This is a genomic window from Devosia aurantiaca, assembly GCF_011058215.1.
GTDB classification, from domain to species: domain Bacteria; phylum Pseudomonadota; class Alphaproteobacteria; order Rhizobiales; family Devosiaceae; genus Devosia; species Devosia aurantiaca.
Genome location: NZ_JAALFG010000002.1, coordinates 618,875 through 843,365, shown reverse-complemented (window position 1 = coordinate 843,365; position 224,491 = coordinate 618,875). Strand labels below are relative to the sequence as shown.

At 61.8% G+C, this 224,491-nt stretch carries 218 protein-coding genes, 1 tRNA gene and 30 pseudogenes (2 of these 249 cut by a window edge); 116 read left to right on the top strand and 133 right to left on the bottom strand.

Going from position 1 to position 224,491, the window contains the following annotated elements:
• Positions 1–971: the 3' portion of a guanine deaminase gene (guaD, locus tag G5575_RS11930; RefSeq protein ID WP_164534501.1), read on the top strand. Its footprint begins 331 nt before the window's first position; only the last 971 of its 1,302 coding nucleotides appear in the window; its start codon lies off the left edge, out of view; the stop codon is at positions 969–971.
• Between the two features lie 40 nt (positions 972–1,011).
• Complete coding sequence (locus G5575_RS11925; RefSeq protein WP_456236463.1) at positions 1,012–3,201, top strand: malate synthase G; 2,190 nt, start codon at positions 1,012–1,014, stop codon at positions 3,199–3,201.
• 122 nt (positions 3,202–3,323) lie between these two features.
• On the opposite strand, the gene G5575_RS11920 is transcribed toward G5575_RS11925, so the two are convergent.
• Together G5575_RS11920 and ade are read right to left on the bottom strand one after the other, a co-directional pair.
• Positions 3,324–4,952, bottom strand: a complete 1,629-nt coding sequence (locus G5575_RS11920) for a CocE/NonD family hydrolase (RefSeq protein ID WP_164534499.1) — start codon at positions 4,950–4,952, stop codon at positions 3,324–3,326.
• Positions 4,949–6,652, bottom strand: a complete 1,704-nt coding sequence (ade, locus tag G5575_RS11915) for an adenine deaminase (protein ID WP_164534756.1) — start codon at positions 6,650–6,652, stop codon at positions 4,949–4,951. Before ade ends, G5575_RS11920 begins: the two co-directional genes overlap by 4 nt.
• A gap of 125 nt (positions 6,653–6,777) precedes the next feature.
• Between ade and G5575_RS11910 the strand changes: the two genes are divergently transcribed.
• The 3 genes from G5575_RS11910 (at position 6,778) to G5575_RS11900 (ending at position 9,694) form a co-directional block, all read left to right on the top strand.
• Complete coding sequence (locus G5575_RS11910) at positions 6,778–6,936, top strand: hypothetical protein (protein ID WP_164534498.1); 159 nt, start codon at positions 6,778–6,780, stop codon at positions 6,934–6,936.
• A gap of 69 nt (positions 6,937–7,005) precedes the next feature.
• Positions 7,006–7,530: an MgtC/SapB family protein gene (locus G5575_RS11905; RefSeq protein ID WP_164534497.1), complete on the top strand. Its 525-nt coding sequence runs from the start codon at positions 7,006–7,008 to the stop codon at positions 7,528–7,530.
• A gap of 469 nt (positions 7,531–7,999) precedes the next feature.
• Complete coding sequence (locus G5575_RS11900) at positions 8,000–9,694, top strand: hypothetical protein (protein ID WP_164534496.1); 1,695 nt, start codon at positions 8,000–8,002, stop codon at positions 9,692–9,694.
• On the opposite strand, the gene murD is transcribed toward G5575_RS11900, so the two are convergent.
• The 4 genes from murD to G5575_RS11880 all read right to left on the bottom strand — a co-directional run bounded on the left by murD (position 9,691) and on the right by G5575_RS11880 (position 12,731).
• Complete coding sequence (murD, locus tag G5575_RS11895; protein ID WP_164534495.1) at positions 9,691–10,980, bottom strand: UDP-N-acetylmuramoyl-L-alanine--D-glutamate ligase; 1,290 nt, start codon at positions 10,978–10,980, stop codon at positions 9,691–9,693. The two genes, G5575_RS11900 and murD, sit on opposite strands and share 4 nt — an antisense overlap.
• Positions 10,970–11,299: a hypothetical protein gene (locus G5575_RS11890; RefSeq protein ID WP_164534494.1), complete on the bottom strand. Its 330-nt coding sequence runs from the start codon at positions 11,297–11,299 to the stop codon at positions 10,970–10,972. The genes murD and G5575_RS11890 overlap by 11 nt, the downstream gene beginning before the upstream one ends.
• Before the next feature lie 74 nt (positions 11,300–11,373).
• On the bottom strand, positions 11,374–12,300 hold the full coding sequence (locus G5575_RS11885; protein ID WP_164534493.1) for a hypothetical protein: 927 nt from the start codon (positions 12,298–12,300) through the stop codon (positions 11,374–11,376).
• A 62-nt stretch (positions 12,301–12,362) separates the two neighbouring features.
• The gene (locus G5575_RS11880; RefSeq protein WP_164534492.1) at positions 12,363–12,731 is read right to left on the bottom strand and encodes a DUF2200 domain-containing protein; all 369 of its coding nucleotides are present in this window, start codon (positions 12,729–12,731) and stop codon (positions 12,363–12,365) included.
• A gap of 65 nt (positions 12,732–12,796) precedes the next feature.
• Here G5575_RS11880 and G5575_RS11875 point away from each other — a divergent pair, with 65 nt between their 5' ends.
• Positions 12,797–13,453 carry a glutathione S-transferase family protein gene (locus tag G5575_RS11875; protein ID WP_164534491.1) on the top strand — a complete coding sequence of 219 codons (657 nt, stop codon included), beginning with the start codon at positions 12,797–12,799 and terminating at the stop codon, positions 13,451–13,453.
• Here G5575_RS11875 and G5575_RS11870 read toward each other — a convergent pair.
• Positions 13,450–14,340 (bottom strand): metallophosphoesterase family protein, encoded by an 891-nt coding sequence (locus G5575_RS11870; protein ID WP_164534490.1) that lies wholly within the window; start codon positions 14,338–14,340, stop codon positions 13,450–13,452. The two genes, G5575_RS11875 and G5575_RS11870, sit on opposite strands and share 4 nt — an antisense overlap.
• A 113-nt stretch (positions 14,341–14,453) precedes the next feature.
• Between G5575_RS11870 and G5575_RS11865 the strand changes: the two genes are divergently transcribed.
• Complete coding sequence (locus G5575_RS11865) at positions 14,454–14,927, top strand: NUDIX domain-containing protein (protein WP_164534489.1); 474 nt, start codon at positions 14,454–14,456, stop codon at positions 14,925–14,927.
• A gap of 56 nt (positions 14,928–14,983) precedes the next feature.
• Here the strand turns inward: G5575_RS11865 and G5575_RS11860 are convergent.
• Positions 14,984–16,021 (bottom strand): annotated as a pseudogene (locus tag G5575_RS11860) (glutathione S-transferase family protein).
• A 327-nt stretch (positions 16,022–16,348) separates the two neighbouring features.
• Here G5575_RS11860 and G5575_RS11855 point away from each other — a divergent pair.
• From G5575_RS11855 to G5575_RS11845, 3 genes are read left to right on the top strand one after another with little or no spacing between them, the layout of a single operon-like run.
• On the top strand, positions 16,349–16,897 hold the full coding sequence (locus tag G5575_RS11855; protein ID WP_164534488.1) for a GNAT family N-acetyltransferase: 549 nt from the start codon (positions 16,349–16,351) through the stop codon (positions 16,895–16,897).
• 41 nt (positions 16,898–16,938) lie between these two features.
• The gene (locus tag G5575_RS11850; protein WP_164534487.1) at positions 16,939–17,556 is read left to right on the top strand and encodes a CoA pyrophosphatase; all 618 of its coding nucleotides are present in this window, start codon (positions 16,939–16,941) and stop codon (positions 17,554–17,556) included.
• Entirely contained in the window at positions 17,553–18,722 is a 1,170-nt protein-coding gene (locus tag G5575_RS11845; RefSeq protein WP_164534486.1) for a CCA tRNA nucleotidyltransferase, read from the top strand. Before G5575_RS11850 ends, G5575_RS11845 begins: the two co-directional genes overlap by 4 nt.
• Positions 18,723–18,750: 28 nt before the next feature.
• On the opposite strand, the gene G5575_RS11840 is transcribed toward G5575_RS11845, so the two are convergent.
• Genes G5575_RS11840 through G5575_RS11830 form a run of 3 tightly spaced genes read right to left on the bottom strand, consistent with a single transcriptional unit; the run spans position 18,751 to position 20,354 of the window.
• Complete coding sequence (locus G5575_RS11840; protein WP_164534485.1) at positions 18,751–18,945, bottom strand: DUF1059 domain-containing protein; 195 nt, start codon at positions 18,943–18,945, stop codon at positions 18,751–18,753.
• Between the two features lie 58 nt (positions 18,946–19,003).
• Positions 19,004–19,873 carry an oxygen-dependent coproporphyrinogen oxidase gene (gene hemF, locus G5575_RS11835; protein WP_164534484.1) on the bottom strand — a complete coding sequence of 290 codons (870 nt, stop codon included), beginning with the start codon at positions 19,871–19,873 and terminating at the stop codon, positions 19,004–19,006.
• Positions 19,874–19,889: 16 nt separating this feature from the next.
• Positions 19,890–20,354 carry a tRNA (cytidine(34)-2'-O)-methyltransferase gene (locus tag G5575_RS11830; protein WP_164534483.1) on the bottom strand — a complete coding sequence of 155 codons (465 nt, stop codon included), beginning with the start codon at positions 20,352–20,354 and terminating at the stop codon, positions 19,890–19,892.
• Positions 20,355–20,566: 212 nt separating this feature from the next.
• On the opposite strand from G5575_RS11830, the gene petA reads away from it, so the two are divergent.
• From petA to G5575_RS11805, 5 genes and pseudogenes are all read left to right on the top strand, one after another.
• Positions 20,567–21,103, top strand: a complete 537-nt coding sequence (gene petA / locus G5575_RS11825) for a ubiquinol-cytochrome c reductase iron-sulfur subunit (RefSeq protein ID WP_407924860.1) — start codon at positions 20,567–20,569, stop codon at positions 21,101–21,103.
• 13 nt (positions 21,104–21,116) lie between these two features.
• A complete protein-coding gene (locus G5575_RS11820) occupies positions 21,117–22,367 on the top strand; it encodes a cytochrome b (protein ID WP_164534481.1) in 1,251 nt (416 codons plus the stop codon).
• A 14-nt stretch (positions 22,368–22,381) separates the two neighbouring features.
• Positions 22,382–23,239, top strand: coding sequence for a cytochrome c1 (locus tag G5575_RS11815; RefSeq protein WP_164534755.1), 858 nt, complete (start codon positions 22,382–22,384; stop codon positions 23,237–23,239).
• Positions 23,240–23,367: 128 nt separating this feature from the next.
• Positions 23,368–23,562 (top strand): hypothetical protein, encoded by a 195-nt coding sequence (locus tag G5575_RS11810; RefSeq protein WP_164534480.1) that lies wholly within the window; start codon positions 23,368–23,370, stop codon positions 23,560–23,562.
• Between the two features lie 22 nt (positions 23,563–23,584).
• Positions 23,585–24,119: pseudogene (locus tag G5575_RS11805) on the top strand (adenine phosphoribosyltransferase).
• A 113-nt stretch (positions 24,120–24,232) separates the two neighbouring features.
• Here G5575_RS11805 and G5575_RS11800 read toward each other — a convergent pair.
• The 6 genes and pseudogenes from G5575_RS11800 to G5575_RS11775 form a co-directional block, all read right to left on the bottom strand.
• Positions 24,233–24,637, bottom strand: coding sequence for a GFA family protein (locus G5575_RS11800; protein ID WP_164534479.1), 405 nt, complete (start codon positions 24,635–24,637; stop codon positions 24,233–24,235).
• A 63-nt stretch (positions 24,638–24,700) separates the two neighbouring features.
• Positions 24,701–25,102: a VOC family protein gene (locus G5575_RS11795; RefSeq protein WP_164534478.1), complete on the bottom strand. Its 402-nt coding sequence runs from the start codon at positions 25,100–25,102 to the stop codon at positions 24,701–24,703.
• Between the two features lie 177 nt (positions 25,103–25,279).
• A pseudogene (locus G5575_RS11790) lies at positions 25,280–26,298 on the bottom strand (TerC family protein).
• A gap of 245 nt (positions 26,299–26,543) precedes the next feature.
• Positions 26,544–26,888 carry a hypothetical protein gene (locus tag G5575_RS11785; protein WP_164534477.1) on the bottom strand — a complete coding sequence of 115 codons (345 nt, stop codon included), beginning with the start codon at positions 26,886–26,888 and terminating at the stop codon, positions 26,544–26,546.
• Between the two features lie 31 nt (positions 26,889–26,919).
• Positions 26,920–27,477 carry a MaoC family dehydratase gene (locus tag G5575_RS11780; RefSeq protein ID WP_164534476.1) on the bottom strand — a complete coding sequence of 186 codons (558 nt, stop codon included), beginning with the start codon at positions 27,475–27,477 and terminating at the stop codon, positions 26,920–26,922.
• Positions 27,474–27,944, bottom strand: coding sequence for a hotdog family protein (locus tag G5575_RS11775; RefSeq protein WP_164534475.1), 471 nt, complete (start codon positions 27,942–27,944; stop codon positions 27,474–27,476). Before G5575_RS11775 ends, G5575_RS11780 begins: the two co-directional genes overlap by 4 nt.
• Before the next feature lie 284 nt (positions 27,945–28,228).
• On the opposite strand from G5575_RS11775, the pseudogene ychF reads away from it, so the two are divergent.
• Positions 28,229–29,325: pseudogene (ychF, locus tag G5575_RS11770) on the top strand (redox-regulated ATPase YchF).
• Between the two features lie 460 nt (positions 29,326–29,785).
• Here ychF and pth read toward each other — a convergent pair.
• The 6 genes and pseudogenes from pth to lgt all read right to left on the bottom strand — a co-directional run bounded on the left by pth (position 29,786) and on the right by lgt (position 35,087).
• Entirely contained in the window at positions 29,786–30,484 is a 699-nt protein-coding gene (gene pth / locus G5575_RS11765; RefSeq protein ID WP_164534474.1) for an aminoacyl-tRNA hydrolase, read from the bottom strand.
• 66 nt (positions 30,485–30,550) lie between these two features.
• Positions 30,551–31,179 (bottom strand): annotated as a pseudogene (locus tag G5575_RS11760) (50S ribosomal protein L25/general stress protein Ctc).
• A gap of 5 nt (positions 31,180–31,184) precedes the next feature.
• Positions 31,185–32,252: a ribose-phosphate pyrophosphokinase gene (locus G5575_RS11755; protein WP_164534473.1), complete on the bottom strand. Its 1,068-nt coding sequence runs from the start codon at positions 32,250–32,252 to the stop codon at positions 31,185–31,187.
• Positions 32,253–32,366: 114 nt separating this feature from the next.
• Positions 32,367–33,125 carry a peptidoglycan editing factor PgeF gene (gene pgeF / locus G5575_RS11750; protein WP_164534472.1) on the bottom strand — a complete coding sequence of 253 codons (759 nt, stop codon included), beginning with the start codon at positions 33,123–33,125 and terminating at the stop codon, positions 32,367–32,369.
• Positions 33,122–33,974, bottom strand: a pseudogene (locus G5575_RS21780) (class I SAM-dependent methyltransferase). Before G5575_RS21780 ends, pgeF begins: the two are co-directional and overlap by 4 nt.
• Before the next feature lie 234 nt (positions 33,975–34,208).
• Complete coding sequence (gene lgt / locus G5575_RS11740) at positions 34,209–35,087, bottom strand: prolipoprotein diacylglyceryl transferase (RefSeq protein WP_328765977.1); 879 nt, start codon at positions 35,085–35,087, stop codon at positions 34,209–34,211.
• A gap of 57 nt (positions 35,088–35,144) precedes the next feature.
• Between lgt and G5575_RS11735 the strand changes: the two genes are divergently transcribed.
• From G5575_RS11735 to proC, 3 genes and pseudogenes are all read left to right on the top strand, one after another.
• Positions 35,145–35,399: an accessory factor UbiK family protein gene (locus G5575_RS11735; RefSeq protein WP_164534471.1), complete on the top strand. Its 255-nt coding sequence runs from the start codon at positions 35,145–35,147 to the stop codon at positions 35,397–35,399.
• Positions 35,400–35,745: 346 nt separating this feature from the next.
• Positions 35,746–36,244: pseudogene (locus G5575_RS11730) on the top strand (YbjN domain-containing protein).
• Positions 36,244–37,065 carry a pyrroline-5-carboxylate reductase gene (gene proC, locus G5575_RS11725; protein ID WP_164534470.1) on the top strand — a complete coding sequence of 274 codons (822 nt, stop codon included), beginning with the start codon at positions 36,244–36,246 and terminating at the stop codon, positions 37,063–37,065. Before G5575_RS11730 ends, proC begins: the two are co-directional and overlap by 1 nt.
• 26 nt (positions 37,066–37,091) lie before the next feature.
• Here the strand turns inward: proC and G5575_RS11720 are convergent, their stop codons facing one another.
• Positions 37,092–37,610: a MarR family winged helix-turn-helix transcriptional regulator gene (locus G5575_RS11720; protein WP_235935930.1), complete on the bottom strand. Its 519-nt coding sequence runs from the start codon at positions 37,608–37,610 to the stop codon at positions 37,092–37,094.
• Between the two features lie 123 nt (positions 37,611–37,733).
• Between G5575_RS11720 and G5575_RS11715 the strand changes: the two are divergent.
• A pseudogene (locus tag G5575_RS11715) lies at positions 37,734–38,623 on the top strand (branched-chain amino acid aminotransferase).
• A gap of 34 nt (positions 38,624–38,657) precedes the next feature.
• Here the strand turns inward: G5575_RS11715 and G5575_RS11710 are convergent.
• The 9 genes from G5575_RS11710 to G5575_RS11670 all read right to left on the bottom strand — a co-directional run bounded on the left by G5575_RS11710 (position 38,658) and on the right by G5575_RS11670 (position 45,396).
• Positions 38,658–39,353, bottom strand: coding sequence for a fatty acid desaturase (locus G5575_RS11710; protein ID WP_164534469.1), 696 nt, complete (start codon positions 39,351–39,353; stop codon positions 38,658–38,660).
• The gene (locus G5575_RS11705) at positions 39,323–39,610 is read right to left on the bottom strand and encodes a fatty acid desaturase family protein (RefSeq protein WP_164534468.1); all 288 of its coding nucleotides are present in this window, start codon (positions 39,608–39,610) and stop codon (positions 39,323–39,325) included. The genes G5575_RS11710 and G5575_RS11705 overlap by 31 nt, the downstream gene beginning before the upstream one ends.
• A 45-nt stretch (positions 39,611–39,655) precedes the next feature.
• Positions 39,656–40,102 (bottom strand): molybdenum cofactor biosynthesis protein MoaE, encoded by a 447-nt coding sequence (locus G5575_RS11700; protein WP_328765976.1) that lies wholly within the window; start codon positions 40,100–40,102, stop codon positions 39,656–39,658.
• A gap of 1 nt (position 40,103) precedes the next feature.
• A complete protein-coding gene (locus tag G5575_RS11695) occupies positions 40,104–40,355 on the bottom strand; it encodes a MoaD/ThiS family protein (RefSeq protein ID WP_164534467.1) in 252 nt (83 codons plus the stop codon).
• Entirely contained in the window at positions 40,352–40,975 is a 624-nt protein-coding gene (gene pgsA / locus G5575_RS11690) for a CDP-diacylglycerol--glycerol-3-phosphate 3-phosphatidyltransferase (protein ID WP_328765975.1), read from the bottom strand. Before pgsA ends, G5575_RS11695 begins: the two co-directional genes overlap by 4 nt.
• 19 nt (positions 40,976–40,994) lie before the next feature.
• Complete coding sequence (locus G5575_RS11685; protein WP_164534466.1) at positions 40,995–42,068, bottom strand: 3-deoxy-7-phosphoheptulonate synthase; 1,074 nt, start codon at positions 42,066–42,068, stop codon at positions 40,995–40,997.
• 232 nt (positions 42,069–42,300) lie between these two features.
• Complete coding sequence (locus G5575_RS11680; protein ID WP_164534465.1) at positions 42,301–42,660, bottom strand: YciI family protein; 360 nt, start codon at positions 42,658–42,660, stop codon at positions 42,301–42,303.
• Between the two features lie 64 nt (positions 42,661–42,724).
• Positions 42,725–44,611: an excinuclease ABC subunit UvrC gene (gene uvrC / locus G5575_RS11675; RefSeq protein WP_164534464.1), complete on the bottom strand. Its 1,887-nt coding sequence runs from the start codon at positions 44,609–44,611 to the stop codon at positions 42,725–42,727.
• Entirely contained in the window at positions 44,608–45,396 is a 789-nt protein-coding gene (locus G5575_RS11670) for an SDR family oxidoreductase (protein ID WP_164534463.1), read from the bottom strand. The genes uvrC and G5575_RS11670 overlap by 4 nt, the downstream gene beginning before the upstream one ends.
• 161 nt (positions 45,397–45,557) lie before the next feature.
• Here G5575_RS11670 and G5575_RS11665 point away from each other — a divergent pair, with 161 nt between their 5' ends.
• The gene (locus tag G5575_RS11665) at positions 45,558–46,481 is read left to right on the top strand and encodes a DMT family transporter (protein WP_164534462.1); all 924 of its coding nucleotides are present in this window, start codon (positions 45,558–45,560) and stop codon (positions 46,479–46,481) included.
• 57 nt (positions 46,482–46,538) lie between these two features.
• Here G5575_RS11665 and G5575_RS11660 read toward each other — a convergent pair whose 3' ends face one another.
• Together G5575_RS11660 and G5575_RS11655 are read right to left on the bottom strand one after the other, a co-directional pair.
• A complete protein-coding gene (locus tag G5575_RS11660) occupies positions 46,539–47,021 on the bottom strand; it encodes an SH3 domain-containing protein (protein WP_164534461.1) in 483 nt (160 codons plus the stop codon).
• 130 nt (positions 47,022–47,151) lie between these two features.
• Positions 47,152–47,574, bottom strand: a complete 423-nt coding sequence (locus G5575_RS11655) for a hypothetical protein (RefSeq protein WP_164534460.1) — start codon at positions 47,572–47,574, stop codon at positions 47,152–47,154.
• Between the two features lie 143 nt (positions 47,575–47,717).
• On the opposite strand from G5575_RS11655, the gene G5575_RS11650 reads away from it, so the two are divergent.
• The 4 genes and pseudogenes from G5575_RS11650 to hemH all read left to right on the top strand — a co-directional run bounded on the left by G5575_RS11650 (position 47,718) and on the right by hemH (position 51,326).
• Complete coding sequence (locus tag G5575_RS11650; protein ID WP_164534459.1) at positions 47,718–48,617, top strand: LysR family transcriptional regulator; 900 nt, start codon at positions 47,718–47,720, stop codon at positions 48,615–48,617.
• A gap of 12 nt (positions 48,618–48,629) precedes the next feature.
• Positions 48,630–48,836 (top strand): annotated as a pseudogene (locus G5575_RS22255) (DUF1007 family protein); the annotation flags it as partial.
• Complete coding sequence (locus G5575_RS11640) at positions 48,748–50,226, top strand: HoxN/HupN/NixA family nickel/cobalt transporter (protein ID WP_328765974.1); 1,479 nt, start codon at positions 48,748–48,750, stop codon at positions 50,224–50,226. The pseudogene G5575_RS22255 and the gene G5575_RS11640, both read left to right, overlap by 89 nt.
• A 79-nt stretch (positions 50,227–50,305) precedes the next feature.
• Positions 50,306–51,326 (top strand): annotated as a pseudogene (hemH, locus tag G5575_RS11635) (ferrochelatase).
• Here the strand turns inward: hemH and G5575_RS11630 are convergent.
• The 4 genes from G5575_RS11630 to G5575_RS11615 form a co-directional block, all read right to left on the bottom strand.
• Entirely contained in the window at positions 51,327–51,644 is a 318-nt protein-coding gene (locus G5575_RS11630) for an SH3 domain-containing protein (protein ID WP_164534456.1), read from the bottom strand.
• Positions 51,645–51,881: 237 nt separating this feature from the next.
• Positions 51,882–52,124 (bottom strand): DUF4142 domain-containing protein, encoded by a 243-nt coding sequence (locus G5575_RS21160; protein WP_164534455.1) that lies wholly within the window; start codon positions 52,122–52,124, stop codon positions 51,882–51,884.
• Positions 52,124–52,498: a DUF305 domain-containing protein gene (locus G5575_RS21155; protein ID WP_164534454.1), complete on the bottom strand. Its 375-nt coding sequence runs from the start codon at positions 52,496–52,498 to the stop codon at positions 52,124–52,126. Before G5575_RS21155 ends, G5575_RS21160 begins: the two co-directional genes overlap by 1 nt.
• Before the next feature lie 76 nt (positions 52,499–52,574).
• Positions 52,575–53,081 (bottom strand): pyridoxamine 5'-phosphate oxidase family protein, encoded by a 507-nt coding sequence (locus G5575_RS11615; RefSeq protein WP_164534453.1) that lies wholly within the window; start codon positions 53,079–53,081, stop codon positions 52,575–52,577.
• Positions 53,082–53,267: 186 nt separating this feature from the next.
• On the opposite strand from G5575_RS11615, the gene G5575_RS11610 reads away from it, so the two are divergent.
• Positions 53,268–53,687 (top strand): hypothetical protein, encoded by a 420-nt coding sequence (locus tag G5575_RS11610; protein ID WP_164534452.1) that lies wholly within the window; start codon positions 53,268–53,270, stop codon positions 53,685–53,687.
• A gap of 440 nt (positions 53,688–54,127) precedes the next feature.
• Here G5575_RS11610 and G5575_RS11605 read toward each other — a convergent pair whose 3' ends face one another.
• Positions 54,128–54,493, bottom strand: a complete 366-nt coding sequence (locus G5575_RS11605; RefSeq protein WP_164534451.1) for a hypothetical protein — start codon at positions 54,491–54,493, stop codon at positions 54,128–54,130.
• Positions 54,494–54,566: 73 nt separating this feature from the next.
• On the bottom strand, positions 54,567–54,848 hold the full coding sequence (locus G5575_RS11600; RefSeq protein WP_164534450.1) for a hypothetical protein: 282 nt from the start codon (positions 54,846–54,848) through the stop codon (positions 54,567–54,569).
• Positions 54,849–55,189: 341 nt separating this feature from the next.
• Between G5575_RS11600 and G5575_RS22250 the strand changes: the two are divergent.
• Positions 55,190–55,546, top strand: a pseudogene (locus tag G5575_RS22250) (endonuclease domain-containing protein); the annotation flags it as partial.
• Here the strand turns inward: G5575_RS22250 and G5575_RS19410 are convergent.
• The 4 genes and pseudogenes from G5575_RS19410 to uvrB all read right to left on the bottom strand — a co-directional run.
• Positions 55,547–56,008, bottom strand: a complete 462-nt coding sequence (locus tag G5575_RS19410; RefSeq protein ID WP_207633107.1) for a hypothetical protein — start codon at positions 56,006–56,008, stop codon at positions 55,547–55,549. It abuts the pseudogene before it with no gap.
• A 14-nt stretch (positions 56,009–56,022) separates the two neighbouring features.
• Positions 56,023–57,156, bottom strand: coding sequence for an ORC-CDC6 family AAA ATPase (locus G5575_RS11590; RefSeq protein WP_207633106.1), 1,134 nt, complete (start codon positions 57,154–57,156; stop codon positions 56,023–56,025).
• A gap of 7 nt (positions 57,157–57,163) precedes the next feature.
• On the bottom strand, positions 57,164–57,874 hold the full coding sequence (locus G5575_RS11585; RefSeq protein ID WP_164534448.1) for a hypothetical protein: 711 nt from the start codon (positions 57,872–57,874) through the stop codon (positions 57,164–57,166).
• Positions 57,875–58,332: 458 nt separating this feature from the next.
• Positions 58,333–60,779, bottom strand: a pseudogene (gene uvrB / locus G5575_RS11580) (excinuclease ABC subunit UvrB); the annotation flags it as partial.
• Between the two features lie 348 nt (positions 60,780–61,127).
• On the opposite strand from uvrB, the gene G5575_RS11575 reads away from it, so the two are divergent.
• Entirely contained in the window at positions 61,128–61,337 is a 210-nt protein-coding gene (locus G5575_RS11575) for a hypothetical protein (protein WP_164534446.1), read from the top strand.
• A gap of 9 nt (positions 61,338–61,346) precedes the next feature.
• Here G5575_RS11575 and G5575_RS11570 read toward each other — a convergent pair whose 3' ends face one another.
• The 3 genes from G5575_RS11570 to G5575_RS11560 all read right to left on the bottom strand — a co-directional run bounded on the left by G5575_RS11570 (position 61,347) and on the right by G5575_RS11560 (position 63,298).
• Complete coding sequence (locus tag G5575_RS11570; protein WP_164534445.1) at positions 61,347–61,655, bottom strand: hypothetical protein; 309 nt, start codon at positions 61,653–61,655, stop codon at positions 61,347–61,349.
• Between the two features lie 129 nt (positions 61,656–61,784).
• Positions 61,785–62,054, bottom strand: coding sequence for a DUF3450 domain-containing protein (locus G5575_RS11565; RefSeq protein WP_164534444.1), 270 nt, complete (start codon positions 62,052–62,054; stop codon positions 61,785–61,787).
• Positions 62,055–62,461: 407 nt separating this feature from the next.
• Positions 62,462–63,298, bottom strand: a complete 837-nt coding sequence (locus G5575_RS11560; protein ID WP_328765973.1) for a DUF429 domain-containing protein — start codon at positions 63,296–63,298, stop codon at positions 62,462–62,464.
• A 468-nt stretch (positions 63,299–63,766) separates the two neighbouring features.
• Between G5575_RS11560 and G5575_RS11555 the strand changes: the two genes are divergently transcribed.
• The 5 genes from G5575_RS11555 (at position 63,767) to G5575_RS11535 (ending at position 65,885) form a co-directional block, all read left to right on the top strand.
• The gene (locus tag G5575_RS11555) at positions 63,767–64,036 is read left to right on the top strand and encodes a hypothetical protein (protein WP_164534442.1); all 270 of its coding nucleotides are present in this window, start codon (positions 63,767–63,769) and stop codon (positions 64,034–64,036) included.
• Complete coding sequence (locus tag G5575_RS11550; RefSeq protein WP_164534441.1) at positions 64,033–64,296, top strand: hypothetical protein; 264 nt, start codon at positions 64,033–64,035, stop codon at positions 64,294–64,296. The genes G5575_RS11555 and G5575_RS11550 overlap by 4 nt, the downstream gene beginning before the upstream one ends.
• A gap of 574 nt (positions 64,297–64,870) precedes the next feature.
• The gene (locus G5575_RS11545) at positions 64,871–65,086 is read left to right on the top strand and encodes a cold-shock protein (RefSeq protein WP_164534440.1); all 216 of its coding nucleotides are present in this window, start codon (positions 64,871–64,873) and stop codon (positions 65,084–65,086) included.
• Between the two features lie 247 nt (positions 65,087–65,333).
• On the top strand, positions 65,334–65,570 hold the full coding sequence (locus tag G5575_RS11540) for a DUF6894 family protein (protein WP_164534439.1): 237 nt from the start codon (positions 65,334–65,336) through the stop codon (positions 65,568–65,570).
• Positions 65,571–65,621: 51 nt separating this feature from the next.
• Positions 65,622–65,885, top strand: a complete 264-nt coding sequence (locus G5575_RS11535; RefSeq protein WP_164534438.1) for a hypothetical protein — start codon at positions 65,622–65,624, stop codon at positions 65,883–65,885.
• Positions 65,886–66,149: 264 nt separating this feature from the next.
• On the opposite strand, the gene G5575_RS11530 is transcribed toward G5575_RS11535, so the two are convergent.
• From G5575_RS11530 to G5575_RS11520, 3 genes and pseudogenes are all read right to left on the bottom strand, one after another.
• Positions 66,150–66,905, bottom strand: coding sequence for a GGDEF domain-containing protein (locus tag G5575_RS11530; RefSeq protein WP_164534437.1), 756 nt, complete (start codon positions 66,903–66,905; stop codon positions 66,150–66,152).
• A gap of 101 nt (positions 66,906–67,006) precedes the next feature.
• Positions 67,007–68,208 (bottom strand): annotated as a pseudogene (locus G5575_RS11525) (pyridoxal phosphate-dependent aminotransferase).
• Between the two features lie 60 nt (positions 68,209–68,268).
• Positions 68,269–68,682 carry a DUF4864 domain-containing protein gene (locus G5575_RS11520; protein ID WP_164534436.1) on the bottom strand — a complete coding sequence of 138 codons (414 nt, stop codon included), beginning with the start codon at positions 68,680–68,682 and terminating at the stop codon, positions 68,269–68,271.
• A 146-nt stretch (positions 68,683–68,828) separates the two neighbouring features.
• Here G5575_RS11520 and G5575_RS11515 point away from each other — a divergent pair, with 146 nt between their 5' ends.
• The 5 genes from G5575_RS11515 (at position 68,829) to G5575_RS11495 (ending at position 72,644) form a co-directional block, all read left to right on the top strand.
• The gene (locus tag G5575_RS11515) at positions 68,829–69,125 is read left to right on the top strand and encodes a hypothetical protein (protein WP_164534435.1); all 297 of its coding nucleotides are present in this window, start codon (positions 68,829–68,831) and stop codon (positions 69,123–69,125) included.
• A gap of 122 nt (positions 69,126–69,247) precedes the next feature.
• Entirely contained in the window at positions 69,248–69,676 is a 429-nt protein-coding gene (locus G5575_RS11510; protein WP_164534434.1) for a CBS domain-containing protein, read from the top strand.
• A 114-nt stretch (positions 69,677–69,790) separates the two neighbouring features.
• Positions 69,791–70,414 (top strand): Spy/CpxP family protein refolding chaperone, encoded by a 624-nt coding sequence (locus tag G5575_RS11505; RefSeq protein ID WP_164534433.1) that lies wholly within the window; start codon positions 69,791–69,793, stop codon positions 70,412–70,414.
• A gap of 92 nt (positions 70,415–70,506) precedes the next feature.
• On the top strand, positions 70,507–71,736 hold the full coding sequence (locus tag G5575_RS11500) for an aminotransferase class V-fold PLP-dependent enzyme (protein WP_164534432.1): 1,230 nt from the start codon (positions 70,507–70,509) through the stop codon (positions 71,734–71,736).
• A gap of 2 nt (positions 71,737–71,738) precedes the next feature.
• Positions 71,739–72,644 carry a DMT family transporter gene (locus tag G5575_RS11495; protein WP_164534431.1) on the top strand — a complete coding sequence of 302 codons (906 nt, stop codon included), beginning with the start codon at positions 71,739–71,741 and terminating at the stop codon, positions 72,642–72,644.
• A gap of 124 nt (positions 72,645–72,768) precedes the next feature.
• Here the strand turns inward: G5575_RS11495 and G5575_RS11490 are convergent, their stop codons facing one another.
• Both G5575_RS11490 and G5575_RS11485 read right to left on the bottom strand, forming a co-directional pair.
• On the bottom strand, positions 72,769–73,152 hold the full coding sequence (locus tag G5575_RS11490) for a DUF2147 domain-containing protein (protein ID WP_164534430.1): 384 nt from the start codon (positions 73,150–73,152) through the stop codon (positions 72,769–72,771).
• Entirely contained in the window at positions 73,149–73,541 is a 393-nt protein-coding gene (locus G5575_RS11485; RefSeq protein WP_164534429.1) for a DUF2147 domain-containing protein, read from the bottom strand. Before G5575_RS11485 ends, G5575_RS11490 begins: the two co-directional genes overlap by 4 nt.
• 132 nt (positions 73,542–73,673) lie before the next feature.
• Between G5575_RS11485 and G5575_RS11480 the strand changes: the two genes are divergently transcribed.
• From G5575_RS11480 to G5575_RS11465, 4 genes are all read left to right on the top strand, one after another.
• Positions 73,674–74,267: a thymidine kinase gene (locus G5575_RS11480; RefSeq protein ID WP_164534428.1), complete on the top strand. Its 594-nt coding sequence runs from the start codon at positions 73,674–73,676 to the stop codon at positions 74,265–74,267.
• Positions 74,267–74,656 carry an acyl-CoA thioesterase gene (locus G5575_RS11475; protein ID WP_235935929.1) on the top strand — a complete coding sequence of 130 codons (390 nt, stop codon included), beginning with the start codon at positions 74,267–74,269 and terminating at the stop codon, positions 74,654–74,656. The genes G5575_RS11480 and G5575_RS11475 overlap by 1 nt, the downstream gene beginning before the upstream one ends.
• Positions 74,657–74,828: 172 nt before the next feature.
• Positions 74,829–75,374, top strand: coding sequence for an SH3 domain-containing protein (locus G5575_RS11470; protein WP_164534426.1), 546 nt, complete (start codon positions 74,829–74,831; stop codon positions 75,372–75,374).
• A gap of 219 nt (positions 75,375–75,593) precedes the next feature.
• On the top strand, positions 75,594–76,166 hold the full coding sequence (locus tag G5575_RS11465; protein ID WP_164534425.1) for a peptidase inhibitor family I36 protein: 573 nt from the start codon (positions 75,594–75,596) through the stop codon (positions 76,164–76,166).
• Here the strand turns inward: G5575_RS11465 and G5575_RS11460 are convergent.
• The 8 genes and pseudogenes from G5575_RS11460 to G5575_RS11425 form a co-directional block, all read right to left on the bottom strand.
• Positions 76,163–76,645 carry a hypothetical protein gene (locus G5575_RS11460; protein WP_164534424.1) on the bottom strand — a complete coding sequence of 161 codons (483 nt, stop codon included), beginning with the start codon at positions 76,643–76,645 and terminating at the stop codon, positions 76,163–76,165. The two genes, G5575_RS11465 and G5575_RS11460, sit on opposite strands and share 4 nt — an antisense overlap.
• Positions 76,638–77,195 carry a response regulator gene (locus G5575_RS11455; protein WP_164534423.1) on the bottom strand — a complete coding sequence of 186 codons (558 nt, stop codon included), beginning with the start codon at positions 77,193–77,195 and terminating at the stop codon, positions 76,638–76,640. Before G5575_RS11455 ends, G5575_RS11460 begins: the two co-directional genes overlap by 8 nt.
• Positions 77,196–77,205: 10 nt before the next feature.
• Positions 77,206–77,622: a DoxX family protein gene (locus G5575_RS11450; protein ID WP_235935928.1), complete on the bottom strand. Its 417-nt coding sequence runs from the start codon at positions 77,620–77,622 to the stop codon at positions 77,206–77,208.
• 84 nt (positions 77,623–77,706) lie between these two features.
• Complete coding sequence (locus G5575_RS21150) at positions 77,707–78,270, bottom strand: YihY/virulence factor BrkB family protein (RefSeq protein ID WP_328765970.1); 564 nt, start codon at positions 78,268–78,270, stop codon at positions 77,707–77,709.
• Between the two features lie 124 nt (positions 78,271–78,394).
• A pseudogene (locus G5575_RS22245) lies at positions 78,395–78,736 on the bottom strand (YihY/virulence factor BrkB family protein); the annotation flags it as partial.
• A 113-nt stretch (positions 78,737–78,849) separates the two neighbouring features.
• Positions 78,850–79,956 (bottom strand): DUF3618 domain-containing protein, encoded by a 1,107-nt coding sequence (locus G5575_RS11435; protein WP_164534420.1) that lies wholly within the window; start codon positions 79,954–79,956, stop codon positions 78,850–78,852.
• Complete coding sequence (locus tag G5575_RS11430; RefSeq protein WP_164534419.1) at positions 79,957–80,373, bottom strand: phage holin family protein; 417 nt, start codon at positions 80,371–80,373, stop codon at positions 79,957–79,959. It lies immediately after the preceding gene.
• 12 nt (positions 80,374–80,385) lie between these two features.
• On the bottom strand, positions 80,386–81,225 hold the full coding sequence (locus G5575_RS11425) for a hypothetical protein (RefSeq protein WP_164534418.1): 840 nt from the start codon (positions 81,223–81,225) through the stop codon (positions 80,386–80,388).
• A gap of 215 nt (positions 81,226–81,440) precedes the next feature.
• On the opposite strand from G5575_RS11425, the pseudogene G5575_RS11420 reads away from it, so the two are divergent.
• A pseudogene (locus G5575_RS11420) lies at positions 81,441–82,108 on the top strand (spermidine synthase).
• A gap of 1,032 nt (positions 82,109–83,140) precedes the next feature.
• Here G5575_RS11420 and G5575_RS11415 read toward each other — a convergent pair.
• From G5575_RS11415 to G5575_RS11400, 4 genes are all read right to left on the bottom strand, one after another.
• On the bottom strand, positions 83,141–84,034 hold the full coding sequence (locus tag G5575_RS11415; protein WP_164534417.1) for a LysR family transcriptional regulator: 894 nt from the start codon (positions 84,032–84,034) through the stop codon (positions 83,141–83,143).
• A gap of 99 nt (positions 84,035–84,133) precedes the next feature.
• The gene (gene trxB, locus G5575_RS11410) at positions 84,134–85,084 is read right to left on the bottom strand and encodes a thioredoxin-disulfide reductase (protein WP_164534416.1); all 951 of its coding nucleotides are present in this window, start codon (positions 85,082–85,084) and stop codon (positions 84,134–84,136) included.
• Positions 85,085–85,236: 152 nt separating this feature from the next.
• Positions 85,237–85,710 (bottom strand): transcription elongation factor GreA, encoded by a 474-nt coding sequence (gene greA, locus G5575_RS11405; protein ID WP_164534415.1) that lies wholly within the window; start codon positions 85,708–85,710, stop codon positions 85,237–85,239.
• A gap of 317 nt (positions 85,711–86,027) precedes the next feature.
• On the bottom strand, positions 86,028–86,237 hold the full coding sequence (locus tag G5575_RS11400) for a cold-shock protein (RefSeq protein ID WP_164534414.1): 210 nt from the start codon (positions 86,235–86,237) through the stop codon (positions 86,028–86,030).
• A gap of 487 nt (positions 86,238–86,724) precedes the next feature.
• Here G5575_RS11400 and G5575_RS20435 point away from each other — a divergent pair, with 487 nt between their 5' ends.
• The 5 genes from G5575_RS20435 to G5575_RS11380 all read left to right on the top strand — a co-directional run bounded on the left by G5575_RS20435 (position 86,725) and on the right by G5575_RS11380 (position 89,443).
• A complete protein-coding gene (locus G5575_RS20435; RefSeq protein ID WP_235935927.1) occupies positions 86,725–87,363 on the top strand; it encodes a methyltransferase domain-containing protein in 639 nt (212 codons plus the stop codon).
• Entirely contained in the window at positions 87,360–87,653 is a 294-nt protein-coding gene (locus tag G5575_RS20430) for a class I SAM-dependent methyltransferase (protein WP_235935926.1), read from the top strand. The genes G5575_RS20435 and G5575_RS20430 overlap by 4 nt, the downstream gene beginning before the upstream one ends.
• A gap of 256 nt (positions 87,654–87,909) precedes the next feature.
• Positions 87,910–88,797 carry a low-specificity L-threonine aldolase gene (gene ltaE / locus G5575_RS11390; RefSeq protein WP_235935925.1) on the top strand — a complete coding sequence of 296 codons (888 nt, stop codon included), beginning with the start codon at positions 87,910–87,912 and terminating at the stop codon, positions 88,795–88,797.
• A 47-nt stretch (positions 88,798–88,844) separates the two neighbouring features.
• Entirely contained in the window at positions 88,845–89,162 is a 318-nt protein-coding gene (locus tag G5575_RS11385; protein WP_164534413.1) for a hypothetical protein, read from the top strand.
• A gap of 38 nt (positions 89,163–89,200) precedes the next feature.
• Positions 89,201–89,443, top strand: a complete 243-nt coding sequence (locus G5575_RS11380; RefSeq protein ID WP_164534412.1) for a hypothetical protein — start codon at positions 89,201–89,203, stop codon at positions 89,441–89,443.
• A 102-nt stretch (positions 89,444–89,545) separates the two neighbouring features.
• On the opposite strand, the pseudogene carB reads toward G5575_RS11380, so the two are convergent.
• Positions 89,546–92,856 (bottom strand): annotated as a pseudogene (carB, locus tag G5575_RS11375) (carbamoyl-phosphate synthase large subunit).
• Positions 92,857–93,078: 222 nt separating this feature from the next.
• Positions 93,079–93,558 (bottom strand): cupin domain-containing protein, encoded by a 480-nt coding sequence (locus tag G5575_RS11370; RefSeq protein ID WP_164534411.1) that lies wholly within the window; start codon positions 93,556–93,558, stop codon positions 93,079–93,081.
• Positions 93,559–93,775: 217 nt separating this feature from the next.
• Here G5575_RS11370 and G5575_RS11365 point away from each other — a divergent pair, with 217 nt between their 5' ends.
• Positions 93,776–94,192: a hypothetical protein gene (locus G5575_RS11365; RefSeq protein ID WP_164534410.1), complete on the top strand. Its 417-nt coding sequence runs from the start codon at positions 93,776–93,778 to the stop codon at positions 94,190–94,192.
• 76 nt (positions 94,193–94,268) lie between these two features.
• Positions 94,269–96,059 carry an OmpA family protein gene (locus G5575_RS21775; protein WP_164534409.1) on the top strand — a complete coding sequence of 597 codons (1,791 nt, stop codon included), beginning with the start codon at positions 94,269–94,271 and terminating at the stop codon, positions 96,057–96,059.
• Positions 96,060–96,100: 41 nt separating this feature from the next.
• Here G5575_RS21775 and G5575_RS11355 read toward each other — a convergent pair whose 3' ends face one another.
• The 4 genes from G5575_RS11355 to gntA form a co-directional block, all read right to left on the bottom strand.
• Positions 96,101–96,976, bottom strand: coding sequence for an alpha/beta hydrolase family protein (locus G5575_RS11355; protein ID WP_164534408.1), 876 nt, complete (start codon positions 96,974–96,976; stop codon positions 96,101–96,103).
• 74 nt (positions 96,977–97,050) lie between these two features.
• Positions 97,051–97,380 carry a hypothetical protein gene (locus G5575_RS11350; protein WP_164534407.1) on the bottom strand — a complete coding sequence of 110 codons (330 nt, stop codon included), beginning with the start codon at positions 97,378–97,380 and terminating at the stop codon, positions 97,051–97,053.
• A 55-nt stretch (positions 97,381–97,435) separates the two neighbouring features.
• The gene (locus G5575_RS11345) at positions 97,436–98,044 is read right to left on the bottom strand and encodes a DUF1989 domain-containing protein (RefSeq protein WP_164534406.1); all 609 of its coding nucleotides are present in this window, start codon (positions 98,042–98,044) and stop codon (positions 97,436–97,438) included.
• Entirely contained in the window at positions 98,019–98,729 is a 711-nt protein-coding gene (gntA, locus tag G5575_RS11340; protein ID WP_164534405.1) for a guanitoxin biosynthesis heme-dependent pre-guanitoxin N-hydroxylase GntA, read from the bottom strand. The genes G5575_RS11345 and gntA overlap by 26 nt, the downstream gene beginning before the upstream one ends.
• Positions 98,730–98,908: 179 nt before the next feature.
• Here gntA and G5575_RS11335 point away from each other — a divergent pair.
• Positions 98,909–100,121: pseudogene (locus G5575_RS11335) on the top strand (PQQ-dependent sugar dehydrogenase).
• 34 nt (positions 100,122–100,155) lie between these two features.
• On the opposite strand, the gene G5575_RS11330 reads toward G5575_RS11335, so the two are convergent.
• Both G5575_RS11330 and G5575_RS11325 read right to left on the bottom strand, forming a co-directional pair.
• Positions 100,156–100,524, bottom strand: coding sequence for a response regulator (locus G5575_RS11330; protein ID WP_164534404.1), 369 nt, complete (start codon positions 100,522–100,524; stop codon positions 100,156–100,158).
• 122 nt (positions 100,525–100,646) lie between these two features.
• On the bottom strand, positions 100,647–101,753 hold the full coding sequence (locus tag G5575_RS11325; RefSeq protein ID WP_164534403.1) for a THUMP domain-containing class I SAM-dependent RNA methyltransferase: 1,107 nt from the start codon (positions 101,751–101,753) through the stop codon (positions 100,647–100,649).
• A 110-nt stretch (positions 101,754–101,863) separates the two neighbouring features.
• On the opposite strand from G5575_RS11325, the gene yghU reads away from it, so the two are divergent.
• Both yghU and G5575_RS11315 read left to right on the top strand, forming a co-directional pair.
• The gene (yghU, locus tag G5575_RS11320) at positions 101,864–102,736 is read left to right on the top strand and encodes a glutathione-dependent disulfide-bond oxidoreductase (protein ID WP_164534402.1); all 873 of its coding nucleotides are present in this window, start codon (positions 101,864–101,866) and stop codon (positions 102,734–102,736) included.
• Between the two features lie 66 nt (positions 102,737–102,802).
• Entirely contained in the window at positions 102,803–103,195 is a 393-nt protein-coding gene (locus tag G5575_RS11315; protein ID WP_164534401.1) for a YciI family protein, read from the top strand.
• 15 nt (positions 103,196–103,210) lie between these two features.
• Here G5575_RS11315 and G5575_RS11310 read toward each other — a convergent pair whose 3' ends face one another.
• Positions 103,211–103,651 (bottom strand): hypothetical protein, encoded by a 441-nt coding sequence (locus G5575_RS11310; RefSeq protein ID WP_164534400.1) that lies wholly within the window; start codon positions 103,649–103,651, stop codon positions 103,211–103,213.
• A 175-nt stretch (positions 103,652–103,826) separates the two neighbouring features.
• On the opposite strand from G5575_RS11310, the gene motA reads away from it, so the two are divergent.
• The 3 genes from motA (at position 103,827) to G5575_RS11295 (ending at position 106,921) form a co-directional block, all read left to right on the top strand.
• Positions 103,827–104,690, top strand: a complete 864-nt coding sequence (gene motA / locus G5575_RS11305; RefSeq protein ID WP_164534399.1) for a flagellar motor stator protein MotA — start codon at positions 103,827–103,829, stop codon at positions 104,688–104,690.
• Between the two features lie 12 nt (positions 104,691–104,702).
• On the top strand, positions 104,703–105,623 hold the full coding sequence (locus G5575_RS11300) for a flagellar motor protein MotB (protein ID WP_164534398.1): 921 nt from the start codon (positions 104,703–104,705) through the stop codon (positions 105,621–105,623).
• 143 nt (positions 105,624–105,766) lie between these two features.
• Positions 105,767–106,921, top strand: a complete 1,155-nt coding sequence (locus G5575_RS11295) for a FecR domain-containing protein (protein WP_164534397.1) — start codon at positions 105,767–105,769, stop codon at positions 106,919–106,921.
• A gap of 35 nt (positions 106,922–106,956) precedes the next feature.
• Here the strand turns inward: G5575_RS11295 and G5575_RS11290 are convergent, their stop codons facing one another.
• From G5575_RS11290 to G5575_RS11275, 4 genes are all read right to left on the bottom strand, one after another.
• Positions 106,957–109,278, bottom strand: a complete 2,322-nt coding sequence (locus G5575_RS11290) for an EAL domain-containing protein (protein WP_164534396.1) — start codon at positions 109,276–109,278, stop codon at positions 106,957–106,959.
• A gap of 74 nt (positions 109,279–109,352) precedes the next feature.
• Positions 109,353–110,885, bottom strand: coding sequence for a permease (locus tag G5575_RS11285; protein ID WP_164534395.1), 1,533 nt, complete (start codon positions 110,883–110,885; stop codon positions 109,353–109,355).
• On the bottom strand, positions 110,882–111,634 hold the full coding sequence (locus G5575_RS11280; RefSeq protein WP_164534394.1) for an ABC transporter ATP-binding protein: 753 nt from the start codon (positions 111,632–111,634) through the stop codon (positions 110,882–110,884). Before G5575_RS11280 ends, G5575_RS11285 begins: the two co-directional genes overlap by 4 nt.
• Positions 111,635–111,806: 172 nt before the next feature.
• Positions 111,807–112,244: an organic hydroperoxide resistance protein gene (locus tag G5575_RS11275; protein ID WP_164534393.1), complete on the bottom strand. Its 438-nt coding sequence runs from the start codon at positions 112,242–112,244 to the stop codon at positions 111,807–111,809.
• Positions 112,245–112,339: 95 nt separating this feature from the next.
• Between G5575_RS11275 and G5575_RS11270 the strand changes: the two genes are divergently transcribed.
• Both G5575_RS11270 and G5575_RS11265 read left to right on the top strand, forming a co-directional pair.
• Positions 112,340–112,786, top strand: coding sequence for a MarR family winged helix-turn-helix transcriptional regulator (locus tag G5575_RS11270; RefSeq protein WP_164534392.1), 447 nt, complete (start codon positions 112,340–112,342; stop codon positions 112,784–112,786).
• A 60-nt stretch (positions 112,787–112,846) separates the two neighbouring features.
• Positions 112,847–113,047: a hypothetical protein gene (locus G5575_RS11265; RefSeq protein WP_164534391.1), complete on the top strand. Its 201-nt coding sequence runs from the start codon at positions 112,847–112,849 to the stop codon at positions 113,045–113,047.
• A gap of 52 nt (positions 113,048–113,099) precedes the next feature.
• Here the strand turns inward: G5575_RS11265 and G5575_RS11260 are convergent, their stop codons facing one another.
• A complete protein-coding gene (locus G5575_RS11260) occupies positions 113,100–115,088 on the bottom strand; it encodes a bifunctional 2',3'-cyclic-nucleotide 2'-phosphodiesterase/3'-nucleotidase (RefSeq protein ID WP_235935924.1) in 1,989 nt (662 codons plus the stop codon).
• Positions 115,089–115,602: 514 nt separating this feature from the next.
• Positions 115,603–116,574 (bottom strand): sugar kinase, encoded by a 972-nt coding sequence (locus G5575_RS11255; protein WP_235935923.1) that lies wholly within the window; start codon positions 116,572–116,574, stop codon positions 115,603–115,605.
• A 58-nt stretch (positions 116,575–116,632) separates the two neighbouring features.
• Here G5575_RS11255 and G5575_RS11250 point away from each other — a divergent pair, with 58 nt between their 5' ends.
• The 3 genes from G5575_RS11250 (at position 116,633) to G5575_RS11240 (ending at position 119,351) form a co-directional block, all read left to right on the top strand.
• Positions 116,633–118,099 carry a mannitol dehydrogenase family protein gene (locus G5575_RS11250; RefSeq protein WP_164534390.1) on the top strand — a complete coding sequence of 489 codons (1,467 nt, stop codon included), beginning with the start codon at positions 116,633–116,635 and terminating at the stop codon, positions 118,097–118,099.
• A gap of 63 nt (positions 118,100–118,162) precedes the next feature.
• Positions 118,163–119,101 (top strand): KPN_02809 family neutral zinc metallopeptidase, encoded by a 939-nt coding sequence (ypfJ, locus tag G5575_RS11245; protein ID WP_164534389.1) that lies wholly within the window; start codon positions 118,163–118,165, stop codon positions 119,099–119,101.
• 73 nt (positions 119,102–119,174) lie between these two features.
• Positions 119,175–119,351 (top strand): hypothetical protein, encoded by a 177-nt coding sequence (locus tag G5575_RS11240; RefSeq protein WP_164534388.1) that lies wholly within the window; start codon positions 119,175–119,177, stop codon positions 119,349–119,351.
• A 46-nt stretch (positions 119,352–119,397) separates the two neighbouring features.
• Here the strand turns inward: G5575_RS11240 and carA are convergent, their stop codons facing one another.
• Positions 119,398–120,636: a glutamine-hydrolyzing carbamoyl-phosphate synthase small subunit gene (carA, locus tag G5575_RS11235; RefSeq protein WP_164534387.1), complete on the bottom strand. Its 1,239-nt coding sequence runs from the start codon at positions 120,634–120,636 to the stop codon at positions 119,398–119,400.
• Positions 120,637–120,796: 160 nt separating this feature from the next.
• Here carA and G5575_RS11230 point away from each other — a divergent pair, with 160 nt between their 5' ends.
• Positions 120,797–121,249: a GatB/YqeY domain-containing protein gene (locus G5575_RS11230; RefSeq protein WP_164534386.1), complete on the top strand. Its 453-nt coding sequence runs from the start codon at positions 120,797–120,799 to the stop codon at positions 121,247–121,249.
• Positions 121,250–121,367: 118 nt separating this feature from the next.
• Here the strand turns inward: G5575_RS11230 and G5575_RS11225 are convergent, their stop codons facing one another.
• From G5575_RS11225 to G5575_RS11215, 3 genes are all read right to left on the bottom strand, one after another.
• Positions 121,368–122,153: a GGDEF domain-containing protein gene (locus G5575_RS11225; RefSeq protein WP_164534385.1), complete on the bottom strand. Its 786-nt coding sequence runs from the start codon at positions 122,151–122,153 to the stop codon at positions 121,368–121,370.
• On the bottom strand, positions 122,150–122,512 hold the full coding sequence (locus G5575_RS11220; protein WP_164534384.1) for a hypothetical protein: 363 nt from the start codon (positions 122,510–122,512) through the stop codon (positions 122,150–122,152). Before G5575_RS11220 ends, G5575_RS11225 begins: the two co-directional genes overlap by 4 nt.
• A 118-nt stretch (positions 122,513–122,630) precedes the next feature.
• Positions 122,631–123,020, bottom strand: a complete 390-nt coding sequence (locus G5575_RS11215) for a hypothetical protein (RefSeq protein ID WP_164534383.1) — start codon at positions 123,018–123,020, stop codon at positions 122,631–122,633.
• Between the two features lie 56 nt (positions 123,021–123,076).
• Here G5575_RS11215 and dnaG point away from each other — a divergent pair.
• The 5 genes and pseudogenes from dnaG (at position 123,077) to G5575_RS11190 (ending at position 128,149) form a co-directional block, all read left to right on the top strand.
• Positions 123,077–125,014 (top strand): annotated as a pseudogene (gene dnaG / locus G5575_RS22240) (DNA primase).
• Between the two features lie 187 nt (positions 125,015–125,201).
• A pseudogene (rpoD, locus tag G5575_RS11205) lies at positions 125,202–127,258 on the top strand (RNA polymerase sigma factor RpoD).
• A gap of 9 nt (positions 127,259–127,267) precedes the next feature.
• Complete coding sequence (locus tag G5575_RS11200; protein ID WP_164534382.1) at positions 127,268–127,555, top strand: DUF2442 domain-containing protein; 288 nt, start codon at positions 127,268–127,270, stop codon at positions 127,553–127,555.
• A 9-nt stretch (positions 127,556–127,564) separates the two neighbouring features.
• Positions 127,565–127,855 carry an HlyU family transcriptional regulator gene (locus G5575_RS11195; protein WP_164534381.1) on the top strand — a complete coding sequence of 97 codons (291 nt, stop codon included), beginning with the start codon at positions 127,565–127,567 and terminating at the stop codon, positions 127,853–127,855.
• Between the two features lie 72 nt (positions 127,856–127,927).
• Positions 127,928–128,149, top strand: a complete 222-nt coding sequence (locus G5575_RS11190; protein ID WP_164534380.1) for a hypothetical protein — start codon at positions 127,928–127,930, stop codon at positions 128,147–128,149.
• Here the strand turns inward: G5575_RS11190 and G5575_RS11185 are convergent.
• From G5575_RS11185 to G5575_RS11160, 6 genes are all read right to left on the bottom strand, one after another.
• Positions 128,130–128,684 carry a hypothetical protein gene (locus G5575_RS11185; RefSeq protein WP_164534379.1) on the bottom strand — a complete coding sequence of 185 codons (555 nt, stop codon included), beginning with the start codon at positions 128,682–128,684 and terminating at the stop codon, positions 128,130–128,132. The genes G5575_RS11190 and G5575_RS11185 overlap by 20 nt on opposite strands.
• On the bottom strand, positions 128,685–129,725 hold the full coding sequence (locus tag G5575_RS11180; RefSeq protein WP_164534378.1) for an LLM class flavin-dependent oxidoreductase: 1,041 nt from the start codon (positions 129,723–129,725) through the stop codon (positions 128,685–128,687).
• Positions 129,726–129,801: 76 nt separating this feature from the next.
• Positions 129,802–130,485: a tellurite resistance TerB family protein gene (locus tag G5575_RS11175; protein WP_164534377.1), complete on the bottom strand. Its 684-nt coding sequence runs from the start codon at positions 130,483–130,485 to the stop codon at positions 129,802–129,804.
• A 154-nt stretch (positions 130,486–130,639) separates the two neighbouring features.
• Positions 130,640–131,029 carry a hypothetical protein gene (locus tag G5575_RS11170; protein WP_164533782.1) on the bottom strand — a complete coding sequence of 130 codons (390 nt, stop codon included), beginning with the start codon at positions 131,027–131,029 and terminating at the stop codon, positions 130,640–130,642.
• Between the two features lie 133 nt (positions 131,030–131,162).
• Entirely contained in the window at positions 131,163–131,678 is a 516-nt protein-coding gene (locus tag G5575_RS11165; protein ID WP_164534376.1) for a TIGR00645 family protein, read from the bottom strand.
• Positions 131,679–131,798: 120 nt separating this feature from the next.
• A complete protein-coding gene (locus tag G5575_RS11160) occupies positions 131,799–134,081 on the bottom strand; it encodes an OmpA family protein (RefSeq protein ID WP_164534375.1) in 2,283 nt (760 codons plus the stop codon).
• A gap of 271 nt (positions 134,082–134,352) precedes the next feature.
• Between G5575_RS11160 and G5575_RS11155 the strand changes: the two genes are divergently transcribed.
• Positions 134,353–135,183 (top strand): sulfite exporter TauE/SafE family protein, encoded by an 831-nt coding sequence (locus G5575_RS11155; RefSeq protein WP_164534374.1) that lies wholly within the window; start codon positions 134,353–134,355, stop codon positions 135,181–135,183.
• A gap of 197 nt (positions 135,184–135,380) precedes the next feature.
• Here the strand turns inward: G5575_RS11155 and G5575_RS11150 are convergent, their stop codons facing one another.
• Positions 135,381–136,097 (bottom strand): SIMPL domain-containing protein, encoded by a 717-nt coding sequence (locus G5575_RS11150; RefSeq protein ID WP_164534373.1) that lies wholly within the window; start codon positions 136,095–136,097, stop codon positions 135,381–135,383.
• Positions 136,098–136,289: 192 nt separating this feature from the next.
• Here G5575_RS11150 and G5575_RS11145 point away from each other — a divergent pair, with 192 nt between their 5' ends.
• Complete coding sequence (locus G5575_RS11145; protein WP_164534372.1) at positions 136,290–137,423, top strand: fumarylacetoacetate hydrolase family protein; 1,134 nt, start codon at positions 136,290–136,292, stop codon at positions 137,421–137,423.
• Between the two features lie 21 nt (positions 137,424–137,444).
• Complete coding sequence (locus tag G5575_RS11140; RefSeq protein ID WP_164534371.1) at positions 137,445–138,884, top strand: aldehyde dehydrogenase family protein; 1,440 nt, start codon at positions 137,445–137,447, stop codon at positions 138,882–138,884.
• Positions 138,885–138,941: 57 nt separating this feature from the next.
• On the opposite strand, the gene G5575_RS11135 is transcribed toward G5575_RS11140, so the two are convergent.
• The 9 genes and pseudogenes from G5575_RS11135 to G5575_RS11095 form a co-directional block, all read right to left on the bottom strand.
• Complete coding sequence (locus G5575_RS11135; RefSeq protein WP_164534370.1) at positions 138,942–139,364, bottom strand: DMT family transporter; 423 nt, start codon at positions 139,362–139,364, stop codon at positions 138,942–138,944.
• Positions 139,361–139,858 (bottom strand): DMT family transporter, encoded by a 498-nt coding sequence (locus tag G5575_RS11130; protein ID WP_164534369.1) that lies wholly within the window; start codon positions 139,856–139,858, stop codon positions 139,361–139,363. Before G5575_RS11130 ends, G5575_RS11135 begins: the two co-directional genes overlap by 4 nt.
• A gap of 220 nt (positions 139,859–140,078) precedes the next feature.
• Entirely contained in the window at positions 140,079–140,780 is a 702-nt protein-coding gene (gene phoB, locus G5575_RS11125) for a phosphate regulon transcriptional regulator PhoB (RefSeq protein WP_164534368.1), read from the bottom strand.
• Between the two features lie 190 nt (positions 140,781–140,970).
• Positions 140,971–141,681, bottom strand: a complete 711-nt coding sequence (phoU, locus tag G5575_RS11120; RefSeq protein ID WP_164534367.1) for a phosphate signaling complex protein PhoU — start codon at positions 141,679–141,681, stop codon at positions 140,971–140,973.
• Positions 141,682–141,756: 75 nt separating this feature from the next.
• Entirely contained in the window at positions 141,757–142,539 is a 783-nt protein-coding gene (gene pstB, locus G5575_RS11115; protein WP_164534748.1) for a phosphate ABC transporter ATP-binding protein PstB, read from the bottom strand.
• A gap of 68 nt (positions 142,540–142,607) precedes the next feature.
• Positions 142,608–143,966: a phosphate ABC transporter permease PstA gene (gene pstA / locus G5575_RS11110; protein ID WP_164534366.1), complete on the bottom strand. Its 1,359-nt coding sequence runs from the start codon at positions 143,964–143,966 to the stop codon at positions 142,608–142,610.
• Position 143,967: 1 nt separating this feature from the next.
• A complete protein-coding gene (gene pstC / locus G5575_RS11105; protein WP_164534365.1) occupies positions 143,968–145,344 on the bottom strand; it encodes a phosphate ABC transporter permease subunit PstC in 1,377 nt (458 codons plus the stop codon).
• Between the two features lie 65 nt (positions 145,345–145,409).
• Entirely contained in the window at positions 145,410–146,435 is a 1,026-nt protein-coding gene (locus G5575_RS11100) for a PstS family phosphate ABC transporter substrate-binding protein (protein WP_164534364.1), read from the bottom strand.
• Between the two features lie 213 nt (positions 146,436–146,648).
• A pseudogene (locus tag G5575_RS11095) lies at positions 146,649–147,387 on the bottom strand (IclR family transcriptional regulator domain-containing protein); the annotation flags it as partial.
• A 67-nt stretch (positions 147,388–147,454) separates the two neighbouring features.
• On the opposite strand from G5575_RS11095, the gene G5575_RS11090 reads away from it, so the two are divergent.
• Positions 147,455–147,763, top strand: coding sequence for a TM2 domain-containing protein (locus G5575_RS11090; protein WP_164534363.1), 309 nt, complete (start codon positions 147,455–147,457; stop codon positions 147,761–147,763).
• On the opposite strand, the gene G5575_RS11085 is transcribed toward G5575_RS11090, so the two are convergent.
• A complete protein-coding gene (locus tag G5575_RS11085; protein WP_164534362.1) occupies positions 147,716–149,158 on the bottom strand; it encodes an FAD-binding oxidoreductase in 1,443 nt (480 codons plus the stop codon). The two genes, G5575_RS11090 and G5575_RS11085, sit on opposite strands and share 48 nt — an antisense overlap.
• A 356-nt stretch (positions 149,159–149,514) precedes the next feature.
• Here G5575_RS11085 and G5575_RS19405 point away from each other — a divergent pair, with 356 nt between their 5' ends.
• From G5575_RS19405 to G5575_RS11055, 6 genes are all read left to right on the top strand, one after another.
• Complete coding sequence (locus tag G5575_RS19405) at positions 149,515–150,111, top strand: hypothetical protein (RefSeq protein WP_207633104.1); 597 nt, start codon at positions 149,515–149,517, stop codon at positions 150,109–150,111.
• Between the two features lie 49 nt (positions 150,112–150,160).
• Positions 150,161–150,325: a PepSY domain-containing protein gene (locus G5575_RS11075; RefSeq protein ID WP_164534361.1), complete on the top strand. Its 165-nt coding sequence runs from the start codon at positions 150,161–150,163 to the stop codon at positions 150,323–150,325.
• Positions 150,322–150,984 carry a response regulator transcription factor gene (locus G5575_RS11070; RefSeq protein WP_164534360.1) on the top strand — a complete coding sequence of 221 codons (663 nt, stop codon included), beginning with the start codon at positions 150,322–150,324 and terminating at the stop codon, positions 150,982–150,984. The genes G5575_RS11075 and G5575_RS11070 overlap by 4 nt, the downstream gene beginning before the upstream one ends.
• Positions 150,981–152,318 (top strand): sensor histidine kinase, encoded by a 1,338-nt coding sequence (locus G5575_RS11065; protein WP_164534359.1) that lies wholly within the window; start codon positions 150,981–150,983, stop codon positions 152,316–152,318. Before G5575_RS11070 ends, G5575_RS11065 begins: the two co-directional genes overlap by 4 nt.
• Positions 152,319–152,622: 304 nt before the next feature.
• Entirely contained in the window at positions 152,623–153,213 is a 591-nt protein-coding gene (locus tag G5575_RS11060; protein WP_164534358.1) for a DUF1236 domain-containing protein, read from the top strand.
• A complete protein-coding gene (locus tag G5575_RS11055; protein ID WP_164534357.1) occupies positions 153,214–153,963 on the top strand; it encodes a DNA polymerase III subunit epsilon in 750 nt (249 codons plus the stop codon).
• A 42-nt stretch (positions 153,964–154,005) separates the two neighbouring features.
• Here the strand turns inward: G5575_RS11055 and G5575_RS11050 are convergent.
• Both G5575_RS11050 and G5575_RS11045 read right to left on the bottom strand, forming a co-directional pair.
• A tRNA-Ile gene (locus G5575_RS11050) sits at positions 154,006–154,081 on the bottom strand.
• A gap of 77 nt (positions 154,082–154,158) precedes the next feature.
• Positions 154,159–154,626: an SH3 domain-containing protein gene (locus G5575_RS11045; protein WP_164534356.1), complete on the bottom strand. Its 468-nt coding sequence runs from the start codon at positions 154,624–154,626 to the stop codon at positions 154,159–154,161.
• Positions 154,627–154,897: 271 nt separating this feature from the next.
• Here G5575_RS11045 and G5575_RS11040 point away from each other — a divergent pair.
• The 6 genes and pseudogenes from G5575_RS11040 to G5575_RS21765 all read left to right on the top strand — a co-directional run bounded on the left by G5575_RS11040 (position 154,898) and on the right by G5575_RS21765 (position 159,119).
• Positions 154,898–155,928: pseudogene (locus G5575_RS11040) on the top strand (sulfate ABC transporter substrate-binding protein).
• A gap of 71 nt (positions 155,929–155,999) precedes the next feature.
• Entirely contained in the window at positions 156,000–156,215 is a 216-nt protein-coding gene (locus G5575_RS11035; RefSeq protein ID WP_164534355.1) for a hypothetical protein, read from the top strand.
• Between the two features lie 164 nt (positions 156,216–156,379).
• Positions 156,380–157,224 (top strand): annotated as a pseudogene (gene cysT / locus G5575_RS11030) (sulfate ABC transporter permease subunit CysT).
• Positions 157,214–158,074 carry a sulfate ABC transporter permease subunit CysW gene (gene cysW, locus G5575_RS11025; protein WP_164534354.1) on the top strand — a complete coding sequence of 287 codons (861 nt, stop codon included), beginning with the start codon at positions 157,214–157,216 and terminating at the stop codon, positions 158,072–158,074. Before cysT ends, cysW begins: the two are co-directional and overlap by 11 nt.
• A pseudogene (locus G5575_RS21770) lies at positions 158,029–158,618 on the top strand (sulfate/molybdate ABC transporter ATP-binding protein); the annotation flags it as partial. The gene cysW and the pseudogene G5575_RS21770, both read left to right, overlap by 46 nt.
• A 93-nt stretch (positions 158,619–158,711) precedes the next feature.
• The gene (locus G5575_RS21765; RefSeq protein WP_235935992.1) at positions 158,712–159,119 is read left to right on the top strand and encodes a TOBE-like domain-containing protein; all 408 of its coding nucleotides are present in this window, start codon (positions 158,712–158,714) and stop codon (positions 159,117–159,119) included.
• Here G5575_RS21765 and G5575_RS11015 read toward each other — a convergent pair.
• From G5575_RS11015 to G5575_RS20410, 6 genes and pseudogenes are all read right to left on the bottom strand, one after another.
• Entirely contained in the window at positions 159,116–159,862 is a 747-nt protein-coding gene (locus G5575_RS11015; protein ID WP_164534353.1) for a glycerophosphoryl diester phosphodiesterase, read from the bottom strand. The genes G5575_RS21765 and G5575_RS11015 overlap by 4 nt on opposite strands.
• 11 nt (positions 159,863–159,873) lie before the next feature.
• Positions 159,874–160,908: a sn-glycerol-3-phosphate import ATP-binding protein UgpC gene (locus G5575_RS11010; RefSeq protein ID WP_164534352.1), complete on the bottom strand. Its 1,035-nt coding sequence runs from the start codon at positions 160,906–160,908 to the stop codon at positions 159,874–159,876.
• Between the two features lie 2 nt (positions 160,909–160,910).
• Positions 160,911–161,758 (bottom strand): annotated as a pseudogene (gene ugpE, locus G5575_RS11005) (sn-glycerol-3-phosphate ABC transporter permease UgpE).
• Between the two features lie 11 nt (positions 161,759–161,769).
• Positions 161,770–162,654 (bottom strand): sn-glycerol-3-phosphate ABC transporter permease UgpA, encoded by an 885-nt coding sequence (gene ugpA, locus G5575_RS11000; protein ID WP_164534351.1) that lies wholly within the window; start codon positions 162,652–162,654, stop codon positions 161,770–161,772.
• Positions 162,655–162,797: 143 nt separating this feature from the next.
• The gene (ugpB, locus tag G5575_RS10995) at positions 162,798–164,123 is read right to left on the bottom strand and encodes a sn-glycerol-3-phosphate ABC transporter substrate-binding protein UgpB (RefSeq protein WP_164534350.1); all 1,326 of its coding nucleotides are present in this window, start codon (positions 164,121–164,123) and stop codon (positions 162,798–162,800) included.
• 202 nt (positions 164,124–164,325) lie between these two features.
• Positions 164,326–164,936: pseudogene (locus G5575_RS20410) on the bottom strand (LysE family translocator).
• 172 nt (positions 164,937–165,108) lie between these two features.
• On the opposite strand from G5575_RS20410, the gene G5575_RS10980 reads away from it, so the two are divergent.
• Complete coding sequence (locus G5575_RS10980) at positions 165,109–166,689, top strand: ABC-F family ATP-binding cassette domain-containing protein (RefSeq protein WP_164534348.1); 1,581 nt, start codon at positions 165,109–165,111, stop codon at positions 166,687–166,689.
• On the opposite strand, the gene G5575_RS10975 is transcribed toward G5575_RS10980, so the two are convergent.
• A complete protein-coding gene (locus tag G5575_RS10975) occupies positions 166,686–167,627 on the bottom strand; it encodes a nucleoside hydrolase (RefSeq protein WP_164534347.1) in 942 nt (313 codons plus the stop codon). The two genes, G5575_RS10980 and G5575_RS10975, sit on opposite strands and share 4 nt — an antisense overlap.
• Before the next feature lie 131 nt (positions 167,628–167,758).
• On the opposite strand from G5575_RS10975, the pseudogene G5575_RS22235 reads away from it, so the two are divergent.
• From G5575_RS22235 to G5575_RS10925, 9 genes and pseudogenes are all read left to right on the top strand, one after another.
• Positions 167,759–169,023, top strand: a pseudogene (locus G5575_RS22235) (AI-2E family transporter).
• 82 nt (positions 169,024–169,105) lie between these two features.
• Positions 169,106–170,950 carry a monovalent cation:proton antiporter-2 (CPA2) family protein gene (locus tag G5575_RS10960; RefSeq protein WP_164534344.1) on the top strand — a complete coding sequence of 615 codons (1,845 nt, stop codon included), beginning with the start codon at positions 169,106–169,108 and terminating at the stop codon, positions 170,948–170,950.
• A gap of 86 nt (positions 170,951–171,036) precedes the next feature.
• A complete protein-coding gene (locus G5575_RS10955; RefSeq protein ID WP_164534343.1) occupies positions 171,037–173,508 on the top strand; it encodes a glycogen/starch/alpha-glucan phosphorylase in 2,472 nt (823 codons plus the stop codon).
• Positions 173,509–173,611: 103 nt separating this feature from the next.
• Positions 173,612–175,859, top strand: a pseudogene (glgB, locus tag G5575_RS10950) (1,4-alpha-glucan branching protein GlgB).
• 1 nt (position 175,860) lies between these two features.
• Positions 175,861–177,132: a glucose-1-phosphate adenylyltransferase gene (glgC, locus tag G5575_RS10945; RefSeq protein WP_164534342.1), complete on the top strand. Its 1,272-nt coding sequence runs from the start codon at positions 175,861–175,863 to the stop codon at positions 177,130–177,132.
• Positions 177,132–178,592 (top strand): glycogen synthase GlgA, encoded by a 1,461-nt coding sequence (glgA, locus tag G5575_RS10940; RefSeq protein ID WP_164534746.1) that lies wholly within the window; start codon positions 177,132–177,134, stop codon positions 178,590–178,592. Before glgC ends, glgA begins: the two co-directional genes overlap by 1 nt.
• On the top strand, positions 178,573–180,207 hold the full coding sequence (locus G5575_RS10935) for an alpha-D-glucose phosphate-specific phosphoglucomutase (protein ID WP_164534341.1): 1,635 nt from the start codon (positions 178,573–178,575) through the stop codon (positions 180,205–180,207). Before glgA ends, G5575_RS10935 begins: the two co-directional genes overlap by 20 nt.
• 11 nt (positions 180,208–180,218) lie before the next feature.
• Complete coding sequence (gene glgX, locus G5575_RS10930; protein ID WP_164534745.1) at positions 180,219–182,228, top strand: glycogen debranching protein GlgX; 2,010 nt, start codon at positions 180,219–180,221, stop codon at positions 182,226–182,228.
• Complete coding sequence (locus G5575_RS10925) at positions 182,225–182,953, top strand: metallophosphoesterase (protein ID WP_164534340.1); 729 nt, start codon at positions 182,225–182,227, stop codon at positions 182,951–182,953. The genes glgX and G5575_RS10925 overlap by 4 nt, the downstream gene beginning before the upstream one ends.
• A gap of 6 nt (positions 182,954–182,959) precedes the next feature.
• On the opposite strand, the gene G5575_RS10920 is transcribed toward G5575_RS10925, so the two are convergent.
• The 7 genes from G5575_RS10920 to ureC all read right to left on the bottom strand — a co-directional run bounded on the left by G5575_RS10920 (position 182,960) and on the right by ureC (position 187,832).
• Positions 182,960–183,418, bottom strand: a complete 459-nt coding sequence (locus G5575_RS10920) for a GNAT family N-acetyltransferase (protein ID WP_164534339.1) — start codon at positions 183,416–183,418, stop codon at positions 182,960–182,962.
• Complete coding sequence (gene ureG, locus G5575_RS10915) at positions 183,419–184,051, bottom strand: urease accessory protein UreG (protein WP_164534338.1); 633 nt, start codon at positions 184,049–184,051, stop codon at positions 183,419–183,421.
• 13 nt (positions 184,052–184,064) lie between these two features.
• The gene (locus tag G5575_RS10910) at positions 184,065–184,496 is read right to left on the bottom strand and encodes a DUF3995 domain-containing protein (RefSeq protein ID WP_164534337.1); all 432 of its coding nucleotides are present in this window, start codon (positions 184,494–184,496) and stop codon (positions 184,065–184,067) included.
• On the bottom strand, positions 184,493–185,149 hold the full coding sequence (locus G5575_RS10905; protein WP_164534336.1) for an urease accessory protein UreF: 657 nt from the start codon (positions 185,147–185,149) through the stop codon (positions 184,493–184,495). Before G5575_RS10905 ends, G5575_RS10910 begins: the two co-directional genes overlap by 4 nt.
• A complete protein-coding gene (locus tag G5575_RS10900; RefSeq protein ID WP_164534335.1) occupies positions 185,146–185,616 on the bottom strand; it encodes an urease accessory protein UreE in 471 nt (156 codons plus the stop codon). Before G5575_RS10900 ends, G5575_RS10905 begins: the two co-directional genes overlap by 4 nt.
• Positions 185,617–185,628: 12 nt before the next feature.
• The gene (locus tag G5575_RS10895) at positions 185,629–186,051 is read right to left on the bottom strand and encodes an MliC family protein (RefSeq protein ID WP_164534334.1); all 423 of its coding nucleotides are present in this window, start codon (positions 186,049–186,051) and stop codon (positions 185,629–185,631) included.
• A gap of 71 nt (positions 186,052–186,122) precedes the next feature.
• Positions 186,123–187,832 (bottom strand): urease subunit alpha, encoded by a 1,710-nt coding sequence (ureC, locus tag G5575_RS10890; protein ID WP_164534333.1) that lies wholly within the window; start codon positions 187,830–187,832, stop codon positions 186,123–186,125.
• Between the two features lie 148 nt (positions 187,833–187,980).
• Between ureC and G5575_RS10885 the strand changes: the two genes are divergently transcribed.
• Positions 187,981–188,631 (top strand): hypothetical protein, encoded by a 651-nt coding sequence (locus G5575_RS10885; protein ID WP_164534332.1) that lies wholly within the window; start codon positions 187,981–187,983, stop codon positions 188,629–188,631.
• 150 nt (positions 188,632–188,781) lie between these two features.
• Positions 188,782–189,459, top strand: coding sequence for a hypothetical protein (locus G5575_RS10880; protein ID WP_164534331.1), 678 nt, complete (start codon positions 188,782–188,784; stop codon positions 189,457–189,459).
• A gap of 46 nt (positions 189,460–189,505) precedes the next feature.
• On the opposite strand, the gene G5575_RS10875 is transcribed toward G5575_RS10880, so the two are convergent.
• The 5 genes and pseudogenes from G5575_RS10875 to G5575_RS10855 form a co-directional block, all read right to left on the bottom strand.
• Positions 189,506–189,919 carry a hypothetical protein gene (locus tag G5575_RS10875; RefSeq protein ID WP_164534330.1) on the bottom strand — a complete coding sequence of 138 codons (414 nt, stop codon included), beginning with the start codon at positions 189,917–189,919 and terminating at the stop codon, positions 189,506–189,508.
• Between the two features lie 62 nt (positions 189,920–189,981).
• Positions 189,982–190,287: an urease subunit beta gene (locus tag G5575_RS10870; protein WP_164534329.1), complete on the bottom strand. Its 306-nt coding sequence runs from the start codon at positions 190,285–190,287 to the stop codon at positions 189,982–189,984.
• 10 nt (positions 190,288–190,297) lie between these two features.
• Positions 190,298–190,875, bottom strand: a pseudogene (locus G5575_RS10865) (HupE/UreJ family protein).
• A gap of 9 nt (positions 190,876–190,884) precedes the next feature.
• Positions 190,885–191,187 (bottom strand): urease subunit gamma, encoded by a 303-nt coding sequence (locus G5575_RS10860; protein WP_164534328.1) that lies wholly within the window; start codon positions 191,185–191,187, stop codon positions 190,885–190,887.
• Positions 191,188–191,200: 13 nt separating this feature from the next.
• A pseudogene (locus G5575_RS10855) lies at positions 191,201–192,048 on the bottom strand (urease accessory protein UreD).
• Between the two features lie 62 nt (positions 192,049–192,110).
• Between G5575_RS10855 and G5575_RS10850 the strand changes: the two are divergent.
• Positions 192,111–192,509: a hypothetical protein gene (locus G5575_RS10850; protein ID WP_164534327.1), complete on the top strand. Its 399-nt coding sequence runs from the start codon at positions 192,111–192,113 to the stop codon at positions 192,507–192,509.
• A 39-nt stretch (positions 192,510–192,548) separates the two neighbouring features.
• Here the strand turns inward: G5575_RS10850 and urtE are convergent, their stop codons facing one another.
• From urtE to urtA, 5 genes are all read right to left on the bottom strand, one after another.
• Positions 192,549–193,253, bottom strand: a complete 705-nt coding sequence (gene urtE, locus G5575_RS10845; protein WP_164534326.1) for an urea ABC transporter ATP-binding subunit UrtE — start codon at positions 193,251–193,253, stop codon at positions 192,549–192,551.
• Positions 193,250–193,999 carry an urea ABC transporter ATP-binding protein UrtD gene (urtD, locus tag G5575_RS10840; protein ID WP_164534325.1) on the bottom strand — a complete coding sequence of 250 codons (750 nt, stop codon included), beginning with the start codon at positions 193,997–193,999 and terminating at the stop codon, positions 193,250–193,252. The genes urtE and urtD overlap by 4 nt, the downstream gene beginning before the upstream one ends.
• A 6-nt stretch (positions 194,000–194,005) precedes the next feature.
• Positions 194,006–195,196 carry an urea ABC transporter permease subunit UrtC gene (gene urtC / locus G5575_RS10835; RefSeq protein WP_164534324.1) on the bottom strand — a complete coding sequence of 397 codons (1,191 nt, stop codon included), beginning with the start codon at positions 195,194–195,196 and terminating at the stop codon, positions 194,006–194,008.
• A gap of 180 nt (positions 195,197–195,376) precedes the next feature.
• The gene (gene urtB / locus G5575_RS10830) at positions 195,377–196,975 is read right to left on the bottom strand and encodes an urea ABC transporter permease subunit UrtB (protein WP_164534323.1); all 1,599 of its coding nucleotides are present in this window, start codon (positions 196,973–196,975) and stop codon (positions 195,377–195,379) included.
• Positions 196,976–197,117: 142 nt separating this feature from the next.
• Positions 197,118–198,422, bottom strand: coding sequence for an urea ABC transporter substrate-binding protein (gene urtA, locus G5575_RS10825; protein ID WP_164534322.1), 1,305 nt, complete (start codon positions 198,420–198,422; stop codon positions 197,118–197,120).
• A gap of 191 nt (positions 198,423–198,613) precedes the next feature.
• On the opposite strand from urtA, the pseudogene G5575_RS10820 reads away from it, so the two are divergent.
• The 5 genes and pseudogenes from G5575_RS10820 to G5575_RS10795 all read left to right on the top strand — a co-directional run bounded on the left by G5575_RS10820 (position 198,614) and on the right by G5575_RS10795 (position 206,009).
• Positions 198,614–201,972, top strand: a pseudogene (locus G5575_RS10820) (hybrid sensor histidine kinase/response regulator).
• A gap of 87 nt (positions 201,973–202,059) precedes the next feature.
• Positions 202,060–203,028 carry a DNA-binding response regulator gene (locus G5575_RS20405; protein ID WP_328765968.1) on the top strand — a complete coding sequence of 323 codons (969 nt, stop codon included), beginning with the start codon at positions 202,060–202,062 and terminating at the stop codon, positions 203,026–203,028.
• Positions 203,029–203,376: 348 nt separating this feature from the next.
• Positions 203,377–204,399 (top strand): ABC transporter substrate-binding protein, encoded by a 1,023-nt coding sequence (locus G5575_RS10805; RefSeq protein WP_164534321.1) that lies wholly within the window; start codon positions 203,377–203,379, stop codon positions 204,397–204,399.
• Positions 204,400–204,408: 9 nt separating this feature from the next.
• Complete coding sequence (locus tag G5575_RS10800) at positions 204,409–205,197, top strand: ABC transporter ATP-binding protein (RefSeq protein WP_164534320.1); 789 nt, start codon at positions 204,409–204,411, stop codon at positions 205,195–205,197.
• A complete protein-coding gene (locus G5575_RS10795) occupies positions 205,194–206,009 on the top strand; it encodes an ABC transporter permease (RefSeq protein WP_164534319.1) in 816 nt (271 codons plus the stop codon). The genes G5575_RS10800 and G5575_RS10795 overlap by 4 nt, the downstream gene beginning before the upstream one ends.
• An 18-nt stretch (positions 206,010–206,027) precedes the next feature.
• Here G5575_RS10795 and G5575_RS10790 read toward each other — a convergent pair whose 3' ends face one another.
• Positions 206,028–206,642, bottom strand: a complete 615-nt coding sequence (locus G5575_RS10790) for a hypothetical protein (protein ID WP_164534318.1) — start codon at positions 206,640–206,642, stop codon at positions 206,028–206,030.
• The gene (locus G5575_RS10785) at positions 206,552–208,195 is read right to left on the bottom strand and encodes an AI-2E family transporter (protein WP_164534317.1); all 1,644 of its coding nucleotides are present in this window, start codon (positions 208,193–208,195) and stop codon (positions 206,552–206,554) included. The genes G5575_RS10790 and G5575_RS10785 overlap by 91 nt, the downstream gene beginning before the upstream one ends.
• Before the next feature lie 138 nt (positions 208,196–208,333).
• Here G5575_RS10785 and ettA point away from each other — a divergent pair, with 138 nt between their 5' ends.
• Both ettA and G5575_RS10775 read left to right on the top strand, forming a co-directional pair.
• Entirely contained in the window at positions 208,334–209,989 is a 1,656-nt protein-coding gene (gene ettA, locus G5575_RS10780) for an energy-dependent translational throttle protein EttA (RefSeq protein ID WP_164534316.1), read from the top strand.
• A 119-nt stretch (positions 209,990–210,108) separates the two neighbouring features.
• Positions 210,109–210,258: a DUF2256 domain-containing protein gene (locus G5575_RS10775; protein WP_164534315.1), complete on the top strand. Its 150-nt coding sequence runs from the start codon at positions 210,109–210,111 to the stop codon at positions 210,256–210,258.
• On the opposite strand, the gene G5575_RS10770 is transcribed toward G5575_RS10775, so the two are convergent.
• On the bottom strand, positions 210,255–210,518 hold the full coding sequence (locus G5575_RS10770; protein ID WP_164534314.1) for a DUF6894 family protein: 264 nt from the start codon (positions 210,516–210,518) through the stop codon (positions 210,255–210,257). The two genes, G5575_RS10775 and G5575_RS10770, sit on opposite strands and share 4 nt — an antisense overlap.
• Positions 210,519–210,847: 329 nt before the next feature.
• Here G5575_RS10770 and G5575_RS10765 point away from each other — a divergent pair, with 329 nt between their 5' ends.
• Both G5575_RS10765 and G5575_RS10760 read left to right on the top strand, forming a co-directional pair.
• On the top strand, positions 210,848–211,189 hold the full coding sequence (locus tag G5575_RS10765) for a hypothetical protein (RefSeq protein WP_164534313.1): 342 nt from the start codon (positions 210,848–210,850) through the stop codon (positions 211,187–211,189).
• On the top strand, positions 211,186–211,983 hold the full coding sequence (locus tag G5575_RS10760) for an alpha/beta fold hydrolase (RefSeq protein ID WP_164534312.1): 798 nt from the start codon (positions 211,186–211,188) through the stop codon (positions 211,981–211,983). The genes G5575_RS10765 and G5575_RS10760 overlap by 4 nt, the downstream gene beginning before the upstream one ends.
• Before the next feature lie 84 nt (positions 211,984–212,067).
• Here the strand turns inward: G5575_RS10760 and G5575_RS10755 are convergent, their stop codons facing one another.
• Complete coding sequence (locus tag G5575_RS10755; protein ID WP_164534311.1) at positions 212,068–212,325, bottom strand: host attachment protein; 258 nt, start codon at positions 212,323–212,325, stop codon at positions 212,068–212,070.
• Positions 212,322–212,501, bottom strand: a complete 180-nt coding sequence (locus G5575_RS10750) for a host attachment protein (RefSeq protein WP_164534310.1) — start codon at positions 212,499–212,501, stop codon at positions 212,322–212,324. Before G5575_RS10750 ends, G5575_RS10755 begins: the two co-directional genes overlap by 4 nt.
• A gap of 165 nt (positions 212,502–212,666) precedes the next feature.
• On the opposite strand from G5575_RS10750, the gene G5575_RS10745 reads away from it, so the two are divergent.
• Together G5575_RS10745 and rarD are read left to right on the top strand one after the other, a co-directional pair.
• Positions 212,667–212,912 carry a hypothetical protein gene (locus G5575_RS10745; protein WP_164534309.1) on the top strand — a complete coding sequence of 82 codons (246 nt, stop codon included), beginning with the start codon at positions 212,667–212,669 and terminating at the stop codon, positions 212,910–212,912.
• Positions 212,903–213,472 carry an EamA family transporter RarD gene (gene rarD / locus G5575_RS10740; protein WP_164534308.1) on the top strand — a complete coding sequence of 190 codons (570 nt, stop codon included), beginning with the start codon at positions 212,903–212,905 and terminating at the stop codon, positions 213,470–213,472. The genes G5575_RS10745 and rarD overlap by 10 nt, the downstream gene beginning before the upstream one ends.
• 74 nt (positions 213,473–213,546) lie before the next feature.
• On the opposite strand, the gene G5575_RS10735 is transcribed toward rarD, so the two are convergent.
• Positions 213,547–214,440 (bottom strand): hydrogen peroxide-inducible genes activator, encoded by an 894-nt coding sequence (locus tag G5575_RS10735; RefSeq protein ID WP_164534307.1) that lies wholly within the window; start codon positions 214,438–214,440, stop codon positions 213,547–213,549.
• A 92-nt stretch (positions 214,441–214,532) separates the two neighbouring features.
• Here G5575_RS10735 and katG point away from each other — a divergent pair, with 92 nt between their 5' ends.
• The 9 genes from katG to G5575_RS20395 form a co-directional block, all read left to right on the top strand.
• The gene (gene katG / locus G5575_RS10730; RefSeq protein WP_164534306.1) at positions 214,533–216,743 is read left to right on the top strand and encodes a catalase/peroxidase HPI; all 2,211 of its coding nucleotides are present in this window, start codon (positions 214,533–214,535) and stop codon (positions 216,741–216,743) included.
• A 139-nt stretch (positions 216,744–216,882) separates the two neighbouring features.
• A complete protein-coding gene (locus G5575_RS10725) occupies positions 216,883–218,007 on the top strand; it encodes a DUF2336 domain-containing protein (protein WP_164534305.1) in 1,125 nt (374 codons plus the stop codon).
• Between the two features lie 89 nt (positions 218,008–218,096).
• Positions 218,097–218,651 (top strand): biliverdin-producing heme oxygenase, encoded by a 555-nt coding sequence (locus G5575_RS10720; protein ID WP_164534304.1) that lies wholly within the window; start codon positions 218,097–218,099, stop codon positions 218,649–218,651.
• On the top strand, positions 218,638–220,767 hold the full coding sequence (locus tag G5575_RS10715; RefSeq protein ID WP_235935922.1) for a histidine kinase dimerization/phosphoacceptor domain -containing protein: 2,130 nt from the start codon (positions 218,638–218,640) through the stop codon (positions 220,765–220,767). Before G5575_RS10720 ends, G5575_RS10715 begins: the two co-directional genes overlap by 14 nt.
• A gap of 67 nt (positions 220,768–220,834) precedes the next feature.
• On the top strand, positions 220,835–221,794 hold the full coding sequence (locus tag G5575_RS10710) for an ArsR/SmtB family transcription factor (RefSeq protein WP_164534302.1): 960 nt from the start codon (positions 220,835–220,837) through the stop codon (positions 221,792–221,794).
• A 2-nt stretch (positions 221,795–221,796) separates the two neighbouring features.
• A complete protein-coding gene (metF, locus tag G5575_RS10705; RefSeq protein WP_164534301.1) occupies positions 221,797–222,690 on the top strand; it encodes a methylenetetrahydrofolate reductase [NAD(P)H] in 894 nt (297 codons plus the stop codon).
• A gap of 129 nt (positions 222,691–222,819) precedes the next feature.
• Positions 222,820–223,671, top strand: a complete 852-nt coding sequence (locus tag G5575_RS10700; RefSeq protein ID WP_164534300.1) for a hypothetical protein — start codon at positions 222,820–222,822, stop codon at positions 223,669–223,671.
• Positions 223,672–223,793: 122 nt separating this feature from the next.
• Positions 223,794–224,441 carry a tellurite resistance TerB family protein gene (locus tag G5575_RS21760; RefSeq protein WP_328765966.1) on the top strand — a complete coding sequence of 216 codons (648 nt, stop codon included), beginning with the start codon at positions 223,794–223,796 and terminating at the stop codon, positions 224,439–224,441.
• On the top strand, positions 224,363–224,491 hold the 5' portion of the coding sequence (locus G5575_RS20395; protein WP_328765965.1) for a J domain-containing protein. The gene runs 51 nt beyond the window's last position; the window shows 129 of its 180 coding nt (coding positions 1–129); the start codon lies at positions 224,363–224,365; its stop codon lies beyond the right edge, outside the window. The genes G5575_RS21760 and G5575_RS20395 overlap by 79 nt, the downstream gene beginning before the upstream one ends.

Sequence of the window (224,491 nt, the reverse complement as noted above, 5' to 3'; positions counted from 1 at the left end):
ACGCGGTCGCCGTCGACTTCTATGATGCGCTGATCCGCCATGGCACGACCACGGCGGTCGCCTATTGCTCGAGCCATCCGCGCTCCGTCGACGCCTTCTTTGCCGAAGCGCAGCGGCGCAACATGCTGATGATCGGCGGCAAGGTGATGATGGATCGCAATGCGCCCGAAGGGCTCTGCGATACCGCGCAATCGAGCTACGACGACAGCAAGGCGCTGCTGGAAAAATGGCACGGCGTCGGTCGCGGGCTTTATGCGATCTCGCCCCGCTTCGCCATCACTTCCACCCCCGCGCAGATGGAAGCGGCGCAGGCGCTGGTGGCCGAGCATAAGCAAGCCTATGTGCAGACCCATCTCAGCGAAAACGACGCCGAGATCTCCTATTCCATGGAGCTTTATCCCGGCTCTGCCGACTATACCGGCATCTACGAGGATTTTGGCCTGCTCGGTCCCAAGACATTGCTGGGCCACTGCATCCATCTCAACCATCGCGAAGCCGGCGTTCTGGCCGACACCGGCGCTGTCGCCGTTTTCTGCCCGACCTCCAATCTCTTCTTAGGCTCCGGCCTTTTTGACCGCGAGCGGTTGATCAAGCATGGCGTCCGCACCGGCATCGCCACCGATATCGGAGGCGGGACCAGCGTTTCCATGCTGCGCACGCTCGACGAGGGCTACAAGGTGCTGCAGTTGCGGGGCCAGCGGCTCAATCCTTTCGCGTCCTTCCACATGGCGACGCGCGGCAATGCCCAGGCGCTCGGGCTTGAGGAGACCATCGGTTCGATCGCGCCGGGCTGCGCAGCCGATTTCGTCGTCCTCGACGCCTATGCGACCCCCACCATGCGCATGCGGCAAGCGACGGTGTCGAGCCTTGCCGAAGAGCTGTTCCTGCTGCAAACGCTGGGCGACGACCGCTCCGTGGTCGAAGTCTATGTGGCTGGCGCAAGGGCGAAGTCCACTTTAGGCGGGTTGTGACAAACCGCCACAATGGCCTAAAGCTTGAGCAGCAGTTCGCATATCGAGGCAATTCATGACCAGCTATCAGACGAAATCCGGCCTTTCCGTGCACCCGATGCTGGTGGATTTTGTCGAACGAGAAGCGCTGCCGGGCCTCAAGATCACGGCCGAACAATTCTGGGCCGGATTTGCCGCCATGCTGGCCGAACACGTCCCCACCAATGCGCGGCTTCTGGCGAAGCGCGACGAGCTCCAGGGCCAGATCGACGATTGGCACCGCCGCTATGGCCCGGTCAGCAGCAATCCGCAGGGATACGAATTTTTCCTGCGCGATATCGGCTACCTCGTTGACGAGCCGGGTGATTTTTCAATCGAGACCCTCGGCCTCGATCCCGAAATATCGAGCCTTTGCGGTCCGCAGCTCGTCGTGCCGGTCAGCAATGCCCGCTATGCGCTCAATGCCGCGAATGCGCGATGGGGTTCGCTTTACGACGCGCTTTACGGCACCGATGTGATCAGCCGCGACGGCGATCTGGCGCCCGGGCAGGGGTATAATGCCGCTCGCGGCGCAGCGGTCGTCGCGCGCGCTGCCCAGTTCCTCGACGAGGCTTTCCCGCTCGCCGCCGGCAGCCACAAGGACGTCACCGGCTACCACGTGGTCAAGAACGGCGAGACGCGCATGCTCGCCGTCGACACACATGCAGGGCGTACCGGCCTCCGCGACCCGTCGGCTTTTGTCGGCTATGGCGGCACCGAGGAGAATGGCGAGATCGTCCTTCGGCACAATGGCCTCCACGCCATTCTCGTCATTGCGCCCAAAACGCCGATCGGCGCGGCGCATGCTGCCGGCCTCTCCGACGTGATCGTCGAAGCAGCGCTGACCACGATCCAGGATTGCGAGGATTCGGTCGCGGCGGTCGATGCCGAGGACAAGGTCGGCGTTTATCGCAATTGGCTGGGCCTGATGAATGGCTCGCTTCAAGATACGTTCGAGAAGGGCGGCAAGAGCGTGACCCGCACGCTCAAGAATGACCGCAGCTACAAGGATGTCGACGGCCAGCCGCTGACGCTTAAGGGCCGCTCGCTGCTGCTCGTGCGCAATGTGGGGCACCTGATGACCACTGACGCCGTGCTGCTCGATGGCAAGCCGGTCGGCGAAGGGCTGATGGACGCGGCGCTCACCGCCCTCTGTGCCCTTCATGACAAGGGCAACAATTCGCGCACCGGCGCCATTTACGTGGTCAAGCCCAAGATGCACGGGCCGGAAGAAGTCGCCTTTGCCTGCGCCATCTTCAGCTCGGTCGAAAAATTCCTCGACCTTGCGCCCAACACCATCAAGATCGGCATCATGGACGAGGAGCGCCGCACCTCGGCCAACCTCAAGGCCGCGATCTACCAGGCGCGCGCCCGCGTCTTCTTCATCAATACCGGCTTCCTCGACCGCACCGGAGACGAAATCCATACCTCGATGGAAGCCGGCGCCGTGCTGCGCAAGGATGAGATCAAGGGCGAACGCTGGATCGCGTCCTACGAAGATCGGAACGTTCTGATCGGTCTTGCCTGCGGCTTTTCCGGCAAGGCGCAGATCGGCAAGGGCATGTGGGCGCGGCCCGACGATATGGCCGCGATGATGGATGCCAAGATCGGCCACCCCAATTCCGGCGCCAACACCGCCTGGGTGCCATCGCCGACCGCCGCGACGCTCCACGCCTTGCACTATCACCAGGTCGATGTCTTCGAAGCGCAGAAGCGCCGCCACAACCAGCCGCTGCCGCCGCTTTCCGACCTCTTCTCCATGCCGGTGCAGGTGCCCTATTCACTCAGCCGCGACGAGATCACGCGCGAGCTCGAGAACAATGCACAGGGCATTCTGGGCTATGTGGTGCGCTGGGTGCAGCAGGGCGTCGGCTGTTCCAAGGTGCCGGACATCAACAATGTCGGCCTCATGGAAGACCGCGCCACCTGCCGCATTTCCTCGCAGGCCGTCGCCAACTGGCTGCGCCATGGCCTTGTCAGCCGAGACGAGGTGACTTCGGTCTTCGAGCGCATGGCCGCCGTTGTGGACGCGCAAAACGCAGGCGATCCGATCTACCGGCCGATGGCCGAAAACTACCAGTCGGTCGCCTTCCAGGCCGCGCTGGATTTGGCGCTGCACGGGGCCGACCAGCCCAGCGGCTACACCGAACCGCTGCTGCATGCAGCACGGCGCAAGGTCAAGGCACGGGAAGCGGGGAAGCTGGCGCAATAGCGGGCACACCCCCACCCGGCCTCCCCTGAAGAAGGGGGAGGAGTCGACCGGTGTTTGAGGACCGATCTGGGTCTAGGCACGATGCAACCCCTCCCCCGCCTTACGGGGAGGTTGGGTGGGGGCTAATTCAGCCGGTAAGTCGGCAACACCAGTTCCAGCCCCTGGTGCAAAACCTCGATCTCATTAGCCACCATCGTCGTTGCCGTATTGATCGGCTCGTCGGTGCCAAGATTGCGCGCGTAGCGTGGATGCGCACCGGACGCGATCAGCAGGCGCAGGCGGTGGCCGGGAAGGAAACTGTGCGCCATGGCATGGAGAGGCAGGCTCACCGTCCAGCAGCCGTCGGCATCCAATGGTGTTGCCGGCGTCAGGCGGACAAAGCCGTCGCAAATGTTGCGCGATATGCCGTCCGCCCCGACATCCGAGAGCCGCACGAAGAAATCGGCATGCGGCAATCCGGCTCTGGCCCGCAGTGTGACCTTGGCCTGACCGAGCATGGTCACTTCTTCGGTCAGCACCGGACTGCTGTAGGTCACCACATCCTTGCGCGCTTCGAGCGCTGCATTGTCGACGGCGCCGGGGCCGGTAAAAGCAAAGATGGCGCCGCCCAAGTTGGGAGTGGGGTCCGCCGGGTCATAGCGGTAGCGGTCGCTGCCGGCGCTCACGGCATCGCCCGTGGTCAACGTCCGATCCGTGCCGATGCGCCAGTTTTGCGCTTTGCCGCCGTCAGGCGGATAGCGGTCGAATTCGTGCCACTCATTGCGGCCAGAAACGTGCAGCCGCACCGGCTTCTCGCGCAAGCCGCTCGCGTCACCCATCAGCTTGGCGCGCATCCAGACAATGGTTTCGAGCAGATTGTCGCGCTGCAGCTCCTCGGCAATGTGGAACCAGGTGCCGACAGTGAGATAGGGCCGGTGGCCGAGCTCGACCAGGCGCCGGTAGTCGGCCAAAAGCGGATCGACCATGAAGTCGTACCAGCCGGAGATGAAATGTACCGGCGGCGTCGTCGGGTTAAGCCGATGGCGGTGGTCGAGCTCCGTCCAGAATGTGTCGCTGCCGATGGCGTTGCCGAACCAGTGCCGCCAGAACGGTACCTTGTGCCCTGCGACAACCTTGTCCGCTTCAAGCAGCGGCAGTGTTTTCGCTGCGCGTTCGGTGCGCCGCTCGATATCGCCGGAAAACATGCGGGCGGCCGTCGCCAGTGGACGGTTGCGCAAGCCGTCGATCACCTGCAGCCACGAAAGCCAAAGATTGAGTTGAAAGGCGCCGGAGGGAAAAACGACAGGCCGGAAATCGGCGGTCGTGACTTTTACCGCCAGCGCCGACACCGGGGGCAGGGCGTCCGAGATCGCCCATTGCGTATAGCCGAGATAGCTCGGGCCGGTGAGGCCGATGCGGCCATCGAACCAAAGCTGCGACTTGATCCAGTCCAATGTCGCGAGCCCATCGGCGCGCTCGTTGGCAAAGGGGTCGAATTCACCGCCGGAGCGCTCGGTGCCGCGGCAGGCCTGGATGATGACGTGAAAACCACGCTCGGCATAGGCCTCGGCGATCGGACCGAAACCCCGCCGTCCATAGGGCAGGCGCATCAGGATGGTCGGGTGCGGCCCCACGCCCTTGGGCGCATAATGGTCGGTCTTCAGCACCACGCCATCGGCCATGGCAAGGCTTATGCCGCGCGTCTTGCGCACGCCGTTCAGTCGGCGCGGCAGGTCCTCTTGCCAGGCCAGATAGAGCGAGGAGAGGCTCATACGAAGTCGAACTTGTCGACGTCGAACAGTCCGCGATCGGTCATCTTGAGATGCGGGATGACGGGGAGGGCGAGGAACGCGACCTGCAAGAACGGCTCCGGCAGGACGCAGCCGAGTGCCTTGGCGGCGTCGCGCAGGTGTTCGAGGTCGTGCGCCACCGCCTCGAAGCTCTTGAGGCTCATGAGACCCGCGATCGGCAAAGCCAGTTCAGCGGTGATGGAGCCGCCATCCGCCACGGCAAAGCCACCGCCCATTTCGATCAACCGATTGACCGCCAGCGCCATGTCGGCGTCATCGGTGCCCACTACGGTGATGTTGTGGCTGTCGTGGCCCACCGACGACGCGATGGCGCCGCGCTTGAGACCAAAGCCGGTGACGAAGGAGCGGCCGATATTGCCATTGATGCCATGCCGCTCGATAACGGCAACCTTGATGACGTCGGCTTGAAGGTCCGGCTGCAAGCCTTTTTCGTTCAAGGCGAGCGCTGCTTCTTCCCGGAAGGTCAAGATCAGGCCGGGCTTGACGCCGATCACCGGCACACGGTTTTGTCCGGCCTTGGCTTCGGTGACGAAAACCTCGGCGTTGACCGGCTTGGCCTTCATCGAGGTCAGCCCGACCGGCGCAACGTCCTCCCGTGTGTTGAACAGTTCAGGCGTCACCAGCCGTCCGGCGGCGATGACGTGAGAAACGCGGCAATCCTCGAGACTGTCAAGGATGGCGATATCGGCACGCCAGCCGGGCGCGAGAAGCCCGCGATCCTTGAGACCGAAGATGCGCGCGGCCGAGTGGCTGGCGGCACGATAGACGTGGTGCAGCGGCCGGCCCATGGCGATGAGCCGGCGGATCGATGAGTCGAGATGCCCTTCCTCGGCAATGTCGAGCGGATTGCGATCGTCGGTGCAGAGCGCCACGAAGCTAGAGGTGTTTTCGTCTAAAATTTCGCCAAGGGCTTCGAGATCCTTGGAGACCGAGCCCTCGCGGATCAGGATTGCCATGCCTTTGGCGAGCTTTTCGCGCGCTTCCGCAGCGCTTGTCGCCTCGTGGTCGGTGCGGATACCGGCGGCAAGATAGCCGTTGAGCGCGGTGCCGAGCAGCAGCGGCGCATGACCGTCGATGTGGCCGTCCTGAAAGGCAAGCAGCTTGGCCATGATCCCCGGATCGGCATTGAGCACGCCGGGAAAGTTCATCATTTCTGCGAGGCCGACCACCTTGGGGTGCGCACGGAAGGGCGAAAGATCGTCGATCTCGAGCCGCGCTCCGGCGGTTTCGAACGGCGTTGCGGGCACGCAGGAAGAAAGGTTGACCCGCACATCCATGACCGTGCGCTCGGCGCAGTCGAGAAAATAGCGGATGCCTTCGGCACCCAGCACATTGGCGATCTCATGAGGATCGCAAAGCGCCGTGGTCACGCCATGCGGCAGCACGCAGCGGTCGAACTCGAGGGGCGTTACCAGCGAGGACTCGATATGCAGATGCGTGTCGATGAAGCCCGGCACGGCGAAGCGTCCGGTGCCGTCGATGATGGTCGCGCCATCGTAATGCGCATGCGTGCCGACGATGCGATCGCCGACCACGGCGATGTCAGTGGTTGTGATTGTCCCGGTGATGACGTCGAGCAGGCCGACATTGCGGATAACGAGATCGGCCGGCACCTTGCCTTGACCGGCCATGATCATCTTGGTCAACAGCTCGGAACGCATCATGGCACCACTCGGAAAAGGACAAGTTCGAGACTCGGCTGTGCCAGGGGCTGCGTCAAGTGGCGGCACGGAACCGCGGCAATCGGCGCACGTTCCCCTTTCCGATATTTACCCGGAGCGTCACAATGGAAACCTACGATCCCAACAAGAACACGACCGAAGTGCGACAGGCCAGTCCGCGCAAGATGAACCTGCGCGTGTTGATCTTCTCGCTGGTCGGCGTGGTGGTGCTCTTTGCCATCATCTTCATGATCTATACCTCGATGCAGCCCAACCCTAGCTAAGGGCAAAGGTCGGAACCGTGGTCGATGATCCGGGTTGTGACCAAAGCGTCATGAACCCGGATTTCGATCATGGAAGTGGGCAATAGCTGGGGCTTGGTCGAGACTTATCTCCCAACCCACATCATTCTCATCAGGCTTGCCATCGCTGCCGTGCTGGGCGGCATCATCGGCTTCGAGCGTGAAATCAACACGGCAGAAGCAGGGCTTCGGACCCACATCCTGATCGCGGTAGCCGCCGCGCTCTTCACCATTCTTGCCTTCGAAATCTTCCACACCATTGGCGATGCGACCGGCTCGCAGGCCGATCCGATCCGTGCCGTTGAGGCCGTGACGGCAGGCATCGCCTTTCTGGGGGCCGGCGCGATCTTCCGTGATGGCGGAGGCGTGCAAGGATTGACGACGGGCGCCGGCATGTGGCTGGCGGGGGCAGTCGGTCTCGCCACGGCGCTCGGCCACTATGTGGTCGCCGCAGCGACGGCTCTGCTCGCGGTTCTGGTGCTGGCGTCTCTACGCGCCTTTGCTCATCGCAGGCTGCATCGCAAAGGCCATGCCGATGACGGATCTCACGCGAGCCGCGGGGAGAAGCAGGTGTAGTTCCGCAAGCTGCCGAGAGGGACATGCGGCAGTCGCGAAATGCTTCTCCCCCCGTACGACCGCAACAGGGAGGGGTTGCAGTCGTGCTCTTTTGCACGGGCCAGGAGGAAACCCGTACGATCGCCGGCGACGGTGCAAATCGCCGGTATTCAGTGGCAGAGAGAGACACTTGGGAATGCACCGGGCCGAAACCCGTCGCAGCATCTCTCTCCGCCGGAGGCATGCTGCCTGTGGACGCAGGTTCGCATGCCAACTCGGTGGGCTGGACGGCGCCCGAAACTGGAAGCGACAAAGGTGGGGAGAAACAGCGCTGGGCCTAGAAGCGCTGGTTTGTCGACCGCAACATCGACACGCTGCGTATGGGCACGATTGCCGTCCAAGGGAAGAGAAAGCTGGGTAACGCTATGTAAGCAGGCCTTGCACTTTACATGTAAAACGCTCGTTATGGTGGGGAGGAAGGGATGGTGTCGTGTCCGATGTCGGCCCAACAGAGGAGGAGGTTTCCGAGGCCCTGAGCCGGCTCTTGGCATGGCCGGACATCGCCCGCTCACCACAGCTCTCGCGGTTCCTCGAATACATCGTGGAGAAAAAGCTTCGTGGCGAGGTGCAGGCCATAAAGGCCTATGCCATCGCGGTCGACGTCTTCGGACGGTCGCCGGATTTCGACCCGCAGAGCGATCCGATCGTCCGCGTACAGGCGCGGCGTCTCAGAGCCTTGCTCGAGCAATATTACCAAGGCCCCGGCGCAGGTGAGACCATCCGCATTCAGCTGCCAACCGGCCGCTATATTCCAGACCTCGTGCGGATCGAGCAGGTTACCCCTCCTGCTGCCGTGGAGCCACCCAAGCCGCCGATCAGACGCAGCGTCCGGGCCCGTTGGACAACGCTTGCTGCCGTCCCTGCCGTTTCGGTCGCCTTGATTCTCGGCCTCTTCATCTACCTCCGGCAAGCGGAAATGGTCGACCGGGCGCATCCACTGCAGCCGCCGCTCATATCGGTCATGGAGCTGCAAAACCTCACCGGTGCCAATGCCGATATCGGGCTCGTGGCCGGTCTGGCGGTCGAACTCGTCACCGATCTCGAGCAGTTCGAAACCCTGCGTGTCGTTTATGGAGACAATGGAGCCGCCAGCAACGCAGACTATGTGCTGAGCGGCATCGTGCGACGCGAAGCGGGCGGCTTGCAGTTCAGCGCCATTCTCACAGAAGAGCAAAGCAATATCGTGGTCTGGAGCAAGGCCGTCTCGACGACAGCCGAGGAAACGGCAAACCCGCAATTGCTGAATGACGTCTCCGGCGTCCTGTCCCGCGCGCTCGGCAGTCCACGCGGTCCGCTCTATCGCGAAGCCCGCGCGATGTTGACCGAGACGTCGTCGTTTGACGGCCGGGAGAGCCTCTTCCTCTGCCGTGTCCTCTTCGACCTTTGGCGCGAACTCGGCAGCGCTGGCGCCGGTCAACGTGCCGACCGCTGCTATGCCGCCCTGCCTGAGGCCGAACGGAACACCGGGCAGGCACTAGCCGCGTCAGCCAGTCTTCTGGTCGAAGGGGTGGGGCTTGCCGCGGTGGGGCTGGAGGAGGGTCAACGCCAGGCCCTCGCCGGCGATGCGCTGGTCACCGCAGTCGCGGCATCGCCGCTGTCAGGCTTTGTGTGGGAGCAACGCGCGCGCCATCTCGAGCGGATCGGCGACCATCTGGGGGCCGAGGCGGCCTATAGTTCGGCGCTCCAACTCAATCCTGCCAATTCCGATACGCTGGCAGCACGGGCCCGCCATCTCGCCTTGATCGGCAAGCTCAGCGACGCAGAGCCGCTTGCAAGCCTTGCCATCAATAGCGCACCCAATCCGCCGTCATGGTATCTCATCGTGCCCGCCCTCAAGGCCTTGCGCGACGGCAAGTTCAGCGTCGCTTCGATCTATGCGCGCGGCTACGCCGAAGCCGATCGTGAGCTCGGGCCGATTCTCACCGTCATGGCGGCGCGGGCCATCGCCAATCAGGAGCTCGTCGCCAGCTATCTGCCGCGGGTGCTGGAAGTGCCGGGCTTTCGCGCCAATGGCATCCTGACCCAGCTGCGCAAGCGCATAACCGATGAAACGCTGATCCGCGACATCCGCACGGCCCTGCTCGGCGCGGGACTGCCGCCCGCCGTGCTCAACAGCAGCTTCTAGCTGAAGAGGTCCTTGCAACGCTGGACGAACAGCACGCCGCGCTCCTCGAAATTCTTGAATTGGTTGTAGGAGGGCGCACCCGGCGACAGAATGATCGTGTCAAAGCGCGAACGGCGCTGCGCCAGCTGTGTCAGCGCAGCGTCGAGATCGGGCGCCTCGATGATCTCGATGTCCGGCGCCACCTCGCGGCAGGCCTCGGCCAGCCGGGCACCGGTCACCGGCAAGGTCGCCAATGTCGTCACGCCGCATTGCGCCAGAAGCGTTGCCAGTTCGGCATAGTCCTGCTGCCGTTCATGGCCACCAGCGATCAGCGCGATGCGGCGGGCAGGGTAGGCCGCCAGCGCCGCCTTGGTGGCTTCCGGCGTCGTTGAGATCGAGTCGTTGACCACGGTCATGATGCCGAAGACATGTTCCTCCAGCCGATGCGGCAGCGGCCGGAAGGCCGCAATGCCCTGCAAAATGCCATCAAGCGTGGCGCCCGCGCCCAGCGCAATCTGCGCAGCAAGCCGGGCATTGTCGAGATTGTGCGCGCCGCGCAAACGAGAGTGACTGGCGGCGTGTTCGATCGCGCGCTCTTCCTCGGGTGTGAGGTCGCGCAGCAACCGTCGGTGGTCCCGTACGGCGTGGGCCACCAGCGCATTGCCGCGCGCAGCAGCACCCAGCGCCACAGCAAAACTGCCGTCGCGATCGACGAGGTGGAGCTTGTCGGCGTAGTATCGCTCGACGCTGCCGTGCCAGTCCACATGCTCAGGATAAAGGTTGGTGAGCGCGGCGATATCGGGCAGGAAGTTCATGTCGGCGGTCTGGTAGCTCGACAGCTCGAACACCACGACGGCATGCTTGTCGGCGATATCGAGCGGCGCCAGGCCCACATTGCCGGCAAGGCCCGCATCGATGCCCGAGCGTGCCAGCATCAGGTGGGTCAGCGTTGCCGTGGTCGACTTGCCCTTGGTGCCGGTGATGGCGATCACGGTGCGGCCGTGTCGGTAGGTGGCGCCCCACAGGTTGAGATTGGAGGTGATCGCGATGCCGGCGTTTCGCGCGGCTTCGAATACCGGCTTATAGAGCGAAACCCCGGGGCTCTTGACGATCGTGCCGAAGCGGCGCTCGGCAATGGCAGAAGGAAGCTCGGCAGGCGCGATCGGTTCGGCATCGGCGATGTCCGCCGTGCCGCTGTCGACGGTCACAAAAACCTTGAGCTCCTGCTGCGTGGCTTTAAGAAAAGCGCGGGTGGACGCCGCTTCGCGCCCTGCGCCATATAGAAGGACCGGCGCGTCAAACCGCATAAGCGGCCACCTTGGCGGCGAGGGCCGGCGGAATGTGATGATCGTGGCTGTCGGTCAGGCATTCGGCCATGGCCAGCTGCAGCTTTTCCTCGCCGTATTGCGCGAAAAGGTCGGCCTTCACCGCTTTTACCACCGCATCCTCATGCCAATCGGCATGGCGGCTGAGCGTATAAAAGCATGCCGCGGCTTCAAGAATTTCGCCCACGCATTCCCAAGGCTTCTGACCGGTAAGCCCCGCCAGTTCGCGGAACGAATGCTCGTTCCTGGGCTCGTCCAGGAGGTTCTTGCCGAAGATACGCAGGAGCCGATCCTTGGCCATGAAAGGCGCAAAAATCAGGAAAACGAAATGGCATTTGGGGCAGTCGCCACACCAAAGCGCACCATCGTGTCCGGTCAGCCGGAAATTGCGGTTGCAGCTTGAAAAGACGCTATCGAACTTGCGCTCCTTGGTGAAAAGCGAGGCGATGCGCGCTTCCGAATAGGTCGCAGCAGCGAAAAATACTTGAGCGCTCCGCCGGTCGCATTGCTCAGCGTATCGCCGATCAGGAGTTCGAAACCGAGCGACTTGGAATATTGGTGATTGGTCTCGCGGCCGTCGAACACCACATTGCCCTCGCTCGCCGAGCGCTCGTTGGAAAGGACAATCTGGTCGTAGCCGAACAGCAGGGCACAAAGCGACGCGATCATGGAGTTGATCGCCGTAGATGGCACATGGCCGTTATAGAAGCCCGGCTCCTTGCCGAGACGGATCATTTCGGGGTCGAGCGTGCGGGTGACATAAACCGGTTCGGTGCCGATAGCCTCGACCGAAGACAGGATCGGGCCCTTGGGATTGACAGCAAAAGGCGTGAACGGCACGCCGGTATGGGTCAGGAGATCGACGCTGACCAGCGAATCCTTGCCGCCACCGATCGGCAACAGCGTGCGTTCGGGCAGGCTGATCGCTTCCTTGCGCGGGGTAGCATCGTCCGGCGCCGAAAGCGTCAACTTGCCGAACCGCGCCAACTCGTTGCGGGCATAAAATTCACCCAGGCCATTCTCGTAGACATCGATGACGAAGGCCCGCTCCGCCTCCGTCAGCGGGATCTCCGGCGCCTCGATGCTGAGCGGCGCGCGCAACTTGAAGTAGCTCACACCCAGCACCAGCGCGGTCAGGCCCAGCAGTTTTTCAAAGCTAGCGCTTTCCGATGCCGCAAGGTCCGGGCCCGTCGGAAAGGTCAGGACTTCGGTAAAGCTCAGATCGTTGAGGCTATAGAAAAAGCGCGCCTCGCTAGCGGCGGGGTCGAAATAGGGACGCTCGATGCGGAAGAATTCGGTCACGGGGCACTCGCTGGCTGTCGCATCCATATAGGTGATTTGCCCCGAAGGTGGGAGGGGTGCCGCTAAGCCTCCGCCGGCGCCCGCAGGATCTTGGACATCGGCCGGGTCTTGTTGAGCTCCTCGATGAGCTTGTCGAGATAGCGGACCTCGCGCATGAACGGATCCTCGATCTCCTCGATCCTAACGCCACAGACCACGCCGGTGATCAAGGAGCGTGCCGTGTTAAGGCGCGGGGCCTGGGCGAAGAACTCATCGAACGTGATCTTTTCCGCCAGCACCCGTTCCAGCTGCTCCTGGCTATAGCCGGTCAGCCATCCGAAGATCTCGTCCACCTCCGCCTTTGTCCGGCCGCGGCGCTCGGCCTTGGCGACATAGTGGACATAGACGCTGGCGACGCTGGTTTTGCGGATGCGGTCACTGGCATTGTTCATGGTGGCCTCCATGTCTGAGAGGTTCATTATCGTTCGTCTTCAAGGTAACGACAATGGAGACGATGATGACCCCCAAGATCACCGCATTCAAATGGTCACCCGACGGCGGCAAGGGCATGGCGCGGGACACGCGGGTGCGCTGGGCACTCGAAGAGGTTGGCCAGCCATACGAGGTCGAGCTCGTTTCGTTCAAGCAGATGAAGCAGGCCGATCATCGCGCCAAACACCCCTTCGGGCAGATTCCGACCTATGAAGAAGACGGGCAGACGCTCTTTGAGTCCGGCTCCATCATCCTTCACATCGCCGAGCGGCATGCCGGGCTGTTGCCGACCGACCCCCACGCTCGCGCTCGCGCTATCACCTGGATGTTTGCCGCACTGAGCACCGTCGAACCGCCGATCGTCGAACGCGAACAAGCCGACTTCACCGATCCGGGACAGCCCTGGCACAGTCCGGCGCGCTTTGGTTTCCTTGAGGACCGGATCCGTGTGCGTCTCAAGGAACTGGCGGACTATCTTGGCGACCGCGACTGGCTGGAAGGCGAATTTACCGCCGGCGACCTGATGATGGTGATGGTCTTAAGGCGCGCCGACACCTGGCTGCTTGCCGAATTTCCGACCCTGGCAGCGTATGTCGCCCGCGCTGAAGCCCGCCCAGCCTATCAACGTGCCTATGCGGCGCAGGCTGAACTCTATTCGGGCGAGCCGACGGACAGCTTCTAATAGATGCGCATCTGCATGCGCATGACGATATCGGCGCCGAGCCGTTGGAAGCCCCATTCGCGCATCGTGCATTCCCAGCCTTCGCCCGCCTTTTCGATGCGGAACAGGTTGTAGCGCGCCGGATCGTCGAGCGTCCCGCCCTGCGCCGCACTGGCTGCCGCCACGCCGATCACGGGGACTTCGTGGCCCTTGCCCGGAATGTGGTGGATCGAGGAGCGATGCGTGTGGCCATGGAGGATCAGCTCGGCACCTTCGGTTGCGATCACCTGCCGGAAGATGCGGTGGCCGCGGAGGCCAAAGGACGGGTGCTGTAGTTCGGCATTGGGCGGGTGATGGATAAGAACGACGCGGAAATATCCCGCGTCACCCAGAAGCTTCAGCATCCGTGCCAGCCGGCTCGCCTGCTTTTCCTCGAACCGCCCCGCCGCGATGAAGGGCGGCATGGGCACGGCGCTGGAACAGGAGACGATTGCCAATTCGCCCACGCGGCGCACGAAGGGGAAGGCTTCCCCCTCCAGCGTCTCGCCCTTCATGTAATCGCCCCAGGATTCCTGCGCTTGTTCGAGCGCTCCGATCGCATAGGCGTCGTGATTGCCCGGACAGATGGCGACGCGTTCGCTGTCACCCAGGTCTTCGAGCCACTTGCCGGCGCGGACCACTTCGCTTTTGAGCGCCAGGTTGGTCATGTCGCCGGTCACGGCGGTGAAGTCGGCCTTCTGCTCCTGCATATGCGCAACGAGCCGGGCCAGGGTTTCGACATTCATCTCGCCGTGGCGCTTGAGCTTCCAGTTGAGATAGCCGGTGAGGCGTTTGCCGACCAGATCGCCGACGCGGATCTGGGGCAGGGGCGAAAGGTGAATGTCTGAAATATGGGCGAGAGTAATCATTGCCGCGGTTTTGCCAGAAGGATTGGATCAAGAAAACGGTCAATCGTGCGCGCGGCCGATTTTGTCGGGCGCCAAGCTCTGATAGCGGTGAGGCTGAACACGGAGCCCGGCCCATGATGAATCGCTTCCAGCGCGTGCGCGCCAAGGTGTTTTTGACGCTCAAGGGCGTCTGGCTGCGCATGACGGTTGGCGCCCGCGTCATGGCGGTGGACGGCGACAAGGTCTTGCTGATCCGCCATCGCCACATTCCGGGCTGGCAGTTTCCCGGCGGCGGCGTCGGCCCGGGCGAAACCTTCGAGGAAGCCGGCGCGCGAGAAATGGAAGAAGAAACGGGCTTCAAACCCGTTGGGGCAATGCAGCTCTTCGGGCTTTATCACAATTCCAGTTCCGTCACCAATCGCGACCACGTCGCCTTCTTTGTCTGCACGACCTTCCAGCAGGCCTTCGAGCACAAGGGCAATTTCGAGATCGCCGAAGTCGGCTGGTTCGACCGCCGCGCCTTGCCCGAAGGCCTAACGCCGGCCACCAGCCAAAGGATCGATGAATATTTCGACGGTGTGGAAAAGCGGAAGGTCTGGGGGTACTGAGCCGCCGACGGCAGGCTCCCTCCCCCCTGAGGGGAGGGGTTGGGGGTGGGGGTCCTTCAGTGGACCACACAACCACCCCCACCCTCGGTCCCTCCCCTCACGGGGGAGGGAGGCGCTAGAACCGCGCGCCCACCATCAACGGACAAACTCCAGCTCCGGCCCGATCGGGATGATCCGGTGCGGATTGATGGTTGGGTGGCTCCAGTAATAGTGCGTGCGGATATGGTCGAGATCGACCGTTTCCTTGACCCCGGAACCTCGTAAAGCGCCTTCAGATAATGGCTGAGATTGGGATAGTCCGCGATCCGGCGCAGGTTGCACTTGAAGTGCCCCACATAGACCGCGTCGAACCGCACCAGCGTCGTGAACAGCCGCCAATCGGCCTCGGTGATGCTGTCGCCGGTGAGATAGGCATTGTCGCCAAGAAGCCCCTCGACCCAGTCGAGCGCGGCAAACAGCTTGGTCACGGCTTCGGAATAGGCTTCCTGCGATGTCGCAAAGCCGGCTTTGTAGACGCCATTGTTGATGTCGTCATAAACGCGGGCGTTGATCTCGTCGATGCGCGGGCGCAGCGCCTCGGGATAGTAGTCGTCCGTGTTCCCGGTCAGCTCGTCGAAGGCCGAGTTGAACATGCGGATGATTTCCGAGGACTCGTTGGAAACGATGGTCTTTTTCTGCTTGTCCCACAGCACCGGCACCGTGACGCGGCCTGAATATTCCGGCTCGGCTTCGGTATAGACCTGCCAAAGCAGATCCTTGCCGAGCAGAAGGTCGCCCGTCGAACCTTCGTCCTTCTTGAAGCTCCAGCCCGTTTCGTCCGGCATTTTCGGCGACACGATCGAGACGTCGATCAGCCCTTCGAGATTCTTGAGCTTCCGAAAGATCAGGGTGCGATGCGCCCAGGGGCAGGCCAGCGATACATAGAGATGGTAGCGCCCGGCTTCGGCCTTAAAGCCGCCTTCGCCCGATGGGCCGGCCGCGCCGTCAGCGGTCACCCAGTTGCGGAAACCGGCCTGCGAGCGAACGAATTTGCCGCCGGTATTCTTGGTGTCGTACCACTGGCTCGACCATTTTCCGTCGATCAATTGTCCCATCTTGGGGCCTTTCTCGTCATCTTGCTGTCGGCATTGCGGGGTCAACCTTCCCGGCGCGCCGAAGTTGCCATGCCCAAGAGCTAGGCTTCCGAGGTCCGGAGGAAAAGCGCGCAGAAAAGCAACAATCCGTTGCGCAAATGGAGCACAGAAGCCATGCATTTCGCATTCCTGTTTACGCGTGCCCGCGCTGGTGCTAATGCGGATTCAGACGTGGAGGCGTCCAGGATGGTGAAGGTTTTGCAGTCGAACCGACGACCCTAGTTGGTCGTTAGATGCGGAAGCTAAAAGGCGGCCGCGAATGCTCCTGCACCTTTTCTGGATTGCCCAATGACCATTTCCGGTGCGGCCGAGGCCGCTGCTGCCCCTCTGTCCGGTCAACCCCATGTGCGGCCCGCAACACCCGCCGACGATGCCTTCGTCGAGGACCTGCAGGCCATTGCCTTTGGGCCAGGCCGCTTTGCGCGCACCGCCTTCCGGGTGCGCGAGCGCTTTCCAATCGACCCGTCGCTCAGCCTGATCTCCGAAGTCGACGGCACTCCGTCCGGCTCGGTCTGGATGACCCCGATCAGCGTCGGCGGCATCAAGGGCTATATGCTGGGCCCGCTCGCCACCCACCCCAATTTCCGCAAGCGCGGCGCCGGCAAGCTCCTCGCCCGCGAAGTCAGCAAGCGCGCCCTGGCCCGCGGCGAAGGCAAGTTCGTGCTCCTGGTCGGCGACCAGGACTATTACTGCCCGCTCGGCTGGGAAATCACCACGCCCGGCAACATCCAGTTCCCAGGCCCGGTGGACACCAGCCGCGTCCTCTTGCTTTCGGACGACAGGGACCTCGCCAAAACCCTCAAGGGCCCGATCGCGGCGTTCGAGGCAGGGGCGTAGCCGACTTGCGCCGGTTGTTGGCTCGACTACATTTGGGCCACATGCCAGATCAAACCGACATTCTTGAAAATCTTGCCCAGCGGCTTCTTCGGAAGCCGCCGGAACATTCCGGCGCACTTGTGCCCGACTGGGCGCCTGAAACCCCATTCTCCCGCCCACCGGTCCCCGCCGCCGTGCTGATCGCGCTTGTCCGCCGCCCCGAAGGCCACACCGTGCTCTACACCGAGCGCTCGCCGGACCTGCGGGCCCATTCCGGGCAAGTCGCCTTTCCCGGCGGCAAGGTCGACCGCGACGATGCCGATGCGGCCGCCGCCGCCCTGCGCGAGGCCAATGAGGAGGTCGGCATGCTGGCCGAAGAAGCGCGCGTGCTCGGTTTCATGCCGACCTATTATACCGGCACCAATTACCTGATCACGCCCGTCGTCGCCGAAGTCTTCCCCAGCGGCCCCTTCGTGCCCAATCCGGGCGAAGTGCATTCCGTCTTCGAAGTGCCGCTGAGCCGCATTCTCGACTCCGCCGCCTATGGTCGCTTCAGTGTCAGTCGCAATGGCAAGGCGCATTCGACCTGGCAGATCGACCATGACGGTCATCGCATCTGGGGCATCACCGCCAATCTCACTCGCCAGTTCCGCGACCTGACGCTGGGCCTTGCCGCATGATCCCTGACCGGCTCACCGATGCCGAATGGCTCAATCGCCTGGCGGTGCAGGCGATTTTTGCCGCTCTCGACGGCGATCAAGGCCGCACGCGGGCCGTCGGCGGCGTGGTGCGCGATAGCCTCATCGGCCGCACCCGCGAGCATTCCGATATCGACATGGCCACCGAACTCCTGCCGGTCACCGTCATGCAAAGAGCCAAGGCCGCCGGCATCGCTGCCTATCCCACCGGCATCGAACATGGCACCGTCACTCTGCGGCTCGATGACACCGTGGTCGAAGTCACCACCCTCCGTCGCGATGTCGCAACCGATGGCCGCCATGCCGAAGTCGCTTTCGGCACCGACTGGTTCGTTGATGCCGAGCGGCGCGATTTTACGCTCAACGCCCTCTATTGCCTCGCCGACGGCACCCTTTTCGACCCGCTGGGCGGGGCAGGGGACCTGCTCAATGGCCGCGTCCGCTTTATCGGCGATGCCGAAAAGCGCATCGAGGAAGACGGACTGCGCGTTTATCGCTTCTTCCGCTTTTCCGCGAGCCATGGCGGCGAGCTCTTCGACGCTGACGGTATGGCCGCCTGCCGCGCAGCGGTCGGCTGGCTCAGTCATCTGTCGCGCGAGCGCATCGGCAGCGAAATGATCCGCATGCTGGCGCTGCCGCACGTTGCCCGCACCCTGGCAGTCATGGCCGAGATCGGGCTGATCGCGGCCGATGAAGCCGCCCTCCGCGCTCTCGTCCAATACGAAACCCTGGGCGGAAAACGGCTTGAGACGCGTCTTGCCCTTCTCGCAGGCGACAGCATCGAGACCCTTCGCGACGACTGGCGCCTGTCCAACGCGCTGGTCGACACAGCCACGAGCATTGCCCGAGCCGCCGACCTCTTTGCCGATGGGAAGACCGGCTGGGCTGCGTATCGTTATGGCGAGGATGCTGTGGAAGGTCTGGCTTTAGCGGCCGCCCGCGAAATCTGGCCACGCGAGCGGCTGATGGAAGCGGCGCGCGAACTCGGCCGTCTTCCCGTTTCGCCCTTGCCGGTCAGCGGCAAGGATCTCCTGGCGCAGGGCATGCAGCCCGGCCCAGCCCTCGGCGCGACTCTTGAAAAGCTGGAGCGCATCTGGGTCGAGAGCGGGTTTTCCTTGACCACCGAAGAACTGCTCGCAAAAATTTAGGGCGCCCCGCGGGACGCCCTTTCGTCATTCAGTGCTTGGTCGCACCATCATCGACATCGACGATGCGCTCCTTAATGCGCTCGACCATTTCCGGCCGAACTTCGGTTTCGCCATGATAATTCTTGAGGTTCTCGACCGCCCGGCGAACCACTTCGGCCACGGACTCGGCCTCGGCGCGCCAGGTGGAACCAGGGATCAGGGTGCCGGAATCAAATCGTTTCATCTCAGACCTCCTTCTTGGGCTGTCTAAAGAAACGGCTTGGCAGCGAGCGTGGTTCCGGTCAGGGCCACTTCACAGCTGGCGGCAATGACGAGAGAATCGAATTGACGTTGCCACCGGTCTTGAGCCCAAAGGTTGTGCCGCGATCGTAAAGCAGGTTGAACTCGACATAGCGCCCGCGCCGCACCAACTGCTCGTCGCGCTCGGCCTCGCTCCAGCTTTTCTCGAAATTGCGCCGCACCAGGCGCGGATACACATCGAGGAATGCTTCGCCGACCGCCTGGGTAAAGGCAAAGTCGGCGTCCCAATCGCCGGTATTGAAGTGGTCGTAGAAAATGCCGCCGATGCCGCGATGCTCGTTTCGATGCGGCAGAAAGAAATACTCGTCGCACCAAGCCTTGAGCCGACCGTAATCGACGCCCGGCCTGTCGCAGGCTGCCTGCATCGCCGCATGAAAATCCACCGTATCCGGATCGTCCTGCGTCCGCCGCGCATCGAGCACCGGCGTGAGATCCGCGCCACCGCCCCACCATTGCTTTCCGGTGACGATCATCCGCGTGTTCATGTGAACCGCCGGAACATGGGGGTTCCAGGGGTGGATGATCAGCGAAATGCCTGAGCTCCAGAAGCTCGTTCCGGCCTCGGTGCCCGGCATCTGCTTGGCAAAATCTTCCGAAAAATTGCCATGCACGGTCGAGATATGAACGCCGGCCTTTTCGAACACGCGGCCACCCAGCATCGACATCTCGCCGCCGCCACCTGCCGCGCGGTCCCAGGGCGACCGCTGAAAGCTGCCTGGGATCATCTGCGCATGCGGGCCGGTCACCTCACGCTCGATCGCTTCCAGTTCGGCGCAGATGCGGTCGCGCAGCGTGCGGAACCAGGCGCTGGCGACGATTTTCTTGTCTTCGATGTCGATAGGCAGGGTCATGGCGGGGAATGAACCTTCAGGAAAGCTGTGTAAAGCGGCCAATCTGTCTCATGGCCTCGCCCAGTATCATGCTGCCTGCCACGGCCACATTGATCGAGCGCAAACCGGGCTGCATCGGGATCCGCACCCGCAGGTCGGCAATCTCCGCGACCTCGTCCGGGACACCGGCGCTTTCGCGTCCGAGCATCAGGATGTCGCCGTCGCGGTAGTCGCATTCGTAGGCCGATTGGCTCGCCTTGGTCGTGAGCAAGACCAGCCGCCGCCCGCTACGCCACTCTTCGAACGCCGTAAAACTTGCATGTTCGACGAGATTGGCGTGGTCCAGATAGTCCATGCCGGACCGCGCCAGGTTTGCCCTTGTGATGGCAAAGCCTGCCGGGTGGATCACGTGGACGGGCACGCCCAGGCAAGCGCCGAGCCGCAGCAATGTTCCGGTATTTGCCGCGATGTCGGGCTGGTAGAGGGCAAGGTCGAGGGACAAGCTGGTTTTCCAGAGCAAAAGCGCCCGGTTTCCGGGCCGTGCACGGGTATAGTGTCGCAGTTGATCGCTGTCACCGCCCGCGCACTGGACAAGTGTCGGTGACAGTGCAAAAGGTGGGCCAACTGACGGACCGCTTGAGGGCGGCCGCGGTCGATTCCGCCCGCGCGGACGACCTTTGGGGCGCCGGCTCCGTCAAGTGTAGATCGACGGGGATACGGACCTTGGCCACGCACACCGAACATTCATCCACCAACCGGCGGGACTTTCTTTATATCGCCACAGGCGCCGTCGGCGCCGTCGGCGCCGCCGCAGTGGTCTGGCCGCTGATCAACCAGCTGAATCCCGACGCCTCGACCCTGGCGCTCGCCACCATCGAATTCGATGTCGGCGCCATCGAAGAAGGCCAGTCGGTGACCATCACCTGGCGCGGTCTGCCGGTCTTCGTGCGTCACCGCACCGCCGCCGAAATCGAGGAAGCCAAGGCCGTGCCGCTGGCCGACCTCAAGGACCCCGAAACCGACGAGCAGCGCACCAAGCCGGACCACGAACAGTGGCTGGTGATGATTGCGAGCTGCACCCATCTCGGTTGCGTACCGGTCGGTGAATCGGGCGATTTCGATGGCTGGTTCTGTCCGTGCCATGGCTCGCACTACGACACCGCCGGCCGTATCCGCCGCGGTCCCGCACCCAAGAACCTTGTGGTGCCGCCCTATAATTTCGTCAGCGATACGCTGGTCCAGATCGGTTAGTGGGGAATATCCGATGTCCGAACATTCGACCTACACGCCGAATAATGCCGTCGAGAAGTGGTTCGACGATCGCCTGCCGGTAGTCCGTTTCGCCAAAGAACACTTGATGGACTTCCCGACGCCCAAGAACCTCAACTACTTCTGGACGTTTGGCGCCATTCTCGTGATGTGCCTGGGTATCCAGATCGTCACCGGCATCATCCTGGCCATGCACTATACGCCCAACGTGGCGATGGCCTTCGACTCCGTCGAGCACATCCGCCGCGACGTCAATGGCGGCCGCATGATCCAGGCCTTCCATGCCGTCGGCGCCTCGATGTTCTTCGTCGCCCTCTACATCCACATCTTCCGCGGCATGTATTACGGCTCCTACAAGGCGCCCCGCGAGATCCTATGGATCCTTGGCGTTTTGATCTTCCTCCTCACCATGGCAACCGCCTTCATGGGCTACGTTCTGCCCTGGGGCCAGATGTCGGGCTGGGCTGCGCAGGTCATCACCAACATCTTCTCCTATATCCCGATCGTCGGTACGCCACTGCTCGAGCTGCTGCGTGGCGGTTTCACCGTCGGCAACCCGACGCTCAACCGCTTCTTCTCGCTGCACTACCTGCTGCCCTTCGTGATCGCAGCCGTCGTTGCCCTCCACATCTGGGCGCTCCACGTGCCGGGCAACAACAACCCGGTCGGCGTCGACGTCAAGTCGAGCCGCGACACGGTGCCGTTCCACCCGTACTACACGATGAAGGACCTCTTCGGCATGGTCCTGTTCCTGATCCCGTTCGTCTGGTTCGCGTTCTTCGCGCCGGACATCCTGGGTCACCCGGACAACTACGTGATGTACAACTCGCAGGTGACCCCGTCGCACATCGTGCCCGAATGGTACTTCCTGCCGTTCTACGCCATCCTGCGTGCCATCGACTTCAACTTCCTCTTCATTAACTCGGGCCTGCTCGGCGTCATCTTCTTCGGCGCTTCGATCCTGATCCTGTTCTTCCTGCCCTGGCTGGATACGTCCAAGGTTCGTTCGGGCAACTTCCGGCCGATGTTCAAGTGGTTCTTCCTGATCTTCCTGGTGAACTTTATTGCCCTCACCTATCTCGGTGCCGCTCCGGCCGAGGGCATCTACGTGATCCTCGCCAAGATCTGCACCGCCTACTACTTCATCCACTTCCTGGTGATCCTGCCGGTGCTGTCGCGGATCGAAACACCGGCGCCGCTGCCGACCAGCATTTCCGAGAGCGTTCTCGGCAAGGCACACGCGTGATCGAGGCCAAATCCATGTTCAAGACCAAGATCATCATCGCAACCGTCGCCGCCCTGATCGGCCTCGGCTCAGTCGCCCAGGCGCAGGACCATGGCTCGACGCCTCATATCGAGCGTCAGCCCTGGAGCTTTGCCGGCATTTTCGGCACCTATGACGAGCATCAGCTGCAGCGCGGCTTCCAGGTGTTCCGCGAAGTCTGCGCCAGCTGCCATAGCGCACGCTTGCTCGCCTTCCGCAATCTCAACGAAGAAGGCGGTCCGGGCTTCTCGGAAGAGCAGGTCAAGGCCCTCGCGGCCGAGTACGAAGTGGCTGACGCGACTGCCGTCGACGGCGTTCGCCCGGCTGTCCCGGCCGATCGCTGGCCGTCGCCCTTCGCCAATGACCAGGAAGCCCGCGACGCCAATGGCGGTGCCCTGCCGCCGGACTTCTCGGTCCTTGCCAAGGCGCGCGGCGTCTCCGACCCGTTCCCGACCTGGGCCTTCAACTACTTCACCGGTTACCAGGAAGGCGGCCCGGACTATATCCATGCGCTGCTGAACGGCTACCACGAGGAAGTGCCGGAAACGGCTCCGGAAGGCTTCGAGCTGCCGGATGGCAAGTACTACAACGACTACTTCCCCGGCCACGCCATCGGCATGGCGCCACCGATCGCTGATGGTTCGGTGACCTATGAGCCAGGCGAAGACGGCCAGACCGTTCCGGAAACGCTGGAGCAGTATTCGACCGACGTCGCTGCCTTCATGATGTGGACGGCCGAGCCGCACCTGGCCGGACGCAAGCAGACCGGCTTCGTCGTCTTGCTATTCCTTGTCGGTTTTGCCGCCCTGATGTGGGCCACCAAGCGCAAGATCTGGGCCGGCATCGAGCACTAAGTGTTCGGATTGGAAAATTTGAAGGGGCCCTGCGGGGCCCCTTTGCTTTTGAGCCCACAAGGGCGCGAGGCCCTTGCCAAGGCCGCCCCCAGCAACGATATTCGGCGCAATTGTTCGAGGAGATTGCGATGTCCGCTGTTCGCCTGGCCGTAGCCGTTGTCAGCACTGCCCTCACGATCAGCCGCCATCCCGTGGTGCGCGCCGGCGTCGCCGCCGTGGTCAGCAATCCCAAGGCCCGCGAAACCGCGATTACCACGACACGCAGTGTCGCCTACAATGCCGGCGTCATCGCCCGGCATGTGCTTGGCCGCAACAAGTCCTAGTTCTCTATCCTCAAGGCCATCGATGTCGCTCGACCTGAAGTCGCTCGTCCGCACGATCCCCGATTATCCTAAAAGGGCATTCTGTTCCGGGATATCACCACGCTGATCGAGCATCCCGAAGGCTTCAAGGAAAGCGTCGAGCGCATCGCCGCCCAATATCGCGGCCAGGGCGTGACCCATGTCGCCGGCATCGAAGCGCGCGGCTTTATCTTCGGCGCCGGCGTGGCCATCGCGCTGGGCACCGGGTTCGTGCCGATCCGCAAGAAGGGCAAGCTGCCGGGCGAAACCATCGGCCAGAACTACGCGCTTGAATACGGCGTCGACACGATCGAGATCCATGCTGACGTGGTCGGGCAGGGAGACACGGTGCTCCTCGTTGATGACCTCATCGCTACCGGCGGCACTGCCATCGCTGCCGTGGGCCTTCTGCGCCGCACCGGCGCTACGGTCAAGGACGCCGCCTTCGTGATCGACCTCCCCGACCTCGGCGGCGCCAACAAGCTCGCCGCAGAGGGGGCGTTTCGGTCAACGCCCTGATGGGCTTCGAGGGCCACTAGCATCATTTCGTAAGAGCTCATGGTGAGCCTGTCGAACCACGAGGTCGGGCAACGATCGCTGCCACAACCTCGTCCTTCGACATGCTCAGGATGAGGTCTACTGAAAATTCAGCTTACCAGTTGTTGAGGCCGTCCATCTGCTCGATGTCGATCTTGTCGAGCGCCAACCCATCGATCATCCGCAGGTTTACCTGATATGACCGCTTATCCGGCACGACGTTCGGATCGACGCCGTCCTTCGGTGTACCGTCATTATTGAACGCTGACGACCAGTCCGGGGAATCGCCCCAGACGTGCATGCCGCAATGCGCGCAGAAGTAATGGCGGTTTGGCCCGTCGTTGGCAGAATAGATTGCCTGCTGGTCCGTCGGGCCATCTGTGATCTGCTCGCGCGGATAATTCGACCAGATGGCGCCGCTGCGCCGGCAAAAGCTGCAATTGCATTCATGGGCGTTATTCGGCTCGGCGGATAGCTCGACCTTGACGGCGCCGCAATGGCAGGAAGCGGTGAGGGACATGTCGGAACTCCTTGTCGGGACCTGCCGAGTGTTTCACCTTTTCACGACAATTATTGTCAGCAGTTACGCAGCAGCGCGTGCTGCTTCGGCCGGACGATCGTAGAGGCAGAACTGGTTGCCCTCGGGGTCGCGCATCACCGTATAGGTCGGCAAGACGCGGTCGAGGCTGGCGCCGGCTTCCTTGAGGCGTTCGACGGTGGACGCACGATCGGTCACCTGCACATCGAAGTGCACGCGGTTATTGTCCGGGCGCTGTCCATCGACATTCTGAAACGAAATCGAGGGGCCAGTGCCATCGATGACAACCGTGGTCGGGTCCTGGATCTCAAGCCCAAGCGCCGCGCTGATAGCGTCGCCGGCGACCGGCGCAGGGCGCACCTCGTAGCCATCGAGAAGCTCTGCCCAGAAGGCGGCGAGTTCGGCCGGCTTGTCGCAGTCAAAGACGATTTCGTGGATGGCACCCATGCCGATCTCCTTTGTCGTTTAATCTTGGCTAACCGGCAATTGCGGCGAGAGTCGGGGAAATTGGTGGCACAAGTTTATTGCCCACGGACAAGTCATCACCAAGCGTAGACGCCTGTCTGGCTTTGCGCATGTCGCAAAGAGAAGGGCCGGTGTTTGCACCGGCCCTTTGGCTTTTCGTTACGGCTCGAGCTGTCCGGTTTCCGGATGGTCGACGGCGCTGATATTGGGCTCGTTGCGCGTCTTCCACAGCGAGAACAGGATACCGCCCGCCAGGATTGAGAGCGTCACGACAAGGCTCAGAAGCGTATCGATGTGGATGTGGAGCGGCACAAGGAAGATCTTGATACCGACCAGAACCAGGATGATCGCCAGCGACACCTGCAGGTAGCGGAAGCGGTTCATCATCGCCGCAAGCGCGAAGTAGAGCGAACGCAGGCCCAAAATCGCGAAGATATTGGACGTGTAGACGATAAACGTATCCTGCGTCACCGCGAAGACGGCGGGCACTGAGTCGACCGCGAACACGAGATCGACCACTTCCACCATGATCAGCGCCACGGCTAGCGGCGTCAGCCAGGTGACGATCTTGCCGGTCTTGGGGTCGGGCTGCTTGACCGTGAAGGCACGGCCATGCAGTTCCTTGGTCACCCGGAAGCGCTTGGTGATGAACTGGAAGGTCTTGTTGTCGTCAAGGTTGGGTTCCTCGTCCTTGTGGCTGAACATCCGGATGCCAGTGAACACGAGGAAAGCACCGAAACCGAAGAGCACCCAGTTGTACTGGTTGACCACGGCTGCACCGAGACCGATCAGCACGGCGCGGAACAGGATCACACCCAAAATGCCCCAGAACAGCACGCGGTGCTGGTAGATGCGGGGATGGCCAAAAAGCCGAAGATCGTGGCGATGACGAACATGTTGTCCATCGCCAGGCTCTGTTCGAGCAGATAGCCAGTATAGAATTCCAGCCCTGCCTCGGCGCCGCGCTGCCACCAAACCCAGGCACCGAAGGCCAGGGCGATCGCAACGTAAAAGCCATAGAGCAGCAGGCTCTCCTTGGCTTCGATCTCGTGCTCGTCCTTGTGCAGGATGCCGAGGTCAAAGACCAGAAGAGCGATAACGATCGCGATAAACGCGACCCAGAAATAAACGGGAGTACCTAGAAAATCGCCCGAAAGGGCGGCAAAAAGCGATTCCATCGCCGGACCTTCTCCATGAGAGTAGTGGAGCAATTCCGACATCGCCGCAGCAGAACGCTACGACCAGAGGGGCCCGGCCTTGCCTCTCTAAAATGCCTATTTGGCGGAAAAGTTCAAGCGGCCAATTTCGAAACGCATCTGAGACCTCATGGTGAGCCTGTCGAACCACGAGGTCGAGCGAGTGGAGGCGTTGTTGCCACGACCTCGTCCTTCCACAGGTTCAGGATGAGGTCTACTCGGCGAAATCAACGCGGGTTACACAGCATGACGATGGCTTCCGCCGTCTCGAGCTGCAGTGCGAAGCCATAGGTCGGGTCGTTGATGATGCGCCCGGCCTGGATATTGCCATTGCCGCGCAGATTGCCGTCATTGATGCCGACGCCGTCCTGGTAGGCGGTGATGGTGCCGGTGCCCGAGCTTGGATCGTTCACCGCGCGCGCGGCCCAGCCATAGACGTCACCATAGATGGTGAGAATGCCGACGCGATTGGTGGATGCGTCGCGGCAGCTCCAATTGCCCGAAAAAGCCTGCGAGAAAGCAGGGGCTGCGGAGAGAGCGGTGAGGGCGAGAACAAGGGCGAATCGGCGCATAACTCGACAGTGCCGAGCCGCCCCACATTGATCAAGAGCCGCGCTTGATCAGCTTTCCGAGAACAGGAACGTTGGTGAGCGCCAGCAACAGTTTGAGCTTTGCCGGCATGCGGTAGTCGCGCAGCTTGGAAAAGCCGACAAGATCCGCGCGATAGACGAGTTCGCCCCGTTGATTAACGGCCGAGATGCGGTTGAACAACAGACCCCAGCCGGGAATGGAGTTCGACGCGCGCTTACCGGTTACCACCAGCTCATAGGTCACCGTGTCGCCAGGCCGCACCGGCGTCTTGAACTCCATCGCATTGACGCCGGGCGAGGGGCCGGAAACACCCGGGCTTTTGCCCAGGCCCTTGAGCCGCTTTTCTTCGGCTTCGAGCGCATCCACCATCTTGCGATGACCCACGCTCACCGTATGCCAGCCAGAGGCGATGAGACCACCGAAGTGGCTGTGCCTGGCCAGTTCGGGATCGACGTGGAAATATTGCGGATCGTAGAGGCTCGCAAAGCGGATGATCTCGTCTTCGGCAAAGGTATGGCTGCCGAGCGGGAAGGCTTCGTGGATGACGATATCTTCGAACCAGCGCGTCATGCCGCAACCTCGCGGCATTCGACCAGATTGGTCAGCCGCATCGTCAGCACCGGCTTGTCCTTCTGGTTGCGAACATCAAAAACCATGGTGACGATGCCCCATTGCGGGTGGCTGGCGGAGCGGCGCAGCTCGGCAACGGTCACCGTGCCGCCGATCGTGTCGCCGACCATGACCGGCGTCTTCCATTTGAGGTCCTTGAACCCAAGCCCGCCTGCCGAGGCGATCTTGCCCAGAAATGTATCCACCAGCATGCGCAGACTGAGCCCCCCGTCTGCCATCCGCTTGAGGCCAGCCCGCCAAGCAGGCTCTTTTTGGCGGCCTCCTCGTCGAGATGAAACGGAAACGGATCGAACTCGCGCAAAGGTGATGATCATCTCCTTGCTGACATGGGTGTGTCCCAGCGCGATGATTTCGCCCACCGCGAGATCCTCGAAGTGGCGACGATTAATGGTGACAGGATTGGTCATTGGCTTGCCCTATACGTCAACGGCGGTTTTGGCATGGTCCCGAAGCGAGAACAAGTCTTTGCGTGTGGCTCCACCCCACCCTCGTTCCCTCCCCATTGAGGGGAGGGATGCGCAGGAGCCGATGCATTATAGCCAGCGCAGGCTAATGTTCATCGCCTCCCTCCCCTGGATGCGGAGGGATTGAGGGTGGGGTGGGGTCGCCGGAGTGGCGTTCTCGGCCCGCCCGCATTGACATCCCGCCCATTCCGACCCAAGTGGAGCGCAACGATTTCCCGGAGATACCCATGGGCTTCAAAATGGGCATTGTCGGCCTGCCGAATGTCGGCAAGTCGACGCTTTTCAATGCGCTGACCCGCACCGCCGCAGCGCAGGCTGCCAACTTCCCGTTCTGCACCATCGAGCCCAATGTGGGCGAAGTGTCGGTGCCCGATCACCGGCTCGAAAAGCTCGCGACGATCGGCAAGTCGGCGCAGATTCTGCCGGCGCGCATGAGCTTTGTCGACATTGCCGGCCTCGTCAAAGGCGCCTCGCAGGGCGAAGGCCTGGGCAATCAGTTCCTCGCCAATATCCGCGAAACCGATGCAATCGCCTATGTGCTGCGCTGTTTCGAAGACCCCAATGTCATCCACGTCTCCAATCGCGTTGACCCGATCGCCGATGCCGAAGTGGTCGAGACCGAGCTGATGCTGGCCGACCTCGAGAGCCTCGAAAAGCGCCGCGCTGGCGTCGAGAAGAAGGCCAAGGGCAATGACAAGGACGCCAAGCTCACGCTCGAGCTCATCGATCGTTCGCTTGCTGTCCTCCGCGAAGGTCGCTCTGCCCGCTTCGTCAAGCGCGATGCCGAGGAAGAAAAGGCCTTCCAGGAACTGCAGCTCCTCACCAGCAAGCCGGCGCTCTACGTCTGCAATGTCGACGAAGGCTCCGCTGCCACCGGCAATGCGCTCTCCAAGAAGGTCGAAGAATACGCCAAGGCCAACGATGCCGGCGTCGTCGTCATCTCGGCTGAAATCGAGTCGCAGCTGGCGCAATTGCCCGACGAGGAACAGGCCGAATACCTTTCCTCGCTCGGACTCGACCAGGCCGGCCTCGATCGCCTGATCCGCGCCGCCTATGACCTTCTTGGTCTGCAGACCTATTTCACCGTTGGCCCCAAGGAAACCCGCGCCTGGACCATCCACAAGGGCGACCGCGCCCCCAGGCCGCCGGTGTCATCCACTCCGACTTCGAACGCGGCTTCATCCGCGCCCAAACCATCGGCTTCGATGATTTCGTAACCCTGGGCGGCGAAGTCGCTGCCAAGGAAGCCGGCAAGGCCCGCGACGAAGGCAAGGAATACGTCGTCAAGGACGGCGACGTCATGCTGTTCAAGTTCAATACCTGACATATCGAGCTCGGTCACTTTCCTCCCCGCCCGCGGGGAGGGGGACCACGCGAATGCGTGGTGGAGGGGGTGCCGCACTCCGAAGTCAGCCAACCTGCACCCCTCTCCACCGCCTACCGGCGGTCCCCCTCTCCCGTGAACGGGAGAGGGAGTCGGTGCCAACTTACCCATCTTATCCCCACCCCCATCCCTCTGCGCTACTCTCCCTTCATCCCCACCGGCAACACGCGGTGCCGACGAAGTATCGGGTGGGGAGACGGGCTAACCGGGGTCGCCTGGATGGGTGCGTGGATGCCGACGCTGGCCACCATCTTATTGAGTGGGCGCCCGAGGCGTGCGCAGAAAATCCCGATCGTGCGAAGCGGCTTTCGCCTCTTCATTTATCCACCCCATTGGGGGCGAAGGCCGCTTCTCACCGTGCCACCGCGACGCCGTAAGGCCGGGCGACGCTTGGGCATGCCTAGTCCTTGTTGCCGAACATTTTCGCCAGCATATCGGCTAAAGGTCCGCTCTTGGGCACTTCGGCCTGGGGCTTGGCGGCCCGCGCCTGGCGCACATGGCTTTGCGCTGGCTTTTCCCCTTTCTTTTCCCCTTCGCTCTGCACAGCTAAAGCCAGCTTGTTCATGAAACCGGCATCGTCGCCCTTGATCAGCAGCCCGACCTGGCGCGCAAGTTCATCGAGCAGCGGCTCGAGCCAGGCTTTGTCGGCCTTGGCGAAATCGCCCAAAACGTGTGGCGTCACGAATTCTTTGCCCGGATGGCCGATGCCCAAGCGGACGCGCTTATAGTCGAGTCCGATCTGCGGGTCGATCGAGCGCAGCCCGTTATGGCCGCCATTGCCGCCACCAACCTTGACCCGGACCTTGCCCGGCGCAAGATCGAGTTCGTCGTAAAAGACCACTATGTCGGTCAAGTCGATCTTGAAGAAGCGCGCGGCCTGCTGGACGCTGTCGCCCGACTTGTTCATGAAAGTCTGTGGCTTGAGCAGCATGACCCGCTCGCCGCCGATCACGCCTTCCGCGATCTGGCCGCCATGCTTGGTCTTCCACGGGCCGATGCCATGGGCACGAGCAATGGCGTCGATCGCCATAAAGCCGATATTGTGCCGGTTGCCTTCGTACTGGCCGCCCGGATTGCCGAGGCCGACAAGGAGTTTCATTGGGGAGCTCCAAACAAAAAGGGCGACCCGCAGGCCGCCCCAAGACTTAGCAGAAAGGCTCGAAGATTACTCTTCCGAAGCGGGGGCTTCGGCAGCAGCGTCTTCGCCTTCTTCGCCAGCCGACTTCAGCGCCGACGGAGCAACCACGGTCGCGATGGTGAAGTCGCGGTCGGTGATCGCAGCAGTCACGCCGGACGGCAGGGTGACGGCGGAGATGTGGATCGAGTCGCCGATTTCGGTGCCGGAGAGATCAACGGTGATTTCTTCGGGGATCGAGTTGGCCGGGGCGATCAGTTCGACGGTGTGACGCACAACGTTGAGCGTGCCGCCGCGCTTGAGGCCGGGGCTCTTTTCTTCGTTGATGAAGTTCACATGCACTTCGACGTGGATCGTGGCATTGCCCGAAACGCGCAGGAAGTCGATGTGCATCGGCTGGTCCTTGACCACGTCGAGCTGGTAGTCGCGCGGGATCACCTGGTGAACGGTGCCGTCGACATCGAGATCGAGAACGTGGGACTTGAAACCGCCGGCATAGATCGCCTTGTGGGCGTCCTTGTAGGCAACGGAAACGGTGACGGGGGCTTCTTGTCACCATAAATAACAGCGGGAACCAGTCCCTGACGACGCAGCTCACGAGCGGCCCCCTTGCCCACTCCCTCACGCGCCTGTGCCTTGAGCACCTTGTTGGCAGCCATGGAAATCATCCATTCTGGTTGGTGTATGCGTCACTACAACAGCATACGCGCCCGTCCTCCAGGGGTGACGAGCGCTTCATGGCGCGGGATATAGAGGAAAGGTGGGGTAGGAGCAAGGCGAGACTTGCCCGTTCTGCCCTAGTCGAAAAGGCTCGAAACGCGCTTTGTTCGCTGGCGGTGCGGGCGATGGCTTCGCCCATCAGTGGCGCGATCGACATGCGGCGGATGTTGGCCGCGGCCTTGACCGCTTCGGTCTCGAGGATCGAGTCGGTGATCACCAGCTCCTTGAGCTTGCTCGCCGCAATGCGTTCCGCCGCGCCCTGCGACAGCACGCCATGCGTGATATAGGCTGCCACATCCTTGGCACCGGCCTTGAGCAGCGCGTCGGCCGCATTGACCAGCGTGCCACCGCTATCGACGATATCGTCGATGAGGATGCAGCTTTGGCCCGATACGTCGCCGATGATGTTCATGACTTCCGAGACGCCGGCCTTGGGGCGGCGCTTGTCGACGATGGCAAGATCCGTTCCCAGCCGCTGCGCCACGGCTCGGGCACGGGCCACGCCGCCGACGTCGGGCGAAACGATCATGGTGTTGTCGAGCTTATAATTGTCGAGGATGTCGCGGGTGATGATCGGCGCGGCATAAAGGTTGTCGGTGGGGATATCGAAAAAGCCCTGGATCTGCGCGGCATGGAGATCGAGAGTGATGACGCGGTTGACGCCGGCTTCGGCGATAAGATTGGCGACCAGCTTGGCCGAGATCGGCGTTCGGCCGGTGGCACGGCGATCCTGGCGGGCATAGCCGAAATAGGGCAGGACGGCAGTGATGCGGCGAGCCGAGGAGCGGCGCAGCGCATCGGTGAGGATCAGCAACTCCATCAGGTTGTCGTTGGCCGGATAGCTCGTCGACTGAATAATGAAGGCGTCCTCGCCGCGGACGTTTTCATGCACTTCGACAAACACCTCCTTGTCGTTGAAGCGCTTGACGGTGCAGTCGGAGAGCGGCAGTTCGAGGTAGCTGGCGACAGCCTGCGCGAGCGGACGGTTGGAGTTACCGGTCACCAGCTTCATCGGCGCAATCCTTGATCAACTGGTCCTGAGGGGTGGGACCTACCAGTTTCGCGGCACCATTAGCGGGTCGGTTCGGAGGGCGCAACGACACTTTAGCCGCAGCGGTAAATAAAGCTATGCGAGGCCGATCACCGAAATCTGCCGCCCGGTGCGCGTCTTCTGGTGCGTGGCGTAGCGATGTGAAAAGTAGCGGTCCGGGTGACGATAGGTGCTCGAGCCGACACGCTCCACCGCGGCAAGACCTGCCGCGCGCAGCTGCTCTTCCACAAAGCCGGGCAGGTCGAAATGCGGCTGCCCGCCTGGCGGCGTCGAGAAATGGGCAGCACCTGAAGGATCGATGGCAAGAAAATCTGCCATGAACTTGTCCCCCACCTCGTAATCGGGTCCATAAATCGTCGGACCGATAGCGGCATGGATACGGGAAAGGTCAGCACCAATCGCCACCATCGCATCGAGGGTTTTTGGCAAGATCCCTTCTGCCGCCCCTCGCCAGCCGGCATGGGCCGCACCGATGACCCCGGCTTCCTTGTCGGCAAACAGCACGGGCGTGCAGTCGGCGGTAAGGATGGACAGCACCAGGCCCGGCGTCGCGGTCACCAACGCGTCGCCTTCAAGGCTCGACGGTTCAACCGCGCCGCTGACGGTCACGACATGCGTCGAATGCGTCTGCCGCAGGATGACCAGCGGGCCAACCCCGATAGCGTCCCGCACGAGTTCGCGATTTTGCTCGACGATCTGTGAGTCATCGCCCACCGACCACGAGACATTGAGCCCTTCGAACTCGCCGCCGGAAACGCCACCGGCCCGGCCGAAAAAGCCGTGGCGAATGCCCGAAAGCTCCGACAGCGTTTCCGCAGTCTCGACGGGCGTCATGGCACGAACCCTGCAGGGGCCAGCCCCGGACTATGCGCACAGAAAACCTTGAAGAGCTCGCCCATGCCGTCCTTGCCGATCAGCCGGTCATGCGCCGCCCGAACGTCGCCGGCAGAACCGGGATTGGCCCGCGACAAGGCAGAAGCGCGTTCGCCGATGCCCAGCCGTGTCAAAAACTCGCCCTGCGTCGCCAGCGGTTCGGCAGCCAGACCAGCGCGCCGGGCAACATTGGCCAGTGCGCCGAAATCGACATGAGCGGAAAGGTCGGTTTCGCCCGGTGCGTCGAGTACGTCGGCATATTGATGCCGCCGCACCCCTGAAGCGTTTCTCCGGTCCGGGTTTGCGCATAGCCATAGTCGACCGCAAGTATTGCGCCGCCCTGTTGCGCCACGACCTTGGCCAGCCGCGTCATCACCTCGGCGCCGGCGAAATTGACTTCCAGCAGCGTGTCCTCGGCAGCACTGGCCAAAGCGTCCGGCATCGCCGAAGGGGGATCGGCGTCGGCGACAGGCCAAAGGCGCGTCTGCCATCCACCAGCCCAACCTGCCGCTCATGCCAGCCGTCGGCCTTGCGCACGAATTGGCGGATCGGCAGCGCATCGAAGAACTCGTTGGCGACAACGAGCACTGGACCGTCATCGAAGGCGTCGAAGTTTTGCAGCCATTTCGGGTCGTAAACCTCGAGCCGCGCATTCTGCTCTGCCATCAGCGCCGGATTGGTCTCGAACAGGCGCAATTGCAGTCCGTCGCGGAAGCCCGGTGCCCGGCAGGCCACGCGCAGGATGTCGGCCATCAAAGTGCCGCGGCCGGGGCCAAGCTCCAGCAGGGTAAAAGCCTTGGGCTCGTTCATCTGCTGCCAGAGATTGACCAGCCAGAAGCCGATCAACTCGCCGAACATCTGCGAGATTTCCGGCGCGGTGATGAAGTCGCCCTTCGCGCCCAAGGGGTCGGCGCCCTTGTAATAGCCCTTGGTCGGATGGGTGAGGCAAAGCCCCATATAGGTCGCGACCGACATCGGGCCAGCGGTGCGGATCTGGAAGTCGATCTGCTCTTCAAGGCTAAGGCTTTGGCTCATCCAGCGCTCCTATGGCCGCAGCGGGTTTTCGCGGCGCGTCGCAGCGTAGGCGACGAGAATGATGCCGCCCAAAAGGATCGGCAGGCTCAGCACCTGGCCTTGGGTCAGCCAGCCGCCGTAAAGGTAGCCGATATGTGCATCGGGCAAGCGAACGAATTCGACAAGAATTCTGGCCAGCGAATAGCCGATGGCAAAAATGCCGGCGACAAGACCCGGCTTTCGCAATGCATAAAAGACATGGGTCGCGATGCGGATGGCGAGGAACAGCAGCAGGCCTTCGAGAGCCGCCTCGTAGAGCTGGCTCGGATGACGCGGTACCTGCATCGGATCGGTGGGGAAGATGACGGCCCATGCCACGCTTGCCGGGGCGCCATAAAGCTCGCCATTGATGAAGTTGGCGATACGCCCAAGAAAGATGCCGATCGTTGCGACCGAAGCGATGAGGTCAAGCGAGGAGAGCCAATTGCCGCCCTTCGAGCGGCTAAAGAGGATTGCGGCCAGCGCCAGGCCCAGCATGCCGCCATGAAAGGACATGCCGCCATCGAGTGTGTTGATGATCTCGATGGGGTTCTGGAGATAATAGGGCAGGTTGTAAAACAGCACATAGCCGAGCCGCCCGCCGATGACGATGGCAAGCATGGTCCAGAAGGCGAAGTCCCAGATGTCCTTGGCCGGGAAGGGCGGATGGCCACGATGCCACAGATGCTGCTTGCTCAGCATCCGATAGCCATAAGCGGCGCCCAAGAGCGTTCCGACGAGGTAGGCCAGCGCATACCAGCGGATGGCGATTGGGCCGATGGCAAAGGCGATGGGATCGATATTGGGAAAGGGCACGGGACAATCCTTGACGCTGGCGCGGACCATTGCCGCTTCGCCCGCTCTGGTCAAGGCGGGACCTCTGCCCTACATATCGGTGCAAGAGCACATTCACGGAAGAGACGACAGATGAACCAGAACAACCGCATTTTCGACGGCCTTGGTCGGGTCATGAACGAAGCCGCCGGCGTTGCCGATGGCGTGCGGCGCGAAGTCGAGACCGTGGTCAAGAGCCAGGCCCAGCGCATCGTCAACGACATGGAATTGGTCAAGCGCGAAGATTTTGACGCCTTGCGTGAACTGGTGCAGGTGCAGGGCGAAGAGATCGACGCGCTGCGCAAGGAAATCGCAGCGCTGCGCACGACTCCTCCCACAACAATCTGAGCCCCCTAGACCTCATGGTGAGCCTGTCGAACCACGAGGTCGCAGCCACAGTGTGCCCGACCTCGTCCTTCGACAAGCTCAGGATGAGGTCTCAAGTGCAAGCCCCATTTCGGCACAGCTGGAGCGGGGCTGTTAATTTGGCGTTAATCTTTAAGCCGCACCATCATCCACAGGAGATTGTCCTCTCCCTGCCGCACCTTGTCCCCTGAATCAGTGACCTTGTGTAGGTTGATCGAAGGAGGACGATTCGTAAGCCGTTGTTGCGGCAAGCTAGTTCTCTTGCGTACCCCCGTTTGCCGGCCGCTGGCCCGCAAGGTTTGCAACGCTTCCGAGGACGAACGAGCGGATGTCCCTGATTGAATTCGAGCCCGACCGGGTTTCTCATCCGGTGGACCTGGTCGAGCACATTGCTTCCATCAACGACTGGACCTTCGAGCGTCAGGACGCCGACGAAATTTCGATTTCGGTGCGCGGCGGCTGGTCGGACTACCATGTGTCCTTCAATTGGATGGAAGACCTGGAGTCGCTCCATATCGCCTGCGCCTTCGACCTCAAGGTCCCCGATGCGCGGCGCCACGAAATCAAGCAGTTGATCAGCCTCATCAACGAGCAACTGTGGATCGGTCACTTCGACATCTGGAACAAGGAAGGCGTGGTCCTGTTCCGCAATTCGCACCTTCTCACGGGCGGCGCCGATGTCGCCGCAGCAGTGCGAAGCCCTGCTGCGCTCGGCGACCGATAGCTGCGACCTATATTACCAAGCCTTCCAGTTCGTCGTCTGGGCCGGCAAGTCCGCTGCCGATGCCCTCAGCCACGTAATGTTCGAAACGGTGGGCGAAGCCTGATGAACTCTTTGCGCAATATCGGCCCGGTCATGCTGATCGGTGCCGGGAAGATGGGCCTGGCCCTGGCGCAGGGTTGGCTCGACGGCGGCCTGCCGGCCTCCAATCTGGTGCTGGTTGACCCGTCTCCCAGTGACGCGGCAAAGGACCTGGCTGAAGATTACGGTCTCGTTCTTTACTCCGAGGCAGCCGGCCTCCAGCCCAATGCTCTGGTGCTGGCCGTCAAGCCACAGGTCATCGGACCGGTCATGGAAAGCCTGATCGGCGTCGTCGGACCGCAGACAATGGTGCTGTCCATCATGGCCGGCATTTCGATCGACCGGCTTGCCGATGGCTTGCGTACCGGGCGGGTCGTGCGCTCCATGCCCAACACGCCGTCACAGATCGGCAAGGGCGTTTCCGGCGCGGTTGCTGGTGCCGCAGTTTCCGCCAACGAGCGCGATGCTGCCGAGGCGTTGCTGGCAGCGGCAGGACGGGTCGTCTGGTTCGAGGCTGAAAGCGATCTCGATTCAGTAACTGCCGTTTCCGGTTCAGGTCCGGCCTATGTGTTTAATCTTGTGGAAGCTCTTGCGGCCGCCGCGGTGGAGCAGGGGCTTGAGCCCGGTGTCGCCATGATCCTGGCGCGGCAAACGGTGATCGGTGCCGCAGCACTGATGGAAGTCGATCAGGCTCCCGCCAGTACCTTGCGCCAGAACGTGACCTCGCCCAACGGCACGACGGCCGCGGCGCTCCAGGTGCTGATGGCGGAGGATGGGCTGACACCTTTGATCGGCCGTGCTGTTGATGCCGCGCGAAAGCGCAGCGAAGAACTGGGTCGCGGCTAGATTTATCCCCGCCTGCTTGATCCGGCTTATATCTTGCCCGTCAGGTTCAGCCGATCGAGCACGTTCCTGTCGGAGGGGTCTACCATCCCGACTAGAAACAGCCGCACCATGCGCGCAGCTTCCGGGGACAGGGCATCGATCGAGGCGTCTATGCGGCTTGCCTGGCTTTCCGAAAGCCGGGCAAAAAACTGGCGGCCCTTCTCGGTTGCATGCAAGAGCCGCTGCCGACGATCGGCATCGCCGGTGCGCTGTTCGATATAGCCATTGTCGATCAGCTGCCGCAGAACTCGCGCCAGGCTCTGCTTGGTGATTTTGAGAATATCGAGCAGGTCGGCGACCGGCATGCCCGGCCGCAGATTGACGAAGTAGAGCACGCGGTGGTGCGCCCGCCCAAAGCCCTGTCGTTCCAACAAGGCATCGGCGTCGCCGGTAAAGTCGCGATAGGCGAAAAAGAACAGGCCCATGATGTCGAGCGGCAGGTCGGCCCAATCGGCTTGTGCGGAATTTATGTCAGCCTTGTTGACATTCTTTTGGTCCGGTGCCATCGTGTCCCCATAGCCGCACTAAAGGTCTTATCCCAAAGCCGTTCCGGTTTGCCAAGGGTCGACCCGAAGTGCATGATCGACTGCACAAGCGCCCCAGGGGCGCATTCTTTTTCGGAGGGGACTATGGCCGGCGTGCCGATGGACCAGCGCGAAGGCTGGATCTGGTTCGATGGTGAACTCAAACCCTGGCAGGATGCCAAGATCCACGTGCTGACGCATGGCCTGCATTATGCAAGCTCGGTGTTCGAAGGCGAGCGCGCCTATGGCGGCGAGATCTTCAAGTCTCGCGAACATACGGAGCGCCTGATCCGCTCCGCGGCAACGCTCGACATGCCCTTTCCCTATTCGGTCGACGAGATCGAGGCTGCAAAGCGCCTCGTACTCGACAAGAATGGCCTGGTCGACGCCTATGTGCGCCCGGTTGCCTGGCGCGGTTCGGAAGAGCTTTCCGTGCCGGCCCGCAACAACAAGGTTCATGTCGCCATCGCTGCCTGGGTCTGGCCCAGCTATTTCTCGGTCGAGGAAAAGCTCAAGGGCATTCGCCTCGAATGGAGCAAGTGGAAGCGTCCGTCGCCGGAAACCATTCCGTCCTCAGCCAAGGCGGCTGGTCTCTACATGATCTGCACCCTTTCCAAGGACGCAGCCATGGCCAATGGTTTTGCCGATGCGCTGATGCTGGATTATCGCGGCTATGTGGCGGAAGCCACCGGCGCCAACGTGTTCTTCATCAAGGGCAAGGACATCACGACGCCGACGCCCGATTGCTTCCTCAACGGTATCACGCGGCAGACGTTGATCGCGCTGGCCAAGGAAAACGGCTTCACCGTCACCGAACGCCACATCATGCCCGAAGAGCTTGGGCAGTTCGACGAGTGCTTCCTCACCGGCACCGCAGCGGAAGTTACCCCGTGTCGCTGATCGGCGACTATAAGTTCACGCCGGGCGAAGGGTGCCGCACCTTGATCGATGCCTATGCCTCGGCCGTGCAGCCAAAGCGCGCTGCGGCCGAGTAAGTCTTCTCGTCTTCCTGAGCTTGAAAGTGCCCGCCTATTCGGCGGGCATTTTGCTTTGCCCCTGCCATCCCGGCTCAGCGCCGAACAGGGTCTCGCGCACCAGCCCGGTCGTATAGCCACGCGTGTTGTGCGCGTTGAGTGCGTAGTCCGGGTTCTCCATCAACACCGCATGCAGCTGGGGCAGGTTGTAGAAGGGCACGCTCGGATAAAGGTGGTGCTCGAGGTGATGATTGACGTTGTGCGGCGCAAAGAACACCCGCTCCCAAAGGTGCGGCAGCACGCTGCGGGTTCCGCCGAGCTCATGGCTATAGTCCATATTGCCGAAATGCTCGGCAACGCTGCGCACATGCATGAACAGGAAAAACGCCGTCAGGTAAGGCACGAACCAGTAGAGCAGCACATCCGTCCAGATGCCCAGCACTGTGAACAAAGCCGCCATGGCGACATAAAAGCCTAGTCGCGCAAGGCGATAGGATAGCGGCGACTTATCGAGAAGCCGCAGGCGGCCCATGATGTTGAAGATGTCAATGATCGAGCTCACGACCAGAACATAACCAACGAGATCGAGCACGCCTTCCTGCCACTGCTTGGGGAAGACAAACTTGCGGTTGCCCAGCTTGAAGACCCAGTCCGGATCCTGGTCGGTATTGGTGTAGCGGTGATGGGCCAGGTGGTTGGTGCGGTAGCTCGCAACAGTCGTCAGGATCGGCCAGGGAGAAGCAGGTCGCAAACCCAGTCGCTCAACTCCTTGCGGCCGTTGATGAAGCGGTGGTGCGCGAATTCATGCAGTAGAATCGCAAAGCCATGCATGCGGCCGCCGATGACGGCAACGGCCACTGCATAGACCAGCGGGTTCTGTGCCCATTGCGAAACGGCGATCGCCGCCGCGATAAGCCCCCAATCGAAGGCGATGGCCAGGGCCGTGCGCCAGGGACGAAGCACCGACAAGCTCTTGAGCGTGGCGGGATGAACATAGGATTTGGCCATAGCGTCACTCCTCCCGCCAAATGCGGCGATGGTGTTAACGCATTATTAACCGATCCAGCGCGATCGCGCATCCTTGTCTTTTGGCATGGTTACTACCCACCGGGCGCCGGTCGCCGTCTCTTCCTGCTTCCAGAACGGAGCATCGGTCTTGAGGTAGTCCATCAGGAATTGCGCGCCTTCGAACGCGGCCTTGCGGTGGGGCGCAAGGGTCATCACCATCATGATGGTTTCGCCGGGCACGAGCCGTCCATGGCGGTGGATGATGGCGGCGTCAGTCAGGCCGAAGCGGCTTATCGCCTGCTCGCGAAGCGCTGCCAATTCGTTGGTCGCAAGCTCCTCGTAGCATTCGAGAATCAGCGCCAGGATCGGATCGTTGGGCAAGGAGCGGACAAGACCGGTAAAGGTCACCATGGCGCCCACATCGGTATGCGACGCGGCAAAGCGGTTGGCCTCTGCGCCAGCGTCGAAACCGTCGGCGGTAACGCGGATCACCTTAGCCGCCCGTCATCGGCGGCAGGATAGCAACGGTCTGCGCGCCATCGAGCGGCGTATCCCAGGGCACGATGCGGGCATCGCGGCTGAGCTTGAAGATCGAAGGGTCGGCCATCGCATAGTCGAGCGCTTCGTCCCGCGACCGCAACCAACTCACAAGATCCGCCAAGGTCTGGACCTCTGCGGGTGGCGCAACCTCGTCGCTGGCGCGGTTGAGACGTTCACGCAACCAAGCGAAGTAGAGAACCTTCATCTGCCGATTCCGGAGAGGTGCGGCCAGGAGGCGCGTAGATAATTCCAGCCGGTAATCAACGTGATGATTCCAGCCGCCCAAAGCAGGATGTCGGACAAAAGAACGACCGCTGGCACAACGCCTTCAAGAAGGATGACAGCCAGGGCGACAAGCTGAATTGTTGTCTTCCATTTGGCCAACTGGCTGACCGGCAGGACGACGGTCTTGTTGCCGAGGAACTCGCGCAGCCCCGAGATAAAGAACTCGCGGAAGTAGATGGCGGTCACGGGTATCATGTCCCAGGCCGACAGCGAGCCATCCCAGGCGAGGGCGGCGATCAGAATGCCGACCAGGAGCTTGTCGGCGATCGGATCGAGCATGCGCCCAAGATCGGAATACTGGTCCCAGGCCCGCGCCAGATAGCCATCGAGGTAGTCGCTGACAGCCGCCAGAACATAGAGAACCAGCGCCACGATGCGCAGGGTCGGGTCTCCACTCATAACCATGGCGACGATCGGAATGATCGCCAGGATGCGAGCGATGGTGATGATATTGGGGACGAGAAGCAGCGGATTGCGGTTCATGGGGGAGAGAACAGGAAGGGCAGCGGGGGTCAAGGCCGTGACACGGTAAAGTGCCACGGCCCTAAAGATTGACCGGTCAAGCAACGGCCTGGGTGGTCACCGCTCGGCGTTTCTCGACCGCATGGGCAAGGGTGTTGAGGGCGGTGACCGTCGTGTCCCAATCGATGCAGCCATCGGTGATGGACTGGCCGTAGACCAATTCCTTGCCCGCCACCAGGTCCTGGCGGCCCGCGACAAGGTTGGACTCGATCATGACGCCGACAATGCGCCGATCTCCGGCCGCCATCTGGTTGCCGATATCGGCGAGAACCTTGGGCTGGTTTTCCGGATCTTTGGACGAATTGGCGTGGCTGGCGTCGATCATGATGGCGGGGTTCAAGCCAGCCTTTGTCGCGGCCAGGGCCGCAGCCTCGACGTTGGCGGCATCGTAGTTCGTGGTTTTGCCGCCGCGCAGGATGATGTGGCAATCTTCATTGCCGGTCGTTGCTGCAATAGCCGAGCGGCCGTCCTTGGTGACGGCGAGGAAATGGTGGGGGTGAGAGGCGGAGAGTACCGCGTCCAGCGCGATCTTGACGTTGCCATCGGTGCCGTTCTTGAAGCCGACCGGGCAGGAAAGGCCTGAGGCCAGTTCGCGGTGGATCTGCGATTCGGTGGTGCGTGCGCCAATTGCGGCCCAGGAAACGAGGTCGGCGATGTATTGCGGCGTTGTCATATCGAGGAATTCGCAGGCCGCCGGAAGGCCAAGATTGTTGACGTCGAGCAGCATCGTGCGGGCCACGTTGAGGCCTTCGGCAATGTTGAAGCTGCCATCGAGATCGGGGTCGTTGATCAGGCCCTTCCAGCCAACGGTCGTGCGGGGCTTTTCGAAGTAGACGCGCATGATGATTTCGAGCCGATCGCCGAGCTCTTCGCGCAGCACGACCAGGCGTCGGGCGTAGTCCATCGCTGCCTTGGGATCGTGGATGGAGCAGGGACCAACGACCACGGCGAGCCGGTCGTCCCGGCCGGTCAGGATATTGTGGAAGGCGTGGCGGGCGGCAATAACGGTGCGCGTCGCGGCATCGGTGCGCGGATGCTGGCGCATCACATCGATCGGCGTCGGAAGCGGTTTGATTTCGGTGATGCGCAGGTCGTCGGTGGATTTAAGCATGTCGTGGTCCTCGGTGTTTTAGGTCGAGGGGCCACAAAAAAGCCGCCTCGGAAGTCGGGCGGCTGGCTTGCGATTTGGTCTGGTCTGGTCTTGTCGGGATCAGGACGCGCGCGCAATAGCCTCCGCCGGGAGCGGATAGCTAAAGTACCAATAAAAGGTGGCGGCGTTGATCATGGCGGTAAGCTAGCGCGACAGCCGGGACCTTGTCGAGTCCCGACTTTGGTAGGGGATCTCAGCCCGCCATGGCCATGTTGAAGGCATCGAGCCGCAGGATGGTGACCTCGCCATCCCAGACGGGCCACAGCTTTCTATGGAGATCGACGAAACGTTCGGTCCAGTGCACGATTTCGGCCTCGCTCGGCAGATCGTAGATGGCGTAGCCGCCCAGCATCTCCTTGGCTTCGGCATAGGGGCCATCGGTGACCAGCTGGCCCTTACGTGTCGTGACAGTGCCGGCCAAGGCCATGCCACCGGTCTCCGTCATGCGGATTCCCGCTTCCATGCCGAGCTGGACGATGGCCTGCATCAGTTCGCCCGGCGGATTGTTGGCGACCTCTGGATTGAGCGTCTTGACCATGGTGAGGAATTTCATCGGTATTCTCCGGACTGTGTTTCGCCAAAGCGACGAGCAGGCCCGGCCGGCTTCGACAATTTTTTCAACTGCGATTGAAGTAATCGTAGACCAGCTGAGCCATGGCGCGGGAAATGGTGGGCACGGACTGCAGATCGACCAGCGACGCGCGGCTGACGGCCTTGGCCGAGCCGAAGTGATTGAGCAAGGCTCGCTTGCGTGTGGGCCCGATGCCCTCGATCTCGTCGAGCGGGTTCTTGATCTGGTCTTTCTTGCGCTTGGCGCGATGCGTGCCGATAGCGAAACGGTGCGCCTCGTCGCGCAGTCGCTGGACATAATAGAGCACCGGATCGCGGTGCGGCAGCATGAAGGCGTCCTTGCCCTCCATGAAGAATTTTTCGCGACCCGCATCGCGCTCCTCGCCCTTGGCGATGCCAATGAAGGTCACCTCTTTGGGCAGGTTGAGCTGGGCAATGACTTCGCGCACGGCGTTGAGTTGACCGGCGCCGCCGTCGATGAAGACGACGTCCGGCCAGTCCGGCATGCCGCTATCCTCGACCTCATCGGCTTCGGCATCGCTTTCATTGGCGAGCCGGGTAAAGCGGCGGGTCAGCACTTCGCGCATCATGCCGAAGTCGTCGCCGGCGGTGATCTCGGATTTGATGTTGAAGGTCCGATAGTGCTTTTTGGAAAAGCCCTCTTCGCCCGCCACGATCATGGCGCCGACCATGTTCGTGCCGGAGATGTGGGAGTTGTCATAGACTTCGATGCGGCGCGGCGGTTCGTCGAGGCCAAAGCAATTGGCGACGCCTTCAAGCAGCGTGCGGTTGGATGCGCCTTCAGCCAACTGCCGGCCAAGGGCTTCGCGCGCATTGTTGAGTGCGTGATTGACCAGGTCGCGCTTCTCGCCACGCTGCGGCTGCTCGATATAAACGCGTCGACCGGCGCGGCTGGTCAGTGCCTCTTCCATCAAGCCGTGTTCCGCCAGTTCGTGGCTAACCAGCACCAGGCGCGCAGGGGTGCGGTTCTCGTAGAACTGGGCAATGAAGGCTTCAAGAACTTCGGCGTCGGAGAGCGATGCGTCCGCGCGGGGGCGGTAGGGATAGTTGCCCCAGTTCTGATAGGCACGGAAGAAGAAGACCTGAACGCAGAACTGTCCGCCTTCGTGGTGGATGGCAAAAACGTCGGCTTCCTCGACCGACTTGGCCGTGGCGTCGCCCTGCGATTGCACCAGCGCCAGGGCGCCAAGGCGGTCGCGGATCAGTGCGGCGCGCTCGAAGTCCATGTCCTCGGCTGCCTTGCTCATGTCGGCCTGAAGGTGCTTGCGAACCGCGTCGGACTTGCCGGACAGAAACTGGCGCGCATCTTCGACCAGTTCGCCATAGGCTTCGAGGCTGATCTCACGGGTGCAGGGCCCAGCGCAGCGCTTGATCTGATATTGAAGGCAGGGCCGCGTGCGCGCGGCATAGAAACTGTCCGAGCAGTTGCGCAGCAGAAAGGCCTTCTGCAGGCTGGCGATGGTGCGGCCGACCGCGGTTGCCGAAGCGAAGGGGCCGAAATAGTGACCGGGACGGCGACGGGTGCCGCGATGCTTGGTGAGCTCCGGCGCTTCGTGGTCGGTGGCGATGTGGATATAGGGAAAGCTCTTGTCATCGCGCAGCAGCACGTTGAAGCGTGGCTTCAACCGCTTGATCATATTGGCTTCAAGCAGCAGCGCCTCGGACTCGGTCTCGGTCCGCACGAACTCCATGCTGACGGTCGCAGCGATCATGCGCTGGAGGCGCAGCTCCAGTCCGTCGGGACGCGTATAGTTGGTGACGCGTGCCTTGAGGTTGCGGGCCTTGCCCACATACATGACCTCGCCCCCGGCATCGAGCATGCGATAAACGCCAGGTGCATTGGGGAGAGTGCGAACAAAGGCCCGGATGACGTCCGGACCGGATGGAGGAGGCAGGGCAGTTGTGTCGGTCATAGGCGCGGGGTTGGTCCGCTTTCAGGCGGAAAAACAAGATGTTCCCCGCCATCAAGGGCCAGCATCTGGCCGGTAAAGGCGGGCAGGGCGAGAAGCGTCAACACCCCTTGGGCAATGGCCTCGGGGCCAGCATGGCGCTTCAGCGGCAAGGCGTAGACTGAAGCATCGAACTCGGCCTGGCTTTGCCGTGAATTGGGCAGAACTGGCCCCGGTCCAATGGCATTGACGCGGATCGTGGGAGCCAAGGTCTGAGCCAGGGTACGCGTGGCGGTCCAGAGCACTGATTTGGATAGATAGTAGCTGAAAAAGGCAGGAGAAGGGGCAAGGACGCGTTCGTCGATCATATTGACGATATTGCCCTCGGCGCCTTCCGGGACCTGAGCAGCGAAGTCGCGGGCGAGGAAGATCGGCACCTCGGCGTGGATGGCAAAGTGCTTGTCCCAGAGCTCTTCGGTGACGTCGCGGGCGCTGTCGGGTTCGAACATCGAGGCGTTGTTGACGAGGACCGTCAGAGGACCAAAGAAAGCCGCGGCCCTCTCGATGACGGCGGCGCGCTCCCCTCGATTTCCAAGGTCTGCCTGAAGGATGTCCGCCTTGCCGCCACCGGCCCTGATCTGATTCATGACAGACCGGGCACCCTCTTCGTCAGAACGGTAATGGATCACGACTGCGTAGCCATGCGACGCCAGCTTGGTGGCGATGGCGGCGCCGATGCGGTCGCTGGCGCCGGTGACAAGCGCGACGGCCTCGGACTGATTCGCGGTGGGTTTGCTGGGGCTGGACATCGGGCGAACCATAGGACGGTTGCGGCGCTTTCTTCAATCCGGCGCAGTTTGTATCGGCGCTCACTATCCTCCCAGGCATGACAAGATGTGGCAGGAAGGTATAGGCAGCGATTCTGGTGCACACCTCCGCGCCAGTTTGCTTCTCCTGCACGAGTCTCATCATGACCACCCTAGACAGCGAGCGGACCGACCATGTCGGTCGCGCAATCATTCTGACGCTGATCACCGTTACCGTGTTCGGCGTTCAGGATGCTGTTTCCAAGATTCTTGTGCAGAGCTATTCGCCGTTCCAGATCACCATGATGCGCTATTGGGGTTTTGCCCTGTTTGCGTTGTTCCTCGTGGCGCGTCAGGCGCCATTGCGGCAGGCATTTCGATCGAAAGTGCCGCTATGGCAGGTTGTGCGCGGCACGCTGCTGATTGCCGACATCTGGTTTTTCGCATTGGCGCTGCAGACGGTGCCGCTTGGTGAGCTGCAGGCGATCGTCATTGTTTATCCTCTGCTGGTGACCCTCTTCGCAATTCTCGTGCTGGGTGAGAAGGTGGGCATCTTCCGCTTCGCGGCTGTCGGCGTCGGCTTTCTTGGTGCCATGGTGATCATGCGGCCCGGCGGCGTGCCCCTGACCTGGGGTGTTTTCTGTGGCCTCGCCTCGGCAACGCTTTATGCGCTCTATATCGTCCTGACGCGCAAGGTCAGCCGGGTGGACAGCGCCGCCACCAGCATGACCTATGCCGCCGTGGTCGGCCTTGTACTGTCGACTGGGCTCGGAGTGTTTTTCTGGCAGCCGATGGGATGGACCGAGCTTGCCATGACGGTGCTGATCATGGGTACCACCTGCGCCGGGCACGGGCTTATGGTGTTTGCACTGAGCATGGCGCCGGCGAGCACGGTGCAGCCGTTCAACTATTTCTCGCTGCCCTGGGCCATCGTTCTCAGCATCATCCTCGTCTTCGGACAGTGGATCGATCCGATCCGATCTTGTTGTCGGTGCCGCGATCATCGTGGCCGCGGGTCTTGTGATCATGGCACGCGAGCGCGTCCGCAAAGTCTCGGTCACTCCTCAGGAGGCCCTGCCCGGGCATGAATGATACTGTGGACCGAATGAAAAACGCCGCCCCGAGGGGCGGCGCTGAAGAGTGGGTTAGTTGCCGGCGCAGAAGTAGCCGTTCGGGCCATTGAAGCAGAAGCTTGCACCCGGGTTGGATGGGTAGACCGGATAAGGCTGCGGGCGCGGGTTATTCCAGTGGGGCGGACGCGGGGGACGCGGGTTCCAGTGCGGTGGACGCGGCGGCGGATCATAGACCGGGGGACGCGGACGCGGCGGTGGGTTGTAGCCGCCGTTCCAGTCGTCATCGTTCCAACCGCCGCCACGCGACAGATAGTTGGACGATACCCAGCCATCGGGGCCGCGCTTTTGCACATAGCACCAGCTGCCGCGGCACTGCTGAACGTCAACGGTTTCACCGCGGCGCAACGTATCGACAACGCCGTAGCCGGTACCCGGACCGGAGCGAACGTTGACATTGCCGGTGGCAACGGCAGGGGCGGCAAAGGCAGTGGCGGCAGTGGCCAGCAGGGTCAGGCCCGCCAAACCAGATGCGAGTAAGGTCTTCCGGATCGTCATGGTAATCCTTTCCGAGAAAGCGAGTGGCGTTTTCCGCCGGTGAAGGCAGATAAGCTCATCCCGGATGAACCCAAGCTGAATGAGCCATTAAGCCAAAAACGGACTGCGCTTGGCCGAGTTCCCGGCCTGATCAGAGCCGAAGAAGGTCGACGAAGCGGCCAAGTGCGGCGGCAAAGCGCTTGCGTTGCTTGGGCTTCAACTCGCCGAGCAAGGCTTCTTCGAGCTGTGCCCAATGATCGGCAAGGCTGTTGCGGATGCGCGTGCCGCGATCGGTAAGGGCAAGTCCGGGTTCAAGCAGCGGGCCGACAGCCTGACGGGTCACGAGGTCCCGCTCGGCAAGCCGCTCGATGCGGAGCGACAAGGCTTCGAGGGGAAGGCCCAGTTCATGGGCCAGATCGGCTTCCGTGGTCCCCGATCGCCCCAACACGAAAAGCACGGCGTCGTCACCCGGCTCCAATCCCTTTTCGAGGACGGGCACGAGCAGCGCCTGATGCGCCAGCTGGCCGGCCTGGATTAACCGGTATAGTGCCGATCGTGGGGAAGGTCTGGACATAGGCGGGAAAATAGTCCGAACTCCTCTGTGCCGTCGATGCGGCTTCCATCCTATCGTTAATCGGGAAACGACCAAGAGCCCATGTTGTTCGGTCCACATAGATGGGTTATGCGGTTCACACCCGCTGGACGCTATGGATTGCCATGACGCAGGACCTTGCCCGGATACGCGCCTTCGTCCAAGTCTTCGATGCGGGCGGCTTTTCTTCCGCGGCTCGCCAGCATGGTCGCTCTAAGGCCCTGCTCAGCAAATATGTCACCGATCTCGAAGATTATCTGGGCGTCCGGCTGATGAACCGGACGACGCGCAAGCTGAGCCTCACCGAAGCTGGCGAGGCCTATTACCGGGAAGCGTCGGGGCTGCTGCAACAGCTCGACGATCTCGATGCCACCATCACTGACCAGACCGCCGAGCCGCGCGGGTTGTTACGTGTTTCGGCGCCGCGCAATTTTGGCGAGTCGACGCTGGCGCCCGCGATCTTCGAATACCTTCAGAAGTTCCCCAAGGTGCAGCTCGATCTGCGCCTCGAGGACCGCTATGTCGACCTGGTCGATGAAGGCATCGACGTCGCTTTGCGTATCTCCACGCTGGCGGACTCGTCCCTGATTGCGCGCAAGATCGCCGACATGCATGTGGTGATCGGGGCCGCTCCGGCGCTGCTGAAACGGGTGGGGACGCCGCAGCACCCCGAAGATTTGCGGCATCTGCCGTGCATCATCGACGTCAATCTGCAGGGCCAATCGAACTGGCGGTTTACCGAAGAAGGCAAGACCATTTCGGTGCCGGTGAACGGGCCCTTGCGCGTCAACTCCCCCTTGGCAGCGCTGACTGCGGCCGTGATGGGTCTCGGTTTTGTCGTATTGCCCTCCTATCTGGCCGAGCCTGCCGTGCAGCGCGGCGAGCTCGTGCCGGTCCTGCCGGGGTTCCTGCCGACCGGCCAGACGCTGCAAGCCGTCTATCCCCACCGGCGGCACCTTGCCGGCAAGGTTCGGGCGCTGATCGACCATCTGGTGGAGTGGTTCGCCACCCATCCCATTCATTGAGGACCCAAGAGGTTGAGCTTTTCGCGCTGGCGGAATTGGACTGCCGCTTCCGTCCTTTTGCTTGCGGCCATGAGCCAGCCGGCTTTGGCGCATCCGCACATCCTGATCGATGCCAAGCTGACTGTCGGCTTTGACGCGCAAGGCCGTATCGAGAGCCTGCGCAACAGCTGGACATTTGACAGCGCCTTTTCGGTCTGGATGGTGCAGGGGCTCGATACCGACGGGGGACAGCACAGTCAGCTCCGCGGAGATGCAGGAGCTGGCCGACGAGAACATGGTCGGTCTCGCCGACTATGGCTTCTACACCTATGCCGGCGACGGCGTGGACTTTACGCCGGTCGGCGACCAGCGCATGACCTACGAGAACAACCGCGTGACGCTCGATTTCAGCGTTGCTGCAGTCGCGCCCGAAGCGCCGGGTCCGCGGTTCGAGATCGGTATCTACGATCCCGAATATTATGTCGCTATCGGCATTGCCGAAGCCGGCGACGTGACGCTCGAGAATGCTCCAGCCGATTGCGTCGTAACGCTTGAATCACCCGTGCCGATGTCGAGCGAGGTCGAAGAACGGCTCTATGCGCTGGGCCCAGAAGTACTTGAACTGCCGCCCGATCTCGCCGCGGCGATGCGCGGCACGCAGGGCGTGGTGGTAATTGGCTGTGGAGACGCTCCGCCTCCGGCCACGGCCGTCGAGGCCGTAACCGAGATGGCGCAGCGAGCGCCCGCTGCGCCATTTGGCGGCCCGCCGCCAGAAGTTGGTCTCGACCTGCCGCGGGCTGGTTTTTTTGGTTGGCTGCAGACGCAGCAACGCGACTTTTATCGAGCCATGACGGGCGCACTCGATGCGCTGCGCACTGACTGGACAGCATTCTGGGTGCTTGGTGGCTTGAGCTTCCTTTATGGCGTCTTTCATGCGGCCGGGCCCGGTCACGGCAAGGTGGTGATCTCGTCCTATGTGCTCGCCAATGAACGGCAGCTGCGGCAGGGGATCGTGCTCAGTGCGATATCTGCGCTGCTGCAATCGGTGGTGGCGATCGGCTTTGTCCTCGTTCTTGTGGGGGTGCTGAACCTCACCAGCACAGCGATGGGCGAAGCTGCGCATTGGGTGGGCGTCGTTTCCTATGCGCTTGTGGCGCTGCTCGGTGCCTGGCTGGTGGTGCGCAAGCTTTTCGGACTTGGTCATCACCATCATGAGCATCACCATCACGGACACGAGCACCACGGTCACCACGATCATGATCATCACGCTCAGGACCATCATATGCACCATGCTATCGGCCCCGGGGATTTGCGGCATAACTGGCGCGAGCAGCTGGGTGTCGTGCTGGCGGTAGGCCTGCGGCCATGTTCGGGCGCGCTGGTGGTGCTGGTCTTTGCCTTGTCGCAGGGCTTGCTTGCCGCAGGGATCGCCGCTGTCTTGCTGATGGGTCTGGGCACGGCGATCACCGTCGCAGCCCTTGCCACTCTAGCCGTCATGGCCAAGGGGCTGGCCGCGCAAATCGGCGGCACCGAAAGTCGGATGGCCGGGCATGTGCTTTGGTGGGCAGAGCTTCTCGGCGCTATCGCGGTTCTAGCCTTTGGTATCCTTCTGTTGATCGCATCCTTTTAAACGCGACCCATCGCCGCCTTGCGGCGTGGGCGCAAAAGGTTAAGGTGCCGGCCAATCTGGAACCTTTCCAATCTTGCCCATGTCCGCACATCTTCCTCCCGACCATCCCTCCGTTCCCAAGCAGAAGATCGGCGTTTTGCTGCTCAATCTCGGGACACCGGACGGCACCGACTATTGGAATGTGCGGCGTTATTTGCGCGAGTTCCTTTCGGACCCTCGCGTCATCGAAACCAACAAGCTTCTTTGGTGGCCGATCCTCAACCTCGTCATCCTCAGTTTCCGGCCACAAAAAGCGGTCATGCCTATGCGCAAATCTGGGACCGCGAGAAAAACGAAAGTCCACTCCGCGTCATCACCCGTAATCAGGCCGAAAGCTTAGCGCAGCGCCTAGGGGCGAGGATATCGTTGTCGATTTCGCCATGCGCTACGGCAATCCGTCGACCGAAAGCGTGCTGAAGCGAATGCAGGCCGAGGGCTGCCAGAAGATCCTGCTCGTGCCGCTCTATCCGCAGTATTCGGCGACCACGACGGCGACGGCCAATGACAAGGCGTTCGACGCACTCAAAACCATGAGGTGGCAGCCCGCAGTGCGAACTGCGCCAGCTTATTTTGACGATCCAAAATATATCGAGACGCTGGCCAATTCGATCCGCGACGGCGTCGAAGCGCTTCCGTTCGAGCCGGATCTGGTGATTACCTCCTATCACGGCATGCCGGTCGAGTACCTCAAGAAGGGCGATCCGTATCATTGCCAATGTTATAAGACGACGCGGCTGGTGCGGGAATATCTTGGCTGGCCCAAGGAAAAGCTGATGGTGACGTTCCAGAGCCGTTTCGGGCCGACGGAATGGCTGCAGCCTTATACCGACAAGACGCTGGAAGCGCTGCCCGGCAAGGGCGTGAAGAAGGTGGCCATCCTTGCTCCGGCTTTCTCGGCTGACTGTATCGAGACGCTGGAAGAAATCGCGATGGGCGGCAAGGAAACCTTCATGCATGCTGGCGGCGAGCAGTTCGCCTATATCCCGTGCCTCAACGCCTCGCCCTCCGGCATGGACATGATCGAAGCCATGGTGCGACGCGAGCTCAGCGGCTGGATCTGATCACCACCCCGGGCCGCTGAAGTCCGGTGGCGTCACGTTGACCAAGCCACGGCCGACCAGATCGTTGCGGCTTACCCAGCCGTAGTCGGGGATGCGGCACCACTGACCTGCATCGGCGCCGCTCAGCACATGACCGCTATCGGCAATGCCGCCGAAACGGGATTCGCGATCGACCTGCGTGCACCGGTCGATTGGAAGCTCGGTGCCATTTTCGACATAGCCGATGACGGTGTATCGGTCGCTCGGGCCCGAATAGATAGCAACCGTGCCGCCGGAGACCCGAGCGGTGATCGGCGCGGCCAAAACGGGTGCGATCATGGCACAACCTGCGAAAGCCAGCGGCAAAAGCTTGAAAAGTGCGGAAGCATGGTTCGAACGGCGAGACTTCGACGCGGCCATGACCGACAATGCTGCCTCGCTGGGCGACGCAAGCAAACTCGAGAGTGAGAACATATGCATGCGGTGCCTCCAGTTTGCTGATGCTTAAAGATGTGGCGGCGCCTTTGAAGGGCGCCGCCATTGATTGTAGCACCGAGGCATCAGGCGTCGAATAAATTAGCCGAGCGCGCCCTGAAGGGCTTCGAGATGCGCGATGTGCTCGGTGATCATGCCCTTGGCAAGCTTGGTGACGTTGACATGCTCGCGGTTGGTGCCGGCGCTGAGATATTCTTCCTGTATGGCCAGCAGCTGCTGATGGCCTTCGAGGTTGGCGGCGACATAGGCGCTGTCGAATTCGGCGCCGGTCAGGCCCTGCAGTTCGGTGAGCTTGGCCTGGCCGGCTTCATCGACCATGGCCATCAGGTCGGCATCGGCGGGGAGGGCACTTCTGCGCTCGCTTCGGCAGCACCGGACTGCATCGACTTGAGGATGTCGGCGATGGTTTCCTGTTCGGTGACTTCGAACTGGGCAAATGCCTTGACCTGGTCGTTTTCAGCGTTCTGCAGCGCCAAGCGGCTCTGGAGGAGCGAGAGAGCGCCGACCATGCTCGTCTGCTCGGCATGGTTCATTTCGGCTTCGCCCATGGCGGGGGCGGCGGCACCGGCGGCGGGTGCGGTTTCTGCTGCGGGCGCGGTTTCGTTGGCGGGGGCGGCTGCGTCCTGGGCGAAGGCGCGGCTGGCGATCGCAGCGACGGGCAAAACGGCGGCAGCGGCGAGAATATTGCGACGAAGCATGGGAGGATTCCTTGGGTTAAAAGGTGTCCTGCAAGGGTTTGCTCCGGGCGTTGGTTCCCGCCGTTGCCAGATGTTACTAGAGGTTTACCTTTTCATTGGTCCCCATTTCCGGGCCCTTGCCGGTGACGGCGGCTACGGCCATCTTGGCGAAGGACACGAGCTTGCCGGGGCTGTCCCAAAGCTCGGCATCTTCGGGCGTGACCGTCAAAAGGCGGATGGAGGGGTCGTTTTCGTCTTCCCACCAGGCCTTGTCGAAATCGGTCCAGAGATCCTTGATCTTGACGCGGTCATTGGTGACCTTGGCGTTGCCGGAAACAACGACGTAGTTGAAATTGCTGTTGTCGGCCCAGGCGCAGGAGACCCAGGGGAATTTGTCGACCTGCCAGTTCTTTTCACCCTCGGCATCGACGAGGAAATAGATGGCATGGTTCTCGCGCTCCGGGCGGGCGGAGAGGGGGCGGGAGCGCTGCCGTTCGCCATCCCAGGTGGTGAACATGCAAAAATCGATCTTCTTGGCCAGTTCCCAGATGCGATCCTGGATTTCGGCCGGGCTCTTGTCGTTGTCGTGGTGTTCCTTGACCATCGGGTCGCTTCTCCTTTGTGAGTGGGAGAGAAACGAGCCAGGGGTGGGAAGTTGCCCGGCGCGGTGGCTGACGGGAGGCTGACAAAGGCTATAAGCGAATTGTCATAACAAAAACAATCGCTTAGCAGGAACAAACGTTGTGCTTGGGGAATTATAAGGGCGAGGGTCCTTCCTGAGGAGAACCAAATGCGTAGACTTTCCATCCTGGCTTTTGCTGCCGGCCTGCTCGCCTCGAGCGCAGTGCTGGCGCAGGACACCGTGGTCATCGAACTGAGCGGCGTCCGCGCCGATCTGGCCACCCAGCTCAATGTCGGCGTGGGCCAGGTGCCCGATACCGTGTCGCTTTCGACCAACTTTGCCGCCCAGGTCTGCGGCATCGAGGATCCGGCAACGCTGGAATCGGTCTGCACCGCCGTTCGCATCACGCCCGAATTGCTGACCGTGCTGCAGGCCAGCATCGGGGATGGCAACAACGGCAATGGCAACAACAACAGTGCCCGCCCATTCGCGCCCGGCCAGCAGGATGGTCCGGCCAAGGACTCTGCGCCCGGCCAGCAGGAGGGCGCGGCCAAGGATAGCGCTCCAGGCCAGGTGAAGAAGAACTAGAGTTTTCCAAGACAAGCCGGGAGCAGATCGCCCCCGTGTTCCCGGTTCAACGGGGTGTCCGGTTCGCCGGGCACCCCGTTTCATTTGGACGTGCCAAAGCGCCGGCCGGCCCAGGGGCTTCCGGTTGGAGCACGGTGAGAAGCGGCTTTCGCCCCAAAAAATTGGTAGTGAAGAGGCGAAAGCCGCTTCGCACGATCGGGATTTTGTGCGCACGCCTCGAGCAGCCCACCCAATGGTGACGGCGATTGCTTGGTTTCGAGGCGGGTGCGCGAGTTCCCATTTCCCCAACACCGCACGCTCACCTGGCCAGTGTCGGCATCCACGCATCCTTCCAGGCGACCCCGGATGGCCCGTCTTCCCGCCCGGCGCTTCGTCGGTGCCGCGTGTTGTCGGCGGGAATGGGGGAAGGATGCCACCGGTTTCGGGCGCGGGGATAAGTTTCAGGTCGGGTCGGCGCTCCAACCAGTCTCCTCGCCTTCGATCCAGAGCTCGTCGGGTTCATAGTCGTAATGGGCCCGAACGAAGGCCGCGAGGGCGATGCCGACATCATGAAGCGCCGCATGCATGGCTTCGCGCGGGATGTCGCCAGTAGCGGGGAGCCGGTAAAGCGATCGGCCACCGGGCTCGCGGGCCACGAGGCGTGCGGCATCGGCCATGAACCGCCGCGCCAGCACGGCTTCGATGCCCCCAAAACTTTCGCCGGCGAGGTGGCAGCGGAGATCGATTTTGAGGTCGGCGAGCGTTTCGCGCACATGCATGTAGTCGCGGTACTGGCGGCGGGTGATAGGCGTGCGGCGGGGTGGCATGGCAAACTCCTGGCTTGGGAGCGGGGAGTGTGCGGCAGAGGGGCAGGGCGGGGAGAAGCGGGATAGATTGGGTTTAGTAGCGGACGGGGCGCTTGCTGATGATTTCGGCGATGCGGGTGGTGTCGGCGGCGTTGAGGTAGCGGCCGCGTTCGAGGATTTCGAGCGTGTATTCCTCGTAGGTCAGGCCGATCATCGCCGCGCGTTGGGCACGGCGTCTGGCTATGTCGAAGGGCGCGTCGAAAGCTCGCTTCTTGGCGGCGGCCCAAAGGAAGTAGGTGCCGATGCCGTTCTTGCCCCAGGGTGGGGTGTGGGTGTCGTCGTCATCGAGGGGCGGGCCGCCATTGGAGAGGTGCATGGGGGCAGGGTGGCGCGGGACGGCGTGCGGGGCAATGCGTTGATTGGCGTAGAAGCGAAGGCCCCCACCCTTGCCATTCGAGCATAGCTCTCATGGCCTTCTCTCCTAAAATCGCTCCACTGGGGCGATTTTGCCTGCGGCCGGATCGCAGTCCCCGTAAGTCGGGGGAGGAGCTCCATCCGGGGTGTGGCACGATGGTGCCCACGAGTGGAGCCCACTCCTCCCCTCCTCAAGGGGGAGGCCGGGTGGGGGTGTTCTCCCCTTGCAGCTCTGCTATCGTCCCTTCCGAGGGAACCATGACCGACAAGATCACCTTCGCGCGCAGTTAGCGCCGCAATCCGACGGCGGCTGAGCAGGCGTTTTGGGCGGTGCTTCATCCCTGGCGCGAGACCGGGATGCATTGGCGGCGGCAGGCGCCGGTCGGGCCCTATGTGGTGGATTCCGTCTGCAAGAAGCGAAAGCTGATCGTCGAGATCGATGGCGACAGCCACTATTTCGACCAGGCGATTGCGCGGATGCGGCTCGAACGGCGTTTCTGGAGGCCGGGGCGTTCCCGCGCTGCGGTTCAGCAATGCGGATGCGTTGGGGAATGCGGAGGGCGTGTTCGAGGTGCTGCGCGAGATTTTGAGCGAGGCAAGAGGCTAGCGCAGATCCGTCTTCTGTTCCCCATCCTCCAAACAGGGACGGCCGTTATGTAATTATCCAGAAAGGTACTCAAGAACCGCCGCGACTGCAGCGTTTCTCATTCGCCTCGCTCTTTTGCTTCCAACATATAAAGCCTCTTTCAGCTTCTCTTCTGTCGCACCAAACACTTCGCCGACGGTTTCTAGGCCCAACTCAAGCAGTTTCTCCTTTTGCCACGGTGATATATCCAAAACATCGATGGACTTTTCCATTTGCGCTTGAAGTGAAAACGGGCCGTTGCTCGTCCCTATCTGAGCATCATGTTCTAGAAGCCTGCGATACGCAGGATGATTGGCGCCATACTCGGTCATGCGCTTGGGCGTGAGTTCCGATGCGATTTCAAACGCATTCACGGTAGGAGCAGACTCCTGCGCGAATAGACAGCCGAGGTTAATCATATATCGCGTACCAATCTCACCGCGAGAAGCTTTGATCCCCGAAGCTTGTTCATTCACAATACCAGTGTAAGCAAGCACACGTAGCGCCTCCTTCACAACGGCGGGCGCGTCCCTATGTAGCCAAAAATATGCACTGGTAGATTTGTCGGACGCGAGATACGCGTCGTTCTTGCTTTTACGTCAGGGATAATCACGCTTTCGACAAACGAGCGGCCCCAATCGATAACGCTCCGATGGCCCATATATTTTTCGGATAGCGTAGAGTGCTCCGCCCAAATATCCGTTCTATAATAATCACGAATAACGTTTGTCACCTCTGTAGAATTAACCTTCGGTGCTGCCGCTAATGTTTTTAGTAGAATGCGCGGATTGCCGGACGCTGCGTAAGCAAGAATGGCAAAATTACGACCATTTTGCGCAATATTTTTAAGCGTTCCTGACTCGGCCTGCTTTTCGACAATTTCCCGCATGTTCTCGATATATGTCGTGGACTGAACGTCCCTGTCGATCGAGAGCATTGTTGCGTCATGGACGGGTTGGAATGTTTCTCCATAGCTGGTCACTCCGGGATAGACAGCAGCATTGCATGTGACGCAATGACTTCGAAGATCTCTAAACAGCGTAAAGAATTGTCGCTGTTGTTCCGGCAGGAATATGTGGGCCGCCTCGTCGATCAGAAGGACAAATCTCTTTAGGCCAAGCTCGTCTGACAAGTCCTCAAACGCAATTTTCAGGTCGTCTATCGAAGGAACCGAGTCTGTGTTGATAACCTTTTGAGGATCTTTCCACGACGCTTCGAAAGCGTCCGCAATCTTCTCTATATTCGTAGCTGTGGTCTCTGGTACTTGCCCTTCGCCAGCAAGAAGCTGAGCGCTAGTGGGAACTGACGCAAGCCGTCCGGCTTTCATCAATGCGCGTATGGTTGCGGCGCATATTTTTGCGAGCATCCAGTGCTTGAACTGTTGAGAATCTGGCGATTGCAGAAGCGAACTACGAACGAAGCTGAGATATACGGGGAACAGACCTTCCTCATCCAGTTCATCAAGCATCTCCTGCTGCGCGACGCGCAGAAGAAAAGATTTCCCAACCCCTCGACTTCCCACAACGATGGTTGGATTTCGATTCTTTAAAGCTGTAATAATCTGACGATCTTGCTGAGTCTCAACAAAGTACTCAAGAACTTCGTCAGGCTTCAGATCTTCGGTACGGAAGAAAAAGTCACTCAATTCTGCCTCAGGTGTTTAGTGACTGGATGCCAGTCAGCTGACCGATATTTTCGGTTAAGATGTGGCGAATATCGCTTAGCTGAGACTTATCCAGACCCAGGGCGAACCTAGCGGCGAAGGCGAATACAAGGCATAAGTGGAACGTTTCAGCAAGATCGTGCCATGCCATAAATACTTCCTTGCGAAACCTCACCTCCAGCCCGACATCGGAATGAGTTTTCATGTTACCGTGCACGTATTGTGAACATTCACGATAAGCCGCTTTCGCGATTGCCCTATATTGGGTGCCTTGGTCGGCTAAATCTGGGAAGAACGCCTTGATGAAATTCTTTGAGAAAATGCCTTCGTCTTCCACGATAGAATTCCAGTTTATGTCTGCGTCACCAGCGGACCATTGATGGTATCTAATTTCGTGAGCGGAGAACAGGATTGAACTCAGTGCGAGTTCCATTGCCAACCGCAAACTTGCGAAAGCATGTCGATAGCTCCCAGTAGCGATAGCATACAGAGCATATTGATACTCTTTCTCGGCCAACGAAAGCATATTACTTTCTGGTCGGGAACGGATTGCTGACACTAATGCCGGGAAGTCGGCTAAGAAGTTGTGAGAAGCGATCTGCCGAGCTAGGGATTCTTGATCTTTGGCTAGTGCGCCAAGTATGGCAGCCGCATTGTCGTTTAGACTTTGATAATACGTTGGCAGATTAAGCGACGACACGTCTTCCCCCTCCAAAACGGAGGTAAGAGAGAAGATTCGCGGAGGCAGGTCCAGCAAATTAAGAAATATAGTGTCTCGACGTGAACTCAGCGATGCGGCAGCGACGCGGTCTACGGTGCGAATTATTGTCGAGCTGACACAATGCGCTAATCGTACGCATAAGCGATGGCCACAAAGACACTAGGTACGGACTTTTGATAGTTCGACGATCCGTATGCGTTGCGGAGCACTTGCGGGCAGCTACGCGTCAGTCATGCCGGATCCCTCTAGCGTATCAAGCTCCATCTCCCGCAGCCGCTTGACCTCGTCCCTGAGCCTTGCCTGCCATTCGAGCATAGCTCTCATGGCCTTCTCCACTCAAATCGCTCCACTGGAGCGATTTGCCGACCGAAGGTCGGATGCGTCGAAGTCTCGAAAATTCGAGAAGGCCGCTACGACACCTCGCCTTCCAAAGTGTCGAGTTCCATTTCGCGTAGGCGTTTGACCTCGTCTCTGAGGCGGGCAGCCTTCTCGAATTCCAGGTTCGTTGCCGCCTCGCGCATTTCGCGTTCGAGGTCCTTGATGACCGTGGCGAGATTGTCGCCCGTAACCGTCTTTTCCTTCCCGTCCTTGCCTTTACCAATGCTGATCGTGACGTGGTCGCGTTCGGCGGTGGAGTCGATGATGTCGTTGATGCGGGCTTTTACCGATTGCGGGGTGATGCCGTTGGCCTCGTTATAGGCGATCTGTTTCTCACGACGCCGGTTGGTTTCGGCCAGCGCCCGTTCCATGGAGCCGGTTTCCTTGTCGGCATAGAGCACCACCTTGCCGTCGACGTTGCGGGCGGCGCGGCCGATGGTCTGGATCAGGGAGGTTTCTGAGCGCAAAAAGCCTTCCTTGTCGGCGTCGAGAATGGCGACGAGGCCGCATTCAGGAATGTCGAGGCCTTCGCGGAGGAGGTTGATGCCCACGAGGACGTCGAAGGCGCCGAGGCGGAGATCGCGGATGATCTCGATGCGCTCGATGGTGTCGACGTCCGAGTGCATGTAGCGCACGCGGATGCCTTGTTCGTGCATGTATTCGGTGAGGTCCTCGGCCATTTTCTTGGTGAGGACGGTGCAGAGGGTGCGATAGCCCTTCTTGATGGTCTGGCGGATCTCGTCGATGACGTCGTCGACCTGATGGGTGGCCGGGCGGATTTCGACCGGGGGATCGATGAGGCCGGTGGGGCGGATGACCTGTTCGGCGAAGACGCCGCCGGTCTGTTCCATTTCCCAGGAGCCGGGGGTGGCCGAGACATAGACCGATTGCGGGCGCATGGCGTTCCACTCCTCGAAGCGGAGGGGGCGATTGTCCATGCAGGAGGGGAGGCGGAAGCCGTATTCGGCAAGCGTCGCCTTGCGGCGAAGGTCGCCGCGATACATGGCTCCGAGCTGGCCGATGGTGACGTGGGACTCGTCGACGAAGACCAGGGCGTTGTCGGGCAGGTATTCGAACAGGGTCGGCGGCGGCTCGCCGGGCTTGCGGCCGGAGAAGTAGCGCGAATAGTTTTCGATGCCGGCGCAGGAGCCGGTGGCTTCCATCATTTCGAGATCGAAGAGCGTGCGCTGTTCGAGGCGCTGGGCTTCGAGGAAGCGGCCGGCGCCGTTGAGTTCCTGAAGGCGCGCGGCGAGCTCGGATTTGATGAGCTTTAGCGCCTGGTTCATGGTGGTGCGCGGCGTCACGTGGTGGGAATTGGCGTAGACGCGGATGAAGGTGAGGTCGGCGGACTTGCGGCCGGTGAGGGGATCGAATTCGGTGATCGCCTCGACCTCGTTGCCGAAGAGGGAAACGCGCCAGGCGGCGGCTTCGTAGTGGGCGGGGAAGATTTCGACGGTATCGCCGCGGACGCGAAAAGTGCCGCGTACGAAGCCGGTATCGCCGCGCTTGTACTGAAGGGCCACGAGCTTGGCGAGCAGCTGGCGCTGGTCGATCTTTTCGCCCTTCTGCACGTCGATGGTCATGGCGGTATAGTCTTCCACCGAGCCGATGCCGTAGATGCAGGAGACCGAGGCGACGATGATGACGTCGTCGCGTTCGAGGATGGCGCGCGTGGCCGAGTGGCGCATGCGGTCGATCTGCTCGTTGATGGTGGATTCTTTTTCGATATAGGTGTCGGTGCGCGGGACGTAGGCCTCGGGCTGGTAGTAGTCGTAGTAGGAAACGAAGTATTCCACCGCGTTGTCGGGGAAGAAGCCCTTGAACTCGGAATAAAGCTGGGCGGCGAGGGTCTTGTTGGGCGCAAGGATCAGTGCCGGGCGCTGGGTGCGGGCGATGACCTGGGCGGCGGTGAAGGTCTTGCCGGAGCCGGTGACGCCGAGGAGGACCTGGTCGGTTTCGCCATTGTCGACGCCTTCGACGAGCTCGGCGATGGCGGTGGGCTGGTCGCCGGCGGGGACGTAGTCGGTGGCGAGGCGGAAGGGCTTTGAGGCGCCGCGCTTGGTGGGGCGCTCGGGGCGGTGCGGCATCCAGGGGCGGAGCCTTCCACCTCCTTACGACCGTGGAGAATGATCTGCTCGAGGGCCTTGACCGTGGCGGTGACACCGACGGCGGCGCCCGAAACGTCCTCGTTCTTGCGGGCCTTGTTCTTTTTCACCGATGCGTCGAGGGCATCGAGCATGTCGGCCTTGAGGCGCGGGTTGCCGACCATGCCGGCGACGGTCTTGGCCGAGGGCATGTGGTTGAAGCCGGCTTGCGGAGCTTCGCCGAGGCCGGAGAAATCGACGCGTTCGACCGAGTTCGCCTTGGAGCGCGGGGCCTTGGGCGCCATGCCGGTGGCGGTGTCGTAATTGGCCTTGGTGGAGCGGCGCTTTTCGAGTGCGGTTTTGGGCTCGGCTGCGGCGGCGGCTGCCTGATCGGCGCGATCGAGGGCGCGCTTGTTTTTCATGCGCTCGGCGTAAAGGGGTTTTGAGGCCTGGATGTCCTCGGCCTTCTCGATCTCGGCGAAGAATTCGTCGATGGAAAATTCGGCTTTGCCGGGGCGTGTGGATTTGGGGGCCATGGCGCTCGCGATCGGACTTGGGAATGAACGGATGACCCCTTAGATGGGGTCTCTGTCACACAATGTCAGCAGGAAACGGATCACGAAGTGTAGCGGTTGCCAAGGGCGCGGGGAAGGGTGACGGCGGATCGTCACGAAATTGCAGCCATGCAGCACGAAGATGTGGGTAAGTCGAAGCGCCGGTGTTGCTTCGCCAAATCTGTGGCGTTAACTCTGTTTTAAATGGGGGCAACCATGATTCACACGCTCATCACCACCCAGAATGCGCGCAGCACGGACACGTCAGTGCCGGCCCGCAACAAGGCCGTTTTCCCGCTCGTGGAACTCGGCGCGGGCAATACGCGTGCGGTGGAGCCGGTGAAACCCGCTGCCCGTGATCATCGTCAGCACAAGGTGCTGCGCAGCCGGCCGAACTTTCTCGTCGTCGGTGCCAACGACAACTAGGCTGTTGGCTCAGCTCTCGGGCTGGTTGTGCACGGCGATGCCGCTCTCGTAGATCTTGAGCGTGGCTTCGATATCGGCCAGATGCATGGCAAAGCCGCTTTCGATGGCCTCGACCTGCCGGCGCAGATTGTCCCGGCGGGACAGGATCTCGAAGCGTTCGCTTTCAAGTTCCTTGATTGCCAGGTCAAAGCGGTCGCGGTGCAAGGCGAGACGCTGCACCATAGGGGCAGTCTGCTTGGCAGCCTCGATCACTTCGGCCAGTGCCTCCGAACCGGCATCATCACCGATTCCCAGATTGTTCTTAACGCGAACAGCCATTGTTAACTCCTCGGGGTCCAGTGCATTAACTTTTCACTGGTTGTGGATATCCATCTAAGTGACGGTTCTGCATAGCTATTTGTGCCGTCTAGCTTAACGACGAAGGTTAACGGCAGTAGCGGTGCTGGCTTAGCTCGGGCCGAGCGAGTGAATACCCGACCTGTAGATCTTCAAAGTGGCGTCGATATCGGCCAGGTTTTTGGCGAAGACGCTTTCCACCGCGTCCACGTGGCGACGCAGCACATCCCGACGCTGTTCGATCTCCGCCTGTTCCCGGCGGAGCTGGCCGATTTCTTCGTGAAGCCGCTGCCGGTGGGCCGTGAGGCGCTGGACGACCTGTTGCGCTTGCACCGATGGCGCCATGTCGACGAAGTCGTCGTGGTGCTCGGGTTCGTTCATACCTAGATCAGACGGACGAGCTGTCATTTGCTATCTCGGCTAGGGGGCTGGTTAAGCTTTGTCTTTCCACTTCGCTGTGGATATTGATCTTGCCCCGATAAAATACGAGAGAAATGCCCGGTTTACCTAAATCCTAAAGGTTACTAGGTTGCATTTTAACAAATGGTTTACGTTTTATACTTAGTTCGCGGAAGTCTCGCCAGCGAGGCTGGCAGTTGCGATCGAGGGTGGTTGCGGCAGATCTTTGGGCAGGAAGATCACGATGCCTGCTCCAAGCCACATTATCGTGGCGAGAAGGCGATAACGACGTCGGCTGCGATGAACGCGCATGATCGATTATTGCTCCGGGTAACGGGCTTGCTGTGCGCCTCCGGAGCCCGGCCAGCAAGACACGACTGCGGACATGGTTACGATCGGTCCGCCTGGGGAGCGGGTTCGGTGGAGGGATCGCTAGCGGAGCGCTGGGAGAGCACCGGAATAGGGGCCGGAACCCAAATGGCGCTGTCGGCGTCGCCAAAGGGCCGAGCGGTGCCATCGAGGATAGAGGTGGCGACCCAGGCGCAGATCACGGCGTCCAGGGTGTCTTCAAAGGCCTTTAGGCTGCGCAGTGACGCGGTGACGTCGGGCAGTGGAAGAAGGGTCAGGGCGCCGGGCAGGACGCGATCGAGGGCATCGAGGATGAGCTGCCACTGCGCAAAGATTGCAGCGCGGCGATCTGCGGCGTCGAGAGCGGGCCAGTATTTGCCGCGGTTGGCGATCTTGTAGGGCAGGCGTCGCGGGGCAGCGAGCAGTTCGATCAGCGCCGGGTGAGGATAGACTTCGACCAGTGATCGTCCAGCAACCGGGTTTCCGGTGGCGAGAGCATAACCGCGAATTGTCAGGGCCGTGAGCAGATCGAGCGCGACAAGGCCGGGGCGGGTGGTGCTGGGGCTGTGAGTGCCCGCGCCTCGGCCACCATAATGGCTTGAAACGGCATTGTCGCTGACGCGCCGGGCGCTGATCAGCGTTTTGGCAAGCGGCATATCCACCGCGATCAGGTCGGGTTCGTGACCCGCTAGCCGTTTGGCGGTATCGAGAAGGCGATCGGCATCGAGCACGCCAAGGTCGCCGTCATCGTCATAAAAGCGGGCATAGGACGGAAAGGCAGAATGCAAGCGCCACCGCCCGTCGGTTTCGACGGCAAGCGCGAGACCGCTCGGGTTGTGCGTGGTCCAGGCGGCGTCGATACCGAGAACGGTGCGCACTGGGTAACTCAAGCCATATGGCGGGGGAACGACTTGCCGTCCGCGAGGCTGGTAACGCGGCCAGAACAAGAGACGATCGAGAACGTAAGGGCGCGATTATTTTTTACGGGCTTTGCAGGAAGAAATAGAGCTGACATCGTCTCTCACTTTCTGCGGAAGGTCAGGTACTTGGTTTTAAAAAGAAAGCCGCCGGTCCGCTTTCCACCATTGAGGTGCCTGTTTGAAGTCGACCCGCATTCCAGACATTTGTGCTCCGCGTCACCGTTCAGCTTAGCGGACTTGCAAGGACACTAGCAGAAGCTTTCCCTAAGCTTCAGCCTACCCATCCGCCTTACAAAAGCGGCTATTGCGCACCATATAGGTGCATGCGTTTCAAACGCCTTTGGCCGCCGGCTCCTGCCGCTTTCCTTGGATCATGAACGTTGCGCCCCGCGGCGCTCGATTTCGCCCTCTTTCAAGGAAACACCGATGACCAACTACAATGCGCCAGCCGAACTCTATCCTGGACGCCGCCAGAGCTCGCCCCGCGTGGCCCGCTATCAGCGTTTTCCCTCGCTCGCAGAAGCAGTCCAGTTCACCGTAGAAGAACTGCCGGTTGCCGTTCAATCGAGCTCCCTCATTGAGGCTAGCGAAATTCGTTACAACGGCGATGCTATTCGCCAGCTTTATTTCTCGGAAGAGTACCCGCTGCGCCGTGCGTTCATCCAGAATGTTGATGGCAAAGGCGAGCGTCTATGATCGCGAAGGTCACAACCCGGCCTGTTACCTTCAGACATCGCTTTGTCCTAGCCAACATGCCTCAAGCTCATGCACCGGGCACGTTCGATCTTGTGATGGAGCAAGTCCCCTTAGACGTATCGTGGCAAGCCTATCGTACCTCTTGCCAGTTGATGCTGGTGGACGGTGGGACGACAAGCGCGATTTCAGTCACGATGGCAGAAGTGGAAGCCGCCCTGCGAGCAGATAGCCAGCATGACGTCAATTCAGGCTTGTCCTGAAGGCGCGCGTCGCCAATTGCCTCTTCAATCGCTTATTGGAAGCTCAAGGACGCCGGTCGTGCCAGAGCACCACAAACGAACAATGGCGATTGCTGCAGCCAACAAGTATGCCCCTCGGCCTCAGGGGTCCGCGTTCACCTACGGTCTGGTTGCAATTATTCTGGCATTCCTAATGCTCGTGATTTTCGGCATGTTCTACGATGTCGAGGTCCTAGCTCATCCTGCCGCTATAGGCGCAGGCTTCGTGCCAGTTTTCCTTATGGGAGTCTTGCTGTGGCGACGCCGCCGACGCCTGCATCACAACGCCCTAAACCATGAGCTCAGCGACGAAAGTAATTACAAGTAGGTTCGAAAAGACAGACCATTAATTTTATTCGCTTTCATCTGGCCTTTCCACCGCCACTATTACGTGTAATAAGGTTTCTATACACGTTTTCAGCCCAAGTCGGCTGCCTTTGCCGGTGATGCCGGTTCTTGGCTCTCTGATCCACTTTGCGAACGTCTATGCTCCCTCTCGCATGTCGCGAAGGGCAACGCTCGCTTTGCTTCGGCTCCGAGCTCAAGGAATATTCAAATGGCTACCATCAACGGCACCGTTAAATTCTTCAACGCAACCAAAGGCTTTGGTTTCATTACCCCGGACAATGGCGGCAAGGACCACTTCGTCCACGTCTCCGCTGTGGAGCGCTCCGGTGTCTCTGGTCTTTATGAAAACGATAAGGTGACCTACGAGGTCGAAACCGGTCGCGATGGCCGTGAATCTGCAATCAATCTCATGCTGCAGAAATAATTCTTTGACAGACCGGCGGCCTCTTGGCCGCTTTATGACCCGCCGTCGCGAGCGTCGGCGGGTTTTTTGTGTTTACGAGGAGCGTCCGCTTTGCGCGTCGGCGGGAACGGACGACTTGCGCTAGATTAAGATATTGAATGAGTTGGGAACGTCTGGCTGGCGTTTACATTCTCGTCCGTCACCGTCCATTTCAGGCACTCGGTGCTTGAGAGATGCAACGCGCTCCCGCCATAATTGGAGCACGTGCATGCCACGATACTTTTTTCATGTCAGAGATGGCCAATATCTACCCGATCTTTCGGGCACTCTTTGCGAAAGCGATGAACAAGCTCGCGCTCAAGCAATCTCGGCCGCTTCCGAGATGATAGTTCAATTAGGCGCGCGGTTCTTCGACCTCCGTGGTTGGCAGATGCGTGTCGAAGAGGAGGGCGGAAGACCACTCTTCACCCTCTATTTCTCCGGACTGATCGTCGCGGCGGAATGACCAAAGTTTAGCCTCGCATGCGGTCACTATCGCGCAGCGAGTGGGATTTAAATGACAGAATACGAAAAGCTCGGGTCCGGCTCTGCCCTTTTGCACGACGCTGTGTTGGTGGAAATCACACGGTTGTTCGGCCGAAGTTTTGCTGCCGTATCGACGGTTGACGAGATTGCCTCTTTGCCGGTTCCGGTGAACCAAGCACTCGCGACTGCAGAAGTTTGGCGGGCTCGATTGGGCCTGAAGCGCATTGTCGTGCGAATTGAAGATGAAAAATTCTGGGACCCTGTTTGGGGCAGGCTGGTGGAGCCTTCGACGTAAAGGCAGCTTTTTGCCGCGATGCTAGGCAGCCTTTGCTTTCAGAAGATAGATGGCTCTTCAGTCTGAGACATTCTGCTTGCGGTTCTGAATAAGCTTGAGGCGGTAAGTCTGTTGTAGTTCGAAGCCTGCCAAAAGCTAACTGTCTGCTTCCCACCCCGTTTAAGCCTTGGCTTCCACGGCGCTCATCCCGGACATCTGCATAGCTTCGTTACGGCTTTTGCCGAGCTGGGCTGCTTTCCTCCAAAAGGGATGGGTCGCGCCTGATCAGGCCGCCAGTTGACCAATGTAGTTGATCATGTTGACCCGGTCGCGGCCGCTGTCTTTTGCCAGATAGAGGCATTGGTCGGCGACTTTGAAGAGGCGGTCGTAATTGCCTTCGTTGTGGAAGGTAACGCCGCCTATGCTGACCGAGAGCTGGTGCTGGCCGGAGCCGGGGAAGGCGATTTCGCGGACGGTCTTGCGGATGCGTTCGGCCAGCATCAGCGCCTGTTCGGCGGTGGTGGCCGGGAGGAAGACGCCGAATTCCTCGCCCCCGATGCGGCCGACGAGATCGGTGGAGCGCAGGGCCGCGCGGATGCGGGCGGTGATGGCGCGCAGGGCATCGTCGCCGGCAGAGTGGCCGAAATCGTCGTTGATAGACTTGAAATGGTCGGCATCGATGACGAGCAGCGAGCCGGCGGGACCGGTCTTGGTTTCCATGGCGCGGGCGAGATAGGCTTCGACCATCATGGTGAAGGCGCCGCGATTAAGCACGCCGGTGAGGCTGTCGGTCGTCGCCATGGTCGCCATTTCATCGCGGGCGAGGGCCAGGGCGCGGATTTGGTTGAGGAGAAAATAGAGCAGGGGGCCCGCAAGAGCGGTGGGCAGGAGGATGTTGATGGTGAGCGCCTTGGTCAGCTCTTCTGAGGTGAAGCCGGCAAAATTCGGCGAGTCCACGATGGTCGCGGCCGTCACGCAAAAGAGCGTGCCAAGCACCGTGCCCGCCCATACGCGCGCCTTGCTGCGAACTGAAAAATCCATGGTCTCGTCCCTGCGTCCGCGTGCTGCTTAGCACAGGAAGAGTTGACGATTTTTATGCGGGAAATCACGTGATCGTCGGTGGTTAGCGCCTGGTAAACGGCTCAGTGGATGCCGGCGCAGAAGCCCTGGATCCGGCGGATGGCTTCTTCGAGCTCGCGATTGCTGGCGGCATAGCTGAGGCGGAAATGGCCGGGGAGGCCGAAGGCTGCGCCATGAACCAGGGCGACGCCGGTTTCCTCGAGCAGGGCCATGACGAAATCTTCGTCGCTCGCGAGCGTCGTGCCGCCGGCGCTGGTCTTGCCCAAAAGCCGCTGGCAGGAAGGGAAGACGTAAAAGGCACCTTCGGGAGTGAGGCAATCGAGCCCAGTATTGGCGTTGAGGCCGGCGACGACGAGGTCGCGGCGGGCCTGGAAGACCTTGCGCCAGTCCTTGAGGAAATCTTGCGGGCCGTTGAGGGCTTCGACGGCGGCCCATTGCGAAATGGAGGTGGGGTTGGAGGTCGACTGGCCCTGGAGCTTGGTCATGGCGGCAAGCAGCGGGCGCGGGCCGGTGCAATAGCCGATGCGCCAGCCGGTCATGGCGTGGGATTTGGAAACGCCATTCATGGTGAGGGTGCGCGGCATGAGCGCCGGCTCGACCTGGGCGAGCGTGGCGAAGCTGCCGCCGTCATAGACGAGCACTTCATAGATGTCGTCGGTGAGGATGTGGACCTGCGGGTGGCGCAGCAGCACGTCGGCCAAGCCGCGCAACTCGGCGGCGGTATAGGCGGCGCCGGTGGGGTTGGACGGGGTGTTGAGGATCAACCACTTGGTGGCGGGGCTGATGGCGCGTTCGAGCGCTTCGGGGTGAGCTTGAAGCCGGTCGAAGCGTCGGCGACGGCAAACACCGGCTCGGCCCCGCAAAAGCGGACGATTTCGGGATAGCTCACCCAGAAGGGGACGGGGACCACGACTTCGTCGCCAGGGTTAAGCGTTGCAAGGAGGGCGTTGAAGATGATCTGCTTGCCGCCCGAGGATACGAAGCAATCGGCGGCGGAGACGTCGAGGCCGTTGTCGCGGCGGAATTTTTGCGCCACGGCTTGCTTGAGCTCGGCGATGCCGTCGACATTGGTGTAGCGCGTCTTGCCTTCGTTGATGGCGCGAAAGGCGGCGTCACGAACGTTTTGCGGCGTGTCGAAATCGGGCTCGCCGGCGGAAAGGGCGATGATGTCGTGACCCTCGGCGGTGAGGATGCGCGCCTTTTGCGTGATGGCCATGGTGGCCGAAGTCGCCACGCGGCCCAAAGCGTCGGACAGAAAAGCCATCATCGCCTCCGAAACAATCCCGGAGGGTTTAGCCAAAGGCCGGGGCGGCGAAAAGGGGGCTTAGATGCCCATCCCTTCCGTCTTTCGCATGACGACGCCCTGGACGCGCCAGCCTTCGTCGGGCTCGTTGGCGAGCTGGTAGGCGGCTTCGTAAAGGCTCTGGTCGGGGCCCACCAGATTGACGATCTGGATGACGGCGGTTTCGCCGAATTCGCGGAAGCTGCCAAAACTATGAGTGCGGGAGGAGACGATGGGCGCGTAACCGGCGCGTTCCACATCGGCGAGGAAGCTCGCGGCGTCCTTATAGGTGTTCTTGAAGGCGGCGCCGGCATATTCAAGCGCAGTCTCGGCGTCGCCGGTCCGGAAGGCCTCGATCTGCGCATTGACGGCGTCGCGCCAGGGCGTTTCGGCCTCCTGCGCCAGGAGGGGATTGACGGCTAACACACTCAACACCAGGCCCAGAACAGCGCGCATGATCGGCTCCTATGTTCGCGCGGCGCGGTGGCTCCTGCCACAGTTTAGCCGCCAAATGGTCCGGCATCGTCCCGAAACGCTTCACAGTCGGACCGCATTGACGTGGTCAGTTGCCGCTCGTTGAAACGAGGAAAGACGTCGATCCCATGCACTCATCTACGTCATCCAGACGCAAAAGTTTCAAACTGGTGGCCGTGCTCGGCACGACCAGTGTAGCCCTTGGCTCGGCGGTCGCGCTTTTTGCCGGCGTTTCCCCTGCCCAGGCGGCCAACATTGCAAGCCAGGCTGATACGCAGGTGGCGGTCTTCATGGTGCCACTGACTTTGCTGGTTCTGGTTCTTCTGTTCGAAGTCGCGCGATTTGCCTTGCGCGGCAGAATTCCGGTCGAGGTTCAACCGAGGCGCCAACGGCGTCCGGAGTGGACCCCGCGCCGCGGCGGGTGACCTCCGCCTCTCTTTGACGCAAACTGGCCGGCGCTTACGCCGGCCTTTTTTGTTTAGACCTTGTGATTATTGCAGCCTCGACCTCACGGGCGCAGACTTTGCTTTTTTGGCGGAGGATGGCCATGCATGTCGACACAATCCTGAACAGCAAGGGCGGGGCGGTTCATACGCTCGGTGAAACCGGTACGGTTGCCGATGCGGTGGCGCTGCTCAATGCGCACAATATCGGTGCGGTGGTGATCACCGGTGCCGGTGGGTCGATCAGCGGCATTCTTTCCGAGCGCGATATCGTGCGGCTTTTGGCGCAAGGGGCCCAGGAGGCGCTGGCTACCCAGATCGGATCGGTCATGACGCGGGGCGTCGTCACCTGCGATCGTCAAACGGAGATCGCCGAGGTCATGGAGCGGATGACGCGGCGACGGATCCGCCACATGCCGGTGCTCGAGGGTGGACAGCTGATCGGCATCATCTCGATCGGCGACGTGGTCAAGCACAAGATCGAGGAAGTTGAACACGAGGCCGAGGCGATGCGAGAGTATATCGCGAGCTGACCTTACCAAGCTTGCCAAAGCTTCACCTTGTCGCAAGGTCGTGACGAGGAAGCCTCCTCTAGGGTGGGTTTGTGCCGGTGACCCCCACACTTATCCCATGCAAGGAGGATTACGATGAAGACCATTTCCGCAAAGACAGCCGTGGCTCTGTTGACGGCAACGCTGGGCGTTTCAGCCGTTGTGCCGGTTTGGGCGCAGGATGCTGCACCCGCCACGCAGCAGGCGCAGCCGGCCGAGCCGACTGTGGCACCACCGGCTTCGGGCCTGCCCGGCGGACCTCGTCACGGCGGCGGCTTTGGCGGCATGCTCGGCTTTGAACGCGGCGCCGAAGGCGTCGAGATCGCCCTGGTGCGGCTCAGCCACGCCATCGATCTGACCGACGAGCAGCAGACGCTGTTCGATACGCTCAAGAGCGATGCCCTGGCCGCGGCCGAAACCTTCGAAACGGCTACCGAGAGCCTGCGTCCGCAGCCGCCTGTCGAAGGGCAAGAGGTTGCCGCAATGCCGGACATGAGCGAGCGGCTTGAAAACCGGATCGCCATGACCGAGGCACAGTTGGCGGCGCTTCAGGCGGTGCAGCCTTCGTATACGGCCTTTTTCGACAGCCTCACCGATGCGCAGAAGGCGCAGCTTGTGCCGGAGCGCGGCGAGCGTGGTGGTCCGCGTGGACCCCATGATGGCGGGCCGCATCACGGTGGCCCTGGCGGCCGTCAGATGGGCGGGCCGAACCGCGGCTAAAATTGCTCTACTGCAACCCCGGCCCGCAACGGCCGGGGTTTGCTTTTGCGCAAGGCTCGACTACCAATCGTCCACCCTATATCGGACGATCCATGACCACGCTTCCCCTCGATCCGGCCCGCATTCGCGCGCTGTTCCCCGCCTTTGCCGAGCCGAGCCTTCAGGGCCAGGCATTCTTTGAAAATGCGGGTGGCTCCTATACTGCCCAGGTCGTGCTCGACCGGCTGGACACCTTTTATCGCCGCACCAAGGTTCAGCCCTTTGGCGTTTATCCGGCGACGATCGAAGCGGGCGAGGCGATGAACCATGCCTATGAGCGCATGGCGCAGGCGTTCAACGTTTCGGCGGACTGGATCCATTTCGGACCGTCATCCTCGGCCAATACCTATGTGCTGGCTAATGCCTTTGGCGGCTGGCTCAAGCAAGGCGACGCGATCGTCGTCACCAACCAGGATCACGAGGCCAATACCGGCGCCTGGCGACGCCTGGCGGCGCGCGGTATTGAGGTGCGCGAATGGTCGGTGGACCGGCAAACGGGACGGCTATCGCTGGCCGATCTCGATGCGGTGCTGGACGAGCGGGTGAAGCTGGTTGCGGCGACGCATTGCTCCAACGTCGTCGGCGAGATCAACCCGGTGGCCGAAATTGCGGCGCGGGCACATGCCGTGGGTGCAGTGCTGGCCGTCGATGGCGTGAGCTATGCGCCGCATGGCATTCCCGACCTCGAGACGCTCGGCGCCGACATCTATTTCTTTTCGGCCTACAAGGTTTACGGGCCGCATCAGGGCGTGATGGCCGTTCGTCCGGAACTGGCGGCGCAACTGCCGAACCAGGGGCACTTCTTCAACGAAGGCAAGCCGCGCTACCGGCTGACGCCAGCCGGGCCGGACCATGCGCAGATCGCCGCGAGCGCCGGCATTGCGGATTATCTCGAGCAAGTGGCCGAAATCGCCGGAGCTGCCGTCGAGGGCAAGGATGCGTTTCGGCGCGCTCATGCGGCGATGCGGGCGCAGGAAATCGCGCTAGGGCGACCGCTGCTCGACTATTTGCGGAACCGCAACGATGTGCGCCTGATCGGCCCCGATGATCCGGAGTTGCGGGCGCCCACGATCGCACTGCGGCATGCCGAGCCGGGCGCTGTGGTGGCCAAGCGTTTGGCGCAGCATGGCATTATGGCGGCGGGCGGGAATTTCTATGCCTGGCGGCTGATGGAGGCGCTGGGGATCGATCCGCAGCATGGCGTCTTGCGGCTGAGCTTTACCCACTACACGACACCGGAAGAAATCCAGCAGCTGATCGCGGCCCTGGACGCAGAGCTCTAGCCATGTCGCGTCCGCTTGCGACCTTGATGCTGCTCGTCTGCACCATGTTCTGGGGCTTTGCCTTTATCGCGCAGAAGTCGGCTATGGACAGTATGGGGCCGCTGACCTTTGCCGGTGTGCGGTTCATCCTTGGTGGATTGCTGGTACTGCCGCTGGCCCTGCTTGAACGGCGGCGCCGGCCGGGACCTATCACCGCTCGCCAGTGGTGGCTGGTGGTGGCGCTCAGCGTCGTGTTCTTTTTCGGCATCTGGTTGCAGCAGGCAGGGTTGGCGACAACGACTGCCACCAATGGCGGGTTCTTGACCGCGCTTTACGTGTTCTTCGTGCCGATCATCGGCTTCTTGCTGTTCAAGGCTCGGCCGCATCCGATCATCCTGGTCGGGGTGCCGATGGCATTGATCGGAACCTACTATCTCAATGGCGGGGGCTTTTCGAGTTTCAACTCTGGCGACTGGCTGATCACCCTCGGTGCTGTGTTCTGGGGTTTCCACGTCGTTCTGCTGGGCCATGTGGCGCGGGAAACGGGCCTGCCGATCTTTGTGTCTGCAATCAGCTTTCTGGTGGCCGGGGTGGCGGCGAGTGTTCTGGCGCTGGGGCTCGAGGCGCCAAGCGTGGAAGCTGTGAGTTCGGGCTGGGTGGAGCTTGCCTATGCCGCGGTGTTGTCGACGGCGGTGGCCTTTACCTTCCAGGCCATCGGGCAGCAGCATGTGCCGGCGGCCAATGCCGCGATCATCTTGTCGGCGGAAAGCCTCTTTGCAGCACTGGGCGGGGCTTGGCTCCTGGGCGAGCGGTTGCCGGCGATTGGTTATGCGGGAGCGGCGCTGATCTTTGCGGCGATCCTTCTGGTCGAGGCGGTGCCGCCGCTTTGGGCGCGGCGGCGGGTGCATGTGCCGCGGACGACGAATTAGCTACCGCCTATAATCATCCACCAGCTGTCATCCCCGCAAAGGCGGGGATCCATCTTGAGATTTCGGGATGGGCCCCGGGTCGAGCCCGGGGTGACGTCCGGTGGGTGGGGTAGATGGGTGGTCGCTACTGGCCGTAGCGGTACATCTGGTAGGTCTTGCAGAGCACGAAAGCCACGCAGCCTTTGAGCGTGATCTGGTCGTTGCTGACCTGGGTAATCGTGCCTTCGGCGCGCTGGCCGTAGATGCTGAGCTGGCCCTTCCAGCGGCCGGGCGCGACCTGGCGGGCGTGGTCGATCATCATGGTGTTGAGATAGGGCAGGTTGTTCGGGCTGTCGGCGCCGTTGCCCAGCCAGATCAGCGTGGCGCAAAGCTGGGTGCCGTCGCCGCAAAGGACGACGTCATAGCGCGAGTCGCGCATTTCGATTTCCCAGGTGCCGACCGGGCTGGCGACGGCCGGCACGACCGTCGCGAGCGTGAGGAGCAGACCGAGACAGGCGGCTGCTTTCATGGTGCGACCAGGTACATTTCGTAGGTCTTGCAGACGACCAGGAAGGCGCAACCGGACATGGTCATGTGCTCGTCGCTATGCGCGGTGATGGTGCCCTGAAAGCTGTGGCCGAAGAGCTGCATCTTGCCTTTCCAGCGATTGGCGCCATCGGGACGAAGGGCGGTGGCCATCGGCTTATTGAGATAGGGCTTGTACTGCTCGTTATAGTCGGCGTCGGAGAGCCAGACCAGCTGGCCGCACAATTGCGTGCCGTCGCCGCAAAGCTGCAAGGCAAAGCGCGTGTCCTTGGTGTTGAGCTCCCAGACGCCATTGGGCGCGGCGGCCGTGGCAGGCAAGGCGGCTCCGATCGTGAGGGCGGCGGCGAGGGCGAGGCGAGTGATGGCGGTCATGATACGCTCCGAACTGATGACGATGATCAGGCCCCATTGCGTCTGAACCGAGGCTGAACGCCGATCCGTTTTGTTGGGGATCGTCGGGTTTTGCACTCGCACACGAGCCCTAGCTGGCGCACAACCCTCGGCATGGCCAAGCTCTATTTTTCCTATGCGGCGATGAACGCCGGCAAGTCCACCTTGCTGCTGCAGGCCGCCTACAACTACCGCGAGCGCGGCATGCGGCCGCTGCTTTACACCTCCTCGCTGTATGTCGCGGATGGGGTGGGGTTGATCTCGTCGCGCATTGGCATTTCCGAGCCGGCGGAGCTCTTTGCGGCCGACGATGACCTTTATCAATCGGTGCGGGACTTCGATGAAGAATCCAAGGTCGATTGCGTGTTCGTGGATGAAGCGCAGTTTTTGACGCGCGATCAGGTCTGGCAACTGGCGCGGGTGGCCGACCGGCTTCGTATTCCGGTGATGGCGTTCGGGCTGCGCACCGATTTCCAGGGCAAGCTCTTTCCGGGCTCGATGGAGCTTCTGGCGATTGCCGACGTGCTGCGTGAAATTCGCACCATCTGCACCTGCGGGGCCAAGGCCACGATGGTGGTGCGGCAGGATATGAACGGGCGCGTGCTCACGGATGGCGACCAGGTGGCGATCGAAAAATCGGTCTACCTGTCCCTCTGCCGCAAGCACTGGGAAGAAGAGGTCGGCCGCTGGCCCGTAAAGGGACCATGATGGAAAAGACCACGACCGGGCCGCAGGGCAGCCTCACCATTCGCACGCTGGCCATGCCGGCCGACACCAATCCGGCCGGCGATATTTTTGGCGGCTGGGTGATGAGCCAGATGGATATTGCCGGTGCCATCGCCGCAGTCGAGCGGGTGCGCGGCCGTGTGGTGACGGTGGCGGTGGAGGCCATGACCTTTATCGCGCCGGTCAAGGTCGGCGACGTGCTCTGCGTCTATACGCGCATCGAACGGGTGGGGACGACGTCGGTCACGGTGGGCATCGAAGCGTGGGTGCGGCGCAACCGGCTGGACGATCGCCAGCAGGTGACCGAAGCGCGTTTTGTTTATGTGTCGCTCGATGAAAACGGACAGAAGCGCGCCATCGCCGCCGAGTAACCGTTCAGCTCCCATTCAGCCAGCAAGCGATTAACTGCGATTACGACTTGAAGAGCCCAGCCGGAACCCTTTTGAAGCCGGCTCCGTTTCTCTGGTCACAAACAAAGTGCTCGGCAGCCGCAAGCGTTGCTCCGGTGATCGGAGCCGGTTCGCCAGTAAAGGGAGCTAGAAAATGCACCGTCAAACTCGCAAGAAAATCGTCAATCTGGCTACCGGCGTTGCCGTTGCCGCCGCTGCCGTCGTCGTGTTCCTGCCTGCCGCGCAGGTTGCTCCCGGCACCATTACGCAAAACGTCAACGTGCGTTCCGGTCCAGGCACGAACTATGGCGTCGTCGACACCGCTCGTGCCGGTACGGCAGTGGATGTGCAGCAGTGCCAGGGTTCGTGGTGCTATGTCAGCAAGCCCGGTCCGGATGGCTGGGTATCGTCCCAGTATGTAAGCGGTGGCGCTGGCCAGGCTCAGCAGCCGGGCATTAATTTCGGCATCAACGTGCCGGGTGGTCCGTCGATCAACTTCGGCGTCGGCCAGCAGCCGCAGCCTCAACCGCCGCGTCCGGGCCCGCGCCCGCCCGTCGTGCAACCGGTCTATGAAGACGTGTGCTTCTACGATCGCACGCGCCTCCGTGGCGCCAGCTTCTGCCTCGAGCAGGGTGCGGGCCTGCGCGATCTTGGCGACTGGGCCGACCGTTTTCTTCGATCGACAATCCGTCGGGCCTGAGCGTTCAGATCTGCACCGACGAGAACTATCGCGGTTGCCGCACATATACGACCGGCGCCAACTCGCTGGGCGATCTCGACGATTACAGCGCTTCGGTTCGCGTTCGTTAATCGCAGCACTAAGTTATGCGAGCGCCGTCCCAATGGGGCGGCGCTTTGCTTTTGCATCGGGCGCTCTGAGCGGCTAAGTTCGCGCCATGCTTTGTGGAAAGTCGTTGTCATGCGCTCGCTGTTTGCTCTCGCACTCGCCCTGATCGTTGCCCTTGTGCCTGCCACACCCGGCATGGCGCTTTCGGAGTCGGGGAGCCATGGCTGGAGCAGGGCGCCGCTGACGCTTCATTCCGGCCCGGGCAGCGAATACGCGATCGTTGGCGAGATCCCAGGCAAGGTGGAGATCAAGATCCTGCGTTGTCAGAAGCTCTGGTGCAATGTGGATGGTCCGGGAGGCCGCGGCTGGACGACGAATGGCGCGATCGATTTCGGCAAGGATCCCTATTGGCCGATCCTCGATCCCGACGCGCCGCAGCGCGATCTCGCCGGCGGGGCGATGTGCTTTTACACCGGCACCAATTACACCGGCCAGTATTTCTGCGCCGATACGGGTGACGTGTTCCAGGACCTGGCGCTTTGGGGCTGGGACAACCAGATTTCCTCGATCCAAGTGGTGACGCCGACCAGCGCCGCCATCTGCCGCGACCGGTTCTTCCAGTCCTATTGCGAGCGGATTGTCGAAAGCCAGCCGGCCATCGACCCCTATCTGCGCAAGAACCTATCTTCGATCCGGGTCTACTAAGCGGTTTTCTTGTTGCGCTGGATGACGAGGGTCGTCAGGCTTTCGAGATCCTTGAGCAGGGGCCGAAAGAGCTCAAGATTGCTGCCACGGTGCTGGCGGGCGAAGACCAGCGCATCGGCGTAACAGACCGCTTCTGCGCGTTCCATGCCGGCGCCGTCGATGAGGACGGCATCGAGGCAATCGAAGCTGTGCATGGCGACTTCGGTCAGAAGGTGCATGTCGGCGAGGCCGGCAAGATCGCGCACCTGGCTCGCCTGCTCGCAGGATTTGGCCATGTCGGCGATGGGCCAGTTGCGGAGGGCGTCGGCAAGCGGGGTGACGCAGGCGTCGAGCTGTTGTTCGACCTGGAGCTTGACCGCGGTGACCGAGCGCGTAGCGGCAGTTTGGGCGCCGCTGCGGCTGACGCCACCGGGCTTTACCGCTTCGTTGTAGAACTTGGTCTTGATCTCGACCAAGCGGCCATGGGCTTCATCAGACATCGGCGCTCTCGGCTTTGGTGGTGTCGGACTGGCGGCGTTTGGGCGTGTTGGTGAAATCGACTTCGCGGAAGCGCCGGTCGGGACCAAAATAGCTTTTGCTTTCCCAGAAGGGTCGCGGGCTGCGGGCGATCCAGTTGATGCGGTCATAAAGGACGGCAGGCGAAACCGGCTTCGAGAGCACGAAGTTGACGCCGCTGTCGCGCGACTGGCCCACCGAGACACGGCGCGCGGTGCCCATGGTGATGATCATGGGGATGGCGCGCTGGGGGTGCTTGGTGTCGAGGCGGATGGATTTGACGAAGGCGAGGCCGCTGCCCGGCGGGTTGAGCGCGCCAAGGGTCGGTAGGTCGGCGGAGCAGATCAGAAAATCAACGCCGCGATCGATCATCAAGCGCCGCGCGGTTTGGGTGTCGCGGGCTTCCATGACCTTTTTGGCGCCAAAGCCGTAAAGCAGGCGACGGAAGAGCTCGCGGTATAGGTCGCTGGGATCGGCCACGAGAAAGCCGATCTCAGACAGATTTACCGAATCTTCCGCGAATTTGAGCGCCATGGCCCGGAGCTTAGACGCAAACTGCTGACAGTCCGTAAAATCGCGTAACCGGCTGTTCAGCGCACGATTGGGAAGACGGCGCGGAGTTTTTCTTCGCGCAGCCAAAGGGCAAGCCAGACGGCGAGGCCCAGATAGATGCTGAAGAGGTGTGGCTGAACAGGGGATTGTCGACCCGCAGGTTGGCTGCGAGGGAGCCGCCAAGGAGGCCAGTGGTGAGAACTGCGCCAAGCAGGGCCGTGCGCGGGATGAGGAACAGGATCATGCATCCGACCTCGATGGCGCCGATCAGCACCATGTATTTGACCGGCCAGCCGACCACGGTCATCGGCTCGATGGCCGCCTGCAGTCCCATAAATTTCGGCACCGCCGATGCGCCCGCGAGAAAAAGCGCGACCACCACGCTGAGGATCCAACCGGCCAGTTTCATTTCAAAGCTCCAAATGCAGCGTCCCACTGCCCGGATCTCAGACGGATCAGGGGCACTGGATTCGACACTTCGAACCCAAGAATTTTAGCGCTGCTTTCGCTGCGTCGCGGACATGACGAGGGCAGCGGGGAGGGCGAAAGCCAGCGAGCCCCAAGATACCCGCTTGCGGTCTCGTGGTTCGAGCTTGGGCAGGTCATTGTCCTCGTGCGGGACAGAGGCGCCGACTGTATCGGCCACGAAAGCGCCGCGGCTGCCGAGGGGCTTGGTTGGGCCAGTCGTGGTGTCGAGGGCGGTCTGGTGCTCGATTTCCGAGTTCAGGACGGCGCCGATGATGACGAGGGTTGTGGAAATCCACATCCAGGTCATTAGACCGATAACAGCGCCAAGTGAACCATAGGTAGCGTTGTTGTTGGAAAAGTTGGCGACGTACCAGGAAAAGCCCACCGAGCCGGCACCGAGCGCAAAGACCGATAGCGCAGTGCCGGGGGTGATCCAGCGCCACTTTGCCTGTTCACGACTCGGGCCCCAGCGGTAAAGCGCGGCAATCAGAAGAGAAATAACGACCAGCATGACGGCATAGCTGCCGATGCGGACAGCCCATTCCACGTTTTCGCCGGGCAGGATGTCCACGAAGACGGGCATGAACACAACCACGGTCAGGACAAGTACGGCAGCGACAGCAGCGACGAGCGTGAAGGCAAGGCCGGTCAGGTTGAGTTATGAAGGAGCGCTCTTCGCGCTCGTGATAGGCAATATTCATGGCTTCGAACAAAGCCTTGACCCCGGCGCTGGCGCTCCAGAGCGCAATGGCAAGCGCCACGAGGAATGTCCAGCCGAGCGTGGTGTTCTTTTCGCCGACCAGGCGGGTCAGCTGGTCCTGCAGAACTTCAAGTGCGCCGGGAGGCACGATGCCTACAAGAAGCTGCACCTGGTTCAAGACGCTGGCGCGGTCGTTGAAGAGGCCGTAGAGCGAGACGAAGGCCGTGAGGGTAGGGACGAGAGACAATAGCAGGTAGAAGGTGACGCCGGCGGCGGTCAGCAAGATGCGGCTGTCGTTGAAGTTGCTGTAAAGGCGCCAGATGATGTCTCGCCAGCCACGAAGGGGAATGTGCACCGGTGCATTGGCGCTCCGGCCCTTGCCACGCTCATTGGCGAAGCTTTCGTCTGACGATGTCACTCATGCCCCCGAGAAAAGGCGGAGAGCTATAGCCCTCCGCCCGATGATTATTACACGTTTCCGGTGTTGTTGCTCGTGCTCGTATTCGAATTGATGCTCGACGCAACGTCGGTGACGCCGGACTTAACCTGGTTGTAGACCTCGCCAGCGCGCTCGGCGACATCGCTATAGACTTCGGTCGCCTTCTCGCGGCCCTGGTCATAGATGTCGTGAGCCTGTTCGGCGGCCTTGGATTTGACCTGGTCGGCGGCTTCGCCGAGGATCGCATCTTCCTGCTCGGTATGCGGCAGGGCAGCACCAAAGGCTGCACCGGCAGCAAAGGCCAGGGCACCGGCGACCAGCGGCTGATCGCGGAACTGGGCGATGATGGTCTCGTTAAGCGAACCCAACTGGCCATTCACCTGACTGCCCAGGCTGCCAGCACGGCTGGCAGCGCTGCCTGCAGCATGGCTGACGCGGGAGCGACCGGCCTGGCTGGCGCCACTAATGGCATCCTGTGCATCGTGCAGCATTTCGCGGGCACGCTGCCAGGTATGGTTGGCCCAACCAGTGGCTTCATCGAGGAGGTTGCCGGCTTCGTCGCGGAATTCTTCCACGCGGTTGCCCGCAGCATTGGTGAAACCCTTGTAGCGCTTGCCGGTCTCGTCGATGAAGTGACCAGCGCGGCGACCGGCCGTGTCGGATGCGGCGCGATACTTCTTACCGGCATCGTCCAGAAATTCACTGAAGTGATTGCCGGATTCGTCGGCCTGGTTGGAGACGCGCTGCAGGCTCGAGCCGGTGATGATGGCAACGGGATAATCCTCGTCGTCTTCATAGGCGCTGTAGCCGCGACGGTTATTGATGCTGTTGTCCCAATCGCGGTCGCTGCTCGACGAGGAGCTATAGGACGGCTGCGAGGAGCTGGGCTTGGCGATAAGCCAAGCGAGGCTGACGCCGAGAAGAGCGACCGGAAGCGGGTTCGCGGTGACGTTCTTCTGGAGGCTCGAGATGAACTCGCCGCCACCACCCTTAGTGTAGTTCAGGAGCTCGTCGACCAGCTGGCCGGGAGACAGCTTTTCCTGAATCTGATCGATGCGGTCTTCCAGCCGGCTGCGCTGCTGCTCGACTTCGCGCTGCAGTTCGGCGGCGCTTTTGTTGTCGCTATCGTAGGCCATTTAGAGGCGCTCCTTGACGATGTCGGCGTCGCGGCCAAGCGAGGCCGTCGTGCGCTTGAGGTTGAGGTTGGAGGCTTTGAAGGTGGCAATGCCGCGGTTGATGAACACGTAGGCGATGATGCCGACGACGATGGTGACGATCGCAGCGCCGATGGCGTTGGACAGCGTCGGATCCAAGCCCTGGTTCACGAAGAACGAGGCGATCAGGGTCACGAGGCCGCTGAGCAGGACACCCAGAGCACCGAGGGCCAGCACGCCACCGATGGCGATCGAAATGACGCCACCGAGGATTTCGCCGACCTTTTCGGAGGTTTCGGCCTTGGCCAGCTGGATTTCCTTGCGGAAGAGGCCAGAGATGTCGCTGACGAGACCACCAAGCAGTTCGGCCAGTGGGCGGCCTTCATTAACTTGAGACATGTTGGCGTTCCCTTAGAAATTGTTCTTTGGCTGGCCGTAGGTGCTGCCGGTCGACGAGTCGGACGAGGCAGAACCAAAGGAGCTGGAGCCGGTGGAGCTGGAGCCGGTCGAGGACGAACCATAGCCGGTGCTCGAGGAGCCCGAGCCATAGGACGAACCGGTTGAGCCCGAGCCATAAGTGTTGGAGCTAGCCGAGCCGGAACCGTAAGAGCCTGAACCAGTGGAGCCAGAGCCATAGGTGCTGGAGCCAGTCGAGCCGGAACCGTAGTTCGAGCCGGACGTCGAGCTGCCATAGCTGTTGCCGTTGCCAGTGGTGTTGGACGACTTGGTGGCGCGGTGCGCGGACGCACCGGCGAAGCGAGCCGCAACGAAACCGGCCAGCGCGGCGGCGCCGAGGAAGGCGAGCGGCTGGCTGCGGCCGAACTGCTGGGCCATGCCCATCAGCTGATCGACATCCTTGCCTTCGATGTTCTTGCCGAATTTGCCGAGATTGTTGGCCAGATCGCGGGCGTAGCGCGCGGTCGTCGACTGATCGCCTTCGAGTTCATCGGCGACCTTGCCGATGGCGGCAGCGATGCCGGTGACTTGCGATGCGGCGAAATCCTTTTGCTCGCTGGCAAAGGAGCGAGCCTTTTCGACCTGCTCGCCAGCGAAGGACTTGGCCTGATCGGCAACGGCGCTGACCTGGGCCTGCGCTTCGCTCTTCAGCGTCTGGACATCTTCCTTGGCCTTGTCGGTCACCGAACCCAGATCGTGCTGAAGATTGCTTTTGGCTTCGGCGAAGTCGTTTTTGGCCTGCTGCTCGATCGACGATCCGCCAGCACCGGTCACACCGGAATTGTTCTGATCCATCTTAAATGCTCCTCTTAAGGCGTTGCAGCCATCGGCTCCACGCGAGTGATTAGGGAATGTGATGGAACGCTCGTGGTTCCCGGATGAGCGGCTGGTCGGAGCAACCCCGTGTAAATTTATTCTCTCGAGGAAGGGGAACCGCCGTAACCGTCGGCTTGCTTGAACCGATCGGCGGCTTGCTGGTAGGGCAGGGCGAAGCGAGACGGAGTTGGTTTATGCTGCCCTGGATAAAGCTCGGTGAAACGGTAATGCCAGGGGTGGACCGCTCACGCTCATGCAGCGGGGCAGCGAGTTTTCGATCATGTCCGGCACGACCGAGCTGATGAACAGCCGGTTGAGCGGCTCGGAAGAGCAGCTTTCCATCTTGTCGGCGGAGCGGCTGGCCGGACGGCCCAGGCCGCGCGTGCTGATCGGCGGGCTGGGTATGGGATTTACGCTGCGGGCGGCGCTGGTGCATTTTGGCGAAGGCGCCGAGATCGTCGTCGCCGAACTGGTGCCGGAAGTCGTCGCCTGGGCGCGCGGGCCGTTGGCGGCGATCCACGGAACGAGCCTCGATGATGGACGGGTGACAATCTTTGAGGGCGATGTCGGGACGGCAATCGAGTCCGGCAAGCCGTTCGACGCAATCCTGCTCGACGTCGACAATGGACCGGACGGGCTGTCGCGACCGGACAATGACCGGCTCTATAGCGCTCGGGGACTTGCCGTGGCGAAAGCGGCTTTGACGGCTGGCGGACATCTGGCGGTGTGGTCGTCGGCGCGGGACGGGCAGTTTACCCGGCGGCTGACGCAGACCGGCATGGCGGTTGAGGAGCTTGCGGTGCGGGCGCGTTCGACAGGTCGCGGAGCGCGGCACGTGATCTGGTTTGCCACCAAACGCTAGAAACAAAGAGGCCCCGCCCGAGGGGAGGGGCGGGGCCATAGGCCTGCGGCAGAGCCGATGACCTTGGAGGAGCGGGGCACCACGACCCGCTTTGCAGCCACTATCGTGCTGGCTTGACCGCGCCGCAAACGCTGAATGAGAAAAGCTGCCATGCAAAAGCGGCGGCAAAAGAGGCTCCAACCGAAGTTGGAGCCTGATGATAGGGCCGAAGCCAAATCGAAAGTAATGGTCCGGAGCAAGGGAGGAGGATTTGCCCAGACCGGTGGACCGTCGCCGAGGGAGGAGGATTCGGCTTCGATCCAGTGTCGCAAGAAGCGGGTCCGAGGGAGGAGGATACGGAGCGGCTTCACCAGCGACAAAGCCAATATAGATTTTGACCGTTTGGTCCACAATGGAGAAGTGGTCATAGGAGCTATGCAATAGGCACAGCGACAAGCTGTCCACTTTTTAGGCAGAACCGCATAGAAAAAAGGCCCCATCCGGAGATGGGGCCTGATGACCGGCGGAGCCAGGTCGAAAGTGGGGCAGGGCGCAAGGGAGGAGGATATGCGCTCTGCCGGTGAACCTCGGATCAAGGGAGGAGGAAATGATCCTTGGCTCGGTGTCGCGATGCGGAGTCCGAAGGGAGGAGGAGATCGGAGCGCGCCTCAGCAACGAGGACATGTATGAACTGTGCCCGGCCGGTGAGCAATCGCCCAGCGGACATGCCAGCCATGCGTTTTAGCGGAAGGGTAAAGGGGAAAAGAAGATGGCTCCGCTGAGGGGAGCGGAGCCATCAAGGGTAACAGATACAGGATCTGTCAGGAGGGAACGCAGCGGACGCAAGGGAGGGAGGAGAAACATCCGCCGTGCTGGTGATGCATATATGGGCAGCACATCGGATTACCAAGCAGGTGTGAGGCATGTCCGATATGCGCGACGCGCATGTGGCGTCGAAAAATCGTTGTGAATCAAAGGACCTTGGGCAGGTGCGACCGGCTGCCGCGGCCTTGATATGATATTAAGCGGGCTGACGCGAAAAGCGGCGCGAGCCTAGAAGCTCCACTCGCGCGCCTTGCTGACGAGAAAATCGCGGAAGACGCCGACGCGTTTGGAGTTCTTCAGCGCCGGCGGATAAACGAAATAGGCCTCGTAGGCCGGAAGCTCGGTGTCGGGCAGGACTTCGACCAGGCCATCTTCTTTTTCGGTGACATAGGCCGGAAGCATGGCAATGCCGATGCCGGCGCGGCAGGCCTGCATCATGCCGTTAATGGCGTTGACGCGCAGGGCAGCGCGGCGGGGGCTGGAATCGGAGCGGCCCATGCGCTCGAGGTAGTTGATGTCGCCCAGGTAGGACGGCACCGGCTCGCCAAAGCTGATGATGCGGTGATTGTCCAATTCTTCGGCTGTACGCGGCGTGCCGTGCTCGGCCACATAGGCCTTGCTGGCATAGAAGTGGTTGTGAACGGTGAAGAGCTTGCGCTGGATCATCTCCGACTGGTTAGGCCGGTGGAGACGAATGGCGACGTCGGCCTCGCGCATGGCAAGATCAAGCTCGGCGTCGTTGAGGCGGATTTCGAGCTGGATCAGCGGGTAGAGGCGCAGGAATTCGTCAAGGCGCGAACTCAGCCAGGTCGAGCCGATACCGACCGTGGTGGTGACGATCAGCGGGCCGGTGGGGACGTCCTGGGATTCGGACATCTGCGTTTCGACCTGCTGCAATTCCCAATGCATGCGATGGGCGGTGCGGAAGAGCTGTTCGCCGACTTCGGTCAGAACCAAGCCGCGGGCGTGGCGGATGAAGAGTTTCAGCCCAAGGTCGTCCTCGAGCGCCGAGATCTGCCGGCTGACGGCCGACTGGCTCATGGAGAGCTTTTCGGCGGCATGGGTAAAACTGCCCGACTCGGCGGCGGTGTGAAATATCCGGAGCTTGTCCCAGTCGAGCATGTTTCCCCTCGTGGCCCCTCAGCCAGCTCTTATTGTTCCCAGTGCCTTAAGCGACCGTCGCGCAGAAATTGTGACGGTGGAATGGCTTATCAGAAACATTTATTCCGCTGCTTCCGCAAGTTCGTGTTCGGCAAGATAGCGCTCGGCGTCCAGGGCGGCCATGCAGCCCATGCCGGCGGCAGTGATGGCTTGGCGATAAACGTCGTCAGTAACGTCACCGGCGGCAAAGACGCCGGGGATGTTGGTTTCGGTCGTGCCCGGTTTGACCTGCAGGTAGCCGCCTGGCTTCATGTCGAGCTTGCCGGCAAAGATGGACGTTGCCGGAGCGTGGCCGATGGCGACGAAGACGCCGTCGATCGGCTGTTCATAGGTGCGGCCGCTGGTGCGATCGCGCAGGGTGACCGCGTTGACCGAGGGCGGCATGTTGGTGCCTTCCACTTCGACGACTTCGGTGTTCCAGCGCACTTCGATCTTGGGGTGCTTAAAGAGGCGTTCCTGCAGGATGCGTTCGGCGCGGAACTCGTCGCGACGGTGCACCATGATGACCTTTTCGGCGAAGTTGGTGAGGAAGAGTGCTTCCTCGACCGCGGTATTGCCGCCGCCGACCACCAGCACCTGCTTGCCGCGATAGAAAAAGCCGTCGCAGGTGGCGCAGGCGGAGACGCCAAAGCCCTGGAACTTTTGCTCCGATGGCAGGCCCAGCCATTTTGCCTGCGCGCCGGTGCAAATGATGAGGCTATCGGCGGTGTAGACCGTGCCGCTATCGCCGTGGAGGCGGAAGGGACGGTGGTCGAAATCGACAGCGGTGATGATGTCGTTGACCATGCGGGTGCCGACATGCTCGGCCTGCGCCTGCATCTGTTCCATGAGCCAGGGGCCCTGGATGACATCGGCAAAGCCGGGATAGTTTTCGACATCGGTGGTGATGGTCAACTGGCCGCCGGGCTGCAGCCCCTGGATCATCACGGGTTCAAGCATTGCACGCGCCGCATAGATGGCAGCGGTATAGCCGGCCGGGCCGGAACCGATGATGATGACTTTCGCGTGCATCGCAACGCTCTCCAAAGGTCAAAAACTCCCTCGTCCCTAGTTAAAGGCCGAAGGGGCGCAGTTTCAAGGCAAACCAGCAGCGGCGCCTTATTGCCGCGCCCTGCTGCACCAAAAACGCACAGCTTAATGGGCAAACGCCCAAGAAACCGGCGTCAGATATAGCGGATCTTGACGATCTCGTAGCTGCGCGAGCCGCCGGGAGCAGCGACTTCAAACGAATCGCCTTCTTCCTTGCCGATCATGGCGCGGGCGATCGGGGACGAGATCGAGATGCGACCGGCCGAAGCGTCGGCTTCCGGGTCACCGACGACCTGGTAGGTTTTTTCTTCTTCGGTGTCTTCGTCGATGTAAGTGACAGTGGCGCCGAACTTGACCTTGTCGCCGCTGAGCTTGGTGACATCGATGATGTCGGCCAAAGCGAGCAGGGTCTCGAGTTCCTTGATGCGGCCTTCGTTTAGGCTCTGCTGTTCTTTGGCGGCCGAGTATTCAGCGTTTTCGGAAAGGTCACCATGGGCGCGCGCTTCGGCGATCGCATCGATGATGCGGCGGCGCTCGTTGCTGGTGCGGTGCTCAAACTCGGCGCTGAGGGCCTTGTGACCCTGTACGGTCATCGGAACTTTGTCCAAAACTGCCTCCATCCTGGTTCGGCAAAATAAAATCCATGCGCGCGGCAAGCCTTTCGGGCCGCGTCACATGGGTAAACTCGTTGCTGTCCATGTCCTGGGCCATTCGGCCGGCATGGGTACTCCCCGCCAAACTTCGTTGGCTTGCAGCGCACGACGTTTTCGAGGAGATGCGTAAACTTGCCTTCAAGCTGCCCTGCGGTCAAGCCGGGCAGCGCCTCATAGATAGGCAGTCCACATGGCTTTGCAATGCGCCGGGCTTAGCCCAGAAAGTAGGGCGCGCCCTCCAGAACGCGCCCTTCTTCGTTCTGCGGTCTCGATCAGGAGGCGGTCAGGTTGTCGGCGGCAGATTTGCCGGTCCGCTTGTCCTTGACGATCTCGTAGTTGATCTTCTGGCCTTCATCGAGGCCATTCATGCCCGAACGCTGAACGGCGGAGATGTGGACGAAAACGTCCGCCCCACCCTCGTCCGGCTGAATAAAGCCATAGCCTTTTTGGCCGTTGAACCACTTAACGGTGCCAGTTGCCATGATGCGCGTTCCCTCGTGCAGTCGCTGCTGGTGCGGTTCCAGCCAAGCACCGGCCGGAACCAAGATGATATCGAAACATCGGAAGATGGCGTCAGCAGTTGCGAATGGTCTTCGCGTCTTTAGATCGATCGGCCGCAATATTCGATGGCGGGAGCGTAACCCGAAATTTCGGGTGCATCAATATCTCGTTTACACATGACAAAACACCCGTCGAAACCATAGTTTGACGAGGGCGCAGCGGTTCAGTGTCTTACAGTTTCCGGGCCGGGAGGGGTCCGGGCGCCGTTCGCGAGAGGCGACGCGGCGCAGAGGCGGGGTCGGCAGGAGGAGCCGATCAGCACGCCCATTGTAGAGACAAACGCTCTCGGCGGAAGAGCCAAAAACGCACATCGCCGGCATGCAGGCAAATTACTTGCAAACCGAGAGCCTTTAAGGCAAATCCCCGCGCGCCGCGCCAGCAGGGCCGGTTCTTCCGAAAGCATTCGTCTTGATAAAGGCGTCCTATTCTTCCGGCGACGTGATCGCCGACCGGCGCGCGGATTATGCCCGCATGCTGGCTGAAAGCGGTGACCACGCCGCGGCGGCCGAGTTGATGGAACAGGCGCTGGACATTGCGCCGGACTGGGCCGGCGGATGGGACCTTGCCGGTGGTTTTCACGACAAGGCGGGCAATGTCGCGGCGGCCATTTCGGCCTGGCGAAAGCTCGAGGCGCTGGACGATGAGGGCGTATTTGGCGCGCGGCTGAAACTTGCTGCGCATGGGGCGGGACCGGCCGGCGAGGGGACCGCGATCGGCTATGTCGAAGCGCTGTTCGACCAATATGCCCCGCAGTTCGAGCAATCGCTGGTGGGCAAACTCGGCTATCGCGTTCCGGACCTGCTGGGGACGTTGATCGAAGAAGAAATGTCGCGGCTGGCGATAGCGAAGTTTGCGATCGCGCTCGATCTTGGCTGTGGTACCGGGCTGATGGGCGAACGCCTGCGCAGCCGTGTCGAGACATTGGAAGGCATCGACATCTCGGCGGCGATGATCGCCGAGACGGCAAAAAGAATATCTACGATCGGCTGGGGAAAGCCGAACTGGTTGCTGCGCTGCAGGAGCATCGGGAAGACCTCGATCTCGTGACTGCTGCGGACGTCCTGATCTATTGCGGAGCCATCGAGCCGGTGTTGGCGGCGATGGTGCCGGCGTTGCGGCCCGGTGGGCTGGCAGCATTTTCGCTCGAAGCCCATGACGGGGAAGAGGCGCTTTTCCTGCGCCCAAGCCTTCGTTATGCCCATGGCGTCGCGGCCACACGGGAGGCACTTTTGGCTGCCGGGCTAAAAATCCTGCGCTATGAAACCGCCGACCTCAGGATGGATCGCGGCTCGCCGATCACCGGTATTCTGGTTGTGGTGCGACGGCCTGCAGTTTAGCCTGTGGCTCCACCCCACCCAGCTTTGCTAGGGTCCTTGCGGACCTGAGCGTCGCTACCCTCCCCCTCTAGGGGAGGGAGGCGTCAGCACCGCGATTTTGCCTATCTGAAGGGGCCAGAATGAACGCCATTCGCCATGATTTCCGATCTGATACCGTCACCAAGCCAAGCGCGGGTATGCGCGCGGCCATGGCGGCGGCGGACGTGGGGATGACGTCTTCGGCGACGATCCGACCGTCAACCTGCTGGAACAGAAAATGGCGGGTCTCCTGGGCAAGGATGCGGCGCTGTTTGTCAGCTCCGGGACCATGTCCAATCTTTTGGCGCTGATGAGCTATTGCGGGCGTGGCGATGAGTTCATCGCCGGGCAGAATGCGCATTGCTACAAGTACGAGGCGGGCGGGGCGGCAGTGCTCGGCTCGATCCAGCCGCAGCCGATCGCACACCAGGCGGACGGCACGATGGCGCTCGGCGATATCGAGAGTGCGATCAAGGATGGCAGCGACAGCCATTTTGCGACGACACGGGTGATCGCGCTCGAGAACACTTTTGGTGGCCGCGTTCTGCCGGTGAGCTATATGCAGTCCGTTGCCGACATTGCCCAGCGGCATGGCCTGGGCCTGCATCTCGATGGGGCGCGGGCGTTCAATGCCAGCAGCGTGCTAGGGCTTGATATCAGGAGTTTCGTAGCGCCGTTCGATACGGTGTCGATCTGCCTGTCGAAGGGGCTTGGGGCGCCGGTGGGGTCGGTGCTGGTGGGACGGCAGGACCTGATCGACACGGCACGGCGCAATCGGAAGATGCTGGGTGGCGGGTTGCGGCAGTCGGGCATTCTAGCGGCTGCCGGGCTTTATGCGCTCGAGCACAATGTGGTGCGGCTGGCGGACGATCATCGCCGGGCAAAGCGATTGGCCGAAGGCTTGGCGCGGCATGAGGCGCTGCGCGTGACGATGCCCGACAGCAATATCGTCTGGGTCGATATGGGCAGCGAAACAGGTGAGCAACTGACGCCGTATCTTGCCCAGCATGGCGTCGGCATTACCGGACGTTACGGCCAGCAGCGTTGGGTGACGCATCTTGATGTCGGCGACGACGATGTCGAGGCGGCTCTCGCGCTTGTCGATGGCTTCTTCACGCGGACGTAATCTTGCCTTGAGTGCGAGCTTAGCTGCCGCCACACAAGGAGAATTTCATGTTGAAGCCCGTTATTGCTGCCGTTTCGCTGAGCATTGTCTTGGCTACGCCTGCCTTGGCGCAGGTCGTCATCGACTATCGTGATCCTGCAGCGGTTGGCTTTGCCGAGCCCGAGCAGTGGTCCGACATCGCCGCGACGATCGGCGATGGCGTGGTGGTTCTGGGGGAGGTGCGCGGCGCGTTTTCCGAGGCGGGTGCCGAGCAGGTCGCCTATGTGGTCAGCGACGATGTGCCGATGGCGAGCGATCCTTTTCCTGAACTCAACCAGCGCATCGTCATCATCGAGGACGACGCGCCGGGGAAAGCTGGAGCCTAGAGGACCTTGCCTTCGCCCGACCGATAACGGCGGTGGATGTGGATGGCGACGGCATCGACGAAGTGGTTCTGGAAGGAAGTTTCTACAACATGGGCACGCTGGGCATGGGGCTCAGCGTCGTCAAGCTTGCGGAAGGTGTTGCCGAGGTCATTCAGGACCTGCCCGAAGTCTATCTTGACAATTGCGGATCGGGCGTCGGGGAAGAAGCGATCACCGCCAGCGTGGTGAGCGTCTCGGATGGGCAGTTGGTGGCTGAGGCCGAGACGATCGAGTGTCCTTGAGGGTCGGGGTTTGACCCCCACCTAGCTTTGCTACGGGCCCTGCGGGCCTAGCGGCGCTACCTTCCCCTTTAGGAGGAGGAGGAAAACCGTGGGCGTGCCGATTCAGGCCGCGAAGTATTCCTGGAGGGCGCGGACCTGGAGGCCGCCTTCGCGGAGGGCGACGATGCCTTCGACGGCGGCGAGGGCGCCGTCGATGGTCGTGTAATAGGGGATCTTGGCAAGGAGCGCCGTGCGGCGGATGTCGCGGCTGTCCGAGATCGACTTGAGGCCGTCGGTGGTGTTGATCACGAGCTGCACGCCGCCGTTCTTTAACGAGTCGACGATGTGCGGACGGCCCTCGAGAACCTTGTTGATCTTGGTCGAGGGGACGTTGTTGTCGACCAGGTAACGCTGGGTGCCGCCGGTGGCGAGGATTTCGAAGCCGGCATCGACCAGGTGGCGGGCCATGTCGACGATGTACTGCTTGTCGTCATCGCGCACCGAGATGAAGGCCTTGCCGGAGGTCGGGACCTTCTGGCCGGCGCCCATCTGGGATTTGGCAAAGGCGATGGCGAAATCGTAGTCGAGGCCGATAACTTCGCCGGTCGACTTCATTTCGGGGCCGAGAACCGTGTCGACGCCGGGGAAGCGGTTGAACGGGAAGACGGCTTCCTTGACCGCAATGTGCTTAAGCGTCTTCTCGGTCAGGCTGAAGCTGGCCAAGGATTCACCGGCCATGATGCGCGAGGCGATCTTGGCAATGGGCTGGCCGATGACCTTGGCGACAAAGGGCACAGTGCGGGAGGCGCGCGGATTGACCTCGATCAGGTAGATCGTGTCGTCCTTATAGGCGTACTGGACGTTCATCAGTCCGCCGACCTTGAGGGCGAAGGCGAGTTCGCGCGTCTGGCGCTTGAGCTCTTCGATGACTTCGGGGGACAGCGAACGCGGCGGCAGCGAGCAGGCGCTGTCACCGGAATGGATACCGGCTTCTTCGATATGCTCCATGATGCCGGCGACAAAGACGTCCTTGCCGTCACAAAGCGCATCGACGTCGATCTCGATGGCGCCGGAGAGGTAAGCGTCGAACAGCAGCGGGTTATCGGAGAGGACCGAATTGATTTGGCCGGTCTTGTCGTTGGGGTAGCGCTGGAGGATATCGGGCGGGACGAGGCCAGTCAGCGTGTCCTGGACATAGCTCTCGAAGTCCTTGGCCGAGTGGACGATGGCCATGGCGCGGCCGCCGAGCACGTAGGACGGGCGGATCACCAGCGGGTAGCCCAGGCGCTCGGCGACAAGGCGGGACTGTTCGAGCGAATAGGCGATGCCGTTCTTGGGCTGTGTCAGCTCCAGGCGGTTGAGGAGCTTGGAGAAAAGGTCACGGTCTTCGGCGAGGTCGATGGCGTCGGGCTGGGTGCCGAGGATCGGCACGCCCGCCTTCTGCACGGCTTCGGCAAGGTTGAGCGGTGTCTGGCCGCCGAACTGGACGATGACCCCGTGGAGGGTGCCGTTCTGCTTTTCGGTGAGCAGGATTTCGATGACGTCTTCTTCGGTCAGCGGCTCGAAATAGAGGCGATCGGAAGTGTCGTAGTCGGTGGAGACAGTTTCCGGATTGCAGTTGACCATGATGGTTTCGTAGCCGGCATCGCTGAGCGCGAAGGCGGCGTGGCAGCAGCAATAGTCGAACTCGATGCCTTGGCCGATGCGGTTGGGGCCGCCGCCGAGGATGACGACCTTCTTGCGGTCGGAGGGGCGTGCCTCGTCGTCGACCTTGCCGCCGAAGGGGGCTTCATAGGTCGAGTACATGTAGGCGGTCGGCGAGGCGAATTCGGCAGCGGAAGTGTCGATGCGCTTGTAGGCGGGACGCACTTCGAGGCTGTGGCGGAGCTTGCGAACGTCGGAGGCCTTAAGGCCGGCGAGCTGGGCGAGGCGGGCGTCGGAGAAGCCCATGGACTTGAGCTTGCGCAGGGTCTGGGCGTCCTTGGGGAGGCCGTATTCCTTGACCTTTTGTTCCATGTCGACGATGCCGCGCATCTGCTCGAGGAACCAGGGGTCGATCTTGCAGGCCTCAAAGATTTCTTCGTCGGAGAAGCCGAGGCGCATGGCTTCGGCGACATGCAGCAGGCGCTGTGGCGTGCCAGTGCCGAGAGCTTGCTTGACGGCGTTCTTGTCTTCGCCTTCGCCAAGGCCCGGAATGCCGATTTCGTTAAGGCCGGTGAGGCCGGTTTCGAGCGAGCGCAGCGCCTTTTGCAGCGATTCCTGGAAGGTGCGGCCGATGGCCATGGCTTCGCCGACCGACTTCATCGAGGTGGTGAGACGGTTGTCGGCGCCGGGGAATTTCTCGAAGGCGAAACGCGGGATCTTGGTCACCACATAGTCGATGGTCGGCTCGAAGGAAGCCGGGGTGGCGCCGCCGGTGATGTCGTTTTCGAGTTCGTCGAGCGTGTAGCCGACGGCGAGGCGCGCGGCGACCTTGGCGATCGGGAAGCCCGTGGCCTTGGACGCCAGCGCCGAAGAGCGCGAGACGCGCGGGTTCATTTCGATAACGACCATGCGGCCGTCGGCAGGGTTAATGCCGAATTGGACGTTGGAGCCGCCGGTTTCGACGCCGATCTCGCGCAGCACCGCCAGCGAGGCGTCGCGCATGATCTGGTATTCCTTGTCGGTCAGCGTCAGGGCCGGGGCAACGGTGATCGAGTCGCCGGTGTGGACGCCCATGGGATCGATATTTTCGATCGAGCAGACGATGATGCAGTTGTCCTTTTATCGCGGACAACCTCCATCTCGTATTCCTTCCAGCCGAGGACGCTTTCCTCGACCAGAACTTCGCTGGTGGGCGAGGCGTCGACACCCGATTCGACGATGGCGAGGTATTCTTCGCGGTTGTAGGCGATGCCGCCGCCGGTGCCGCCCAGGGTGAAGCTGGGGCGGATGATACAGGGGAGGCCGATGACTTCGAGCGCCTGCAGCGCTTCGATCGTGTTGTGGGCCAGCATCGAACGCGGGGTCTCGAGGCCGATCTTCTTCATGGCGTCGCGGAAAAGCTCGCGATCCTCGGCCTTGTCGATGGCTTCGGCGGTGGCGCCGATCATTTCAACGCCGAACTTTTCGAGCACGCCCATCTTGCGCAGCGACAGCGCGCAGTTGAGCGCGGTCTGGCCACCCATCGTCGGGAGCAGCGCATCGGGGCGCTCCTTTTCGATGATCTTGGCGACCACTTCCGGAGTGATCGGCTCCATATAGGTGGCGTCGGCCAGGTCGGGATCGGTCATGATCGTCGCCGGGTTCGAGTTCACCAGAATGATCCGGTAGCCCTCTTCCTTGAGCGCCTTGCAGGCCTGAGTGCCGGAATAGTCGAACTCGCAGGCCTGCCCGATGATGATCGGACCCGCACCGATGATGAGGATCGATTTGATGTCGGTACGTTTTGGCATGGTGCTCGCTCGGCTGTTTTACGCGGGTACGGGCGAGGAAAGAATCGCCCGGACACACCCGTCCGCGCGAAACCCGCGTGGCAGCTGAGCGCTGCGGCGCGGGGAAGAAGTCCGGACATGGTGGTTAGGTGGGCGGTTTAACCGAAGAGGACGGGGAAGGGAAGGGGTGGCGGCACGATGGCTGCTATGGGTTGAAGGCGGGTCGGCTATGCTGGACGAGCATCAATAAGGTTGGCCGTCCTTATGAGTGAACACCCAGCCGTTTGGGCCCATGACAGCTTGCAGGTCATCCTGAGGGTAGCTGCCTTCGTCGCCAGGGGTTCGGTCGCCGATCTCCAGGTAAACGACGTCGGTTTCCGTTCGATTGACCAGCTGATGCGCTACGTCCCCCGCGGGAAAGCCGGCGCACATGCCTGGTTCCAGCTGCTTTTCTCCCACATCGGTGACGAGCGTCGGCATGCCTTCAAGAATGTAGACGAACTCGTCCTGCTTGCTGTGCCTGTGAAGCAGCGCCGACTCTCCGCCGGGATGAAGCCGGGTGAGGTTTACGCCAAAGTTCTTGAGGCCGAAGAGATCGCCGAGTACCCGCTTTTCGCGCTTGGCCATCCGGCTGAAGAATGGCTCAGGGTAGTTGGAGGGTTTTGTGCGTAGAGGCGCATCGGAGGCCCTGATGGCAAGAGTGTTCGGTTCGCTGGTCTTCATGCTTGCTCTTGTCCAACGATTAAATAGGTCAGCATAGCTTACGCATTATCTTCGGGGTGGGGAAGGGGCTGTCGCGTGAGGCAAAGAACAAACCCAGACGCCCGAAATAAACCTTCAATCGAATAAGTTCTTGTTGGGCACAAAAGAGAGGGGTGGCCCCATATCTTTGATTTTGTTGCTCGGTTATGAGTGGCCATCTTTTCTCCATGAGATCGCCATGCGCACCTCCCTCCTGCTCACCGCTGCCTGCCTCGTTGCCTTTTCCAGCCCGGTTCTGGCTCAGGCCACGTTTACTGAAGACCAGTTGAACGAGGCGATCGATGTGATCGCCGCCGACGAAGTTTCTGAGCAGGCCTATCTCGATGGCTGGTGCGCCGTGGCGCTGCAGATCGTGACCGACGAAATGGAAGCGGCTGGCGAGACCGAAAACCTTGAGGTGATCGCCGAAGCGCGCGAGGCGCTTTATAACGCCGCCGGGCAGTCGCTGATCGATGCGGGCTATGATGCCGAGCAGCAAAAGGCGGTCGGCAAGTCGCTCTACATCATCGCCTACAGCCAGATCAGCGATGAATTGGACGAGCCGTCATTCACCACTGACGAATGCATCGAAGCGGGCAATGCTGCGCTCGAATAAGCAGGCATATAGTTCGTAAAGCGGCTGGCGCTGGGGGATCCGCGATGATGACTTTGAAACTGAGTTCCATGGTGCAGTGGGCTCGCAAACTTCTTGGATCGACAGCGCTGGTCGCGCTTTTGGTGGCGCCGCTGGCCGGCGTCGTCAAGCGCAGGAAGAGGTCGACGCCGCCTGCGCCGACGCGGGCATTTACGATTGGGAGAGCTGCAACGGCTTCCTCAGTGGCGGGGCCGAGGAAAGCTACGAAGAGCCGGTTTATGAAGAACCGGCATACGAAGAACCCGCTTACGAAAAGCCTGCCTACGAAGAGCCGGTTTATGAGGAGCCGACCTACGAGGAGCCTACCTACGAGGAGCCGGCCTACGAGGACGAGCCGGTCTACGAGGAAGAAGAGCCAGCCTACGAAGAAGAGATGAGCGCGGACGAGCCGGTCTTCGAGGACGAGACCGTCGAGGAAGAGCCTGTCTTTGAAGAGGAAGCGACCGAGGAAGAGCCAATCTTCGAGGACGAGGCCACGGACGCAGATGAGTTCACTGCCGAAGACGAAGAGGTCTATTCGGAAGACGAGGTGAGTGTCGACGAGGACGAGATCACCTCGGAAGACGAAGCGACATCCGACGAGGAAGAGATCTCGGAGGAGGACGCAACGTTCGAAGAGGACGCGATCTCCGAAGACGACGCTACGGCTGAAGATGACGTAGCCGAGGACGAGGTTACCGAGGACGATGCCGAGGCATCGGACGCGACGGCCTTTGTCGAAAGCGATGGCGTGCAGGAAGAGGTCATCGAGGACTTGCCGGAGGACATCGATCCGTCGCTGGTCGAACCGATGCTCGACTCGGTCAAGGACGATAGCGACCTCGGCGCGGCCGAAGAGCCTGAATACGTGCCGACCGATGACGAAAACGCCCGCGCCTTTTCGGCGCCCGAGCTCGAAGATCCCATCGCCGAAGCCGAAGTGCTCGAAGAACTTTCCGTAGCGCCCGAAGCCTTTGCCGCCCCCGACGACGTCGAGGTGCTGGAAAGCTCGGACGGTGTTGTGGTCTACGAGTTCAACAACACCGTCATCGTCAACAATTACTACGAGGACCAAAGCCGGCTGGCCTATGGCGCCGATGACGTGATCTATACGAGCTATGCCGATGGCAGCTATTCGGACTCGGTGATCGCGGCAGACGGATCGCAAGTCATCACCATCCGCGACGCCTATGGCAACATCATCAGCCGCACCTATTACGATGCTTACGGCAACGAATATGTGCTTGCCTGGTACGATCCGGCCTATCGCGAAGACGAGCGCATGTATTGGTACGATGTGGGCTATGAGCTGCCGCCGCTCTATGTGGCCGTGCCGCGCGACGACTACATCTATTTCTACGACAGAAGCGACGCCTATGATCTGATCCGCTTCTTCGGCTTGCCGCCGGTGGAGCCGGTGCGGCGCCTTTATACGATCGACGAGGTCAAGCGCTCGGCCCGGCTGCGCGATAGCATGCCGCGCGTGGAGATCGGCAATCTCAACTTTGCCAATGGGTCGGCCGGCATTTCGCGCTCGCAGGCCGGCAAGCTCGAGGACCTGGCTGATGCAATCCTCGATGCGGTCGATCGCAATCCGGCAGAAACCTTCCTGATCGAGGGCCACACCGACGCCCCGGGCAGCGATCGCGATAACCTCGTTCTTTCGGATCAGCGGGCGGCCGCGGTAGCGCGCGCGCTGACCGAATATTATGGGGTGCCGCCTTGGAACCTGGCAACGCAGGGCTATGGCGAACGCTATCTCAAGATCAACACCCAGCGCTCTGAAAGTGCCAACCGCCGCGTTACGGTCCGCCGCATCACCCCGCTCGTAACGGTGTCACAGCGATAAGGGGTAAGGCGTCCTCCCCATCGGGGAGGACGCTCAGGCCGTTAGAGGTTTTCGGCGAAGAAGGTGGCGATGCTCGTATCCACCGTTTCCGTGACTTTGGGCTGGTCGCTGTAAAAGCCATAGCCATGGTCGGCGTCGGGAATGGTGGTCAGCGTCGCCGCGGGATAGGCAGCCTTGACCATTTCCGCGACCGAAGCCGGGACGACAGTGTCCTGGTCGCCATGAAGGATCAGCATGGGACCGGAAAAGTTGCCGATCGCGTCAAGCGGCTCGGAGGCGGTCATCTCGTCATACCAGCGCTTGCTCAGCTGCTGAATCTGGCCGAACTGGGTAGTGTACGTGGCGTAGCCCTGCGGACCGCTCGCCTCGGCATAGAGGCGATCGTATTCGGCCTGGCCGCCCATGAAGGCGACCGACATCGGTCCGCCCGGATCGGCGGAAGGCGCCAATAGCGCCACGGCCTTGTAGGGCTGGTCGGCGGTGCCCGCGATGGTCAGCGCAATGCGTCCACCCATGGAGTAGCCGAAGATGCCGAGCCGTTCGGCATCGACCTCGTAGTTTTCCAGCACATAGGCGAGGCTGGCATTGCTGTCCGAGATCATGTTGGACAGGTAGCCTTCGGTGAAGGGCTCGGTGCTATCGCCGGAGCCGGGGAAATCCATGCGCACGGACAGGATGCCCTGTTCGGCAAGAGCCGAAGCGATGCGGCCGAGGCCGCCATTTTCCTGACGTCCACCGCCATGGCCATGATTGATGACAACAGCGGGAAACGGGCCTTCGCCATCGGGAACGACCACGGTGGCCGGAACGGCGCGGTTGCCGTTCTGGATGGTGACGTCGGTCGAGGTTTCAGCAAGGGCAAAGGCTGCGCTGGCCACGGTGATGGTGGCGGCCAAAAGGGTTCTGGTCAAAAGCATGGTGAAAGGTCTTTCGTGGATGGCCGTAGGTTCCGGACTCGCCCCGAAAGAGTGCGCCTTGCGCCAAGAAGGCGTCAATCTCCACTTTCGAGGGGGCAGTGGAAGGGCAGGAAGGTGCTGGCGGCGCCCGCATTGATCATCAGGATCGAGAGGGCGTTGGCGATGTCGAGCTCCTGCGTCGAGCGCGGGCAGGCGGTGCCTTTTTCCGAGCAGCCGGCGGCGATGAAGTTCTCGTTGGCGGCGATGAAATTGTAGTTGAGGTCATCGCTGCCGAAACGCTCCAGCGCCTCGGTCCAGTAGCCTTCGTAGAGCCGGCATTTTTCAGCGGGCCAATCGCTTTGGGCAGTCGCTGGCAAGGGGGAAGCGAGGACGAGCAGCAGGGCGGCAGAAAGAATGTGGCGCATGAGCATCTCCGGGAGAGACGCTCATGGCGAGGGATTGCGGTCGCGGCAAGGCCGTTTAGCCTGCCGTCACCTCATAGTCGATTGGCTTGAAGGTGCCGCCATTGCTGGCAGGAGCGGAGCAGGCGGTGAGGCCGATGATGAGGTCCATCTCGGCGCGGAAGCGTACGTAGTCGCCGGCTTTGCTTTTGGGTGGCAGGACCTTGAACTTGCCGGTCGCGCCATCGACGGGCACGTTCATGAAACAGTTGAAGGCGATCGGAATATCATCTTCGGCGATGCCATAGGGCTCGAGCGCGTGATGGAGGTTGCCATGGCAGCCCTGGTGGGGCGGCTCGTTGTCGTAGCAAAGGCGGAAGGTGGCTTCCGAGCAGGGGGTCAGCAAGAAGTCGTGGGTTCCGACCGTGTCCTCGATGATTTCTAGCATGACGTTGGATCGGTTCGAGTAGAGCTTGTTGCCGGTGGTGAGGTAGATGGTTTCGGCATAGTCGAGCGTGCGCCCGGAGGAGATCATCTCACGGGTGTCGGCCTTGTTGATGGCGAGAAGATCGCCGACCTGGCCACCGAGCGGATCGTAGACCGTGAGAATGTTGCCAGCCTTAAGTTCAAAGGCCGTGCCGGAGCGTGGGGGATGCGGTCCATCAGCGGTCCTCGGCCAGGGCGGCAAGCGGGTCGATGGCAGCCTTGTCGGCTGCGTTGCGGTGATAGGGGCAGGCCCATTCTTCGGAGACCGCGCGGCCGCTATATTGGCGGGCTTCGGAGATCGAGCCGTGGCGAGCGAGCATCGGATTGATGCTGCCGGCGAGCTTTTCGTCGCGATCGAGAATGGAAGCGCGCAGCTTTTCGTAGCGGTTCTGCTCGCGCAGGGTCTCGAACTGATCGTGCAGGTTGAAGATCATGGTCGGGTAGGCGAAGCGGCGGGCAGGGCGGCTCGCATGAGGGTGGAGGCCCACGACGAAAAAAAGCCTCGCCCCGCCCCCAAAGCTTAAGGAGAAATGGGGGTCATCGGGATCGGACGAGACGCGCGGATCGGCGGGCTGGCCACGCCAGGTATCTTTTTCGGTGAGCGACTGGATGCGATCCCACATGAAGCGCTCGAAGTCTTTTTCGGACAGATCGAGCGGGCCTTCGAAGATCACCGCAAAGCTCGTGAATAGCGTCTTGTCCTGGGTGTAGTCCCAGGCGAACTGCATCAGCCGGTCCTGGATTTCGACATCGTTCCACGCGCTGTCGATCTGGCGGGCGGTATAGGTATGGAGTTGTCCCTTGCCAAGGGCGGATTTGGCGCCGACACAGGGAAAATTGGGGTCTTGGATAAATTTAGCGAGGTCGTCTGCTACGCTCGAAGCCATGACTGATTACTGTTTTAATTTTCGGTACTCGTGGCCCGCACAAGGGTTTTGAGGCCGAACGCGTTCCATGTTCGCGGCAGACGTGAACGGGGGCCACCAGATCGTGATGCTCGCCGGGGCAACGATCGGCTTGCCCGTGGGCTTTGTCCTTATCCGACAAATCCCAACAGGAGTTTGCCATGACAATGACCTCACGCCTTCTCGCCGGCACCATGCTTTCCGCAGCGCTTTTCGCCCTGCCGGTGTCAGCCCAGCAGACGCCAGCCGAAACGGCTCCCCCAATGCACCGGACCAAACACCGGCCTTTGAAGGCCAGACCCGGCACCACAGCCCGAGGCGCCGGCATCCGTCAACACGGAGGTGATTGCCGAGGGGCTGCCGCACCTTTGGGCGCTGGAATTTTTGTCGGACGGCCGCATGCTGGTGACGGAAAAGGCTGGCAAGCTGCATATCGTTTCGCCGGACGGGGAAGCGACCGAGGTTACGGGCGAGCTGCCGGAGATCGACTTTGTCGGCCAGGGCGGGTTGCTCGACGTGGCGCTTGCCAATGATTTCGAGACATCCGGAAAGATCTATTTCTCGTTTGCCGAAAAGCGCGAGGATGGGAACGGGACATCCGTCGCGGCGGCAACGCTTGATCCGGAAGCGGCGACGCTTTCCGACGTCAGCGTGATCTTCCGCCAGGAGCCGACCTACGATGGCGACAAGCATTTCGGGTCGCGCATCGTGCCCAATGAAGACGGCACGCTGTTCGTGACCGTTGGCGAACGTTCGGATGAGCCAATCCGCGACCAGGCGCAGGAGCTTGCAAGCGCGCTGGGCAAGGTGTTCCACATCACCGCCGAAGGCGAGGCGGTTTCGGACAATCCTTTTGTCGATACCGAAGGCGCCTTGCCGGAGATCTGGAGCCTCGGGCACCGCAATGTGCAATCGGCGACGCTGGATGGCGAAGGCCGGCTGTGGATCGTAGAGCACGGCGCCAAGGGTGGCGACGAGCTCAACAAGCCCGAGGCCGGGCTCAATTATGGCTGGCCGGAAGTCACCTATGGCATCAACTACAATGGCCAAAAGATCGGCGAAGGCATCACGCAAAGCGCCGAAACCGAGCAGCCGGTTTATTACTGGGACCCGGTGATCGCGCCTTCAGGCATGGCCTATTACGAGGGTGACGAGTTCCCTGAATGGGACGGCGCATTCCTGGTTGGTGGTCTCGTTGCGCAAGCCTTCGTGGTCCTGCACATGGATGGGGACCGGGTGGCCACGGAAGAGCGCGTACCGATCGATGCGCGCGTTCGCGACGTGAAGGTCGGGCCCGACGGGGCCGTTTATGCGGTTACGGAAAACCCGCAGGCGGGAAGCTCCACGATCGTTCGCGTTTCGCAGGCGCAGTAAAGCGAAGGGCTCCGGAAACGGAGCCCTTTTCGTTTCAGGCAGCGCGGGCGATGCGCTGGCTTTCAAGTGCCGCGACGATGTCTTCGACACGGTATGGCTTGGGAAGGAAGACGGCGCCGGCCGGAAGATCGTCGTGCGCGGGGCAGACGCCTGCGGAAACGACGACAATGGGCAGGCCCGGACGGTTGCGGGCGGCAAGCCGCGCCAGTTGCAGGCCGTTATAGCTGCCGGGCAATTCGATATCGGTCACAAGACCAGAAATGGAGTCATCGAGGAGGCTCGCGGCGCCGCTGGCCGTCGTGACCGGCAGCGGTTCGAGGCCGAAATCTACGAGGTTGTCGACCAGATCAAGAAGCAGGATGACTTCGTCTTCGACGACGAGAACACGACCGCTCTTACCCATTTGCACTACCCCCTGATTATCCACGACAAGGAAAGGTGGGCCGGGCCGCATTCGTTGCGCCATAAACCGGCATGGCTGCCAGTATGGTTAGCAATTGGTTCAAATTGTATGGATAGGGGCGCTCAGAGCTGCGCGCGGTAAAGGGCGACGCGAATGCCGCCGTGGAGCACCGGGGGTAGCATGGGTTCGAAGCGGAGACCCGTGGCTTCGGCCAGTTGCCGGTCTGCAGTGATGATGCCAACGCGCCAGCCGCCAAAACGGTTCTTGAGCACAGCGCCCAAGGTGCGGTGGGTGGCGATCAGCGGACCCTTGGCCCCGATGCGGCTGCCATAGGGCGGGTTGAGGATGACGAGACCGGGCGGACCGTCAGGCGGGGTCAGTTCTTCAAGCGACTTTTGTTCGAAGCGGGTCCAGCCGGTGACGCCGGATCGGGCAGCGTTTTCGGCGGCAATGCGGATGGCGCCGGGGTCACGGTCGGAACCGTAAAAGAGCAGGAACGGCGCTTGAGGGGCTGAGGGAGCGCGGAGTGCGGCCCAGGCTTTGGCGTCAAAGCTGGGAAGCAGTTCGAAGGCGAAGGGGCGCTCCCGACCGGGCAGAAGACCGGCGGCGATTTCGGCGGCTTCAATAGGAAAGGTGCCAGAGCCGCACATCGGGTCGAGGACAGGCTCGGTCCCGGTGAACCCGCATTGTGCCAAGAACATTGCGGCCATGGTTTCACGCATCGGCGCCTTGTTGACCGCTTCCTTGAAGCCGCGCTTGTGCAGCGATGCGCCGGTCGTGTCGACGCTGATGGTGACGAGGTCGTCCTCGATCCGCACCATGATGCGAAGGTCGGCCGTTTCGCTGATGGGGGCACCGAGCGTTTCGGCGATGGCGGTGGCGACGCGCTGGGCGGCGGCCTTGTCGTGGTAGATGCGCGAGCGCTTGCAGCTGGCTTCGACATGCACGGGCACATCGGGCCGCAGCCACTCGGCCCAGGGCAGCTTGCGCGCGGATTTGTCGAGTTTGGCAAGATGGACGGAGCGGAAACTCGTGAGCCGGGCCAGGACGCGGGTGGCGCCACGCAGGGTGAGGTTGGCGCGCCAGACATCGAGCCAGGTGCCTTGGAAAACCACGCCGCCATCGGTGACCCTAGCGCCACTAAAACCCGTAGCCAGCGCCTCGTCGCAAAGCGGGGCTTCGAGGCCGGGGGTCGCGACAAGGAAGATTTCGAAGGGCTCTGCGATCATGGGCGAGGCTTAGCCGCAGGGGCGCTAGCTGGCAATGGCAGGGCGGGGTTGGTTTTCCATCGGCAATAGCCGATATAAGCGGCAGAACGATCAACAATGCGAGTCTTGCTATGTCCGACGCAGAATACGTGCCGCCTAAAGTTTGGAAGTGGGAACCGGGTAACGGTGGGGCCTTTGCCAGCATCAACCGGCCGACCGCCGGCGCGCAGCGCGAGGTCGAGCTGCCGCGCGGCGAGCACAAGCTGCAGCTCCATTCGCTGGCGACCCCGAACGGGCAAAAGGTCACCATCATGCTCGAGGAGCTGCTGGCGGCCGGGCATGACGCCGAATACGACGCTTACCTCATCAATATCGGCAAGGGCGACCAGTTTGGCTCGGGTTTCGTCGACATCAATCCCAACTCCAAGATCCCGGCGATGATCGACTACGCCCCGGCAGAGCCGATCCGTTTGTTCGAGAGCGGGTCGATCCTAGTTTATTTGGCCGACAAGTTCGACGCCTTCCTGAGCAAGGACGTGGCGCAGCGGGCCGAGACGATGAACTGGCTGTTTTGGCAGATGGGTAGCGCGCCGTTCCTCGGCGGCGGCTTCGGGCATTTTTACGCCTACGCGCCCACCAAGATCCAGTATGCGATCGATCGCTATGCCATGGAGGCCAAGCGCCAGCTCGACGTGCTCGATCGTCAGTTGGAGAGCCATGAATATGTGTCGGGCAGCGAATACACCATTGCCGACATGGCGATCTGGCCTTGGTATGGCGGGCTGACACTGGGTCGCGCCTATAATGCCGCCGAATTTCTCGACGTCGAAAGCTACAAGAATGTGGTGCGCTGGGCCAAGCAGCTCGATGCACGTGAGGCAGTGAAGCGTGGCCGGATCATTCTTGCAGGGCAGGGGCCGGAAGACGAGATCGTCAAGGAACGGCACTCGGCATCCGACGTGGATAAAGTCATGGCCGTGCGCCGGGAACGCGGCACGATCTAAAATATCTGAGCGGGCCGGCAAAAACCGGCCCGCTCATTCGTCGTAAGGGCAGAGCAGGAGAATGCGATGCGATTTATGGCACTTGTTTATTTCGAGCCCGGGGCGATGGACCACCTTACGCCCGAGGACGTGAGGCTTCTGGATGATGCAACGATCCGGCATGATCGCAAGCTGCGGGACAGCGGGCACCTGATCTTTGCGTCGCCGCTGGCGCAGGCGGAAACGGCACGGTCGTTACGGACCGTGGATGGTGCGTTGATCGCGACGGATGGACCATTCAGCGAGGGCAAGGAGGTGGTCGGCGGCTTCCTGCTGCTCGAGGCGGAAAGCCTTGAAGCGCTGATGCCGCTCTTTGAAGACGACCCCATTCTCCAATATGGCCGCATGGAAATCCGGCCCCTTGTGGAGCACACGCATAGCGAGACGGGCGAAGGGCGGCCGGACTTTGCGCTGAGCTGACCGGGCGCCTCAGCCTTAGTTGTTAATCGACAGGATGCCCCACTCGGTATCCGAGCAGGCATCGTCAAGGCAGATGTTGCTGATCCAGATGGCGCCATTGCCGATGCCGACGCCTTCGTCGGTGACGGTCAGGTCGCCGACGTCCTGTTCAAGCAACGCCTGCATGGTTTCAGGCGTGACGAGGCTGTCGAAGTTGTCGAGGAGGTCCTGTTCTTCAAGAATGTCGTAGCTTTCGCCATTGGCGTTCACCAGCAGCGGGTAGGACGCATATTGGGCGATTGTCGTCGGGTCGCCGAACATGGCTGCATCCTGCAGGATCGAGAAAAGCTCGAAGAAGCCATCGGCATCACCCTGGATGGTTTCGATGCGCTCATAAACTTCTTCTTCCTGGGCCATCGCTGGCGCGGCGAGGGCGAGCACGACGATTGAAGCGAGGGCAGTGAGGCGACGGGCCATGGCTTTGTTCCGGGTGGGGCAAACTGTCTGTCGTCATCAGCAGTGCAAACGCGGAGGAAGGCAAGGGGCAGGCCAATCAAATACACCCGCTGTTAAGCCTAACCGCGCATTATCGCGGGGCGGCCGAGGCTTTTTACCCGGACGCGTGTGCTGCGTTCGAAGTTGAGTGTGCGTTATGCGTCTGATCGTCGGTGTGCTTGTCGTCTTTGCCTGCGTTTTTGGCGGCTATCTCGGCGTCGGCGGGCATATCGAAGTGCTGTGGCAGCCGTTCGAATTCCTGATCATTCTGGGCGCGGCGATCGGCGCCTTCATCATCGCCAATGGCGGTCCGGTGCTCAAGGGTATTCCGGCGATGTTCGGGACACTGTTCAAGGGTCCCAAATACAGCAAGACCGCCTATCTTGAACTGCTCGGCTTGCAGTTCTCGATGTATAAGCTCGTGCAGCAGAAGGGCATTTTGGGCATCGAGCCGCATATCGAAGACCCGCACAATTCAAGCCTCTTCAACGCCTTCCCGACCTTCGCCAAGAACCACCACGCGGTGGAGTTCGTCTGCGACTACATGCGCATGGTGACCATGGGGTCCAACAATGTGCACGAGATGGAAGCGCTGATGGACGAGGAGCTCGAAACCCACCATCAGGAGCAGGAGCGCATGGTTTCGGCCATGCAGGCGCTGGCAGACGGTACGCCGGCTCTGGGCATCGTCGCGGCCGTTCTTGGCGTGATCCATACGATGGGCGCGATCGCCGAGCCGCCGGAAGTGCTGGGTCACATGATCGGTGGCGCGCTTGTGGGTACGTTCTTTGGCGTGTTCGTCGCCTATGGCTTCTTTTCGCCCTTTGCGCAGTCGCTGAAGAACACGTTTGAAGCCGAGTCCAAGTATTTCCTGTCGCTCAAGGTCGGGCTTCTTGCCCATATCGGCGGGCAGCCGCCAGTGATGGCGATCGAGTTCGCGCGCAAGGCGCTGATGAGCGAAGTGCGCCCGACCTTTGTCGAGGTGGAAGCCGCCACTGCTGCCCTGCCGGCAACGGCATAAGGACATCGGGCCATGGCGCAGTACGATCAGCCGATCATCATCAAGAAGGTCAAGAAGAAGGGGCACGCTCACCATGGCGGCGCCTGGAAGATCGCTTATGCGGACTTCGTGACCGCGATGATGGCGTTCTTTCTGCTGCTCTGGCTGATCAGCATGACGACGCCCGAGCAAAAGCAGGGCCTGGCTGACTATTTTGCGCCGGCGGCGCTGAGCGTCACCACCAGTGGCGCCGGCGGGGTGATGGGCGGCAATGCGATGGATAATTCTGGCAATCGGATGTCGGGCTCGTCGGCTGATGTGATCGAGGCGAAGCCGGCTTCGCCGCAAAGCGCCGACCAGGGCACGACGGAAATCCAGATCGGCGGACCGGCGCGGCAGCAGGGCAGCGAGCAGCAGGCTTCCAGCGACAGCGAATTCAACCTCAAGTCGCTCGACAACCAGGCTTTCCATAGCGCCGCAGCCAGCATCAAGCAGGCCTGGCAGTCGCTGCCGGAAGTCACGCCGTTCATGGACAACCTTCTGATCGAGGAAACCGAAGAGGGTCTCGACATCCAGATCGTCGACCAGCAGGGCCGCTCGATGTTTCCGGAAGGATCGAAGTATCCGCTGGAGCCGACACGGGCGGCAATCGCAGCCATTGCGCCGATCCTGCAGCAGCTCAATGCGCAGGTGACGATTTCGGGCCATACCGCCGCTGGCGGGCGCTATGACAATCCGCGCTACGGGCCGTGGGAACTGTCGGCGGACCGGGCAAATGTGGTTCGCTCGATCCTAGGCGAATTCGGCATGGGCGAGGACCGCGTCAAGTCGGTGATTGGGCGGGCCACAGATGAGCCGTTCTTCCCGAACGATCCTTATATGGCAGCAAACGAGCGGGTGCGGATCACCGTGCTGCATGCGCCGCCACCGGTCCCCGTTGGATTGAAGCCATAAAGAAGAGCTTTTACATCGCGCTAACCTTGTCCGCTGATGTGACGACTTAAAGACAATTAAAGCATCGGATGTAAATGCTTTGGTTGAGGACAAATACGTAAGGTGGTTCCCATGCGGCAGAAGCTGCTTTGGGGAAGTCCTTTATGCGTCCACTTCGAATTTTGTGTGCTGCGGTGCTGCTCGCATCGGTGAGCACGAGTGTTCTGGCTGATGACTGGGTTGCTGATCGCCTGCGCGGAAGCGTGACGGTGATGCAGGGCGGAGACTGGGTAACGCTGACGCGCGGCCAGGTTGTTCCGGATGGCGGCAGGGTCCGGACGGAGTCCAATGGACGTGTCGAGCTGGTGCGTGGCGCGGAGCGGATCTCCCTTGCGGCAAATACCGAAATCTCCATCCGCGATGCCGGCGACCAGAAGATGACCAGCGTGATCCAGTCGCGTGGCACCGTGACGGTGGATGCCGAGCGGCGCAATGTGCAGCATTTTTCGGTGCAGACGCCGGTGCTTGCGGCCGTGGTCAAGGGTACCCAGTTCACGGTAACCTATAGCAATGGACAGGCGAGCGTCAGCGTTGATCGCGGCGTGGTGCAGGTACAAGACTCGAGCCACGAGATGATGGTGGATGTCACTCCGGGCCAGGTGGCCGAGGCGCGGCAAACGCGGCCGCTGGACGTGTCCGGACCCGGTTCCGAGAACGCGGTCTTCATGATCCAGGGGGAAGTCGTGCCGGCAGTGGCGCGTGAGGCCGTATTGAGCGGCAACATTACCGCGGCCGAGGCCGTCGAGGTCGTGCGCGAGAACCCGGAACTGTTGACGGCTGCTGCAGGCCGCAATGATGCCGGCAACGGGCGTGGCGCAGATCAGGCTGAGCGCAACAGCGGGCCCGGCAACAATAACGGGCCTGCTGCTAACGGTCCTGGTAAGGGCAATGGGCCGGGCGCGAACAATGGCCGCGGTAGAGGCGACGGCCCTGGCAAGGGCAATGGTCCCGGCAAAGATGATGGACCGGGTCGTGGTCACGGGCCGAATAAGGATGACGGGCCGGGCAAAGGTGATGGGCCCGCTAACGGCCGTGGCAATGATCGCGGGTCCGAAAACGGAAATGGCCCCGGCGGCAACAACGGCAATGGGAACGGACCCGGCAGCAACAGCGGCAGCGGAAACGGACCGGACGGCGGCGGTCCTGGCCATGGGAACGGCAACGGCCCTGGCAAGAACGACGACGACAAGGGCAATGGCAACAGCGACGGACCAGGCAATGGCAAGGGTCATGGGCCGGGCGGACGCGACAAGGACTGACACTAACTAGGGCGTCCAATCACACCGGCTGGAGCTCAGGCTCTGGCCGGTGTTTTTGTTTCCAGCTCCAGCATTTGCAGCAGCTGTTCGACGGGCACGGGCCGGCTGAAATAGTAACCTTGGCCATAGGTGCAGCCTTGTCTCTCAAGCAGCGCAGCCGTCGCTTCGTCTTCGATGCCTTCGGCGACCGTGTGCTTGCGCATGCGGCGGGCGAGTTCGATGATGGCAGCGAGCAGGGCCTCGGCGTCGGGCGAGGAGCGATCGCGCACAAAGCTTTGGTCGATCTTGACCGTGTCGAAGGGCAGGTCGCGGAAATAGATCAGTGATGAATAGCCGGTGCCGAAATCATCGACCGAAAGGCGAACGCCGAGACGTTGCAAGCTCCACATCGTGGTGCTGACGAGGCGGGGATCGGTGACGCGGCTCGATTCGGTGATTTCGAGTTCCAAGCGCTCGGGTGGCAGGCCGGAGCGGCGCAGTGCTTCGGTGACGACGGCGACAAGGTCGGAGTGCTGGAACTGGATGGGCGAGACGTTGACCGCAACGACCATGCTGTCAGGCCAGCGCGAAGCCTCGAGGCAGGCTTCTTCGAGGATCCAGCGGCCAAGATCGATGATAAGGCCCGTTTCCTCGGCCAGCGGGATGAACTCGGCGGGTGAAATCAGGCCCAGCTCGGGATGATCCCAGCGCATCAGCGTCTCGGCGCCCACCAGTTTGCGGGTGCGAAGAGCGATCTGAGGCTGGTAGAGCAGACGCAACTGACCGCCGGCGATGGCGCCGCGCAGATCGCGATCGAGGCGCCGATGGCGTTCCATGGCGGCGTGGTCGGCGGGGCTGAAGCCATGGACGTTGGTGCGATTGGCGCGAGCCTGAACGAGGGCGGTTTCGGCTTGGTTGATCAGCTCGGGCAGGTCGAAGGGGCCGGCGGCATAGCCGGCGATGATCTCGACATAAAGCCGATGCTCGTCGACGTGATAGATGCCGGAAAGCTCGCGGGTGATATAGACCGCTTTTTTGCTCAGGTGATCGGCGTCGCCATTGTCGTCGCCGGCAAGCGCGAAAGTGGACGGAGCGATGCGTGCTAGGGATGGAAATCCGGCATGCTCGAGACGGTGCGCGAACTGCACGAGAAGTCTTTCGACCACGTCATGTCCCAAGGTGGCGCGAAGCTCGTCGGTGCCTTGCGGCTGCAGCGCAATCACCATTTGCGGGTGCGTGCTGCTGGGGCGGTCGAGTAGGCCCTGTCGGGAGTAGAGGCCGGTGGGGGCGTCGTGCGTGGCCAGAAAGCGCAGGCGCCGCAACGCTGCGCGGCGTCCGAGCAACTGGCTATAGCCGTCATCGGCGAGGGCAAGGCCGAAGAGGAGCAACAGGCCAACATGCATGCTGGCCGAGTGAACGATCAGGTCGAGCTTGGCATAGGCGAAAAGGGCCAGGGCCTCGGTCAGCGGGGCCGAGACGAGAAGCGCAAGGCCGGTGAAGGCAATGCTGGAGCGGCGGGTGAGCAGAAGGATCAAGGCGCCGAAACTGGTGAGCAGCAAGCCGGGGAGGTGACCCCAATTGCTCAGAATGCGGCCGGCCTTCAGAGTTTCGACCGCGGTCGCCTGGACGATCGGGCCGGAGAGGATGCCGTGGAGCGGCGTGTTGAAGAAATCGCGCAGTTCGATGGCGCCAGCGCCAACGATCACCTGCTTGCCGGCAAGGAAGGCCGGATCGATGCGACCGTAGAGCACATCGGTATAGCTCAACCGGGCAAGACGGCTCAGGTCGATACTGAAGTCGATCTCGACGACAGGGGGAACCGGAAACTCCGGGCGGGCGAGTTCGAGAGCAAGCGAAGGCACTTCGCCAAACGCATCCGTCGCCGACATCGGCAGGCTGTGGACGCGGGCGTTTGTGGGATCGAGGAGAACGTTGACGAGGACGGGATCGGCTTGTTCCGCGAACTGGGGAAGCGGCCGCGTGAAACTGGTGCCGCCGGCGCCATCGTCCTGGCCAAAAGCGGCAAGGTAGGCGTAGCCGCCGGCGCGTTCGAGCGCAGCGGTGAATTGGGCATCGGCCCAGTCGTCACTGGCGCTGGAAAAATCGATGTCGAAGGCGACATCCTCAACGCCCGCCTCCATCAACCGGTCGAGGAGGGAGGCGTGCATGGTGCGCGGCCAGGGCCAGACGCCCACTTCGGCAAGGCTCTTGCTGTCGATTTCGACGACGACTGTCGTGCCGCTCGGCTGGGTAGGCACGAGGCTCAGGCGCCAGTCGCCGAGCCGGCGATCCAGCGACGCCAACATGCCCGAAAGGCTGAGGCCAATCAGGACAAGGAGCGCGGCAATGACGACACCCCAGCGTACGATCTGCCGCACTTGGGCCTCCAATTCGGCGCGACCCTAGCCAAATCTGACTGATATCTGGTTAAGGCAGGCGTAGGGAAACGCCTTTAGGCTTGCCTGGGAGCAAGGAGGCGGGCGAGACCGAGGACCAGAAGGGCGATCATCGCCGGCAGGATCGCAAGCAGAAGACCGGCTGCCCAAAGTGCGCCGGTGCCGGCCCACATGATCGACGACAAGGCTTCGCTGAGGGTTGCGGCACGGGACGCGACCTGGCGGCGGCGGAACATCGAGCGCTTGGTGGGGACGCGGAACCAAAGCTGGATCGCCGTGGATGCGCCCGCCGCTGCAAAGCCGCAGACTGCTGTGATCACGGCCATTCGCCAGGAGGAAAAGGCGAGAAGCAGGAGCAGCGGGGCCATAACCGCGGCGATGACGGCGAGGACCGCTTCGACCTTGGCGCGCAGAATGGTGCGCGGTGTCAAAGGCGCGGTGGTGACGAGGTCGTAGGCGTCTTCGCCGGATATGGCGAGCCAGGCAATGCCGCCGGCCAATTGTCCTGCGGCCATGACCAGGACGGGGACGACGACGACATAGGTGCCTTCGCCGGCGCCATAGTTGATCCAGAGCAGAAGCGCCGGCGGGATCAAATAGAAGAGCTGCATCAGTGTTTGCGACAGCAGCCAGGGGTCGCGTTGGAGTAGTTTCCATTCCTTGCGGCGTAGCGCCTGGCGCTGGGTGGTCGGCGCAAAGGCCTTGCTGGACGCGCGCCGCTGGCTGCGGACATGGCTAAGTCCTGCGGCGGAGGTTGCGAGGGCAGCGTAGCTTGAGGCGGTCAGGGCAATGGTCGTTGCGAGGATTGCAAACGCCAGCGCGGCGAGGAGGAGGGCGAGCGGAACATTTCCCATAGCGGCGCGAGCGGGCCACCAGAGGACGCTGGCTTCTCCCGGTGAGCCGGCGATGATGTCGGCGGACTGGAAGAAGGCGAGGCGCGAAAAGCCTTCATGGGAGAGAATGGCGGCGGCCTGGATGCCGATGACGAAACCCGCACCAACGAGACCCGCGAGGATTTGGGCGAAAAGGCGGGTGCGCTTCGGGCCGACCAGTTGGAACAGCAGCCGGGTCAGCGCCATGGCGATGGCCGTGGAAAGCGCTGCCAGCGATGCGAGCACGAGGTAGGCCGACAACCATTGCGGGCCGTCCTGGAGGACCAAGGTGATGACGATCGGGCTGATCAACAGGGCGCCCAGCGCACTGGTCGAGGCACAGACTGCCAGGGCGCGCACGGCGAAGAGCTTACGGCTCGAGGCGGGCGAGGAGAGGATGAGGTCGAGATCGGAGCGGGCGTAGTACACGCGGGTAACGGATTCGAGGGCCTGGGAGAGGGTCACCGTCCAGAACAAAAGGCCCATGCCGCTGACCATGACCAGGGTCGGCTTGTCGATGGTAATGCCAAGCTCGGTCCAGGGCCGCAGGGTGAACCAGGCGATGACTTGCATCAAGGCGAAGACCAGGAGGCCGCCGATGATCCAGCCGGCGAGACGAACCCGGCGACCGCCGGTCATCATGGCGATGGTGTCGCGCCAGGCGAGACGGAATTCGTGCTGGGCGAACCAGGCGAGGGAAGCCGGGGCGAAGGTCACGCGGCCTCGCTGCCAGGATCGTGGCCCTGGGCGACGAGATCGAGAAAGATTTCTTCGAGGGTGGTTTCGCGGCCGATGCGGGCGCGCAGTTCGGCCAAGGTGCCTTCAGCGATGAGGCGGCCATCGGCGATGACGCCGATCCTCTCGGCCATGCGTTCGGCGACTTCGAGGATGTGCGTGGTCATAATGACAGTGACGCCGGCTTCGGTCTTTTGCCGGAGCACGTCCTTGACCTGGCGGGCGGAGCCGGCGTCGAGGCCGGTCAGTGGCTCATCGAGGATGATAAGTTTGGGGTCATGGACCAGCGCGCCGGCCAGGGCCACCTTTTGCAGCATGCCTTTTGAGAAGCCGCCGCAGAGTTCGTTAGCGTGGGGGCGAAGGCCGAGCCAGTCGATGAGTTCGTTGGCCGAGGAACGGGCGCGGCTTGCGTCGATCTCCCAAAGGCCGGCAACGAAATCGAGGTATTCAAGCGGGGTCAGGCGGTCATAGACCATGGGTTCGTCGGAGACCCAGGCCATGAGGCGCTTGGCACCGACGGGATCGGCGAGGGCATCGGTGCCGAAGATCGAGATGGTTCCGGCGTCGGGGCGGAGCAGGCCGGCGACCATGCGCAGGATCGTGGTTTTGCCGGCGCCGTTGGGGCCGAGCAGCGCATAGAACTCACCGGCTTTGATCGTGAGATCGACGCCGCGGACGACCGGGCGATCAAAAGATTTGGTGAGGCCAGAAAGGGATAGGGCGGCTTGCATGGCGGCTCCGTAGATGGAGCCAGTATAGAGCCGAGGATTTGAGGCGGGTTTAACGGGATTAGCTCAAATGCGCGGCATCGCGCACCCCCACCTCAGCTTCGCTACGGCTGCGCCTAGCTGCGCTATCCTCCCCCATCAAAGGGGGAGGAAGCGAGGGAACCAAGAACAGAACTTAGGCGACGGTCAGCTTTACGTCCACATTGCCGCGGGTGGCGTTGGAGTAGGGGCAGACTTCGTGGGCCTTGTGGACGAGGTCTTCGGCCTGCGCCTTGTCGAAGCCGGGAAGGGTTACCTTGAGTTCGACGGCGATGTTGAAGCCCTTGGCGCCTTCATTGGCGTTTTCACCGAAGGAGACCGAAGCGTCGATGGTGGTTTCGTCGGGGACCTTGACCTTTTCACCGCGGGCGACGGCCTTGAGCGCGCCCAAGAAGCAAGCGGAATATCCGGCTGCGAAAAGCTGCTCGGGATTGGTGCCCGGGCCATCATTGCCGCCCATGGCCTTGGGAGTGTCGAGGGTGACTTCCAGGCGACCGTCATCGGTCTTGCTGGTGCCGGTGCGGCCACCGGTGGTGTGAGCGTGGGCGGTGTAGACGGCTGACTTGATGCTCATGGGGAAGCTCCTGGTTGATGGCGATATACATAGCGCACAATTCAATTGCGCGCAAGAGAAATTTGTGTGATTGTTTTTCGAAGTTTGGAGCTGACATGGCCGCGCCCAAAATGCCGACGATTGACCAGATGCTGTGCTTTGCCGTGTATTCGACCGGGCATGCCTTTACGCGGTTCTATAAGCCGAGGCTTGAAGCGCTGGACCTGACCTATCCGCAGTACCTGGTGTTCCTGGTTTTATGGGAACGCGATGATGTCACGGTCAAAGCGCTGGGGGACAAGTTGTTCCTCGATAGCGGCACGATTACGCCGCTGGTGAAGCGGCTCGAGGCTCGTGGCCTCGTGACCCGACGCCGTGACGAAGCCGACGAGCGGCAGGTCCGGGTGCAATTGACGGCCGAGGGCAGGGCGCTGCAGGCAAAGGCTGAAGCCATTCCGCTTGCGGTGATCGAGGGCACGGGCATGGGACTCGATGCGGCTGATGCCATGCGGCGGGAGCTTTTCGCCTTGCGGGAGCGTCTCGATGCGGTGCTTGGCGAATAGGGCTAGTGGAACTCGCATTCAAGTCTCGTCGTTGTTTCGTCACATTTGATGGAGGCTTGGATGGCTTTGAACGAACGTGAAACTGTTATCGTCGACCGAGGTGGCTCGAGCGCCAGCGTCATTGTCGGCATCATCGTGGTGATCGCGCTTCTGGCGATCGGTTACTTGGTGTTCTTCAACGGCAATGGCGCCCGGACTGGCGGCACCGTTGATGTCGACGTGCCGGCGGTCAGTGTGGATGTGGTGCCCGACGGGCAGTAATTTCCACGCAGAAATCGAGATGCGGGCGCCCCAAGAGGGCGCCCGTTTCTTTCTAGAGCGTGATGCGGTAGATGCCGAAGCCGTCGGCATTGGTTTCGCCGGTGGTCTCGATGGACACAGCGGTGACATCATCGACCTTATCGGCGGCTTTGGGACCGGTGGCAAACAGGACCGTGGTGTCGCCGATCGGCGCGAGCGACCAGTTGCTGTCAGCCTTGGGATCGATAGTGCCGTTTTCGATGATGAAGCGGACGATGATGTCGCGGTTGGTATCGGGTCCGACAAAGACGATCTTGTCCGTGCCGATGCCCGGGAACGAGCCGCCGCCGCCAGCGCGATAGTTGTTGGTGGCGACGATGAATTCGGCGGCCGGATCGATGGGCTTGCCATCATACATGAGGTCGACGATGCGGTTTGCATCGGGGTTGATCTCGCCGCTGCCGTCGGGGGCATATTTGGACGGCTGGGTGAGGTCGATCTTGTAGGTCACCCCATCGATGACGTCGAAATTGTAGGACGGAAATTCCGGGTTGATGAGTTCGACGTCGGTGGAGCCGGGTTCGATCTGGTTGAAGATGCCTGCGGACCGCTCGAGCCAGTTCTTGACGTCGGCGCCGGTGATCTTCACCGCCTGGATGGTGTTTGGATAAAGATAGAGATCGGCGACGTTCTTGATGGCGACGGGGCCGACCGGGACGTCGGTGTAATATTCCGGACCGCCGCGGCCACCGGCCTTGAAGGGTGCGGCAGCCGAGAGGATCGGCAGGCCTTCCCATTCGGTGCCCTTCATCATCTGCTCGATGTACCAGGATTGCGCCTGGGAGACGATCTGCACGGAGGGATCATCGGCGACGAGGGCGAAATAGGAATAAAGCGGAGCCGAGGTTTCGCCGACCGGACGGCGGATATAGTCGAGGGTTTCCTCGTGTTCCTCGGCGACGGCCTGTTCCACCGCAGGGACCGACTCGACCGTGGGCACGTTCTTGTTGTCGACGCGCTCGACGATTGGACGGGCTTCGGACGTGTGGGAGACGACCGACCAGTTGCCGTCGGGATCGACTTCGAGCAGCAGGTCCACAAGACCCATATGCGAGCCCCAGAAGCCGGGCATGACCGCCGGTTTGCCGTGGAGCGTGCCGGCCTCGATGTCGGCGCCTTCGATGCCTTCGTAATCTGGGCCAGGGAAGACCAGGTGATGGTGGCCGGTGAGGACGACATCGATGCCGTCGACGGCGGCGAGCTGCAGCGATGCGTTTTCAGCGCCGGGAACGTGCTCGTCTGCTTCAATGCCGGAATGCGAAAGCGCCACGACGATCTGGGCGCCTTCTTCGCGCATCCTGGGCACCCAGGCTTCCGCAGCTTCGACGATGTCGCGGACCACGACCTTGCCTTCCAGGTGAGTGGCGTCCCAGGTCAGGATCTGGGGCGGAAGGAAGCCGATGACGCCGATGCGGATGGTGTGGATGGCACCCGAGCCGTCGGTCAGTTCTTTTTCGAAGATGCGATAGGGTTCGAGATAGGTGTCGTCATCGACCGCGTTGGCGGCGAGTTCGGTGCCGCGCACGAGGTTGGCCGAGACGAGGGGGTATTGAGCGCCTTCAAGAGCGCGATCAAGAAATTCGAGGCCGTAGTTGAACTCGTGATTGCCCAGGGTTGCGCCGTCATAGCCCAGCGTGTTGAGCGCGGCGACCGCGGGGTGGATGTCGCCCTGGTTGAGGCCTTTCTCATAGGCCATGTAGTCGCCCATCGGGTTGCCCTGAATGAGGTCGCCATTGTCGAAGAGGACGGCGTTGCCGGCTTCGGCGGCGCGGATCTGTTCGATGATCGCCGCGGTGCGGGCGAGCCCCATCGTGTCGTTGGGGGCGTCGGCATAGTAATCGTAGGGCAGGATAGCGACGTGAATGTCGGTGGTTTCGATGATGCGCAGATGCGCCTGATTGGCTTGCGCCAGGACGGCAAAGGGGTGCATGGCGGCCATGGCGCCTATGCTAGCAGAACCAGCAAGAAAGCTGCGCCGGGAAATCGATGGGAAGAAGTTCATGATCGTCTCCATGTAAAATGCCCTGCCGTGGGGGCTGGAGCGCTCCCGCGGATGCCGGCGCGAAGCCGGTTCGTGCGCTTCCGCCGCGACGGAAACGGGCTGGGTCATGCCCAATGGAGGTGACGCTGGCATGACGATGCGGTGGAGAGGGGGCGGATTTTTACCGGGTGGTCAAACGTGAGGATGTGCGAAGGTTCCGGTCGGCGCGGAGCCTCCGGGTGAGGTGAAGGTGATGGGGCCCCGAGACAGCTTTCGCCTCGTAAGTTTTTGTGTTGTGAGACGAGAACCGTCTCGGAGCGTCGGGTTTTCTGGCAGAGGGTGTCGTTAGGGGCGCATTGCTGCGCAATTTCCCATCCCCGGACCCAGGATCCTGTAACGATGCAGACCCCTCCCCAATGTCGCCGGACAGGTGATCGTTGCAACTCCATCGTCGCCCGGCTGATGGGTGGGAGTATGAGGGAGTTTGGAGGAGGCGGGGATAAGATGGGTAACGCGCTGCACTTTCCTTTCCCGTCTACTGCTGCACCAAGCCAGGATCGACCAAAGCGCCTTTGTGGCCGATGACGATGCCGGCGGTGCGGTGGGCGGCGGTGGCGGCGTCGTGGAGGGATTTGCCTCCGAGGCGGGCGGCGAGGTAGGCGCCGTTGAAACTGTCGCCCGCGCCGGTTGGGTCAACGACATGGGCGCCGGGAGCGGGCGCGAGGCGGACGCGTTCAGTGGCGGTGGCGATTAGGGCCTCTTTGCTCCCGTGCTTGACCACGACTTCCTCGACGCCGAGCTCGAGGTAGCGGTCGGCGGTGTCGTCGACGCTCTTGTCGCCAAAGAGCGGCGCTTCGTCGGAATGGGTCGGGAGGACAATGTCGCAAAGGCTGGCGGCGGCGGTGAGCACGCCCATCATCACGCGCGGCGATGACCAGAGCGCCGGACGCAGATTGGTGTCGAAGGCGATCCTTGCGCCATTGTCGCGTGCCTTGACGATGGCGCCGAGAAGGCGGCCGCGGGCGCGCGGGGCAAGGATGGCGAGGGTGATGCCGGAAAAATAAACGAGCTCGGCGCCTTCGACGGCCTTGGCAAGGGCGGGCTTGTCGTCGGCGAGCAGCTTGGCGGCCGAGGTGTCGCGCCAATAAGTGAAGTGCCGGTCGCCGGCTTCCTGGTGGATCATGTAGAGGCCGGGACGGCGGTTATGAATGGTCTGTATGTGGCTGGTGCCGATCTGGTTGTCGTCGAGGAAGCGGCGGATATCGCCGGAATATCGGTCGATGCCGAGGGCGGTGAGATAGTCGACGGACCAGTCCTGGCCTAAAAGGGCGCGCAGATACCAGGCGGTATTGAGAGTGTCGCCGGCATAACCGAGGCGGTAGGCGCGATCCTCGCCGCCACTCATTTCAATCATGCATTCGCCGATGCTGACGATCCGCCTGGCCATGTCGATGTCCTCCCCGAATGGCTTCCCATAGCCGCTCAATATGCCGGGCGAAAGCACCATTGCAACTTCCATACAAGAGGGGTTTGACTATGGTGCCGCCAAATTGCCGGAGCACGTCATGACTCGCCTCAATTCGCAGACGCTTTCGACCCTTGCAGCGGGCATCAAGGTGCCCGGTTACGAACGGAGCGCGGTGACGCCGGGGATTGTGCATCTGGGGATCGGTGCGTTTCATCGGGCGCATATGGCGGTCTATGTGGATGACCTGCTGGGCGAGGATCCGAGCTGGGGCATTGTCGGCGCAAGCCTCAGGCGCCCGGACACCAAGGAGGCATTGGAGCCGCAGAACGGGCTTTATACCATCGCCGTGTGCGATGCGGCGGGCACGCATCCGCGGGTGATCGGCTCGATTCTCAGGGTCATGGATGCGAATACCGAACGCGAGGAGCTGCTGGCGCTGATGGCTGACCCAGCCATTCGCATCGTGTCGCTGACGGTGACGGAAAAGGGCTATTGCTATGCCCCGGCGACCGGCGAGCTCGACGAAAAGCACCCCGACATCGTTTATGACCTGGCGCATCCAAGCGAGCCCCGGTCTGCTCCCGGCATGCTGGTCGAGGCGCTGGCGCGGCGAAAAACTGCGGGTGTCGCGCCCTTCACGGTGATGAGCTGCGATAATCTTCCGAGCAATGGCGAGACGGCAAAGCGCATCGTGACGCGGTTTGCGGCGCTGCGTGATCCGAAGCTGGGGGAGTGGGTCAAGGATGTGGCGTTCCCATCGACGATGGTGGACCGGATCGTGCCATCGACGACCGATGCGGATCGGGATGAGGTTGCGCAGCTAATCGGGGCGGAAGATGCCTGGCCGATCATGACCGAGCCATTCACGCAGTGGGTGATCGAGGATCGGTTTCCAAGCGGTCGTCCAGCTTTCGAAAAGGTCGGTGCGCAGCTGGTCGCAGACGTCGAGCCGTTCGAGCATATGAAGCTGCGCATGCTCAATGGCTCGCATTCGACCATGGCTTATTCGGGCTATCTCGGTGGCTACCAGTATATCAACGAGGTCATGGCCGATCCGGCCTATGCGCAGATGGTGCATGGGCTGATGACCGAGGAGGCGATGCCGACGCTCGACATGGCAGGGACCGATCTTGGTGCCTATCGGGATCAGCTCCTGGAGCGGTTCCGCAATCCGGCGCTCAAGCACCGGACCTGGCAGATCGCCATGGATGGATCGCAGAAGCTGCCGCAGCGGCTGCTGGGCACGATACGCGATCGGCTCGCGGCGGGGGACAGCATCGACCGGCTGGCGCTCGGGGTGGCGGCCTGGATGCGCTATGTGACGGGCGTCGACGAACAGGGCGGTGAGATCGATGTGCGCGATCCGCATGCACTCAAGATGCATGCCATTGCCGCCGATGCGGGAGACGATCCCGAGGCGCTTTTCGACGGCCTGGTGGGCCTGAGCGAAGTGTTCGGGACCGATTTGGCTAGCAATACGGCGTTTCGAGAGGCGGTCCTGCGGCAGCTCGAAAGCCTCTTCGACGAAGGCGCGCGGGCGACAGTGGCAAAGCTCGCCTCATAGGTGGAACCGGGAGAGGCGCTGCGCGCTTAACTGACGTCTTCGTGACTTCGGAAAGGCGTCAACATGAAGTGGCAAGGTCGGGAGCGCAGCTCCAATGTCGAGGATCGGCGTGGAGCGCGTCGCGGTGGTTTGGGCGGTGGCCTCGGGGGTCTGGGTGGCCTGGGCCGAGGTGGCGGCATCCGTCTCCCGACAGGCGGTGGCGGCGGCCGAGGCGGCATATCGAGCATTATCGGCATCGTCATCGTGCTGGGCATTATCTGGTTTGCCACGGGCACCAACCCGATCGATGTGCTGACCGGCGGCTCATCGTCTTCGGCGCCGACGTCGTCCAATGCTTCCTCGCGCCAGTTGCCGGCGCAGGGCGAAGATGAGCTGGCCGATTTCGTCGGCGTGGTCGTCAAGGAAACCGAGGATCTTTGGAGTGAGCAGTTTGCCGCCTCCGGCCAAGACTATCCGGAGCCGCGTGTGGTTCTCTTCACCGATGCGGTCAATACCGGATGCGGTGCGGCAGACTCATCGACGGGGCCGTTTTATTGCCCCGAGGACCAGCAGGTTTATATCGACCTCTCCTTCTACGATCAGCTCCATCAGCAGTTTGGCGCGCCGGGCGATTTTGCGCAGGCCTATGTGCTGGCGCATGAGGTGGGCCACCATGTCCAGAACCTCACCGGCGTGTTGCCCGAGTTCAACCAGGCGCGGCAGAGCATGAGCCAGGAAGAGGCCAATGCCTACTCGGTGCGCGTGGAACTGCAGGCGGACTGCTATGCGGGGGTCTGGGCCAATTATGCAGGCCAGCAGAACCTTTTGGACAATGGCGATATCGAAGAAGCGCTGAACGCAGCCAACCAGATCGGCGACGATACGCTACAGGAGCGCATGCAGGGATATGCCGTGCCTAAGACCTTCAACCACGGCACTTCGGCGCAGCGCAAATCCTGGTTCGAGCGCGGCTATCAGTCGGGTGATCCGGGCGACTGCGATACGTTCTCCGGCAACGTCTAACAAGACGCCGACCTTTGTGATGGACCCCGGCGGCTGAAAAGCCGTTGGGGTCTTTCTACGACAGGAGGCTTTCATGGCAGACAGCAAACCGACCGGACCGGGACAGCCGAACCAGATCGACCACAAGGAAGGCGAAACCAGCCCTTCGCTGCTGAAAAAGGACGCTGGCGACAAGAAGGATAAAAAGGACGACCAGCCCGGCGCAGCCGGTTTCGCGTCAGCCGGTGCGAGCGAAGACACCTACGACTAAGCCGAAAAAGGGCTGCCCGTTCGGCAGCCCTTTGTGATTTGAGAGCTTATTCGGCTGCGGCCGGCGTGGGGTGCTCTGCTTTTTCTGGCAGGCCATTTTGCTTGCGCACTTCGTTGAGAAAGCGCGTGAAGAGGTAGTGACTGTCACGCGGGCCGGGGCTGGCTTCGGGATGGTATTGCACCGAAAAGATCGGCTTGCCCTCGACAGCCAGGCCAGCGTTGGAATTGTCGAACAGAGAGATGTGGGTCTGGGTCACGCCGGGCGGCAGACTATCGCTATCGACGGCAAAGCCATGGTTCATCGAGGTGATCTCGACCTTGCCGGTGGTAAGATCCTTGACCGGATGATTGGCGCCGTGATGACCCTGATGCATCTTGGAGGTCGTGCCGCCCAGGGCGAGGCCGAGCAGCTGGTGGCCGAGGCAGATGCCGAACATGGGCTTGCCGGTATCCATCAGCTTCTGGATCGTCGGGACGGCATACTTGCCGGTGGCGGCCGGATCGCCCGGACCGTTAGAGAGGAAAATAGCGTCCGGCTTGTGCGAGAGGACATCGGCGGCGGTGGCGGTCGCCGGAACGACCGTGACCTTGGCGCCCTGATCGGCAAGGCAGCGCAGGATATTGCGCTTGGCGCCGTAGTCGATCGCGACGACGTGGAAATCGGGCTTTTCGACGGTGCCGAAACCCTTGTCCCAGGCCCAGCCAGACTGGTCCCAGTGATAGGTCTGGGCGGTGGTGACTTCCTTGGCGAGGTCGAGCCCTTCAAGACCCGGGAAGGCACTGAGTTCGGCCTTGATCGAGCCTTCGTCGAATTGCCCGCTCGGTTCATGGGCGACGACGCCATTGGGCATGCCGTTTTCGCGAATGCGGGCTGTCAGGGCGCGGGTGTCAATGCCGGCAATGCCGACGATGTTGCGCTTCTTGAGCCAGGCATCGAGCTTTTCGGCAGCGCGGTAATTGGATGGGTTGGTGATGTCGGCCTTAAGCACGACGCCGCGGACGCCGGATAGAGCGGCCATGTTGACCGTCTCAATGTCTTCGTCATTGGTGCCGACATTGCCGATATGGGGGAAGGTGAAGGTGATGATCTGCCCGGCATAGGACGGATCGGTCAGTACTTCCTGGTAGCCGGTCATGGCGGTGTTGAAGCAGACTTCGCCGGCGGCGTGGCCGACCGCGCCGATGCCAAAGCCCTCAAGGCGCGTGCCGTCTGCTAGAATCAGAATTGCAGTCGGTTTTGTTTCTTGCCAGCCGGTCACGTCTCTTCTCCAAGCTCGATTTACCATGGCCGCGCGCCAAGACCGGAAGCGCGAGGCTTCCCCAAGCGGGCGGAATGGTGTCGGTTGAGGCCTCCTCTTAGAAGGCGATAGAGGGCAGCGCAAGTAGCGCAGCTCCCGATTGATGCCTATATGGGGGCGACAAAATGCATAGCAAGGAGCCGTAAACATGCGTGAAGACATCAGCGAAGGGCTCAAGCAGGCGCTCAAGGCCCGCGACCAGCGGCGTACCGCGACGCTGCGCTCCATTAATGCCGCGATCAAGGATCGCGATATCGCCAATCGCGGCGACGGCAAGGGCCCGGCGACTAATGACGAGATCCTGGGCATGATCCAGAAGATGGTCAAGCAGCGCGAGGAGAGCTTTGCGATCTATGCGCAAGCTGGCCGGGCGGACCTGGCGACGGTCGAAAAGGAAGAGATCGACATCCTCAACGAGTTTTTGCCCAAAGGCCTGAATGAGGACGAGGTTGCCGAAGCGATCAAGGCGGCGATTGCAACGTCCGGTGCCGAGGGGCCAAAGGACATGGGCAAGGTGATTGCGCAGCTCAAGGCGGACTATCCGGGCCGGATAGACTTTGGGAAGGTCAGCGGACAGGTTCGGGCGGCGCTGAGCGCTTGAGGCGAAGGTGGGTGTGGCTGGTTCTCAGGTCACCCCACCCCAGCTTTGCTACGGCCCGTTGGGCCTAGCTTCGCTACCCTCCCCCTCAAGGGGAGGGAGCGGCCAGAGCCGATGGTTTTTAGGCAACGAGGCGCAAGGAGGCCAGGGCGATCTGGTTTCGGCCGGCGCTTTTGGCTTTGTAGAGGGCGGCGTCGGCGCGGCTGAGGACGGAGGAAAAGGTCTCGCTGGGGCTGCCGGTCGCTAGGCCAGCGCTGACGGTTGCCGCCGCGCCATGGTCGTTGATGGGGATCTGGAGGGCGGCATAGGCGCTGCGGATGCGCTCGGCGACCTTTCGTGCTGCGTCGCGCGACAGACCGGGCAGGATGATGCAGAATTCTTCGCCGCCCAAACGCGCGATGACGTCGGCGCTGCGAAGCTGGCTGCGCATGACGCCGGAAAACTGCTGCAGAACCAGGTCGCCGCGGGCGTGGCCGTATCGGTCGTTGATCTGTTTGAAATGGTCGAGATCGAACATCACGACGGCGAGGCCGGTGACGACCATGTCATCATCGAACTGGGTGAAGAGGGCGCGGCGGTTGAGGACGCCGGTGAGGGCGTCGGTGTTTGCCTCTGCATGGTGGCGACGGGCGGCGCGGGAGTGGTGCAGTGTCAGGGTGATGGCGCCGATGCCGGTCAGGCCGACCAACGACATGATGGAATTGAAGTCCTCGGCCCAATTGTCGGCCGGGGCTCGGAGAACCCAGTTCTGTTCGATCACCAGCATCATGGCGCAGGCGAGAAAGGACACGGCGGTGAAGCAATAAAGGGCGACATTGGCGAGCAAGGCGACCCGCGCATCCTGTCGGCCGCGCCAATATTCACCAGCGCATAAAAGCATCAAAGCGGCGGCGCTCAGGTTCATCATGACCGTGCCCGTGCCGGTATAGCCCAGAAAAAAGGCACAGCCGTCACGACAAGGGCGATGATGCCGGCAGCAATGGCCGGCACAAGATTGGCCTTGACGTCCCGAAACAGCCGCGAGGCGGAGTAGATGAGCGCAAAGCCGCTCAAGATGAGCGTATAGGGCAGGAGCGTATATTCGAGCGAATAGCGGCCGGCGCGGAAGCCCATGATGCCGACGCCGACGACAATCAGCGCCACGCCGATGGCGCCGTGCATGAGATAGGTTTCGCGACGGGAATTGAGCCAGCCAACCAGAAGAGCGAGGGTCAGGGAGGCGCTTGAAAAGGATATGCCGATCAGAAGTGAGGTATTATCGATCATCATCACTCATCCGGCACGTCGTTTTCCCGCTTTTGTTCTAGCCGAAAAGTTCCACGCAAATATTTCGCAGCGCTCAAAAATCTTGACGTGGTGAGCGATGGGTTAACGCTAGGCTCGCTTACCGATAGCTGACGGCGACCCCGGCGACCGCATCGTCCTGTCGAAAAACGGTTGCTCCGGGAGGAATATCCAGCTCGATGACACCATCGTCGGTCCAACGGGGATCGAGGTCCGCCGTCGCATCGGTGGAGAAAAAGGCGGCTGCATCATAGGGCACTTCTTCGCCGGGTGGGACAAGAGCGGCCTGGCTGTTGGGCGCCGTCGTGCCACATTCGCGCGAAAAGGTAACGAGATCGAATTGGCCATCCGGCGCAGGCAGGCGCTCGATCTCTGCGATCGTGCAAGCCGGCACGAGGCTATTGGCCATCCACAGCGTCGCGCCGATCAGCACTGCTGGTCCAACGGTGAGGATCAGCAGCACTGGCATGGGCATGGCGAGCTTCGGCATGGCTGTGGAAAACTCTCTCTGATGACTTGGGGCACAGGAGTGCCTAGATAACACACATGCGCTTTTCCGATACGTTTCTCGAGGAGATCCGTCAGCGCCTGCCGATTACGCAGGTGGTGGGCGAGCATGTGCTTTGGGACAAGCGCAAGTCGCAGCCTGGCAAGGGCGACATGTGGGCATGCTGCCCTTTTCACGCCGAAAAAGCCCGAGCTTTCATGCCGATGACCGGCGCGGCATCTATCATTGCTTTGGCTGCGGCGCTTCGGGCGATCACTTCCGGTTCTTGACCGAGAAGGCGGGCATGAGCTTTCCCGAGGCAGTGGAAAAGCTCGCCGGCATGGCGGGCGTGCCGATGCCGGTTCGCGACGAGCGCACCGAGCAGCGCGACGCCGCGCAAAAGACGCTGATCGATGTCATTGAACTGGCGACGCGCTATTTCGAGGCGGCGCTGGCGCACAATATCGGGGCGCGGGCGCGCGGATACCTGTTCGAGCGCGGAGTATCGCCGCAGAGCCAGGCACGATTCCGGATCGGCTTTGCGCCCGATAGCCGCAATGGCTTGAAAGAGCACCTGGCGGCAAACGGCGTTTCGGCACAGGCGATGGTGGATACCGGGCTCGTGGCCAGCCGCGAGGGCGATGCGCTGACCTATGACCGGTTTCGCAACCGCGTCATGTTTCCGATCACCGATTTTCGCGGGCGGGTCATCGCATTCGGCGGCCGAGCGATGTCGGCGGATGTGCCGGCCAAGTATCTGAACTCGCCCGAAACGCCGCTCTTTTCCAAGCGACAGACGCTCTACAATGGCTTTTCGGCACGGCAGTCGGTGCGCGATGGCGACCGTGGTGGTCGTTGAAGGCTATCTCGATGTGATCGCGGCCGTGTCAGCCGGGTTCGAGGGCACCGTGGCGCCGCTGGGGACGGCGCTGACGGAAGAGCATCTGCAGTTGTTGTGGCGCATGGCGGATGTGCCGGTCCTGTGTTTTGACGGCGACAAGGCGGGGTTGAAGGCAGCGGAGCGGGCAGCGGAACTGATCCTGCCGCATCTGAAACCCGGCAAGACGGTCAAGATCGCGACACTGCCGGAAGGGCAGGATCCGGATGACCTGATCAAGGCGCAGGGCAGGGGCGCCTTTGCCGAGGTCATCGATAAGGCGCGCAGCCTGTCGGACATGATCTGGAGCTTTGAGACAGGCGGGCTGGTGCCTGATGCACCTGAGGAGCGGGCGGCGTTGCAGGCGCGGTTGCGCGAGCGGGCCAATGGCATTCAGGATGCCACGGTTCGCTTCCATTATTCGCAAGCGTTCGATGAAAAGCTCAAAGCGTTCTTCGCGCCGATCCGCCAGGGCGGCCGTGACAGTTGGCGCGGTGGCGGCAAGCCCGCCTATGGGCAGAGCGGCGCCTATGGTTATCCGGCGCGGGGAACGCCGCGCCTCGTAGTCTCGGACACCTTGCGCAATTCGCGGTTGTTGCGGTCGGGAGTAGTGCTGGATGCTAGCCCTCGCGAGGCAACCATCATCCTGACGCTGGTCAACCATCCATCGCTGGTCGAGGACAAGTTCGAGGCTTTGGCGGCGCTCGATTGCGAGACGCCGGTTGCGCAAAAGGTCCTGAGCGACATTCTCGCCCTCGCCGTGCGGCACCATGACATCAGCGCCCCAGATCTGCGGTCGGCGCTTGGGGTGCGGGGGCATGGGCCGGCGCTGGACCGGATGGCCGATAGCCTGCAGCGGCAAGGCGTGTGGCAGGTGGATGCCGAAACGGCTGCAGTGGACGCTGAGATCGGTTTAAGTCACGCCCTGGCCTTGCATACCAAGAAAGTTCAGCTAAATAGAGAGCTCAAAGCAGCCGAAGCCGCGCTGGGCGAAGACCCGAGCGAAGAAACCTTTGAAAGGCTGCGAGACATCAAGAACCAGATTACCACTGTCGATGGCACAGAGGCATTGATCGAAGGATTTGGTTCGCTATCGGGACGCGCAACTCGCAGTTTTTAGGGGAAACCCTCAAGGCCTGCGACGATGCGCGATTTTGCGTTATGGCGAATCAGTGCCACGACGTATCGGAGCGAACAGGTCTCACACGGCGTTAACGCCTCGGTGACCAACCCTTTACCTTGTCTTGAGTTGTCACCACCTAAGACACAACCGGCACCCGGCGCCCGCGGGTCCCGAGGAGTACCAGATGGCCACCAAGGCAGCGAACAAAGCCAGCAGCAAGGAAACGGAGAAGCCCGAATCCGGCGCTCCCGAGGCTTCCAACGACAGCCCGTTGATCGATCAAAACGATGCTGCGGTCAAAAAGCTGATCAAGGTCGCCAAAAAGCGCGGCTATGTGACCTATGAAGAACTGAACGCCGTTCTGCCGTCCGACGAGACCAGCTCGGAACAGATCGAAGACTTCATGTCGATGTTCTCCGAAATGGGCATCAACGTCGTCGACGAGGACGAGGTCGAAGAGACCGAAGTCGACAAGGACGAGGAAGATAGCGGCACCGAAGTCGCCACCTCTACCGGAACGGCGCTGGCTTCGACGTCCAACACCAAGTCCGGCTCGGATCGGACCGACGATCCGGTGCGCATGTATCTTCGCGAGATGGGCTCGGTGGAGCTCTTGTCACGTGAGGGCGAAATTGCCATTGCCAAGCGCATCGAGGCGGGTCGCGAGACCATGATCGAAGGGCTTTGCGAAAGCCCGCTGACCTTCCAGGCGATCATCATCTGGCGCGACCAGCTCGCCCAGGGCGAAATCCTGCTGCGCGACATCATCGATCTCGAAGCGACCTATGCTGGCCCCGATGCCAAGCAGGCTGCGCCGGAAATCCCAGTTGCGCCGGCTCGCCCTGAGCCGGAAGCCGCCAAGCCTGCTGCAAAGCCGGCTCCGCGCCGCGCGTCTTCGGGCGAAGACGACGATTACGTTCCTGAAGAGCCGGAAGCGCCGCAGGATCCGGTGGACGACGACGACGACGAATTCGACAATGCCCTGTCGCTTTCGGCCATGGAAGCCGAGCTCAAGCCGCAGGTGGTTGAGACCTTCGATCGCATTGCCGAGGCCTATGGCAAGATGCGCGAGATGCAGGACCGGCACGCCGAAAACCGTGCGGCGGCCGTGTCCGATGCGGACAATGCCCGTCTGGGTACGCTGCGTTCGGAAGTGATCGCCGACGTCAAGTCGCTGTCGCTCAATGCCGGCCGTATCGAAAGCCTCGTCGAGCAGCTTTACGACATCAACAAGCGCCTGGTGCGCCTTGAAGGCCGCCTGCTGCGTCTGGCTGAAAGCTATGGCGTCAAGCGCGAGAACTTCCTGGAAAACTATTATGGCCGCGAGGTCGATCCAGCTGGGAATGGGAACTCGAAAATTTCGCGGGCAAGGGCTGGGGCGAGTTCGCCCGGCGCGAGACCGACACTATTGCGGACATTCGGCGCGATATCGTGACGCTGGCCACCGAAGCGGGCCTCGATGTCGGCGAATATCGCCGCCTCGTGCACAAGGTACAGAAGGGCGAACGCGAAGCGGCCATCGCCAAGAAGGAAATGGTGGAAGCCAACCTTCGCCTCGTGATCTCGATCGCCAAGAAGTACACCAACCGCGGATTGCAGTTCCTCGATCTCATCCAGGAAGGCAATATCGGCCTGATGAAGGCCGTCGATAAGTTCGAATATCGGCGCGGCTACAAGTTCTCGACTTATGCGACCTGGTGGATTCGTCAGGCGATCACGCGCTCTATTGCTGATCAGGCACGCACCATCCGTATTCCGGTGCATATGATCGAAACGATCAACAAGATCGTTCGCACGTCGCGCCAGATGCTGCATGAAATCGGTCGCGAGCCGACGCCGGAAGAGCTTTCCGAAAAGCTGCAGATGCCGCTCGACAAGGTTCGCAAGGTCCTCAAGATCGCCAAGGAGCCGATCTCGCTCGAGACGCCGATCGGCGACGAAGAGGACAGCAATCTCGGCGACTTCATCCAGGACGTGAACGCGATCCAGCCGATCGATGCTGCGATCCAGAGCAACCTGCGCGAAACCACGACCCGCGTGCTGGCATCGCTGACGCCGCGCGAAGAACGCGTGCTGCGCATGCGCTTCGGCATCGGCATGAACACCGACCATACGCTTGAAGAAGTGGGTCAGCAGTTCTCGGTGACGCGCGAGCGTATTCGCCAGATCGAGGCCAAGGCGCTGCGCAAGCTCAAGCATCCCAGCCGGAGCCGGAAGCTGCGGAGTTTCCTGGATAACTAGGAGTAGCCGATGGCTGCTCCCCGTCTCAAAGTGACAGCGATCCGGGCGGCCATTCCGTTCAAGCTGTCGGTGACGTTTTCCGACGGTACGTTTGGGACCTTCAATGCTGCGCCGATGTTGGGTGAGCGTGGTGAGGGGACGGAGCCGCTGCGGGATCGGGCGTTTTTTGGCAAGGTGGAACTGGCCAACGGGACGCCGACCTGGCCCAATCATTTTGACATCTCGCCGCTGTGGTTGCAGGAAGAGATGGATAAGCGCGGTGAGCTGGAACGTCCCAGGCCGCCGCGCAGACGTTAGGAGGTCGCCGTGTCGCTTTGGAAGAACCTATTCGGTGGCGGTGCCGCCAAGGACGAGCCGGCAGGCGACAAGGTCATGGATCAGGAAACCTACAAGGGGTTTTTGATCAAGGCCATCGAGATGATGGCCGGTAGCGAGTTGCAGCTGGCCGGGTTGATCGAAAAAGACATTGGCGGCGAACTCAAGAGCTACCGCTATATTCGCGCCGAGCGCATGGCCTCGCGGGACGATCTGATCCCGCTCGCTCTGGCCAAAGGGCGCCAAATTATCGACGAACAGGGCGAGCAGATTTTCCGCTAGCCCTAATCGCCGTTTCCAACCGAAAACCGCGGGCCGCAGGGCTCGCGGTTGTTTTTTCCGCAGGAGTTTTTCATGGCCAAGAAGCCAACCGCCCGCTCAGAATTCGTGATGTTTGATATCGTTTATGAGGACGGCTCACAGCGATCCAATCGCAAGGTCGATGCCAATCTGCTTGGTGGCCTCGATGGCGACGAGCCGGCGCGCGCCGCTATCGAAGAGCAGGATCGCGCCATTTCCGAGAAGTCTGGTCAGCCGCCGCTGGCCATCAAGACCATCAAGCGCTCTGGCAAGTGATCTGAAGCGCCGCGGCCAAGGCTGCGGCGCGAGCGGCGAAAGACGTGCCGCGGGCGCTAAGATGCGGCACGGCTAGATGAGGCAGAGCGTGGCGGCGGCATTGTCGGGCGGCTTCCTGCCCCAGGGCAATAATGGGCCGGTCCAGAAGCTCATGGCGCGCGACGGCGTCGAATGAGGCATCGACAGCGGCGGTGGCGATGCGCTCGGAGCGGCTGTTGGCGAGCAGGTGGAAGGCATGGGTGACGTAGATGTCGTTTCGCGTCTTTCCGGCTTGTGCGAGGGCGAGATCGAGAACGCGATTGAACGGCATATCCGGCAAATAGCCTTGCCGGTGCAGCACCGCATTTTCACGTAGCGCCGTCGGTGAGTCGAGGAAGTTATAGGTGAGGAGCACCGGTCCTATCAGGCTTTTGCAGCTGAGATGAAAGGGCGTAACCCAATCACCATCGAGGCCGGCATCGGCATAGCTTCGGTAGCCCGGCCAAGAGAAGGCGCGGCGGCGCGCGACGATGTCAGTGTAGCGCGCCGCGTCCAATCAGTTGCCCAAAGCATTGTCGATGGCGGGCTTTACCACGGTGCCGTAGAGTTCGATCGCCTTCATGACCTTGTCATGGGGAAGGGTGCCGACGCTCAGCTGCAGGCCGAAGCGGTCGTGCTTGAACCATTCGTGCTGCATCAGGATCTTGTCGATGACCTCCTGCGGCGAGCCCATGTAGTAGGCGCCTTCCGGCGTGGTACCCGACTCGAACTGCGCACGCGTGGTGGGCGGCCAGCCGCGTTCGGCACCAATGCGGCTCATTGTGGCGCTGTGCGCCGGAAAGGCGACGTCGCGGGCGTCCTGGCTATCGGCGGCGATGAAACCGTGGCCGGACACGCCAACCTTTAACTTGCTTGGATCGTGCGCCATCTTGGCGGCAGTCTGGCGATAGAGGTCGACGAGTGGCTGGAACTGACGCGGGCGTCCACCGATGATGGCGATCATCAGGGGAAGACCGTAATAGGCAGCGCGAGCGACGGAGTTCGGTGTGCCACCCACGGCGATCCAGAGCGGCAGCGGGTCCTGGATGGGCTTGGGATAGATTTCGAGGCCGGGAATGGGGTTGGTATGGCCGCTGCCGGGCCAGGCGACCTTGCCGCCTTCCCGGATCTTGAGCAGCATTTCGAGCTTTTCCTCGAAAAGGTCGTCGTAGTCGTCGAGCTTCAGGCCGAAGAGCGGGAAACTCTCGATGAAGGAGCCGCGGCCAGCCATGATCTCGGCGCGGCCATTGCTGATGAGATCGAGCGTGGCAAACTGCTGCCAGACGCGGACCGGGTCTTCCGAACTGAGGACAGTCACGGCGGTGGACAGGCGGATCGACTTGGTGCGCGCAGCAGCGGCAGCAAGGATCGTCACAGGCGACGATGCAACATAGTCGGACCGGTGATGCTCACCCAAGCCGTAAAAGGCGAGCCCTAGCTGATCGGCAAGCTCGATCTCCTCGATAAGATCGCGCAGACGCTCTGCTGGCGATTGGAGCGCGTTGCCGTTCAGCGGGTCAGGCGTATTTTCGGCGAATGAGTAAAGTCCGAGTTCCATAACGATCTCCTTGCCGTCAGATGTGGACAGGGTCGCCCACACCTGCAAGAGCGCACACGGGTGTTACCGGCCGCGGTCAGACATTGCTGGCATTGGGCGTGTAGGCCCAGGGTGAGGCCGGAGTGGGGGCCGGTTGTGGCGCTTTTTCACCGGCCTGACGGTGGATCTCCGCTACAAGGGCAGGATCGAGCTTAAGCTTGATGGCAAGCGCTTCGAGATAGGCTTGTTCGGCTGCGGTATCGGCACTGATCGCCACGAGCGATGCGGCGTAGATTTCGGCGGCATGTTCCGGCGTATCGGCGCGAGCAACAACGGCGTTGATGTCAAGGGGCGTAGAAAGTTCGTCGAAAACCCAGGCCTTTTCTTCAGCAGAGAGCGTCATGCTCTTGAGCTTTTCGAAAATGGCTTCCTTTTCATCGGCATCGATGCGGCCGTCTGCCTTGGCGGCGGCAATCATGGCGCGCACGAGGGTCTTGCCGAGCTCTTCCTGAGCCGCGCTCCCCGCGGCAGGAATGAACGCATCTTCGCGGACGGGGACCTGTGACTGACCGGCTTGTGCCTGTTGATGTGATTGCCAGGCTTTATAGGCGAGACCACCGACTGCGGCCAAAGCGCCGGTTTTGAGCGCGCCTTCGACGAGCTTTCCGCCCTTGCCCGAAAACAACATGCCGGCGGCAAGACCTGCGGCTCCGGTCATGGCCGTGCGCTGCACGTTCTGGTCGGTCTGAAGGGTTTTAAGAATCTGATCGATATTGAACATGAGGGCTCCTGTTGGCTCAGAAGTCTCAGATGGTCATCGTTCGGTCAGTTCGCAACGCGGTGCGACAAAGAGAAGACCCCGGCGGGGCACCGGGGTCTCTCTAGCGGCCTTGGAGGGAGGGGCCAAGGCCGAGGGGATTACCTGAAACCAGGTATTAGTTGGCCGGAGCGGCCGGGGCAGCAGCATCAGCTGCGGGAGCAGCAGTGCTGGCGGCCGGAGCAGCGGTGTCAGCTGCCGGAGCGGCAGTGTCAGCCGGGGCCAGGGCTGGCGTTTCGGCTGCCGGGGCAGCTTCAGTCAGCGGGGCCGTTTCAGCGGCGGGTGCCGTGGTTTCGGTCATCGGAGTGGTGGATTCGATGGCCGGGGTGTTGTTGACGTCAACGGTGGTGGACGGACCGGAATTGGCCGAGAAGACCAGATAGCCGATGGCAAGAAGAGCCAGGGCGACGATGATGCCGACAAACCAGCCGGTGCCGTTGCTTTCGCGGGTATAGACGGTGCGGTTGGCGTCGTTGGTGTAAACAGTATCGCGTTCGGGGGTAGCCATGCTTTTGCTCCTTTGTTTAACGCTGGCAAGAAAACGCGCGTTAATAGAAAGGAGTTCCCGGACTTGTGATTATCCGTAATTTATGATTGCCGCCGTGAATCTGCTTTGAATCGCAAGCCCTTGCAGGTGCGCTTCAGAGCTCCGGGTCGGCCTGTTTTTGTGGCTTTTTCGAGATTTTATCGATCCAGGCCAAGCAAAGTGCCGAGAGAATGAACGTCAGGTGCAGCACCGTATACCAGAGGATCTGGTTGTCGTTGTAGTTGGGGACGTTGAGGAAGATCTGCAGCAGGTGGATCGAGGAAATCGCGATGATGGTCGAGGCGACCTTGACCTTGAGCGATCCCGCGTCGATCTGCCCGAGCCAGTGCACTTCGGCTTCATTGTCGAAGCGCGAGACGAAGTTCTCGTAGCCCGAGATGATGACCATGACGACGAGGCTGGCGATCAGCGCCGCGTCGATGAGCCCGAGGATCTTGAGGATGGTTTCGGTTTCTCCCAGCGTCATGAAGTGGCTGGCGAAGTCCCAGAGCTTGACGAAGAAAGTGAGCGCATAGGTGGCGAGTGCGAGGCCCAGGCCGACATAGAAGGCCACCAGCAGCCAGCGACTGGCGAGAATGATGCGTTCGACCAGAATTTCGAGGTTCTTCATGGGGAGCTCCAGCAATCGATGCTGGATAGCAAGCCCCTAAGGCTTTGCAAGTGGGCGGAAAGGCGCATGTAAAAGGGCCGGACGATTGTCCGGCCCTTTCGGCAAGTTCGGCAGGTCGCCTTAGTTGTTGGCGACGGTGACCAGCGGGGTGATGCGGCGGATGGTGACGCGACGGTTTTCGCGCTCCGCCGACTCTGTGCGGATCTTGAGGTAGCGCTCGCCATAACCCTGGGTGGCCAGGTTTTCCGGCGGAACGTTGTAGAAGTCGGTCAGCACGCGAGCAACGGTTGCGGCGCGCAGGTCCGAGAGGCGCAGGTTCGAGATATCCGAACCGACGGCGTCGGTGTGGCCTTCGATAAGGAAGGTTTCGTTCGGATTGCGCTCAAGCAGGGCCAGCATGGCGTTGGCGACTGCGGAGAGACCCTGGACCTGATCACGGCCGATCGTGGCTGCACCGGTATCGAAAGTGAGGTTACCCACTTCGAGCTTGCGGACGCTGTCACGAACGCGAGCCGAACGCTTCACTTCGTCGATCGAGTAGACGCGAGCGACCTGTTCCACTGGCGGCTGGGCGAAGAAGGTTTCGAGTTCTTCTTCATCAGCATAGCGGGCGTCGAGCACGTATTCCTGGACCGGGATGGTGAGACGCAGCGGCGGCAGGTCACGACCCGGGTCGTACCAAGTTTCAAGCTGCTGGCCGTAGCGCTCTTCGTCGAAGTAGGCGAGGACGTATTCCTGGCCATCCGGCGTGATGCGCGAGCGACGGAGGACGTCACCATTGCGGTTACGCACGGTGACGATCTGGGTGCCGTCGGGACGCGTGATGACTTCACGAACGCGGCCGTTGGAGAGCTCTTCGTAATAGATCTCGTCCTGCTGCGGATTGTAGAAGCGATCCGTATCCTGGCCGATCGAATTGACGATCAGCTGGGCGCCGACCTGAACGATCAGCTGGGTGATCGGGTCGCCCGATGGGGCCTGAACAACCGGAGCTTCAACGATCTGGACGTTGTTGACCTGCGTGTTGTTGGTCACATTGGTCGAGTTGTCGACAACGGTGGTGCCACCATTGTTGACGACGTTGTTGGTGATGTTGGTGACGTAGTTGTTGACGATGGTCTGGTTGACGGTGGTGTCACCTTCAGCCTGGATTTCAGTACCTTCGTCAGCGGTCACCGCAGGGATCGGTTCGGCAGCAAATGTGCGGAACACCTCGGACTGGGCTTCAGCGTCGCTGGTCGGAGGAGGAGCGACCTCTTCCGTTTCCGATGCCTGGATCTGAGCTTCGCCCTGGGCTTCGGTTTCAGCGCCGGTTTCGACGTTGGTCTCGATGTCCTTGGCGCTATCGAGCACCGGAGCGATCTGCTCGGCAGTTACGCCTTCTGGCAACTGCTCGACGGGTTCAGCAAGCTGGCCGTCAACAGTGGTCTCCTCGACGATGGTTTCCTGACCTTCGACCACGGGCTGGTCGGCCACCGGAGCGGCACCAGCTTCGGGAAGCGGGGACAGGGTCAGGCCATATTCGGCAACGCAAGTGGCGGCGTCGGCATAGCCGAGGGTCGAACAGATCGAGTTGATCTGGGCTAGAGCAGCGTCGATGCGCGGCTGGATGGCGCCAGCATCACCACCGGCCGAGAGTTCGGCCACGGCAGCATTATATTCACCGACGGCAGCGGCTAGCTGGCCATCGATGCCGGTTGCGGCAGCGGGGGCAGCGTCCTGGTTGGCTGGTTCTTCCGTGATGGTCGGCTCTGCAGGCGCAGCGGCAGGTTCTTCGGGCGCAACGGCAGGTTCTTCGGTGACGGTGGGTTCAGCCGGCTGTTCGGTCGCAGTGACTTCAGCTGGCTGTTCAGCGGCGGCCGGTTCTTCCGGCTGAGCTTCGACAGCTGGCTCTTCCGGAGCGGCCTGGACTTCCATCTCGGGCTCGGGAGCGACTTCTGCCGGCGCTTCCTCGACCGGCGCAGGTTCTTCGGCGACCGGCTCTGGAACAGGCTCGGGCTCGGGAGCGACTTCAGGCTCGGCGGTCGGTGCCGGTTCCTCTACGGGAGCTGCCTCAGGAGCGGGCTCTTCCGCAACGGGAGCGGGTTCTTCAACCGCGGGCTCTGGTTCCGGCGCGGGTTCTTCAACCGGTGCAGGTTCTTCAACCGGTGCAGGTTCAGCGGCGGGGGCAGTGGCATTGAGGGCGGCGATACAGTCATTGACGCTACCGTAGCCACCGACGATGCAAAGCTCGGTGAGGGCGGTCGTTGCCGCATCGATCGCTGCGGCGTCGCCAGAAGCCTGGGCGGCCACATAAGCCTGATAGGCAGCCTGGAGATCAGCGTCCTGCGCGATAGCCGAAAGCGGCGCAAGGGCCATGAAGCCGATGCTGGTCCCAGTTAAGAGCCAGTTCTTGAAACCCATATTTTTATTCCTTTGTGTTGGCACACGCCTGCTAAGCATTGGGGCTGGTTCCTGAACCGATCCTGAATGGAACACTCCCCTCGCGCCTGCTACTCAGCAGTCCCCGCGAAGCCCAGAACGCAAGTGTTTGGCGTTGGTTCCGGCCTTGCTTCGTCAGGTTGAAAAAAGCAAATTCGGGCGCGATTGCGGCGACTGGACGGATCGGGATCAGATGAACTCGAATGCATAGGCAATGCGTGCTAGGCCCGGCTGAACGTGCTGGAGACTGGACATGGATTGGGCTTCGTTGATCGGCTATTGGCCGTTTGTGGTCGGGCTGATGATCACCGGGGTGGTGTCGGGGATTGCTGCCGGCCTGCTCGGCATCGGCGGCGGCGCCGTGATCGTGCCGGCGCTTTCCAATGCACTGCTGCTGATGGGGTATGACGCGGAGGTCGTGCAGCATGTGGCGGTGGGCACGTCGCTCGCCATCATTATCCCCACCGGCATCATGAGCGCGCGGTCGCATCACCGGCGGGGCGCGCTCGATATTGCGGTGCTCAAGCTCTGGACGCCGTTTATCGTCATCGGCACCTTCATCGGCGGGCTGATGGCGGGATGGTTTTCAGGCGACGTGCTGCGCATCGTCTTTGCCGTCATGGCCTTTGTCATTGCCGCCAACATCATCTTCGCGTTCCAGACCAGGCTGATGGGGCATCTCAAGGGATCAGCTGCGACGCATCGGGTCTCCGCCTTTATCGTGGGATATATTTCCTCGCTCATGGGCATCGGTGGCGGCTCGCTGACCGTGCCGACCCTCGTGGCATTTGGCGACACCATGCACAAGGCGGTGGGGACGTCGGCGGCGATCGGGGTGGCCATCGCCGTTTCCGGCACGGCAGGCTTTTTGATCTCGGGTTGGGGCGTCGATGACTTGCCGCCACTAAGCCTGGGCTATGTCAACCTGCTGGCCTTTGCGCTGGTGGCTGTGCTGGCGGCGGTTTGTGCCCCCTTCGGCGCCGCTTTGGCGCACAGGCTGGACCAAAAGACGCTCAAATACGTCTTTGCCGCGTTTTTAGTCGCGGTGGGGCTCAACATGCTCTGGAAGGTTCTGGCGGGCTAAGCGCCCCTTCGCTCAACGCGAAGATGGTGGGGACGGGTTGACTACGGTTGTTCCGTCCGCCCCCACCGCCCAAGCCCCCTCGTTGAAGGGGATCCGGGCTTGAAGCCGCCTCCGTTTGGACGCGGCCCCAAGGTAGAACTCGCCTATGCCGGTTCCGGTTTGTCCAAAACAAGGCGAGCGCGGCGATAGGCTGTGGATTAGTCGGCGCGGCTATCGAGATCCCATGCCACCGAGACGGTGACGGCAAAGGTCATTTCGCCAGCTTCGACCGGGACCGCGGCCGACTGCGCTACATCTGCCCGTGCATACATCGGGTAGGGCTGCGGCGTGCCGAAATCCTGGCGTTCGGAGATCGATTCCAGATCGCCAAGGGTTTCGCCTGCGACGCCGGCATAAAGCTCGGCCTTTTCGCGCGCATCGGCGAACGCGGCCTTGCGTGCTTCGTTCAGGAGGTCGGCCGGATCAGCGACCGAGAAGGACACGCCGTTGACGGTGTTTGCGCCGACGGTCACCGACTGATCGAGAATGGAACCGAGATCGGCCAGTTCGCGAACGACGACGGTGACCGAGTTGGACACCTGATAGCCGTCGATCTTGGGCGGCAAGGTATAGCCGTTGGAGTCGCGGGCATCCGAATAGATGTAGTTCGGATTGACCGAGAAACCTGAAGTCTGGATGTCGCGCGCTTCGATGCCGGCTTCCTTGAGCGTTGCCAGCAGTTCGTTCATCGCAGTGGTGTTGGCATCAAGTGCTTCGCGGGCAGTAGCGCCCTGCGTCGTCACGCCGGAATTGATGGTCGCCATGTCGGGTGCGGCCCGCACTTCGCCGCGGCCTTCGATGGAGATCGTGCCGGCATAAGCGGGCAAGGCGGTGGCGAAAAGGGCGAGGGGGACGATGACGCTGAGGGCACGCATGGCAAACTCCTTTAAGTGCCCGGGGACGTTTCCCGGGCTAATGCGTCAGTAATGGGGCGCGGATGAACCGGAGTTGAACATCGCGCCTTCGAGAGGACTGGCAAAAAGTATGATTTTTGCCTCTCTTGCCTTGCGCTGCCGTGATGGCTTGGATAGTCACTGGCCTGAGCTTAGCCCCAAGGATTTTTGCCGATGCGTGCGACTTCCATCCCAGACGGAGTGCTGATCGGTCGCGCGACGGTGCCCGGCTTCGATCATCCGCGCGTCGTGACCGTGCGCGATGGGCAGGTGGTGGATATCACGAGTGCCGGCATGGCGACGGTCCGCGATATTGCGGAGAGCGGGCGCGCTGCCGAGCATGTGCGGACTGCAGCGGGCACTTCGCTTGGGCCGGTCGATGCGATCTATGCCGGTAGCCATGGACTGCCGCGGCTGCTGGCGCCGATCGATTTGCAGGCGATCAAGGCGTCTGGCGTGACCTTTGTCGTGTCGTTGCTCGAGCGCGTGATCGAAGAACAGGCGCGGGGCGACAAGTCGCGGGCGGATGCGCTGCGTGGCGAAATTCTCGACCTGATCGGTACCGATCTATCGCAGCTCGTGCCAGGTTCGGACGCGGCGATGAAGGTCAAGGCGCGGCTGATCGAGAAAGGCGTTTGGAGCCAGTATCTCGAAGTCGGCATCGGGCCGGACGCAGAAATCTTTACCAAGGGCCAGCCGATGAGCGCGGTGGGCCATGGCGCCGAGGTGGGTCTCCATCCGGTATCGAGCTGGAACAACCCTGAACCGGAAGTGGCGCTCCTGGTGACCTCCAAGGGCGACATCATTGGCGCAACGCTGGGCAATGACGTCAACCTGCGCGACGTCGAAGGGCGCTCGGCGCTTCTTCTGGGCAAGGCCAAGGACAATAATGCCTCGGCATCCCTGGGCCCGTTCGTCCGGCTGTTCGACGGCGATTTCACGCTCGAGACGATCAAGCAGGCCGAGATCGCGCTGCGCGTCGAGGGGGAAGATGGCTTCGTCCTCGAAGGCCAATCCAACATGGCGCAGATTTCGCGGACGCCGGAATCGCTGGTAGCCGCCACGATCGGGCAGCATCATCAGTATCCCGACGGACTGGTGCTTTATCTCGGCACTATGTTCGCGCCTGTGAAGGATCGCGATGGGGCCGGAAAGGGTTTTACCCACAAGGTCGGCGACGTGGTTTCCATTTCGACGCCGAGCCTGGGTACACTTTCCAACCGCGTGAACCTATCTACCGTTTGTCCGCCCTGGACCTATGGCGCGAGCCACCTGATGCGCGACCTTGCACGCGCGAACCTCCTCTAAATTCTCCCGAAAGGCTTCATCATGACCGAGCTGCACAAGAACCTCATCGACGGCGAATGGGTCGGGTCCGACGGGATCGAGAACATCAACCCGTCCAATATAAAGGAAGTCGTCGGCGTTTATGCGCGCGCTACTGCCGAGGAAACCACCCAGGCGATCGCCGCAGCCAAAGCCGCATTCCCCGCCTGGTCGCGCTCGGGCATCCTGGAGCGCCATGCGATCCTCTCCAAGGCCAGCCAGGAAATTCTGGCCCGCAAGGCGGAGCTCGGTGAACTCCTGAGCCGCGAAGAGGGCAAGACGCTGCCAGAAGGCATCGGCGAAGTCACACGCGCCGCCCAGATTTTCGACTTCTTTGCCGGCGAAACGCTGCGCCTCAACGGTGAAATCCTGCCGTCGGCTCGCCCGGGCCTTACCGTGGAGATCACGCGCGAGCCGGTCGGCGTCATCGGCATCATCACGCCGTGGAATTTTCCGATCGCCATTCCGTCCTGGAAGATCGCGCCGGCGCTTGCCTATGGCAACACCGTCGTCATCAAGCCTGCCGACCTCGTGCCGGGCTCGACTTGGGCTATCGTCAATATTCTCCAGCGCGCTGGCCTGCCCAAGGGCGTGCTGAACCTCGTCATGGGCAAGGGCTCGGTGGTGGGTCAGACCTTGCTCGACAGCCCCGATGTCAACGCCGTGTCGTTCACCGGCTCGGTGGGAACGGGCAAGCGCGTGGCCGAGGCCTCGATCAAGGTTGGCCGCAAGTTCCAGCTGGAAATGGGCGGCAAGAACCCGACCATCGTGCTGGACGATGCCGATCTCAAGGTCGCCGTCGAATCCGTTGCGCAGTCGGCGTTTTTCTCGACCGGTCAGCGCTGCACGGCGTCGAGCCGCGTGATCGTGACCGAAGGCATCCACGACAAGTTCGTCGAGGCTCTGGCAGCGCGCACCGCAGGTCTTCGCGTTGGCGATGCCCTTGATAAGGAGACGGAAATCGGCCCAGTGGTCGATCCGAACCAGCTCAAGCAGGACACCGACTATATCGAGATCGGCAAGTCGGAAGGCGCCAAGATTGCCGCCGGTGGCGAGCGGGTGACGAAGGGCAATGAAGGCTACTTCCTGCAGCCGACGCTGTTTACCGAGGCAACCAACTCGATGCGCATTGCGCGCGAAGAAATTTTCGGGCCGGTGGCGGCGGTGATCCGGGTGAAGGATTACGAGGAAGCGCTGGCTACTGCGAACGATACGGAATTCGGTCTAAGTGCCGGTATCGTCACGACTTCGCTGAAGTATGCAACGCACTTCAAGCGCAATTCGGAAGCCGGGATGGTGATGGTGAACGTGCCGACGGCTGGTGTCGATTTCCACGTGCCGTTCGGTGGCCGCAAGGGTTCGAGCTATGGTTCGCGCGAGCAGGGCACCTATGCCAAGGAGTTCTTCACCATCGTCAAGACGGCCTACACTGCTGCTGGCTGATCTTTTGCAAAACGTCATCTACGGGGCCCGCGTGGCCCCGTTTTTGTTAGCGGAGGGCTAACGTTTTCGCTGCGTCAGCGCCATGCCGGCGATGATGAGCACGATGCCGAGCGCGCTGGCCCACAGCGTCACCGGGATACCGCGCGCCCAATCGAAGAGCACACCCGAAACCATCTGGCCGGAGATGACGAGAAGGGTCGAGTTGATGGCGCCGATCCGGGTGATGAGCCAGGAGCCGGCGGCTACGAAGATGACGCCGATGGGGCCGCCGAAAAAGACCCACCACGGGATCTCGCCGATATTGGGCGGTATCAGCCCGCCGATGACGAGGCCGACCAGGCTCAAGAAAATGAAACCGACGATGTGGTTCCAGAAGGACGAGATCAGCGGCGAGGTTGAAAGCGAGAGGCGGCCGTTGACCTGGCGGCTGAGGATGACGAGGAGGCCAGCGGTGAAGGCGAAGATGATGGGGACGATCATGCCGCGTTGAGCCCGAATAGGATGATCAGGAGACTGCCGGCTACGATCAAGATGACGGCGCCGGCGTCGCGGAGGTCTAGGCGGCGCTTGGGGAGGCCGAGCAGGCCCCAGAAGTCGGCGGCGAGGCTGAGAAGAACCTGGCCAGCGAGGCCGAGGGCGAGGGTGCCAGCGAGGGCAAGCGGGGTGTTGACGGAGGTCGAGGTCAACATGACGGTTGCAGCGCCGACGATGCCGCCGAGATAGGCCCAGAGCGGGGCCTTGCCGATCCTCGCCTCGGACGCGGCGGCCTCGACGCGCTGGTGGCGCCAGAGCACGGCGAGGAACAGGATGGCGGCGATGGTGCCGGTGCCATGGGCCAGCCAGGACGAAAAGAGTGCGCCACCATAGCGGCCCGCCTCGGCATTGATGAAGACGGCGAAGGTCAAAAGCACGCCGCTGCCGAAGGCGAGGACGAGGTGCAGCGGTTTTGGCCGCTGCGCGGTGGGCATGGACATGGGGTAAGTCCGATTCGGGAGAGTTGGCGCGAGTTTAGCTGGAGGGCTGGGGCGCTGCCAGCGGATGATCGGTCCCAGACGCGCATGAAGTCGGGCGTGCTGAGCGGACGTTTCCGGGAAACACCGCCACCCCCTTCCGAGCGACGCTAAGGCCCGTTGGGCCTAAGCTCTGCTTGCCTTCCCCTCAAGGGGGAAGGTGGGCGCCGGTGATCGGAACACCTTAGGCGACGGCGGCGAAGCGTTCGTCGAAGGCGTAGCCGGCGCCGCGGACGGTGCGGATGGGGTCGGATTCGCGGCCGCGGTTGATGGCGCGGCGGAGGCGGCCGATATGGACGTCGACGGTGCGTTCGTCGACATAGACGTCATTGCCCCAGACGCCGTCGAGCAGCTGCTCGCGGGAATAAACGCGGCCGGGGTGGCGCATCAGGTATTCGAGCAGGCGATATTCGGTGGGGCCAAGGTGGATGTCGCGGGTGGCGCGGCGGACGCGGTGGGTGGTGCGGTCGAGCTCGAGATCGCCGACGCGGAGGGAGGCGGTGACGAGGTTCGGATTGGCGCGGCGCAGGAGGGCGTGAATGCGGGCGACGAGCTCGGGGACCGAGAAGGGCTTGACGATATAGTCGTCGGCGCCGGTGGTAAGGCCACGAACGCGTTCTTCTTCTTCGCCGCGGGCGGTCAGCATGATGATGGGGACGCGGGCGGTTTCTTCGCGAGCGCGCAAGCGGCGGCAGAGCTCGATGCCCGAAATTTCCGGCAGCATCCAATCGAGCAAGATCAGGTCGGGCAGCTTTTCCTGGATCGCCTGTTGCGCCTCGTCGCCAGATTCGGCGGTGACGACGCGAAAGCCTTCGGCTTCAAGGTTGTAGCGGAGGAGGATGGCGATATCGCCTTCATCTTCGACAACAAGGATGGTTGCGGGCATGGGTTGGTCTCTCCCATTGGCGGACGCTGCCGCGGTAAAGACCTCATGGTGAGCTTGTCGAACCACGAGGTCGCGCGAGTGGAGACTTGAGTGCCACGACCTCGTCCTTCGACAGGCTCAGGATGAGGTCTGTTGGTGTGGCAGCTCAGGACGAGGTCTACTGGTGTGGCAGCTCAGACAGCGACGGTGGTCAGGCCTTGATCTGCTGGCGTTGCAGTTGCTGGACGTCGCCGGTGAGTTGCTTGCCGGTGGCGAGGTAGTAGGCGCGTTCGGCGATGTTGGTGGCGTGGTCGCCGATGCGTTCGAGGCTCTTGGCGCAGAACAGGAGATGCGTGCAGGTGGTGATGTTGCGCGGATCTTCCATCATGTAGGTGAGGAGTTCGCGGAAGAGCGAAGTGTGCATCGCATCGACCTGGTCGTCGCGGTTGCAGACTTCGACCGACGCGGCCGAGTCGCGGTTGGAATAGGCGTCGAGCGCATCCTTGACCTGGCCCATGACCAGTGCGGTCATGTTCTTGACGCCGTTATAGAAGGTGGGCTGGAGGTTGATGCCTTCGAGCTTGAGCGAACGGCGAGCCAGTTGCTTGGCCATGTCGCCGATGCGCTCGAGATCGGATGCCACATGCACCGAGGTGATGATGGCGCGAAGGTCGGAGGCCATGGGCTGACGGCGGGCGATCATGGAGACAGCCATGTCGTCGATCTTGCGCTGCATCTCGTCGATGCGCTGGTCGGCGATAATGGTGACGTCAGCCAGTTCGCGATCGAGCTTGAGCAGGGCACGGGTGCCGTTTTCGATAGCGACTTCGACCTGGCCACCCATTTCGGCAATGGCCTGGGCAAGGGCGTGCAGCTCTTCGTTGTAGGACGTAACGATGTGGTCGGTGCCGGTATTGGGCATGATCTTTCCTCCAGCGGTCTTTTGGTCGCGCAGTCGAAGCGCAAAACCGGGACCACTTTTGCTGACTGCGCTTTGTTAGCCGATGCGACCCATGATGTAGTCCTGGGTCTGCTTGTTCACCGGATTGGTGAAGATGTCTTCGGTGTCGCCATGCTCGATGAGGTTGCCCAGGTGGAAGAAGGCGGTCTTCTGGGAGACGCGGGCGGCCTGCTGCATGGAGTGGGTGACGATGACGATGGTGTAGTTTTCGCGCAGCTCGTCGATCAGCTCTTCGATGATGGCGGTGGCGATCGGGTCTAGGGCGGAGCAGGGCTCGTCCATGAGGATCACTTCAGGGCCGACGGCAATGGCGCGGGCGATGCAGAGACGCTGCTGCTGGCCGCCGGAAAGGCCGGTGCCGGGCTCGTTGAGGCGATCTTTGACCTCTTCGAAGAGGCCGGCCTTGCGCAGGGAGGAGATGACGATCTCATCCATATCGGCCTTGTTGCGGGCGATGCCGTGAATCTTGGGGCCGTAGGCGACGTTTTCGTAGATCGACTTGGGGAACGGGTTGGGCTTCTGGAAGACCATGCCGATGCGGGCGCGCAGTTCGACGACGTCCAGATCGGGCGCATAGATATCCTGGCCATCGAGCTCGATGCGACCGCCGACCTTGGCGCCTTCAATGGTGTCGTTCATGCGGTTGATACAGCGCAAAAAGGTGGACTTGCCGCAGCCCGAGGGTCCGATGAAGGAGGTGACGGCGCGATCCGGGATGTCGATCGAAATGCCATGCAGCGCTTGCTTGGGACCGTAATGGACGGTGACGTCGCGCGCGGTGAGGCGAATGGGACGATCGACGAAGTCGGTGGGGTTCATATTGGAGCCCAGGGTTTGAGAAGTGACTTTGACCTTACCGGCAAGCATATCCATTTTTCAAAGTCTCCTTAAGCGCGCTTTTCGAGGCGGGAGCGGAGGAAGATCGCGACGCCATTGAGCAGGATCATCACGGCCAGCAGCACCATGATGGCGGCGGCCGTGCGGGGTTCAAAGAAATTGCGGTTCTCGTTGCCCTGCCAGAGGAAGATCTGGACCGGGAGAGCGGTCGCCTGATCGAGCGGGGTAGCCGGAACCGAGGCGACGAAGGCCTTCATGCCGATCAGAAGGAGCGGCGCCGTCTCGCCCAGCGCGTGGGCAACGCCAAGGATGGTCGCAGTCAGGATGGAAGGGAAGGTGACCGGCAGGACGTGGTGGAAAACCATCTGCGTCCTTGAGGCACCCATGCCGAGCGCAGCCTGGCGGAGGGCGGGGGAGACGCCCATCAGGGCGCCACGCGTGGCGATAATGATGGTGGGCAGGGTCATCAGGGTCAGCACTAGGCCGCCAACGATGGGCGCCGAGATCGGCAGGTGGAACCAGTTGATGAACACGGCCGCGCCCAAGAGACCGAAGACGATGGAGGGGACCGCGGCGAGGTTGTTGATGTTGACTTCGATGAGGTCGGTCAGCCGCGACTTCGGGGCGAACTCTTCTAGATAGATCGCTGCGGCCACCCCGATCGGAACTGCGAGCACGATCACGATCAACATCATCCACATGGTGCCAGCAAAGGCCCCGAGGAGACCTGCGGCGGCCGGTGCCGAGCGGCTATCGACATTGGTGAAGATCGACCAGGCGAAGCCGTTGCTGATGGTTCCGTTGTCGACAAAGGTGTCGATCAGGGCGCGGGCGGGGGCGGCAAGCTGCTGCTGCGCGTCGCCCAGTTCGCGGTTGATGTTGCCCTTGATCCAGTTTGCGGCATTGGCTGAGGCCAGCACGTCGATCTCGACGGTCTGGCCGAGCAAGGTCGGGTTGGCGACGAACATTTCGCGCACCTGGTGACGCGCATTGGTTTCGGCAATGGAAAGGAGCGTGCGGCTGTCGATATCGGTGCCGGCGGGAGCCGCCTGGCGCAGCGAGGCTTCTATGACCTGGTTCCAGTTGAGGAGGGCCACTTCGCGCTGCCAGGCGAGGCTTGCGGCGGTGAACTCGGCTTCGGTGGCAAAGCCATTGCGGGCAGGCGCCGGGCTGACGTCGATGATCTCGGGATCGAAGGTGACCGAGAGGTGGAGGTTGGACTGAACGAAAGCCGGGATGCCCTTGCGGAACACGTCGACGAACAGCAGGACCACAAAGCCGAGCGCGAGGGCGATGGCGAGGATGCCGAAGCCGCGGAAGATCTGCTCGCTGAGGTGACGGCGGCGGAGGCTGGAGCGCACGGCACGGGCGCGAGCAGCGCCGGGAGAGTTGAGCGTATCGGTTGCCATTTTATTCGTACTGCTCCCGGAAGCGGCGGACGATGTAGAGGGCGAAGATGTTGAGGCAGAGCGTCACGACAAAGAGCGTGAGGCCGAGCGCAAAGCCGACCAGCGACTGCGGACCGGTGAAATCGGTGTCGCCGGTGAGCTGGTTGACGATGGAAACGGTGATGGTCGAGACCGGCTCGAGCGGATTGCCGCGCAGGACCGGGGAATTGCCCGAGGCCAGAACCACGATCATGGTTTCCCCGATGGCGCGGCTGACGGCGAGAAGAAAGGCGCCGACAATGCCGGGAAGGGCAGCGGGCAGGAGGACGTTGCGGATGGTTTCGGACTGGGTGGCGCCCAGGCCATAGGCACCATCGCGCAGGGTGCGGGGGACCTGGTTGAGGATGTCGTCGGAGAGCGAGGACACGAAGGGGATGATCATAATGCCCATGACCACGCCGGCGGTGAGGGCGCTGGTGGCATTGACGCTAAGCCCGAGCAGGGCGCCGAAATCGCGGAGGAAGGGGCCGACCGTCACGAGGGCAAAGAAGCCGAAGACGATGGTCGGGATGCCCGCGAGGATTTCGATGAAGGGCTTGGCAACGGCGCGGAACTGACGCGGTGCATATTGGCTGAGATAGATCGCGGCCATGAGGCCCACCGGAACCGCGACCAGCATGGCGATGGCGGTGATCATCAGCGTGCCGGCAAGAAGCGGCAGGAGGCCGTACTTGCCTGGGTTGGCAGCGCCACCGGCATTGTTGGGGGCCCAAACGGTGCCGAAGAAGAAATCGATGGGGTTGATGAAGGTGAAGAACTTGAAGGCTTCGGTTACCAGCGAAGCGACGATGCCGACGGTCGTGAGGATGGCGACGGCAGAGCAGGCCAGCAGGAGGAGGCCAATGACGCGCTCGACGGAATTGCGGGCGCGAAGGCGCGCGCTGATGCGGTTGCGGGCATAGACGAAGCCGGCGCCGCCGGCGAGGACCGCAAGGACCAACGTGCCGGCAAAGGTGAGGAAGTTGAACGAGCGCAGCGCTTCGCCGGCAGACTGTTCGTAGGGGGCGACTTCGCCGGCGACGCCATAGCCGGTGGCCAGGGCGTTGATGCGCGTCAGGGTGGCGTTAAGGCCCGTCTGGTCGAGCGAGAGCAGCACGTCCTGGGGCAGGAGGCCAACGGTATAGGAGCGGGTGATGCCGGCGCCGAACCAGAACCAGAGCAGCAGCACGGCGAGTGCCGGGATCATGGTCCAGAGGGCGGAATAGGAGCCGTGATATTGCGGGCGGGAGTGAACCTTGACCCCATCGGCGGTGACGAGCCCGCGGCTCTTGGCGAAGCCGGACTGGTAGGACACGCCCAAAAGGACAAGCAGGACAGCGGCTATGATCAACGCATTCATCGATGTGCCCCCGCACAAGAAAAAGATGCGGGCTGCGCCGGGAGTGACGCGGCCCGCTGGGCAGATTACTGAGCAGCGCCAGCTTCGAAGGAGGCGAGGATTTCAGCAGTGGTTTCAGCCGGCTGCGGGATCAGGCCAGCGGCTTCCAGGATACCGCCTTCGCCCGAAACGCCTTCGGAGAGGAAGTACTGGACGTATTCTTCAAGGCCGGGGATCACGCCGATATGCTGACCCTTGACGTAGAAGAAGAGCGGGCGGGACACCGGATATTCGCCGGCAGCGACGGTTGCCTTGGTCGGTTCAACGCCGTCGACGGTCGCGACCTTGAGGGTGTCGGTGTTCTGTTCGTAGAAGGACAGGCCGAAGACGCCGACGGTGTTGGGATCGGAATTGAGGCGGGCAAGGGTCTCGGTGTAGTCGCCCGAGATTTCGATGACCACGTCCTGGCGGAAGGTGGTTTCGGCAGCTTCGAGTTCTTCTTCCGAAAGACCTTCGGGAGCACCGGCTTCTTCAAAACCCGCCGAGACAACCTTCTCCTGGAAGACTTCACGGGTGCCGTGGTTGGAAGCGGGGATCGCGAGGGCGATCGGCTGGTCGGGGAGCGAAGGGTCGATCTCGGACCAGTTGGTATAGGGGTTGTCGACGAGGGCGCCATCGACGACGACCTGAGCGGCGATTGCCTTATAGACCTGGAGCGGGGTCAGGGCGAAGTCCGGGCCATTGGCAGATGAGGCAAAGACGATGCCGTCGAAGCCGAACTGGACTTCGCGGATGTCGGTGACGCCAGCGGCGGTGCAGGCTTCGCGCTCGCCGTCGCGGATCTGGCGCGAGGCATTGGCGATGTCGATGGTGTTGTCGCCAACGCCTTCACAGAACTGGCTGAGACCGCCACCGGTGCCGCCCGAACCGACGACCGGGGTCTTGAACTCGGGGAAGGAGGCACTGAATTCTTCAGCGACGATCGAGGCGAAGGGCAGGACCGTCGACGAGCCGGCGACCTGGATGGTGTCGCGCGACTGGGCAAAGGCAGCAGTGGTGCCGAACGCGGCCAGCGCGATCACGGCTGCACTGGCGAAAAGTGCGGTCTTCATGGGATTTCCCTTTACGAATTCGTTTGTACGGGCCGACCTTGAGGCCGCCCTTGGACGTGGCGACCATAGAAGTGCTGGACGACAGTTTTATTGCAGCTGAATGACTGGATTGTGACAGTCTAAGTGACTGATCTGTCGGGCAATTTTCATTGGGTGGCTGTGGACTGTTACAGAACAGGCTGCCCTATGTGACGCAGAATTAACGCAGCAGGGGCGCACTTCGGCCTGGAGCTTGCGCATCAGGGGCAAGAAATGGGCGATCATGCGGGAGGTCGGCGCTCGTGCCGTTTGCGCGCCGATATTGATGGCGGCAACCACCTTGCCGTGGGCGTTGACCAGCGGCACGGCGATGGAGCAGAGGCCGATTTCGAGTTCCTGGTCGATGACGGCAAAGCCCTGCGCGGCGACGACGCCGAGTTCGATCGTGATGCTGGCCATGTCTGCCTTGGTGTGGGGGTGTAGGCCATGAGTTCGAGCGGTCGAGGATGGCGCGCGCTTCCTCGGCGGGCAGGGCAGCGAGGAGCGTGCGGCCCATCGAGGTGCAGTAGGCCGGAAGGCGGGCGCCGGGGGCGAGGTTGATCGACATGACGCGGCGGGTGGAGGCGCGGGCGATGTAGAGGATGTCGGTGCCTTCGAGCACGGCAGCGGAGGTCGATTCGCTGGTCGCGTGGGAAAGTTCGTCGAGGAAGGGCTGGATCAGCCGGGGCAGCGGCGTGGTCGCCAGATAGGAGTGGCCGAGGTTGAGGACGCGCGGCGTCAGCTGGAAGAACTTGCCGTCATAGGTGGCGTAGCCGAGATGGGCGAGGGTGAGGAGACAGCGACGGGCCGTGGCGCGCTCAAGCCCCGTGCGCTCGGCGACATCGGTGATCGACATGCGGGCATGGGTTTCGTCAAAGCATTCGATGACGGACAAGCCGCGGATCAGGCCTTGGATGATGTCGCCTTCGCGCATTGATTTCGGCTCGCTTCTTGAAGGCGGGGCAGGGGTGACCATTTATGTGTCGCCAACAGGAGAAACCATGACCAACGACCGCGCTGCTGTCCAATACGATATTGAGAAGAAGTCCCTGCTCGTTGCTTACGTGCTCTGGCTGTTTCTGGGCTATGTCGGCGCGCACCGGTTTTATCTCGGTAGGCCGCTGAGCGGGTTGATCATGCTCGGCTTCTCGGGCGTCGTGCTGCTTTTGAGCTTTCTGAGCTTCGGCCTGCTTGGCTTTCTTTGGGCGCTTGTGGGCCTTTGGTGGCTGATCGATGCCCTGCTTATTCCGGTCATGGCGGCGTCACGCAATCGCGGCATTGCCGACCAGGTGTTCAGGCGCCGCTGGTAACCGAATAAACAAAACGGCGGCCTCCGCGTGGGGGCCGCCGCTTTTCTGTCGCCAGTCAAAATCAGGCTGGCGGAATGTTGTGTGATTGCGACGGAAGAAGTTCATCGGATCGTAAGCGCGCTTGACTTCGCGCAGGCGCTTCCAGATGCCGGTGGTGTAGGCGGCTCTAGCGGTTTCCGGACCCTTATCGGCGAGGAAGTTAGAGTAGGCGCTGCCATCGCCGCCGCCGACCGAGGCGACGCAATCGTCGGCCCAAAGATCGTTGCGCGCGGCAGCTTCGGCATCGCGGTCCATGGCGAGGAAGGCGATCAGCATTTCGGCGTCGCGGTGGCCATAGGCAGTCGTTTCAGCGGGGACACGCTTGACCGCCCCGCCCAGAACACGAACCTGAGCCATGCGCATCGGGGCGGCGCAACGCTCGACGCGATCGAGGATCGCCTTGGCTTCGGCAACATCGAGATTGTCCTTGTACAGGGTGCGCACTGATAGTGCGGGCTTCATGGTCGGGTCCTCGGGCAAGTACATCATGCTGTAGGGACCCGGACGGACCAGATCTGCAAGCGGGGTAGCGAGGGCGCGGAAGGGTGCGAGCGCCTCTTGGGCGTCTTCGACCGGACCTGCATAGGCCATCATGCCCATCAAAACCGTCTTGCCGTAAAGTTCCGGCGGGAGGAAGGGCAGGGGTGGGGCGGGCATGGCCATCAAAATGGTCGATAGTTCATCGGGAGCAGCCTTTGCGGCAGCAGCAAAGCCGGCGAGAACTTCGGGCGTTGCGGGCAAGACCAGTGGGCCGCCGGTGAAATGCGGCAGCGGGTTGAGCCGGTAGCGGAAGCGCGTGACGACGCCGAAATTGCCGCCGCCGCCGCGAATGGCCCAGAACAGTTCAGGATGCTTGCTTTCGTTGATGGTGAGAATGCTGCCCGAATGGGTGACGATCTCGGCAGCGATCAGCGAGTCGATGGTCAGACCGAACTTGCGCGTGAGGTAGCCGACGCCGCCGCCAAGGGTGAGGCCGCCGATACCCACGCTGGCCGAGTCGCCGAAGCCAACTGCCACGCCGTGCTCGTCGAGCGCTGCGCTGACCTGACCGGCGGTGAGGCCGCTGCCGGCCCAAACGCTCATGTTCTGAAGATCGATGTCGAGGCTCTGAAGGTCGCGCAGGTCGATTACCACGCCGCCATCCGTGGCACTGTGGCCGCAAACGGAATGACCGCCGCTGCGGATGGCGAGTTCAAGCTGATGGCGGCGCGCAAAATCGACGACATTGGCAACGTCTGCCGCATCGGCGACCCGGGCGATGAACAGCGGGCGCTGATCCCAGTTGGACAGGGACAGGCTGCGCAACTCGTCATAGTCCTCCTGTTCCGGGGTCACGATGCGGCCATTGACCCGCATGATCAGCCCTTCGATGGCGATGGCCAGAAGGGGGTGATGTTGTGGGCTTCAGCCCGGATATGGACGTTCATTTATCTGCTCCTCGTGGCGCCACGGCGCTGACTGAGGGGCGGAATAAAGAAGCCGTAAACCGAATTCCCCACTCGTTTGTGGGGTAGTCCGCGCGATGTTGCGAAAGGAAAGGGCCGTTGAAGGCCGAATGGGCGCCGTGACGCTCGGCGGAGCATTCGGCCTTCAACGGAGGGGTGCGGTCCTGCATGGATGGACGCCGGCGATCACCTTTTCACATTGGCCGTGACGCAGCAGTGAGTCTGACTGTAAGCCGTTTGTCAGCTTGGAAATGATAAGGTGCGCGGATGCGTTGGGTTCTGGTCATATCGCTTTGTCTGGCTTTTTCGGTGTCGCCTGCATGGTCACAAGGCAACGGAAATGGGAACGGCAACGGGAATGGCAATGGCAATGGCAATGGCAATGGCAATGGAAACGGCCAGTCGGAGAGCCAGGGCAATAATGGAAACGGTAACGGCTCTTCGGAAAACTCCGGAAACAATGGCAATGCCGGTGGAAGCGGCAACGGCAATGGCAATTCCAGCAATGCCGGGGGAACGGCAACGGGAGTGCCGGCGGCAGCAATGGCAACGGCAACGGAAATGCCGGGAGTAATGGAAACGGCAACAGCGGCAATGCCGGCAACAACGGAAATGGCAACGGCAATTCCGGCAATAGCAGCGGCAACGGCAATTCGGGAAACGGCAATAGCGGCAATGGCAACGCGGGAAATAATGGAAACAGCTCCGGCAACGCCTCAAACCCCAGCACCGGCGGCATTGGCGTTTCGCCCGGCAATGCGGTCAGCACGCCAAGTGCTCCAGTTTCCGCAGGGGCGGCGCAGCGGCACCGAGTGCTGGCAGTCCGGCAAGCAGCAGCGCGATAGTCCAGTTCACCGAAGATGATGCGCGCGACGCGGCCAGCGCGGGCCGAACGGTCAGCCTTGGAAGTATCGTGCCCGATATTTCCACACGAACCGGCGGTGAAATGATCGACGCCCAATTGCTTAGCGTCCGGGGCTTCCTGGTCTATGCGATCAAGGTCTTGAACCCGGGCGGCAAAGTCACAACGGAATATTACTATGCCCAGTCGGGCATCTTCATTGGTAGTGAACCTTGAAAATACTTGTTGGCGAGGACGATGACCGAATTGCCGAGGTGCTGCAGAGCGCTTTGAGCCGATCAGGCTTCGAAGTGCATCGCGAGTCCGACGGCGAAACGGTGTGGTTCCGAGCCGACAGCGAAGCGTTCGACGCCATCATTCTCGATCTCGGCCTGCCGCAAATGGACGGCCTGACCGTGTTAAAGCGCTGGCGGCGCGGGGGACTGCAAACGCCGGTGCTGATCCTGACCGCCCGCGGCCAGTGGGAAGAGCGGGTCGAAGGGATCGAGGCGGGCGCCGATGACTATGTGGTAAAGCCCTTCCACGCCCAGGAGATCGTGGCGCGCATGCGGGCGCTGATCCGCCGATCGAGCGGCATTGCCAGTTCGCGCGTCGTTTTTGGCAAATACGAGCTCGACATGCGCACCATGCAGGTGACGAGCGACGGCGTGCCGATGGACCTGACGCCCCAGGAATATCGGCTCATCGCTTATCTCCTGCACAATCGCGGGCGCGTCGTGTCCCAGCTCGAGATTACCGAGCATATCTATCGCCAGGATTTCGAGCGCGACTCCAACGCCGTCGAAGTGCTCGTGGCGCGATTGCGCAAGCGACTGGGGCATGACGTGGTCAAGACCAGGCGCGGCTTCGGCTACACTTTGGGTGACGCGTATTGAACCGGCAATCGCTTGGCCTGCGGCTTATGGGCCTTGCCGCTTCGATGGTGGTCTTTTCCCTCATCCTGGCCGGTTTCATTCTTCACACACTCTTCGTGGCCAACCTCGAAAGCAGCGTTCAGGAAGATCTTGAAGCGGCGCTGACGCGCATTGTTGCCTTGATCGATCCCGACGCCGCGCAGCCGACGATCCGGTCGCCCTTGCCGGACCCGCGCTATGACACGCCGCTCGGGGGTCGTTACTGGCAGATCGAGGACTCCGACACAGGCGCCATTTCGCGGTCTCGATCGCTGTTCGACCAACAACTGAGCGGCGAACAGGGCAGGGATACGGGTACCTTTCATTTTGCCAATGACGACAACCTGCACCTTATCATGATCCGGCGGCCGATCGAACTGGGCGATCGGCATTTCGAGATCACGGTAGGTGAAGACCACGAGCCGATCCACGAAGCCGGCATGCGTTTCGCCTGGGATATCGCGCGACTGTTCAGCCTTTTGGCTCTCGGCATTTTGGGCATCGCCTGGGTGCAGTTGCGCATGAGCCTTCGCCCTCTCAACAGGCTTCGCAGCGCCGTGGACGACGTGCGGCGCGGGGACGTGGAGAGGATGACGGAAGCATTTCCGAGCGAAATTCAGCCCCTGGTAGATGAGGTCAATGCGCTGCTCGCGGAGCGTCATTCGCTCGCGGAACGCGGCCGGCGGCGAGCGGCGGATCTGGCGCATGGCCTCAAGACACCACTTGCGGCCGTCCATGGCGTCGCCATGCGCTTGCGCGACCGGGGAGATGATACCGACGCCGAAGCGCTGGACAACTTGGCACAGGAGATGTCGAGCCGGGTCGATTATCAGATGCGTCTTGCATCCCTGAGGCCGCGGTCGCGAGAGCACCGGGAAAGCAGTTCGCTCAACACCGCCGTGCTGCGCACCATGACGGTGCTGCGCAAGACCGGGCGCGGGGAAATGCTGCATTGGAAGGCCGAGCTGGGCGAAGAGCTAATGGTCGACATCCATCGCCAGGACCTGCTTGAACTTGTCGGCGTCACGCTTGAAAACGCGGCAAAGTGGGCCCGTTCAAGTGTGGTCATTCAAAGCGCAACGGAAGGCCATGTGGCGTTGATGACGGTCGCCGATGACGGTCCGGGCATTGCGCCTGAACATATGGCCAAGCTCGGTGCTCGCGGCGTGCGGCATGACGAGAGCGTGCCGGGCACTGGACTGGGGCTCGCGATTGCCACCGAGATCCTTGAACTGAACGGCGGCACGATCAGCTATGCTGCCGCGCCGCTTGGTGGATTGCTGGTCGAGATCAGGCTGCCGCTGGCGCTCAGCTGACGCGCGGTTCGGATGTCTGCTGGGCAGCTTCCTGGCCCATCGCAATCGCCAAATAGAGACCGCCTGCCAGAAAAACGATTGCTGAACCTATCATTGCTGCCAAGGCGATCATGGGACTTCTCCTGTTTCCCTGACAACCACCAACCAGGCTGCGGGTTCCAATATAAAATCTGTTAATATAGCTTACGGGATGATTACAGGGCCTGTAATCAAAAAGTAATACTGTAGTTTAACAATAATTCTCCGGAACCGCATTGTCGATGTGAGGTTATCAGGTCATCGCTTTCAACTTTGCGAGGACAAAATGAAAACCACTATTGCTACCGTTGTTGCCGTCACGCTGCTGAGCCTGTCTTCGGCGCATGGTCAAATCATCAAAGGTAATGCGGAAGCCAGTGCTGCAACGGGCAGCGCGGCCGGTGGCGCAACGGGCGCCGTGGTCGGCGGCCTGGTCTTTGGTCCGATCGGTGCGGTTATCGGCGGCTTTACCGGCGCTGCCATCGGCGCAGCCGGCGGCGTAGAGGCCACTTCGGTAGACTATGTCCGCCTCAATCCCACCGAGCCTGTCGTGATCGATGGTGATCTTGAAGTCGGCTATGTCGTCCCTGAGGATGTGACGCTGCACGTCATCGAAGGCGACGCAAACTACGGCTACTTCTACACCAATGATCGCGCCTACTTCGTCGACATGAGCAATCGCACCGTGGTTTACTCCCCGGCGTCGTGGTTGCGGCTGAAGCCAACTAATCTGGCCTCAAGGCCAACTCGAAAGGGTGTCCTCGATGCGTCGAGGGCACCCTTTTCTTATTGGGCGACGCTTGTCTCACCTCGGATCGACATGCGACCATACGGTCCTGCGGGCGTTTACGGTGCGAGACGAGGCCGGAGTTCGTGAGTGAGCATTCGCAGAATACGCGTGATAGATCTCGAAACTGCCGGAGACGCCAACACCGATGTCTGCGAGATCGGTTGGCAGGACGTGGTGTCCGTTGACGGTGGCGACTGGGACCTCAGCGAAGAGCGCGGCGCGAGGTTCGTCAATCCTGGCAAGCCGATCAGCCCGCAGACCATGGCGATCCACCATATCCTGGATGAGTGGGTCCAAGACGCCCCTTTCTGGCGGGACATAGCGCCCGAAATCCTGCAGCCCGATGGCGGCGTCCTTGCGTTGGCGGCTCATCGGGCGGCGTTCGAGCAGCGATATTGTACGCCAAGGCTTGCGGGTGGAGCGAACTGGATCTGCACGTGGAAATCGGCATTGAGGGTCTGGCCTGAACTTCAGGGCTTTTCCAACCAGATGCTGCGATATCAACGAAAGCCGGCTGGCCTGATCCACGAGCTCGGATTGCCCGCGCACCGAGCCATGCCCGATGCCTATGTCACTGCGCATCATCTGCGCGACATGCTCAATGTGGTGGGGCCAACAGCGATGATCGAGTGGAACCGGCAGCCCGGCCTTTTGCCGCGGGTCCGCTCCGGACGAGATCGCGGCAAGCCCTGGTCGATCATCGATCAGGCGTCGCTGATCGAGCTTGCCGCAGACCGGGATGGGGACTCGCGCTTCAGCGCCAATGCTGAATTGAAGCGCCGCGGTGTGCTTGATGAGGTCACCCCCGCTGCCAGCGAGCAGGCTTCATTGTTCTGAGCCATCGCGAACGATGCGGATGCGGCTGGAAAAGACAAAAAATGGTGGGCCCAGAGGGACTTGAACCCCCAACCAGACCGTTATGAGCGGTCGGCTCTAACCATTGAGCTATAGGCCCTTGGGGCGTCTTTAGCAGGGTGGGGGACGGTGTCAAAGGGGAAATGGAAAGGCCCGCCGAAGCGGGCCTTTTTCGTTTTAGTTGCCAAACTGGAAGCTGAAGCCGGAAGAGTTGTTGTTTCCGTAGTTGCCGCGATGGTTGCCACCGCGGTCATCCCAGCGGTCGCGATCACGGTCACGATCCCGATCGCGGCGCCAGTCGTTGTCGTGATGACGCGGCGGGCGAACGGTGGGCGTGGTGCCGAAGTTGATCGAGAAGCTCACCGATGGCTTGGTTGCGCGGGCACGCACTTCCTGCAGGTAGCGGGCAGAGACCCAACCGTCGGCACCGCGCTTTTCGATATAGCACCAGCCGCTGCGGCAGCCGGTGACTTCAACCAGCTGGTTGCGCTGGAGGGTGTCGACGCGCGCATAGCCGGTCGAAGGACCGCTACGCACGTTGACGCTGCCCGTGGCAACAGCCGGGGCGGCAAAGGCGGTGGCGGCGGTGGCAAAGAGAACTCCGGCACCGATTACGAGGTTCGTCAGAGAGCGACGAAATTTCATGATCATCTCCTGATGGTGGAAGACCTTCTGGTCTGGAGGCGCCTTTATGAGCCCTTCGATCTGAACCGGATGTGAATTGGGTATTCATGCGCAAGCGCAATGAAACATGGGTGGGCGAGCGGCTTTTCGGAACAGGATGCCGGATGTCGCGCAAATGGCGGCAGCCAGCGAAAATATTTTCTCCCGGGCATGGTCGGCACGAAAGACCACGCCTTTCAAAACACTACTTACTTGATAGTCTTTGATCATCACATCCTTTGGGAGGCTCCACATGAAACGGACAGCCAAGCTACTCGCCTACACTGCCCTTGCCGCATCGCTCGCCGTCGGCTTTACGGTCACTGCTCGTGCGCAGGACAAGACGCTGATCAACGTTTCCTACGATCCGACGCGCGAACTTTATCGCGAGTTCAACGAGGCCTTCGTTGCTCATTGGCAGGAAACCAAGGGCGAAAGCGTTGCCATCCAGGTGACCCATGGTGGTTCGGGTTCGCAGGCGCGTACCGTGATCGACGGGCTCGAGGCCGATGTCGTGACGCTGGCGCTCGAAAGCGACATCAACGCCATTTCCGATGCCAATTCGAACCTGATCCCGGCCGACTGGCGCGGCACGCTCGAAAACAACAATGCCCCCTATACCTCGACCATCGTGTTCCTGGTGCGCAAGGGCAATCCGAAGGGTATCGCCGACTGGGGTGACCTGATCGACGACGGCGTCGAAGTCATCACGCCCAATCCAAAGACCTCCGGCGGCGCTCGCTGGAATTTCCTCGCCGCCTGGGCCTGGGCCCGCGATGCGAATGCCGGCGACGAAGCCAAGGCACAGGAATATGTCGCCGAGCTCTACCGCCATGTGCCCGTGCTCGATACTGGTGCTCGCGGCGCGACCACGACCTTCGTGCAGCGTGGAATCGGCGACGTGCTGCTCGCCTGGGAAAACGAAGCCTATCTGGCGCTAGAAGAACTCGGGCCGGATGCCTTCGACATCGTGACGCCATCGATCTCGATCCTCGCCGAACCCCCGGTCGCGCTGGTGCCGGGCAATGCCGAGCGCAAGGGCAATACGGAAGTGGCACAGGCCTATCTCGAATACCTTTATTCGGATGAGGGCCAGGCAATCGCTGCCGCAAACTACTATCGTCCCTTCCGACCGGAAGCGGCAGCAGAAGAGGACAATGCCCGCTTCGGCGAGGTGAACCTCGTCACCATCGAGGATTTCGGTGGCTGGCGCGAGGAGCTCAGCCGAAGTATTTCGGTGACGGCGGCGTGTTCGACCAGATCTACTCTGGTCCGACCCAGTAATCTTGATGCGGCCGGTTCTCAGAAAGAGCCGGCCGCAAACGTCTTTGCCACCCCGCAACAAGGAGCATGACATGGTTTTCTTTTTCGGAATTCTCGATCCCGGTAAGCAGCACGGCCAGCGCGCCGAGGAAGCGCCTGCCAAGGTTGCGTTTTTCGGCGGCCTACCCGATCTGGCGCAGGGTGCAGTGCCGATGACACGGCTCGAGCAGGAAGCCTGCTACCTCAACGGCAAAGCGCCGGAGCCGGAAGAGCGGCAGGATGTGCTGGTTGGGTCGAACCGGATCTAACCTGCAGCAATGAACGCCGATTGCGTTTGCGTCTGCCTCGGCAAAAGGATTTTCTATTTCGACCCCAAAGGTTGCCGATTGCACCCTTGAGAAAGTCGACTGGCTGGCTAGTGTTGCGTCGTTGAGCGGGCGCTGGTGCGGCCGGGGTTTTTGGGGAGCAATGCATGGCAGTTCGGTGGCGGCTACGCCAGCCCAGTGTCATTCCCGGTTTCGGGCTCACCCTTGGTTTTACGCTTACCTATTTTTGCCTGATCATCCTAATCCCGCTGATCGCGCTAGTGGTGCGCGCATCTGGTCTGGGCTGGGGCGGTTTCTGGACGGCGGCGACCGACCCGCGTGTGCTGGCGGCGCTGCGCACCAGTTTCGTCACTGCTTTGATTGCCGCCGGTATCAATGTCGTTTTCGGCACGCTGATCGCCTGGGTCCTGGTGCGCTACCGGTTTCCGGGCCGCCGCTTGTTCGATGCGGTAGTGGATCTGCCGTTCGCCCTACCGACCGCGGTAGCGGGTATTGCGCTCACCGCCATCTATGCTCCGAACGGCTTTATAGGCCAACTGGTGGCGCCGCTTGGCTGGCGCATCGCCTATACGCCGATCGGCATCACCATCGCGATGATCTTTATCGGCCTGCCTTTTGTGGTGCGGACCATCCAGCCGATTCTCGAAGAAACCAGCCGCGAAGTCGAGGAAGCGTCGGCGACGCTCGGCGCCAATCGCTTCCAGACGATTTCGAAAGTGCTGTTGCCCAGCCTTGCGCCAGCGATCCTTACGGGGTTTGCCCTGGCCTTCGCCCGTGCGGTGGGGGAATATGGGTCGGTGATTTTTATCGCCGGCAATATTCCCTTCGTCTCGAAATCGCGCCGCTGCTGATCGTCATCCGGCTCGAGGAATTCAACTATGTCGGCGCGGCGGTGATCGCCACGGTGATGCTGTCGATTTCCTTTGTCATGCTCTTCATCATCAACCTGATCCAGGCCTGGAGCCGCAAGAGGTATGGCTATGGCAGCTAGCGCACGCCGCGCCTCCCCGACCACTGAGCCGATCGCCGTTCAGTGGGCACTGATCCTGGTCGGGCTTGCCTTCATGGCGCTGTTTATCGTCTTGCCGTTGGTAGCCGTATTTTCCGAGGCATTTCGGCAGGGCTTTGGCGTCTTCTGGCAGTCGCTGCAGCAGCCCGACGCGCAATCGGCCATTCGGCTGACTTTGCTGGTGGCGGCCATTGCCGTGCCGCTCAATGTCATCTTCGGCATTGCCGCAAGCTGGGCGATTGCCAAGTTCGAGTTCAAGGGCAAGGCCTTTCTGATCACGCTGATCGATCTGCCCTTCTCGGTGTCGCCGGTGATCTCAGGCCTCGTTTATGTGCTGCTGTTCGGCTCGGGCAGCATTTTGGGGCCGTGGCTCAAAAGCTATGGCATCGAGATCCTGTTTGCCGTGCCGGGCATCGTGCTGGCGACGATCTTCGTCACTTTCCCCTTTGTTGCGCGCGAATTGATCCCGCTGATGCAGGACCAGGGGACGGGCGACGAGGAGGCTGCCTTGTCGCTGGGCGCTTCCGGCTGGCAGACCTTTTGGCGCGTGACGCTGCCCAATATCAAATGGGGCCTGCTCTATGGCGTGCTGCTCTGCAATGCGCGCGCCATGGGTGAGTTTGGCGCCGTCGCCGTGGTGTCCGGCAAGATCCGCGGGCAGACCACGACCATGCCGCTCCAGGTCGAAATGTTCTATAATGAGTATCAGAGCACGGCGGCCTTTGCGCTGGCCTCGCTGCTCGCCTTGCTTGCCTTGGTGACCTTGATACTGAAGACCGCGCTTGAATGGCGCTACGGCGACGAACTCGCCGCAACCGGCCGCGGCCACTGACAGGACTGATTATGGACGTACGCGTTTCGCATGTTCGCAAGGAATTCGACCGGTTTCCGGCGCTGCATGAGGTGTCCCTCGATATCAAGTCGGGCGAGTTGATCGCGTTGCTGGGGCCGTCCGGTTCGGGCAAGACGACGCTTTTGCGGCTCATTGCAGGCCTTGAGCGTCCAACCTCGGGCAAGATTTTTTTGGCGATACCGACGCTTCGGAAAAGAGCGTGCAGGAGCGCAATATCGGTTTCGTGTTCCAGCACTATGCGCTGTTCCGGCACATGACGATTCTCGAGAATGTTTCGTTTGGCCTGAAGGTTCGGCCGCGCTCGACCCGACCCCCGGCCGGCGAAATCCGGCGCCGGGCGATGGAGCTCCTGGATCTGGTGCAGCTTTCGGGTCTCGAGAAGCGCTATCCGAGCCAACTTTCGGGCGGGCAGCGGCAGCGTGTCGCCCTAGCGCGCGCGCTCGCGATCGAACCGGCAGTGCTGTTGCTCGACGAGCCGTTCGGGGCCCTCGACGCGCAGGTGCGGCGCGAGCTGCGCAAGTGGCTGCGCGAAATCCATGAGCGCACCGGGCACACTACGGTGTTCGTTACGCATGACCAGGAAGAAGCGCTGGAGCTGGCGGATCGGCTTTGCGTCATGAGCCAGGGCAAGATCGAACAGGTGGGAACGCCAGACACGGTCTACGACACGCCGTCGTCACCCTTCGTTTTCGGCTTTATTGGCGAATCCAGCGAACTGCCGGTCACCGTGGAGCGCGGTGACGTCTGGCTGGGCGACCGGCCGCTGGGGATCTCGTCGGCGGAGGGGCAGGGGCCGGCCAAGCTCTTTTTCCGGCCGCACGATATCGAGCTGGTCGAAGGCGATGCGGCGCTGCGCGGCGTCGTCGCCACGAGCCGTCGGGTTGGCGGCACGCGGCGCGTGGAGCTTGAGCTGGGCGGCGCGTCGCACCGGGTCGAGATCGACCTGCCGTTCGATCATCCCGCCGGCGAGCGCAGCCAGATCAGCTTCCGGCCCAAGCGCTGGACGCTGTTTCCCGCGACCTAGCGGAGATAGATCGCCGGATTGTCGCTGATGACGCCGGTGAGGCCGGCGTCCCAGAAGGAATAAAGCTCGGCTGGGTCGTTCGACGTCCAGGCACGAACCTTTATGCCTTTGGCGCGGGTCTTTTCCAGAAAGCCGATGCTTAGGGCCTTGTAGTAGAGGTGGATAGTGCGGGCCGGGATGGCGGCGAGCTGATCTTCCCAATCGGTCGGCGGCTGCACCCAGAGCATTGCCATCTCGAGATCCGGCTCGAGCGCGGCCATGGCCTTGAGGCAATCGGGGTCGAAGCTCGAGATCATGATCTCGGTGCCCGGTCTGCGCGTCGCGATGGCGCTGCGAACGGCGTCGACGAGTTGATCGAGCGACTTGTGATGGGCGTGCTGCTTGATCTCGACATTGGCGGAAAGGCCGAGGTCGCCGAGCACCGCGATTACCTGTTCGAGGGTGGGCAGGCGCTCGCCGGCGTATTTGGCGTCGAACCAGCTGCCGGCATCCATCTCGGCGAGGTCGGCATAAGTGAGATCGCCGAGCGAGCCTTTGCCGGAAGTGGTGCGGTCGACGGTGTCGTCGTGGATGACGACGAGGGTGCCATCGGCCAGGAGGGCGACGTCGAGCTCGACCCATTTGGCGCCCTGTTCGGCGGCGGCGCGAAAGGCGGCGATGGTGTTTTCAGGGGCGACGGCAGAGGCGCCGCGGTGGGCCTGGACCTCAGAGTGAACGGGTCCGCGTGGGGGAAGCGTGGTCATGAATGGAGCTTTCAGGCGTCGGTGCGCCGGCCGGTTTTGCTATCGAACGGGTGGAGCGCTGCGGGCTCGATGTAGACGGTGACGGCGGTGCCCTCGGTGATCGACGGACGACCGGGGACACTGAGAATAACGGAGTGGCCGCTGTCGAGACGGAGGTGAAGGTGGCTTTCGCCGCCGATCGGTTCGAGCAGTTCAGCGGTGGCGGGCAGGGCAGTGGCACCGGGGCGTGGTTCGAGGTGCATCTGGTCGGGACGAATGCCCACCATGTCGGTTCCGGCGGGCAGGTTTAGGCCCTGCGTGTTGCCGAGGGCGGAAACCGGCAGGAGGTTCATGGGCGGGGAGCCAATGAAGCTCGCGACGAAAAGCGTTGCCGGACGGTCATAGACTTCGGTCGGGGTGCCGATCTGTTCGACGAGGCCGCCATTCATGACCACAAGCCGATCGGCCAGGGTCATGGCTTCGAGCTGGTCGTGAGTGACGTAGAGGCTCGTGGTCTTGAGGCGGCGCTGGAGTTTGCGGATTTCGACGCGCATCTGGACGCGCAGCTTGGCATCGAGGTTGGAAAGCGGTTCGTCGAACAGGAAGGCCGCCGGCTCGCGGACGATGGCGCGGCCCATGGCGACGCGCTGGCGCTGGCCACCGGAGAGCTGGCGCGGCTTGCGATCGAGCATCGGACCGATTTCGAGGATTTCGGCCGCTTCGTTGACGCGGCGGTCGATCTCGGCGCGCGGGGTGCCACGGTTCTTGAGGCCGTATTCGAGATTTCCGCGCACGGTCATGTGCGGGTAGAGCGCGTAGTTCTGGAACACCATTGCGATGTCGCGCTCTGCTGGCTCGGCCTTGACCACATCGCGACCGCCGATCTCGATGCGCCCGGAGCTCACGGTTTCAAGGCCGGCTACCATGCGGAGCAGGGTGGACTTGCCGCAGCCGGAGGGGCCGACAAGGACGATGAGTTCGCCATCGGCCACCGAAAGGTTGATGCCGCGCACGGCGTGGGAATTGCCGTAGTCCTTGTGCAGGTCGACGAGATTGATCGTGGCCATGATTATTTCTCCGTTTCGACCAGGCCTTTGACGAACAGGCGCTGCATAAAGATGACGACTAGGACGGGGGCAGCATGGCGAGCACGACGGCAGCCATGACGAGATGCCATTGCGGCTCGGCATCTGCCGTGGCGGCAAGCCGCTTGATGCCCATGACGACGGTGTAATAGCGGCTGTCGGTGGTGACGAGGAGCGGCCACAGATACTGCACCCAGCCATAGATGAAGAGGATGACGAAGAGTGCGGCGATATTGGTTCGCGAGAGCGGAAGGAGAATATCGCGGAAGAACTTCATCGGGCCGGCGCCATCGACCCGTGCCGCTTCCATCAGCTCATCGGGAACGGTCAGAAAGAACTGGCGGAAGAGGAAGGTCGCGGTGGCCGAGGCAATCAGGGGCAGGGTGAGCCCGAGATAGGAGTTGAGGAGGCCAAGGTTCGCCACCACCGCAAAGGTCGGGATGATGCGCACTTCGACCGGGAGCATCAGCGTGATGAAGATGATCCAGAAGGCGAGGAGCCTGAAGGGAAACTTGAAGAAGACGATGGCATAGGCCGAGAGCAGCGAGATGATGATCTTGCCGATGGCGATGATGATGGCGATCAGCGTCGAATTGGCCAGCATGATCCAGAGCGGCGGGGCGCCGGCGGTGGAAATGCCTTCGAACAGCATCTTGGAGTAGTTTTCGACCGCGTTGGGTCCCGGTAGCAGCGGCACGAGGCCACGCAGGAAATCGCCGCCCGAATGGGTCGAAGCGATGAAGGCGAGGTAGACCGGGAACACCACGATCACGACGCCGATGATTAGGACCAGGTGGGTGAAGAAGGTGAGCCAGGGGCGATTTTCGACCATTTATCGGCTCCTCAATACTGAACACGCCGCTCGATGAAGCGGAACTGGATGGCGGTGAGGGCGATGACGATCAGCATGAGAATGACCGATTGCGCGGCGGAAGAGCCGATATTGAGGCCGAGGAAGCCGTCGGCATAGACCTTGTAGACCAGCGTGTTGGTGGCCTGGTTGGGGCCGCCCGAAGTCGTCGCATCGATGATGCCGAAGGTGTCGAACATGGCATAGTTGATGTTGACGATGAGCAGGAAGAAGGTCGTTGGCGACAGCAGCGGCAGAACGATGGTGAAGAAGCGCTTGAAGGGACCGGCGCCATCGATGGCGGCGGCTTCGGTCAGCGACTGCGGCACGGATTGAAGGCCGGCGACGAAGAACAGGAAGTTGTAGGAAATCTGCTTCCAGCTGGCCGCGATGATGACGAGGATCATGGCCTGATCGCCGTTGACGCGGGGGTTCCAGGCGACGCCGAGGCCGCGCATCATATAGGGCAGGATGCCGATGGTGGGGTTGAAGATGAACCACCAAAGGATGCCGACAACCACAGGCGCCACGGCATAAGGCCAGACCAGCAGGGTCGTATAGATCCGGTTGGTGCGGAGCACACGATTGACCGCAACGGCGAGCAGCAGCGACACGCACATGGACAGAATGGTCACCGAAACGGCGAAGACGGCGGTGCGGCTCAGCGAATTGACGTAGTTCGGATCGGCGAAAAGGCGGGTGTAATTTTCGAACCAGATGAAGGTGGTTCTGAAGCCGAAAGGGTCTTCGCGCTCGAAGGAGGATTTGACCGCCTGAAGCGCCGGCCAGATGAAGAAGATCAGCGTCACGGCAAGCTGCGGGAGAAGAAGGACATAGGGCAGCAGCTTGTTGGGAAAGATCGTGCGCTTTGTTTGCATGTGTGCGTCCGGCTCGGGAAGTGGACCCCCACCCGGCCTCCCCTTGAGGAGGGGGAGGAGTGGGCCGGTGGGTGATCCGAAGGAATGGCCGCACTCGATGCGGCTCCTCCCCGCTTGCGGGGGAGGATGGGTGGGGCTAGCGCTTAGCTATTGGCGGCTTCGAAGTCGCGCAGGATTTGGTTGCCGCGTTCCACGGCAGAATCCAGGGCTTCCTGGGCGGTCTTGGAGCCGGCGAGCAGGGCTTCGAACTCTTCGTCGACGATGGCGCGAACCTGGGTCAGGTTGCCGAAGCGAATGCCCTTGGAATTGGCCGAGGGGGTGCCGCGGGTAATCTGGTTGATGGCGATGTCGGAGCCTGGATTTTCGGCGTAATAGCCCTGTTCCTGTCCCAGTTCGTAGGCGGCATTGGTGATCGGCAGATAGCCGGTTTCCTGGTGCCACTTGGCCTGGACTTCGGGGCTCGAGAGGTAGGTGAAGAACTTGGCGACGCCGGTATAGACTTCCGGAGCCTTGCCGTTCAGCGCCCAGAGGGTTGCACCACCGATGATCGAGTTCTTCGGCTCGTCGATGACGTCGTCATAATAGGGGAGCGGGGCGAAACCGACTTCGAAGTCGGTTGCGTTGGTGATGACACCAGCGCGGCCTGCCGAGGAGTTCATGAAGATCGCGCATTCCTGCGAGTAGAACTTGGGCGCAGCGTCGGCGGCGCCGGCCGGGCCACCATACTGGAAGAGGCCTTCATCGGACCACTTCTTGAGGTTGTCCCAGTGGCGAACCTGCAGCTCGTCGTTGAAGACGAATTCGGTGCCGAGACCGCCAAAGCCGTTTTCGAGCGTGCCGAAGGGCTTGTCGTGCAGGGCCGAGAGGTTTTCGGTCTGGATCCAGGTGATCCAAGCGCTCGACAAAGCGCAGGGAGCGGCGCCGGATTCAACGATCTGGCGGCCCATGGTTTCGAGCTCAGCCCAGGTCTTCGGGGCGACTTCGGGATCAAGGCCGGCTTTTTCGAAGACGTCCTTGTTGTAGTACATGATCGGGGTCGAGGAGTTGAACGGCATCGAGAGGATGTTGCCGTTTGTGTCCGAATAGTAGCCGGTGACCGGGGCGAGGAAGCCCGACGGATCCCAGGCTTCGCCAGCATCGGCCATCAGCTGGTAGACCGGGTTCACGGCGCCGGTGGCGGCCATCATGGTGCCGGTGCCGACTTCGAAGACCTGAACGATCGCCGGCTGTTCATTGGCGCGGAAGGCGGCAATGGCGGCGGTCAGCGTTTCGGCATAGGAGCCCTTGTAGGTCGGCACAACCTTGTATTCGTCCTGGCTGTCGTTGAAGCCCTGGGCGATCGCCTCGAGCCGCTGGCCCAGTTCGGCGTCCATGGCGTGCCACCAGGAAATCTCGGTCTGTGCGAAAGCCGGCGTTGCGGCGAGCATGGCGGCGAGGCCGACGGACAAGCTCAAAGCGGTCTTGGACATGCTTACTCCCTGAAATCTTGCATAGGACGTATTCGTCCGGCGCATATCTGTTGCTGAAATTTGAAATTGTTCAAGAGAACATTTCGGTTAAGCCGCGGCATCCGCCCCGGCTGTGGCGGCCTTCTATGGCGGTTGCTTTTCAGTTTTGTGACAGTGGATCAGCTTGAAAAAGCCTGTGGAAATCCGCGGCCAGACGCCCAGCCTAATGCTGGAAGACGACGAGACCCGCTGCCGTGGCCATCATGGCGCCGGCGGTCTTGTTAAGGCGGCTGATGGCGCGGTCGCTTTTGAACATTTCGCGGGCGGCCGAAGCGAGCCAGGCATAGGTCGAGCAGATGATCAGCAGCATGACGATGACGATGGCCGTCAGTTCGGCAAAGGCGATCGGGCTCATCTGGTTGAGCGGTACGACGGTGGGCAGGATGGCGAGAAAGAAGACGATGGTCTTGGGATTGCCCAGCGTCAGCGAAAAGCCGGCGAGGAAGGTGCGCCAGGCGCCTTCCCTTTGGGCTTCATCTGCTCCGAGCCAGGACGTGCGGTCCAGAATTTATAGGCGACATAAAGGAGGTAAGCAGCGCCAGCAAAACGCACGACGATGAAGACAGGCCCGAAGACGGCCGCAACTGCGGCGAGGCCGAAGATGGCGAACATGAAGTAGACGAGGTCGCCGGCAAGGATGCCCAAAATCATCGGCACGGCCCCGCGAAAGCCGCCACCCAGCGCCCGTGCCACCACGGCTGCGACGCCTGGACCGGGCACGATCACCGCGATGGAATAGGCGACGGTAAAGGCGACGAGGGTGAAAAGGTCCATTTGGCGGCTCCAGCGGCAGCGGACACTAGCCAAGCGTCGCGTGATTTTCCAGCACGAGGTTGACGCGGGCGCTCAGCCCATTATTTTGAGGCCCATCGCAACTCGACCGGACGGTCCTCAATGGAAATGACCCCTAACGCAATGCCGACCTGCTTTGCCAATGGGGATTTCCATGCCTGCTTCCGTGACGATTTCGCGTCTTTCCTTTGTCGGCCCTGACGGCCAGACGCTTTTTTCCAATCTCGATCTTAGTTTTGGTCCCGGCCGAACCGGGCTCGTCGGACGCAATGGCGTCGGCAAGACCACGCTGTTCCGGCTGATTGCTGGCGAACTCGCGCCTGCGGCGGGTACGGTGAACGTTACCGGCCGCATGGGTGTGTTGCGGCAGGAAGTCCGGCCGGGCGAAGACGAGACGGTCGCAGACCGGTTCGGGGTAAGCAAGGGGCTGGCGTTGCTGGAACGCGCCCTAGATGGCACTGCCACTGCCGAGGAACTGGCCGATGCGGACTGGACGCTCCAAACGCGGTTCGAAGCAGCGTTGGCAGAACTCGGTTGGCCGGTCGGCGGCGACACGCTGCTGTCGAGCCTTTCCGGCGGGCAGCGCACACGGGTGGCGCTGGCGGCCCTGGTGTTCGATGCGCCGGACCTAATCCTTCTCGATGAGCCGACCAACAATCTCGACGACGATGGACGGGCAGAGGTGGCCGAGTTGCTCGCCGGCTGGCGCGGTGCGGCGATCGTCATCAGCCATGATCGGGCCCTGCTCGAGACCATGGATGCCATCGTCGAACTGACCGGGCTTGGCGCAATGAGCTATGGCGGCAACTGGAGCTTTTATCGCGAGCGCAAGGCGCTGGAGCTTTCGGCTGCTCAGCACGATCTCGATATTGCGGAGCGCCAGCAACGCGATGCCGCCCGGGCTGCGCAGGAGGCGCGGGAGCGGCAGGACAAGCGCGATGCGGGCGGCCGGCGCAAGGCGGCAAAGGGCGACATGCCCAAGATTTTGCTGGGCGGCATGAAGCGGCGCGCGGAAGAGACGTCTGCGGGCCTTCATCGGCTCGCAGAAAAACAGGCGGATTCGGCCGAGGTGCAGGCGCGGGAAGCACGTGCCAAGATCGAAGTGCTGACGCCGTTTGCGGTCAAGCTGGCATCGAGCGGCGTTCATGCCGGCAAGGTCGTGCTGCGGGCAGAGGGAGTTGGTGGCGGTCACGACCCGGAGCGTCCCGTCATCCAAGACTTTTCGCTCGACATTGTCGGGCCGGAGCGCCTGGCGATCACCGGGCCGAACGGGTCGGGGAAGACCACCTTGTTGCGGCTTCTGACGGGATCGCTGGTGCCCAGCTCCGGGTCGGTGCAGATCGGCGGGACGATGGCTTTTCTCGATCAGCAGGTGGCTCTGCTCGATCGCCGCCAGTCGATCGTAGACAACTTTCGCCGGCTCAATCCCGAAAGCTCGGTCAACGATTGCCGGGCGGTGCTGGCTGCGTTCATGTTCCGCAACGATGCGGCGCTGCAGGTCGTGGGTACGCTGAGCGGCGGGGAGATGTTGCGGGCAGGGCTGGCTTGCGTGCTGGGTGGCGTGCGGCCACCCATGCTCCTGGTGTTGGACGAACCCACCAACCACCTCGATATCGGAGCGATCGAGGTGGTCGAGGCAGGTCTACGGGCATTCAACGGCGCGCTCCTGGTGGTCAGTCACGACCGGGCGTTCATCGAAGCCATCCGGGTGGAGCGGGAGGTGCGGCTGGCCTAGGGCAGACGCGCCAGCCGTTCGGTCAGCAGCTTGTAGAAGCCGTCCGCATCGCCGCTGCGCAGGTAGGTGGCGTTCCGGGGCCGATCGGTGACGTGCCAGTAATCGACCACGGTCATGCCGACGGTGAGCTCGCTTGCCGTTTCGATCTCGACATTGCAGTGGCGGCCTTCGAAGAGCTCGGGCTGGAGCAGGTAGGCGATGACGGTGGGGTCGTGCAGCGGGGCGCCGATCCACCCGTATTTCTTGAGGTCGAAGCCTTCCGAGAAGGTCAGCATGTCGTAGACCGCTTGGCCGCTGCGATTGCCGAGCGCCTTAATCGCGTCGAGGCGAGCGGGGGTGGACTGGATCATGTGGGTGACGTCGAGCGGCTGGATAGTTATCGGCGCGCCGCAGCGCATGACCACATTGGCGGCCTCGGGATCGACATAGATGTTGAATTCGGCAGCTGGCGTGATGTTGCCGACCTCGAAATATGCCCCGCCCATCATGACGATTTCCTGGATGCGGTCGGCAATTTCGGGCTGCTTGATCAGCGCCATGGCAATGTTGGTCAGCGGCCCGAGCGTGCAGAGGGTAACGGTCTTGGGCTCGGCATTCATCAGTGTGTCGATGATGTAATCGACGCCGTGCTGGGCTTGCAGCGGGACCTGCGGATCGGGGAGCTCGGGGCCGTTGAGGCCAGTGTCGCCGTGGACGTGTTCGGCGGTGACCAGGGTACGACGCATCGGGCGGGCGCAGCCGGCATAGACGGGGATGTCGGTCCGGCCGGAAAGCTCGACCACCTTGCGCGCATTGATGGCGTTTTGGGCAAGGCCGACATTGCCGGCGACTGCCACGATGCCGAGCACTTCTATTTCTTCAGGCGAGGCAAGGGCGAGAAGAATGGCGACGGCATCGTCCTGACCAGGATCGGTGTCGATGATGATTTTGCGCGACATGGAGCTTTCCGAAAGCTTGAGGATTCGGGCCAAGCTTACCCAAGCCTGACGGCTGGGTCGACAGGTTGTAAGGGAGGAACACTTGGGGGTGGGAGACGTTTTCGGCGCAAGTAACTGCGTCGGTGATCACTATGCCCATGCCTGTGCCCAAGGCCGTTTCTGCCGACATGTCGCAAAGCCAGTTTGAGCGCATTCTGGGCAATGCCGCGCGGCTCGCCCTGGTCGGTATCGGCTTTGTGGTCCTACTGGTTTCGCTGCAGGCCGGGCAGGTGTTTTTGGCGCCAGTCATGCTGGCCGTCGTTGTCGGGTTGATGTTCGGGCCGGTCGCCGATCGTCTTGAGGGCTGGGGCGTGCCCCCGGCGCTTTCGGCAGGCGTGGTCGTGCTGCTGCTGTTGAGCGTCATCGCCGGCTTCGCCGTAATTTTCGCCGTGCCGCTCAGCGATTGGATCGCACGGGCTCCGGTGATCTGGGAGAAGCTGCAGCAGCAGATCGCCAACCTCAAGGAGCCGCTCGAATCGCTGTCGAGCTTCCAGGAGCAGTTCAGCTCGGTGCTGGGCTCGGATTCGGCAGTGTCGGTGACGGTTGAGGATGGGAGCGCCATGACCGGCATGGCCATGCTGGCGCCGGCGATCCTCGCGCAGGTCGCCATCTTCCTCGCCAGCCTCTACTTCTTCGTGGCGACGCGCGACCACATCCGGGTGTCGATCCTTTCCATGTGCGTGACGCGCCGGATGCGCTGGCGCACGGCCCATATTTTCCGCGAAGTCGAGCACAAGGTCAGCCGCTTCCTGCTCTCCGTGACGATGATAAACCTGTGCGTCGGCACGGCGGTGACGCTGGCCATGTGGGCTATCGGCATGCCGTCGCCGCTGCTGTGGGGGCGATGGCGGCGGTGCTGAACTACATCCCCTATGTCGGGCAGGCGGTGATGATCACCGTGTTGCTGATGGTGGGACTTGGGACCGAAACGGAGCTGTTTCGCATTTTGCTGCCGGTGATCTGCTACGCCAGCATCAACTTCGTCGAAGGGCAAATCTTTACGCCGCAGTTCATCGGCAAGACGCTGACGCTCAATCCGTTCGTCATTTTCCTTTCGATTACATTCTGGATCTGGGCCTGGGGACCGGTGGGCGGCCTTGTAGCCGTGCCGATGCTGCTGATCGCGCAGTCGGTGATTGCCCATGTGCTGCCCGGCAAGCCGGTAAAGCCGAAACGTCCCATTTATCGGACGCGGCAAATGAGCGACCGGGACGAGCTTCTGGCCAATGCGGCCCAGGCCGTGCGCGAGCACCGCATGGAAGAAGAGGCTGAGCCGGAGAAGGACCAGAAGCGCAAGCAGGAGCGCTTGAGCCCGCCCGCCGGCACGGCACCCGATGGCGTCGACCCGGCAAGCTGACGCATAGAAGCCAGTCGAGCCCTTTGCTTGACGCCAGCGCCTTGCCGCACCAGTGTCGCGCCGAAGCGTAGTTGGGGTTTCGATGGCGGGCGAAGTAGTTTCCCATGCGGCAGAAGCCGCGCATCATGGCGTGGATCTCGTGCCGATCGTGGCACTTCTGGCAGCCGGCGTCATTGCCGTGCCGCTGTTCAAGCGATTCGGACTTGGGTCGGTCCTGGGCTATCTGGCAGCGGGTTTGATCCTCGGGCCATCGGGCATCGGGCTGATCCGCGATCCGGCAGCGATCCTTGCTGCGGCCGAACTCGGTGTCGTTTTGTTTTTGTTCATCATCGGGCTCGAAATGGAGCCGAGCAGGCTTTGGGCCTTGCGCAAGCAAATCTTCGGGCTCGGGGTGATCCAGGTCGCGGTCTGCGGCGCGCTCCTCACCGGCGTCGGCATGCTGCTTGGTTTCGCACCAGCCGTGGCTTTCGTCTTCGGCATGGGTTTCGTTCTGACTTCCACCGCCATTGTCATGCAGATCCTGGGCGAGCGCGGTGAGCTGACGACGCCGGGCGGGCAGCGTATGGTGTCGATCCTCCTGCTCGAAGACCTCGCTATCGTACCGCTTTTGGCGGTGGTGGCGCTGCTCGCGCCATCGACCGGCGAGGTGGATGTTTGGACGCGGATCCTGGCTGTCGCGGCGGCAATCGGCGCCATCCTGGCGCTGATCTTTGTCGGGCGCCGGATCATGAACCCGTTCTTTGCGCTTCTGGCGCAGGCCAAGGTCCGGGAGGTCATGACAGCGGCGGCGTTGCTGGTCGTGCTTGGCGCGGCGCTCCTGTTCCAGGCGAGCGGGCTCTCCATGGCCATGGGCGCATTTTTGGCAGGCGTGCTGCTCTCGACATCGACCTTCAAGCATCAGCTCGAAGCGGACGTGGAGCCTTTCCGCGGTCTTCTGCTGGGTCTCTTTTTCCTTGCCGTGGGCATGTCGCTTGATCTCGCCGTGGTGGCTGCGAGCTGGCAGATCATCGCGCTCAGTGTCGTTTGCTACATGCTGGTCAAGGCGGGCGCGATCTATGTCATTGCCCGGCTCTTGCGCTCCAGCCATGGCGAGGCGCTGGAGCGGGCGGTGCTGATGGGGCAGGGCGGTGAATTTGCCTTCGTGCTTTACACCACCGCCGCCTCGGCCGGGCTGATCGATGCGCCGACCAATGCGATCTTCACCGCCACGGTGATCATCTCGATGGTGCTGACGCCGTTTGCGATCATCCCGATGCGCATGTTCATGCCCAAGGAAGTGCAGTCCTTCGAGGGGGTGGAGAAGGCCGATGGCCTTTCCGGGCGTGTCCTCATCATCGGCTTCGGCCGCTTCGGACAGATTGCCAGCCAGCCGCTTCTGGCGCTGCGTCATTCGGTGTCGATCATCGACAACGACACCTCGATGATCCGCGCTGCCGCCCAGATCGGCTTCAAGGTCTATTACGGCGATGGCACGCGGCTCGATATCCTCCATGCCGCAGGCGCCGGCTCCGCCGACCTGATCCTCGTCTGCACGAACGACAAGGTGCAGACCACGCGCATCGCCGAACTGTTGCGCGACGAGTTTCCGCTCGCTCGTGTCATGGCCCGTGCTTTTGATCGCGGTCATGCCATTGAGCTGATCCGTGCCGGGGTCGAGTATCAGCATCGCGAGCTTTTTGATTCTGCCATCACCTTCGGCGGCGAAGCGATCCGCATGCTGGGCGCGGACGAGCAGCAGATCGAGGGCGTCATCGATGGCGTGCGTGATCGCGACCGGCAGCGCTTCGAGATGCAGCTCAATGGCGAAGACTGGCGCCAGCTTGGTCAATTGCTGCTCAGCAATGCCCGCGAACAAGCGCGCGAAGGCGGCGTCCGGGTCACCGAAGAGCCAGAACCTGCAGTGCTGGCAGAAGGCAAACCGAACTGACGGGAGGGGGCTTTTCCCTCTCACGTTTGCGTGCCAGAGTGCCCCCGTTCTGAGGGGAACATCGCTTATGTATTTTGGATTGCGACATGCCGCAAAAGCCGATCGTCTACGATGCCCCCACGCCGGAGCCGCGTTCCACAACCGTTGAAGCGCTGCAGGCGGAGATACTTGAACGGCTGATCTATTCGGTCGGCAAGGACCCCATCGTTGCCCGCCCGCATGACTGGCTCAAGGCCACGATCCTTGCCGTGCGTGACCGCGTCATGGACCGGTGGATGGAGAGTTCGCGCGAGACGTGGCGCACCTCCAACAAGCGCGTCTATTACCTTAGCCTTGAGTTCCTCATCGGCCGGCTGATGCGCGATGCGATCAGCAATGTCGGTCTGATGGAGCCGCTCAACCAGGCGCTCAAGAACCTCGATGTCGATCTGGGTGAGCTGATCAATCTCGAACCCGATGCGGCGCTGGGCAATGGTGGCCTCGGGCGGCTGGCTGCGTGTTTCCTTGAATCCATGTCGTCGGTGAAGATCCCGGCCTATGGCTATGGCATTCGCTATGCGCATGGCTTGTTCCGGCAGGAAATGAGCGAGGGCTGGCAGGTGGAATTGCCGGAAGACTGGCTCGCTCACGGCAATCCCTGGGAGTTCGAGCGCCGCGAAAGCGCCTATGAAGTGGGCTTTGGCGGGCATGTCGAGCCGGTCACCGATCCTGACGGGGAAGTGCGGCAGGAGTGGCGGCCCAACGAACATCTGCTTGCGGTTGCCTATGACACGCCAATCGTTGGCTGGCGTGGCGCACGCGTCAACACGCTGCGCCTTTGGAGCGCGCAGCCGATCGACCCCATCCTGCTCGACAAGTTCAATTCCGGCGATCACATCGGCGCCTTGGAAGAAAGCGCCAAAGCCGAAGCGATCACGCGCGTGCTTTATCCTGCCGACTCAACCGCCGCCGGGCAGGAGCTGCGCCTGCGCCAGGAATTCTTCTTCTCCTCGGCCTCGCTCCAGGACATTGTCCGCCGTCACCTCCAGCAATATGGCGATCTCGGCTCCTTGCCCGACAAGGTCGCGATCCAGCTCAACGATACGCATCCCGCGATCTCGATCTGCGAGCTGATGCGCATTCTCGTCGACGACAATGGGCTCAAATGGGCCGATGCCTGGAAGCTCAGCAAAGCGACCTTCGGCTATACCAATCATACGCTGCTGCCCGAGGCGCTCGAAAGCTGGCCGGTCGCGCTGCTGGAGCGGCTTCTGCCGCGGCATATGCAGATCATTTACCAGATCAATGCCGACATCCTGGCGGAGGCGCGCAGCAAGTCCGGCTTCACCGATCAACAGGCGGCTGCCGTGTCGCTGATCGACGAGCATGGCGGGCGCCGGGTGCGCATGGGCCAGCTGGCCTTTGTCGGATCGCACTCGATCAATGGCGTTTCGGCGCTGCATACCGAGCTGATGAAGCAGACGGTTTTTGCCGACCTTCACAAGCTTTATCCGGACCGCATCAACAACAAGACCAATGGCATCACGCCTCGCCGGTGGCTGATGCAGTGCAATCCTGCGCTGACGAAGCTCGTCACCGAGCGGATCGGGCCAGAGTTTCTCGACGATATCGACAAGCTCAAGCTGCTCGCGCCGCATGCGGAAGATCCGGGCTTCCAAAAGCAGTTCGCTGAGGTCAAGCTTGCCAACAAGCAGCGGCTCGCCAAGCTGATCAAGGACCGGATGAACCTCAATGTGTCGCCGGACGCGCTGTTCGACGTGCAGATCAAGCGCATCCACGAATACAAGCGGCAGTTGCTCAACATCATTCACGCCGTGACGCTTTACGACGAAATCCGGGCGCATCCGGAGCGTGAATGGGTGCCGCGGGTCAAGATTTTCGCAGGCAAGGCAGCGCCGAGCTATTGGAACGCCAAGCTGATCATCAAGCTGATCAACGACGTGGCGCGCGTGGTCAACAATGACCCGGCGGTACGCGGGCTTCTGAAAGTGGTGTTCCTGCCCAACTACAATGTCAGTCTGGCCGAAGTCATTGTTCCGGCGGCCGACCTCTCCGAGCAGATTTCGACTGCCGGCATGGAGGCCTCGGGCACCGGCAACATGAAGTTCATGGCCAATGGCGCGGTCACCATCGGCACGATGGACGGCGCGAATGTCGAAATGCATACCGAGGTTGGTGACGACAATATCGTCATCTTCGGCCTGACGACGGAAGAAGTGGAAGAAAAGCGCCGCCGCTCGGAAGTGCCGCGGTCGGCGATCGACACTTCGCCGCGCTTGCGGGAAGCGCTCGACTCGATTGCTTCGGGCGTGTTCTCGCCGGACGATCCCAACCGCTATCGCGACTTGGTCGGCGGGCTTTACGACCACGACTGGTTCATGGTGGCGCGCGACTTCGATGCTTATGCCGCGGCGCAGACCAAGGTCGACAAGCTCTGGCAGGACCGGGCGCGCTGGAATGCCATGGCGATCCGCAACACGGCCAATGTCGGTTTCTTCTCGTCGGACCGGACGATCAGGCAATATGCCAAGGACATCTGGGGCGTGCCGACGACTTGATAAATATCTTCAAGGCGCGGGGAAATTAGCGAACAAGATCAGTCCCCGCGCATTGTAAGTTTTTGCCGGTACCCGTCTTGGTCCGGTCTGGGGGAGTGTCGGCTTGAGCGTAAGCAAGGAAACCTGGCAGGCGGATGGCCGCGAAATCGAAGCCATCGTGGCGGGGCGCCACAGCAATGCTTTCGCATTTTTAGGCCTGCATGAAGTGGGTGGGGCTCAAGTGCTCCGCGCCTTCGTGCCCCATGCCGAAACGCTGCATGCCTTTACGCTCGACGGCGAGCCGCTCGGCCACCTAATCCCCGTCACCCTGCCGGCTTCTTCGAGGCCAAGGTCGAGATCAAGGATCGCCAGCCCATCCGCTACCACGCCAAGAATGCTGGCGGCGAATGGGACGTGTTCGACCCCTATACATTCGGGCCAGTGCTTGGGCCGATGGACGACTATTATATTGGCGAGGGCAGTCACCTCCGGCTTTTCGACAAGCTGGGCGCCCATGAGATGGAGTTCGAGGGCATCCACGGCACCCACTTCGCCGTCTGGGCTCCCAACGCGCAGCGCGTTTCAGTCGTTGGGCCGTTCAACGAATGGGATGGCCGCCGCCACCCGATGCGCAATCGTATGGGCATCTGGGAAGTGTTCATCCCCGTGCTCGGCACCGGCACGATCTATAAGTATGAAATCGTTGGGCCGAACGGGCAGGTGCTGCCGCTCAAGGCCGATCCATATGCGCGCCAGGCCGAATTGCGTCCGCGCAACGCTTCGGTCGTGCCAGATCCGACGCCGTTCATCTGGACGGACCAGAAGTACATGGAAGAGCGGGCCAAGAAGGATTGGCGCCGCACCCCGATGTCCATCTACGAAGTGCACTTGGGCTCCTGGCGCCGTCGCGCCGATGGCGGCTTCATGAGCTACGACCAGCTCGCCGAGCAGCTCGTGCCCTATGCTGCGGACATGGGTTATACGCACCTCGAATTCATGCCGATCTCAGAGCACCCGTTCGATCCGAGCTGGGGCTATCAGCCCACCGGGCTTTTGCGCCAACCGCGCGATTTGGCGATCCGGCGGGTTTTGCCCGGCTGGTGAACGCTGCGCATGAAGCGGGCCTCGGCGTCATCCTCGATTGGGTGCCGGCGCATTTTCCGACCGACGATTTCGGCCTCGCCAATTTCGACGGCACGGCGCTTTACGAGCATGCCGATCCGCGCCAGGGTTTCCACCCTGACTGGAACACGGCGATCTACAATTTCGGTCGCAAGGAAGTCTCTTCATTCCTCACAAACAACGCGATCTATTGGCTGGAAGTCTTTCATATCGATGGGCTTCGCGTCGACGCCGTAGCTTCGATGCTTTACCTCGACTATTCGCGCCAGCCGGGCGAGTGGGTTCCTAATCAGCATGGCGGCAACCAGAACCTTGAGGCGGTCGCCTTCCTGCAGCGGGTCAATTCCGAGGTTTATCGCAACTTCCCTGGCGCCTTCATGATCGCCGAGGAATCCACCTCCTGGCCGGGCGTCAGTTCCCCCGTCTATGCTGGCGGCCTGGGCTTTGGCTTCAAGTGGAACATGGGTTTCATGAACGACACGCTGCGCTACATGAGCCGCGAGTCGATCCATCGACGCTACCACCACAACGACATGACCTTCGGTCTGGTCTATGCGTTCAGCGAGAACTTCGTCCTGCCGCTCAGCCACGATGAAGTGGTGCATGGCAAGGGCGCGCTCCTGACCAAGATGCCGGGTGACGACTGGCAGAAGTTTGCCAGTCTGCGCGCGTATCTTGGGTTTATGTGGGGGCATCCGGGCAAGAAGCTCCTTTTCATGGGCCAGGAATTTGCGCAGCGCGAAGAGTGGTCGGAAGCCCATTCGCTTGATTGGTGGCTACTCGACGCTCCCGCCCACGAGGGCATGCGGCGCCTGGTGGCCGATCTCAACGCTGCCTATCGTAGCCTGCCGGCCTTGCACGAACGCGATTGCGAGCCTGAAGGTTTTGAATGGGTGATCGGCAACGACCACGGCAATTCGGTCACAGCCTGGCTGCGCAAGGCGCCGGGTGCGGATCCGGTGTTGGTCATCTCCAATTTCACGCCCGTGCCGCGCAGCAATTACAAGGTGCCGATGCCCATGGCTGGCACATGGGTGGAACGGGTCAACACCGATGCCGGTTGGTATGCTGGTGGCAATACCGGAAACCAGGGTGTCATCAGGGCTTACGAGGTCGAGGGTCGACACTGGCCAGCTGAGGCAGAACTCTATCTGCCGCCGCTTGCGACATTGTTCCTGAAATTCGAGCCGTCGAAGGGCGGCGAAACCGATACGACCCGGAGCAATCCGGGCATTCTAGGAGGGCTTTAGAATGGCTGATTACCGTGTTCCGTCGCCGCTGGCTCGTGAAGCCATGGCCTATGTGCTTGCCGGTGGACGCGGCACGCGCCTCATGGAGCTGACCGATCGTCGCGCCAAGCCGGCTGTGTATTTCGGCGGCAAGGCGCGCATCATCGACTTTGCGCTGTCGAATGCTATCAACTCGGGCATCCGCCGCATTTCGGTGGCGACGCAATACCAGGCGCATTCGCTGATCCGTCACATGTCGCGCGGCTGGAACTTCCTCCGTCCCGAGCGTAACGAAAGCTTCGACGTCCTCCCGGCGTCGCAGCGCGTGCGTGAGGACATGTGGTATGCCGGCACCGCCGACGCCGTCTACCAGAACATGGACATCATCGAGGATTCGGGCGCCCGCTATATCGTCATTTTGGCGGGCGACCACATTTACAAGATGGACTACGAAATCATGCTGCGCCAGCATGTGGACACCGGCGCCGATGTGACCATTGGCTGCCTCGAAGTGCCCCGCATGGAAGCGGTTGGCTTTGGCGTCATGCATGTGGACGGCCGCGACCGGGTCATCGATTTTGTCGAAAAGCCCAAGGATCCGCCAGGCATTCCGGGCAATCCCGAGATGGCGCTCGCATCGATGGGCATCTATGTCTTCGACACAAAGTTCCTGATGGAGCAGCTCAAGCGCGATGCGGCCACCGAGGGGTCGAACCGCGACTTTGGCAAGGACATCATCCCCTATCTCGTCAAGAACGGCACGGCTTGGGCGCACCGCTTTACCCGCTCTTGCGTACGCTCCAGCAACGAGACGGTGTCCTACTGGCGCGATGTCGGCACGGTCGATGCCTATTGGAAAGCCAATATTGACCTAACCGACATCACGCCGCAGCTTGATCTTTATGATCGGGACTGGCCGATTTGGACCTATGCCGAGATTACGCCGCCGGCCAAGTTCGTGCATGACTATGACGGGCGTCGCGGTTCGGCCGTGAATTCGCTCGTTTCGGGCGATTGCATCATTTCGGGCGGTCACCTGCAGCGCACGCTGCTCTCCACCGGTTCTCGCGTCCATTCCTATTCGGTGCTCGATGAAGCGGTCGTGCTGCCGTATTGCGACATCGGCCGCAATGCCCGGGTGCGCAAGGCGGTGATCGATCGTGGCGTTTCGATCCCCGAGGGCCTGGTTATCGGCGAGGATCCCGAGTTCGACGCCAAGTGGTTCCGTCGCACCGAGGAAGGCGTGACGCTGGTCACCCAAGCGATGGTCAACCGGTATTTGGCCGATCGATGATCGAAGTTCTTTCGGTCACCTCCGAGATCTATCCGCTGATCAAGACCGGCGGGCTGGCCGATGTGGCCGGTGCGCTGCCGGGGGCCTTGGCGTCGACCGGGGTTGCCATGCGCACGCTGGTACCCGGCTACCCGGCGGTGCTCGGGCGGATGGAGGGCGGCCGCGAGGTCGCTCACTTCGACGATCTCTTCGGGGTGACCGGACGTCTGATCGCGGGGCGTGTGGCCGGTCTCGATCTTATCGTGCTCGATGCGCCAGTTTTGTTTGATCGCCCCGGCAATCCCTATATGGGGCCGGAGGGTTGGGACTGGCCGGACAACTGGAAGCGCTTTGCGGCGCTGAGCTGGGTCGCGTCTGAACTTGGCCTGGGCCTGGTCGAGGGCTATCGGCCGCATGTGATCCACGCTCACGACTGGCAGGCGGGCCTCGTCCCGGCCTATGTCAAATTCGGTCCGTCTCCGACGCTCAAGACGGTCATGACCGTCCACAACATGGCGTTCCAGGGCAATTTCGGCTCCGACATTTTCTGGCAGCTTCGCCTGCCCCCGCATGCCTTTTCGGTCTACGGCGTCGAATATTATGGCGGCGTCGGTTATCTTAAATCGGGCGTCGAATGCGCCGACGCGGTCACGACCGTTTCGCCTACCTATGCCGCTGAGATTCGTACGCCCGACTTCGGTTCGGGCCTCGATGGGCTGTTGAACAATCGCGCATCGACCGTCTACGGCATCCTCAACGGCATCGACATGGATGCCTGGAACCCAGCGACCGATACGGCGCTGGCGCAGACCTACACGGCCAGCACGATCCAGAACCGGCAGGTCAACAAGCGCGCCATCCAGGAACAGTTCGGCCTCGAGCCGCTGAACGGGTTGCTTTTCACCGTTATCAGCCGCCTAACCGGTCAAAAGGGTATCGACCTTTTGACAGACAATATCGACTATCTCGTGTCGCTCGGAGGTCAGCTGGCGGTCTTGGGGTCGGGCGAAACGCATTTCGAAAATGCCATACGCGCCGCATCGCAGCGTCATCCCGGCAAGGTCGGCTTGGTCACAGGCTACAATGAAAAGCTCAGCCACCTGCTGCAGGGCGGGGCCGATGTCATCATCGTACCGTCCCGCTTCGAGCCTTGCGGCCTGACCCAGCTTTATGCCCTGCGCTATGGCTGCATCCCGCTTGTTAGCCGCGTGGGCGGCCTCAACGATACCGTGATCGACGCCAACGTCGCCGCCATGCAGGCGGAAGTCGCCACCGGCATCCAGTTTGCGCCGCCGACCGGGCCGGCGCTGGGTGATGCGCTGCGGCGCACTTTCGAACTTTATGCCGACGAACGATCCTGGAAGAAAATGCAGAGGCGCGGGATGAAATCGGATGTGAGCTGGGAAACCAGCGCCGCCCGCTATGCCCAACTCTATGCCTCGCTGACCGGAATGAGCCTCAATGACGACGCAAACGATTAAGACCACGCCATTTTCCGACCAGAAGCCGGGCACATCGGGCCTGCGCAAGCGGGTGACCGTCTACCAGCAGCCCAACTATGTCGAAAACTATATTCAGGCCATCTTTGACAGCCTCGAAGGCTTTGCCGGCCAGACATTGGTGATCGGCGGCGATGGGCGGTTCTACAACGACGTCGCGATCCAAAAAGCCATCCGCATCGCCGCGGCCAATGGCTTTGGCAAGGTGCTGGTGGGGCAGGGCGGGATCCTTTCCACGCCCGCTGCCAGCCACGTCATCCGCCACTACAAGGCCTTTGGCGGCCTCGTGCTTTCCGCAAGCCACAATCCGGGCGGACCGGAAGGCGATTTCGGCATCAAGTACAATATCGGCAATGGCGGGCCGGCACCGGAAAAGATCACCGATGCGGTCTATGCCCGCACCAAGATCATCGACAGTTTCAAGACGCTCGACACTGCGGATATCGACCTCAACGCCATCGGCACCCAGCAGGTCGGAGACATGGTGGTCGAGGTCATCGATCCGGTCAAAGACTATGCGGCGCTGATGCAGACGCTGTTCGACTTCGATGCCATACGGGCGCTTTTCGCCGGTGGCTTCCGCATGACTTTCGACGCCATGGCCGCGGTCACGGGTCCCTACGCCAACGCCATTCTCGAAGACATGCTGGGCGCGCCGAAAGGCACGGTGGTCAACGGAACGCCGTCGCCCACTTTCGACAATGGTCATCCCGATCCCAACCTTGTCTACTGCAAGGATATGCACGACCTACTGATGACGCCGGACGGCCCCGATTTTGGCGCCGCGTCGGATGGTGACGGCGATCGCAATCTGATCATCGGCAAGAACCGCTTCGTCACGCCATCGGACTCGCTGGCGCTCCTTGCCGCCAATGCGCATCTGGCGCCGGGCTACAAGGACGGCATTGCCGGCATTGCCCGCTCGATGCCGACGAGTGCGGCAGCTGATCGCGTGGCTGAAAAGCTCGGCATCGAGATGCACGAGACGCCGACGGGGTGGAAGTTCTTCGGCAATCTTCTCGATGCTGGCCGCGTCACCATTTGCGGCGAGGAAAGCGCCGGTACCGGTTCCAACCATGTCCGCGAGAAAGACGGGCTCTGGGCCGTGCTGCTTTGGCTCAATATTCTGGCCGTGCGCAAGCACGGCGTCGACGAGATCGTGCGCGAGCATTGGCGCACCTATGGCCGCAACTACTATACGCGCCACGACTATGAAGAAGTCGACAGCGCCATCGCCAATCAGCTGATGGACGATCTGCGCGGCAAGCTGGCTTCGCTTCCAGGGCAAACGCTCGGCGATGACATGCAGGTCGCCTATGCCGACGACTTCACCTACCATGACCCGGTGGACGGCTCGACAAGTGCCAAGCAGGGCGTTCGCATCGGCTTTGTCGACGGGTCGCGCATCGTGTTGCGTTTGTCGGGCACGGGCACGGTCGGCGCCACGCTCCGCGTCTATCTTGAACGCTATGAAGCCTCCGATGGCCGTCACGACCTCGACACCCAGGTGGCGCTCGAGCCGCTGATTGCGATTGCCGAGCAACTCGCCGGCATCAAGAGCCGGACTGGCCGGACCGAGCCAAGCGTCATCACCTGATTGGCACCGTGATGCGTCCCGAACTCGTGCCCCAAGCCGGGATCACTGAAGCGCTCGGCGCCTCGGTGACCCCGGAGGGGGTTAACTTTGCCGTTTATTCGGAAAGCGCAACGGCGATCTGGGTGTGCCTGTTCGACGAAACGGATGTCGAACTCGGCCGCTTCGCGCTCGACGTTCATCAGGACAATGTTTGGGCAGGCCTGGTCGCCAATATCGGACCGGGGGCACGCTACGGATTGCGGGCCGACGGGCCCTATGATCCGGACCAGGGGTTTTTCTTCGACCCCAACAAACTCTTGGTGGACCCTTACGCCCGCCAGCTCGATCGGGTTTTCGTTCGTTCGCCACGCCTAGGGCTCGGACGCGAAGAGGCGGTGGATACGGCGTCTCTTGTGCCCAAGGCCATCGTTCAGGCAGCCAACGACGACACGGTAAGGGTGCGGCGCAAGAAGACGCTCGGCCTCTTCTACGAACTCAATGTGCGCGGCTTCACCATGCGCCATCCGGACGCTGCCGATGACCTCCGGGGCACGCTTGGGGCGCTGACCAACCGCAGCTTCATCGACCACTTCAAGCACCTTGGCGCCGATACGGTGCAGCTGATGCCTGTTGCCGGCTGGATCGACGAAGGCCATCTGCCGGCGCTGGGCCTTACCAATGCCTGGGGTTATAACCCCGTGGCCTACTTCGCCCTTGACCCGCGTCTTGCCCTAGGCGGCCCGCAGGACCTGCGCGCGATGACCGAGGCCTATCGCAAGGCAGGCATCGGCGTGATCCTCGACGTCGTCTACAACCACACCGGCGAGAGCGATGCGAAGGGCCCGATCCTCTCGATGAAAGGGCTGGATCCGCAGACCTACTATCGCTTTGTCGATGTCGACGGCAAAAAGCAGCTGGTCAACGATACCGGCACCGGCAACACGCTGCGCTGCGATCATCCGGCCGTGCAGCGCCTCGTGATCGAAAGCCTGCGCTACTACGTGGAGGAGCTCGGCGTTGCCGGCTTCCGGTTCGATCTTGCAACCATTCTCGGCCGCGATCCGGGCTTTAATCCGGAAGCCGAGATGCTGAAGAAGATCAAGGCCGATCCGGTCCTGAGCCAGGTCATTCTTGTCGCCGAGCCGTGGGATCCAGGGCCGGGTGGATACGCCGTGGGCAAGTTTGGGCAGGAGTTTCAGGAGCACAACGACACCTACCGGGACGAAGTGCGCGCCTTCTGGCGAGGCGAGCCGTACAAGATCGGTTCGCTGGCGGGCAAGGTTGCCGGTTCCGCCGAACTCTTCGATTTTGCCGGGCGCAAGCCGAGCCATGGCGTCAACATGCTGGCCGTCCACGACGGCTTCACGCTGCGCGATCTGGTCAGCTACACCGACAAGCGCAATGAGGCCAATGGCGAGAACAACCGCGACGGGCACGGCAACAATCATTCGTGGAATTGCGGCGCCGAGGGCGAGACCGAGGATCAAGGAATTGTCGCTGCGCGCAAGCGCGATGTGCGCGCGCTCCTCGCCACATTGTTTCTGTCTCGCGGAACGCCGCTGATCCAGCAGGGCGACGAAATGTTCCGCACCCAAGGCGGCAACAACAATGCCTATGCGCAGGATAACGACATAACCTGGGTGGATTGGGCCTCGGCCGATGGCGCGCTCGTCGACTTCGTTGCGGCCCTCAACGCTTTCCGCAAGCAGCATCTCGCGATCACGCATGATCATTTCCTTTCCGGCCAGGAGCGGAACGGGATGCGCGACGTGGTCTGGTTGCACCCCGACAATCGCGAGATGCATGAAGGGGACTGGAACGACGCCGGCGGATCGGTATTGGGCATGCACCTGCGCCACAAGGACGATGAAGTTTTGGTCTGGTTCAATCGTCGCATAGAGCCGGTCGTTGCCTATCTGCCGGAAGGGGAATGGATAGTCGGTCTTCAGTCCGATGACGCGGTCGACGTGCCGGTGAGCGACCGCACCGTCGTGCTGCCGCCGCGTTCTGTCGTCGCGCTTATTCGGCCGCAGCAACCATGATCATTGCCCAGCTCAGCGATATTCATGCAGATGGCTCGAACAGTCGGTTCGAGCGGCTCGATCGCGTGCTCGACTGGTTGCGACCACTAAGGCCCGATGCCCTGATCGTCAGTGGCGACTTGTGCGAAGCGCAATTTTTCAAGACCTACCCAGCGGTGCGGCAAAGGCTGGAGACGGTCTTGTGCCCGTTCTTTGTGGTGCCGGGCAATGTGGATGACCATGTTGAGATGCGCTCGGCCTTCGGCGATCTTTATGGCTGGACTTCGGATCGGCCATTGAACGTCATCGGTGGGTTGAATGGCTTCCGGGTCATCGGCATCGATGTGACAGTGGAAGATGCCCATCATGGTGATGCCTTGCCTGTGCTGGACTGGCTCGGGCAGGAGCTTGCTCGGGATCAGGTGCCGACGCTGATTTTCCAGCACCAGCATCCATTTCCCACGGGCATCGACAACAAGGATCGCAATGTCTGCTTTGGTGGCGACGAACTGGCCGCTGTGATCGAAGCTGCCGGCGATACCGTGCTGGGCCTCACCTGTGGTCATGTGCATCGGCCGCTGTTCACCAGTTTTGCAGGGAAGCAGGCAACCATGGCACCGTCGGTTACGCGCGCCAACAAGCTCAGGCTTGATGGCAAGGATAGCGACAATATCGATCCGCCGGGCCTGATGCTGCATCATTTCGCAGAGGGGCGACTGGTCAGCCATGTGGTGGGCGTGGCGTAGGCGTCCTTAAGCCACCTCGACCATGCCGTGCCGCGCGTAGAAGCGTCGCGCAGCAATATTGTCGGCGAGCACCTTCAGGTCGAGTTGGTCCAATCCACGCATCTTGATCGTGGCAAATGCCTGATAGAGCAGCCAGCTGCCTATTTTTCGGTTGCGATAGTCGGGATGGACAACCAGGTCCTTGAGGAAGCCGCTGGTCCAGCAGTGTGCGAGGCCTAGAGGGTTTCCGGTTGCATCGACGGCGATGAGCATGAGCTCGGGATCGAACTCAGCATCGGTGACCAGCGGTTCGAACCAGTGGTCGAAATCACCCACGCTGCCACCGCCTTGCGCGTAAGCACTCACAAGCAGTTCATGCAGGCGGAGCGGATCGCTTTTGGGGAAGGGCTGGAGAGAGATTCCGGACGGCGCTGTTGGAGCCGGGAGCGGACCATCCAGCATTTTGCGCATGCGGATGGCCGACATTTACTCGGCTGCCTGAGCCTGGAAGCCGCCGTGCTTTTCGATGAAGCCGATGATCTGGTCGAGGCTTTCGCGCCGCAACAGGTCGGTGAAGACATAGGGCCGTCCTTGCCGCACCTTTCGCGTGTCGCTTTCCATGACGTCGAGGCTGGCGCCGACATAAGGCGCGAGGTCGGTGTGCGTGATGACCAGAAGGTCGGAGCGCGAAATGGCCGGTCCGCCCTTGCGCGGGATCTTTTCGCCCTGGGCGACCGAGATGACGTAGATGGTCAAGTCGGCAAGATCCGGCGAAAAAGTCGCGGCGAGATTGTCGCCGCCGCTTTCGATCAGGATGATGTCGAGATCGGGGAACTTCTGGTTGAGGTCGTCGATCGCGGCGAGGTTGAGCGAGGCGTCCTCGCGGATGGCTGTGTGCGGGCAGCCGCCGGTTTCGACGCCGACGATGCGGTCTTCGGAGATGGCCTGGACGCGGGCGAGGATCAGGGCGTCTTCGCGCGTATAGATGTCGTTGGTGACCACGGCCATGGAATAGCGGTCGCGCATGGCCTTGAGCAGCATTTCGCAAAGCGTGGTCTTGCCCGAGCCGACCGGGCCGCCGATGCCGATGCGTAGGGGTCCGTTGAGGCTCTTTTGCATGGAAACTCCGGGGTTAGCTCAAGCGAAGGGCGACGAGGATCAGAAAGCCGACGCCGAGAAAAAGGCAGAGAGGCGAGTAGACGCGGCGGTCGTTGAGGCGGAAGATCGGCTCGGGGAACTGCGCGGCCCACCAAGCTGTGTAGCCGGCAATGCCGCGGGCGAGGAAGAGCAGGCCAAGCCCTATGCCGCTGATATTCATGAGGTTTCCGCCGCTGTCGTGGTCGGCCAGGGCGAGGGTGAAGATGCCGGCGGCGAGGGCCAGGAGGGCGATAATGAACGAAATATAACGCGGCGGCATGCGCTCGACGCCGGGCGTGCCGACCACGGTTTGCGCCAGCAGTTTTTCGTCGCGGATCGGCCAGGTGCGACCGAGCGCCCAAACGAAATGGGCGAGCGCGACCGTCAGCAGCCCCACGAACATGAAGGAGGAGACAAACATGTTCATGAGCGGAAGATCCTCGTCGCCAGCGTTTCGTGCTGCATCTGGGCAATGTCAGCGCCATAGGCGACGCTGCCGATATCGTCCAGTGTGGCATGCTGGCACAGATGGGCAAGCGTTGCGATTGCAGGTTCGAGGCTCGCCATGATGGCCAGCCCATCGCTCTGTCCGATGGGTACGAGGCGTACGGCGACGGAGACCTGGCTGTGCACGGTCGTGGTCAGGAACGCGACCAGAGTCTCACCCAGGTCAATGCTGTGGCTCCCGGTGACGGCGCCGATGGCGACGGGGTAGGGGCATGGTTTGGGGAGCGGCGCCGGCTGGTCGGCAGGCCATGCGGCGGTGGCGAGCACGAAGGCGTTTCCGGTCAGCACTGTTTCAGCGTGGCGCTCGCGGGCTGGGGTTAGCGCAAGGCAGAGATCGGCCAGTTCTTGAAGTGCTTGCCGGTCCGCGAAGGAGCGGTGCGCATGGGCGAGGAGGATAGCGTCGGTCTTGATGCCGCCATGTTGCAAGGTGCCGCCGATCCAGTCCTCGGCTGTTGACCGATCGTGGACTATCCCTTGCACGATTGCCGTCTCGAGCCCTGCCGACCAGGCAAAGGCGCCCACCGGGAAGGCAGGGGACAACCAGGTCAGCAGTTTTTGGAGGTCCTGGCTCAACGGCGGTTCAGCAGCGCGTGGCCGGTTTCTGCATGGGCGTGCGCATAGGCGCCGTGTTCGGCAAAGAAGGGCTCGGTGACGTCGGTGACCGCGGCGCCCAGGCCCTGCAGCATGGTTTTGAGCACATGATCCCGCTTGATTAGGATGCGGCCCGGTTCAAGCTGCGCCGGGGTGTGGCGATTGCCGATATGCCAGGCAAGACGCAGCAGATGCCCGGCATCGCGGCCACGGATTTCATACAAGAATTCGTCGGCGGCAATGACCTCGACGATACGGCCATCTTCGAGTTCGAGACCGCCCAGGTGGTCCAGCGTCGTTGTTTCCCGGAGGTCGAGCATGACCTCGTCGCCCTTGCTCAAGCGCAGGACTTTGCGGCGGAGGCGGCGTTCGTCGTGTTCAAGGACAACGTGATCGAAAGGCGCGGCCCGCTTGTGGCCGGCCGGAAGTATGGTGGAGACGCGGAGCATAGAAAACTTTCGTCAGGGCGTATTGCTAGCAGCGGTGCAGGTGGCAAGCGGCTCGGCATCTTCGTCCTGCGTCAGGTCGCGCAGCGTTGCCTCGTCGCCTTTGTTCCACCATTCGAACGGGCCCGACACATAGCGGGCGCCGGAGCCGGAGAGGGCCGTGACGAAGATGTGCACTTCGCCTTCGACCGGCACCAGGGCCAGGAAATTGGGCGCGGCATTGATGTATTGGGCGGAAAGCACCTCGCCGCTATCGCATTGATAGACGGCGGTGGTCATCTCGATGTCGGTGGCGCTGCTGAGCGTCAAAGTCACGGAAGAGGAGGCCGTCAGCGGAACGGCGATGGGCGCGAGCGTTGCTTCGACCGGCTCCTCCTGGGCCCAGGCCGTGGTGGCGGTTGCAAGAAGTACGGCAAGCGGCAGGACTGTGCGGATCATGAGCGACTCCCGGTGAGGTTGCCGCGGACGATGACACAGGCCCGCGGCTGAAGTGAGACAGTGCATGCCGATCAGAACAGGAAATAACGCTGTGCCATCGGCAAAACGGTTGCCGGTTCGCAGGTCAGCAGTTCGCCATCGGCACGCACTTCGTAGGTTTCGGGATGAACGTCGATATTGGGCGTGGCGGAGTTGAGCTTCATCGCCGCTTTGCCGATGCCGCCGCGGGTGTTGGACACGGGCAACAATTGCTTGTCGACGCCGAGCCGGTTGCGCAGACCGGCATCATGCGCCGCCTGCGAAATGAAGACCACGGACGAGCGGCTGACCAGCTTGCCATAGGCTCCGAACATGGGCCGGTAATGCATGGGCTGGGGCGTTGGGATCGAAGCGTTGGGATCGCCCATCGGCGCAGCAGCAATGGAGCCGCCGAGCAGAACCATCTCTGGCTTCACGCCGAAAAAGGCCGGGTTCCAGATCACGAGATCGGCGCGTTTGCCGACTTCGACCGAGCCGATATGCTGGCTCATGCCGTGGGCGATAGCGGGATTGATCGTATATTTGGCGATGTAGCGGCGGACACGGAAATTGTCGTTATCGCCGGTTTCTTCGGAGAGGCGACCCCGCTGGCGCTTCATCTTGTCCGCGGTCTGCCAGGTGCGGATCAGCACTTCGCCGACGCGGCCCATGGCCTGACTATCGGAGGAGATGACCGAAAGGGCGCCCATGTCGTGTAGGATGTCTTCGGCCGCAATGGTTTCCTTGCGGATGCGCGATTCGGCGAAGGCGACGTCTTCGGGGATGGACTGATCGAGGTGATGGCAGACCATGAGCATGTCGAGATGCTCGGCGATGGTGTTCACCGTGTAGGGGCGGGTCGGGTTCGTCGAGGAAGGGATGACGTTGGGCAGGCCCGCGACCTTGAGAATATCCGGCGCGTGACCGCCACCGGCGCCTTCGGTGTGGAAGGCATGGATGGTGCGGCCCTTGAAGGCCCCGATCGTGTCCTCGACGAAGCCGCTTTCGTTGAGCGTGTCGGTGTGGATCATCACCTGCACGTCGAAGGCGTCGGCAACCGACAGGCAATTGTCGATGGTGGCCGGGGTCGTGCCCCAATCTTCGTGGAGCTTGAGGCAGGAGGCGCCGGAGAGGATCATTTCCTCGAGCGGTGCCGGAACGGCGGTGTTGCCCTTGCCGGCAAGGGCCAGGTTCATCGGGAAAGCGTCGAAGCTTTCGATCATGCGCTCGATATGCCAGGCGCCGGTGCAGGTGGTCGCCAGCGTGCCATGCGCCGGACCGGAGCCGCCGCCAAGCATGGTGGTGACGCCGCTCATCAGCGCTTCCTCGATCTGCTGGGGGCAGATGAAGTGGATGTGCGCGTCCATGGCGCCGGCAGTGATGATCTTGCCTTCGCCGGCGATCGCTTCGGTCGATGGGCCGATGATGATGTCGACGCCGGACTGCGTATCGGGGTTGCCGGCCTTGCCGATGCCGGCGATGACGCCGTTCTTGAGGCCGATATCCGCCTTGTAGATGCCGGTGTGATCGACAATCAGCGCATTGGTGATGACTGTGTCGACGGCGCCCTGCGCCCTGGTGCGCTGCGACTGGCCCATGCCATCGCGAATGACCTTGCCGCCGCCGAACTTGACCTCTTCGCCATAGGTCGTGAAATCGCGCTCCACCTCGATGAAGAGCTCGGTATCGGCAAGACGAACCCGGTCACCTGTGGTCGGGCCGTACATATCGGCATAGGTGGCGCGAGAAATGCGTGCTGGCATAACGTGTCCCGAAGAGTGGCCGGGGACAAAGGCTTCCCATTTCCGAGTTTGGCCGCTTCGCTTGGCGCTGGCAAGAGGGTGATCGGGTTAACCCGGAACTACCAACATTTTTGCCCGTTCCTCGCGCTACGTCTGCTAGAGAATTGTCATGTACCGCGCCTTGCCCATCTTGCTGATCGCTTTGTCCACGCCGCTTGTTGCTCAGGAACCTGGCCTGGGAGTCGTAGGCGAAGGCAGTCAGACGCAAAGCGTCGAGCTTCTTCAGGACAGTGTTTCCGTCACGCTTGAGTCCTCCGGCTCGTTATCGCTTGGTCGCGGTGACAATGGCGCGTCCGGAGGGGCCAGTGTTTCGGTCAACGACGCGACCGTTGTGGGAGTCGGTAATGGGTTGCGTGAAAACGGGTCGTCAGGCTCGTCCGCCGAACAGGTGGGTAATGCCGGCGGTGTGAATAATGGCTCCGTCCCTGCCGGAAGCGTCAGCAGCGCGGGCGCCCTGGCGGGTCAGCTTGGTAGTTCTGGCGGCGCGGGCATCGCTATCGGTGAGGACGCGTCTTCGGCCGCGACCTGTGTCGAGGCAGATTTCGGTCGCGAGCAGCTTATCGGCACTTTGTCTTCAGGCCAGGAGGTCTGGATGCGTCCAACTGCCTGCACGTCGACAAGCGCCGATATTGCCCAACTTGCCAGCGATTACCCGCAGCTAGAACAGGCCGTCGTTAATGCAGGACGTCGTTTCGAGGAGGTGTTTGGCCTGAGGATCTCCGACGATTTTGTGATCGTGGACATGCTGCGTACCAGGTAACTGGCTGAAAACGTTCGTTTTTCAACGTTACTAGAGCGTTAAAAAGTCGATCACGTTTTAAATCCTGTCGGAACGTAAAGTTGCGCTGAAGCTTACTCCTCCGAACCCAAGCGGGTTTTCAACTAAAATGAAAAAATGGAGGACAAGCCAATGCGCGCTTTCCACAAAATTCTTCTCGGTTCCGCTGCTGCTCTTTCCCTGACGACTGCTGTTGCTTTTGCACAGGACAGCCAGAGCACCAATGTTCTTGGTAATACTTTGGACTCTGTGTCAGGTACTGTTGATGGCGTCACCAACTCTGCTTCCGGCACGGTTGAAGGCGTTACCAATTCGGTCGACGGCACCCTTGGTACATCGGTTGGTGATACCGTCACCAGCGTGACCGGCGGTTCCACTTCGGGTAGCGTTGGCGATGCCGTGACCAACATCACCGGCGGCGACGCAACGGGTTCTGTCGGCAACCTGACGGGCGCGGGCGACATTGCAGGTTCGGCCGGCGACATCGGCAACCTCGACTTCAACGGCATTCTGTCCAACATTTCGTCGGGCGATAACAGCGTTGGCGATGTCGGCAACATCAATGATGCCGCCGATCTTGGCGATGTCCAAGTGGTCGACATTGCAGATGTAGCGAACTTTGACGCCAATGCGCTCAACGATGCCCTTAACGGCAATGCGAGCAACATCACCGCACTTCAGGATGCCCTCAATGGCAACTCGTTCCTGAACGACTTCTTTTCGATCAACTCGATCGATGTTTCCGATGTGGTTGCTCTTAACAACGACCAGGACGGTTCGCTGACTTTCTATACCTATAGCCAGGACTAAAGCTTACGAGCTTTAGGTTTAAAGCGCCGGGCCTCGTGCCCGGCGTTTAGTTTGTGGGTGGGAGCGGAAAGTTGCGGGCTTGAGCCTCTGCGTGATCGATAACCGCGTCGAGCAGCTTTTCGCCTGCGGCCAAATCCTTGTCGCTCCGCTGCGTGCCGACAACCAGGGAGGCAGCCAGCACCTGCAAGGCATAGGCCTGCTTCTGCTTGCCTTGCTGATGCAAGGCATTGCCCTGGCTCTGGAACGAGTTCAGCAACTCATCATAGGTGGCAGCGGTGAGTTGAGTTTTGACGGCCGACCACGATGCCTGGCCAAGCGAGCTCGCAATTTTGTGGGCCCAGATGCCGATCGTCGCCATCGCTTCGCCGTCCGATAGGCCGTTCTGTTGAACGTCATCGAGGATGGCGACAAAGCGCTGCTTGAACTCAGCTTCCTTGGAGTGTGTCTGTGCGTCGGTCATCAAAAAAAAGCCGGGTTGGAAAACCCGGCTCTTAGACCATTTTCAGGTCCCGCTGACCAGCGTCAAAGGCTTCCCATCACCATCTGGCGGAAACCGTAAATCTGCCGGTCACCTCCGATCGGCACGAGACGGACTTCGCGGGTCTGTCCGGGCTCGAAGCGCACGGCAGTTCCTGCGGCAATGTCGAGACGCATGCCGCGCGTCGGCTCGCGATCAAAGCGCAGGCCGGCGTTGGTTTCAAAGAAATGGTAGTGCGACCCGACCTGGATCGGGCGATCGCCGGTATTGGCGACTTCGATCACCAATTGCTGCGCGCCCTGGTTGAGTTCGAGATCGCCGCTGGCGGGAATGACTTCTCCGGGAATCATGCTGTTCTCCTCATGCGCCAGTCGCAAGCCAAAGGCCGCCGACAGCGGTAGCGGCGCCGGCGATGCGGGGTAGCCATTTGCCACCGAAGCGGCCAAGCGTCAGACCAGCAACGATCCCGACTGCGTGGAGGAGGATTGTCGCAAGGGCAAAGCCGATGGCGAACTGCCAGGCACCGGCCGCGCCGAGCTCGCCGCCATGGGCATGGCCATGGAAAAAGGCAAAGAAGCTGACGGAGGCTGCGACGGCAGCAGTCGGGACCGGCAGCGCCAGGGCAACGGCGATGCCGATGAAAATCACCGATGCCAGAATTACCGGTTCGACAAAGGGCAGGGGAGGCCCATGATCGCGGCCGCAAAGCCAAGACCCATTGTGGCGACGAAGGCTGCGGGAACGATCCAGGTCGCTTTCCCGCCCTGCATGGCCGCCCAAAGGCCTACGGCGACCATGGCGAGGATGTGATCCAGCCCGAAAAGAGGATGGCTGAAGCCAGCCGCCAGCGAACCATGCTCGACGGGGTCGAGATGGGCGAATGCCGGCACGGTTGCGGTTGCGGCAATCGCTAAAGCGAGAAGGGCGCGCTTGAACATATAAGTCCTCTATCGAATCGGCTGGTGAACGGTGACGAGCTTGGTGCCGTCGGGAAAAGTCGCTTCGACCTGGACGTCGTGGATCATCTCGGCAATGCCTTCCATGACCTGATCGCGGCTGATGACGTGAGCACCCGATTCCATCAGTTCGGAAACCGGCCTGCCGTCTCGCGCGCCTTCCACCACGAAGTCGGTGATCAGCGCGATGGCTTCGGGGTGGTTGAGCTTGACCCCGCGCTCGAGGCGCTTGCGGGCAACATTGGCCGCCATGGCGATCAGCAGCTTGTCTTTTTCTCGGGGCGTAAGGTTCATCGGTCGGCCTGTCCTAGAGATGCCAGAGGCGCGGCAGGCTGCCTGCGCCGGTGAGTTCGATCAAAAGTGGAACGATCATGCGCCGCAAGGCAAGCCCGCTTTGTGCCATGGCACGTATGACAAGACGTTCGCCATTATTGCTGATGCCGATTTTGCCTGGCTGCAGGATCGGCCGGAGCCGCGTGCAGATGGCTTCGGCAGCGTCGTTGCTCTTGGCGACGTGGAGAATCGTCGCGAAGGCGCGGTTGTCGGCGAGGAGCGAGACGCTGTCGCGTTCGGCGGCGGAGGCAGAAAGTTCGGTGGCCTCGGCGTGAATGAGCCTGCCATCGCGGCGGATGCGCCAGCGGTCGCGGAAAATGGCGTCGCGTGCCTCCTCGCCCATGGCGTCGCGGCCGAGCAGCACTGCTTCGATCGCCATGAGGGTCGCGCCTTCCGCCAGGTCTACTTCGAGGCGGCGGTGCAGCTTGCTGCTGGCAAAAGGATTGTTTCCTGAGGCAGCCAGTCGAGGTGAGCATTGGCGCCGACCTGCAGCCTGGTTTCGACATGGGCGACGTCGCCGAGGGAGCGATAGCTGCGCTCGCAGGCCTGGGTGGTCAAAACGGCTCGACCACCAGCGGCGATGTCGGCCGACCAGTCGAGCCGGTCGCCGCCGGTGATTCCCCCCGCCGTGTTGATCAGGACTGCCTCGAGGGCAGGGGAGTGCGTGTTGGGCAAGCGGATCTTGCCGCAGCCTTCCTGGAACAGTTTATCGATGCGCGTACGTTCGCCGACTTGTTTCGTCGAAATTCGTCCGACGCCGCGAGCGCGCTGCAGGCTCGACAAGCCCAACGGTGGCAAAGAATTTTTGGCAACCAAATGCATGAACCTACGTTTTCTTGTCGAGCAGACGCTCTTCACAGAGATAATCAACAAGGCGATACAAAATGCGCGTCAAATCTGTAGTTTCCGTTCTGGCCATGACTGCTGCGATGATCGCAGCTCCTGCTTTCGCTCAGGAAGCAGCCGCTACCGCAACCATGATGGGTGGCGTCGAAGTTTCCGAAGCCGATCGCGCTGCCGTGCAGGCACGCTGCGACGTGCTCGTTGCTGATGACGACTCGACTGTTTCCGATGTCAACACCAGCTCGAGCGTGACCACCGATACCGAAACCGGTAGCGATGACGAGGACTCCTGGCTGCCGACACCAGCAGCAACGACTCCCCGCCGGCTGAAGGCCTCCAGACCTCGACCACGTTCGACCTCGAAGGCATCACGATCGACGAATGCATTGAAGGCGGTTGGACTCCCCCGGGTTCGCTGCAGTAATAGGATTTCCGCATAGGAATATCCAACGCCCGGCTTCGGCCGGGCGTTTCTGTTTTTAGACCATGAGGTGACGGCGCACGTCGGGATTGTCGAGATCGCTCGCGGGGCCGGAATGCATGATTTCGCCGCGGTCCATGACGTATATGTCATCGGCGATTTCTCGGCAGAAGTCGAGAAACTGCTCCACCAACAGGATGGTCATGCCCTTTTCGTCGCGGAGGAATTGCAAGGCGCGGCCGATATCTTTGATGATCGACGGTTGGATGCCCTCGGTGGGCTCGTCGAGCACCAGCACTTTCGGCCGGGTCACAAGCGCGCGGCCGATGGCGAGCTGCTGCTGCTGGCCGCCGGAAAGGTCGCCACCCCGGCGGTTCAACATCGATTTGAGCACAGGGAAGAGCTCGAAGATATAGGCGGGGATGTTGCGCTCTGCTCGAGCGAGTCCGGCATAACCGGTTTCGAGGTTCTCCTTGACGGTCAAAAGCGGGAACACTTCGCGGCCTTGCGGCACATAGCCGATGCCCATGCGGGCGCGTTTGTAGGGCGGGGACTTCTTCAGCACTTCCGCACCGAAGGTGATCGCTCCGGCTGAAACGTGGTTGATGCCGGTAATCGCCCGCAGGGTCGATGACTTGCCCACCCCATTGCGCCCCAAAACGGCTGTGATGCGTCCCGGCTCGCAGGTGATGGAGATGCCCTTGAGCGCCTGGGCGGCGCCATAGTGGAGGTCGATATTGTCTATCGAAAGCGCAGCGCTCATCGTCCAAGATACCTTTCGATGACGACAGGATTTTTGCTCACCTGATCCAGCGAGCCTTCGGCAAGGACCGATCCTTCGGCGAGGCACACCACGCGCGAGCCAAGTTCGCGCACGAAGCTCATGTCATGCTCGACAACGACGACCGATCGCGTGACAGAAATCTCGCGCAGGAGCTTGGCAGTTTCTTCGGTTTCGCTGTCGGTCATGCCGGCAACGGGTTCGTCGACCAGCAGAAGTTTTGGGTCCTGAGCGAGCAGCATGCCGATCTCGAGCCATTGCTTCTGGCCATGGCTGAGATTGGCGGCGAACTCGTCCTTGCGATGCAAGAGCCGGACGGTCTCAAGAATTTCCGTGATCCGCGCCTCGTCCTCGTTGCTGGCCGAGTAAAAAAGGGTGGCAAAGATGCCGCGCGGCTTGCGCAGCGCCATTGCCAGATTGTCCCAGACGGTGTGACTTTCGAAAACGGTGGGCTTCTGGAATTTGCGACCGATGCCCAGATTGGCGATCGCTGCTTCATCGAGCTTGGTGAGATCGGTCCGGCCATCGAACATGACCTCGCCGGCATCAGGCCGGGTCTTGCCGGTGATGATGTCCATCATCGTGGTCTTGCCAGCGCCGTTGGGGCCGATAATGGCCAGCATTTCGGCAGGCTGGACGATGATCGAAAGGTTGTTGATGGCCTTGAATCCGTCGAAGGAAACCGAGACGCCGTCGAGATAAAGCATGGTGTCGAGGGCTTTGCTCATTGGCTTTTACTCCGCCGGTCTTGGTTGCGCGTCGCCAAAGGTGGCTGGATCTTCGCCGCGCTCGATGTCGGCCGAGGCTTTTGGCGTGGTGTCAGGGTGGGCGGCGCGAGCCCTGCCGAAAATCTGCTTCCAGAGACCGACGATGCCTTTAGGCAGGAACAGCGTGACGAGGACGAAAAGGGCGCCGAGGGCGAAAAGCCAGAATTCGGGGAAGACGGTGGTGAACCAGGATTTTCCCAGATTGACGACGATGGCGCCGATGATGGGTCCAATTAAGGTGCCGCGCCCGCCGACGGCGGCCCAGATCACGACCTCGATGGAATTGCCCGGCTCGAACTCGCCGGGATTGATGATGCCGACCTGCGGCACATAAAGGGCGCCGGCGATGCCGGCCATGATGGCAGACACGGTGAAGGCGAAAAGCTTCACATATTCAACCCGATAACCCAGGAACCTCGTTCGGCTTTCGGCGTCGCGCACGGCGACCATGACCTTGCCAAGCTTGGAGTTGACGATCATCGAGCAGACGAGGACCGAAAGCGCCAGGGCGATGGCGGTGGCGGCGAAGAGCGTAGCGCGGATGGCTTGCGCCTGGACCGGCGTGCCAAGGATGTCCTTGAAATCGGTGAGGCCGTTATTGCCGCCAAAACCCATGTCATTGCGGAAAAAGGCCAGCAGAAGCGCGAAGGTCATCGCCTGGGTGATGATGGAAAGATAAACGCCGGTGACGCGGCTGCGGAAAGCGAAGAAGCCGAAAACGAAGGCCAGGATGCCGGGCACCAGCACCACCATGGCCATGGCAAACCAGAAGTTGTCGAAGCCTTGCCAGTACCAGGGCAGTTCCTTCCAGTTGAGGAAGACCATGAAGTCGGGCAGGACCGGATTGCCATAGACGCCGCGCGTGCCGATCTGGCGCATCAGGTACATGCCCATGGCGTAGCCGCCGAGCGCGAAGAAGGCGCCGTGGCCGAGCGAAAGAATGCCGCAATAGCCCCAGACCAGATCGAGCGCGAGGGCGAGAATGGCGTAGCTGAGGTATTTGCCGAGCAGCGACACGAGGTAGGTCGGCACGTGACCGAACTGACCGGGCGGGATCAGGAGATTAGCCATGGGCACGAGAATCGCCACGGCGAGGAAAATGCCGATGACCCAGATGGCCTTGCGATCGAGGGCGCGGAAGAGGGCTTGGGTCAGCATGAGGTAGAACTCCGGTCGGCGTCGAGAAAGCGCGTGCCAAGCGGCGCTTGTGCATCCCTCTCTCTTGAGGTGAGGGAATGAGGGTGGGGGTCCGACGGTGGACCACTGCACCACCCTCCACCCCGACCCTCTCCCTTAAGGGGGAGGGGGCGAAGGCGCCGACAGATCTCTGCAGGTTCCTCATTGTTCGACCGCCCGGCCCTTGAGCGCGAAGAGCCCACGTGGCCGGCGCTGGATGAAGAGGATGATCAGGACGAGGATCAGGATCTTGCCGAGGACAGCGCCGGCATAGGGTTCGAGGAACTTGTTGGCGACGCCGAGCGTCAGCGCCCCGACCAGTGTGCCCCAGAGATTGCCGACACCGCCAAAGACCACGACCATGAAGCTGTCGATGATGTAGTTCTGGCCCAGGTTTGGCGAGATGTTGTCGATCTGCGTCAGGGCCACGCCTGCGAGGCCGGCAATGCCGGAGCCGAGGCCGAAGGTCATGGCGTCGACAAAGGGGGTGCGGATGCCCATGGACGAGGCCATGCGGCGGTTCTGCGTCACGGCGCGCATTTGGAGGCCAAGCGGGGTGCGATTGAGCACCAGAAGCAGCATGAAGAAGACGATCAGGGCGAAGATGACGATCCAGAACCGGCCATAAGTGATGGAGAGACCAAAGAATTCGGTCGAGCCGGCCATCCAGGTCGGGGCGATCACCATCTGATTGGTGGGTCCGAAGATCGAGCGCACGGTCTGCTGCAGGATCAGCGAAATGCCCCAGGTGGCGAGCAGGGTTTCGAGCGGCCGCCCGTAGAGCCAGCGGATGATGCCGCGCTCGATGCCGACACCGATGGTGCCGGTGACGAGGAAGGCGGCGGGCAGGGCGATCAGCAGCGAATAATCGAGCAGGCCTGGGAAATTGTTGCGGATGGTGAGTTGCACGATGAAGGTCGTGTAGGCGCCGAGCATGACCATTTCGCCATGGGCCATGTTGATGACGCCCATCACGCCGAAGGTGATGGCGAGGCCGATGGCGGCGAGCAGCAGCACCGAGCCGAGCGAGACGCCGAACCAAACGTTCTGGAGGGCGCCCCAGACCGCGCGTTCCTGTTCGAGCCCGGCGATGGCGGCGTTGATGCTGGCGACCAGTTCTTCAGGCGCATCGGTGCGCGAGGAGCTTAGAATAGTGATGGCGTTGCGGCCGCTGCCTGCGACGAGCGGCACGGCGGCCTGGCGGTCTTCGATGCTCGATTCGCTGTCGCGCAGGACGGTGAGGGCGCGTGCGTTCTGCATGGCGCGCAGCACATCCGCGTTGGTTTCGGCAGCAATAGCCTCGTCGAGCAAGGGGATGTTGGCAGGGTCAGGATTGGCGAGGAAGCCGTTGGCGGCCGAAAGGCGCGTCGCGGGATTGTCGCTCATCAGCGTCATGCCGGCGAGAGCGGCGGCGATGTCACGGCGGAGGCTATTGTTGACGCGGATCTTGGAGAGGTCGGCGTCGGCGCCCAGTTCCACGTGTTCGCCCGTGACGGGATCGGTGACGGTGGAGCCGCGCTGGATCAGCACGCGGCCTGTGGTTTCATCGGCATAAAGGTCGCCGTCGCCGAGGGCGGTGAGGGCGGGCACGACGGCGGGATCGCCGGTCGCGGCGAGGTCGGTGACGATGGTGGCCAGTTCCTTGAGGCTGGCCTCGGCCATGGCGGCGACGCTGGCAGCAATATCGATCTGCTGAGCCTGGGCAGCAGGAGCAAGAAAGAGAAGGACGGCCACCAGGAGATTGCGGAGATGAGTCAACATGGGTGGCTAAGTCCTTGTTCTGAGAGGCTAGGGGTCTCCCAGAGACCCCCACCCGGCCTCCCCTTGAGGAGGGGAGGAGTAGATTGTGGATGGCTGGCACCGGCTGTTCCTCCCCCTTGTGCAGGGGAGGTTAGGTGGGGTCTTACTGCGCAGCGGCGCCGCAGGTCTTGGTTTCGGTGTTGTAGTTGCCGCAGTTGATCGGGGCGGTCCAATCGGCTTCGAGCATGGCGCTCTCGGGCAGGTAGTCGGACCAGGCGTCGCCGGGGACGAGCTCTTCGGTTTCCGAGACCACGAAGAACTGACCGTCGTCCTGGATTTCACCGATCAGCACCGGCTTGGTGATGTGGTGGTTGGGAAGCATGGTGGCCATGCCGCCGGTCAGGTTCGGGGTTTCGAGACCGACGATAGCGTCGATCACGGCGTCGGCTTCGGTCGACTGGGCGGCTTCGACGGCCTTCACCCAGAGGTTGAAGCCGATATAGTGGGCTTCCATCGGGTCGTTGGTGACGCGATCGGTCGAGCCTATATAGTCCTGCCAGGCGGAGATGAACTCTTCATTTTCCGGCGTGTCGACGGACATGAAGTAGTTCCAGGCGGCAAGGTGTCCGACCAACGGGGTGGTGTCAAAGCCGGAAAGTTCTTCTTCGCCAACCGAGAAGGCGACGACGGGGATGTCTTCGGCCTTGATGCCCTGGTTGCCCAGTTCGCGGTAGAACGGCACGTTGGCGTCGCCGTTGATGGTCGAGACCACTGCGGTCTTCTTGCCTTCGGAGCCGAAGGCCTTGATGTCGGAGACGATGGTCTGCCAATCGGAGTGGCCGAAGGGCGTGTAGTTGATCATGATGTCTTCTTGCGCGACGCCCTTGTCGAGCAGGTATTGCTCAAGGATCTTGTTGGTCGTCTGCGGGTAGACATAGTCGGTGCCGGCGAGGACCCAGCGCTCGACCGAGCCGCCGTCTTCGCTCATCAGGTAGTCGACGGCCGGGATGGCCTGCTGGTTCGGGGAGGCACCGGTATAGAAAACGTTGCGCTGCGATTCTTCGCCTTCATACTGGACGGGGTAGAAGAGCAGCGAGTTCAGTTCTTCAAAGACCGGCAGCACGGACTTGCGGCAGACCGAGGTCCAGCAGCCGAAGACCACGTCGACGTCATCGACTTCGATCAGCTGGCGGGCGAGTTCTGCGGCCAGCGGCCAGTCCGATGCGATGTCGACGACCACGGGCTCAAGCTGCTTGCCTAGCACGCCGCCCTTGGCGTTCTGCTGTTCGATCAGGAACAGCATCGTGTCCTTGAGCGTGGTTTCCGAGATCGCCATCGTTCCCGAAAGCGAGTGGAGGATGCCGACCTTGATGGTGTCGTCCTGCGCCATTACCGGCACGGCGGATGCGACGATCGTGCCGGCCATGGCGGCAGTGAGAAGAGCGCGTTTCGCGCTGAAGAATGTCATGAGTAGTCCCTCTGACCTGTTGAGCCCCGAGACACCAAGGGAGGCGTCTGGGGGACAGTGGGACAGATCTTAACCGCAGCCATATACGTCGATTGACGTAACAGCGCGGTACGAGAGGCTGGAAAGCCTTAAAATCCGTGCTATTCAGGCCTTGGCGAATTTTTGAGCAGCGCCGCGGACTGGTTAAGAACATGGCACGGCAGCGGATCATTCCGATCAGGCGCGAGTATAATCGCTGGGTCGCCGACCAGACGCTGGAAGACTATGCACTGCGCTTTACGGCCAAGTCAGCAAGGCGATTTTCCAATGACCGCATCAGCCAAACGGCGATCGGAGCCATCTCTTTTCTCGCACTTGAGGCCATAGGTGGTAGCATTACGCTATCTTTTGGCACGACCAACGCGCTGATCGCGATCCTCGTCGCGTCGATCGCCATTCTTGCCATCGGGGTGCCGATCTCGCGCTATGCGACGCGCCATGGGGTGGACGTCGATCTTCTGACGCGCGGCGCCGGATTCGGCTATATCGGCTCGACGGTGACGTCGCTGATCTATGCGAGTTTCACCTTTATCCTTTTTGCTATCGAAGCCTCGATCATGGCCAGCGCCCTGCAACTGGCCTTCGGGCTGCCGCTCTGGATCGGGTATATCATTTCGGCGATTGCCGTGATCCCGCTGGTGACGCATGGCATTAGGATGATCAGCCGGTTCCAGCTGCTGACGCAGCCGGTCTGGATCGTGCTTAACATCCTGCCTTTCATCTTCATCGCCTTCATAGACTGGGAGAAGTTCGACCTGTGGCGCGCTTTCGAGGGCGTGGGCGTCCAATCGACCGGGAGCGTCGCGGCGTTCGACATTGCCAAGTTCGGGGCGGCTTCGGCGGTGATCCTGGCGCTGATGACGCAGATCGGCGAGCAGGTGGACTTTTTGCGTTTCCTGCCGGCGGAAGGGGCGCCGAAATGGCGGCAGAAGCTCGGCATATTCCTTGCCGGGGCAGGGTGGGTGGTCATGGGCGCACCCAAACTGATCGCCGGCTCGTTCCTGGCCTTCCTCGCGCTCTCGGTCGGCGTCGCGCCCGAGCATGCGTCGGAGCCGGGCTACATGTATGCCGTGGCCTTTGGCTACATGGTGCCAAACGAGGTGCTGGCGCTGTTGATGATGGCGGTGTTCGTCGTTGTCAGCCAGCTCAAGATCAACGTCATGAATGCCTATGCGGGCTCGCTGGCCTGGTCGAACTTCTTTTCGCGGCTCACTCATTCCCATCCGGGCCGCGTGGTCTGGCTCCTGTTCAACGTCGCCATTGCGTTGTTGCTGATGGAGCTCGGGATCTACCGGCTGCTGGAAGAAACGCTGGGCATTTTCTCGATCATTGCCATGAGCTGGCTTTGCACCATTTCGGCCGATCTTTTCATCAACAAGCCGCTGGGCCTTGCGCCGCAGGGCATCGAGTTCAAGCGGGCCCATCTTTACGACATCAACCCGGTTGGCGTCGGCTCGATGCTCCTGGCAACCACGATTGCGCTCATCGCCCATTTCGGCGCCTTCGGCGAGATGGCAGCGGCGCTGGCGCCCTATATCGCGCTCGTGGTCTGCCTCGTTGCGGCGCCGACCATCGCCTGGGCCACGAAGGGCAAATATTACCTGGCGCGCAAGCCGCGAAAGGCATGGCAGTCGCGGCCGTCGGTCACCTGCTCGATCTGCGAGCACCCGTTCGAGCCCGAGGACATGGCCTGGTGCCCGGCCTATGCCGCGCCGATCTGTTCGCTTTGCTGTTCGCTCGATGCGCGCTGCCACGACATGTGCAAGCCGCATGCCCATTTCCGCGCTCAGACGCATGCCGTGGCAGCGACCGTCCTGCCGGAATGGGCGATCGCCAAGCTCCAGAGCCGGGTCGGGCGCTACGGGGTGTCGATGGCTCTGGCGCTCCTTTTCCTCAGCGGTGTCATGGGGTTGATCTATTATTTCGCCAGCCGAACGGCGCCGGACACGGCCGACGTGGTCGGCGGTACGCTTCTGGTGGTCTTCTTCGTGCTGGCAGTGACGGCGGGCGTTTTGACATGGTTCCTGGTTCTGGCGCATGACAGCCGGCTGGTGGCGGAAGAAGAGAGTTCGCGCCAGAACACGTTGCTGCTCAAGGAAATCGATGCGCATGGGCGCACCGATGCCGAGCTGCAGCGCGCCAAGGAAAAGGCCGAGGCCGCCAACCAGGCCAAGTCGCGCTATGTCGTGGGCCTCAGCCATGAGTTGCGCACGCCCCTCAACGCGGTCATGGGCTATGCGCAGATCCTCGAGCGCGACGCGGCCGTGCCCGAAAACCGGCGCGGATCGGTACAGGTGATCCGCCGCAGCGCAGAGCACTTGTCCGGGCTGATCGATGGCCTCCTCGATATTTCCAAGATCGAGGCGGGACGGCTGCAGGTTTATTCCAACGAGATCAACATCCAGGATTTTCTGGATCAGATCGTCGACATGTTCCGCCTTCAGGCGCAAGCCAAGGGTCTGGAGTTCCGGCACAGCCGGGCCAAGGGCCTGCCGGTTTATGTGCGGACGGACGAGAAGCGGCTGCGGCAGATTCTCGTCAATCTCCTCTCCAACGCCATCAAGTTCACCGCCGCCGGCTATGTCCGCTTCGACGTCGGCTATCGCATGCAGGTGGCAAGTTTCGTGGTCGAGGACAGTGGCAGTGGCATCGGGCCGGACGATATCGAGCATATTTTCGAGCCCTTCGTGCGCGGCGAAGCGGAGAAGAACCGGTTCACGCCCGGGCTCGGGCTGGGGCTCACCATCACCAAGCTGCTGACCGAGACTCTGGGGGCGAGATCACCGTGTCCTCGGAAGTCGGCGTCGGTACGCGGTTCCAGGCGCGACTGATGCTGACCAAGGTGGAGCGCCCGGCCAAGCGCGTCGCGGCGCGGGAGGTCATCGGCTATGCCGGACCGCGGCGCACGATTATGGTGGTCGACGACAACCAGGATCACCGCGAGCTGATGCGCGAGATGCTGTCGCCGTTGGGGTTCACCGTGCTCACCGCCTTCGATGGGCCGAACGCCCTGACGTTGATGGATGCCATGCCGCCGGACCTGGTCTTCGTCGACATAAGGATGCCCGGAATGAGCGGCTGGGACCTCGTCGCTGCCCTGCGCGATCGGGGTGTCGCGGCACCGATCGTGATGCTGTCGGCCAATATCGGCGATGGTGCCAATCCAACCGGCAAGGATGCGGGGCATTCGGATACGCTGGCCAAGCCCTTCGATCTTGCGCAGCTGATCGACAAGTTGGGCACCCAGTTGGGGATTGAATGGCTGCATGCGGAACAGGCCGCGAAGCCGACGGCTGCGCAAGCGCTGGTGTCGCCGGGTGTCGAGCACTTGCGCGAGCTGGCCAGCCTGGGGCAGATCGGTCATGTGCGGGGTATCGAGGCAAAGTTGACCGAGCTGGCCACGGTTCAAGCTAACCAGCCACTGGTCGAGACGCTGCGCCGGCATATGCAGGCGTTCGACTTCGATGCCTATGCCGAAACGCTTGAGCGGGTGGGCCATGAGCCGGATTGAGAAAGAACAGGACATCGTTCTTCTGGTCGACGACTCCCGGAGTCGCTCGGCTTCCTGACCGCTGCACTGGAGCACGACGGGGTAACCGTGCTTGTCGCGCGCAGCGGCGAGGCTGCGCTGGGCATTGTCCATCGGGTTACGCCCGACGTCGTGCTGATGGATGCGGTGATGCCGGGGCTCGACGGTTTCGAAACCTGCCGGCAGATGAAAGCGATGGCGGCACTGACGCATGTGCCGATCATCTTCATGACCGGGCTGACCGAGACCGAGCATATCGTTCATGCACTCGAGAGCGGCGGCGTCGATTACCTTTCCAAGCCCATCAATGTCGATGAGCTGCGCGCCCGCATCCGGGTACATCTGGTCAACGCGCGACGGGGACAAAGTGCGCGGATTGCGCTCGATGCGGCGGGGCGGCATCTTGTGGCGTTCGGCGCGGATGGGTCACTGCTGTGGTCGACGCCGCAGGCGAACCGGTTGCTGGAGCGGTCCGGGTTCGATGCCGCGCGGCAGGCAATGATGTCGGAGGGGTTTCGCTCGTGGCTTTCCGCGGCGACAAGCAGTGGCTTCGATCTTGATCCAGTGGCCTCGGCTCCTGCCCCTCCCTCCCCCCTTGAGGGGAGGGATCGAGGGTGGGGGTGTCGGCACATCCGCAGACGCCGAGCGCGGCGAGGTCACGACACCCCCACCCCAACCCCTCCCCACAGGGGGAGGGGCTTTGGCGCGGAGCCTGTTGCGGCAGCGCGTGTCCCCCAGCTTCAGTTTGCCTATTTGGGCACGGTTGGATCCGACGAATATCTTTTCCGGCTGTCGCGAATGCAGAGCAAAGGCCAGGAAGAAACGCTGCGGCAGCAGTTTGGGCTGACGCAGCGGGAGAGCGAGGTTTTGCTGTGGATCGCGCGGGGCAAGGCCAATCGCGATATCGGCGAAATTTTGGGGCTAAGCCCACGGACCGTCAACAAGCATCTCGAGCAAGTTTATGCCAAGCTCGGGGTAGAGAACCGCGCTTCGGCGGCTATTCGCGCAGTCCAGCACCTGCAGTCGCCACTCGATTGATCACAAGTTTTGTCGTCGTGACAATGTCGGGAACCGGCAAACCTTTCCCTCGTTCTCTTGGCGAACCGGATGCAATGACATCGCGGGACTTCTTCTGACGGACCGCCAATAGAGCCTCCGTCATCCGATCGGTGGCAGGCCGCAAAGGTTGACGCTCCTTTGTAAGTCGCCCCGGAGGGCGCGAAACCTCGGTTTCGCGCCCTGCTTTTTTTTCTGATCACCAAAATGCAGCACTTTGCTTAGACATTGAGCAATACGAATTTTAGCTGCTTGTTTGGGCGCATTTTGCTTGCACGCTGTTTTTCGCTGCGTTTGATTTCCCCTCAACAACGATGATGGGGACGTCGCATGCTTTCTCGCCGCCTGTTTTCCGCCGCGCTTCTGGCCGGTATTTCGCTCTCGGCATTGCCGGCTTTTGCGCAAACCACCGACATCAAGTTTACGCTGGACTGGCGTTTTGAAGGCCCCGCGGCCGGCTTCTTGCTGGCGCAGGACAAGGGCTATTTCGCCGATGAAGGCCTCAACGTCACCATCGACACCGGCAATGGCTCGGTGGAAGCGATTCCGCGCGTGGCGACCGGCGCCTATCAGATGGGCTTTGGCGACATCAACTCTCTGATCAAGTTCCTGGACGAAGATCCGAGCCAGCCGGTCAAAGCCGTCATGATGATCTATGACAAGCCGGTGTTTTCTGTGATCGGCCGCAAGTCGCAGGGCATTACCGACGATCCCAAATCGCTCGAAGGCAAAAAGCTCGGCGCGCCGCCGCCGGACGGGGCCTTCGCGCAGTGGGCTGCGTTCAAGGAAGTTGCCGGTATCGACGACAGTGCCATCACGCTTGAATCCATCGGCTTCCCCGTGCGCGAGCCCATGCTCGCCTCGGGCGATGTCGACGGCGTCTTCGGCTTTGCCTTTTCGGTGATCCTCAACCTCAAGGCCAATGGCGTTCCGGACGAGGATATCTCGACCATTCTCTTTGCCGACCATGGGCTCAACCTTTACGGTAACGCCATTCTCGCCAACGAGACCTTTGCCGACGAAAACCCCGAAGCCGTGCAGGGCTTCCTGCGCGCTCTGGCCAAGGGCTTTGCCGACGCCGTGGCCGATCCGGCAGCGGGTGCAGCGGCAGTGCTGGCGCGTAATGAGACGCTCAACATCGATACCGAAACCGAGCGCCTCACCATGGCCAATGAGATGAACATCAAGACGCCCTATGTCGTCGAGAACGGCTTTGGCGGCATCGACGAGGCGCGTCTCGATGCGTCGATCGAAACGCTCAAGGTCTCGATGGGCCTCAAGGGCAATGTGACCGGTGCCGATGTGTTCGACAGCCAGTATCTGCCGCCCGCCGAAGAGCGCATGCTGCCGTAAGGATCGCTGATGACCCCGCTCGTTTCCATCGAAAATGTCGACATGCGCTATGGCGGGCCGACAGGCACGCTGGCGGTGAGCGGGCTCAATCTCAAGATCAACCGCGGCGAGTTCGTTGCCGTGGTTGGCCCTTCAGGCTGCGGCAAGTCCACGCTGATGAAGCTGACGACCGGACTGCATATTCCTCAGTCCGGGGCGGTGATCGTCGCCGATGCAAAGGTGACCAAGCCGGTGTCGATCGTGGGCATGGCCTTCCAGAACCCGACCATGCTGCCGTGGCGAACAACGCTTGAAAATATCCTCTTGCCGCTCGAAATCGTCGAGCGGCATCGTCACCGGCTGCGGGCCAACAAGGCGGAGTATGTCGCCAAGGCCGAGAAGCTGCTCGAGACCGTCGGCCTCAAGGGCTTTGGCGAAAAGTTTCCCTGGCAGCTTTCGGGCGGCATGCAGCAGCGCGCCAATCTCTGCCGGGCGCTGATCCACGAGCCGGAACTTCTGATGCTCGACGAGCCTTTCGGGGCGCTCGACGCCTTTACCCGCGAGGAGCTTTGGTGCGTCATCCGCGACCTGCATGCGGCGCAGGGCGTCACCATTGTTCTGGTGACGCATGACCTGCGCGAAAGCGTGTTTCTAGCCGATAAGGTCGTCGTGATGTCGGCGCGGCCGGGGCGGGTGATCTCCGAACATCCCGTGCCCTTCGCACGGCCGCGCCAACTGGACCTTCTCTACGAACAGCCCTTCAACGACATGGTGCAAAAGCTTCACAGCGAGATCGCAACGGCGAGGGTCGCAGCATGACGACGCTTGATCCGGCAACTCCGATTGCCGCGGCGCCACGACCGGTTTTTAAACCGAACTGGGTGCGATTGGCACCCTGGCTCTACACGATCGGGCTCTTCGTGCTGTGGGAAATCGGCGTCCGCATTTCCGGTCTGCCGCATACGATCCTGCCGACGCCGACGCGGGTGTTCGAGGCGATCATCCAGTATTGGAGCCCGATCTGGAAGAACTCGGTGCAGACGCTTTACACCACCGTGCTCGGCTTCATGATCGCGGTGGTGGCGGGGCTGGGGATCGGCCTTTTCATCGGTTGGAGCAAGGCGATCTATGCCGGGCTTTATCCGATCATGGTTGGTTTTAACGCCATTCCGAAGGTTGCGCTGGTGCCGATCCTCGTCATCTGGTTCGGCATCGGGACGGTGCCGGCGGTGCTAACGGCGTTTTTGATCTCGTTCTTTCCCATCGTGGTCAATGTCGCCACGGGCCTTGCGACCATCGAACCGGAAACCGAGGATGTGCTGCGCGCGCTGGGGGCCAAGAAGCTCGACATCATGCTCAAGGTGGGCGTGCCGCGCTCGATGCCGTATTTCTTCGGCTCGCTCAAGGTCGCGATCACCCTGGCCTTTGTCGGCTCGGTGGTCAGCGAAACCGTCGCCTCAAATTCGGGGCTCGGCAATATGATGGCCTCGGCGCAGTCGAACTTCAACGTGCCGCTGGTCTTTGCGGGGTTGCTGATGCTCGCCGTCGAAGGCATCGCCATGTATGCGCTGATGGCCTGGGTGGAAAAACGCATGACCGGCTGGGCGCATCGGTCGACCATGGCGAACTGAGGCTCGCTAGAGCACTCCTTAGCCGAAGCGCCTCACAAGGGCTTCGGCCTCCGCTTGCAAACGGGCTGCGTCTTCGGCGGTGAAGGGGTGCGGATCGTAATCCAGGAGGGCGAGCGCGCCGGCCTTGGTGCCGTCGGCTAGCACCAGCGGGACGCCGGCATAGAGGTCGATGCCGTTGGTGAGCATATAGGCGTTTTCGCCGACCTTGTCGTTGCTCTCGGTGGAGTGGACGATCAGCGGCGCGTTGCTCTCAACCACAAGCTGGGTCAGGCGCAAGGCGTCTTCGTCCTGGCTGTGGCGTTCGTCGTCGAGGAGGTTGATGAGGACGGCAGGGACGCCGAAGCGCTTGGCGATGGCATCGAGCTCCTGGCCGAGCGCGTCGTCGCCACGCCCTAGGCCGGCGAAAGGCTGATGCTGCATCTGGGCGCGGCGCATGGTTTTAGGCGCTTCCAGCGCGACGACGCCATCAACGGCCGCATCGAATTCATGGAAGACGCTGTCGACATGGAGCGTCTCGGCGGTTTCTTCGGCCATCAGCGGGTTCAGGACGACGGCGACGATCTGCAGTTCCGGCGCCATGCGGCGGATGCGGCGCGCCACGTAGCGGCATTGGGCGCGAATGTCGGTGCCCATGAAGACGAGTGCAAGAGTGGTGACGCCGGTAAGGTCCAGCCGGCCGATGGATTCCTGGCGGATGGCGCCGGGGGCAGGACGTTGGACTGCAGCGCTTCGTCCGTGAGCTGAACGCCCATTAGTCGTGCGGCGCCCTCGTCGATCTCGGTCTGTCCACCGATCAGCAGTACAGGCGCATGGTCCGTGTAGCTGGGCTCCAGCACGGTTTCGAGCACGCGGTCAAAGGTGCTGATCAACTGACGGCGCTGCGCCAGCGATTCCGGACGGTCGGAGAGTTCCGAAGTGCCCAGGCGCAGCGTGCGCAGGAGGACGTCGGTCACCAGCGTGCCCTTGCCGTGTTCCTCGAGGAAGGTCTCGCTGTGCTCGATGGCGTCCTCGGTATTGCCCTTGAGCATGCGCTGGTAGAGCCGCTCGGCGGGGGACAATACGGGCTCGCTGCCGAGCAGGGTTTCGAGAAACTGGAATTGCGGCAGGTGGCGGCCGATGACGACAAGACAGACGGTCATCGGCGTTGCCAGGATCAGCCCGACGGGGCCCCACAGGGTCGCCCAGAACATGGCGGACAGGAGGATCGCCAGCGGCGAGACGCCGGTGTTCTTGCCGTAGAGGCGCGGCTCGATGATGTTGGCGGTGGTGAGGTCGATGACGAGGAAGAGACCCACCGACAGCAACAGCATGTTCCAGCCGGGATCGACCGCGAAGGCAAGCGAGAAGGGCAGGACGGCTACGATCAGCGCGCCGACGAAGGGGATGTAACGGAAGAGGACGATCAAGAGGCCCCAGAGCGGGGCGCTCGGCACGCCGATCAGGAACAGTCCGGTGCCGAAGATGATGCCATAGGTGGTGTTCACCATCAGCTGGATGATGAGATAGCGGCCTACGCGGCGGCTGGCATCGGTGATGGCGAGGTTGGTGAGCGAATAGCGCCCGGCGCTGACGAGGCGTATGAACCGGTCCTGTAGATCGGCGCGGCCCATCAGAAGAAAGATCAGGAAGACGGTGACGATGGCGATGGTGGCGATCGGGCCGACGATCGACCCCATGACGGAGGTCAGGAGGTTGAAGGGTCCGAGCTCATTGGAAATGGTGACCGGAATGGGCCGTATGTCGCCGATGTCCTGCGCGGCGGCGCTGCTTTCGGGAGCGTTCTGTCCGAGGTTGGACATCATGTTGGTGAGCTGATCGAGCCAGGCCACGTTGCCGAACTGGGCCTGGATGCCGGCGACCTTGGACTGGATGGTCTGCTGATAACCGGGGAGGGCGCTCGCCAGATGCGCGATCTGCGTTCCCGCCAAGAGCGCGAAGGCGGCAAGCACAGCAAGCGCCAGTAGCACGGCGAGGATCACCGCTGCGGGATCGGGCAGGTGCAAGCGATTGCCGAGCCAGCTCACCAGCGGGTTGAGGGCGAAAGCCAGGAGGATCGCCAGCACCAACGGCACGAAAATGCCAGCGCCGAAATAGAGCAGAGCCGCCGTTATGGCAAAGACGGCAATGCTCTCGAAGGCTGATACCCGGCGACGCGTCAACTGGGGAGACGGAGTAAGTTCTGACACGTTTGTGATCCTCGAGGTGCAGAGGAATGTTTGGCCAAGGCCTTGGTTCCTGAGGAGGGTCCTAGCCGTTGCCCCGCGCGGTCGCTTGCCCTAAATAGGCACCAACCCTCCCACCCCCATTCAAGGTTGCCCAGACGTATGGCCCGCCAGTTCATCTATCACATGCACGGAATGTCCAAGGCCTATGCCGGCGGCAAGAAGGTGCTCGATAACATTAACCTTTCCTTCTACCCCGATGCCAAGATCGGCATCCTCGGCCCAAATGGTTCGGGCAAGTCGACGCTGCTCAAGATCATGGCCGGCATGGATACCGAGTTTACCGGTGAGGCCTGGGCCGCGGACGGCGCCAAGATCGGCTACCTTGCGCAGGAGCCGCAGCTCGATCCGGCGCTGAACGTGCTCGGCAACGTCATGATGGGCGTCAAGGAAAAGAAGGACATCGTCGACCGCTACAACGAGTTGATGATGGAGTATTCCGACGAGACCGCCGACGAGGCCAGCAAGCTCCAGGACATCATCGACAGCCAGAACCTGTGGGATCTCGAATCGCAGGTCGAAGTGGCGATGGAAGCTTTGGGCTGTCCTCCGGGCGATGCCGACGTCACCAACCTTTCAGGTGGCGAGCGCCGCCGCGTGGCGCTTTGCGCGCTGCTGCTTTCCAAGCCTGATCTCTTGCTGCTTGACGAACCGACCAACCATCTCGACGCCGAGACCACGGCCTGGCTCGAGCGGCACTTGCGCGAATTCGAAGGCGCGGTGCTGATCATCACCCACGATCGCTACTTCCTCGACAATGTCACCGGCTGGATTCTGGAGCTCGATCGCGGCCGGGGCGTGCCCTATGAAGGCAATTATTCGGCCTATCTCGAAGCCAAGGCCAAGCGCTTCGCCCAGGAGAAGAGCGAAGACGCTGCCCGCGCCAAGGTGCTGGAGCGCGAAAAGGAATGGATGGGCCAGTCGCCCCAGGCCCGCCAGGCCAAGTCCAAGGCCCGCATCCGAGCCTATGACGAGCTGGTCAAGGTCAACGAAGCCCGCACCCAGTCGCACACCGCGCAGATCATCATTCCGCCCGGCGAACGGCTGGGCCAGAACGTCATCGACGTCGAAGGCCTGTCCAAGAGCTTTGGCGATCGCGTCCTGATCGACAACCTCACCTTCAAGCTGCCACCGGGCGGCATTGTCGGCATCATCGGCCCGAACGGAGCAGGCAAGACCACGCTCTTCAAAATGCTGACCGGCCAGGAAAAGCCCGATGCCGGCTCGGTCACCGTCGCTGAAAGCGTTCATCTCGGCTATGTCGACCAGAGCCGCGACTCGCTCGATCCCAAGAAGACCGTCTGGGAAGAGATTTCGGGTGGCGACGAAGTACTGTTGCTGGGCAAGCGCGAAATGAACTCGCGCGCCTATACCTCGACCTTCAACTTCAAGGGCGGCGACCAGCAGCAGAAGGTGGGCAATCTCTCGGGCGGGCAGCGCAACCGCGTGCACCTTGCCAAGATGCTGAAAAGCGGCGCCAACGTCTTGCTGCTCGACGAGCCGACCAACGATCTCGACACCGAAACCCTCGCGGCGCTGGAAGAGGCGCTCGAGGAATTTGCCGGTTGCGCCGTGATCATCAGCCACGATCGCATGTTCCTCGATCGCCTGGCGACCCACATGCTGGCCTTTGAAGGCGACAGCCATGTGGAATGGTTCGAAGGCAACTTCCAGGACTATGAGGCCGATAAGGTTCGTCGTCTCGGCGCCGATGCGGTCAACCCTAAGCGCGCTACTTATAAGCCGCTGACCCGATAATCTGTTGGACGCCCCTGTGGTTTGCAGGGGCGTCTTTTTTCATCCGCGACGGCGCTCGTGCTGGAGCGTCTCTGCCCTGCGAACGTTCAAGGTGACGGTCGCGGCGGGGATGTCGAAGCTTGAAGCGCGTTGAAAAGAAGAACCTGCCGCAAAAGACCTGTGCCGTCTGCCAAAGGCCGTTCACCTGGCGGAAGAAGTGGGAGAAGGTCTGGGACGAGGTTCAGTATTGCTCTGATGCCTGCCGAAGACAGCGGCAAAGCCGGCACTAGCAACCGAGAAACACCGCTGCCGGATCGGCGAAGGCGCCGCCAACAAAGCGCAGCCCTACGCTGCCGAGCGAGCGCCCCGCTTCATCGCGGACATCCATGTCAAAGCGCGTGCCAAGCCGCTGCGGCATCTCCAACACCGCTTCGCGCACTGCGTGGCGCGCCGCTTCGAAAGCCTGCTGCTGGTCCGCAAATTCGACGCCGACACTATCCTGCAGAACGCTGCCGTCTTGCTCTCTGGTGTCAAAGAAGAAGCGGGGCACAGCACTTCACCGCGTCAGGGGATTGGCGCTGAGGTCAAGGCAAGTCGATGCTCACCTGCGATGGCGGCAAGGCAGATCGCTTGTAAGACTTGGTTCAAGAGGTCAGGCATATTCGTCTCGCCAGGAAACCGGTGGTTCGATACCGAGCCAAGTGCTTCCAAAGCACCGCGCTACCAAGCGAACTGTGACTGATACGGGTTTTAGGCCCGGTTAGTTCCACCCTGGCGGCCAGCGACCCGATCAACTTCAGAAAACCCTTGGTTTTCCTTGGGTTCTTGCCCTATGGTCCGCCCAAGTGAGGGCAAGCCCCTGGTTTCCGCTTTGGGGAAATGAATGAAGATGTTGGTGACGGGGTGGCGCTGAGCGCCGTGTTTGCCCTCGCCGCTCCGGCTGGTGCTGCGCCGGGGCAATGCTCGATGACGGGTTACGGGACATTCAGCTGCGACGTCTCGGTCGATGGGGGCGGAATATCCTTCGTGCTTCCGGACCGTCAGGTCTTTGTCTTCGCGCACCAGGCCAACAACGAAGGCTTTGGCTACCTCATCGAAGACCAGGCCAGTGCTGGCGCGCGCCCCGACGAACTGGGCGCTTTCGCGCCGGTCGAGGGTGACCCGGGCTGCTGGTTTGGCCCCAAGGACGAAATTACTTTCTGCGCGGCGCTCGAGCAGTGACCGAGACGGGCGAACAGCGCGAGGGTTTTGCGTTCGAGATCGGCGGCGCGACGCTTGTCGGCCTCGAGCAGGGCGAAGGCCTGCCGGTGGTTTTTCTTCATGCCGGCGTCTGCGACAAGCGCATGTGGCTCGACCAGATGCAGGCCGTTTCGGATGTGGGCTGGCATGCTGTGGCCTATGACCGGCGCGGCTATGGCGAAACGGAAAGCCAGGACGAAACCTTCAACCACCTTGAAGACCTCGAAGCCCTGCTCGACGCTTTCGACATCCACGCGGCGGTGTTTGTCGGCTGTTCCATGGGTGGCGGACTGGCCGTCGATTTTGCGCTGGCGCATCCGGGGCGGGTGATCGGGCTGGTGCTGATCGGCACCTCGATCACTGGTGCGCCCTGGAGCGCGACGGCGGAAGAGCAGGCGATCGAGATGGCGGAGGAAGATGCCTTCGAGCGCGGCGATCGCGACATGCTCAACCGGGTGCAGGCGCATGAATGGCTCGATGGCCCGCGCGCCAAGAGCGGTCGCGTTGGTGGCGTCGCGCGCGAGCTTTTTCTCGACATGAACGGATGCGCGCTCGCCAAGCCAACACTGACTCAGGAAGAAGAGCGGCCGGATGCGTGGTCCCGCATGGAGGGCGTCAACACGCCGACGCTGCTGCTGGTTGGCGACGAGGATTTTTCGCCATTATCGACCGGCACGAGACCTTGTCCGAGACCATGCCCAATGCTTTTGCGGCAGTGCTGGAAGGCACGGCGCATGTTCCCAGCATCGAGCGGCCGGAACTGGTCAGTGCGATGATCGTGGAGTTTCTCGACGCGCTGGCCGGCGGCGACGATGAGGAAGACGAGGAGGCGGACGACTAATGCCGTCCGCCTGGGCCTCTTAGACTGCGAGAATGCCGTCGAAATGCTTGTCCAGCTGTGCCGTCGGCACATTGGTCAGGTCCTTATCCAGTTCTGCAACAACGGCCTTTTTCGTGTGGTCGGACAAAAGCTTGCGGAAATTTCCCAAGGCAATGGGTGCGGCAGCGATGACCAGGCGGTCGAAGGCGCCCTCCTTGGCCTTGCTGTCGATGACACCGGCGACGGTGCGCACGAATTCTGCCTCGCGGTGCTTGGAAGAATCGTTGCCGGATGTCATTGCGCCCCCGTTGGTCCGCGGCCATAGCCATCGGTGTCGATGTCCTTTGATTGCAGCGCGTCAATCGACCAATCGAGATCCTTGATGGTGGACAGTCCCTTGCCGGGTCCGCCATGCTCAAGCACACGGGCCTGGGTGCCGTCGGCGATCAGGATCCAGGTTACGGTCTTTTTCATCTGCAACTCCTCGAGTGATGCGTACGAGGAGGCAAACGCCCGAGTCCGGCAAAGGTTTGCCGGGTCATCACCGTTCTGGCCGTTGGCAATCAAAAGTTCTGATTTGGCGGCGTGTTCCGGCGCTGCTAGAGGGGCAGGGCGCCCGGCGTGGCGCGGAGCCTTTCCATGACCCAGAACCAGCCTTCGCCAGACCAGAGCGAAACCCGAAAGGGTGTGATCGCGGCGCTGCTCACTTACGGACTTTGGGGCGTGCTGCCGCTGCTGTTCCACGCGCTGGAACCGGCGGGGGCGGTGCTGATTGTTGCCGAGCGCACGGTGTGGTCACTTGTGCTGCTGGCACTGGTCATTGCGCTCTCAAAAAACGCAAAGATGTTGTCGCCGTCCTGTCGGACTGGCGACGCATGCGGGTGATCGCGCTGTCGGCGATTCTCCTGGTCGGCAATTGGCTGCTGTACGTCTGGGCAATCGCCACGGGGCAGGTGCTCGAGGCCAGTTTTGGCTATTTCATCAACCCGCTCGTCAATGTCGCAATCGGCATGGTGGTGTTGGGTGAGCGGCAAAATCGGCTGCAGAGCATCGCTATCGCCATTGCCTGCATCGCCATTCTGATCCAGGCCGTCGGGGTCGGCAATGTTCCCTTTGTGGCGCTGGGATTGGCGCTAACCTTTGGATTTTACGGGCTTATTCGCAAGACGGCCCAGACGGGGCCGGTCACCGGGCTCTTTGTCGAAACCCTGCTCGCAGCGCCTTTCGCGCTTGCCTATGTCGCCTATGACGTCGCGACCAAGGGCGTTGGCGTTCATGCCGATCCGACCTTGTTGCTGCTGCTGATCCTGACCGGTCCGGCGACCGCGGTGCCGCGCTTTGCTGTTTGGCTTTGCGGTGCGGCGGCTGCGGCTGACCACGATCGGCATGTTTCAATATATCTCGCCGTCGATCCAGTTTCTCCTTGCCATCACCTTGTTCGGTGAGGAGCTGACTCCAGTGCGCTTATTCAGCTTTGCGCTGATCTGGGTGGCGTTGATGCTGTTTTCCTTCAATAGTTTCAGGCAGCACCAGCGCTCGCGGGTCTAGTTGCGCGGATCACTTCGGCGATCTTTTGGAAGGTCGCGGCGAAGGGCGTGGCTTGCCGCCAGACCAGCATCAGTTTGCGCCCGGGGCCAGGGTCGCCGAGGCGATGCACGGCGATGCGGGGGTCGCTGGCTTCCTTGCGCAGCGCGATTTCGGGCAGGAGCGTGACACCCTGGCCGTTGGCGACGAACTCGACGATGGTGGAGAGAGACGTGGCGGCAAAGGTCTGGTGCTCGCCATCCAGCCGGCAGGCGGCAATGGCCTGATCGCGGAAGCAATGACCTTCGTCCAGGAGCAAGATGCGATCGGGCGGCAGGGCGGCGAGCGGCATTGCATCTTCACCCTTGGGCATGGCGAGAACGAAGCGATCTTCGAAAAGCTCGGCTGTTTCGAGCTTTGGTCCTTGCTGCGGTGGAAGCGTTGCGATGAGGGCAAGGTCGATGGTGCCGTCATCGAGCGCGGCCAGAAGCATCTCCGTGCGGCTTTCGCTGACGGCGAAGCGCAGGTCGGGGAGCTTGGCGGTGAGCGCGGGAAAGATTTCGGGCAGGAGGTAGGGCGCGACGGTGGGGATGAGGCCAAAGCGCAGGGGGCGGTTGGGCGCTTCCCGGCGGCCGGTGGCGAGGGCTTCGACGGCATCGGCGCGCTCAAGCGTTGAGTGCGCCAGTGCCAGAAACTCGCGGCCGAAAGGGGTGGGGCGCACGCCAGCTTTGAGACGGTCGAAGAGCGGCGTGCCGCACAGCGCTTCGAGCGTTTGGATTTGCTGGGACAGAGCGGGCTGAGACATGGCGCAGCGCTCCGCGGCGCGGCCGAAATGGCCGGTTTGGGCGACGGCAACGGCGCAGCGCATCTGGCGAAGGGAGATGGGCACGATAAGTTTATCCTATGGGTAAACCCAGAATAATCGATTGGCCCAATGATTGCTACGGCTCTATAACCCGCCTAAAGCAGCAAGGAGCCACTATGACCGATCCTAATCCCCACGCCCAATCCGCCTCCGCTGGCGAGTGCCCGGTCGATCACGGCCAGCATGGCAAGGGCGAAAGCAAGCGCGGTGGTCATCACCGCAACCGCGACTGGTGGCCCAAGGCGCTCGACGTTTCGATGCTGCACAACAACTCGGCCAAGTCCGATCCGCTGGGACCGGATTTCAGCTATCGGGAAGCGTTCAAGACGCTGGATCTTGAGGCGGTCAAGGCCGACCTGCGCGCGCTGATGACGGATTCGCAGGATTGGTGGCCGGCAGACTTTGGTCACTATGGTGGTCTCTTCATCCGCATGGCGTGGCACAGCGCCCGCACCTACCGCATCACCGATGGCCGCGGCGGCGCCGGCATGGGGCAGCAGCGGTTTGCGCCGCTTAATTCCTGGCCGGACAATGCTGCGCTCGACAAGGCGCGCCGCCTGATCTGGCCAATCAAGCAGAAATACGGCCAGGCGATTTCTTGGGCCGACCTCATGATCCTTACCGGCAATGTCGCGCTCGAATCGATGGGCTTCAAGACTTTCGGCTTTGCTGGTGGCCGCCGTGACGTCTGGGAGCCCGAAGAACTGTTCTGGGGTCCGGAAGGGACGTGGCTGGGCGACGAGCGCTATTCGGGCGAACGCCAACTGAGCGAGCCGCTCGGCGCCGTGCAGATGGGCCTCATCTACGTTAATCCGGAAGGACCGAACGGCAATCCTGACCCGGTTCGGGCCGCCTACGACATCCGCATGACCTTTGCACGCATGGCGATGAACGACGAAGAAACCGTGGCGCTGATCGCCGGCGGCCACACCTTCGGCAAGACCCATGGCGCAGGCGATCCGTCGTTGATCGCGGCTGAACCGGAAGGCGCGGACCTCGAGGATCAGGGCCTTGGCTGGAAGAGCAAGCATGGCACCGGTATCGGCAAGGACGCCATCACGTCGGGCCTTGAAGTCACCTGGTCGCAGACCCCGGTGCAGTGGAGCAACTACTTCTTCGAGAACCTCTTCAAGTATGACTGGGAACTGACCACGAGCCCGGCTGGCGCCAAGCAGTGGGTGGCCAAGACCGACGACCTCGTCATACCGGACGCCTTCGATCCGTTGCGCAAGCATCGCCCGACCATGCTGACGACCGACTTGTCGATGCGCTTCGATCCCGAATACGAAAAGATCTCGCGCCGCTTCCTCGAACATCCGGAGCAGTTTGCCGACGCCTTCGCGCGCGCCTGGTTCAAGCTGACCCACCGCGACATGGGGCCGAAGGTCCTCTATCTCGGCGCCGAAGTGCCGGCGGAAGACCTGATCTGGCAGGATGTGATCCCGCCCGTCGATCACGCGCTGATCAACGAAGGCGAAATCGCTATCCTCAAGACTCGCATCGCCGATGCCGGCCTCTCGGTTGCTGAACTCGTGGGCACTTCCTGGGCCTCGGCCTCGACCTTCCGCGGTTCGGACAAGCGCGGCGGGGCGAACGGCGCTCGCATTCGCCTCGCACCGCAGAAGGACTGGGACGTCAACAAGCCCACGCAGCTGGCTCGCGTTCTTGCCAAGCTCGAAGCAATCAAGGCGGACTTTGCGGCCGAAGGAAAGATCGTGTCGCTGGCCGATCTCATCGTTCTGGCCGGTGGCGTTGGTGTTGAACTGGCAGCGCGGGCAGGGGGCCACGATGTCGTGGTGCCGTTTACGCCTGGCCGCATGGATGCTTCGGCGGAGCAGACCGACCCGTCGTCCTTCGCTGCGCTCGAACCGCGTACCGATGGCTTCCGCAACTACCTGTCGAACCGCCGCTTCATGGAGCCGGAAGAAGCGCTGGTCGACCGTGCGCACCTGCTCAACCTCACGGCGCCGGAAATGACGGTGCTGCTGGGCGGGCTGCGTGTGCTCAATATCGGCGTCAACGAGCATGGCATCCTCACCGATCGGCCCGAGACGCTGAGCAACGACTTCTTCCTCAATCTTCTGTCCATGGACACGGTGTGGGAAAAGGTCGATGGCGATGACAACCTCTACCGCTCGCATTCGCGCAAGACCGGCGAGCGCAAGTGGACGGGTACGCGCGTCGACCTGATCTTCGGCTCGCATTCGCAGCTTCGTGCCTATGCCGAGGTTTATGCGCAATCGGATTCGGCGCCAAAGTTCGCCCGCGACTTCGTTGCGGCCTGGACCAAGGTGATGAACGCGGATCGTTTCGATCTGCGGGTTTGAGTAAAAAGGCGTGGAGGCTTACGGTCTCCACGCCACCTCTAAAACTTTAATCAAATTTGTTCTTTCTGTTTTAGCCCGCACAAGCAGGTCTCAAAGCACTCTCCCGGAAACGGATCGGCAGAAGCCGGGAGACATGCCTATGAGCGAAATCGACGAAGGCCACCGGGCGTTTGCTCAGTTCCGGGTCCTCAATGGAGAGGCCAACCACAACGAGCGTGAACAGCTGTTCCGCAACATGGCGCAGCTGTTCTCCTATGTCTCGGACCGCTGCGACGACGAGCAGGTCGCCCAATATGACGAAGTGCTGTGCCAGCTGGCCGAGCTCGTTGAGGTTGAGGCGCGCATACATGTCGCCAAGCTCCTGGCGCCGCTGGAGCGGGCACCCGGCACTGTGGTGGTCAAGCTCGCCAATGACGACATCGAGGTCGCCCGGCCGCTGCTCGAATTTTCGAGCGTGCTCAGCGACGACGACCTGATCGACATCGTTTCGCGCCAGTCCGAGGCCCATCGCGTTGCGATCGCCGGCCGTTCGGAGCTGCATGATCGCGTCGGCCAGGCGATTGTCGAACATGGCGAAACCGCTTCGGTGGTCCGGCTCGTGCGCAATAGTGGTGCAGAGCTGGATCGGGCGACCCTCGAGAAGCTGGTCGAGCGGGCGACCCGGGATGCGGAGATCGCGGCGGATCTTCGTGGCCGTCACGATATCGACTGGAAATCCTTGCGCGGCGAAATCGACCAGGCTGCCGGAAAAATCCTGCAGTCGCTCGGTGAAACCGAACGATCGCTCGATCCCGTGGTGGCGGGCAAGGTCAATACGGTCGTTTATAACCGCATCCGCAACCGCGCAGGCTTCAGCGCGCAGGAGTGGAAGGTCGCCTATAACCAGGTGCGCGGGCTCGCCGATCGCAAGCAGCTCGATGACCGCGCCTTGGCTCGGTTTGCGCGCTTCGGCTATGGTCACCATGCGGCCGCCGCCCTCTCGGTCATGCTCAGCGTTGCGCCAGAACTTGTGGTCAAATGGCTGGCAGCGCAGGATTATGTTGCGGTCACCGTGGCGGTGCGCGCTGCTGGGCTGAGCCCCGAACTCTTCGAGTCCATTGTCGGGACCTTGCCGTGGCGCGATCTTCCCAGCGACGCCGACAAGCGCATGGTGACCTCGCGCTTCGAGGCGCTGGATGCCGACGATGCCAAGAACATTTTCGAGCTGTGGCGCGCGCACTCGTTCCGCAAGCGGGGTGTCTCGGAGACGCGACAAAGTGCGTAATCGGGCTTAGGCCCTTGCGGCAAAAACGATATTCGGCTTTGCCCTAAACTCTGCTAGACCTCGCAAAACGCCGAAAGGATATGTGTGGTATGGAAGAACGCCGGAGCATGGATCAAAGTGGCCTCAGAGCCGCGCTCCGCGATCATACCGCCCACACGCATCAGCAGCTGGATGCCCTTGTCGGAGAATTTGCGAATGCCGAACAGTATACGGCATTCGTGCTCAGCAGTTTCCGGTTTCGGTCTGCCACCGAAGGCGCGGCTTCCGGCAGTGGTGTTTGGGAACCATTGGCGCTGGTTAAGGATTTGCGAGACGATCTTGACGACCTTGGCGCTGCTGTCCCATCGACAGAAGCGCCATTGGAGATGACGACGCGTTCCGAAAAGCTCGGCGCACTTTATGTGCTGGAGGGATCGGCGCTGGGGGCTCGGTTGCTGCAGAAGCGGGCAGAAGCTATCGGCTTTACTCCTGACTTTGGCGCGCGGCACCTCGCGCAGCAGACTGGTGACAATGGCCGCTGGAAGCGGTTTCTGGCGGTTCTCGAAGACCCGCATCTGGACAAAAACGCGGTGCTTGCCGCAGCGCAGCGCGTGTTCGAGATAGCGCTCCGCATCAATGCGGAGGCAGCACATGAGTGCGCTTGAAGAGGTAAACCTCACCAATTGCGATCTGGAGCCAATCCATATTCCTGGCTCGATCCAGCCCTATGGCGTGATGCTGATCGTACATCCGGGCTCCGGCGAAATCGTCGGCTATGCCGGTGTGACGCAGGTTTCCGAGGGGCTGCTGGGCCAGCAGCTTGGTAGCGTCCTCGGCCTCCAAAGCTCGGGGATCATGCCGCTTTTGCCGCGAACCGGTGTGCACGTTCTGGGTGAAGTGCAGTTTGCGGGTGAAGCGAAGGATGCCGTTGCCTATGCAAGCGGCGAGCACCTGGTGATCGAGCTCAGCGAAAAGAGCGATGACTCGAGATTGGACGCCGGGTTTCTGGCGCAGCTGGATTCGCTTGAAAGCCGCTTGGAGAAATCAACGAGCCTCAGCGAACTCTCCGCCGAAGCTGCAGAGATTTTCCAGCGGCTTACCGGCTACAGCCGGGTGATGGTCTACCAGTTTGTGGACGACGATGCGGGCGTGGTGCTCGGGGAAAGCATCTCGGACGACTCGCCGAGCTTCATGCACCATCATTTTCCCGCCTCGGATATTCCGCGACAGGCGCGCGCGCTCTATGTGCGCAACAAGGTGCGGGTCATCGCCGATGTCCACTACGAGCCAGCGCCGATCGTCAGCGCAAGCAGCGATCTCAAGTCGATCGATCTTAGCGATTCGACGCTGCGCAGCGTGTCGCCGGTGCATATCCAGTATCTCAAGAATATGGGCGTCGCCGCGTCCGCCTCGATGTCGATCGTCAAGGATGGGGTGCTTTGGGGGCTGATCGCCTGCCACCATCATGCGCCGCGGCCGCTGTCGCTCAATACGCGCCTCGCTTGCCAGGCCATGGCGACCAGCCTTGCGCGCCTGGTCAAGGCGCGAGAGGAAAACGAGCTTTATCGCGAGCGCGTGCGCCTGCGCTCACAGGAAGATGCGGTTATGGGCCGGCTCGGTGCCGACGAAGGGCTCGATATCTTCCTGCGCAATTCGGGCGTCGATCTCTCCCGCCTGCTGCAGGCGGATGGCTTTGCCGCGGTGCAGGGCGTCGAAATTTTTACCTCCGGTCATTGCCCGGATCCTGTCGATGTTCGTTCGATCGCCGACTTTGTGCGCATGCAAGCCGTTGCGCGGCCCTTTGCGACTAACCAGCTCTCTACGCAGCTTAAGGGTGCGGATGCCTATCGCGACACAGCGGCGGGTCTTCTGGCCGTGACCATGTCGACGGAAGTGCCGACCATTCTGATGTGGTTCCGGGCTGAAAAGCTGCAGACCGTCAAGTGGGCGGGCAATCCGCACAAGAATGTCGACCACTCCCCGGGTGCGGTTCTGACGCCGCGTTCCTCGTTCGAGGAATGGTCGGAAAGCGTCAGCGGCCGCTCCAAGGACTGGACGCATGCTGAGGTCGAATCGGCGGCGCGCATCGTTCGGCTGATGCTGGAGGCGCGAAACAATGCACGCATCCGGCAGCTCAACCGCGAGCTGACAACGACATTGGCGGAAAACGAAAACCTGCTGCAGCAAAAAGACTTCTTGATGCGCGAGGTCAATCATCGCGTGCAGAACAGCCTGGCGCTGGTGGGAGCGTTTTTAAAAATGCAGGGGCGCTCGGCTACGCCGGAAACGCGCCAGCAGCTTGACCAGGCGCAAAATCGCCTTTTGGCAGTGTCGCTTGCCCATCGCCGACTGTATCAAGATGACAGCGTCGAGATCATCGACCTGTCGCGCTATCTCGACGAGCTGGTCCGCGAGCTGATCGCCACCATCGACACAGGCTGGGAAGACAAGATCACGCTCGATCTGGCGCCCATGCTGATCAGCACCGATCGTGCTGTGACCGTGGGCCTGATCGTCAACGAACTCCTGACCAATCTTGCCAAATACGCCTATGGCGGGTCGACCGGGCCGGCCTTGATCCGCCTCGAGCAGTATCGCGACAATCTGCGGCTTGTTGTGCAGGATCGCGGCCAGGGCATCAGCGGGGCCGTGGGCGGCACCGGCTTCGGCGCGAAGATGCTCAACACGCTGGTGCAGGGGCTCGATGGTACCCTCACCTATGAGGACAACGCTCCCGGCGTGCGCGCGATCGTCTCCGCGCCGATCCGACCGCGCGCCTGAGACATATAAAATTTGCTGGACCACCTCATAGCCGGGATATAAAGACTTCTTTATATCCGAGGTGGCGATGAGCGGTTTGGGCGATTTGGTGGGCGTGCTGAAGGCAGCGGGCGAAAGCACGCGGCTGCGCCTCTTGGCCTTGCTTGCCGATGGCGACCATTCGGTCAAGGACCTGACCGAAATCCTCGACCAGAGCCAGCCGCGGGTTTCGCGCCATCTCAAATTGCTGGCAGATGCCGGGCTTGTGGAGCGCCATGCGGAAGGCGCCTGGGCCTACTATCGGCTGGCGCCGAACGGGCAGGGGGCGGACCTTGCGCGATGGCTGACCGCTCGCGTCGATCCCGCCGATCCCGAGCGTCGACGCGACCGGGCGCGGCAGGTGGAAGCGCGCGGGGCGCAACAGGCCCTTGCGGCAGATTATTTCGCCAAGGTTGCCGAGAGCTGGGACCTGCTCAAGACGCTCCACGTTCCCGAAGCGGCGGTGGAAGCTGCGGTGCTGGCGGAATTGGGCGGACGCAGCGTCGATCTTCTGGTGGACTTAGGGACCGGCACGGGGCGCATGCTGGAAGTGCTGGCGCCGGCTTACAAGCATGGCGTTGGCATCGATTCGAGCCGGGAAATGCTTGCTGTGGCACGGTCGCGGCTGGCGGGTGCCGGTCTAGCGCATGCGCAGGTGCGGTTGGGCGATATCGGGGCCCTCGACCCGGCTACGGGCCCGGCCGATGTCATCGTCATTCACCAGGTGCTGCATTATTTCGACGATCCGGGGCGGATGCTGGCGCAGGCGCGTCGCTTGCTGAAGCCGGGAGGGGAAATCCTCATCGTTGATTTTGCGCCGCACGACCTTGAATTCTTGCGCAGCGAGCACGCGCATCGCCGCCTTGGCCTTTCGCGCGAACAGATGAGCGGCTGGGCGGGCTTGGCCGGCCTTGATGTGCTCGCCATGCGCGAATTTCCCAGCGACACCAAAGATGGCGGCTTGACCGTGTGCCTCTGGCATCTCGGCGATCGCAACAGGACGGAATGACTATGCTAGACGACAATTTTCGCGCCAGCCGCCAGACTGCCGACCAGCGCCCGGAATTGCAGCTGTCGTTCGAGTTCTTTCCGCCCAAGACCGATGCGATGGAAGAGCGCTTCTGGGACAGTATCGGCAAGCTGGCGCCGCTTGGGCCGCGCTTCGTGTCCGTCACCTATGGTGCGGGCGGCTCGACGCGGGAGCGCACGCTTCGCATGGTCAAGGGCATTACGGCCGATAGCGGCGTGCCTGCTGCTGCGCATTTGACCTGCGTCGGCGCCAGCCGTGACGAAGTGGATGCCGTCGTGCGTGGCTATCAGGAGGCCGGGGTCAACCGCATCGTGGCGCTGCGCGGCGATCCGCCGGAAGGCGTCGGGCATCCGTTCACGCCGCATCCGGATGGCTACAAGAATGCCGCGGATCTTGTCGCAGGCATTCGCAAGATCGGCGATTTCGACATTTCCGTCGCGGCCTATCCGGAAAAGCATCCGCAAAGCCCGGATTGGGACAGCGACATCGACAACCTCAAGCGCAAGCTCGACGCCGGCGCCGATCGCGCCATCACGCAGATGTTTTTCAGCAATGGAGATTACCTGCGCTACGTCGAGCGTGCTCGGAAAGCCGGCGTCACGGCGCCCATCGTTCCGGGCATCCAGCCGATCCACTCGTTCAAGCAGATTTCTGGTTTTGCGGCGCGGTGCGGGGCATCGATCCCGGACTGGCTGGCGGAGCGTTTCGAGGGGCTGGACGATGAGCCGGAGACGCATTCGCTCGTCGCGGCTGCCGTCGCTGCAGAGCAGGTGACCGAGCTTTTGGATGAGGGCGTAACGGAGTTCCACTTCTATACGCTCAACCGCTCGAACCTCGTGTTGGCACTGGCGCGTTTGCTTGGCCGGCGGCCCTAGACACGTTTTTGTTCATCCCCTGTTCAGGCTATCAGCACAAATGTGATAGGGTGACCTTTCATATTCTGGCCACGAAAAGACGCGATGTCCGCGTGCTTGTCGGGGGCATAACTGGAACAGTGGATCCTCATGCAGATTGATCGCCGCATAACCAATGGACTGGCCTGGGCCGGCGCCGTGCTGGTCGTGGCCATCCCCGCCGCAGACTTTGCCATGCGCCAGCTGGATCCGAGTGTCGCGCCACCGCAGGTGGCCGTGGTGCAGGTCGATTCGGCTGATGAGGCTGTCAACTTGCCCACGCCGACCGCGCAAAGGCCGGCGACTGCTGCCGCGGAGCCTAAGACCACCGAGGTTGCCGTTGCCACTCCTGCCACGACTTCTGCCGCGCGCCCGGCTGGCGGAAGCGCTGTCGATAGTTTCATCGAATCCGGTCGTGAGCTTCCCAGCTATATCAGTGGCAGTGGCAACAGCTCTGCCGCCGCGGCGACGCCTGCCCGTCCCACCACGCCTGCGCCGGCAGCTGCACCAAAGCCAGCCGCCTCGCCGCAGGTTGCGGCTGTACCGGCCCGGCCAGCGACTACCGCTCCGGCAACGACCACGACTATGCAGCCCGCGACTGTGACCCCCTCGACCAGCGTTGCAGCCGTTCCGCCCAAGCAGGTGACGATGCCGACCCCGGTGTCCCAGCGTCCGCCATCCGTGGCGCAGGCTCCTGCAGCCCCGTTGATCATTCCGCGGCAGCAGGCGCCTCTGATCGTGGACGAAGCTCCGGCCGTGATGACGGCGGACGACCTCGAAGATTGGGAATCGGGTCCGCTGTCAGATTTTCTGGCCCGCCGCGGTAATCGCGCGCAGGCCGAGCCGGTGGTCGAGCCGGACTATGACGATGACGGCTTCTTCTTCGACGAGGAGCCCCGCACGCGCGTACAGCCTCTGTCGCGTGCCTATGGCGAAGGGTTCTATTATCCATTCTCCGACTAGCGCGGACCTGCAATACCGCCCATGCGGTAGACCGCCACATTTCAGATCGATACTGTTTCGGAGCACTGCGTCGCCATTGGCGGCGCAGAGTGCCTGAGACGAGGACGACCATGCTGTGCTGTGTGCGCAAAGCCGAAGATGACCGGGCCCGGTGGCAAAAGTTCACCAGGTTCATTGGTTCGTTTACGGCCCGGACTGGCCTTTCGGGACGTCTCGCCAATATTCTCGACCCCGATAGCTGGCTGCCGGGCGGGCGCGACGCTGCCTTCACTTTGGCGCTGATTGCGCTTTCCGCGAAGATGGCGGTGGCCGACGGTGCGGTGACTGCTTCGGAAATCCGGGCTTTTAGCGCGACGGTCGAAATCGCCAAGGGCAACGAGCCGCAGGTCGAGCGACTGTTCAACCTAGCCAAACAGGATGTCGCCGGCTACGACGCCTATGCGCGCAAGGTGGCTCGGTTTTTCGCCGACACGCCGGACACGCTCGAACACGTGCTGGACGGTTTGTTTTTCATCGCCACCGCTGACGGCCTCGTGCATGAGGCGGAGTTGGATTACCTGCGCGATGTCAGCGGCATCTTTGGTTTCGACGAGGCGCGCTTTGAGCAGATTGCTGCCCAGCATGTGATGCTGGAAGAGGGGTGGACCCCTATACTGTGCTGGGCCTCAGCCACGATGCGCCGCCCGACGAAGTGCGCCGTGTTTATCGCCGTCTCGTGGCCGAACACCATCCGGACCGGCTTATTGCCAAGGGCGTGCCGGAAGACCTGATCGATGTGGCGACGGCGCGGATGGCGGCGATCAACCTGGCCTATCAGGCG

Coding starts and splice junctions, on each gene's coding strand:
- G5575_RS11530 (WP_164534437.1), bottom strand. CDS start 66,905: ATGGATTTTTCAGTTCGCAGCAAGGCGCGCGTATGGGCGGGCACGGTG.
- G5575_RS10880 (WP_164534331.1), top strand. CDS start 188,782: ATGCGCGCTTTCCACAAAATTCTTCTCGGTTCCGCTGCTGCTCTTTCC.
- G5575_RS11045 (WP_164534356.1), bottom strand. CDS start 154,626: ATGAAATTTCGTCGCTCTCTGACGAACCTCGTAATCGGTGCCGGAGTT.
- urtB (WP_164534323.1), bottom strand. CDS start 196,975: ATGTTGACTCATCTCCGCAATCTCCTGGTGGCCGTCCTTCTCTTTCTT.
- G5575_RS11225 (WP_164534385.1), bottom strand. CDS start 122,153: ATGATGAACCTGAGCGCCGCCGCTTTGATGCTTTTATGCGCTGGTGAA.
- G5575_RS10715 (WP_235935922.1), top strand. CDS start 218,638: ATGAGTGCGCTTGAAGAGGTAAACCTCACCAATTGCGATCTGGAGCCA.
- G5575_RS10755 (WP_164534311.1), bottom strand. CDS start 212,325: ATGACATCCGGCAACGATTCTTCCAAGCACCGCGAGGCAGAATTCGTG.
- G5575_RS10975 (WP_164534347.1), bottom strand. CDS start 167,627: ATGTCGCGCAAAATCATCATCGACACCGATCCTGGTCAGGACGATGCC.
- G5575_RS11480 (WP_164534428.1), top strand. CDS start 73,674: ATGGCCAAGCTCTATTTTTCCTATGCGGCGATGAACGCCGGCAAGTCC.
- G5575_RS10850 (WP_164534327.1), top strand. CDS start 192,111: ATGCGCGTCAAATCTGTAGTTTCCGTTCTGGCCATGACTGCTGCGATG.
- G5575_RS11875 (WP_164534491.1), top strand. CDS start 12,797: ATGACCCCCAAGATCACCGCATTCAAATGGTCACCCGACGGCGGCAAG.
- G5575_RS11170 (WP_164533782.1), bottom strand. CDS start 131,029: ATGGCTACCCCCGAACGCGATACTGTTTACACCAACGACGCCAACCGC.
- ureG (WP_164534338.1), bottom strand. CDS start 184,051: ATGCAAAAGAGCCTCAACGGACCCCTACGCATCGGCATCGGCGGCCCG.
- G5575_RS10870 (WP_164534329.1), bottom strand. CDS start 190,287: ATGATTCCCGGAGAAGTCATTCCCGCCAGCGGCGATCTCGAACTCAAC.
- G5575_RS11810 (WP_164534480.1), top strand. CDS start 23,368: ATGTCCGCTGTTCGCCTGGCCGTAGCCGTTGTCAGCACTGCCCTCACG.
- G5575_RS11315 (WP_164534401.1), top strand. CDS start 102,803: ATGCGATTTATGGCACTTGTTTATTTCGAGCCCGGGGCGATGGACCAC.
- G5575_RS10920 (WP_164534339.1), bottom strand. CDS start 183,418: ATGTCGGCCATCCGCATGCGCAAAATGCTGGATGGTCCGCTCCCGGCT.
- G5575_RS11550 (WP_164534441.1), top strand. CDS start 64,033: ATGATCGCGAAGGTCACAACCCGGCCTGTTACCTTCAGACATCGCTTT.
- rarD (WP_164534308.1), top strand. CDS start 212,903: ATGCGGGTGATCGCGCTGTCGGCGATTCTCCTGGTCGGCAATTGGCTG.
- G5575_RS10895 (WP_164534334.1), bottom strand. CDS start 186,051: ATGATCCGCACAGTCCTGCCGCTTGCCGTACTTCTTGCAACCGCCACC.
- G5575_RS11775 (WP_164534475.1), bottom strand. CDS start 27,944: ATGACCAATCCTGTCACCATTAATCGTCGCCACTTCGAGGATCTCGCG.
- G5575_RS10805 (WP_164534321.1), top strand. CDS start 203,377: ATGCTTTCTCGCCGCCTGTTTTCCGCCGCGCTTCTGGCCGGTATTTCG.
- G5575_RS11510 (WP_164534434.1), top strand. CDS start 69,248: ATGCATGTCGACACAATCCTGAACAGCAAGGGCGGGGCGGTTCATACG.
- G5575_RS10925 (WP_164534340.1), top strand. CDS start 182,225: ATGATCATTGCCCAGCTCAGCGATATTCATGCAGATGGCTCGAACAGT.
- ettA (WP_164534316.1), top strand. CDS start 208,334: ATGGCCCGCCAGTTCATCTATCACATGCACGGAATGTCCAAGGCCTAT.
- metF (WP_164534301.1), top strand. CDS start 221,797: ATGCTAGACGACAATTTTCGCGCCAGCCGCCAGACTGCCGACCAGCGC.
- G5575_RS10720 (WP_164534304.1), top strand. CDS start 218,097: ATGGAAGAACGCCGGAGCATGGATCAAAGTGGCCTCAGAGCCGCGCTC.
- G5575_RS11130 (WP_164534369.1), bottom strand. CDS start 139,858: ATGTCCATGCCCACCGCGCAGCGGCCAAAACCGCTGCACCTCGTCCTC.
- G5575_RS11385 (WP_164534413.1), top strand. CDS start 88,845: ATGTTGAAGCCCGTTATTGCTGCCGTTTCGCTGAGCATTGTCTTGGCT.
- G5575_RS11555 (WP_164534442.1), top strand. CDS start 63,767: ATGACCAACTACAATGCGCCAGCCGAACTCTATCCTGGACGCCGCCAG.
- G5575_RS11785 (WP_164534477.1), bottom strand. CDS start 26,888: ATGCGCCGATTCGCCCTTGTTCTCGCCCTCACCGCTCTCTCCGCAGCC.
- G5575_RS11890 (WP_164534494.1), bottom strand. CDS start 11,299: ATGGCCAAGGATCGGCTCCTGCGTATCTTCGGCAAGAACCTCCTGGAC.
- G5575_RS10955 (WP_164534343.1), top strand. CDS start 171,037: ATGCCGCAAAAGCCGATCGTCTACGATGCCCCCACGCCGGAGCCGCGT.
- G5575_RS11610 (WP_164534452.1), top strand. CDS start 53,268: ATGCGTAGACTTTCCATCCTGGCTTTTGCTGCCGGCCTGCTCGCCTCG.
- G5575_RS21155 (WP_164534454.1), bottom strand. CDS start 52,498: ATGCTTCGTCGCAATATTCTCGCCGCTGCCGCCGTTTTGCCCGTCGCT.
- G5575_RS11425 (WP_164534418.1), bottom strand. CDS start 81,225: ATGGATCAGAACAATTCCGGTGTGACCGGTGCTGGCGGATCGTCGATC.
- G5575_RS11655 (WP_164534460.1), bottom strand. CDS start 47,574: ATGTCCAGACCTTCCCCACGATCGGCACTATACCGGTTAATCCAGGCC.
- G5575_RS11415 (WP_164534417.1), bottom strand. CDS start 84,034: ATGCTCGACTGGGACAAGCTCCGGATATTTCACACCGCCGCCGAGTCG.
- G5575_RS11275 (WP_164534393.1), bottom strand. CDS start 112,244: ATGAGCATCAAGTCAGCCGTCTACACCGCCCACGCTCACACCACCGGT.
- G5575_RS11325 (WP_164534403.1), bottom strand. CDS start 101,753: ATGATCGCAGAGCCCTTCGAAATCTTCCTTGTCGCGACCCCCGGCCTC.
- G5575_RS10935 (WP_164534341.1), top strand. CDS start 178,573: ATGACGACGCAAACGATTAAGACCACGCCATTTTCCGACCAGAAGCCG.
- G5575_RS11600 (WP_164534450.1), bottom strand. CDS start 54,848: ATGCACCTCTCCAATGGCGGCCCGCCCCTCGATGACGACGACACCCAC.
- G5575_RS11670 (WP_164534463.1), bottom strand. CDS start 45,396: ATGTCCAGCCCCAGCAAACCCACCGCGAATCAGTCCGAGGCCGTCGCG.
- G5575_RS11370 (WP_164534411.1), bottom strand. CDS start 93,558: ATGAAGACCAGCGAACCGAACACTCTTGCCATCAGGGCCTCCGATGCG.
- G5575_RS10900 (WP_164534335.1), bottom strand. CDS start 185,616: ATGCTCCGCGTCTCCACCATACTTCCGGCCGGCCACAAGCGGGCCGCG.
- G5575_RS11085 (WP_164534362.1), bottom strand. CDS start 149,158: ATGCGGGTCAATGGCCGCATCGTGACCCCGGAACAGGAGGACTATGAC.
- G5575_RS11490 (WP_164534430.1), bottom strand. CDS start 73,152: ATGAAAGCAGCCGCCTGTCTCGGTCTGCTCCTCACGCTCGCGACGGTC.
- G5575_RS10710 (WP_164534302.1), top strand. CDS start 220,835: ATGAGCGGTTTGGGCGATTTGGTGGGCGTGCTGAAGGCAGCGGGCGAA.
- G5575_RS11535 (WP_164534438.1), top strand. CDS start 65,622: ATGACAGAATACGAAAAGCTCGGGTCCGGCTCTGCCCTTTTGCACGAC.
- urtA (WP_164534322.1), bottom strand. CDS start 198,422: ATGACATTCTTCAGCGCGAAACGCGCTCTTCTCACTGCCGCCATGGCC.
- hemF (WP_164534484.1), bottom strand. CDS start 19,873: ATGACCCTGCCTATCGACATCGAAGACAAGAAAATCGTCGCCAGCGCC.
- G5575_RS11570 (WP_164534445.1), bottom strand. CDS start 61,655: ATGGCTGTTCGCGTTAAGAACAATCTGGGAATCGGTGATGATGCCGGT.
- phoU (WP_164534367.1), bottom strand. CDS start 141,681: ATGCCCAATACCGGCACCGACCACATCGTTACGTCCTACAACGAAGAG.
- G5575_RS11470 (WP_164534426.1), top strand. CDS start 74,829: ATGCACCGTCAAACTCGCAAGAAAATCGTCAATCTGGCTACCGGCGTT.
- murD (WP_164534495.1), bottom strand. CDS start 10,980: ATGCGGTTTGACGCGCCGGTCCTTCTATATGGCGCAGGGCGCGAAGCG.
- G5575_RS11695 (WP_164534467.1), bottom strand. CDS start 40,355: ATGAAGGTTCTCTACTTCGCTTGGTTGCGTGAACGTCTCAACCGCGCC.
- G5575_RS11920 (WP_164534499.1), bottom strand. CDS start 4,952: ATGAGCCTCTCCTCGCTCTATCTGGCCTGGCAAGAGGACCTGCCGCGC.
- G5575_RS10700 (WP_164534300.1), top strand. CDS start 222,820: ATGCAGATTGATCGCCGCATAACCAATGGACTGGCCTGGGCCGGCGCC.
- G5575_RS11155 (WP_164534374.1), top strand. CDS start 134,353: ATGGATTGGGCTTCGTTGATCGGCTATTGGCCGTTTGTGGTCGGGCTG.
- ugpB (WP_164534350.1), bottom strand. CDS start 164,123: ATGTCCAAGACCGCTTTGAGCTTGTCCGTCGGCCTCGCCGCCATGCTC.
- G5575_RS11575 (WP_164534446.1), top strand. CDS start 61,128: ATGATTCACACGCTCATCACCACCCAGAATGCGCGCAGCACGGACACG.
- G5575_RS11355 (WP_164534408.1), bottom strand. CDS start 96,976: ATGCTTTTGACCAGAACCCTTTTGGCCGCCACCATCACCGTGGCCAGC.
- G5575_RS11350 (WP_164534407.1), bottom strand. CDS start 97,380: ATGCGCCACATTCTTTCTGCCGCCCTGCTGCTCGTCCTCGCTTCCCCC.
- G5575_RS11720 (WP_235935930.1), bottom strand. CDS start 37,610: ATGGCACCGGACCAAAAGAATGTCAACAAGGCTGACATAAATTCCGCA.
- pstB (WP_164534748.1), bottom strand. CDS start 142,539: ATGAACCCCACCGACTTCGTCGATCGTCCCATTCGCCTCACCGCGCGC.
- G5575_RS11240 (WP_164534388.1), top strand. CDS start 119,175: ATGGCAGACAGCAAACCGACCGGACCGGGACAGCCGAACCAGATCGAC.
- G5575_RS11175 (WP_164534377.1), bottom strand. CDS start 130,485: ATGTTCAATATCGATCAGATTCTTAAAACCCTTCAGACCGACCAGAAC.
- pstC (WP_164534365.1), bottom strand. CDS start 145,344: ATGAATGCGTTGATCATAGCCGCTGTCCTGCTTGTCCTTTTGGGCGTG.
- G5575_RS11230 (WP_164534386.1), top strand. CDS start 120,797: ATGCGTGAAGACATCAGCGAAGGGCTCAAGCAGGCGCTCAAGGCCCGC.
- G5575_RS11450 (WP_235935928.1), bottom strand. CDS start 77,622: ATGAAACTGGCCGGTTGGATCCTCAGCGTGGTGGTCGCGCTTTTTCTC.
- G5575_RS11520 (WP_164534436.1), bottom strand. CDS start 68,682: ATGCGCGCTGTTCTGGGCCTGGTGTTGAGTGTGTTAGCCGTCAATCCC.
- G5575_RS21160 (WP_164534455.1), bottom strand. CDS start 52,124: ATGGCCATGGTCGATGAAGCCGGCCAGGCCAAGCTCACCGAACTGCAG.
- G5575_RS10960 (WP_164534344.1), top strand. CDS start 169,106: ATGGCGGGCGAAGTAGTTTCCCATGCGGCAGAAGCCGCGCATCATGGC.
- G5575_RS10875 (WP_164534330.1), bottom strand. CDS start 189,919: ATGACCGACGCACAGACACACTCCAAGGAAGCTGAGTTCAAGCAGCGC.
- G5575_RS11015 (WP_164534353.1), bottom strand. CDS start 159,862: ATGACCACGCTTCCCCCACGCGGACCCGTTCACTCTGAGGTCCAGGCC.
- G5575_RS11565 (WP_164534444.1), bottom strand. CDS start 62,054: ATGAACGAACCCGAGCACCACGACGACTTCGTCGACATGGCGCCATCG.
- G5575_RS11650 (WP_164534459.1), top strand. CDS start 47,718: ATGACGCAGGACCTTGCCCGGATACGCGCCTTCGTCCAAGTCTTCGAT.
- G5575_RS10750 (WP_164534310.1), bottom strand. CDS start 212,501: ATGAAAAAGACCGTAACCTGGATCCTGATCGCCGACGGCACCCAGGCC.
- G5575_RS11465 (WP_164534425.1), top strand. CDS start 75,594: ATGCGCTCGCTGTTTGCTCTCGCACTCGCCCTGATCGTTGCCCTTGTG.
- gntA (WP_164534405.1), bottom strand. CDS start 98,729: ATGGCTTCGAGCGTAGCAGACGACCTCGCTAAATTTATCCAAGACCCC.
- proC (WP_164534470.1), top strand. CDS start 36,244: ATGAACTCTTTGCGCAATATCGGCCCGGTCATGCTGATCGGTGCCGGG.
- G5575_RS11755 (WP_164534473.1), bottom strand. CDS start 32,252: ATGAAGCTGGTGACCGGTAACTCCAACCGTCCGCTCGCGCAGGCTGTC.
- G5575_RS11870 (WP_164534490.1), bottom strand. CDS start 14,340: ATGATTACTCTCGCCCATATTTCAGACATTCACCTTTCGCCCCTGCCC.
- G5575_RS11365 (WP_164534410.1), top strand. CDS start 93,776: ATGCGCACCTCCCTCCTGCTCACCGCTGCCTGCCTCGTTGCCTTTTCC.
- G5575_RS11430 (WP_164534419.1), bottom strand. CDS start 80,373: ATGTCTCAAGTTAATGAAGGCCGCCCACTGGCCGAACTGCTTGGTGGT.
- G5575_RS11090 (WP_164534363.1), top strand. CDS start 147,455: ATGACCAACGACCGCGCTGCTGTCCAATACGATATTGAGAAGAAGTCC.
- G5575_RS11215 (WP_164534383.1), bottom strand. CDS start 123,020: ATGCCGAAGCTCGCCATGCCCATGCCAGTGCTGCTGATCCTCACCGTT.
- G5575_RS11685 (WP_164534466.1), bottom strand. CDS start 42,068: ATGCTTAAATCCACCGACGACCTGCGCATCACCGAAATCAAACCGCTT.
- G5575_RS11280 (WP_164534394.1), bottom strand. CDS start 111,634: ATGCAAGCCGCCCTATCCCTTTCTGGCCTCACCAAATCTTTTGATCGC.
- G5575_RS11910 (WP_164534498.1), top strand. CDS start 6,778: ATGGAAACCTACGATCCCAACAAGAACACGACCGAAGTGCGACAGGCC.
- G5575_RS11100 (WP_164534364.1), bottom strand. CDS start 146,435: ATGAAGACCGCACTTTTCGCCAGTGCAGCCGTGATCGCGCTGGCCGCG.
- G5575_RS11820 (WP_164534481.1), top strand. CDS start 21,117: ATGTCCGAACATTCGACCTACACGCCGAATAATGCCGTCGAGAAGTGG.
- G5575_RS11905 (WP_164534497.1), top strand. CDS start 7,006: ATGGAAGTGGGCAATAGCTGGGGCTTGGTCGAGACTTATCTCCCAACC.
- pstA (WP_164534366.1), bottom strand. CDS start 143,966: ATGGCAACCGATACGCTCAACTCTCCCGGCGCTGCTCGCGCCCGTGCC.
- urtE (WP_164534326.1), bottom strand. CDS start 193,253: ATGAGCGCTGCGCTTTCGATAGACAATATCGACCTCCACTATGGCGCC.
- G5575_RS11505 (WP_164534433.1), top strand. CDS start 69,791: ATGAAGACCATTTCCGCAAAGACAGCCGTGGCTCTGTTGACGGCAACG.
- G5575_RS11190 (WP_164534380.1), top strand. CDS start 127,928: ATGGCCAAGAAGCCAACCGCCCGCTCAGAATTCGTGATGTTTGATATC.
- G5575_RS11880 (WP_164534492.1), bottom strand. CDS start 12,731: ATGAACAATGCCAGTGACCGCATCCGCAAAACCAGCGTCGCCAGCGTC.
- katG (WP_164534306.1), top strand. CDS start 214,533: ATGACCGATCCTAATCCCCACGCCCAATCCGCCTCCGCTGGCGAGTGC.
- G5575_RS11250 (WP_164534390.1), top strand. CDS start 116,633: ATGACTCGCCTCAATTCGCAGACGCTTTCGACCCTTGCAGCGGGCATC.
- G5575_RS11010 (WP_164534352.1), bottom strand. CDS start 160,908: ATGGCCACGATCAATCTCGTCGACCTGCACAAGGACTACGGCAATTCC.
- G5575_RS11800 (WP_164534479.1), bottom strand. CDS start 24,637: ATGTCCCTCACCGCTTCCTGCCATTGCGGCGCCGTCAAGGTCGAGCTA.
- G5575_RS11270 (WP_164534392.1), top strand. CDS start 112,340: ATGGCCGCGCCCAAAATGCCGACGATTGACCAGATGCTGTGCTTTGCC.
- G5575_RS11165 (WP_164534376.1), bottom strand. CDS start 131,678: ATGAAGAACCTCGAAATTCTGGTCGAACGCATCATTCTCGCCAGTCGC.
- G5575_RS11780 (WP_164534476.1), bottom strand. CDS start 27,477: ATGACGCGCTGGTTCGAAGATATCGTCATCCACGAAGCCTTCCCGCTC.
- G5575_RS11060 (WP_164534358.1), top strand. CDS start 152,623: ATGAAAACCACTATTGCTACCGTTGTTGCCGTCACGCTGCTGAGCCTG.
- glgC (WP_164534342.1), top strand. CDS start 175,861: ATGGCTGATTACCGTGTTCCGTCGCCGCTGGCTCGTGAAGCCATGGCC.
- G5575_RS11485 (WP_164534429.1), bottom strand. CDS start 73,541: ATGACCGCCATCACTCGCCTCGCCCTCGCCGCCGCCCTCACGATCGGA.
- G5575_RS11310 (WP_164534400.1), bottom strand. CDS start 103,651: ATGGCCCGTCGCCTCACTGCCCTCGCTTCAATCGTCGTGCTCGCCCTC.
- cysW (WP_164534354.1), top strand. CDS start 157,214: ATGGCAGCTAGCGCACGCCGCGCCTCCCCGACCACTGAGCCGATCGCC.
- pth (WP_164534474.1), bottom strand. CDS start 30,484: ATGAAACTCCTTGTCGGCCTCGGCAATCCGGGCGGCCAGTACGAAGGC.
- yghU (WP_164534402.1), top strand. CDS start 101,864: ATGTCCGACGCAGAATACGTGCCGCCTAAAGTTTGGAAGTGGGAACCG.
- G5575_RS11855 (WP_164534488.1), top strand. CDS start 16,349: ATGACCATTTCCGGTGCGGCCGAGGCCGCTGCTGCCCCTCTGTCCGGT.
- uvrC (WP_164534464.1), bottom strand. CDS start 44,611: ATGACCGACACAACTGCCCTGCCTCCTCCATCCGGTCCGGACGTCATC.
- G5575_RS11850 (WP_164534487.1), top strand. CDS start 16,939: ATGCCAGATCAAACCGACATTCTTGAAAATCTTGCCCAGCGGCTTCTT.
- G5575_RS10980 (WP_164534348.1), top strand. CDS start 165,109: ATGCCTGCTTCCGTGACGATTTCGCGTCTTTCCTTTGTCGGCCCTGAC.
- ltaE (WP_235935925.1), top strand. CDS start 87,910: ATGGCGGGTCTCCTGGGCAAGGATGCGGCGCTGTTTGTCAGCTCCGGG.
- G5575_RS11840 (WP_164534485.1), bottom strand. CDS start 18,945: ATGAAACGATTTGATTCCGGCACCCTGATCCCTGGTTCCACCTGGCGC.
- G5575_RS11435 (WP_164534420.1), bottom strand. CDS start 79,956: ATGGCCTACGATAGCGACAACAAAAGCGCCGCCGAACTGCAGCGCGAA.
- urtD (WP_164534325.1), bottom strand. CDS start 193,999: ATGAGCAAAGCCCTCGACACCATGCTTTATCTCGACGGCGTCTCGGTT.
- G5575_RS11160 (WP_164534375.1), bottom strand. CDS start 134,081: ATGGGTTTCAAGAACTGGCTCTTAACTGGGACCAGCATCGGCTTCATG.
- G5575_RS11615 (WP_164534453.1), bottom strand. CDS start 53,081: ATGGTCAAGGAACACCACGACAACGACAAGAGCCCGGCCGAAATCCAG.
- G5575_RS11200 (WP_164534382.1), top strand. CDS start 127,268: ATGGCTGCTCCCCGTCTCAAAGTGACAGCGATCCGGGCGGCCATTCCG.
- ade (WP_164534756.1), bottom strand. CDS start 6,652: ATGCGTTCCGAGCTGTTGACCAAGATGATCATGGCCGGTCAAGGCAAG.
- G5575_RS11220 (WP_164534384.1), bottom strand. CDS start 122,512: ATGATCGATAATACCTCACTTCTGATCGGCATATCCTTTTCAAGCGCC.
- G5575_RS11260 (WP_235935924.1), bottom strand. CDS start 115,088: ATGAACTTCTTCCCATCGATTTCCCGGCGCAGCTTTCTTGCTGGTTCT.
- ureC (WP_164534333.1), bottom strand. CDS start 187,832: ATGCCAGCACGCATTTCTCGCGCCACCTATGCCGATATGTACGGCCCG.
- G5575_RS11665 (WP_164534462.1), top strand. CDS start 45,558: ATGACCACCCTAGACAGCGAGCGGACCGACCATGTCGGTCGCGCAATC.
- G5575_RS10745 (WP_164534309.1), top strand. CDS start 212,667: ATGACCCAGAACCAGCCTTCGCCAGACCAGAGCGAAACCCGAAAGGGT.
- G5575_RS11400 (WP_164534414.1), bottom strand. CDS start 86,237: ATGGCAACTGGCACCGTTAAGTGGTTCAACGGCCAAAAAGGCTATGGC.
- G5575_RS11145 (WP_164534372.1), top strand. CDS start 136,290: ATGCGTGCGACTTCCATCCCAGACGGAGTGCTGATCGGTCGCGCGACG.
- G5575_RS11515 (WP_164534435.1), top strand. CDS start 68,829: ATGCACTCATCTACGTCATCCAGACGCAAAAGTTTCAAACTGGTGGCC.
- G5575_RS11495 (WP_164534431.1), top strand. CDS start 71,739: ATGTCGCGTCCGCTTGCGACCTTGATGCTGCTCGTCTGCACCATGTTC.
- G5575_RS10795 (WP_164534319.1), top strand. CDS start 205,194: ATGACGACGCTTGATCCGGCAACTCCGATTGCCGCGGCGCCACGACCG.
- G5575_RS11630 (WP_164534456.1), bottom strand. CDS start 51,644: ATGATCGCACCCGTTTTGGCCGCGCCGATCACCGCTCGGGTCTCCGGC.
- ypfJ (WP_164534389.1), top strand. CDS start 118,163: ATGAAGTGGCAAGGTCGGGAGCGCAGCTCCAATGTCGAGGATCGGCGT.
- G5575_RS10860 (WP_164534328.1), bottom strand. CDS start 191,187: ATGAACCTTACGCCCCGAGAAAAAGACAAGCTGCTGATCGCCATGGCG.
- G5575_RS11795 (WP_164534478.1), bottom strand. CDS start 25,102: ATGGGTGCCATCCACGAAATCGTCTTTGACTGCGACAAGCCGGCCGAA.
- trxB (WP_164534416.1), bottom strand. CDS start 85,084: ATGCACGCGAAAGTCATCATCATCGGTTCCGGCCCGGCCGGCTATACC.
- pgeF (WP_164534472.1), bottom strand. CDS start 33,125: ATGACGCCCGTCGAGACTGCGGAAACGCTGTCGGAGCTTTCGGGCATT.
- phoB (WP_164534368.1), bottom strand. CDS start 140,780: ATGCCCGCAACCATCCTTGTTGTCGAAGATGAAGGCGATATCGCCATC.
- G5575_RS11330 (WP_164534404.1), bottom strand. CDS start 100,524: ATGGGTAAGAGCGGTCGTGTTCTCGTCGTCGAAGACGAAGTCATCCTG.
- G5575_RS10910 (WP_164534337.1), bottom strand. CDS start 184,496: ATGAACATGTTTGTCTCCTCCTTCATGTTCGTGGGGCTGCTGACGGTC.
- G5575_RS11545 (WP_164534440.1), top strand. CDS start 64,871: ATGGCTACCATCAACGGCACCGTTAAATTCTTCAACGCAACCAAAGGC.
- carA (WP_164534387.1), bottom strand. CDS start 120,636: ATGGTAAATCGAGCTTGGAGAAGAGACGTGACCGGCTGGCAAGAAACA.
- G5575_RS11475 (WP_235935929.1), top strand. CDS start 74,267: ATGGAAAAGACCACGACCGGGCCGCAGGGCAGCCTCACCATTCGCACG.
- G5575_RS11605 (WP_164534451.1), bottom strand. CDS start 54,493: ATGCCACCCCGCCGCACGCCTATCACCCGCCGCCAGTACCGCGACTAC.
- G5575_RS11660 (WP_164534461.1), bottom strand. CDS start 47,021: ATGACGATCCGGAAGACCTTACTCGCATCTGGTTTGGCGGGCCTGACC.
- glgX (WP_164534745.1), top strand. CDS start 180,219: ATGCGTCCCGAACTCGTGCCCCAAGCCGGGATCACTGAAGCGCTCGGC.
- G5575_RS10790 (WP_164534318.1), bottom strand. CDS start 206,642: ATGGGCACCGACATTCGCGCCCAATGCCGCTACGTGGCGCGCCGCATC.
- G5575_RS11255 (WP_235935923.1), bottom strand. CDS start 116,574: ATGGTGCTTTCGCCCGGCATATTGAGCGGCTATGGGAAGCCATTCGGG.
- G5575_RS11460 (WP_164534424.1), bottom strand. CDS start 76,645: ATGTCTGATGAAGCCCATGGCCGCTTGGTCGAGATCAAGACCAAGTTC.
- motA (WP_164534399.1), top strand. CDS start 103,827: ATGCGTCTGATCGTCGGTGTGCTTGTCGTCTTTGCCTGCGTTTTTGGC.
- G5575_RS11180 (WP_164534378.1), bottom strand. CDS start 129,725: ATGGAACTCGGACTTTACTCATTCGCCGAAAATACGCCTGACCCGCTG.
- G5575_RS19405 (WP_207633104.1), top strand. CDS start 149,515: ATGCGTTGGGTTCTGGTCATATCGCTTTGTCTGGCTTTTTCGGTGTCG.
- G5575_RS11455 (WP_164534423.1), bottom strand. CDS start 77,195: ATGGCGCTCAAATTCGCGGAAGATTCGGTAAATCTGTCTGAGATCGGC.
- G5575_RS21765 (WP_235935992.1), top strand. CDS start 158,712: ATGAGCCAGGGCAAGATCGAACAGGTGGGAACGCCAGACACGGTCTAC.
- G5575_RS11735 (WP_164534471.1), top strand. CDS start 35,145: ATGAACCAGAACAACCGCATTTTCGACGGCCTTGGTCGGGTCATGAAC.
- G5575_RS11865 (WP_164534489.1), top strand. CDS start 14,454: ATGATGAATCGCTTCCAGCGCGTGCGCGCCAAGGTGTTTTTGACGCTC.
- G5575_RS11035 (WP_164534355.1), top strand. CDS start 156,000: ATGGTTTTCTTTTTCGGAATTCTCGATCCCGGTAAGCAGCACGGCCAG.
- G5575_RS11815 (WP_164534755.1), top strand. CDS start 22,382: ATGTTCAAGACCAAGATCATCATCGCAACCGTCGCCGCCCTGATCGGC.
- G5575_RS10885 (WP_164534332.1), top strand. CDS start 187,981: ATGTACCGCGCCTTGCCCATCTTGCTGATCGCTTTGTCCACGCCGCTT.
- G5575_RS10765 (WP_164534313.1), top strand. CDS start 210,848: ATGAATGAAGATGTTGGTGACGGGGTGGCGCTGAGCGCCGTGTTTGCC.
- G5575_RS11540 (WP_164534439.1), top strand. CDS start 65,334: ATGCCACGATACTTTTTTCATGTCAGAGATGGCCAATATCTACCCGAT.
- G5575_RS11265 (WP_164534391.1), top strand. CDS start 112,847: ATGGCTTTGAACGAACGTGAAACTGTTATCGTCGACCGAGGTGGCTCG.
- G5575_RS10800 (WP_164534320.1), top strand. CDS start 204,409: ATGACCCCGCTCGTTTCCATCGAAAATGTCGACATGCGCTATGGCGGG.
- urtC (WP_164534324.1), bottom strand. CDS start 195,196: ATGCTGACCCAAGCCCTCTTCCGCGCCCTCGATCGCAAGGCCATCTGG.
- G5575_RS11295 (WP_164534397.1), top strand. CDS start 105,767: ATGCGTCCACTTCGAATTTTGTGTGCTGCGGTGCTGCTCGCATCGGTG.
- G5575_RS11845 (WP_164534486.1), top strand. CDS start 17,553: ATGATCCCTGACCGGCTCACCGATGCCGAATGGCTCAATCGCCTGGCG.
- G5575_RS11705 (WP_164534468.1), bottom strand. CDS start 39,610: ATGGCCAAATCCTATGTTCATCCCGCCACGCTCAAGAGCTTGTCGGTG.
- G5575_RS10725 (WP_164534305.1), top strand. CDS start 216,883: ATGAGCGAAATCGACGAAGGCCACCGGGCGTTTGCTCAGTTCCGGGTC.
- G5575_RS11135 (WP_164534370.1), bottom strand. CDS start 139,364: ATGATCGTCCCCATCATCTTCGCCTTCACCGCTGGCCTCCTCGTCATC.
- G5575_RS11680 (WP_164534465.1), bottom strand. CDS start 42,660: ATGAAATTCCTCACCATGGTCAAGACGCTCAATCCAGAGGTCGCCAAC.
- ugpA (WP_164534351.1), bottom strand. CDS start 162,654: ATGCAAACAAAGCGCACGATCTTTCCCAACAAGCTGCTGCCCTATGTC.
- G5575_RS11140 (WP_164534371.1), top strand. CDS start 137,445: ATGACCGAGCTGCACAAGAACCTCATCGACGGCGAATGGGTCGGGTCC.
- G5575_RS11150 (WP_164534373.1), bottom strand. CDS start 136,097: ATGCGTGCCCTCAGCGTCATCGTCCCCCTCGCCCTTTTCGCCACCGCC.
- G5575_RS11300 (WP_164534398.1), top strand. CDS start 104,703: ATGGCGCAGTACGATCAGCCGATCATCATCAAGAAGGTCAAGAAGAAG.
- G5575_RS11500 (WP_164534432.1), top strand. CDS start 70,507: ATGACCACGCTTCCCCTCGATCCGGCCCGCATTCGCGCGCTGTTCCCC.